Genomic DNA, 217,039 nt, shown 5'->3' on the forward strand with positions numbered 1-217,039 from the left:
CCAGCGCAGCGTAGAACATCGCGTATCTCCTCTTGGATCTACCTAGATCCTAATGGGAGCTCGACCCCTCGTGGGTCCGCCCGATTACGCATGCTCGTGGGCAGTCTGATAAGGCTGGTCTACAATCATCCCTACTCAACCTCCTGGGTGCACGTTCGAGCAGTTTGAATCATCATGTTTTTTTCGGCTTGAAGCGCCAGATCTAATCACACCACTCGATCCGACCGCGCCGCACCCAGAAATGCGACTGGCAACCTGTCTTGTGCCACACGGACGGATCAAGGCTTGGCCTGCCCTTCCGGTCCGCGCTGATATCCCAGCGCGGCTTGGCTTCGGCGATGACCAAGAGTTCAATAACGTCGCCGCAGCCGCAGGGGCAGCGCATGCCGACGCACCAATCCTCGCCGTCGTCGCGCGCCAATACGAGGTTGCGGCGAGGCATGGACTTCGGCAGGCTGTCGCCTTCGATCAGCATGAGCCGCCGCGCCGGGCCGAAGCGCGCCCAGGTGTCACGCCACCAATTCCGAACGTCGATCACCGATCCGCCCTCTGCGGCCCCTTTAGCATGGGTAAGCCCAGCAGCGGCTCCAGGCCACCGCGTGCGAAGACGCCCAAGTCAGATCGGGGAAATTCGGCTTCGGCGACAAACTCTTCCTCGCCGGCGGCCCGGCTGAATTGCGTGCGAGCATAGCGCGCGTTCCGATCCAATCGAAACGGATAAGCCCGCGCGATGAACTCGTTCATCGCCGCCGCCGCGGCGCGCATGTTGAGCGTGATCACCGACGGCGCTTCCTCGAAGCCAGCAGCCAAGGCTAGTTCCGCGGGAGGCATCGCAGCCGATCTGATCGCTGTTCTGGTCGTCGTGACGAATGGTAAGCCTCTGTCCTTGCTAACGCGCTCCGTTGGCCGCCCGTTCAATCATTTCCATCGAGGCTATGATTTCTTCGAAACGAGGAGCTTCGCCGAAAATCATGGGCGTCATGTTTGCATAGTCGCGCGCAAGCGCATCGATCATTGCTGCTGTCGGCACGAGTGCAAATGATCCGGTTGCGGCCGTGGCCAGGTCGTAGTCGGTCCGGTTGAAGAACATGAGCGCGTGGCGAACACAGTCTGCTCCCAGCGCAGCGTCGGCTAATGCAGCCCGGCCGGTGTCGGATGCAAAGAGACAGTGGAGATCATAGAAGTGCCGCGAAACCCGCTGGCCTGCCTGGCGCAGCTCGCCGCGCCGCTCGAACCAGCGCCGCAGGCCGTGTGCGATCACGACCTTGTCCCAAAACGTGCGCTCCCCCTTGATCGTTGTGACATTCGCAACCGTGAGATCGAGTCCGCCCGCGTCGTCGGCAATGTAAGGCCGGATGTTCCTGGGCTGGTTGGGGTCGAGTGCCGACTTGGCGCCGGACTCGATCCGCACTGCCGGTCGCACGTATGACTCATCGCGCGGCTCAACCTCTGGATACCAGACCAGAAGCGTCTGTCGGTCGGGGTCTGCCTCATCGATCTCGACTCGGCCTTTTCCGTCCGTCGCTGCAGCAAGGTATTCGGCCAGGAATTCGTGCAGTGCGCCAGTGATATAGCTGCGACAGGCGTCGCGGACCGCGTCAAGGCGAGCACGGCGCTTGTTGTTCGACAGTGCTTCGAGCTCTTCCACGGAAGCGGGCTCGTCGAGATCGTCACGAAACACCGTGACGTCGATGTCTTCCGAAAATCGCTCAATGAGCCCATAGGCTTTCGATAGCGATGTTCCACCCTTGAACAACAGGCGTGGCCCTCCCGCTGGTCGTTCCCGATAGAGGGCGTCAAGAGTCCAGCAGACCCAAAAATCCTTTTCGACATTCCCGATCGGGGTGCCGAGCCGATTGGCTGTGGTCAAAAAGAGGTCGAGCTTCTCGGCGGGTGCGGCTGAGATGACTTCGGCATAGGCAACAGCGCTCACGAGTGATTCTCCAGCTCGCCATTCATAGGTTCAAGAAGGGGCCGGAGAAAATCCTGCATCCAGATTGGCATGGCAGAGAGCCCCGCGCGAAGATCCTCGCGTATCTCCTTTCCATGCTTGGGAGCGGTAAGCAGCCTGCGAAGTTGGTTCTCGACGCTCCGTCGATCGTCTTCCGTACTCATCATATCCTGCATCCAGTAGAGTGCTTGGACGACGCGCATGCCTGGGCGTCCCGCCCAATAGAGACGGCTGGGTGCGGCCGATTTGAAGTAGATGACCTGCTTCCCCAGCGTGATCGGTTTCAAGCGGGCATCAATCAGCACCTCAATGCGCGCCGGGACCGCCGTGGTGAGGCCGAGGTCGTTTGCGGCGGTCATGCCGTCGACCACGACGCGGGCTTGGTCCCGCCGCGTTACGGCTCTGATCACAGCTCGATAGTCGGGGACCGCCGTTTTGCCGGTGAGGTTGCTTTTTCGCGGCTTGTCGTAGAGCCCACGATTGATGCGACGGAGTTCGCCTGCCGCGACGAGGCGTTGCAATGTCTTGTCGATGGCAGCGCGGCTGGCGAGGTCGGCGAAATCGCTGGGGGTCCACACCTCTGCCGGCGTCGCGTCAATACGGGCCATAAGGCGCCGCCGAAGCTCCGTGGCCGGTTGATCGAGCATGTCCGAAGTATGATGTAAATTTCAGACACTGTCGAGAGTGTCCTAACAATGCTGCATTCTTCGGACAAGCTGTGGTCCCTCCGAAGCTCAATCGTCGAGCGTCGAAATTTGCGAGAACCCCGTCGATTTTGAGGCCGTGGCTTCCGATGCATGGTCCGTAATCATCTATGGTTCGACGCCGAGCCGCCTCAGTCCCACGCGCGCCTCTTCTTCCTTCGGATCCAGCGCCAGTGCGTGTTTGTAGGCTAAAACGGCCTCCTCGCGTCGGCCGAGCGCCTCCAGTGCATGTCCACGCGTATCATGCGCGTATGCGGCCTGCGGATCCCTGGCGAGCGCAGTTTCCGCGCTGGCGAGCGCCTCGGTCGGCCTACCCAGCTTGAAAAGCGCCCAGCCCTTGAGATTATGGGCACGAACATCATCGATGCCATGCGCCAGCGCCCGGTCTATATCGGCGAGCGCGGCGGTATTATCCTCACTGCGGGCATGAAGGGTGGCGCGTTCAAAGAAAGCCGGGCCGAGTTGAGCTTGGCCGATGTCGATGACCGCGCCGAGATCAGCGAAGGCACCTGCCGCATCGCCCTTGAGGCGCTTCAGCTTGGCGCGCTCGAACAGCATGGCGCCCGCATTCCCGGTATCCAATTCCATGACCCTGCCGATATCGGCGATGGCCCGATCGACATCGTCCAACCGGGCATAGCCCAGCCCTAGCCAGGCTCGATGCGCGCCCGCGCCACGTCCTGAAGAAAGCTCACGGCGAGATCGCGGATGGCGCAGTCGAACCCATCTGCGATGAGGTCAACGAACCGGTCCGAATAGCATGTCTGAACCTGCAATTCGGGATTGCGCAGCGCCAGCTCCGCGATGACAGACGCGAAGTGGGTCGGTCCAAAGGTTAGGGGAGCCGCGATCCTGAAGCGCCCTCGTAGCGCGCCGGCGGGGAGGATCGTTTCACGCCCTATGTCGATTTCGCCGCAGACCTTTGCAGCGTGATCCCGGAAGGTTATCCTAGCTTCCGTCAGTGCTGCGCCCGTGTCGTGCGCGCAAGCAGCTGGATACCCAGATCTGCCTCAAGCCGCGCCAGCCCCCGGCTGACGATCGACTTCGACACCCCCAATCGCAGCGCCGCAGCAGTTACTCCTCCTGCGTCCGCGACCTCCACGAACGTACGCAGTTCTTCAATATCCATGCCGTGTTCCCAGATGCGCAACACAGCATAGCATGATGTAGAGCTACCGCGTCGGAAAAGGCGATGGCACACCAGCCAAGGAACCAACATGACTTTCGCAACGGCCTCGACTCGCTTCTTCGCCCCAGAGATTCGGTGCTCGTGCTCATCGATCACCAGCCCTACCAGCTGGCAAACCTGAACAGTCACGATCCCCACGCGGTCGTGAACAATACGACCGCTCTCGCAAAGACAGCCAAGGTCTTCGGTGTTCCGACGATCCTGACGAGCGTTATAGCGGCCCGCGGCGGCCTGATCTTCAAGCACGTTACCGACGTCTTCCCCGGCCAGGAGGTGATCGACCGTACGTTCATCAACACGTCGGAGGACAGGGCAGTCGTCGATGCTGTGAAGGCGACCGGCCGCAAGCAGCTGATCATCGCCGGGCTCTGGACGGAGATCTGCGTCGCCATGCCAGCCATCCAGGCAGCGGGGGAGGGCTGGGACGTGACGGTGATCACCGACGCATCGGGGGGCACCTCGGTCGAGGCGCACGAGGTCGCCATCCAGCGGATGATCGCGGCCGGCATCAACATGATGACGTGGCTGGCGCTGGCCGCGGAATGGCAGCGCGATTGGGCGCGGCTCGACACCGCCGGCTCGCTGACGCAGGTCATAATCGACCATGTCGGCGGCAGCGGCGTCGCCGATATGTGGGAACAGCAGCTGCTGAATACGCCGGCCCCGGCGGCGGGCTGAGAAGGTCGGATGGCGGAGCCGGCGGGATGCGCGGCCCCAGGCCTTATTCCTCGTCGGCCCTGCCATCCCCGCAGTCCCGACGGCGGAGCGCTACCGGCTCAATCTTAGGCTCCTCAGGCGCTCCCAACCGGGTGTGTTTCAATCGGGAGACCGGATCGGTGCGCACTATGCGAGTCGCCGGCGTGATGGCGGCCTGCCGGAGATTCTATAATCTCCTTGCTTGGCAGCCAGGCCAAGCTCGCCGTTATGTCTGCCTCCGGGCAATGCGCCAATTTCAGCTTGTGGCGCAGCGCGAATGTCGCCCGACCGTTAAATGAATCTACCGACCGGTGCGCTTAAAGCTGGAACGGCAACTTAGTCATATGATCGGTCACAGCGGTGATAAATGCCCGCAGCCGTTGAAGACGCCGGATGTCCCGGTGATAGCCCATCCAGATATCTCGTGAGGGTGGCTCTGCCGGCAGGTCGAGCTTGCGAAGCCCCACGATCTGGCTTCCGACTACCTGTGGCAGGACGGCGATGCCGATGCCCTGGCGGCTCATGCGCCCCTGTACGTTGCGATTGTTAGACCGCACGAGCGGCTTCGCTTTCGGAAAGCTCTCAATGAGCCAGGCGATATCCGGGAACTGGCCAGTCGACGTGTCATGCGTGATGAGCCGGAAGCCGGCTCCATCGCCAAAGACCGGCTCGGGTGAATCCGCCGCGACGTACACACCATAGGGCAGACGGACCAGTCGTCGCTGCACGACGTCTGGGCTGTCGAACGGGACGATCCGGAAAGCGATATCGGCCTCCCGTTGCGCGAGGCTGAACAGCCGGGTGCCGGTGAGAATCTCCAGATCGACCTGCGGATAGGCCTTTGCATAGTCGTCGATGATCGGCGGCAGGACATAGGCGCCGAACCAGTCGGCTGACGAGATGCGCAAAGTGCCCTGAAGGGCTTGCTCTTGTCCGGCAAGCCGTCGCTCGATGGCCAGAGCGCCTTCCTCCATCTGCTCGGCCAGCGCGATGACAGCGCTTCCTTCTTCCGTCGGAATGAACCCTTCGGCCGTTCTCTGGAAAAGCGTATGGCCGGTGGCCTGTTCGAGAGCCCGAAGGCGGCGTCCGACCGTGGGATGGCTCAGATGAAGCGCGCGAGCGGCAGCGCCTAGCGTGCCGGTGCGGGCTATGGCGAGAAAGATCCTGACATCGCTCCACTCCATCGCCGCACCCACAAAATTGAACCGGAGCTGTACGGTACTGTCAGTTCTCGAACGAATCCAACCGTCTATCTTCCCCACATCCTACTGGAGACGAGAAGCGCGCGGGCTGCTTATGACGGCGGGTTCGTGCGCGGTGCGCCGCTCTGGGCGCGGAAGGAGGACATGATGAAGACCTGGCTGATCACAGGATGCTCGTCGGGCTTGGGCCGGCAGCTTGCCGAAGCCGTAGCCGCGCGGGGCGATCGCCTCATCGCCACCGCCCGTTGGACCGACAGCTTGAGCTCACTGTGCGAACGCTATCCCGAGACGGTTCGCAGCATGTCACTGGACGTCACGCGCGCCGGCGACGCCGCAAAGGCTGTGGCGTTGGCGGAGAGGGCGTTCGGCGGTCTCGATGTCCTCGTCAACAATGCCGGCTTCGGCCTCATCGGTGCGGTCGAAGAGGGAGAGCCCGAGGAATATCGGCCGATGTTCGAGGTGAATCTCTTCGGCCTGATCGAGACAACCCGGGCCGCCCTGCCGGCGCTGCGCAAGCGTGCCGGCGCCCGCATCGTCAACCTGTCCTCCGGGGCCGGGATCTCCGGCTCCGCCGGTTTCGGCCTCTACAACGCGAGCAAATTCGCGGTCGAGGGCCTCTCCGAAGCGCTCGCACAGGAGCTTCGTCCGCTCGGCGTGCAGGTGATCATCGTCGAGCCCGGCCCATTCCGCACCGAATTTCTCGGTCGCTCGATGCTCACCGCGGCGCGGGAGATCGACGCCTATGCCGAGACGGTGCCCGCAAGACGTCGATATCGCGAGACCAATAACGGCAGGCAGGCGGGCGACCCGGCCAAGGCCGTCGCCGTGATGCTCCAGGCCATTGATGCCGAGCATCCGCCGCTGCACCTCCCGATCGGCCCGCGCGCCCACGCGATCGCGGAGCAAAAGCTGGACTCCTTCCGCGCCGACATTGCTGCCTGGCGCGACATCTCCATCGCTACCGACTTCGACACCGCCGGCGAGGCGGCCTGAATCGACCGGGATAACGCAATTCAGCTTCAAGAACGGAAACAAGCTCGTGAGCGTGACGACATGTGAAGTTACAGCCCTTGCGACCGCCAGGGCGCCGGACGGCGACGCCCTGCCCGAGCCACGGCGCTGGACGATGTTCGTGATCCTGCTCGTCGGCGCTTTCCTGCCGCCTCTCGACTTCTTCATCGTCAATGTGGCTCTTCCCTCGATCCGGGCGGAACTGGGCGCCTCCTCTTCCGCCGAACAGCTCGTCATTTCTTCCTATGCCGCGCTCTATGCCGTAACGCTGACGACCGGTGGTCGGCTTGGCGATCTGCTCGGTCGCGGCCGTGTGTTCTTTCTCGGCCTTATCGGCTTTGCCGCCGCCTCGACGCTGTGCGGCTTCGCCTGGTCGCCCTGGGTGCTGGTCGCCGGGCGCGCATTCCAGGGCGTAACGGCGGCCTTGATCGCGCCCCAGGCGCTCGCTTCAGTGCAGGCGATTTTCCCGGAGAGGGAGAAGCCGCTCGCCCTTGGCATCTATGGTGCGATCTTCGGTTTGGCTGCGGTGGTCGGGCAGGCATTGGGCGGCGTCCTGATCGCGCTGGATTTCATGGGGCTGGGGTGGCGGGCAATCTTCCTGGTCAACTTGCCGGTAGCGCTGCTAGTCCTCCTGTTCGGCATTCCTCTGCTGAAAGAGACGCGCGCGCGCGACGCACGCCGGCTGGATCTCGGCGGCATGGCGCTGTCGATGCTGACGCTCGGTGCGCTGCTCGTGCCGCTGATCGAGGGGCGCGAAGCCGGGTGGCCGCTCTGGTCCTGGCTGTCGCTCGTCGGGGTGCCGCTGCTGGCATGGCTCTTCTGGCGTTATGAGAACCGGCTGGCACGAGCGGGTGGGGCGCCGCTGCTCGATCCGGTCGCCTTGCGGGCACCGGGACTGGGCCACGCGCTGCTGATCGCGCTGTTGTTCTATTCGATCGGCAGCTTTTTCCAGCTTCTCTCTGTCTATTTGCAGGAGGCGCTGCATATGACTGCGCTACAGGCCGGCCTCATCTTCCTGCCGTTCGGCGCCGGCTTCCTGCTCGGGCCGCTATCGACACCCTTCCTCCGACGGGTCTGCGGCGCCTATGTCAATCCGATCGGCATGGGGCTGGAGGTTGCCGGGTTCCTGGGTCTCGCCGGGCTCATCACGGCAACACTGACAGATTCGCATCCCGCACCGATGCCGCTTGCCGCTCTCCTGTTCGTCATCGGTTTCGGGCAAGGGCTCGCACTGCCGACCCTGATGCGCATGGTGACAAGCCGGGTCGCGCCAGCCTTGTCCGGCATGATCGCCGGTATCGCCAGCTCGACTCTCCAAGTCAGCACTGCGCTCAGCGTCGCCGTGATCGGCGGAATCTTCTACGAGGTGCTGGGCGTGCGGACCGATGCTGCCGCCATCACGCAGGCGCTAATCGTCGCCGTCCTTTGCATCGCCTTCTGTCTCGCCGGAAGCGTGGCTCTGAGCATCACCCTCGTTCGGCAGGCGTCCCCTGCGCATGGCGAGGCAGAGAGGCAGGTTTGAGCTGCCCATGACACCGGCCTCGAGGCGCTTATCGCCTTGGAGCGGCTCGATTGAAGCCAAGGATCGTCACGTTGCACGAACCGCGACCGCCGCCAGCCGGGATCATTCATCAGAAAACAGGACAACCTAGATGTTTGGAATCTCACCGCTCGGCTGGGTGCACACGCTTGGTAGCCTCCCCGCCATTCCTCTCGCCATCTATATGTTTGCCCGCCACGGCAGGATCGTGCCGCGATCTGCTCCCGGCGCCCTTTATTTTGTTTCGATGCTGATCGGTGGGACAACGGTGTTTTTGGTGGCCCGCGAGCCCATAAGCTATGGCATCGGCGCAGCGACGATCCTGCTTCTGGTCGCCGGGTATGGCATTGGCCGCCGCATGTCGCAATTCGGCCGCGCCGGCATCTACCTCGAGACGATTTTCCTGACCCTGACGACGATTCTATTGATGGTGCCAAGCGTCAGCGAAACGCTTCGCCGCGTTCCGGACGGCCATCCCTTGGTGACCGATCCAAAGTCACCGCTTCTCCTCGTCTCACTGGCCAGCCTCGTCGTCATGCTCATCGTCGGCTTGACCGTTCAGATCCTCCAGCTGCGCAGACGCAGCAGGTTCGCGCATGACTCGTCTCAAGGTGGGACGACGGCGTAACTCGCAGATCCACGGCAGCAAAAAATAAACGCAGTACCGTTGCCGATGGAAGTGTTTCGCCTCTCGTCGTGGACCCACCGAGTCCCAGCTTGCGTAAGGAATCAGCGTCTGCTTTTAGGCGGTAGCCCTACGTCCGGAACTGGCGCAATGGACCAACACAAGCTTCGACGGCGCGGCTTACCCTATTACGTCGACCACGGCGACGGCGCGTGTCCATCCAGCGGAGGCGCGCTCGATCGTGACCGGGAAGCAGATCACCTCGAAGCCTGTCGGGGGAAGGCTTTCAAGATTGTGCAGCTTCTCTATGTGGCAATAGCCGATCTCACGCCCGGCCTTGTGGCCCTCCCAGATGATGCTGGCGTCGCCGGTCTCGGCGTATCTGCGGGCTGTATGGATGAAAGGGGCGTCCCAGCTCCAAGCGTCCGTACCGGTGACCCTGACGCCTTTCTCAAGCAAAAACAGGGTCGCCTCGCGGCCCATGCCACAGCCGGATCGCAGATAGTCCTCCTTACCGTAGCGGAGACCGGCCCGAGTATTGATCAGGACGATGTCGAGCGGCCTGACCTCGTGTTCAATCCGCCCCAATTCCTCTTGGACCTCGTCGGCTGAAACGACGTGGCCGTCCGGCAGATGCCTGAAGTCCAGCTTCACGCCACGGGCATAGCACCACTCCAGCGGGATCTCGTCGATGGTCCAGGCTCGCTCACCGCCGTTCATCGTCGGATGAAAATGCCAGGGTGCATCGAGATGCGTGCCGTTATGCGTTGTTAGCGCGACTTTCTCGATAGCCCAGCCGCAGCGGTCCGGCAGGTCATTCGCGGTGAGCCCCGGAAAGTGAGGCAGCAGCCGCTCAAGTCCTTTTTCATGATCGATGTATTCGATCGTCGGCTCGGAGCCCGGCGGATCCGAGGCGATACCGGCTTGCAGCGGCACGGAGATGTCGACGAAACGGCGCGCCATCAGCGTTCATCCTCCGGCATTCTCGGCAATCGGGGCTTCAGTGGGTGGGGCACGGCCACCTCGACGATCCTGTTTTCGATCGAGCCGAGGCGATCGACTTCGATGACGACCCGATCCCCTGAAGAGAGCCACGGAAACCGGTCTGTGCCGTGCGATTGCGAGAGCTCCAGAATACAGCCAGTGCTGCAGGTGCCAGAGCCGATGATGTCGCCCGCGCGAACAGTGGCCCCGCGTGCGGCGAAGGACAACATTTCCTCGAAGGACCAGGAGATGTCGGCGAGATTGCCCGTCGTGTAATGGCGTCCATTGACGCTGGCGGCGATTGCCAAGTCATACGCGGCGCCCTTGCGGGCATCCTCCAATTCGTCGAGCGTGACGAGAAAAGGTCCGAGTGTCGTAGCGAAGTCCTTGCCCTTGGCGGAGCCGAGTCCGACGGCGGCCTCCTTGCGCTGGTGATCGCGCGCACTCCAGTCGTTCATGATCATCAGGCCGGCGATGTGGCGGCCGGCCTGCTCCGGCGCCACATCACGGGCGGGCAGGCCGATGACGGCTGCGATCTCGGCTTCGAAATCGAGCATCCTGCTGCCCGGCGCGCCGTACACGGTCGAGCGGCTGCCGACCACCGCTGCGGGGTTGGTAAAATAGAAGACCGGAATCTCGAACCATTCCGGCGCCATCGGGAGGCCGCGGCTGCGCCTGCCGGCCCTCGCGTGCTGCTCGAAAGCGTAGAAGTCGCGGATCGAGGGCGGTTCCGGAACCGGAGCGAGAAGATCTGCGTCCGGCCATGACACGATAAGGTCAGGGTTCGACCGCGCTTGCTCGGCAGCCCGCGACAGGCGTTCGCCGTCATCTCCGAGCAATTGTAGCAGGCTTGCTCCTGCCGGCAGCGCATGAAGAGCTTGGCCTTCGAGCAATGCGACCCGCTCGCGGTGTTCGGCGTCCCTGAACGAAGCCCATTTCATCGCGTGTCGCTCGACGGTGACGCTGCAGGACGGGCGGGCGCGGGAATGACCGGCAGTAGCAGATGGCTCGGAAACGCCGCTCCGGTGTGAATCGTCGTCCGGCCGCCGAAGATCGCCGGGTTGCGGTCGATCGGATCGTCGTGCAGCCAGGGTCCCGACCCGCGATGCGGCCCTTCACCAGCGGCGAGAGGCCGCGCGAAGTCCGTACCACGAAGGTCCAGCGCCAGGCGATAACCCTTCGGCAGCACGATGCAGGTCGGCCAGATCTCGATATCGAGCTCGTAGACCTCGTCCGGAATCAGAGGCCATTTTTCGTCATGGGTGTGAAACGGCCGGTATGGCAGCGAGCGCTGCGGGCAGAGCTTGCGGTGCGAGGCGCGCAGCCATCCTTGCGCCAGAGGCGTCTTCGCATCGACGGTGCCTTGGAACGTAACTTCGCGACCGTCCGGCGCGAAGGCCAGCAGCGTTACGAACAGGTCGGCGTCGGTCGTCGAGGATGAAACGAAGAGCTTGAGGGCAAGCGGGCCGGTGATCTCCGTCGTTTCCGATAGCTCGTGCGAGAGAAGCCGAACCCCGTCGCCCATCGCTTCAAAGCTTATCGAGCCAGCCTTCGGCTGGTCCGATCGCAAAGCATTTGCACCTGCATCGAGAAACATTGGCTGCCATTGTGTCCTGCCCAGCGGCCATTCGTGCTCCTTGCGCAGCTCAAAGGCGCCACTGAAGGGATGTCTGATATGGAGAAGCACCTGAGGCTCCTCCTGCCAGCCGTTAGGCACTCCTTTAAGGTAATGGTCGAGGAAGCGCTTCTGCAGCTCCATCCCGTAGGGGAGATAAAACCATTCCTCGTGGCGTCCCGGATGAACCTCCAGCCATTTCTCCGTCGCAGCGGCATTGGTGAACGCTTCGAAATTGCCGCGGGGATGGAGACCGAAGCCCGCCCAGTTTGCCGCGCTCAGAAACGGCGTCGTGACCTTCGACCAATCGGGGCGACGAGTAGCGTACCACTCGTCTTCCAATTCGCGGGCCCGCGCGTTCGCCAGTGTATCCACCCGTGCATCGGCAAGCTCCCGCACCGTCAGCCCATCAGGTCCGGTACTGCGCAAGCCCGTCCACGGGTCGAGCGGCGCAGCCGCGTTTCCATGCTGAACCGACAGGATCTGACGAGGGTACCAGGTCTCTAGGAACTTGTTCGAGAGGATGCCGCCGTGCCGGAAGAAGTCGCGATACACGTCAGCAGCGCCTTCCCAAGGGATCATCGCCGCCAGATGACGGGGGGCGAGCGCAGCTACATGCCATTGGTTGATCGCGTAGTAGGAGATGCCGTTCAGCCCGACCTTGCCGTTCGACCAGAGTTGGCTTCCCGCCCATTCGATCGCCTGAGCATAATCGCGAGTTTCGCGCGGCGATAGAATGTCGAGACGGCCGGGCGTGCTGGCTGCGCCGCGAGAATCCACGCGCATGACGGCATAGCCCCAGGGAATCCAGATTTCGGGATCGACGGTTTCCCAGGTGAGGAACTCGTGTTTCGATCCTTCCAGCAGGTTCGGATGCCGGTCAGTCATCCAGCGCCAGCTCGCGCTGTATTGGTCCTGATAGCGCACACCCTTTCCATACGGCCCCAGCGTCATGATCACAGGCACAGGCTCGTCACCCTCGGGCCTGAACACGTCGGCCGACAGCCAGAGCCCATCGTCGACAGGAATGCGGACGTCTCGTTCGATGATCATGATGATGCTCGGAGGGCTCAGTTGGCCTGGACGTCAGAGGCTTTGACAAGTGCGCGCCATTGCTCGACGAGCTCACGATATGTCGCTTGCAGCTCGGCCTCAGGGGTATTGGCCGGCGCGACACCCAGATCCAGGACCCGTTTGCCGATCGCGGGATCGGAGATGGCGCGGGACAAGGCGGCTCGCAGCTTCTTCAGGACCGGTTCGGGTGTTCCGGCGGGAGCCAGGAAGATCTGGAACCCACGGGCATTCGAGAAGCCAAGTAGGCCCTGGGAGCTCAGGCTCGGCCATCCCGGATAAGCGGCGGTCCCGCTCGGGCTGGTTACGCCGATCAGGGTGACCTGTCCCTCATCCACGAACGGCTTTGCGGAAACCAACATGCCGAGGTCGATCTCCCCTGCAATCATCGCTTGTACGACGTCGGCTTCATTCTTGTAGGGAACGTGCACCATCGAGATGTCGTTCTCCTTCTTCATGACTTCGCCGAACAGGTGCCCGGCTGAGCCGTGGCCGAAGCTTCCATAGGTCAGCTTCCCGGGATTTTTGCGGGCATAGGCGAGTAGGTCCTGAGCCGTCTTGACCGGCAGCTTCTTCGACGCGACGAGAGCAAGCTGCGTTTCGCCGACATGGGCGACAGGCACGAAGTCCTTCGCGGAATCGTAGGGCGACTTGACGGCCAAGGCTTCGGCGGCTCCATTCGACGTGCCGTTGGCAAGCAGGATCGTGTAGCCGTCCGGCTGCGCGCGCTTCACGCCAGACGCCGCGATGATCCCGCTCGCGCCGGGCTTGTTCTCGATGACGAAGGCTGCGCCCAACTCGGTCTTCGCCTTTTCGGTGACGATGCGGGCGAGTGTGTCGCTCAACCCGCCTGCGCCGGAGGGCACCACCACCGTAATGGGTCGGTTCGGATAAGGTTGCTGAGCTTGCACGGAGCCGGCCATGGTTGCGGCGAGCGTGCCGGCCAGCATCACAAAAAAACTCCGCCGCGTCGGCCTCATCTTCGCCCTCCCCAGGACCGTGACGGTAATCGCCGAGAGCGACGTCACCATTTGACGCAACGCTAGACCGAAGGCTCCCATCTGCATAATAGAGATTATCGATTGCAGTCATGCTCATCTGCGATAACTGACTGATGCGACATCTCGACCTGGAATCCCTGTCCTGCTTTTTGGAGGTGGTACGCCTCGGTTCGATCTCGGCCGCCGCCCGGTCGCTGAGACTGGCTCAACCCGCTTTGACGAGGCGCATCCAGCTGCTCGAAGAGCAGCTTGGCGACACGCTGCTGGAGCGTCATCGGCGCGGCGTTGTGCCCACTGAAACAGGCCGCCTGGTCGAGCAGCGGGGACGAGATCTGCTTCGCAATGCCCAGGAGCTGCGGGATGAGGTGACATCGGCAATCAGCAAGCCTGCGGGCGTCGTCAGGTTTGGCTTTCCCCCATCCGTCGGCAGCCTATTCGTCGGCCGCATCCTGGCTGACTGCATCGGGCGCTATCCCGATATCAAGCTCCACCTCGTCGAGAACGTTTCCCCAGCCGTGCGAGAGGGCTTGATCGAAGGCAGCCTGGACATGGCGATCATGAGCTGTCGTGCAGGTCATGACAGCCTCAGATGCGTGCCTCTGTTTCACGAGCAGCTCTGGCTTTTCGCATCGCCGGAACTGTGGGATCTGGGCGACGGGGCCGTGCCGCTGTCGCGCATCGGATTGCGGCGGGTCATGCTCGCCAGCTTTCTCTGGAGCCATTTTGAGACAAAGCTGCCACTGAACGTCATCGCGGCGGTCGATGCGCTGCCGCTCGCGCGTGAAGCGATGCTGGCAAACGCCGGCTACGGCATCTTTCCATTTTCGGCATTGGAGCGCGAGATCGCCCGGGGTGAGCTTCATGGCGCACCGATCGAGAATCTCACCGTCTCGCGAGGACTGTTCTTTCGAAAAGACAGGACCACCTCCCATGCGATGCGGATCGTTGAGAAGCTCGTCGATAACCAGGTCGGTGCTTTGCTGAAGGGGGGCCAGGAAATGTACCAACACATCAGCAGCGACGACTACATCGTCTGACCGAGCGAGCGGTGCCGCCTGAAGTCCGCTTTCCGGCGACGTTCCAATGTCAGCAAGTGGCGCATTATTCTCTGCCGAGCTCATCAACGCGCGCGGAAATTCGGAGGTTCATAGGTGGGTCGGGCTGACGCCGGTTTGCCTTCGAAACATCGCGATGAATGCCGATGAGCTGTTGTAGCCAAGCTCGCCTGAAATTTTTCCTATCGAATTCCCGCTTTCGATCAGCGATAAGGAGGTGACCAATTTCAACCTCTGCCGCCATTCTTTGAACGACACGCCGAGGCCGCTCTGGAAGCGCCGCGAAAGGGTTCTCTCGGTGGTCTGGAGCCTGCGCGCCCATTCGGCCAAGGATCGGTTGTCGCCGGGATCTGCCTGAAGCGCGTCGGTGATGTGACGGAGAAATGCGTCGTTTGAGACGGGTAGATAGCTGTCCCGGCGGGGCGCTTTCGACAGTTGGTCCACCAGGACCAAAGCGAGCCGGATATCGGCGTCCGTTCTTGGAACCGTGATATGGCGTCCAGCGAAATCCGCCAGGATCGCCTTAATAAGCGGGCTCAGAGCCAAGGTGCAGGCCGCCGCCGGCATCCCCACGCAGAGGTCCCGCTCGATATAGATCGAGACGAATTTGACGTCATGGCGATTGTGACAGCTATGCAGTGCCTGCGCCGGTATCCACGTCGCGTAGTGCGGCGGACAGAGAAAGCGCCGTCCTTCGACGTGGGCCTCCATGACACCGGTCACCGCGTAGCCGACCTTGCACCAGGGCTGGCGGCGGGACTCGAACGTGGCGCCGGGTTCATAGTGCTCCGTACGAAACGACAGTGGAGCGGGATTTTCGCCGGGAGGAATCTGAGGCTTCAACAGGTGTCCGATCGGCGCGCGATGGTGTCTGAAACTCGCTATATAATGACAAACAGACAGTTGCTAGGGCAGCGAGACCATATCCATGGAGCGCTCGGGATGCCCGCCAAGTACCTGTTGTACTGCCTGCTCGCCGTATCGATCTGGACCGGAACACGATCGTCAGCAAGCTGGCCGCCGGCTCGATTCCGCCCGGCGTGATCGCCTTCGGGCGCTGGTTTCTCGCCTTTCTGATATTGACCCCTTTCGTCCTGCGCGATGCCTGGCGGCATCGCCGGGTCGTTGCGCGCAACCTTGCGAAGCTCGCCGGTCTCGGCCTGCTCGGCATGGCGATGTGCCAGGGCCTGGGATACTATGCCGCGGCTTTCACCTCGGCCACGAACATGGCGATCCTGCTGTCGCTCGTGCCGCTTCTGACCGAGGGGCTGAGCTTCCTTTTTCTCGGGGAGCGACCTTCGAGGCGCGCGATCCTGGGAGGTGTCCTCTCGCTGTTCGGCATTTTCATCGTGCTTGGGAGAGGCGACGCATCCCTCCTTCTGGCGCAGGGCGTCGGTCGGGGAGACGCGCTCATGCTGCTGGCGGTCCTGCCTACGCCGCCTATGGAGTCGCCCTGAGACGCTGGTCAATCGCTCTCGCGATGTGGACATCGATCTACGTGCAGATCGGCTTTGCCGTTCTCTTCCTGTTGCCGAGCTATCTATTGGCGGCCGCCCCCGCCTATACGGTCCCGAACATAATGATGATCGGCTACGCTGCGATCCCCGGATCTATCTTGGCGCCCTTCTTCTGGATGTCGGCGGTCAAGCACCTCGGCGCCGGCAAGACCGCGATCTTCATGAACCTGGTCCCGATCCTGACCGCGGTCGTCGCGGCGCTGTTTCTGGATGAAGCCCTGCATATTTATCATGTCCTGGGTGGCGGCATCACGATCGCGGGCATCGTCCTCTTTCAAAGGAAGCCGCCTGCGTCGACGTTGAAAACAGCGGTTGGAGAATAAGAGAGCGTGATCCAGAAACGCTTTCGCCGCCGCTCCGCATCGCCCACTAGCGCGGCAGCGATCGCCGGTGCGATCGAGGCAGGTTCTCATCGCCGCGTCCGCTCCTTGTTTGAAAACACCTCTAAGGACTCGGGGCCGTTCCCGCTCACTCGACCTTTTCGAGGAGCCGGCACGGCCACTTCCGCGAGAGCGATCTCTTGAGGGAGCTATTTGAGACGACCGTTCGGCGCTGCATCGCGAAGGGGCTCGTCCGTGGCGAGGGCTTCGCGATCGATGCCAGCCTGATCAAGGCCTACACCAACAAGCAACGCTCGGCCGAAGCGTCGGAGCCCGTCGCCTGGATGGCTGCAACAGCCAAGGACATGGCCTGGGGTAATCGCCTCGATGCTGTTCCTCGATTCGGACGGCAACGCCATCAACGTCTTCAAGCCGCTCACCAAGGCCTGAGGCCCGCAGACATGTCCTCAACTTCCGGCCAGCCGATGCCGCCCCAAAGGGCCTCCACTCAGATGCAGATCGCCGCCTGGGACGTGATGATAGAGGCGACCAGCCCCGTCGGCCGCCAATCGCGCTCAATCGTAGCGTCCAATGCGCTCGCCAGTCCCCGTTCGAGGCGACTGCCGAACCCGGCGGCACCGCCAAGCGAAGGCTCAGGGCCGCCGGTTTCGCGCCAGACCAGGCGGGTCTGATCGTCGTCTATCGTCACGTTAACGTCGAGCCGGCCGGTCTGCACCGATAGCGATCCATATTTCGCGGCATTCGTCGCCAGTTCATGCAGCAGCAGCGCCAGGTTGGTGACCGCCTTGCCGCCGACGTCGCAATCGTCGCCGTGGATGCTGATCCGGTTGTCGGTCGCATAGGGTTCGAGGATCGTCCGGACGAGCGTGAGCAGCGCGACATGCTGTTCGTTCCCAGGGCCGAGCAATCGGTCCGACATTATCAAGTCATGCGCTCGCGCCAACGAGGACAACCTAGCCTGCACATTCGCGATGATGTCGCTTTCGCTCGCCGACGACTTCGCGCTGATCGAGACGATCGCGTTGGCCAGCGCGAATAGGTTCTTCACGCGATGACGCATCTCGCCCATCAGGAGCTGCTGCTGCTCCTGCGCCATCAGCCTCTCGGTGATGTCGCGCGCGATCTTCGACGCGCCAACGATGAGACCGTTCGCGTTGCGAACGGGCGAGATGGTCAGTGAGATATCCACCAGCGTGCCGTCCTTGCGGCGACGCCGGGTCTCGAAATGCTCGACACGCTGGCCGCGTTCTATCTGCGCCAGGATCATCGGCTCCTCATCGAGCCGGTCCGGTGGGATCAGGATCGTGATCGATTTGCCGATGACTTCCTCGGCCGCATAACCGAATAGCCACGTCGCGCCGGCATTCCAGCTCTGAATAATGCCGTTGAGGTTCTTGCTAATGATGGCGTCCTCGGACCCTTCGATAATGGCTGCAAGCCAATCACGCGGGTCCGGTGCGAGAGCGCCGTCGGCCGCGGCGGGGGAGGACGGCGGCCTGCTCACCGAGGACTGCGATGTGGACCCTTGGTCTTGGCCAGCCGGTGACAGGGATGAGGCTCCCGCATCTGTGCCTTGATATTTGTCCAACCTGGCCATCACGCGCCCCCCAGACCGCCATTTGCTCTCCTGGGCGCCAGCCCTGCGCAAGCGGACCCACGCTGCTTTTGCACACCATCCTTCACTTTCGCACCAAGGCGGCCGGACTTTCAACCCTGCTCAGCGTCGGCGCCCAACTTGCCACCAATGACGATGACCGGCCGATCCAGACCATCCGCAACGGCGGTCAGGATACGATCAACGGTGCGGGGCCAGCAGATCATCCGGCGCCAGCTCAACGTCGCGCCGACCCTGACAATCCGACCGGGCTTCCCGGTCCGAGTGATCGTTTAGCCGAGACCTGGTGCTCGAACCGTATGGAGGTTCTTAATGCTAAAGCTAGGGCCGATTGTCGATGACAAGCCCGTCAAGATCACGCTCGAGCTATCGGCGTCGCTACACCGGGACCTTGTCGCCTATGCCGCCGCCCTCGCACAGGAAGAAAGCCGGACGGTCATTGACCCTGTCAAATTCATCGGTCCCATGTTGGAGCAGTTCATCTCGACTGATAGAGGCTTGGCGAAACTTCGCCGTTTAGCGAAACTATAAATATAGGCATGACAATGATAGATCTGGTTCATGGGTCAAGGAACCATAATCGCAATTGACGGAATTCACCTTCCGGATCCCGAAGATCGGCTGTTCCTGTTGAGAATTGCACTCTGAGCGGCGCGGTCGATTGCGTCGGCAACCTCCTTCGGCTGGGTCATGAAGACCGGTGGCTACCAGGGACTTCAGTGATCGCCGCGCCAATTCGCTTAGCCATGTGAAGCAGCATTCCGGCGCCAAATGCATTATCATCCCGTGCAATAACCGCCCAGCTAGTTCTGGAGCGCCAAGCGGCGTGGCTGAGACGGGCACTGAATACCGACATGTTGATCGGAACCTGTGAGTCTCGAAGGAAGGCGACGTCCGCATCGCCGGCGTCGGCTGCGAATCCGGCCTTGAACTTTTCGCGCCTCTCCGCCTCGATCACGGCGACGCTGCGGGCGCCGTCAACAGAGCCGCGATCAGCAGGGCGGCAAAGATCCCTGCGTTCACCTTCGGTTCCCAATATCCCATGAAGGCGAAAGTAATCGTGAGCCAGGCTACCGCCCCTGCGAGGCATAGCGCCACGACCGGGCGCTCGGTGAGGAGGCCGGGTTGCCGCCAGGCGATCCAGACGCAGATCAGTCCAAACAACACCTGGCCCAGTGCGAATGCCGAGTTCAATCCGTAATAGAGGGTGGTTTCAACACCGGGCGGCCGCTTGCCGCGCAGGTACTGCGAAACGACATCGATGACAAAATGCGCCACGCCGGTGAAGACCAGCCAGCCAAAGGCGCCGTAGGTGAGATAAGTATGCATGTGACCTCAGGGGAGGATTGGGAGCCGCCGCGCTTCCTGCGGCGTTCCTAGCTAAGCCGACTATGTTTCCAAGGCTGCCGCGATGCTGGCCGGCAACGGCCCGGTATCGCCGAACCTCACGCCGGTGAGCGCCTCGGACAGGTACCAAAGTCGGCTTGCTGCCTGAGCGTCCAGTGACGCTGCGGGCGACTTGGCCTCGCTCGGATAGCCCCGCGTCTCACTCATCCTGTCAGGGCCGTAATAGCCGCCTTCGCGGGCATCGGGGGACGTCGCCGCGAACAGCGTCGGCAGGGCGCCTTGCGACGCTGGCTGGAACAGGAACCACAATACCGTGCGCAAGATGCCCTGAAAGCTGAGCCGGCCCGGTGCATTGTGCAGGAGATCGGTCCGCGAGACACCGGGGTGGGCAGCGATACTGACAAGTCCCCAACCGGCGGCATCGCTGCGCCGCTGAAGCTCGAATGCGAACATCAAGCATGCCAGCTTGGACTGGCTGTAGACCCGCCCGGGCTTGTAGTCGCGTTCCGCCTGGAGATCGTCGAAGTTGATCGCGCCGCTGCGGGCGGCGACGCTGGACAGTGTGACGACGCGCGGAGCGCGTGCACGCCTGAGGAGTGGAAGGAGGTGGGCCGTCAGCGCGAAGTGGCCGAGATAATTGGTTTCGAACTGCAACTCGAAGCCGTCGGCAGTCGTTGCCCGGCGCGGCGGCGTCATGACGCCGGCATTGTTGATCAGGACGTCGATGCGCTCCCGATTGGCGTTTAGCCGCTTGCCGAATGCGGCGATCGAGGCCAAGCTGCCGAGATCGACCGCCTCGAAGCTCACCTTGGCACCCGCTACCTCTTGCTTGATGCGGTTGATCGCCTGAGCGCCCTTGCCGGGGTTTCTTCCTGCGATGATCACATCAGCGCCGGCGCGGGCGAGCGCCAGCGCGTCCTCGAAGCCGAGGCCGCCGGTGCCGGTCACGACGATCGTGCGGCCGTGCTGGGACGGGATGTCCTTGCTGGTCCAAGTCCTGGGCATCGTCGTTCCCTTTCAAGTGATGTTCCGTCGCTGCAGCTCTCGGAGGCTTGCCGGCCCGGACATCTCCAACAGATCACCAGGCAGCATCATCGGCCCCGGAGCGAACTGCACGAGACGAGGACAGCCAGCGCGGCCTTGGCACTCTCGTAGCCGATGCCCGCTGTGCCGGCGGTGACCACGAAGATGCGCCCTTTTTTCTAGGGCATGTCGGCAAGGCTCCATCCGGCTCGGGCTGGCCGGTCGTGACACAGGTGGCGAAAAACAGCACATCAGGCGAGACAGACTTGCCGACTGGAATACATCGATTGCACTTGGGAAGCAGAGCTCGCAGTCCTGATAACGACTCCGGTGCTGCCGCGTCGTGGGGGAATTTCAGAAGCTGTCTGCCTGGCCATAGTCTTTGCCTTTTTGGGGAATGGGGCGTGAGTCCGGTGCACAAACTTCACATTCGGCGCAGCTAGACGCAAAGTGTACGGCCGCGCTCAAGGCACTTCACTTCGCTCGTGAACGACTCAGTCCCGCCAGTTGTAGTATCAGCATTGCGAGGTGTTCTGAATAATGAGATTTTATTGTGTATAAGATGCGAGCGAAATGCGATGAACTTCGTCGTATTTCAATGATTTCACGAAGTAACACTCGCTAATTCTTGAACTGCATGATCAATTTAGAGGAGGCCTCCAACGGTCAGAATGCCCAAAACGCCAGTAAATTTGCCTGTTCCTGCAAATTCCGGCACTCGACCGGCTGCGGGCCGCGATTCCTTCATCCATATGAGAGGCTTGGCGTTGGCTTCCGATCCATCGCCTGATCAAGGGATCTGAAATCTGGTTATGTCCGATACGAACGCTGATCGTGTCGTCCGCGTCGTTCGGCCGTTGCACGCAGACTTCGCCGATACGCCGCATGCCCAGCAATGAGCCCAAGCTACGCGAAATGGCGGGCCAGCCGCGGTCCTGCGCCCGCGCGGCATCGCTTGGCTCCAGCCAGTCAGCGCCGACGGGCATGGTTCACATCAGGTTTTCCTGTGCCGCCTGGTAAACGGTTCTCACGACCGGCTGAAAACCGAGGCGGCGAGCGAGCGAGGCATCCATATGAAGGTGCCAAGGATTGCCGAGCGGTGCCGACGACGGTTCCATTGTTCCGCCGACCAGCATGACGAGTTCGTAGATCGAGGTGGGCGCTTCATCGGTGATGTTGACAATGTGCCCGTCCATCGTGCCCAGCAGGGCCAGCTTCATGGCGGTGGCGACGTCGCGGTGATGGATCATGCTCATCCTTTGGGCGGGATGCATTTTGAAATTGGCGACAAGCCGGGGCAACTCCTCCAGATGTCCGTCCTTGTCGCCATAGACGAAGCCGAACCGTTGGATCGACCAGTTCAGCCCGCTTTCGCGCAGCACGTTCTCGGCAGCAAGCTTACTGGCCGGATACGCCTGTTGCGGATCGGCTGCATCGCGCTCATGGCCCGGGCGGGGGCTGGCTGCGTCATAGACATGGGACGTGCTCGCCAGGATAAAGCGCGCATCCGGCGCATGCGCCTTCACCGCGGCGATGAGGCTGCGTGTCCCTTCGAGATTGCTCTTCCAGATCAGGTCGGTGTCGGGCGTGCGAAAAACGGCAGCGAGGTGAACGACCGCAGAAATTCCCTCGACGGCTGACGCGAGCGATGCAGGATCGAGCAGATCGCCTTCGATCGCGGCCACGCCGGAAGGAACCTCCTTGCCCGGTCGCACGAGCGCGCGGCACCTAATTCCCGCTTCCACGAGGCGCGGAAGAAGGCGTGTTCCGACGAGCCCTGTTGCACCGGTTACTAAAACCGTCATGGAAATGGTCCTTTCTGTATGAGGGTTTCGAGCCGCTCTGTTGCGGTCTGGAGAACCTTGACGGCGGTCGCGATGTCGGCATCTTCGATGCCGTCGAACGCCACTGAGCGGATGAAGGACAGATCGGGCAGATCACCCCAGAGCTTCGCGCCGGCAGCCGTGATCCGTAGAATCTTCTGCCGCTGGTCAACCCGGTCGGGTTCCTGCTCGACCAGGCCCTTCCGGACGAGCGTTGAGACGATGCCGCTCATCGTCGCCCGTTCGATCTCAAGCAGCAAAACGAGATCCCGCTGCATGGTCGGCCCGGTGGTGACGAGCCGATGAAGCACGTACCACTGTACGGAGCCCAGATCATAAGGGCGGAGGGCGGAATCCATGACCGCCCGGCCGGCGAAGTAGCACCGCTTCGTCCAGGCTCCGACCACGTCTCGGCTTGAACCTTTCTCATGATCGTTCATCGCGGCCTCTGATTTTGATAGCTACCTAGCAAATATGTAAGGCACCAAACAAATGTCAAGTGATTGGCGGCCTGGATTCGCGATAGCTGGTGGCCTGTAGGAACGGGCAATTTTTTTGCGAGTTCGGGCATGGAGCTTCGGCGCGCCACAGTCATCCTCGCGATGAGGGGGCGGCTAATGCGTCGAGTCCGTCATCGCCTCGTCGAGCTGCCAATGAGGCAAGGCATACTCTCGAGCCAGGCTTCGGATATGGATAGAAACTTTCCCGCCCAAGCTCCGCTCCATGCGGCTGGGGATCGCGACGGGCGCAAAGCAATGAAGGCGGCGATCAGGGCTCTTTGCCGGAATTCGAGCCCCCCTGTCCGGCGGCCCGCGCTGCTCGTAACGCTTGTCCTGACGCTCGGCCTGTCGGCCTGTGTCCATGGCGACATCGTCATCGACGCGGGCGAAGCCGTCGTGAGGACGGATTTCATCGGCTCGCAGGCGACCGATGCTCCCGTCGCCAGGCCAGGATCGCAAACGCGCAACATCCTCGTCCTGACGAGCGGCGGAGCGGACGGCGCCTTCGGCGCAGGCGTGATGGCGGCCTGGACCGCCAGCGGCAGGCGCCCGGAATTCGAGATCGTCTCGGGCACTTCGACCGGAGCGTTGCAGGCCACCGCTGCCTTCCTCGGTCCCGCATATGATTCCGTTCTCGAGCGCATCTACACCTCGGTGCGGACACGAGACATCCTGCGCGCGAACGGGCTGAAGACGTTGCTCGGCACGGGCTTGTACGACCCGCTGCCGTTGCGCCGCCTGCTGATGGACGCGATCAGCGAGGAGATGCTCGATGCCGTCGCGTCGGCGCACGCCGCCGGCCGCAGGCTCTATGTCACGACGACCGACATGACCGCCGGAAAGGCGGTGAACTGGGACATGGGCGCGATCGCGGCCGGTGGTGACAGTCGCAAGGCGCAGTATATCGACGTCCTTGTCGCCTCGGCGGCCGTGCCCGGCCTGATCGAACCGGTCTATGTGCGTGATCGCCAAAGCGGCGCGCTCGCCGTGCACAGCGACGGCGGCGTCAAGACGCCGGTTCCGCTCGAATCCTTTATGCTCGATCGGCGAATGGCCCCGCGCACCGATGTCTGGGTGGTCGCCAACGGGCATGTCAGCCGAGATACCGCGCTCCGCAGCGATGCGAGATCCACGCTCCGACTGGCGCAACGCGGCATATCGCAGCTCATCAGGCAGCTGATGTATGCTTCGGTCCGCGAAGCCGAAGCCAAGACGCGGCAGGCTGGCGCGCGGTTTCATCTGATCGCGCTTCCCGAAACGGTCCCCGAGGCTGCGAACCCGCTCGACTTCAAGCCCGAGGAGATGCTGGGGCTTTACGAGGCAGGCCGCGACACCGGGCTTCAGCGCTTTGGATCACGTCAGGCCGCCCGGTAGGCCCCAACCGGGTCGGCCTGCCCACGCAGCACCTCAGAGAAGCTTGTCCAGCGTGATGGGCAGGTCGCGGACGCGCTTGCCCGTCGCGTTGAAGACCGCGTTGGCGACCGCCGCCGCAACGCCGGTGATGCCGATCTCGCCGATCCCGCGCGCGCCGAGCGGCGAACGAGGGTCGGGGATACCGGTCCAGATCACCTCGATGTCCGGGACGTCCAGATGGGCGGGAATGTGATAGTCGGACAGCGTCGGATTCATGATCCTGCCGCTCCGTTCGTCGAACAGCGTCTCCTCGGTCAGCGCCAGACCCAGCCCCATGATCATCCCCCCGCGGAACTGGCTGGCCGCGGTCTTGGGGTTGAGAATCGTGCCGCAGTCGAATGAGCCCAGGAGCCGGTCGATGCGGATCTCGCCCGTGACGTCGCTGACGCGCAGTTCGCAGAAGATGGCCGACGAGCTGTGCATCGCGAATTTGAGCATTTCGAGCGGTGCGCTTGCCGTTGCCGTGACGGCAACCTCGTCGCGTGCCGCGCGCGCCAGGATCGAGGCATAGCCTTCGTGGCGTGAAGGGTCCTCGATGCCGGCGATGCCGCCGTCGATCAGCTGGACCTCCTTCGCGCGCAGCCCGGCGAGCGGGCTGTCGTTGCCGGCCAGCCGCAGAAGTTCTCCCGCCAACTTGTCGGCGGCTGCCGTGATCGCTGCCGCGATCGAGACGGTCTGCGATGATCCCCCCGCGATAGGCCCCGCGGGCAGGGCCGAATCGCCCAGTTCGAAGGAGATCGCTTCGGTCCGCAGACCTAGCCGGTCCGCCGCATGCTGGATCTGCACCGTCGCGGTGCCCATACCCATTTCCTGTGCCGAGCAGGCGATGGTCACCAACCCGTCGCGCCGCAGCCGCAGGCTGATCGTCGCGCCGGGAATGCGCACATAGGGGAAGCTGCCGCTCGCGCATCCCATGCCGATTTGCCATTCGCTTTGGCGGGATGCGCCGGGCCGCGCCTTGCGCCGTTCCCAGCCAAAGCGCCTGGCTCCCTCGGCATAGGCCTGCATCAGGGCTCGTTGCGAGAAGGCCGTGCCATGGATGGGATGCCGCTCCGGGTCGTTGCGCCGGCGCAGTTCGATCGGATCGATATCCATCTCGTGGGCAAGTTCATCGACGGCACATTCGATGGCGAAGGTGCCGACGGCTTCGCCGGGCGCGCGCATGAAGGTATTGGGCACGATATCGAGATTGAGATGCCTCTGGACAATCTCGAAGCTGCCCGCGCGATAAGCCGCCCGCGACGACAGGCTGAACTGTTCGGGGCAGGCGCCGTAAGGGGGCATGATCGAGTACCCGGTGTGGATCAGCGCGGTAAATCGCCCCTCCGCATCCGCCCCGATCGCGACGCGCTGCTCCGTCGGGCTGCGTCCGCCGACGATGCGATAAACTCCTTCGCGACTCAGCATCAGGCGGACGGGACGGCCTGCGAGTTTCGCGGCGGCGACGGCAATGATCTGATGGTCCCACATTCCTTTGGCGCCGAACCCGCCGCCGACATAGGGCGAGTGGACTCGCACCTGTTCCTTCTTGAGGCCGAAAAGCTTGGCGAGCGCCTTGGCGCTCGAAGCGATCATCTGTGTGGCGTCATGGACGATCAGCGTGCCGTCCTTCCATGCCACGGTGCAAGCATGGAGCTCGATCGGATTATGGTTCTGTCCAGGCGTGCGATAGACGTTGTCGACCCGATGAGGGGACCGCGCCAATTCGCCCTCGGCGTCGCCGACCGAAACATGGTTCTTCTCGATCAGGATCGAAGCAGGGGTGTTCGCCTCGGGCTTGGCGTCTTCGAACCGCGTCTTGGCTTTGTCGGCTTCATAGGCGATCTCGATCAGCGAAGCGGCATGGTCCGCCTGTTCCTGCGTCTCGGCCAGCACGGCGGCGACGACCTGCCCGTTATAGCGCAGCTCAGCGTCCTGCATGATGGGCACGCTGCTGTTGCCAACGGCGGACAGGTCCGTCGTGCTGATCAGCGGTGGCGTGCCGAGACGCGGCATGTTGCGATGCGTCAGGACCAGGATCACGCCCGGTGCCGCTTCGGCTTTGGCGGTGTCGAGCCGGGAGATCCGACCGCGCGTTATCGTGCCGTGTAGAAGTGCCGCGAAGCATAGCCCTTCCGGCTCGACCTCGGCTGCAAAGCGGGCCTGGCCGCTCGCCTTCACCGGTCCGTCGAGCCGGGAATCCTGCCGGCCTATCGCGACCCGGCGCTCGATGAGCGGGTCGGGCGTGCCGCCGGGCAGCCATTGCGCCGGAACCCAGCTCAGGGCGGTCTTGACCGATGCGATGACGGCGTTCTGCACCTTGCTCATGATGCACTCCCGCTCAACTGGGTGAGGATGGCGCTCATCGTTCGCTGCGCCAGTTCAATCTTGAAGGCGTTCCCGGCCGCCGGCGCGGCGTCGGAGAATTCCCCCTGGAACGCGGCATCGAACGCCTCGCCGATGGCTGGGCCACCGCGCAGCGCCGCTTCGGCGCGCAGGGCCCGCCACGGCTTCGGCGCGACGCCGCCGAAGGCGATGCAGACATCCTCGATCACGCCGCCGCGCATCGTCAGCCCGGCCGCGACCGAGACGAGGGCAAAGGCATAGCTCGCCCTGTCGCGGACCTTGCGATAGCCAGAGTCCGTGCCGAAGGGGGAGGGGGGCAACTCGACGGCAGAGATCACCTCCCCAGGTTCGAGCAGGGTCTCGATATCGGCGCGCTCGTCGGGCAGGCGATGGAAATCGACCAGCGGAATGCGCCGCTTGCCGCCGGGGCCTGCGACATGGACGAGCGCGTCCAACGCCGCAAGCGCCACGCACATGTCCGATGGGTGCGTGGCGATGCAGGAGGGCGAGGCGCCGATGACCGCATGGTACCGGTTGAATCCGCCGATCGCATCGCAGCCGGTTCCGGGCGAGCGCTTGTTGCAGCGCGAGCCCGCGGCATCCTGGAAATACAGGCAGCGGGTCCGCTGCATCAGATTGCCGCCGACGGTCGCCATGTTGCGGATCTGGGCCGAAGCCCCGGCCAGCACAGCGCGCGCCAGCATCGGATACTGCGAGCGGACCAGCGGATGAGCGGCGAGGGCGCTGTTCCTGGCCGCCGCGCCGATCCGCAGGCCGCCATCGCCGGTCGCCTCGATCTCGGAGGAGAGGGCGGTCACGTCGATCAGGGCGGAAGGGTGCTCGACGCCCTTGCGCATCAGGTCGATCAGGTTCGTGCCGCCGCCGAGCAAACTCGGCGCGCCGACGCCGGTCAGGCCGATCGCCTCGTCGATCGATCTCGCGCGATGATAGGTCAACGGGTTCATGGCGCGCGCTCCCCAGCCACCTCGAGGATCGCGTCGACGATGCCGTTATGCGCGCCGCAGCGGCACAGATTGCCGCTCATCCGCTCGCGGACTTCCTCGCGCGAGAGCGAGGGCGCCGCTGCCAGATCGGGGCTGACATAACTCGGAATGCCGGCCTCGAGCTCATCGAGCATCGCGGTCGCGGCACAGATCTGTCCGGGCGTGCAATAGCCGCACTGCAAGCCGTCATGCGCGACGAAGGCCTTCTGCAGCGGGCTCGGATTGTCCGCGCTGCCCAACCCCTCGATCGTGGTCACGGACCGCCCGTCCATCTGAACGGCCAGGATCAGGCAGGAGAGGACGCGCTCGCCATCGACGAGCACGGTGCACGCGCCGCAGGCGCCCTGATTGCAGCCGACCTTGGTGCCTGTGAGGTGGAGCTGTTCGCGCAACAGGTCGAGTAGGGAGACGCGCACGTCGTCAGGGACAGCGACGTCGCTTCCATTGATTCTGATCGCCATCGTCGTCCTTCCTCATGTGTCCGGAACGCACCGCGCCTAGACCAAGATATGACGAGATTCGGATTATTCAATCTTCGGAGGAAATGATTTTTGTAACGATTCTGATCAGGCTCTCGCGCTCGCTCGGAGACAAAGGCTCGAGCATGCGGCGGTATAGCGCGCGATGAGCGGCCAGCAGGCCAGCAACGCGTTCTGTTCCGGCCTCCGACAATTCAAGGGCTACGGCGCGCCGATCGGTTTCCATCCGAGTCCGCTGCAGCAGACCTCGTTTGACTAATCTGTCGGTGGCCGACGAGATCGTCGTGATCGGGACGCCGAGGAAACGGCCGACATCGGTCGGTCCGCAGCCGGGGTGATCGGACACGTAGAGCAGCGCTTGCTTGTCCAGCTCGTTCAGCATGGTTTCCGAACCGAGCGCATCCGCCAGCTTGTAGCGGCGCGCGAAGGCGTCGAACGCGGCGCCCAGCTTGGCGAGTTCATCGTCAGTCGGATCTGGCATGCGATCCAGCATAATGCGGGGCGATCGAATGACCAGACGTCGGCTCGTTTTGAGATGGGACAAGTCGCGTCCGAAGCCTGCTTCGCCGGATCGACGCGAGGAAACGTCGGCCCCCTCGGGTGGCGAGACATTGGTTAGTTCGGCTTTCCGACGAGGTAAGGTATCGCCGGCTTATCGCGACAATGGCAGGCCCTTAATTTCCTCCCAATGTCGAAATCGATCGAGCAGCACGGAAAGGCCGGGCCTCTTCGAAACGCCCCGCGGTTCGCGCCTCTGGCCTGAGAGTCGAACTCACGGGGCAGGGCCGGCACGCGTTGCTCCGATCGGAAAGCCGCAGGAGACCAACGTGAAAGCGCTTCGACTGCCCGCACTCTCATTGATCGCCGGCGTGACGCTCATGCCGAGCGCGGAGGCCACAGCACAGATGACTTCTGAAACCAGGCGCCAGCAATCCGCGCAATCCCACCCGTATGTCGGCATGTGGGTCACGCCCGACGGCCATATCCGTCACGAGCTTCTGCCCAACGGGCGTTACGATGAGGCGCGCGGAACCAGAGAAAGCGCCTATCGCGGACGCTATGAGGTCCGCGGCAGCCATATCGACTACTGGGACGACACGGGCTTCACCGCCGATGGCGAGTTCGTCGACGAGAACACGCTGCATCATGGCGGGATGGTGTTCCGGCGCGTCCGGTAACCGAGTCGAACCCGCGCCCGGCAGGCTTCGGGCGGGCGCGAGCCATCATCGCCGATACGGCACCTCGTTGCGTGCCGATGAACTGTCGACGGCTGATGCTCAGTTGCGGAATGCGAAACCCGCGCTCGTGGCGAGCCGTCGGCCCCTGCGACATCCCCTTATTGAAAGGAACGAACGCATGACTGGACGTCACGTCGACCGTCGAACGGTTCTCGTCTCCTCTGCGGCTCTCGGCATGGTGGCAGCAGCAGGCCCCACCGCCGTCCTGGCGCAAGGCAGTCCGGCCGCTCCGCGACATCCGCCTGCCACGACCCGCCTGACGGTCAACGGTCGTCCCGCGACCCTGACGGCGGATGCGCGGACGACGCTGCTGGATGGCCTGCGCGAGCATCTCGGTCTCACGGGCACAAAGAAGGGCTGCGACCAGGGCCAATGCGGCGCCTGTACCATCCTCGTCAACGGCCGGCGCGTGAACAGTTGCCTGACGCTCGCGGTCATGCACGAGGGCGACGCCGTCACGACCATCGAAGGCATGGGCACTGCCGACGCGCTTCATCCCCTGCAGCGGGCCTTCATCGAGCGCGACGGATTCCAGTGCGGTTACTGCACGCCGGGCCAGATCATGTCGGCGGCAGCGATCATCGAGGAGGCCAGGCGGGGCGCTCCAAGCCACGTCACGGCCGATCTCGCGGGAAAGGTCGAGCTGACGGACGCCGAGATCCGGGAGCGGATGAGCGGCAACATCTGCCGCTGCGCCGCCTATCCCAACATCGTGGCCGCCATTCGCGACGCAGCCGGAGAGCGGATATGAGACCCTTCACCTATGAGCGGGCCAACAGCCCGGCCGAGGCCGCCAAGGCCGTGGCCGCGCGGCCGGGCGCCAAGTTCATCGCGGGCGGCACGAACCTGCTCGACCTGATGAAGCTCGAGATCGAGACGCCGACCCATCTCGTAGACGTCACCAGGATCGGCCTCGACAGGATCGAGCCGACGACCGGCGGGGGCCTGAGAATCGGCGCGCTGGTATCCAATGCCGACCTCGCAGCCGATCCGTGCGTGCGGCGCGACTACGCCGTCCTCTCCCGGGCGCTACTGGCGGGGGCGTCCGGCCAGTTGCGCAACAAGGCAACGACCGCCGGAAACCTGCTTCAGCGGACGCGCTGCCCGTATTTCTACGAGACGGCGATGCCTTGCAACAAACGTTCGCCGGGGGCCGGATGCAGCGCTCTGGAAGGCCTGAGCCGGTCCAACGCCGTATTGGGTGCGAGCACGGCCTGCATCGCCGTTCATCCGTCGGACATGGCCGTCGCGATGCGGGTACTCGACGCATCGGTCGAGACGGTCCAGCCCGACGGTTCCGGCCGCTCGATTCCGATCGCCGATCTGCACCGACTGCCGGGAGATGAGCCGTCGCGCGAGACGACACTTCGTCCGGGCGAGCTGATCACCGCCGTGACGCTGCCTGCCCCGGTTCGGGGCCTGCACATCTATCGAAAGGTCCGGGATCGCACCTCCTACGCCTTCGCGACGGTCTCGCTTGCCGCGATCGTTAGGGGACGCGGCGAGACCGCGACGCTGGGACGGTTCGCATTCGGCGGGCTCGCGCCCAAGCCGTGGCGGGTCGAGGCGGCCGAGCTGGAGGCCGGTCGCGGACCGAACGCGGTCGCGGACGCCGCGCTGGCCGGGGCTCGGCCGACGAAGCACAACGCCTTCAAGCTGACGATCGCACGTCGCCTCGTCTCGGCGGCCATGGCCGAAGCCGCGAAAGGGTAAGACATGATCGGGCAAGCCATCAACCGCGTCGACGGGATCAGCAAGGTCACGGGCGCCGCGCAATACGCCTATGAGCGCGACGATTTCGGCCGGGCCGCCGTGGGCTTCATGCTCGCGGCCGGTATCGCCAAAGGCCGCATCACCCGGATCGATACCGGCGCGGCCGAGCGAGCGCCGGCTGTTCTCCTCGTGCTGACCCACGCGAATGTCGCCAGGCAGGGGCCACGCAACGGCAGCTCGCCCGAGGGGTTCGGGCGAGCCTGGCCGGTGCTCGAGAGCGACCGGATCACGTTCTTCGGCCAGCCGGTGGCGCTCGTCGTCGCCGAGACGTTCGAGGAGGCGAGGGCCGCGGCCGGGCTCATCGAGGTCTCCTATGCGACGGAGCGCGGGGCCTTCGACCTCGCCTCTCACGCCGACCGCGCCTACGCTCCCCGCACCGCCAATGTCGGGCTCGCGACCGACTCCACGCTGGGCGACCTGGAGCGCGCCATGGCGGAGGCGCCGGTCACGATCGATCACACCTACACCACGCCTGCGCATTTCGCGCAGCCGATGGAGCCGCAGGCCTGCCTGGCTCACTGGATCGGTGACAATCTGCACATCCGTGCCGCCTTGCAGATCATCGGCGGAGCGCGGCTCGCCCTGGCGCGCACGCTCCGGATCGCGCCGGAGCGGGTCCATGTCGACGCCCGCTTCGTCGGCGGCGGCTTCGGCTCGAAGCTCCGCATTCACGAGGAAGCCGTCTTCGCGGCGCTGGCCGCGCGCGAGCTGCGCCGGCCCGTCAAGGTCGCCCAGACCCGGCGGCAGGTCTTCACGACGGTCGGGCGCCGGCCGGAGACGATCCAGCGCGTGCGTCTTGCCGCCTCGCGGGACGGACGGCTCATGGGCATCGGCCATGACGTCAACATGCAAGGGACCGAGCGGGAATTGTTCGTCGAGCAGACCGCGACGATCATGCGTTCGCTCTATGCCGCCCCCAACCGTCTCACCCGGCACCGCGTCACCAATCTGGATGTCGGGTTCGGCGAGGCCGTCCGCGCGCCCGGGGAGGCTCCGGGACTTCTGGCCGTGGAGTCGGCCGTGGACCAGCTCGCGCACGAGCTGGGCCTCGACCCGGTCGAGCTGAGGATCCGCAACGAGCCCGAGCAGGATCCCGAAAAGAACGTGCCGTTCAACGGTCGAAGGATGGTCGAGTGCTACCGGGAAGGCGCAAGGCGTTTCGGCTGGTCCGCACGTTCGGCGGTCCCCGCTTCGCGCCGAGAGGGCGACGAGCTGATCGGGCTCGGCATGGCCGCGGCGATCCGCATGCACTTCCAGGGCGCCACGCGGGCCGTGGTCCGCATGGAGCGGGACGGAAGCGTCATCGTGCGATCCGACATGACCGATATCGGCACGGGAACCTATACGATCCTCGGCCAGGTCGCGGCAGAGGCCCTGAGCGTTCCATATCGCATGGTGACGGTGGAACTGGCCCGGACCGGCCTCCCGCCCAGTCCCGGTTCCGGCGGCTCCTGGGGGGCTGCCAATTCCAGCAACGCCGTCCACCGCGCCTGCGAGGCCCTCAAGGCAAAGGTGTTCGGGACGGCGCATGTCGCGGGAGCGACGACCGCCGGTCTCGTCGACGAGATCGCGAGGCGGTTCCCGGAGGGTGTCGAAGGGGAGGGGTCCTTGGTGGGAATGGCGGATGATCCCAACTACAAGAATTATTCCCAGCACACCTATGGGGCGAGTTTCGCGGAGGTGGCGGTGAGCGTCACGACGGGAGAGGTGCGCCTGCGCCGCATGGTCGGCGTCTTCGCCGCCGGCCGGATCATCAATCCCAAGACGGCTCATTCGCAGCTGATCGGCGGCATGATCTGGGGGGTGAGCTCGGCCCTGCACGAAGGCGCTCATGTCGATCCCCGCTACGGAAACGTCGTCAACGGTGATCTCGCCGAGTACCTCGTGCCGGTCCACGCCGACATTCCGTCGATCGAAGGCGTGTTCCTCGACGACTTCGACGACAAGGCCAACCCTCTCGGCATGAAGGGCGTCGGCGAGCTCGGCGTGTGCGGCACGGGGGCAGCGATCGCGAATGCGGTGTTCAACGCTACCGGCGTGCGCGTGTTCGACTTTCCGATCACGTCGGAAAAGCTCCTCAGCGGACTTCCGGGCAATGTGTGAGGCGCAACCGTCGAACGCGCTGATTTTTTATGGAAGTCAGGTCATTCCGGGGCTTCGCGCAGCGAAGGGCCCGGAATCCAGAACCGATGCCGGCTCCGGAAAGGCTGCGCCGCGCGGGAGTATTGCCTCTGCCGCCCATTGGTTCTGGGTTCCGGGCTCAGTCCTGCGGACTGCGCCGGAAAGACGGCGTGGTTCCGTGCGGCGGCGTTCCGATAAAAGAGGCATTCTCTGAAAGTTCGCCGGCTCTATGGTCCGACGTCGGAGGTGCGCGCGCGAGATCATGGTGCCGTTAGTTCTGACCTACCTGGAACGCTATCCGCAGGTGCATATCGACATCGTCACCGAAGGGCGGCTTGTCGATGTCGTGGCAGCGGGCTTCGATCTGGGCGTACGCAGCAGAGATCTGGTGCCGAGCGATGCAATTGCCATCCCGCTAGGTCGGGAACGACGCATTGCAGCCGCAGCATCCCCGGCATTCTTCGAACACAAACCTATCCCCAAAGTGCCGCAGGAGTTGCTCGCCTATCCCTGTCTTCGCGGGCGCCTTCCCTACGGCGCATTGCTCCGGTGGCGGTTCGAGAAGGACGGCGAAGAGCTGAAGCTCGATGTCGATGGCCCGATCACCCTCGACGAAGCCTCTCTGGCCCGTATCGCCGCGATGAACGGTGTGGGCATCGGCTACTTCATGGAAGGCGATGTCCGTGAGGACATCGCGGCAGGTCGGCTCATTCGAATTCTTGAGGACTGGACGCCGCCGCTCGCGCCGCTTTGCCTATACTACGCAAATCGGCGCAACTCCTCGGCAGCCTTTCAGGCCTTCATCGCGCTCGCGCGCGACTTCGCCGCCGGACGGCTCGTACAGCCTTGAGGATGGCCGGTGATGCCAGGCAGCAAAGCTGATAGGGCGCCAGTTTGTGCGACAGCAGGCGCTGACTTCCCGTGCTTGACCGAGCGGCTCCCTGAAGACGAACGGCGTGCCTGCGCCGGTCGGCGTCAGCAGCGCATCGAGAATGGACCAGGCGCCATAGGTCGCGCCCGGCGTCTGCAGCACCTCCCGGATACCGGCATCCTCAATCTCGGAGACTTCCAGATCGACGGTGGCCCCGGAGACCGGGCTTGAGGCTGGCGGATCGAAGCTATGAAAGAAGGTCCTCGTCATAGCGCCAGCGCCCGCGCGAGATCGTCGTGCTCGAAGGCGCTGGCCATGCGGGTGATCTCGGCCGACCGGGCGCCGACGGCCTTCGCGGTCTCGCGCCATGTCGCGGTCACGGTCGCGACCTCTTTGATGATCGTTCGGGCCTGCGCCAGCGTGAGCGCGAAATATTCCGACGCTTGTTCGAGCAGATCGAGCGAGCAGGTGCCCTCGTCGAGGTCGATGTTCGTTGTCAGCACGCGCGCCTTGAGATCGGTGGGCACCGGATTGAGGTCATAGGCGGGCGAGAGGGACCACCCCGCCTTGCCGAGCCAGAGAAAACCGTGGTTGCGCAGATGATCGTCGACATTGGAGATCAGCACATTGAAGGCGACACGCCGATAGAGTGCGTGGGCGTCCGTCTTTCCCTGCGCGCCATGCTGAGCCAGGGCGTCGACGATCTCGGGATAGCTGCCACGCTCGCCGTCCCGAGCGCCCATCATCGCCATGGCAGACAGGAACGGGATGCGGATGGCGCCATCGCGATCGAAGCGTCGTGATAGCATCACCGACTTGCCGGCGACTTCGACAAGTTCGTGTTGTGGGGTAGCGATGCCGGCTTGGCCGGCAAGCCGCAGCGCGATCTCCTCCCAGGTTTCCATGCTGTAGTCGTCGGTCTCCTTCGGAAACTTGGCGATGGAGAGATGGCCATGTTGGTCGATGACCGAGGTCTTCGGCCGCGCACCGCCGAGGGAGGAGCCGGGCGCGAAGATCAGTTGAAGGTCTTCGTCCGTTTCCTCGTCCCGGAGAATTCGCTCGGTGATCTGAAGCAGACGGCCAAGCGCGATGAGGGCCGGCACGCCGGCCCTCATCGGCGCCTGGAAGGCCTCTTCGCCGACCCAGCGAAACCGTAACGCGCCGAGTCGCGTCTCATCTGCGACCCCGAGCAGGTAGTCACTTTCCGCGAGCGTTCGGACTGCGCGGCCCTCGCGGGCAGCGAAGCGACGCTCGGCGCGCTGCATGAGGCGGCGGCCCCACGTATCTGGCGCGGAGTCGCCGATTGAGCCGAAGGTCGCAAGGCCAGCAGGAGGAGCGAACGCGCCGCGCGTCAATGCAAGTGCTGGCTCCAGCGAGAAGCGATCCGGATCCGAAAGCCATGGACCGTCGTACTCGAAGAGAATGGTTTCTGCGCCGCGGACGCGATTGCTCCTCGCCAATCCGATTGGGCGCGTGCGACCGTGCAGATCGATGTGCACCTCGAAGTCAGCCATCGCGGGACGATCCGGTTGGCCGCTTGAGATGAACGTGCTTGGGCAGATCGGCACTGGCCAGCGCCTGTCCGACGCTGTCGTTGCTGATGTCGGCGATTTGGCCCAGCGCTTCGAGTAGACCGAGGGCCTGAAGGACGCCGGCATAGATGCCGATGCTGACATTGGTGTCGCCAGCCTCGACCCTCTGCAGGGTCGAGCGCGACGTGAAAGCACGCTCCGCCACGACCGCCATAGGCAGCTTGCGGCGACGGCGGGCGTCGTGGATATCCGCGCCGAGCTTCCGCAGGGCGCGGCGCACGGCCGCGGGAGGGGTATGTGGAGTAGGCATTTGCTACCTTCGCACTACAGACTGTCTGGATATGTAGCACGAAGATTACAATTTTTATAGCCCTACTGGGGGCGGCCAAACGTGCCCGTGCCCGCTCCCAGCAAGGCCCTGTGTTGACGCACGCAAGCCCCGCCTGCGGGGACCAAGCCCCAAGGGAAGGAGTTCCCGATCAGGTGCGTGAAGTCTGCTATGGGGAATGACGGTACTTTTCGGTGGACTGCAGAGTGGCGCCAAACGGCCGAAAATCGGTTTCGAGAGGCGATCGATCTCGATAGATACCGAAACCGCGCAAAATATTTTTTGCTCGATTTTCCCTTTAAAATCAACACCGTAAGATTTTGACCGTCCGAGGGTCGGCTTCTTGCGCGACAAGCAAGAAAAAACTCAGCTAGATCAATAGCCTAACTGGGTTTAGGACAATCGAGCAGGACATGATCGCTGTGCCGGTGTCAGCCGAGCAGCGTCAGCTCGTCGTGGCCGCGCCCAGCCATCTCAAGCGCTTCGAGGCGCCGTCGCATCCCTCCGAGCTTCCGCAGCACTGCTGTATCGGCTGGCGCCGGCTCCCGACAGAGCCCCCTATCGCTGGGAGTTCGAAAAGCAAGGCCACGAGTTCGACGTCGCCGTGAACCCTCGGATAACGACCAAGGACATTTGGATCATGTCCGCACGGCATGCGCCGGCGGAGGGCTGACCTTCAGCCCGGAAGAGATCTTCAGGCCTTACATCCAGCGGGGCGAACTCGTGCCGCTTCTGGAGCAGTACCTGCCGGCATTTCCGGGCTACTTCCTGTATTTCGCGGCTCGTCGGAACCTTCCGCCCAAGCTGCGGGCGCTGATCGATCACGTGCGCTATCGCGGTCCAGCCGACGGGTCGTGACGATGCGCCGCATAAGAACGGCACGGCGATAGCCGCCAGTGGAACAAGCAATTCCCTTATCCGCGGAGCGCGGCGAATGAAGCCGGCGCAGCGATCGGGCTTGCCCCCTCGTCCAGTTCGCGGATCTGTGTATCGAGATTTGTATCAGATTGTCGCAACCCGCAAATTCGGGACGTGTCGTTACAGTTCTTGCGCCGAGACGCCGAAATCTTGCGACATCCGACCCGTTACTGTTCCGGCTCTCTTCTAAGAGGGCAGTCAATGACACATCGCGCGGCTTTCGCGGCATGTCTGGTCTTCGCCGCATGTCAGTTCTCGGCGATTTCGGGTGCGGCCGCGGCCGATCAGCCCGGATCAACCCGATCGGGGACGACGAGCCAGGTCTGTACGGCCGAGAGGTCACGGACCTGGACCGCACGAGAGAGCCTCGGCGCCGGATGTCGCCGCGCGGCGACCGTGGCGCCGGCCGTCTGCGTGGCGCCGCCGGCATGGCTGGACCTGGAATAGGGCTCAGCTTCCCGAGGCCATTATTCGAACAGCCGAGGTATGAAATCCATGTTTGGCCGATCAAGGCTCGTTATCGGAGCAGTCCTCGCAGGCGCTCTTCTCGTCGCTCTGGGCATCCTGTGGCACGGCCCTGAAACGGCTGGCACGGAGGCGAGGGCTCAGGCTCGCCAGAATAATCCTCCGGTCGTGACCGTGGCATCTCCGACATCGCGCAGGATCGTCGAGACCCGCGAATTCGCGGGGCGTTTCGAGCCGAGTGCGGCGATCGAGATCAGGGCCCGTGCCAACGGCCATCTGCAGTCGATCGCCTTCGCCGATGGCGATCTTGTCCAGGCCGGACAACTGCTTTTCACCATCGATCCGGCTCCTTACCGCGCCGGGCTCGACGAGGCACGCGCTCGGCTCGCAAGCGCCGTGGCCCAGATCGAGCTCGCTGACCTCGAATTGAAGCGCGCCGAGCAGCTGATATCGACCAATGCGGGTTCCCAGGCGGCTCTCGATCAGCGGCGCCAGCAGCAGAGGGCTGCGGCCGCGGCCCGCGATCTCGCCGAGGCGGCCGTCGAACGCGCGCAGATCGAACTCCGGTTCACGGAAGTGCGGGCGCCCTTCGCGGGCCGGGTCTCGAACCGCCGGCTGGATGTCGGCGGGCTGGTTAGCGACGGAGCCATCCTGACCACGCTCGTCGCTACCGACCCGATCTATTTCGTCTTCGACATCAGCGAGCAGGACATGCTCGCCTACCAGGCAGCGGCGGCCGGCGGCGACGTGCCGGGCCTGAGCGGCTCGGCGATCCCTGTCGAAGTGCAGGCGCAGCGCGGCGGCGATTGGCTGGCGGGCGGCGTCATCGACTTCCTCGACAACCGGGTCGAGGCCGGCGCCGGCACGATCCGGGCGCGCGCGCGGATCGGCAATGCCGGCGGACGGTTCACACCCGGCCAGTTCGGCCGGCTGCGCCTGCCTTTCTCTGGCAGCTACGAAGCCCTGCTGGTGCCGGAGACGGCGCTGCTGACGGACCAGAACCGGCGCATCGTGTTGGCGGTCAGCGACGACGGAACCGTTCGCGCCGCGAGTGTGGAACTGGGGCCGCGCCAGCAGGACGGTCTGCGCATCGTGCGCAGCGGCATTGCGCCGGAGGACCGCATCGTCGTTGGCGGGCTTCTGCGCGCCCGGCCTGGACAGCGCGTGACGGCGAGGCCGGCCGAGCCGGCTCAACCGCGCGCCGCGGAGCTGGGTGTCCGCAGCGGTACGGGCGGCTGAGGAGGTCGAGCCATGCGTCTTCCTCACTACTGCATCGACCATCCCATCTTCGCGACCGTGCTCTCGATCCTGATCGTGCTGATCGGAATCGCCGGCTACTTTACGCTGCCGCTGGCGCAGTATCCCGAGATCGCGCCGCCGACCATCGTGGTGAACGCGCAATATCCGGGGGCGTCGGCCGAAGTCGTCAGCAACACCGTAGCCGCGCCTGTCGAGCAGGAGATCAACGGCGTCGAGAACATGCTGTACCTGTCCTCGCAGGCGACCGGGGATGGGCAGCTCGCGATCACCGTCACGTTCCGGCCTGGAACCAATATCGACGATGCGCAGGTCCTGGTCCAGAACCGCGTCTCGGTGGCCGAGCCGCGCTTGCCGGAAGAGGTGCGCCGCCTCGGTGTGACGGTCCGCAAGACGTCCCCTGACGTCATGATGGTGGCGCAGCTCTATTCGCCGGACGAATCGCGCGACCAGCTCTACCTCGCCAACTACGCCGCCCTGCGGATCAGGGACGCGCTGCTGCGTGTGCCGGGCGTGGGCGACGTGCGGATGCCGACGGCTCGCGATTACGCGATGGTGGTGTGGCTCGATCCCGAGCGCGTCGCCGCCCGGAACCTGACGGCGGGAGAGATCGTCGCGGCGCTTCGGGCGCGCAATGTGCAGGTCGCCGCCGGCGTGGTGAACCAGCCGCCCGTCCCGACCGACAGGGCCTTCCAGCTCAATGTGGAGGCGGTCGGACGGCTGACCGATCCCGGGCAGTTCGAAGACATCGTGGTGCGGACTGACCCGCAGGGGAGGGTGACGCGCATCCGGGACATCGCCCGCGTCGAGCTGACCGCACAGACCTATCGGGCGAGCGCGAATTTCAACGGGCGGCCCTCGCTGCCCATTCAGGTGCTGCAGCAGCCGGGCTCGAACGCGCTGGAGACGGCCGAGCGTGTCATTGACGAGTTCCGGCGCCTCGGCGAGCGGATGCCGCAAGGCGTCGCCTACGACATTCCGTTCAACCCGACGCTTTTTATTCAGGAGTCGGTACAAGCGGTCTATGTGACTCTTCTGGAAGCCGTCCTGCTCGTCGTCGTGGTCGTCGTCATCTTTCTCCAGAGCTGGCGCGCTGCGATCATACCGATCCTCGCCATCCCGATCTCGCTGATCGGGACCTTCGCCGTGATGGCGGCGCTTGGCTACTCGCTGAACAATCTGTCGCTGCTCGGCCTCGTGCTGGCCATTGGCATCGTGGTCGACGATGCGATCGTGGTCGTCGAGAACATCGAGCGCCACCTCGCCGACGGACTCTCGCCCAAGGAGGCGGCGCATCGCTCGATGGACGAGATCTCGGGTGCGTTGATCGCCATCGCGCTGGTGCTCTCGGCGGTCTTCGTCCCCGCCGCGCTGGTGCCGGGCATTTCCGGGCAGTTCTTCCGCCAGTTCGCGGTAACCATCGCGACCTCGACCGCGATCTCGGCCTTCGTGTCCTTGACGCTCAGCCCCGCGCTCGGCGCGGTCCTGCTGAAAGCGCACGAGCCGCACCGCGAGCCGCGGCGTGGACCGCTGGGCTGGATTCCGCGCGCCTTTTCGGCTTTCAACGCGGGGTTCGATCGGCTCGCGCGTGGCTATGGCGGCCTGACCCGGCGCGTCCTGCGCTTCGCCGCCCTGGCGCTCCTGCCCTATGCCGGGCTGCTCGCCTTGACGGCCCATCAGCTCGACCGCGCGCCGCGCGGCTTCATTCCCGAACTCGATCAGGGCTATTTCATCGTCGCCGTCCAGCTCCCGCCGGGAGCAGCGCTGTCGCGCACGGAAACCGTCATGACGGAACTCTCGAACCGTTTGACCAAGCTCGACGGGGTCGCCGATGTCGTCGCGATCGCAGGACTCGACGGCGCGACCTTCACCAACTCGTCGAGCAGCGGCGTCGCCTTCGTGCCGTTGAAACCCTTCGCCGAGCGGGCGCAGCGCAATCTCCACGTCGATCGGATCCTGGCCGCCGTGCCGGGCCAGACGGCCGACCTCATCGATGCGAGGGTGATTCCGATCAAACCGCCGGCCGTGCGCGGCATGGGCAATGCGGGCGGCTTCAAGATGATGGTCCGGGATGCCGATGGCGGCAACCCGGCTGATCTGGAAACGATGCTTCAGACCATTGTCGCGGAAGCCGCCCGTCACCCCGAACTGGTGCGCGTCTTCACGCCCTTCAACACCGCGACGCCGAAGCTCCATGCCGATATCGACCGGGTCAAGGCCGAGATGCTCGGCGTGCCCGCGAACCGTGTCTTCGAAACCCTCGAAGTCTATCTCGGCTCGTCCTACGTCAATGATTTCAACTTCCTGGGCCGGACCTTCCAAGTGAGGGCGCAGGCGGACGGACCGTTCCGCCAGGATCCGGCGACCATCGCCGGCTTCAAGACCCGCAGCGACAGCGGCGCCATGGTGCCGCTGAGCTCCGTCGCCTCTTTCGAGGAGCAGGCCGGCGCCTACCGGATGCCGCGCTACAATCTCGCCGCGGCGGCCGAGGTTCAGGGCGCGACCGCGCCGGGAGCCTCCTCCACGAGCGCGCTCGACCGGATGGAGCGGATCGCGACCGATCTCCTGCCGCAGGGCTACAGCTTCGAATGGACCGAACTGGCCCTGCAGGAGCGACTCGCCGGAAATACGGGTCTGCTCGTCTTCGCGGCATCGATCGTCTTCGTCTTCCTGCTGATTGCGGCGCAATACGAGAGCTGGATGCTGCCGCTCTCGGTGATGCTGATCGTTCCGCTGTGCCTGCTGGCCGCGGTCAGCGGCATCCTCGTCATGGCGATGGATGTCAATATCCTCGCTCAGATCGGCTTCGTCGTCCTGATCGGACTGGCTGCCAAGAACTCCATCCTGATCGTCGAATTTGCGCGGCAGGCGGAAGCGGAGGGGTCCGGTATCAAGGAGGCCGCGGCTTCTGCCGCACAGGTGCGGTTGCGGCCGATCGTGATGACTTCTCTGGCCTTCATCCTCGGCGTCGTGCCGCTGGCCTTGGCTGAGGGCGCCGGTGCCGAGATGCGCCGCGTCCTCGGCGTCACGGTGCTCGCGGGGATGGCAGGCGTCACGCTGTTCGGCCTCGTCTTCACGCCGGCCTTCTACGTGGTCTGTCGTTCGCTGGGCGAGCGCTTCCGCCAGCGCAAGCCGAGCCGGCCTATGTCTGAGCAGAACCTCGCAACGGGAGGAAGCGATGGGCTATGATCCGAAGGAACGCTCGCTTGACTGGGGCGATGTCGGGGCAGGCTATCTGGTGACGGTCGCCGCTGTCGCCGGGATGGCGCTGCTGCTCGGCACCGAGGCTCCGGAAGGAGGCCGCAACGGCGATGGGACACTCGTCAGCGACACGGCTTCCGTGGCTTTCGAAGACGATAAGCTCACGTCCCGGAGCGAGGTGCCGCCGCCGGAAGCGGACGAAGACGCCACGGATACCATCCGCCACGAGGTTCTGCGTTCTTGTCCATGGGCAGGGAATCCGAAGAATCGTGCGCTTCGGTATTTGGCAGGCTGAGGACGGCGAGCAGACCGGTCCCCGTATTGGTGAAATGGATGTTGCCGCCATGGTGCCGCGCGATGGTGCGGGCGATCGACAACCCCAGGCCGATGCCACCTGTCTCGCGGTTGCGCGAGGTCTCCAATCTGAAGAATGGCGCGAAGACGGCCTCCATCGCCTCGGCCGGTATGCCCGGCCCGTCGTCCTCGACGAGGATGTCGATCGCCTCGGCGCGGGCACGCACGGAGACACGGGCGCGCTCGCCGTAACGCACGGCGTTCTCGACGAGATTGCGCACGGCGCGCTTCAGCGCGTCGGGGCGGCACCGGCAGACCACCGGCGCCGACTGCGCGACGGCCACGTCGAGGTCGAGTTCGGACAAATCCTCGCACAGGCTTTCCACGAGAGCGCCGACATCGACGCTTCGGGTCGGCTCCTCCGCGGCGTCCTCGCGCGCGAAGGTCAGGGTGGCCTCGGTCATGGCGCGCAGCTCGTCGAGGGTCGCCAGCATTCTCTCGCGGTTCTCGTCGTCCGGCACGAATTCCGCTCGCAGCCGCAATGTGGTGATGGGCGTGCGCAGATCGTGGCCGATCGCCGCCAGCAGACGCGTCCGGTCCTCGATGAAGCGTTGCAGACGCTCGCGCATCCCGTTGAATGCGGCTGCGGTCTGGCGGATATCCCGGGGGCCGACCTCTGGCAGCGGCCGAACCGCCTCGCCGCGCCCGAGCGCCTCGGCGGCCGTCGCAAGATTGCGCATCGGGCCGGCGATGCCACGCGCGATCAGCAACGCGCAGATCGTCAAGACGAGGCCGGCGACGCCGAGTGAGATCAGTGTCTGGAAGGTCCAGAGGCTGGTCATCACCTTCTTGGCGATGACGCTGTTCAGCCAGGATCTGTCCTTCAGCTGGACCGAGAGCCCCATGGCCTGGGCATCGTCGAGCTTGAGGAGTTTGGCCGCGCGCGAGAGCTGCCAAGCCTGCTCCGGCAGATCGCTCCAGCGAAGTTCCGCTGTCGACGTTGCAGTTAGCGCATGTGCTTTGTTGCGCTCGTTCGAAGCGTCCCCGCGCCCTGGCGCTATCCCGGCGATCGAGACGAGCGGCTCGCTGAGCCGGTCATAGGCGTCACGTCGCCAGAGTCGTGTGTCCGCGGGGAAGTGACTGCTCGTCCAGAAGCGCGAATAGGTCGTGTCGCTGGCACGCAAAATGTCGCGCCGGAACTCGGGTGGGGTCGCCTCGAGAAGCTCGGCGACGAGCGCGGTGCGGCTGAGAAACTCGGCCTTCATCGCGTGGTTCATCACGTCGCCGCGCTCCTGCTGCGAGAGCAGGACACTTACCCCTTGTGACAGGGCAAGGCCGGACAGCATGACGATCGCAAGCCGGGTCGCGAGATTAGTGTCGCGCAGCGAGATCATGGCGATCTCACTTCGGCGTTGAAGCAGTAACCACCGCCCCAATGTGTCTTGATGAGCGTCGGTGTTTTTGGGTCGCGTTCGATCTTCTTCCTGAGCCGGCTGACCCTGTTATCGATCGAACGGTCGAAGGGCTCCGCGTTGCGGCCGACCGCGAGGTCGAGAAGCTGGTCCCGGCTCAGAACCAGACCGACGCGGTCGATGAAGGTGCTGAGCAGGCGGAACTCGGCCGTGCTGAGCGGCACCGTCAGGCCGTCGTCGCTCGTCAGCTCGCGGCGGCCGGTATGGAGCAGCCAGCGATCGAAGCGCACCTCCGCCGATTTGATCTCGCGGCGCGGTGGCAGGGTCTGGACACGCCGCAGCACGGCCTTGATCCGCGCCAGCAGTTCGCGCGGGTTGAACGGCTTGGACAGATAGTCGTCGGCCCCGAACTCGAGCCCGACAATGCGGTCGGTTTCCTCCGCCAAGGCGGTGAGCATGATGATCGGCAGGTCGGTGGTCTCACGCAGGAACCGGCAGAGCGAGAGACCGTCCTCGCCCGGCATCATGATGTCCAGGACAGCCAGATCGAAGGCGCTGCGGTCGAGCAGGCGCCGAAAAGAGGCGGCACTTTCGACGAGGCTGACGCGATACTCATGTTTCTGAAGGTAACGGCCGACGAGATCCCTGATCTCGCGATTGTCATCGATGACGGCAATGTGCGGTGTTGAGTCCATCGCTCTCGTTCGCAGGCACGGCGATGGCGCGGGCACCGCGCCTTATCCCTACCTCTCCAAATCGGGGTTAACCCACACCGACAACGTTAAGCCGAGCGCCTGCTACCGCCTCTTCACGACCTCGCGATGTATCGACATTGTTGCGTTATGCTGTCCGAGCATCGCCGTTGCAGGGCTAAAGAATAGTAGCGGCCATCCGAAATCTTGCGGCCTCGTCCGAGGCGGGCGTGCTTCCACCTGAACGTATAGCCCGTACGAAATATCACGCGATCGTGGGCGAGATCGCCTCCGAAACCAGGTCGCCGTCGCGCTGGCCTTATGGCGCGGTTGGCGCAGCGGCTCTACGCAGATCGGCATCGATGGGCGAGCAATGAGAGCCTGTGCGTCAGCCTCCGAGGAGCATGGTTCCAGGCCAGATCTCGGGGACGAAAAGGCCAGCTGTACCGAGCATTTGGTCCTCACTGCACATTCTCGCGGAGCGAGAGGAAGGGACTCTGACATATCAAATTGGGAATTCGAGGCGCTCAACCCTCCGCCGATCGCGTCATTGTCGACGCGGCGACGGCGATGCGGCAGTTTGCGGCCAGCAGGCGGTTTTCCGTCACCCCAACCCGCCATTCGCGAAGATAGTTTGGGCGTCGATCCAGGCGCCATCCTGCGAGCAGAGAAGCGCGATGACACCGGCGATGTCTTCCGGAAGGCCCAGGCGACCGAGGGGGGTCTGTTCGGGAATCCCGCGGAGCGCTTCTTCGCCGTGCTGACGGAGGAGCTGCGTGTCGACGGCGCCAGGCGCTACCGCGTTGACCGAGATGTTGCGACCGATAAGTTCCTTCGCAAGGACGCTGGAAAAGAGCACTTGGGCGCTTTTTGTGGCGGCATACGCAGCCGTAGCTGGAGGTGGCGTCTTGATGATGCTTGAGGCCAGGCTGATGATCCGGCCGCCGTCACGCGTACGTCGCGCCGCCTCGCGCAGCACGTTGAAGCTGCCTTTGACATTGGTGGCCATCATTCGGTCGAAGGCCGAGTCCGTCATCTGGGCGAAGGGACCGACATTCATGATCCCAGCATTGTTGACCACCACATCAACGCCACCGAACGCCTGGTCATTGGCGTCGAAAAGAGCCTTGACTGCGGCGGGATCAGCGACGTCGCCCTGGCGAACGATGGCGCGGCCCCCACCGGCCTTGATGTCGGCCACGACGCGGGCAGCGAGATCACGGTTCGTGAGATAGTTTACGGTCACGGCAAAGCCATCGCGCGCCAGACGCTTGGCAGTGGCAGCACCGATGCCCCGCGAAGAGCCGGTGACGACGGCAGCCTTGCCAGCGCCAGGGAGAGTGGCTGGGCCGGCCGTGGCTGTCTGGGCCGAAGCCGCGCTTGCTAGAGCAAGAGCCGCGGGAGCGGCGGCCGCGAGGGTCATGAAGATGCGGCGTGAGGTGTCAGCATCGGACATTCTGATCGGCCCTTTCTCGAGACGAGTGGTTTGCTTGCGATACGCGGCCGGCTCGGCGATCGGCGAGCCAGGGCCTGTTGTCGGCTGAGAGGAGGAGACGAAAGTCACGACCGTCGCAGCGAAGCGGCAATGCGCCCGTTTGCGATCAGCAACGTGATGCCGGTCAGGACGCTGGCGATCGGGACGACCAACAGCCCGAAGCCAAGGCCATTGGCAACTTGCGCAGTCGTGACTGCGTCGCTGACTATGCCGACCATAACCGGTCCGAGCGCCGGTCCAAGAAGGCCGGAGCCGATCATGACGAGGCTGGACGCCTGCGTTGCTTACCTTCGCCGGCCACGAGATGGGCAGCGCCGAAGGCCCATGGCAGCAGGAACGAGAAGGACAGCATCCCCGGCACCAATAGCGCGATCGACAACCAGCCTGCCGGCACGAACAAGGCTGCGGTCGTGGTTGCACTGGCGATCAGGAAGAGAACGGCTGGCGGCCCGAGCACTTTCCCGGTTCCTGAACTCACCGCGCGGTCGAACCAGCGTCCGCCGAGAAGCGTGCCGACAATTCCCATCAGGCCCTGCAAGAGGCCAAAGGCCAGACCCACCTCGCTGGCGCTGAAGCTGTGCGTGCGGATGAGAAACGGAGCAGAGAAGGCGTAGAAGGGTGCTGCGGCGAAGCCGAGGAAGATCGCTGCGATGAACAGCCAGCGAAACGCCGGGGAGGCCAGCAATCGTCGACTGGATTGCAGGAACGGTTCGCTGTTGGCGGCCGTGTGCGCGAGCGTCGGGGTCGGCCCCGGGACAATGAAGGCCAACAGCGCAACCAGACCGCCGATGGCTCCGGCGCCGATCAAGGCGGTGCGCCATCCCAGCGTGTCGCCAACTGCGCCCCCCGCGGCGAAGCCGACCATGGTGCCTAAAGGAATCCCCATGGCGAAAAGGCCGATCGCCAGGCCGCGACGCTCCGGCCGGATCTTGCGGGCGATCAGTGCATGCCCGGCAGGGACTGCGCCGGCTTCTCCGAACGCGACGCCAAAACGCGTGATCGCTAGCAGCAGAAAGCTTGCGGCGAAGCCACCGAGCGCGGTCATCGCGCTCCAGAGCAGAATGCACGAAACCAGGACGAAGCGAGGCGACCCCCGATCTGAGGCTCGGGCGAGAGGCAACGATAGCAGCGAATAGCAAACTGCGAAGGCGAGTCCTGTGAGCAGGCCCATCTGGGTGTCGCTCAGTCCGAGGTCCGCCTTGATAGACTCTGCCAAGATGAATGGTAGTATTCTATCGATCTGGGAAAATGAATTGATAATAAGAAGTGTCATGCAAATCGCAAACAAGCGCCAACCGCGCACATATTGTTTTGGAGGATTCTCCGAAATTGACGAGAAAGTTCTTTGCATTCCTATTGACCGCGCAGCAGCTTCTGTCATGTTCGACGCACTCCTCGCTTGGCTCGCATCCTCAAGCTAGATGGAGCATCTGATGATCAGAATGCCGGAAGCCTCAAAAAACTTGCCCAATCCTGCGGGCGGCGATAGGTTGCCAGTTGGAGGCCAGGTGCTGCGCTGGCCTCGGAACCCTCCGGAGGTGCGTGTGCCGCCATCGCTGTTCGGGACTGTCACCGCCTATATTGAGGCCCAGGGCGGTGGACAGGGCGTGTTCCCGACGCCGGTCGGCAGCTTCAATATCGTCCGGTCCTTCAAGGAGCGGATGCGGATGCGCCAGGTCTACAAGCCGTCGATCTGCATCGTGCTCCAGGGTGCGAAGGAAATCATCCTGGGAGAGGATACGCTTCGCTATGGCGCGATGGAGTGTCTGGCGGTCGGCATGACGCTGCCGGCGACGGGGCATATCGTCGAGGCGAGCCCCGATGCACCCTATACCGGCTTAACGCTGGAGCTGGACGTGGCGATGATCCGCGACGTGCTAGGACAGCTCGATGCGCCGCCAGCGCCCCCCGCCAACTCCAGCCCATGCCTGTTCGTGCGGCGGGTCGATGAAGCGCTGGCCGAGTGTGTTCTGCGCCTTTTGCGGATGTGTGAGACGCCGAAGGCGGTCCCGATCCTCTTTCCCTCCGTCATGCGCGAGATCTGCTACTGGCTTTTGACCGGCCCGAATGGCGGCGAACTCTGCAAGCTGGCCGAGCCTGAGTCGAACGCCGCCCGGGTCGCGAAAGCCCTCCATCTCATGCACGAGGACATCGCCCGGAGGCTTCGTACGGAGGAGTTGGCGGAAGTGGCGCGAATGAGCCTTTCGTCGTTCCATCAGCACTTCAAGGCCATGACGTCGATGACGCCGCTGCAGTTCCAGAAGCAGCTGCGCCTTCTAGAGGCGCGGCGCCTGATGGTGATGGAAGATGCAAACGTCGCCGAGGCGGCCTATCAGGTCGGCTACGAAAGCGCGTCGCAGTTCAGCCGCGAATATTCCCGGATGTTTGGCGTTGCTCCGAAGCGGGACGTCATGCATCAGCAGCGCCTATACAGCGAATATGTCGGCCGCAGCGTGCAGACTGCGTAGCCGTCTCACCACGTTCCGAGAAGGACTGCTCCCGGCAATACTGCCAGGAGCCGCTCTTTTGTGGTCCTGAGCCCTTGTCGGGGGTGCACGGCGGCTCGGAGCTGTCGGGCGGTGTCGTCGAGCTTGCGGCGATTACTGTCCGGCGTGCCGACTTCGGCTTTTCCTCGATGGCCTGATAGACCGCCCGCATCAAGGGTTGGAAAGCAAGACCGCGGGCAAGTGGACATTCATGTGCGAGCGCCATGGATTGTCGAATGGGCAGGGGGCGACGTCAGGTGGGCCTCCCGGCGTCTGCGCGGCCAACGCTGCACTCAGCCCTCCGAAGCTATCCCCATCTGCAGGAATAGGCAAATTTCTTGAAGGTTCGGATATTCTGATCATTGGGCACTCCATCTAGCTTGGAGTTCTGGTCGCCAACGACCGCGTTGCCGGTTTCCTTCGACAACGACAGCCGCCGGAACGGCAGCGTCAGGTCGAACCCGTCCATGAACCCAGATCCGAGGTTGGTATGCTTACGCTCATCGAAGATGCACTCGATAGCTTCCTGAAAGAAGACGACGGACAAGCCGTCGTCATGTTGAATCTTCTGCGTTTCCAGGAAGATGGCGGCAGGGAGCGATATGCCGACTACCTCGCCGTCGCCACGCCGATCGTCGCTCGGTTCGGGGCAGAGATCGTCTATGTGGGCAATGGCCTCGCGGCGCTTTCGGCTGAGCCCGGACAGGCGTGGGATGCTGTGGCTCTCGTCCGCTACCCCAACCGCCGGGCATTCGCCGACATGGCGATGGATGCCGACTACCGGGAGAAGGCGGCACCGATGCGCGAGGCGGCGCTGGCCGAAGCCGTGTTGCAGCCCCTCCAGACAGCCTCGTCCTAAGGACGGCGAACGGATTTCCAGATGCAAAAGAACTGGACCACCCAGGACATGCCGTCCCAGCACGGCAGGACGATCGTCGTCACCGGCACCGGCGGCCTAGGTTTTGAAGACGCATTTGCATTGGCGCGTGCCGGCGGCGACGTCATTATTGCCGGGCGGAATGCTCGTAAAGGAAGGGACGCGATTGCGCGCATCAAGCAGTCCGTGCCCGGCGCCAAGGTCAGCTTCGAACCCGTTGACCTCGCAGATCTGGCTTCTGTCGCCGCCTTCGGAGTGCGGTTGCGCGAGAGCCGAGAGCGGATCGACACTCTCATCAACAACGCGGCCGTCATGACGCCGCCGCGACGCCAGACGACGGCGGATGGCTTCGAGCTTCAGTTCGGGACCAACTATCTCGGCCATTTCGCGCTGACCGCGCAGCTGCTGCCTTTGCTCAGGCGAGGCCAGGATCCTCGTGTGATCACGCTGTCCAGTATCGCCGTGCGCCGGAATGCAGCGATCAATTTCGATGATCTCCAGGCAGAGAAGGCTTATCAGCCGATGCCGGCCTATGCCCAATCAAAGCTCGCCTGCCTGATGTTCGCGCTCGAGCTTCAGCGCCGCAGCGACGAAGCCGGCTGGGGCCTGACGAGTATTGCTGCACATCCCGGGATTTCGCGGACCGACCTTCTGCACAATGCCCCGGGCCGTTACAGTGCGCAGGGACTTCTGCGGTCGATCCTGTGGTTTCTGTTTCAGCCGGCGGCGCAGGGAGCCCTTCCCACGTTATTCGCGGCGACGTCACCTGATGCTCGCGGAGCGCGGTATTACGGTCCCGACAGGCTTTCGGAGACACGCGGCTATCCGAGCGAGGTGGCGATTCCCGCAGCCGCACAGGAATTGCCTGTCGCCCGACGGCTTTGGGATGTCTCAGAAAATCTAGCGAGTGTTGATTTCATAGCTGCGGCGGCGACATCTCTCCACACCCATCCGAGTGGGGCGAGCCTTGTCGCGGAGGGCTGAGGGATGAATCGGCTCGCCGCTCGGTCGATCCCCGAGCTCAATGCATCAACCTTGGCCGTGAAGCTTCTGCTCCTGGTTCTGACGCCGTCGGTGTTGATCTGGCGTCCGCTTGGGCGAACCAATTGGCGCCGGATCTCCTCGGAGAATCAAGCGTGCTGAACATGGCGTCAGAGACCTTCCAGTTCTTCCGCGCCTGGCTATCCGAACCGCTCAGGGTCGCTGCCGTTATGCCGTCCGGGCGGGCTCTGGCGGATTTGATGTTATCGGAGGTTTCTCCGGAAACCGGGCCAATCCTCGAACTCGGTCCCGGAACGGGCGTATTCACGCGCGCGCTTTTGGCTCGGGGGGTTACCGAGGAGAACCTTGCGCTCATCGAATTCGGTAAGGAGTTTGCCGCAAAGCTGAATGCCGATTTTCCTCGTGCGAAGACATTTTGCATGGATGCGGCGCGATTACGGGATGTTGAGCCTTTCGATTGTGCCCCGGTAGGGGCTGTCATCAGCGGCTTGCCGCTTTTGTCGATGCCGTCGCGAACGGTCTATTCGATCCTGGAAGGCGCCTTCGCGCATCTTCGCTCCAGCGGCGCGTTTTATCAGTTCACATATGGCCCGCGCTGTTCTGTATCGCGCCCGCTGCTCGACCGATTGGGCCTCAAAGCCACCTATTTGGGCGGTACCTTCGCAAACCTGCCTCCGGCGGCCGTCTACCGCATTCAGCGTGAGGTCCTCCCGGTTCGTGACACGATCGCGGGCATCCCCTAGCTCAGGAAGTACGGCGCTGCCATCATCTGGCCTTGCCCTGTATCCCGTGACCAATCGTGGCGGTGATTTGGTCGTCCCAACCGGCTAGGGCGATTTCCGCGACGGCCGCGAGTTCCGCGCGATCCGCTCCGTCACGGGCGCGGATCGCCATGCCACTCTGCACGGTCTGGACGAACCTCGCCAGCTTGGTCGTGTCTGCCGTCACCTGGAGATCCCCGTCGCTCTTTGCTTTGTCGAAGCGGGCTTTAAGGAGATCGAAGCCACCGGCCCGGGTGGCTCGCATGAACTCACCGAGTTCGGAATGTCCTTCGCTGCCCACCGTGGCAAGCGTGGCCATGCATCCATGCGGCAAATCGCAATCTCCACCCGTCATGGCCACGGCGGAATCCTCGAGAAATGCCAGAGCCGCGTCCCGCGCGGTCTTTGCCTTCCGGAAACGGGTCCAAACCAATCCCTCATAGGTCGTGGAATAATATCGGAGCGCTTCCGAATAGAGTGCGTCCTTCGAGCCGAAGGCCGCATAGAGGCTCTTTGTCCCGATCCCCATGGCATCCGTCAGATCGGCGATTGAGGTGGCCTCATACCCTCTCATCCAAAACAGCCTCATCGCCGCGGCTAACGCTTCCTGGCGATCGAATTCCCTCGGCCGGCCGCGCGTCGGCCGTGACGGAGGCAAACAGGCTGGAGGCGGCGAAGCAGAATTTTGCATCAATCACTGCATAAATTAGTTGATCGCTCGCCGCAATGGGTCTAGCAATTTATGCATCGATCGCTGTATAAAGGAGAAGATCATGGACTTGCTCGGAAAGCGCGCCTTGGTGAACGGCGGCTCACGGGGGATAGGAGCCGCGATCGCGATTGCGCTCGCCGATAACGGGGCTGATGTCGCCTTCACCTATCACCGCTCGGCGGACCGGGCCGCGAGCGTGGTTCGTTCGATCGAGGAGACAGGCCGGCGGGGGATCGCCATTCAGGCGGACAGCGCCGATCCGGACGCCATCAGCCGAGCGGTCGCGGAGACGGTGGATGCGCTTGGAGGGCTCGATATCCTGGTCAACAGCGCGGGCATCGGAACGGCCGGCATGACGGTGGACCTGTCGTTGGGCGATCTACAGGCCATGCTCGACGTCAATGTTCGCGCGCCTGTCCTGTTCGCCCAGGCTGCAATCCCGCACCTCTCATCCGGAGGCCGTATCGTCTCCATCGGCTCGTCGTTGGCGGAGCGTGTCCCGTTCCCGGGCGTGACGGCGTACGCCATGTCGAAGTCGGCGCTTCTGTCGCTCACGCGAGGCCTTTCGCGCGAGCTCGGCCCTCAAGGTATTACTGTGAACCTCGTTCTGCCGGGATCAACCGACACGGACATGAACCCGGCCGACGGCGAGAATGCCGACTATCAGCGGAGCCTCACCTCGCTCGGCAGATTTGGGGAGCCGCGTGAGATCGCGAGCGCCGTGGCATTCCTTGCCGGTCCGGCAGCTAGCCTGATTACCGGAGCGGTTCTCAATGTGGACGCCGGCTTCAACGCCTGACGTCAGCGCCGCCACCATGGATGGGCCAGTCGTCGGGGACGCCACAGCGACACGGTGTAAGCTCGGCAACTGACCCCCTTGCGGTCACACTACGAAGTCGAAACGGCCGAACCGTCCGTCGCCAGCTTGCTTTATGTCGATGAGGAGGGTCTCGTGAAACAGGCTGTCTCCGACATTTCGGGGCTCTCCGGGAAAGTAGAGCTGCGTGGTGAGGACGCGACCGCCCGGGCGCTGGACCTTGAAATGGACGTGACGTGTTCGACCGGGATAAAGCGCTGGCACGATGGTGTTGAACCACCAGCGCCCCTGCACGTCGGTGAACTGGTGTCCGCGCAGGCGGAAGCCGATGCTGTCATAGGCGCCGTTTTCGTCCGCATGCCAGATCTCCACAAGACTTCCGGCGAGCGGCCGGCAGAGCTTGTCGAGGACAAATCCGGCAACAGTGATCCGCTCGCCCCCGGGCGCATCCACATGCAGTTCCTGGTTTCGCGGCGAGTTCGGCCTGAAGAATGGACCGGCCTCCCGCTCCAGTGTGACGTCGTCTGCGTCACGACACTCCGGAGTCAAAGGGAGTGCTGAACCCGCTTGCGCAAATGCCCCCGTCCTGGCGGTGTGGATCAGCGGCAACGTCAGAAATGCGATCAGGAAGGAGCGTCGGCTTGAGGGCAAGATCAATCTCCAACTCTTAAGTTCCACGTGGCGCTGAAGGGACGCGAACGATCATTGCAAGCGGCGCACGGCTTTGGCCTGCGCCTCGCGGATCAGGCCGGCATACATGTTCTCCTTACCGGGGTACCAAGGCATGGTGCCGATGGAGCCGAAGCCGGGGACTGTCTCCATGTGCGCGACCATGCGGGCGCGCATGCGAGTGTCTGGAAGTGGGCCGGTCATCGCCTGGACATTGTCGCTCATGTGATCGGGGTTCGACGTGCCGCACAGCACGGTCGTGACGGCCGGGTGCGCCATGACCCATTTCAGGAAGAACTGCGCCCAACTGGTCGCTCCGAATTCTTGCGCGAAGCCCGGTAGCGGCCGTCCCTCGACCACCTTCATGAGGCGTGCTTTCTCAAGCGGCAGGTTGATGAGCACGCCGACACCCTTGTCGGCCGCAGCCGGCAGCAGGCGGCGCTCGGCGTCGCGGTTGAAGATCGAGTAGTTGGTTTGGACGAAGTCCACACCGTCGCGTTGGACGATCGCCAATAGCTGGTCCTGCGCGGCCGACTCGTGGTGGGTCACCCCCACATGGCGTATGAGGCCCTCCCGCTTCCAGGCCTTCATCAGCGGGATGATGACGGGCGCGTTGGTGATGCTGTGGCATTGCATGAGATTGATGGTGTCGCGCCAGGTACGCAGCCGCGACTGCCGCAAGCTTTCCACTGCGTGGCTTTCATCACCGAGATATTCTCCGGTAGCCCAGACCTTATTGGCGAGGAACATCCCGTCGGATTCTGCGTACTCGCCCATGAATTGGCCGACGCTTACCTCAGCCGAGCCATAGAGCGGCGAGGTGTCGACGACGCGGCCGCCCGCGGCAACATATCGCTCGAAAACCTGGCGCAGACCATCGCGACGCATGCCGGGCTTCAGATCGAAGGTTAGGAATGTTCCGAGGCCGAGAGCCGTGAGCCGCTCGCCGGTGCGCGGCAAGGCGCGGGTCAACACATCTGGATCGGATCCCGAAGCGGCCGCCTTCGTCTCCTGGGTCTGTGCCGCCGCCTGGGTCGTGAGGCCGAGTCCCGTTGCCGCCGCGCCCATCGTGCCGAGGAAGCCGCGTCGGTCGAGCTTCGTCTGGTCCATGAGGTTCTCCTCTTCTTTGCCGAGTGTCAGAACTGCCAGTTGGCGGGTACCCAGACATAGGCGCCATCGGTCTTGAGCAGCCGACCAAGGCCAGGGAACGGGAAGTGGAAGCCGAGCACGGGAATGCGATCGGCCGCCGCCTGATCGAAGACGCGTCGGCGAGAGGCGAGGGCCGTCTCCTTGTCGCGGTCCGGGCCCGGAACCCAGGGCCTGTCGATGTTGATCACCGGGTGATAGGCGAGGTCTGCCGTGAGCAGCAGCTGGTCGTTGCCGGAATGGACGAGAAACGTCGCCATGCCCGGCGTGTGGCCGGATGCGACCATCGTCATGAGGCCGGGCACGATCTCGGTGCCGGCTTCATAAAGCTCAACATCGTTTTTGAACGGCTCAAGGCTGTTCTTGATGTTCGCCGCAAAGCGCTGGCGGAATTCCTCCGGGACCGGCATGTAAGAGAGGTCCGGATCGGTTCGGACGAAGAAGTCCCAATCCGCTTTCGGCACGAAGACCGTGGCGCGCGGGAAGGCTTTGCTGCCGTCTGCCGTCCTCAGATTGCCCACATGATCGGGATGGGTGTGAGAGACGACGATCGCGTCGATATCGACAGGACCAAGCCCGATCGCCGCCAGGTTTTCGAAGATGCGGCCGCCATTCGGCCCCATCGTCTTGCCCGCGCCCGCTTCGATCAGGATTCGCCGCCCGCCGGTTTCGATGAGCAGCGTGTTGAGGTTGAGCGTCATGTGGTCGGCGGGAAGAAATGCGCGCCGCAACACCGCCTGGAGCTCCGCCTCGGGCGCATCGCTCGCATAGACGCGCGGCGGGCCGCCAATGACGCCGTCGCTCAAGACGGTCGCCTGGATCTCGCCGATACGCAAGCGGTAGCAGCCGGAATTGCCGCGCGGCGACGACGTGGCCTGAGCCTTCGCGCCGCCGGATCCGCCAATGGCCGGGGGGACCAGGCTCGAGGCGCCCGTGACGGCGGAGAGCATGATGGTGCGCCGGTTGAGGGTAAAAGCCTTCATCGGTCTTCTCTTTCGTTTGGCACGCGCGCTCCGTTCCGGTTGGGCCGGAGCGACGCGAGGAAGCGGCGGGGGCCGGCAGCCACCCTTGCGGCGACCATGGCATAGGGCTATTCAGCCGATAACACGCTCAATTTCGATCACCTTGATTAGCTCAGCTTCTCAATGAACCCGATCCGGCTCGACAGCTTCGACGTGTTCGTCTCGATCGTCCGTTGTGGGGGGTTCCGTGCGGCAGCGCTCGAACGCGGCGTGTCTTCGTCGGCCTTGAGCCAGACGATGAGCGCCCTGGAAGAGGCCCTCGGAATTCGATTGCTCAATCGTACGACGAGGAGCGTGTCGCCCACGGAAGCAGGACAGCGCCTGCTCGAACGTCTGGCCCCGGCGTTGAACGATATCCGGCTCGCGGTGGCCGAAGTCGACGAGCTAAGGGACACGCCGTCCGGGACGCTCAGGATCAACGCCCCGGCGCCGGCGGTTGATCATTATCTTTGCCCGCTCGCATTCGACTTCATGGATGCCTATCGCGAGGTGAACATCGACATCATCAGCGACGCGGCGGTTATCGACATCGTGGAACAGGGCTTCGATGCCGGCGTGAGATTCGGCAAGCAACTGGCGCAGGACATGATCGCGCTCCCGCTCGGCCCCGCGCTTCGCTATGCGATCGTCGCTTCACCAGGCTATGTCGAAAAGCACGGCCGGCCGCAGGTACCGGACGATCTCGCTCGTCATGACTGCATCAAGCGCAGATTTCCCGGGGGCACTTTGGCCACCTGGCGGTTTACCGACGGAGAGGATGAGATAGAGGTCACCCCTACCGGCCGCCTGTTGGTCAGTTCGGCGCACAACGAGTTGCAGGCGGCACTGGCCGGCCGAGGCATAGCCCACATCTTTGATGACTATGCCAGACCCCATATCCGGAATGGCGCACTCGTGGAACTCCTGCCCGATTGGAGCCCGGCATTGCCGCACTGGTTTCTGTACTACCCGAGCCGCCGCCTCCCAAGCGCAGCCATGCGCGCGTTTCTCGACTACGTCAGGCGCTATAATTGGGAGGCCCGAAGGTAATGGCGCCTGTGCCCGTCTTCACGAACTCCAATTGAACGGCCGATCGTGGCCCAGGGGCGCAAGCATGTCGGCCCAAGGCGGCCTCGTCCAAACCGTTCATCTTTCCGGCCTCATTTGACGCGCTGCCATTCGATCCTGATCTCGGTCCCTTCCGGTCGCCGAAAGCGTTCGGTCATGCGGTCGCCGGCAACGACCAGCGTGAGGTCATCACGGGTGCGGACGCTGCCCACCCAGTTCGGAAATGTCGCTCCTTCCACGCGGTTTCCGTTGAACTCGCCCCTTTCATCGACGGAGTAGGTTCCGAAGAACCCGATATTGCGCGACATGGCCATGCGATTTTCGTCATCCGTTCCCTCACCACGGGCATTGGATGCGAATCGCGGGATTTCGGCGTCGGTCAGAACTTCCACGAAATGCATGTCGGGTGTGAAGACGAGAAGACCGTTGGGCTTGTCTCCATAGGCGGCGATGTGCTTGCCGCCGGGGTCGATCGTCGCCGAGACCATGCGCCAGGTGCCCACTATCTGGTTCTGTGCGGCGGTTTGTGCGACGGCAGAAGACGAGATGCCCAAGGCGAGCGCCAAGACAACCGGTCGGATAGGCATGTTGTTTCCTTTCCTCTACATGAGATCTGTGTCCGGGCCGCTGCCGCGGCTCATAGATCTTGCCGGTCCGCGTAATGGGCCGTTCCCCGCTGCGCCTCGAGGGCAGACAGGCGTGCGACAAGCGCCGTTGAGATCGAAGAATAGGCCGTGCTGCCCAGGGTCAGCCGCAAGGGCGGTGTTTCGCTCTCGGCAGCCGCGATGATTGCGGCCACGGTGCGCGCAGCGTCGCCCTTGATCGCGAAACTTCCGTCGCTGATGGCGCGGCGAACGGCGCCGGCAGGCGTTTCCTCGTACGCAGCCAAGGGGACCGCACGGTCGAGGTTGGCGCCGAAATTCGTGCCCGTCGGTCCCGGCTCGGCGATGATGAAGTCGATGCCGAAAGGAGCCACTTCCTGTGCGACGGATTCGACGAAGCCTTCGATGCCCCATTTCGTCGCGTGATAGAGGCTGAAAGCCGGATAGGCGATCTGCCCACCTTCGGAAGAAACCTGGACGATCCGTCCGCCGCCCTGGCCTCGCAGAAAGGGCAGCGCGGCTCTGATCAGATGGATGGATCCGGCAAGGTTGGTGGCGATCTGCCGGTCGATCTGCGCCCTGGTGAGCTCTTCCGCAGCCCCGAACAGGCCATAGCCCGCATTGCTGACGATCACGTCTATCCGTTCGTGTCGGCCAAAAGCGCTCTCGATGGCGGAGGCAATGCCATCGGGTTCCGCGAGGTCGAGTTGGACGACATCCAGCTGGGCGGGATGATTCTGCCTGAGCCGTGCCAAGGCTTCCGAGCGGCGGGCTGTCGCGATCACCTTGTGACCTTCGGCGAGCAGCTGTTGCACCATCTCGAAGCCAAGTCCCGACGTCGCGCCGGTGATGATCCATGTCTTTGGCATCTGGTCCCTCTCTGTGCATCGCCGATGTAGAGCGTGGACACTGGTGATATAAGGTCCTCAAAATGGGATGATATGGTGAAGAAATTTCACGAATGAGGCGCCCGAGCTTGAACGATCTGGCCGCTTTCGCCGCGGTAGCCAACCACCGGAGTTTTCGCCGCGCCGCCGATGTTATGGGCGTGTCGCGCTCCGCACTCAGCCACGCCATCATCGGCCTGGAGGGAAAGTTGGGCGTCCGGCTGTTCAACCGAACGACGCGCAGCCTGTCGCTCACCCAGGCCGGCGCTACTCTGCTCGCACGCCTCGATCCGGTTCTTCAGGATCTTGATCGGGCGCTCGATACTCTTTCGGAAGAGCGCGGCACCCCCAGCGGCACGCTACGGATCAATGCGAACAAGAGCGGTGCTCGCATCCTGCTCGCGAACGTCGTGCCGCGATTTCTCGATCTCTATCCTGATGTCGAGCTTGATCTGGTGTCGGAAGGCCGCCTCGTCGATATTGTGGAACAGGGTTTCGATGCTGGCGTGCGCCTGCTGGAGGCTGTTCCGCAGGACATGGTCGCGGTGAAGTTCGGTGGCGATGTGCGCTTCCTCGCCGTGGCCGCACCGTCCTATCTGGAGGGCATCGTGCCGCCGACGACGCCGGACGACCTGCAGGCATATCGCTGTATCCGGCAGCGTTTACCCAGCGGGAAGCGCTACCGGTGGGAGTTTGCCAAGCGCGGCGCCGAGATCGCGGTGGATGTGCCCGGCAACCTTACCCTCGACGATAATGATCTTCTCGTGCAGGCGGCGGCAGACGGCCGCGGCATTGCTTATGTCCCGGAGCCTTTCGCCGAGCCGCTTCTAAAAACGGGTCAGCTCGTGACCATTCTTGATGACTGGTGCCCGCCGATGCCGGGCCTGGCGCTCTACTTCCCGCGTAGCCGGCACGTAGCCTCGCCGCTGCGGGCCTTCATCGACCTGTTGAAGCGGTGGGACGGAGCCCGATGACACCGCGAACGGTGCCACCTCCCGTCAGCCGGGAGGAGCGAGCTTAACACTTTCACGTCTTTTCCAATTTTATGCGGGACCGCGATCCACCAGCTCGAGCGGCGAGACCCGGTGTATCGACGCTTGCTCAGCTCACTGACCGAGAACCAGAGGCCAGCCACAGAGCGACAATTTGCCTAATCATGATTACGCTGGTAATCTCTCATTACCAATGGCCGCGGATCTCACGGGAATCTCTGTCTTTCTGGCCGTCGCAGAGATGCGAAGCTTCCGCGCGGCCGCTGAGCATTTGGGTGTGACGCGGCCGGCGGTAAGCCAAGCCATCCGTCGGCTCGAAGATCGCCTCGGTGTCGCGCTTGTCCAGCGCACGACGCGAAGCGTCAGCCTCACCGAGGCCGGCGAGCAGCTTTTCCGGCGCGTGGCGCCGGCGATCGCCGAGATCGGCCTGGCCCTGGACGCCGCAGCGGATCGGGACATGGCGCCGAGCGGCCTCTTGCGGCTGGCGGTGTCCTCGATCGCCGAGCGTTTCATCTCCGGGCCGCTGCTGGCCGGCTTCGCTGACGCCTATCCGGCGGTTCAGATCGATGTGACGGTCACGGACGAGGAATTCGACATCGTGGCGGAGGGTTATGATGCCGGGGTCCGGCTTGGCGAGGTGATCGACAAGGACATGATCGCCATCCCGGTGTCGGGCGAGCAGAGCCAGATCGTGGTCGCCTCGCCTGCCTATATCGAGCGCTTCGGCAAGCCTTCGCATCCGTCCGAGCTGGCGCAGCATCGCTGCATCGGCTGGCGTCCCACGCCCCAGAGCGCGCCTTACCGCTGGGAGTTTGGCGAAGAAGGGCGCGAGTACGACGTCGCCGTCAACCCTGAGATCACCACCAACGATATGTGGCTGATGATCCGCACGGCCTGTGCTGGCGGAGGCATAACCTTCGGCATGGAGGAGACCTTCAGGCCCTATCTGTCATCCGGCCAGCTGGTGCCTCTTCTCGAAGACTTTTGTCCGCCCTTTGCGGGCTTCTTCCTGTATTTCCCCCAGCGCCGGAATCTTGCCCCGAAGCTTCGGGCTCTGGTCGACCACGTGAAGCGGTGGCGATAGCGGCGACCGGCGCCTTTGTCGCGGTCGTTCTAGGGCTGGATCCTGAGAATACGCCAGCGTCCGATATCGCTCACAATCATGGACATAAGCCGACGGATCGTGCGGCGGAAAGCCCTCGCTCAGTGCTCCTGCCAGGGAGGAAGTGCCGCGATCGAGCGCTCCGCCTGCGCGATTGCGGTTGCATGTTGTTCCGGTCCGAGGAGCATCCCCTCGGCAATTACGAATTCCGGCGTGATACCAATGAAGCTGAGAACTGTCTTGAGATAGGTTTCAACATGCTCATGCCCTCTGGCGGGTGCACCTTCGCTGTAAAGCCCGCCTCGGGAAAGAGCGACAATGACCCGCTTGTCGCCAGCTAGCCCGATGGGCCCTGCCTCGCCATAGCGAAAGGTTTTGCCAGGAATCAGGATGCGGTCGATCCAGGCCTTGAGCTGGCTCGACACGGTGAAATTGTACATCGGCGCCCCGATCACCACGATATCCGCAGCAAGGAACTCGTCGAGTACCGACGTGCTCTCCCCCTGCGCCGGCATGTCGCCCAGCATGAGATGGCCGAATGGGGCGGCGACGAGATCGCGATAGGTGACGTCAAGATCGGGAGCGCCCGCTTTCAGATGCCCGACGATCTCGGCCGAAAGCTTACGACTGACCGACTGCTCGCCTGTGATGGCGCTATCAATATGCAGGAGTTTCAATTTGTGCCTCACTTACAATTTGTTTCCGCCCTTTACGTGCGATAGGGCAAGGCTCGTCGCAAGACGGCACATTTTTGTAACCGGAGGCACCTTGATGTGACCGATCACCCCATCGAACATGATCCAGGAAGTTGCATGCTTGTCAGCGACGTGCTGGCCCGGGTGGGCAGCAAATGGAGCATCCTCGTCATCGGCGCCCTCGGCCAAGGTCCGCGCCGTTTCAACGAACTGAAGCGTGACGTGCGGGGCATCTCCCAGCGGATGCTGACGCTAACGGTTCGTGGGCTGGAGCGAGACGGCCTCATCGAGAGGACAGTAACTCCCAGTATCCCGCCGCGCGTCGATTACTCCCTTACCGGCCTTGGCCGTTCCTTGCTCGCGCCGGTTAGCGCCCTGGGGGAGTGGGCAGTCGAGAACAGAGCGGCCGTTGAACGCGCGCGCCTCGCTTTCGATAAGGACGCGTAGCGCAAGGCGAACGCCAGCTCCAGCCACGATGGCCTGTTCCTGACGTTCACACTCTTTTGGAAGCGGTCAGTCCTGGGGTGAGACCACACAGACCGCTAACGGTTGGCGTCAGAGCTTAACTCTGTCTAGGATTTCATAATATGCATGAAGGTCGAGCCATTCTATTCCCGAAACAACTTTGCCGTCCTTCAGTGTCATGATGTACATGTAGCCGTTCTTGTACGGTTCGCCATCAAGGGCTCGACTGCTGCTGTCGATCCTTGCGAAAATCTCGTCCCCGTCCGCCCATACGCCACGGGTAGTGATTGCAAGCGGCTCAGCGAACCGCGCGAACAAGGCCTCCTCGGCATTGTCGAACAGATCCTTCATACCCAGGTAGGTTCGCGCGACTGGTCCATGTCCCGCAATTGTCCATTCCACGTCCGTAGCGAAGATGGCGTCGAAGAATTTTGTGAAATCATGAGAAGCGTTGTTGAGGGTCACAAGCCGGAGGTTCGCTGCTTCCTGAGGAGTGTACGACATAAATGCTTTCCCGCTACGAATGGCGGGCCTAAGTGCGACGGAGACGAAGCTAAACCGATCGTTCCATAAATATTAGATATACCGATCGTTCCAAAAATCAACCCTGCTTGAGGCGACTGTGACGCAAGAAGACGATGAGGCTCGAAGTGCGGGGCCAGTCCCCGGATCGCAGGGCAGCCCGATGCGTGGACGCCCGCGCCAGTTCGACACCGATGCCGCTCTGATCGCGGCAATGCGCGTGTTCTGGCGACATGGTTATGCCGGTGCCAGCATTGGTACGCTTATTCAGGCGATGGGGATCAGCCGCGCCACCATGTACGCTTCTTTTGGCAGCAAGGAGGATCTATTCCATAAGGTCATGGATCTCTACGAACGCGAGAAGACCGCATACATGGTTGACGCGCTGGAGCAACCGACCTCCCGTGGCGTTGCCAAGCATCTCCTGAACGGCACGATTGCTTTACAGACGAATGCCGCTGATCCCAAAGGGAGCATGGGCATCGTCCACTCGCTAAGTCACGCTCCCGGAGACGAGAGCATCAGGGAATTCGTAACGGAACGCGGCCGCTATTGGCGCGACAGGCTTATTGCTCGCTTCGAACAAGCCGCGCGCGACGGAGACTTTCCAGCGTCGATCTTGCCACGTGATCTGGCATTGACGTTGAAAGCAATGACTGACGGGCTTCTGGTGGCAGCCGCTAGCGGAATTGACGAGACGGAACTGCATGGCATTGCGCACACCTTCCTGGGCATCTGGCCTGGTCGGTGAACGAGACTGGGCTTCAGCGGGGCTTCTACGAGCGGGCCCGCGTCGCGGAACTATCGCGCTGATGGGCGCGTCGACCGTGGCCATGGGATTGTTGCCGACCTATGCGCAGGCCGGTCTCTGGGCTCCGGTCCTCCTCGTCATCCTGCGCTTGCTCCAGGGCTTCGGGGCCGGTGCGGAATATGCCGGAGCGGTGACCTTGGTCGCGGAATATGTGCCGCCGGAGCGCAAGGGCTACTATACCGCCTATCTCCAGGCCGCGACGGAGGTCGGCATTATGCTCGCGGCGCTGATGTTTCTGCTGGTGTCCTATCTGAGACGCTGTTCGGCTGGGCCTGGCGCGTACCCTTCCTAATCTCGGCGCTGCTGTTCTAGCCTGGATGCCGCGTTCCGAGAGCCTGTCGCGCAGTTCCCGCAGGAAGAGGAGCGGGTGCTCTTCGTTGAGCCGAAGGATCAGGGCGGCCTGCGTTTCCAGACGCTGCGAGTTCGCCGCCCATGGGCTTGGGCGCGATCTGCCCGTCCTGTCGGAAGCGCTCATGCCAACGGACCGCGCTGCCCGCCCCGACACCGAAGCGTTTGGCCGCCTGACGCCGCGAAGATCGCCTATCCCAAGCGATTCAACCCGCAAGGGCACGGCTCTAGGTCTCGCCGAACCGCTCTGCCCGTGCAGAACTGACTCAGCGCATGTTCCCGCGCACCTGCAGGATCCGCTGTCGCACAGTTCCTATGGGCAAGTGCCACCCGACCTGGTGCAGCGGCACTCAAGCGGCATCGGGCATACGGGTCAGCAGCTTGTCGAGCGTGATCGGGTAGTCGCGCACGCGCACGCCGGTCGCGTTGTAGATGGCGTTCGCAACCGCCGCCCCGACCCCGCAAATGCCGAGTTCGCCGACGCCCTTGGCCTTCATCGGCGAGGACATCGGATCGGTCTCGTCCAGGAACACGACCTCCTGATGCGGGATATCGGCATGCACCGGTACCTCGTAGCCGGCGAGGTCATGGTTCACGAAAAATCCGCGGCGCTTGTCGACCGCCAGTTCCTCCATCAGCGCCGCGCCTGCGCCCATCGTCATTGCGCCGATGACCTGGCTGCGCGCCGTCTTCGGATTGAGAATGCGCCCGGCTGCGCAGACGGCGAGCATCCGCCGGATGCGCGTCTCGGCCGTTGCCACATCGACGCCGACCTCGACGAAATGGGCACCGAAAGTCGACTGCTGGTGGGTTTCGTCGAGATCGCCATATTCGATCGTATCCTCCCCGGTCAGCGGCCCGCCCTCGGCCGCACTCGCCAGAGGCAGGCTGCGATTGCCGGCTCTGACCTCGCCATCGGCGAACACCGCCTCGTCCGAATTGATACCGAGCTTCTGCGCCACGGCCTCGCGCAGTTTGACGCAGGCTGCGTAGACGCCGGCCGTCGAGCTATTGCCACCCCATTGACCGCCGGATCCGGCCGAAACGGGAAAGGCGGAGTCGCCGAGCTTCACGACAACCTTGTCCAGCCCGACACCCAGCATCTCCGCGGCGGTCTGGCCGATGATGGTGTAGCTGCCGGTCCCGATATCAGTCATATCGGTCTCGATCGTGACGACGCCCCCAGCGTCGAGGCTGACCCGCGCACCGGACTTCATCACAAGATTGTTGCGGAAGGCGGCCGCGACACCGAAGCCAACCAGCCAGTTGCCGTCGCGCGTCTGGCCTGGCCGTGCCGGGCGGCGCGACCAACCGAAGCGCTCGGCGCCGATCCTGAAGCACTCGTCGAGCCGCCGCATCGAGAAGGGTCGTTCCGGCTTCTCGGGATCAACCTGTGTGTCGTTGAGCATGCGGAAGGCGACCGGATCCAGCGCCAGCTTCTCGGCCATCTCGTCCATCGCCATTTCCAGCGCCATCAGACCCGGAGCCTCGCCCGGAGCGCGCATGGCATTGCCTTCCGGCAGGTCGAGCTCGGCCAGGCGCATCGCCGTCATCCGGTTGGCACCGGCATAGAGCAGCCGCGTCTGCTGCACTGCGAGCTCCGGCCCACCTCCCTTGAGATCCCCCGACCAGCTCTCATGGCCAATCGCTGTGAGCTTTCCCTCCTTCGTCGCGCCCAGCCTGATCCGCTGGATCGTGGCCGGTCGATGGGTCGTGTTGTTGATCATCAGCGGACGCGTCAGCGCCACCTTGACCGGGCGCTTGGCGAGGCGCGCTCCGAGCGCCGCCAGCAGCACGTCGGCGCGCAGGAAAAGCTTGCCGCCGAAGCCGCCGCCGATAAAGGGCGACACGATACGGATGTTCTCCTTGGGAATGCCGAGCGTCGTCGCCATATCGGTAACACCCCAGGCAACCATCTGGTTGGAGGTCCACAGCGTCAGTTTCTCGCCTTCCCAGGCAGCGAGCGTGGCATGCGGCTCCATCATCGCATGGCTCTCGTCGGGGGTCGTATAGGTCTCGTCGAGCTTCACCTCCGCCCTCGCGAAAGCCCCTGCGAAATCCCCGACATGGGTATCGTCGAGGCTGGGATCGTCGCCCTCGGGCTTGGCGGCTTTATCCTTCGCAGCCTTCAGATCGAAGGCGCCTTTGGCGGCCGCATAGTCGATCTTGATCAGGCTGGCTGCGGCGCGGGCCTGCTCGAAGCTCTCGGCCACGACCAGCGCGACGGCCTGGTGATAGTGCCCCACCTCCGGCCCGGCGAGAAGGGGGGCCGTGTTGCGCTTGCCCTTCTTCAGGTTGCCCACCTCTTTCGCCGTCACGACAGCAAGCACGCCCGGCGCCTTGCGCGCGGTCTCGTAATCGATCGAAGCGATCCGGCCCTTGGCGATGCCGGCGCCGACGACATAGCCGTAGGCCTGGTTCGGAACGACATCGTGCTGCTCATAGGCATAGCGCGCCGTGCCGGTCACCTTGCGCGGCCCGTCGATCCGGTCATGCGGCCGGCCGACCACCTGTTGTCGGTCGATCGGGTTGTTGGTTGCGGGCTTGTCGAATTTCATAAGTTCAACCCCTCGCCTGCGTCAGCACCGCGCCGAGCGTGCGCTCGACCAGCGGCAGCTTGAATGCGTTGTCATGGGTCGGCCTCGCATCGGCCAGAAGCGCGTCCGTCGCCGCTTTCGCCCCGCGGCCGATCTCGGTCTCGGCCTTTCCGACACGCCAGGGTTTGGGCGCGACACCGCCGAGCGCGATCCGCGCACTGCCGTCGCGCTGCACGATCGCCGCGACAGAGATCAGCGCGAAAGCGTAGGAGGCCCGGTCGCGCACCTTGCGATAAATCTGCGTGCCGCCAACCGGCTTCGGCAACGTCACCGCCGTGATCAGTTCGCCCTTATCCAGAATAGTGTCGAGATCGGGGGCCATGCCCGGCAGACGGTGCAGTTCCCCGACAGGGATCGAACGCGTCGATCGATCCGCCTTGACCGTCTCAACGGTGGCGTCGAGCACCCGCATCGCCACGGCCATGTCGGAGGGGTGTGTCGCGATGCACGCATCACTGACGCCGACGACGGCGAGCTGGCGCGAGAACCCACCGATCGCCGAGCAGCCGCTGCCCGGCTGGCGTTTGTTGCAAGGCTGCGCCGTGTCGTAGAAATAAGGGCAGCGCGTCCGCTGCAGCAGGTTGCCGGCGGTCGTCGCGCGATTGCGCAACTGGCCGGATGCGCCTGCCAGCAAAGCCCGCGACAGCACGGCGTAATCGCGCCGCACCCGTTCATCGGCTGCCAGAGCAGTGTTGCGCACCAACGCGCCAATACGCAAACCGCCTTCTGAGGTCGGCTCGATCTTGTCCAGGCCGATCCCGTTGACATCGATCAGATGCGCCGGCGTCTCGATCTGCAGCTTCATCAAGTCGAGCAGATTGGTGCCGCCGGCAATGAACTTCGCTTCCGGATGCTTGGCTGCAGCCGCTGCCGCATCGGCGGGCGAAGCCGCTTTCTCGTAGGAAAAAGCTCTCACGTGCGCCTCCCGGCGACTTCGGTCATCGCCTCGACGATGTTGGAATAGGCGCCGCAGCGGCAGATGTTGCCGCTCATGCGCTCGCGGATCTCGGCTTCGGTGACCGCCATCGCGCCGGTGAGATCGGCACTCACATGGCTCGGGACGCCAGCCTTGATCTCGTCGAGCACGGCAACGCCGGAGCAGATCTGCCCAGGGGTGCAGTAACCGCACTGGAAGCCGTCGTGCTTCACGAAGGCAGCCTGCATCGGGTGCAAGTTTTCGACGCCACCCAGCCCCTCAATGGTTGTGACCTCGGCTCCAGGGTTCATAATCGCTAGCGTCAGACAGGAATTGATCCGCTGCCCATCGACCAGCACCGTGCAAGCGCCGCATTGGCCGTGGTCGCAGCCCTTCTTGGTGCCCGTTAGGTGAAGATGCTCGCGCAGCGCATCCAGTAGCGTCGTGCGCGTATCGAGTTCGAGCTGGTAGCTTTGTCCATTTACGCTAAACGAGACCTCGCTCAGCACTGGCTTTCCGCTCGGCGCCGGCTGCGCCCGCGTGCCCGTCACCGTGGCGGGAAAGGCGGCACAAGCGCCAGCGACGACCATCAAGTCACGCCGGTTCATGTCCAGTTCTCGGGGAGTTGGCATATCCGTCCGCCTCCGATTTTGGCAAACCGCGGCGAAGGCCCGCTTCCGAGCACGCCGCGTCGCGGAAGAGAACAACCGAAAGAGCGACTGGTTCATTATCGTTCTAAAATGTTCCGCTCACGAGATCGTCAGGTCGCTGGTGCCTATAGCGCTGCTCGGGGCCGATCGCGGTCGCAGCTTCCTACCCCAGCCGAAGCGCCAACGTCGGCAATTGATGCTGTGGACGGCTCTCCACCCCCGCGGGAGCGTGAACTCTTGCAAAGCAGGAGGAGAGCTTCATGGTCGAGGTTGTCACAGTCGGTCTGGATATCGCCAAGTCGGTCTTTCAGGTCCATGGCGTGGATGTCGGCGGGGGAGTTGCGATCCGTCGCCGGCTCCGTCGAGCGCAGGTGCTGCCATTCTTCGCCAAGCTACCGGCCTGCCTGATCGGCATCGAAGCCTGCGCCACGGCGCATTATTGGGCTCGCGAGATCGGCGCGTTGGGCCACCAGGTGAAGCTCATACCGCCGAGCTATGTGAAGCCATATGTGAAGCGGCAGAAGAACGATGCTGTTGACGCTGCGGCGATCCGTGAGGCCGTGATCCGCCCGACGATGCGCTTCGTTGAGGTGAAGAGTCCTGCGCACTCCCCGACAAGCTTCGACTCAAGAGATGGCCAGCGCCATCGTACGGTTTGGCCGCGATCGATCTGCGGCTGTGGGATGAAGTCAGCGCGAAGCCATGTGTCGAAGGTATCGACGCTGATCATCAGCATCTCAGCGGCCGTCTTTCGATCGACGAAGACGCGCTGAACCTGAGCGCGCGCCATGGCTATGCCCCCCTCAGCGCGTTGCCGGAGGAGACCATGCAAAAGCCGGCCTCGAACTCGAGATCGACGCTGTTCATCGTGCCGCGCGCGAAGACCCAACAGCGCTGGCCTTTGCGGCCGTGGCGGTCCCAGCGATACCGATAGACCTGGCTGATTGGCTGCCGACGCTCTGGCCGGGGGTGAGCTTGAGAGCGTCGGCAGCCTGCGCATCGGCCAACGGGAAAAGCCGGATGGCAAGCTCAGGATGGGTGGACAACTCGGACCGGGCGTCATCCATATGGATGGGGTCAGCCATGAGCGGGCTCCTCGATCCACAGGCGGCCATCGATGACGGCCTCATCCCCAGGGCCGCAATCCTGCAACTTCAAGCGCGGCGCGGTTCTCTGACGTGTCATTAATCACCTTGACCTCGTAGTTGTCGCCAATGGCGCCGACCCACCGACCTTCCTGCATTGTGTCGCGGGCCTCTGAATGCCCTTCGAGTTTGAGACAGCGTCCCTCGACGCTCCGCGCGCCGTAAGTATCAGGCCGGTGAAAGCCACCGCTCTTCCAAAGCTCATCGCGCACTGCCGATTGAACATCGACCTTCGTGATATTGCCGTTCTTGCGTAGGCGATGAGGGCCGCGTCGCTCACATCAAGGCTGCCTTCAAGGAGGGCGACCCGCACGCCATCCCGAAGGCCGTTGGCGATGTCATCCTTGAGATTGGCGTGAAGGAGTTTGCGGTGCAGAGCGGGCTCTGCCGGTCTGCAATCTACAGGGCCTTCCTCCGCGATGGCGGAAATCCCACCCTGATTCAAAGCGCTCGACGTGATTGGCGTGGACTTCCGCGAAGACTTTGGCTGATTGAGGTAGGATGTCTAAGGACGGCGCTAGATTGAGGGCTGGGGCCAGCGCAATAAGCTACCGTCAGCAAAGGTCGGAAATGGACGTTCACTCATGGCGCACTTTAACGGCACCCTTCCGACCAAGTAGCAGATCGAGGACGGCGATAGGCGATGCAACAAAAAACATTGCCATGCGAAAATCATCATCTACCACATATACAAGAAGGTACGATAATATAGATACAATCAATACAATAAAAGCGGACTTATAATACCTCGCCCTATGATTGCCCCCACGCGAAAGCATAATTGCGTCGACAAGCACATAACAATAATCAGAGAAATTGGATTCTCAGCTATCGAGAATACAAAATCGAACATGTGGTGTAGCCGGCTAGGTCGCCAAACGACAAGTACCTAACCATGCATCCTGCTACTTCGCAACGTCGGCAACGGGTCGGAAGCGGCCTGCAAGTTATCACCGATAGAAGTATGCCTGAAATGGCGAGACGCCGATGCGGCAGCATCGAGTCCCGCTGGCAGTTATTCCTCAGGGGCCTGACGCAGACGCTCCCACCCCCGCCTGCCGTTGTCCTTGAAATAGATGATTCGACACAAAAATTCAGTTCTTCCGCTAGCTGGATTTGGTTTGTAGAATTCAAAGACAAACTCCACCTTATCTCCTTCGAGCATAAACTTAGTTATATCCTGATGGTCAATGTATTGTTTCGGGTTAATTATAATCGAATTCGTGAATTCGACCATGTTGTCCTCTGTGTTTGACCAGAAACTATAGATTTCCGCGCGAATTCTGGGCATGTCCTTTATCAGGCCGTCGCCGAGTTGCATGCTAATATTGATGAAATGCACTCGATCAATTCTAAAATTACCTTCTGTAGGCGCCGCAGAGGCGGAGTAAGAAAGACAAGTCCAAATCAGAAGGGCTACTAAGGAAGATGAGCCCAGCCACCGAGGAATGCTCATTATCGGTCCCCGCATATTTCTTCGACGTGCAGTCTGAGAAAGCTAGAAGGCAATACAAGACGGTCCGCGACTCGTCGGAAGCGGACCTAATCAGTATGCTTCCTCTTTCGATCCCACCGGCCGCTGAGTTCACACCCGCCAAGCTGAAGAATATCCACAAGAGGAAGCTCGATCTGGCATTCCAACAAAGGTGATGGACTTGGCCATCCCTCGTTAGGGAAGCCGAGGAGTTCCAGAGGTCCGTTTCTTCCAGTTCGGTAAAGACCGGTGGTCTCAAAACCCTCGAACCTGTTCCCTACAGTCAGCCGCAAACGCGATTCCGGTCCGAAGCACAGCTCTCGAAGCATTGCCCCTTCGGCTAGACCCCAGCACCAGCCAGCCAATCCCTGGATGCCCTTCTTTTTCTTCGCAACCATGGCGTAGTCAGCCGATAGGATTGCGCCTGCCGTTAGGCAGGGCATCGCACAAAGCAGTCCCCAGAGTATTGTTCGCTTATGCATTTTTGACGCTCGAGAACCTATCGCTTCGACAGCCCAATGCATGCACGAATGCGGCAAAGTCGATAGCCTAACGACATTCTGAAAGGTCCGCGGAGGGTCGGAAGCGGACGCTAGTAGACAGCCAAACCGAGCAGGAAATTTAGAAAGAAAACGGCGGCAGTAAAGCCATAGATAAGAATGTCGGGGTCCGTTGACGTCCCAATCGGTCGCCGCCGCGCTCCCAGGATCGGAATGCCACCAAGACGGGAAATAAGGATCGCGCCGAAATTCAAGGCTCCACCGAGATACCCGAATTGACGCCAGAATGCCGGTATTTCGCCCAAGACGCCGAGGAGCAAGCACTCCGTCATAATTGCAATGCCTGCCCACAGCATTCCGGCCAGCAGAGTAGGATAAAGGCGTGAGAGGCCGTGGGCTTCCATATCCACCCCCTATGCACGTTGCATCAGAAACTGCGCGATATTCACTCGCCGGCTTGAGGGCCGCAATGGGTCGGAAGCGGACGGAGCGCTAGGCCTTCCAAGGTCCTTCAAAATGAGGCAGGCGCGTCCACACGCTAGAGTTCGCCGGAGGGCGCCACCAATCTTCGATGACCTCCAGCGGAACCATTGTGGTGCTGATGCCCGTGCATCGCGGGTCTATTGGATCCGACTGGGGGTCAATGTGGTGATAAGGTGGGTCGTCCGATAAATCTCCAATCTTGCTTCCACCGGAATCTATTAGCCCAGGGGTATTGCCAGCTACGCCGACAAGAAGGCTTTTTGCAAAATTGGCACTGCACGGAAACGAGCGCTGCGGCAGAGGCGTAGACGCTCGTATCGTTAGGACGAAACTGGCCGGATCTTGGAACACCATTGCACCGCCACATAGGTGGTTGGGCGATGCGCTTCGTGATGTCATCGTAAGATACGTACATGGTGATATGCAGAGCGAAAAATGGAACGATGACTACCTTGACGAGCTCTGCCTGTTCCCTGGGGGGGCGTTCAAGGACCAGGTCGATGCGAGCTCGGGGGCATTCGGAAAGCTGATGAGCGTGCGCGGTCCCCGGATCATCAGTGACGAGGTCTTGGCGCGCGCTGCCGCTGGTGGCCGCCGATGAGCCTCCGCCAGCGTATCGCGGCGTGGATTGCCGGCCCGCAGCCGGCGCCTGCTATTGCCGCAGAGGCCCCGCGCAACGGTGGCTCCTCTTCGTTTGGCGGGGTCATTACTGCGCTAGGTGGGAGTGCCGGTGTTGCCGCAAACGGGGCTATTCAAGCGAACGGCGGGGCGGCCGGAACCGGTGGCTCAGGCGGCATCATCGCGCGATCCGGTATGGCTGGCGGTATCGCTTACCCCATTGGTTCCGGCCAGCTTGTGCTGGCGCAGGGCGGCCCCGCATACACGTCAAATTTCACCTCCACGATCGCCACCGGCACGGCTTCCAACGGCGCTACGGGCATGTTCCCTGGCGGCGGCGCATCCGGCGGCGCGCTTTCCGGATCGGGTGGTCAGGGTGCTGGCGGCCAGGTCATTCTCGAATTCTGAGGTGCATCATGGCGCGCTATGCCCGTATCGCAGAAGGCTGTGTGGCCGAGATCATCAACTCGATGGCGTCGAGCCGGCGGAGGCTTTCCATCCCGACATCGCTGCGACGATTGTCCCGGCTGGAGCGAATGTCGAGATCGGTTGGTCGTATGAAGACGGGGCGTTCTCTGCACCTTCCGCCTTGCCCCCGCCGACCAAGGCTGAGTTGGTGGCCTACGCCGCCACCGCGCGGTGGCGGGCGGAGACCGGCGGGTTCGAAGTCAGCGGCCAGACGATCGACACGGGCCGAGAGTCTCAAAACATGATCGCCGGCGCCGACGCGCTCGCGCAGGCCGATCCTAATGAGCCGGTCGATTACAAGGCTGCTTCGGGCTGGGTGACGCTTGATGCCGCGGCTATCCACGCGCTTGCGCTCGCGGTCGGTCGGCATGTTCGTGCCTGTTTCCGGAAGGAGCGGGAGGTCGTCGGGCCATCGAAACCGGTCAGATCATGTCGGCAGCCGAGGTCGACGCCGCATACGCCGATTTACTTCAAGATTGAAGACGACTAGTTTTTGTCCCGTCTAGCGAGGGGCCGATGGACAAACTTGCTGCGCTTCGACCGCGTCCGATGTCACGTGAAGATTTCCGTCGGGAACTTCAAAGGGTGGCTCCCAGCCCTATTGCTGCGGCTAAAGTCTTGGGTGTCCCACCTGAGCAGATCGTGAGATGGAGCTCTGGCCTCGATGAAGTGCCGGAAATGGCGATGTATCTACTGCTAAACTATTTGCCCGCGGTGAAGCCTGAGCAATTGCTGAATGTTAAGCCGTAACCGCAGCCTCGACGGCCTACGCGGCGTTGCGGTAATTCTCACTTTCCTGGTCCATTTCTGCGGGACCTATATGGCGACATTTCGCGGCGGGAATCCGAATGTCGTGCGATTTGCGGGGTGGAGTGATCCTTTCGATCGGTTCCTTTACTGGCTTTTTCACTCACATCACGGCGTCTACATCTTCTTCATGCTCAGCGGCTTTCTAATCTGCCGCATCGTTCTCAAGACGCCCTTCGTCTACGTCTCCTTCGTCGGTAAGCGCATAGTGCGGGTTTACCCTGCTTTTCTACTCGCTCTGGCGGTTTGCGCGGCTCTGGGCCCGCTTCTAGAAATCCCGCCGCCGACCTGGCGCGTTGTCATAATGAACCTTGAATTTCTGAACGGGGTGCCCCCGGTGGGAGTTCCGGGCATCGTTTTTAACAACGTCACCTGGTCTCTTTTCTATGAAATGGCCTTCTATCTGGTTTTCCCGATCGTTATTTTGATCGCGCACAAGACCGGTGTGTCCGTTGTCCCCGCTATCATTTTCTCGGGGTTGCTTGCTGCCTATCTGCCGGCGGCACTGGGCTTCTACTCCGAGTTTTTTCTGTTCCTCTTTGCTGGGGCAGTTGTCGCAACTCTCGGGCCGAACGCTATAAGGCGGGTGGCTGATACGTTCCCGGACTATTCGTTGATAGCCCTCTATGTGCTGATCACGAGCTTCTTCACGATTGGGTTCTTGAACACGTCGCAGTTCGTGTGGGCTTTCGCAGGTTGCGTGTCGATTTTGCTCTGCAAGGCTATAGATGGACAAAGCCCTTTGGCGCGTGCTCTGGCATGGAAGCCGTTGTCCGAACTCGGCCGCATCTCCTACTCGTTCTATTTGCTCCATTCAGTCGCCATTAGCCTCGTCTTCAAATGGTGGTGGCTGTTGTATATCCAGCCGCTGAGGCCGCTCGGAAATGGGATATATCTGGCCGCAGCAGCCTTCGTAGGCTCCACGCTTCTTGCTTGGATCTCGTTTCAGGTCGCTGAGCGCTTCTATTTCCGGGGACACGCCCCGGTCGATGTGCGAGGCGCCGAGCCCGCCTAAGCGCCCGAGATCACCATCGCAGTAACCAGCCGCCTCCGGGCGGCTTTTTCACATCTGGGGCATCTGATGGACGCGACTGCAGTTCAGCGGGCGGGGGGCCTCACTCGGTTAGAGGGAGCGTACATCGAAGGCGTGCATGCCTGCTCGTTTTGCCGCCTCGAGGCCTTGGGGAGAATCCTCGAAGACTACACAGAGCGTTGGTTCAATCTTGAGCCTTCGGGCGGCTTCGAGAAACAAATCAGGGGCAGGCTTTGGCTTTGCGACGTCCTCGATCGTTACTACGGTGCTGAATAGAGGAGCCAACCCAGTCGCCTGCAAGCATGCGGAAACAATTTGACGCGATCCGCCCGATGCGACGGCCATTGGTATCGACCCCTGGTGAGCGCGAGCGATACCAGCCACTGCGGTAATCTCCTGTACGGCAGCGACGTCCATGAGGAACCTTTGCCGCATGAGGTCGATGACCTGCAAGCGGTCGACGGTGACGCCATGATCGGCATCGAATAGATCCATCAGTGCGTGCTCAGAATGGCCGGCCCGCTCAAGATACCAGTCCCGTTGCATAGTTTGTCCCGACGGCTGGAAGCCATGTGCCCAAGCGTTCGCGTAGAGCGGGAGCGTGTTCACCAGTGTCCCATCACAATCGAAGATGAGAGCTTGGGTGCCGGATGGGATTTCGAGCTTGCTGACCATCAGCCGGCTATATCGACGCCTGTAGCCTTCGTCCAACGTGGAAGTGGTTGGCGCTCTCTTTAGACGAGCCAGCCCGCATTCAGCGGACCCAACGGCGCCAGAGACGAGTTCCACCTCGCCGCAGCAGCCCAAAACCCCAGGAAGCTCGCGAAGCTCCTGCCGAACGGACCTCAGATAGTTTGAGAGGCCGAGCCTCGATCGGCCAAATCCGCCACGCCGCCGCTGCGCTCAGATGGCCGACTTTTTCAACGCTATCGGTCGAGAGCAGACATTTTAGGGCGCCGTCAGCTCCGGCTGGCGGGGCATTTTTTTTGCCGGGACCGACGCGGGCGTTTAAGTCGCTGGGCATGCCGTTCTCATCGCTAAAGGACCCGGTCGATCTCGCGCGGGCTCATGGGGCGCTCGAAGCCGCATGGCTGGAGCTGAAGCGCGAGATTCCGCCGGAAGACCACGAGCCAGAACGGGTGCGTCTAGCGTATATCGTGGCCGCATTCGCTCTCGCCGCCCAAAGTGAGAAGGAGCTCGTCAGGCGCTCGGTCGAGCGATTCCGCGAGAAGTTGCCGTAGCCCATTCCGTTATTGTGGGGTGAGAGCTAGCGCCGCATTGGGGGCAGCAGCTGATTCAATAAACGGCTTGGCTGCAACACGCGATCAGCCGAGGAACCAGCCCTGACGGACTTTTCACATTCGGCGAGCCTATCGAGATAAGCCTTCCATTCCCTGTCGCCCAAGGCGGCAACCTCATCGGGCTTCGTCTGTGGCATCATCCGTTCTGGCTCTATGGCCGCGGAATAAAGCACCGCCACTACACCGAGTTGCAGATATGCTGTGACGCACTCGGGGCTTCCACGAGTTGGCCAGCCTTTGCCGCCCATAAATCTATCCATCGCGTCGTTATGAATGCTGAGCAGATCACCCGCCGCGCGACGGCGAACAGCGTCGAGCAGCTGTTTCTCATTCGCCACGAGAAACCGATAAAAGCCGTCGCGTTCATCGGCCACGGCCCGATAAGGGAACGGAACGCAGCACCACAGAACGACAAGGTAAGAGCAGAGTGTTTTCATAGCTCGATACATTAGATCTTCGACAATCGGGGCGATGGCCGCAATTGGCGGGGAACGGACTTTAGTTTACTCAATCTTGCGAAGCTATTTTGCGGTTCGAGAAAGTCCCTCAGAACGCTGGCGTTTCATTTCAGCTTCGCGCCTTCGGAGCACAAAAACGATGTTCATTCGCCGACGATGGCGTTGCCCGGCAACTTCTGCAATGGGGCGGAAGCGGACTAAAGCTGTTTGCCAAGTTCGACAGCGGGGGCGTCAACATGCCGCCGCAGCCGGGCATCTATCCCGATTATGCGGCACCGATCGTGCGCAATGAAGAGGGCGGCCCACGGCTGGCAATGACGCGCTGGGGCATGCCGTGTCGAAGAAGGCCTTGCTTGAAGCTGCGACGAAGCGCGCGGACAAGCTGCGGGCGAAGAACAAGGAAGTCGACTTCGACTGGCTCCTGCGCATGGAGCCGGACGGCGGCACGACCAACGTCCGCAACACCTCGAGCTCGCACTGGAAGCGCTGGCTTGGGGGCGAGAATCGGTGCCTGGTGCCATTCAATTCGTTCGCGGAGCCGGCCCCCGGCGGGAACTACTGGTTCGCCTTCGGAGAAGAGCGGCCCACGGCGTTCTTCGCCGGCATCTGGTGTCCCCAGTGGATCAGCGTCAGGAAGATCAAGACTGGCGAAGAGACGATCGACCTTTACGCCTTCCTGACGACCGAGCCGAACGCCGAGGTCGGCGCGATCCACCCCAAGGCGATGTCGGTGATCCTGACCACTCCCGAGGAATGTGAGGTCTGGATGACGGCGCCATGGGAGCAGGCCAAGGCGCTGCAGCGACCGCTGCCAGACGGCTCTCTCGATAGCGTTGCTCGCGGCGTGAAGCAGGACGGCCCAGGCGAGGAGCTGTTCCCCGCAGTCGCCCCGCCTCAGCAAGGCGATCTATTTTACGGCGCGACGCATTTGGTTGGCGAACTTCTGCGTCTGAATGCCAACGACTAATAAAAGCTCCTAAAGGCCTGTTGCCAAATAAAAACTCTGTAATAAAAAGAAAGAATCGTAAGCTCTCTGCAATGCCCAGGAGATTGGAAATGTCGGAAAATAACGAAGCGCTCGTCGACCTGGTCGCGCATATCGTTTCGGCATTCGTCGGGCACAATAGCGTGCCGATGGCCGAGCTTCCGGCGCTGATTGCTAGCACGCACGCAGCGCTCACTGGGCTTGGCGAGGATCCCGGGTCGGCTTCCGAAGAAAAGGCGACGCCGGCCGTATCAATCAAGAAATCCATTACGCCCGATTTCCTGATTTGCCTGGAAGACGGCAAGAAGTTCAAATCGCTTAAGCGTCACCTTCGTACAGCGTTCGACATGACGCCCGATCAGTACCGCGTGAAGTGGAATCTGCCTCCGGACTATCCGATGGTCGCGCCGAACTACGCTGAGGCCCGCTCTAATCTGGCCAAGTCCCTGGGCCTAGGCCTGCAGCGTCGGAAGACGGCGCCGGCGGCTCCAAAGCGTGATCGGGCCAAGGCTTCAGCCTGAGTCATTTCGGCCGGCGCGAAGGTCAAGCTCGCGTTGTCCGTCCTCGGCCGGCAATAAGCGAGTTGTAGATGGGCCATTGGGAGCAGATCGGCCGAGACAATGCCGAGGAGAGGGCGCGCAGGGCCGTCCTGCCTCGCTGGCGCCGGGCCTTGGGGAATCAGGGAAGGGCGGCCCTTGTGGCAGCGGCATGGATCGTGACGGCCGCTTTGCTGCTCAGGCTCTTCGGGATTGTCTAGAAGCCATCGTCTTGGGCCGCCGCTCTTTCGCCGAAGCGGTGATCGTTCCCCGCGCCATATGGCATCGGCTGTCAGATGTGATCCCTTACCATATTCGGCCTTGTAGCCGAGATCAGCGCTTCCCCTGCATGCGGACCTTGTGGCCGATTTTGATGGGCACCGGCCTGGCTCGCCAGATCCATGAAAGGCCACTCGACGACGCGGTACAGGAGCGCCGCGGCGGCAAGCGTTACAATCAGTACGAAAACAGGAAAGAGGCCGAACCAAACCCAATTCATCTGCGGGAGCAGGACTTGGCAGGTCATGGCACCAATCATCACAATCGGAAATGCGTGAGATAGATGCCGTATGACCAGTCCCCGGCCCGGCTGCCGCCCCTGGCGAGTTTGCCCTGCAACGAAGCCGTTCCAAGCGCAGCTGCCACGAGAAGCGCCGCGGGGCCACCCCACACGATCCAGCGCCATGGCCCGGGCTCGCCAGCGGTCACGGCGAAACAGAAAAGAGCCGTCAGTCCTCGGATTCGATGGATCTTGGGTCGGAGACCCCGAAATGGGGTTCGATCCGGCGCCAAGCCCTCGGCCAATCGTCACGGGTCGCCTGTCCCTGTCCTGCTCTTTGCCAGCTTTGGCTCGGTCAGCGTTGCGGAGTCTGATCACGCGAAGATATGCTTCGCCAACCGAGCCCGCCGGATACTTCGATTTAACCGGTTCGGCCAAGCCGAGCCGAATGCGGTCCCACTCGGCATAGAGTTCGATCGCGCGCTGCTGATCTTCCGGAGAGGCGATATTGCGGTTCCCGACCACCATGCCGGGGCCAAGCGTCAGAAACTTGAAGCCGTGCGGGACCATAAGGTGCGACGGCTTATAGCGCCATCTGTTCCTCATGAAGATCAGGTGACGGATCGAATCTTTGCCCATCAGGTGCTCGAGGTTCATCGGCGCCTCTCCCTCGTCCGGCCAGTCGCTCTGATATTGCCCCTTGAGCATCGCGCGGCGGATTCATAAGGGGGCAAGCTCGAGCGGGTATCCATCCATTGATCAACGGCCTTCAGATCGTAGTTTCTCGTGTCCGGATCTGGTCGTGGGAAGCCGCGCTGAACCAGTCGTGGGAGGAGGCGCTCGAACTCTGCCAAGGTCAGGTGTAGGCGGCGCGCAGCCTTTGCCGGCGGCACGTCGCGCGGGTCGACAGGGAAGCGGATCTGAGACTGCTGCGGAGCTTTTGACATGGCTATAATCCGCGCGCCTTGCCAGCGCTGATGACCCGGCCGTCGAGCACCACACACACGGGCTTGTCGGACTGGCGGGGAAATCAGGCGGGTGCGCTGATATTCGCGGCGATCTCAGGTTTCTCTCAGGATTAATCATGCTCATAGCCGCCCCGCCGCTTAGGGATTGATCGCGGCAGAGCTCCCTGAGGCTCGGTTGCCAAATTCGCTCCTCTGTTTGACACCGGAGGAGACTTCAGCGGCTGCGGCTGCTCGACCGCTGACGGGATGGTGCTCCTCGGGGCCGCGCAACCCCGCCAGGCGAGCCTCAATGGTCGCTGCCGGGTCGGTCCCAAGTTTCGCCTGCTGGAAGTCAGCGAAGACCTGGGCCAACTGGCGTCGTACGCTGACATTGTTCCGTCCTCAGATAGAACATAATAAGAACAAATAAGCCGGGAGTCAACCGACGAACGTCGACGCCTTCTTTCTCCAGCCATTCAAGACACACCGAAAGAAGCTGGTTGCGAGCCAGCGCGTGCCGGCGAAAACGAAGACCATGCGCTGAATGAAGGTGGACGGCTGGGCCGCACGGCCGAAGGCCTCGCCGTTGTGCATGTGGTTGCCGACGACGAAATCGGCGAAGTCGCGTCGATCGATGTTCTCGCCCGTCACGGCGCGGTCCCGGGGGAGTTCGAGGAGCAGATCAGAGCGCTATGAAACGCACCCCGCGACGCGCTTAATTACAGCTCGATCTTCGATATTGACCAAGCCGAAGAGAATCGTTTCTATCGCAAAGGGTTCTGGCTGGCCGACCGGCGATGGGCAATCGGATCGTGGCCTGATTCCGTGACCGAATATGTCGCGATGGGGCACTAGGGAATGGACCGGATCAACTCTGCGGGCGCAACAAGCCCGCTCGCTTTCTTGTTCCGGCGGCGCTCAGACCAGCCCCATATCGTCCGAAACGCATCGGTCACGAGGGCTTTTGCGATACGTGGCGTGTCATATGCCGCCCTTCTCGCGGCCTCAACTATGCCGGCTCTGGCAGATGGCGGAATTGGCGGTATCGGCTTCGGCTGGTGGTTCACCAGCGGTGGCTCAGGCTTCACCGGTGCTCCAGGCAATAATGCTTTGGGCAATGCTGGTGCCGGTGGCGGTGGCTCCGGCGGCGGCAAGGGCGGTGACGGTGCCTCGGGAGCGTTAGGAGGCTCCGGCGGCACGGCCATCAGCCCTAACGGGCAAGATGGCGTCTCCGCCTCTTCTTTTGGCGCCGGCGGGGGTGGTGGCGGGGGTGGCTATAACGGCAATGGCCCCGGTACTGTTTCACTCTCTAATGTGGGCCTTTTGATTGGCGGCAACGGTGGAGCTGGCGGCGACGCAACTCCTACCGGCGCCGGTGGTGGTGGCGGCGGCGGTGCCGGCGGCTATGGTGCCGTCGTGCTGGGCGGCGGCACCAGTTCAAACAGCGGAACGATCATCGGCGGCAATGGCGGTCGTGGCGGAACGTCGGGAATCTTCCTCGGGCCGCCCTATCCAGATTCCGGCGGGTTTGGCGGTGACGGCGGTGTGGCTGTGCAACTGGCTGCACCGGGTGCTGCCTTCCTCAACAGCGGCACCATAGCAGGCGGCAATGGCGGCCTGGGCGGGGCTGCGGGAATCGCTGGAGCTACACCGGGGACTAGTGGCTCGGGCGGCGTCGGAATAGCCGGCGCGAGTGTGACCATCATCAATAGCGGCACAATTTCCGGCGGGTTCGCCGGCAGCCATATCGGCGATGAGGCCTATCGCGCCAATGCGATCACGCTCACCGGAGGGAACAACCGGCTCGAGCTTCACGCCGGTTCGCAGATCATCGGCAACGTGGTCGCCAGCGGCCTCGGCACCAACGACGTCCTGCGCCTCGGCGGCTCCGGCAACTGGACACTGGATGGCGGTATTGGGACTACCGGCCAGTACCGCAATTTCGACATTTTGGAGAAAACCGACACCAGCACATGGACACTGAGCGGTAGCGGCGACTTCGCTGGTTCTACCAGCGTTCTCGCCGGCAAGCTCGTGGTGAACGGCGCGCTCGCGAACTCGGCTGTGACGGTTGCGTCGGGTGCGCTGCTCGCCGGCTCAGGCACGGTAGGGGCGACGACGATTGCTGCCGGCGGCACCATTGCGCCGGGCAATTCAATCGGCACATTGACGATCAACGGCAATTTTGTGCAGGGCGCTGGCTCGATCTATCAGGTTGAGGTCGACCCGGCGACCATGAACTCAGACCTGATCAAGGTGAACGGTTCGGCGACGCTGGTGAGCGGCGCTGTTCTATCGGTCGTGAATTATACTGGTGCAGCTTATGCGCCCGGTCAGCGCTACACGATCCTGACCTCGACCGCCGGCCTCATTGGAACCTACGGTTTCGACCAGACGCTGACACCTTTCCTCAGCCTGCGTGACAGCTATGACGCCAATCATGCCTATCTCGCGGTGGTGCAAACCCGCAGCATCGAAGACATCGGCACCACCCGCAATGAGGCTGCGGTCGGCAAAAGCGTGGATAACCTCCCTGCCGGCAACTCGGTCCAAAGCGGCGTGCTCAACCAGCCGAGCCTCGATGCGGCCCGGCGGGCGCTGAATGACCTTTCCGGAGAAATCCACGCCTCTGCCAAGACGGCCTTGATCGAAGATAGCTGGTTGCTGCGTGCGGCAGTCAACGACCGGCTGCGCTCTGCCTTCGGCAGCGTCGGCTCGGTCACGCTGAACTACGGCTACAGCGCGGATCTGGCCCCGAGCGTGAAAGGGCCAATGCCTCTGCCGCAGACGGATCGCTTCGCAGTCTGGGGCCAGGGCTATGGCTCATGGGGCCGGACCGATAGCGACGGCAATGCCGCGAGGCTGAAGCGCTCGACCGGCGGCTTCCTGGTCGGCGCCGATGCGGCGGTCTTCGACAATCTGCGCTTCGGCGTCGTTGCCGGCTACAGCCGCAGCGACTTCGACGTGAACAGCCGCCTGTCTTCCGGCGAGAGCGACAACTACCATCTCGGCCTCTATGGCGGCGGCCAGTGGGGGGCACTCAACCTGCGGGCGGGCGCCAGCTACACCTGGCACGATATCGAGACGCGGCGCGCCGTGACCTCGGCCTTCCTCGGCAGCATTCCGCGTGCAAGCTACGATGCCGCGACCGCCCAGGTCTTCGGCGAGGTCGGCTATCGCATCGAGCTTGGTCGCGCCGCGTTTGAACCGTTCGCCGGGCTGGCCTATGTCAACCTGCATAGCGACGGATTCAACGAGACCGGCGCCGCTACCGCGCTCACCGGCCGGGGCGACGATACCGGCGTCGGCTATTCCACGCTCGGCTTGCGGGCAGCGACCAGCCTCGACCTCCAGGGCATGGCCGTGACGCTGCGCGGCGGTCTGGCCTGGCGCCACGCCTTCGGTGACGTCGATCCGAAGGCGACGCTCGCCTTTGCCGGGTCCAGCACGTTCACCGTTGCGGGCCTGCCGATCGCGCGCGATGCAGCCATGGTCGAAGCCGGGCTCGATCTTGCCATCGCCCGTAATGCGACCCTCGGCGTGAGCTATACCGGCCAGCTCGCCGAGGATGCCCAGGACCATTCCTTCAAAGGCGTGCTCGCCGTCAAGTTCTAAGGACTACTGGAAAGCGGACCTGTTGAACGCGGTGCTTGCCAGATCGCTCACGGGTACATTGCGAGACCGTTCTGCTCCGATGCCTAACGGCGAAGCTTGAACACCGCTGCCTCGTCGGTGTCTTCGCGCAGGCCCTTGTAAGAGGCGTGTCGCAGCTTGCCGTCATCGGTCCAGCCCCGGAACTGGACGTTAGCGACAAGCGCAGGTGTAAGCCAGCCATAGGAGTGCTTGCGGCCCGTCATGTCGACGGCGGGGCTCGGAATGGTGAGCCTGTCCATCTCTTTGCAGCGCTGCGCCTATCATCGGTCGCGCCGTAGCAACCGACCTGATCGCTATGAACGCCGCTCGGGGGATCGAGGTCATCGCTCGGCGAGATCAGGGCTCGAAGAAAGTGACCCCGCCGACAAAGGCCGAACTCTCAAAGCTGCTCACCAAGGCCGACGAAGATTTCAAGATTGCGGTCCTTTTCGCTGCCGCGAGCGGGCTTTGGGCGGGTGCGCTAGGGGCTCTGCGCTGGCGGCACATCGACTTTGCTGGTCAAGAAATCACGGTCGAAACTCGGGTCGATCAGTTCAAGGAAGAGGACACAACGAAGCCCGAGGCGGGCATCCGCGAGGTCCCGATCGGGGCGGGCATGACTCTCAAGGCATGGCGCCTGCGGTCGAAGTTTTCGAAAGCCGACGATCTCGTATTTCCCAACCGTCGAGGCGGATTCATGAACCACGATAACCGCATGCACCGAACCTTCCGGCCGCTCCGCCTCAAGGCAGAGGTCGCCGGCCTCAAATGGCATGCGCTTCGGCACTTCGCGATTTCGACGTGGATCACCTCAAGCAGCTGAAGCTACCGACAGTGCTGCGCGGGTACGACAAGGTCGCCCGCGAATGCGCGCGTGATGGCGTCGATCATGTCCGCTGCTGCGCCTGATCGAGCTCGAACTGATCGACCGCGAGCGCCGCACGGTCGAGCGCCGGATCCGGGCGGCGCAGTTCGACCACGTCAGCGTCCTGGCCATAAACGGCGACAGCTATCGGCTGAAACAATCCGCGGCCGACGCCGCGCCACCGCCGCAGCGGAGCAAAACCAGGCCGCGGCCGGACACGTCGATCCCGACACCGGCGAGATCATGGAAAGCTGATCAAAAAACGAAAGCGACGATAAGCCAAGGGCCCCGATCGGGGCCTTGGCTTATCGTCCCACAGCGCCAGCGCTGGCTTGGTTTTGCTCCGCCCCAGTGGCTGGAATCCAGCCGCCGTTGACAGTCGAGATTCTTCGCTTCCGTTCGTTCTGCTCGGCTGCCGATGAGCGATTACAGAGCCGAGCGGGTATTTCGGATCCGATTCCAGGACGCTGTCAATTCAGCTTCGATCTCGATCGCGATCGGGGCTCGGTAGTGGGTTCGGTCGAAGAAATTCTCCGGATTTTGTGTTAGCCGAGTCGGCTTTCGAGCATCGATAAATATGCCGTTCGGGCGCGATCGGGCGAATGACCTGAACGCCGCTTTACAGGCATCCTCGGATACCATCTCCGAGCCATTCTTGGGCAGAATACCAGACCAAACAGGTAGCATAATCAACGCTATGGGGGTGTTCTCTGGAGCACCTTTGAGGGCATCAGACAAGGATGCCAAAGCTGGGTAATCGCCCGTAAGGTTGATCGAGCTCACCCAAGGCCGAGCAAGTTGCTCAGCGACCTTCGCAGCGTCCCAACGATAATCGAGCTCCAAATCCCAAAAGCCTCGCGGATGGGGCGGCCGAACGCTCGTCTTATCGGGAGCAGCGAAACGCAGGATGGCATGCTCAAGACTCTCGTAGCGGAACATGCGCACCGCGTAGTGAACAAAGCTTTCGCTAAGAAGCCACAGGGGCAAAGGGGGCTCTTCTTCATACCGAGGCACGGCCCGGCACCAAACATCGTCCACTCCTATGACCACAAGTTTGGCTGGCGTCGTGCGATGGCGCAGAAACCATTCAAGGGCTTTCATCTCTGGTGAGACTGAAGCTCCGGCAAGGGTCAGTGAGACAAACTCTAATCCTGTGGCCTCCGACAGCCGATCAGGAGATATCGGGGCAACATGAGAGTTGCCGATTATTACTGCGTTGAACTGTTTTTTCCGGCCAAGGCTGGCTGTCGCCATCCGGATGGGAACCGTAGCCAGGCGTCTGTCGCCGAACAGCGAAAGGCGGCCCGTGTCATAAGGGTCCGCAGCGAGGATAAACGCCCACAGCGAACAAGCTGACAACAACGCCGTAGCGAAAACGAGAGATAGAAATCGTTCCCAGGACGGCATATGGCAGGTTCCGACAGTCACCATTAACAAGACCCGACGCTTATCCCAAGCCGTCTCACTCGGGAAGCGCTCGGCCTGCGTCCTCCTAGCGCCAAGCCCCAGACAGCCGCCCATAGATTGGCACGAGCTGGCCAAGGACTTGGCCGCGCAGCCGGGGATGGGCATTATCCTCTACATCGACCTGGCGCAGCTTCGCGACAATCTCTTCGGGCTTATGGCGCTTCTTCGGCATCCCGGTCCTCCTGTCTGCCAAAAGACATACTTCAGGCTGACCAACTCAGCGAGAGTGGATCAGGAGACTGCAATCGCCACGGCTTCGACTGCGGTGTGCCTGCCTGGCCACGCTGTAAACGGCATCGCCGTCAAGGCGCTGGCGACCGGCAACGGAAGCCTGATGCCTGGGCCATCGCGCGTCAGTGCGGTCATCGACGGCACCGACAATGGCTACGTGCTGGCGCGAGGGGAGTTGACAGCACTTCAACTGACAATGTCATGACGTGTACGCATCGCGCGAGAAACAAAGATGACCCTAGTTGATATGGACAGGCGCCGGATACAGCTGTCGATCGTTGCCACCCTCTACCGGTCGGCGGATACGATTGAGCCATTCTATGAACGCTGCATGGCCGCTGCTTCCGATATCTGCCAGGACATTGAGTTGGTGCTGGTCAACGACGGCTCGCCTGATGACAGTCTGGCTCGCGCGCTTGACCTGAAGGACCGGGACCCCCGCGTCGTCGTCGTCGACCTGTCGCGCAATTTTGGTCACCATAAGGCAATGATGACCGGATTGACGGTTGCGTCGGGCGACTATGTTTTCTTGATCGACAGCGATTTGGAGGAGGAGCCTGAGCTCCTCACAACCTTTTGGAACCGCTTCCAAAAGGGCGATTGCGACGTCGTTTATGGGGTCCAGGAGGCTCGCCGTGGCGGCTGGTTCGAGCGAGTGACTGGAGACGTCTTTTTCTGGCTGGTAGACAAGCTGAGTGACCAAAAGCTGCCGCGTAACCTCGTCACTGCACGCCTGATGACGCGCCAATATGTGCGCGAGTTGATCCGTCATCGTGATCGAGAGTTCTTCATTGCACATCTTTGGTTGCTGACGGGGTTTCGGCAGGAACCACTCACGGTTCGCAAGCTGGCTTTGTCGCCGACAACCTATTCGGTAAAGAAGCGAGTTGAGATGCTGGTAAAGTATGTTACCACCACCTCAACAAAACTCCTTTACATGATCCTTTATCTTGGATTGGTGACGGCTGGTTTGTCTGGCGCAGCTGTCTTCTACATTATCGTGCGATACATTTGGACCGGGGTCGCTGCCGATGGCTGGACATCGTTGATCGTTTCGATCTGTTTTTTTGGTGGGCTGACGACCCTCATTCTAGGAATCCTTGGAATCTATATTGCGAATATCTTTTCGGAGACCAAGCGCCGCCCCTATTCGGTCGTGCGCCGAATTCATCGCAGCCCAGCCGGCAAGCCGCACTGTTGAACCGGTGAAAAAACAAGCCGCGCAAAGGCGAGCGGCCCGCCCTTGTCGCCTCGCAACTGCGAGAGTGCGGTCCGACCGTCAGCGGCGGCGCGAGGCGAAATACTCGTCCAAAGATCGCGGTGTCCTGACTCCGTAGCCCAGCAATTCCCGCAGGTCCAGATCTTCTGTGAAAGATTCGCCGAGCAAGGTCGACAGGTCAATCTGCTGCCGGATGATCGGACTTGTGTAGACATGATTGACAGCACGTCGATCCTTCGGCGTTCGATTGGTCGCACCTGTGTGATAGGTCATGCAATCGAGGAGAATGTAGCTGCCACGCGGTGCGGTAACTTGAATTGCGGCACTTCGCACGAAGCGGGAGGACGGAAACTCTTCCTGTTTGTGCGTTGCTGGCAGGACGATCGTCGCACCGTTTTCCAACGTGAAATCATCGATGCAGAACAGCGCGTTGATGGCCATTGGCCGCGAAAACACGACGTGCTGGTAGGGTAAGTCCCTATGCCAGGCGCCCTGATTGTATTCCGCGGCATTGGCCGGATTGATGATCCCATTTTGCTGGGAGAGCACGACATAATTGCTGATCGCTCGCCGCACCACGGCCAAGACGCGCTGATTTGTAGCCAGGACAAGCAGCCGCGCGTCGTGATGAAACGCAACCCGGACGGTGTTGTGCTCGTCGAGCTGTCTCAGGGCGTCTCGACCGCCCGCCGCATCTTCCGAATGCCGACGGGCGTCATCGAAGGCTGCCGACAGCTCATCGATCTCGGTTGGTGTGTAACCACCTTCAAGAACAGCATAACCTAGGGTCGAAAGCATCTCACAGGCATCGTCGATCTCGTTTTCCGCTGCCACGCGCCGATGAATGCCGTAGCTGCGCTCAGTAATGCTGGCCATAGAAGGCGCTCCTAGAACTGAATGGCGTCCGGCATGACAAGGGGCTCACCGCCGTCTCGCCGAATCCGTTCAGCGACGGCTTCCTTTGCCAGCGGGTTGACGGCCACGATTGTGCGGTAACCGTGGACATGATCTTCCGGGACGTAGCGCTCGACCCGGCCAAGCTTCCAAGCGTCGGCGGGATTGTCGACCACAAGCCGCTCGGCGCGGGCCCAGGTACGTGGAGCATAGGCTCGGATGACCGCGGCCATTTGCCCTGCACCAAAGATTTGAACGCGGCCGCCGAGGGTGTCGAGGCGATCACACCAAAGGCCGTCGAGTTCTTGCCACGCGGAGAGGTACCGGGCTGCATCATCGAGGTTCGCATTCGCTCCCGGCTCGCTTGCCCCGTCTCCCTTTTGCATCACGAAGCCCTGGAAACATGCGAGGGCTTCGTCGAGGGCGAGCTTCTCTGTGATCCGGAGCCCTGCTGCTGCCGCGAATGCATGAAATGCAGCAGGGGTGAATGTCCACAGGTGATCGAAGAACAGCAGCTCGCAGTTCGCGGGTACCGCGACCGGGCAGATCACGACTGCCTTTCCGTTAGGGCAGAGTCGCGCGGCAATTGCAGCAAGAAAGCTGGCCGGATCGGGTGTATGTTCGATCGTATTGATCGACACCACCGCATCGAAATGACGCCATGCCGGCCCCGCTTGATCCTCCAGGAAGCCTTTCGCCAGTGTGACCTTGCCAGAGGTTCCCAAGAACTCGTCCGGGAGCGCCGGATCGACGCCCCGGATCTCGTGAACCGGCAACATGCGGGCCAGCGACCGGGCCGTCGCACCGGAGCCGCAGCCGATTTCAAGTAGGCGGCCGAGGCCGGGTGTTCCACCGATGGCTCCCGCCACCACGTGTGCGTAGGCCTCACCGCGGGCGTTGTCGGCGAGGCTCGACTGGGCGGGCAGCTCGTAATTCTCTGCGTAGATCGCCGCCGCTACGGCTGGCGAGAGCGGCACGCGATGCCGAACGAGCCCGCAAGCGCAGCACCCCACTTTGTCCAAACTGCGTGGCATGATTCGCCCGTCGCTCAGAACGGAGCTATCGCCTGACGGTATCGGAAGAGCAACGTAGTCTTGGCTGCCGCAGGCTGGGCAATCATCCCTTCGGCGGCAATCCATTTCGTCGGCCAAAACAATGTCCTGAGAACAGCGGGACAAGCCCCTTGACGCGAGTAGACATAGCCAGCTCCCGCTGCCAAAACAACCCGCGAGGATGACAACCCGCGAGCATGGGCTCACTGGCCTCTCCGGGGGATGGTGAACGAGATTCCGCGCACTCTGAAAGCGAAACTGTGAACAACCTGCAAAGCGAGAAGATCCCCTTCGGTCGGCCTGCAATCGTCGGGAAAGAACTCGAGTATATCGCTCAGGCTATCCAGAACGGCACCATCGCTGGCGGAGGGCCGTTCATGCTGCGCTGCGAGACCTGGCTGGAGCAGGCCCTGTCCGCCCGCCGCGCACTGATGACCCACTCCTGCACCGCAGCGCTCGAGATGGCCGCGATGTTGTCCGAGGTCGGGCCGGGGGACGAGGTGATCATGCCGTCGTTCACCTTCTCCGCCACCGCGACGGCCTTTGTTCTGCGCGGAGCCACCGTCGTCTTCGTTGATATCGACCCGGACACCCTCAATATCGATCCGGCTCACATCGAACCGGCCATCACCGAGCGGACCAAGGTTGTCGTCCCAGTACATTATGCGGGCCTCGCCTGCGACATGGACGCTATCATGGAGATCGCCGGCCAACACGACCTGCTGGTGGTGGAGGATGCAGCACAAGCTCATCTCTCAACGTTCAAGGGCAAGTCTCTCGGAACGATTGGTGACCTCGGCTGCCTCTCCTTCCACGAGACCAAGAATGTCATCTCGGGAGAGGGCGGCGCCCTCATCCTCAACAATGAGCGCCTGCTCGACCGTGCCGAGATTATTCGCGAAAAAGGCACGGACCGCAGCCGCTTCTTCCGCGGCCAGGTCGACAAATACACCTGGCAGGATATCGGCTCGTCCTATTGCCCGGGCGAGATCGTCAGCGCCTTCCTCATGGCTCAGCTCGAACAGGCCGACATCATCTGCGCGCGCCGGCGCGTCATCTACGACCTCTATCGCGAAAGCCTGGCGCCTCTGGCGGCGGACGGTACTGTCATCCTGCCCCGCGCCACGGGAACCGAAGTCAACGGCCATATCTTCTGGCTCCTGCTCGAGTCGGAAGCCGTGCGTGCCGACCTCATTCGGTATCTGAAGGCGCGCAATATCAACGCCGTCTTTCACTACGTACCGCTTCATTCGGCTCCGGCCGGTCGCAAGTTTGGGCGCGCGTCGGGAGATCTTGCCGTGACTGACCAGATCAGCAACCGGCTTTTGCGCCTACCGCTCTACTACACGCTCGACGATGACGAGGTGTCCAGGGTGGTTGAAGCGATCTTTGCTTATTTCGGACGGTCCGCCTGAATGAAGCGCGTCGCGATTATTCAATCGAGTTACATACCGTGGCGAGGTTTCTTCGCTGCCATCGCACTTTGCGAAACGTTCGTGTTCTTCGATAGCGTCCAGTTCACCCGGCGTGACTGGCGCACGCGCAATGTGATCAAGACGCCTCAGGGCGTTCACTGGCTGTCTGTGCCCGTCCAGCAGAAAGGCAACTTCCACGCCCCGATTGACAGCATATGCATTGCCGATCCTGGCTGGTGGCAGGCTCATCTGAAGAGCATCGAGATAGCATACCGTCGTGCGACCCATTTCGACGACGCATTTCCGTTGGTCCAGCGCCTGTTCGAGACGATTGCGGACCTACCGACGTTGTCACAGGTCAACCAGGGCATGATCACGACGCTGTGCAAGGCACTCGGGATCGAAGCGCGCTTCCTCCGCGACATCGACCTGTTGCCGCGGGAGGCCATGGCCGCAATGCGCCCAACGGAGCGATTGGTGAAGCTCTCGGCCGCCGCTGACGCTCAGATCTACCTGTCTGGCCCTTCGGCCAAGAGCTATCTGGACGAGGATGAGTTCAATGCGCTCGGCATGCAGGTCGAGTGGATGGACTATCGCCGCTTCGAGGAACCGTATCCGCAAGTCTGGGGCGATTTTGCTTCAGGCGTTTCGATCATCGACACTCTTCTCAACCTGGGCCTCGACCAGACCCGCGCTATTGTCCTCGGCCGAGACCGCGGAGTTGCAGCATGAGCGATGAACGGCATCTCATTCGCGATGCGGTGCGCGACTACTATACGACGGCAATCGAGCGCCATGGACCGACCGCGAAGGGCGTGGACTGGAAGGATGACGCGTCTCACCACCTGAGACATCAACAATTCTTGCGCCTTCTGGCAGGCGACCCGGCAGCATCCGTGCTCGATCTGGGTTGCGGATACGGCGATTTTCTCTCGGTGCTGCGCGCGGCAGGGCATACCGGCCACTATGTCGGCTGCGACTTGTCTGCCGCCATGATCGACGCCGCGCGGCGCACCTTCGGCGAGGGTCCGGACCGATGCTGGCATGTCGGTGACGACCCCCCTGGCCCCTGCGACTTCGCTATTGCGAGTGGGATTTTCAACGTCCGACGAGGTGCGGATGCGGCGTCCTGGGCGAGCCATGTCGATGAGACCATCGACAGCCTGGCCCATCTCGGTCGCCGCGGCTTCGGGTTCAATATGCTGTCAATGTCCTCGGACCCGGAGCGACGCCGCGAAGATCTGCACTATGTGGACCCGGTGGCGATGCTGCGGACATGCCTCGATCGCTATGGCCGGCAAGTCGCCATCCTCCAAGACTATGGCCTCTGGGAGTTCACAGTCCTTGTGCGTCACTCCTCCCAAACCGCGAGCCCGAAGCCAGCTGCGCCATAGCCGCTGCCGTTGTAGAGGAGCCAAAGGCGCCCAGCGTGGGTGAAGGCGGCGGGATAGGTCGCCGCTCCGCCTTCCCATCCCTCCGCGTCCGAGGCCGGCATTTGCACGGCGGTACGACGCCAGGAAATGCCATCCCCGGAAACGGCGTGACCAAGGCGATAGGTGCCATGTCCACGCCGTGCAAACCACATCTCGAAACCATCCCCCGTGGCGAGGACAGACGGGCGAACGACCGCGATGTCCTCCTCCTCAGGACCGAGCACGACCACAGGATCACGCACCCATGAGATCCCGTCGGCGCTCGTTGCGCGCCTGATCGCGTGCGACATGTCCGCCTTGTCTGCCCCCCAGGCCAAATGGGTTCCGTACCACATCAGCCAGGATTGAGGCCCAGCCTGCAGGACCCAAGGATAGGATAGGCTGTAGTGGTCGACTATGTCGCGGTCCATGATCGGCCCTGCGGAAAGCCGCTCGAAGCGTCCTTCTTCAACGGAACCGACCGCCACGCCTATGGCATTACGCCAGGGAACCGCGCCGCCGACATTCCAACCCATATAGTAGAGCCGGTCTTCCCCCGCTGCGCGCACGATGCTGCCGACACCGAGGCCACTATCGTCAAAGGCACCGCGCGGTCCAGGTTCCAGGATGGGGCCGGGCGGAGCGTCCTCGACATGTGGCCTTTCCGCGAGGCGGATGACGACCGATCCGACGGAAGAGCGGTTATCCGCATCGCGGCCCGAATAGAAGACCCTGACGAAGTCACCCGAGAGCGGCGCTGCGACCGGCAGCGCAGCATGGGTCGCCAGTGCCGGGTGCCCTCTGGTAGGTGTGAAAATCAGCCCAAGTCTACGCCAGGTCATCCGATCAGATCCGCCGCAAGCGATGGCTGGGCACCTTGGAAATTTCGGTCGAGGCTGGCGACAGAACCGAATTGTCGGGAATGTCTGACAGGACCAGGCTGCCGGCGCCGATGACGCAATCCGCTCCGATGGTGACATGATCCCGGATCGTGACGTTCACGCCGATGAAACAGCGCGGGCCAATGGTCACGCCCCCGGATACGACGACATGGGATGCAATGAACGTATCCTCGGCAATCGCACTGTGATGCCCGATGTGATTCCCCGACCACAGCGTGACGTTCTCGCCGATCCGGGCGAAGGGTTGGATGGTGTTGTCTTCGAGGATGAACTGGTTGGGCTGTACCACGAAGTCTTCGAAGATAGTCGCGCGGGAACTCACATAGCTCGCGATGCCATAACCTTTCGCGCGGGCCTCGGCGACCTTGTCGCGCCGGAACTTGTTCAGCTTCGTATAGCTGACGGCGACGAAGACGTCGGTACTACCCGGCGGAAAGCGTTGCTCTACCTCCTGCCACGCGACCACCGGATAGCCGTTCCAGGAGGGCTCGGAGATGTAGGCCGCGTCGACGGTGACGCCCGCCACACGGCGACCCGCATCTCGCACGAGGTAGAAGGCGGCCAGTTCCGCGATGTTGCCGGCCCCGAAGATGACGATGTCCTTCATAATGCTCGTTTCCTTCGTGCTCGGTCGCAAACGGCTCTAACCGCAAATCGCACAGGCCGAGGGTCGCGGCAACAATCTCGGCGCAACCCGCCGATCCCTCCCGTCTTGCAGTTCACACAAGCTCTCTTGCGTGCGGCGCGTGGGTTGGTGCATTAGCAACCGCGTTGGCGATTGGGCGCCGCGATGAAAAAGCCAGGACGATGGACGGATTGGAGACCATCTCAACGGGAGAATTTGGCTCCATCGGTAAGCATTCTGCGCGTTGTGGCTTAGCCGTTTGCCCGTCGCTATCGGCGTGAATGTCACATTATGCCGAGCATTTCATCAGTGGCTACAGAGTTCACGGCATTCTCGGAGGCCGCACTCGCCTCTCCCGAAATCGCGGCCGTGGCTCAGCGCTGCGGCCTCAATCCGGAAGAAGCGGCACAATTGCTCGCGACCTATGCCAATGAGGCAGGCGTCGGACTCGAACTCGTAGTGCCGTTACTACGACCTGGCATGCGTGTCCTGGAGGTCGGCTGCGGAATTGGACTCCTCGCAAGTTTTCTGCGCCAATCAGGTGTGGACATCACGGGCGTCGAACCCGGCGCCTCGGGGTTCGGCTTCATGCCCGAGATCGGCTCGGCGATCCTCCGCAGTCTGCCGGACCGCGTCAGCACACAATGGCTGAGCATCGGCGCGGAACAGCTCGATCCCGCCACACATGGACAATTCGACCTGATCTACTCGACAAACGTACTCGAACATATTCCAGATCTCGAAGGCGCCGTGCGAGGCATGGCTGCCGTGCTGGCCCCTGAAGGAACTATGGTTCACCTGTGCCCCAACTACACGGTGCCGTACGAACCCCATTTCGGCATTCCGTTGGTTCCCTTCGTTCCGCGCGCGACGGCCTTCCTCTATCGCGAGACGGTGAAGAGGCTACCGGGGATCTGGGAAGAACTGAACTTCATCACCGCGTTCCGGGTCAAACGCCTTGCGCGCAGCAACGGGCTATCGGTCTCGTTCGATCGGGGCCTCCTCGCGGCAGCCATGCGTCGCTTTGACCAAGACCCATTGTTCAGAGAGCGGCAAGGCGGGTTGGCCGGCAAGGTGCAGTCGACAGCAAGGGCGCTCGGCCTTCTTGGATTGCTCGAGAAACTGCCGGCAGAATTTGCTTCTCCGATGATCATGCGGTTGAAGCACGACCGAACGTTGCGGAGCCCGAAGCCGTCGGGCCTCACCAAGGAGGCTGATCGGTGACAAAGTTGACAGCTCTGTTTCTATTCGCCGTCAGCCTCATCTCTGTCGCGGCTTCCCAGCTTCTGTTCAAGACGCGCATGATGCAGATCGGCGAATCCTCTGCATGGGAAGGTTCGATACTCGCCGGCATTTCCCGGCTCCTTGTCGACCCGCTCATCTGGATGGCCGGACTGATGGTCGTTATCGGCGCTGTATGTTGGTACTCGGCCATGGTCAAGCTGCCCATCAGCTTCATGTTGCCGATTGCGAGCCTGATAGCCCCCATGACCGCCGTCGGCGCCTATTTTCTGCTTGGCGAAAGCCTTCCACTTGAAAAACTGGCGGCTATCGCCTGGATCGCAATCGGCGCCGTATGGCTGGGTTCCCTGAGTTCTTGATCCTGCCAGCCAACAAACTGCCGTTCGGCCAAGGGAGCCAATGATGGTTCAGAAGACATCTGGCATCTATCAGTTGACGCAGATTCCCGCGATATACGCGGCTTTTCAGCGGATGCTGGGCGGCGAACGGGCGCGACAGGAACTCGTCGCTAGCCATATTCGCCCCGCACCAGGCGCTCGTGTGCTCGATTTCGGCTGCGGCTCCGGCGCCATCCTGCCCTATCTCGGGCTGGTCGAGTATGTCGGCATCGATCTCAATGCCGACCATATCGCTCAGGCAAGAGCTGCGTTTGGCGATCGGGGAACTTTTTACGCCGGAGACTTCGGCTCGCTACCGGTAGAGCAACACGGTACGTTCGACCTTGTCGTCTGCCTTGGAGTGCTGCACCACCTTGATGACGCCCGAGTGCACGAGCTCGTTATGATGGCGCGCCGATACCTTGCAGCAGACGGTCGATTTGTAGCCGTCGATCCCGTGTTCGAACCTGGGCAGGCGTTTGTCGCTCGCTGGCTGGCGAAACTTGACTCCGGAAAATGCGTGCGAACCGCCCCCCAATATGCAGGGCTTGTCAAAGGCGGCTTTGGGAACTCTACGACGACCGTGCGTCACGATCTCCTGTCTTTGCCATACTCGCATTGCATCACGTCGGCGAACGCTACGACAGGAGAGCCTGTAAGGGCCAACGTGCTGGCATACAGCTAAGTCAACAACGCCTTGTCATTTGGCGCGATAAATCTCGATTGGACTGCGTCGATGATCAAATCAAAGTTGAGAATTTCTACTTTTGAATGTATTATCGTCATTTCCGTTTTGTGTTCGATTATAATTCTTGCAGTCCCATTATTTTACTCAAATAAAGGCATAGACTTAGTCGATGAGGGATATTATTTTGCGTCCATCACAAATTCCCTTAAGTATCCTAATCTTCTTTCTCAATTTGGATTTATTTATAGTTATCTATACGACATATCTGGGCACAGTGTAGCTACCCTCCGACAGCTCAACATAACGATCACATTTGCCCTAGCCTGGGCTCTCTCATGGCTTGCATTGGACGACATGCAGCAAAGCCAGGTGGGCGGGCGACTGCCGCGCTTGGTTATTGCGGCAGCGCTGGGCACGACCTCTCTCGCCATGCTTCGCCTGTGGCTGCCGACACCCAGCTATAACTGGCTTGCTTTTCAAGCCTTGATGATGACGGCCATTGGGCTGCTTTTATCGCGAAGAACCTTTGGGCTACTCGCCGCAGTTGGCTGGTTGTTGATCGCACTCGGAGGTTGGCTGGCCTTCATGGCCAAGCCAACGACCGCGGCAATCGCAGGATTGCTGGCGTTTCTTTATCTTCTCGTGACAAAGCGACTGAGCATTGCGCTTGTAGCCGTAGTGGCCTTCATCCTTTGCGGCCTTTTGGCCACGACCGCCCTCGTGCTCGACGGCTCCCTTTCCGGCTTCCTGGAAAGATTCTCGGTCGGGCTTGAAAGAGCAGGCTCTTATGGAATGGGTCATACGCTCTCCGCAATATTCAGGGTCGACCCGCTCCCCCTCGATTGGGAAGTTCTCAAAGTAATGGCAATCGGCTGCCTTGCCATCATCGCTTCAGCTTCTCTGATCACATCCGAAAATAGGGCGTTTCGTGCATTTTCACATGTCATCTGTGCAGTATGTGGCGCCATAGCCGTCTCGCTTATCTTCGGATTTTTGGGTATCCCATATTATTACGGCTTATGGCAGCAGATGTTCTTGGCTGCAATCGGTCTTTCGGCTGGGCTATTCGCATTGGTGTACAACAGGCGTGATCGCCACCGCCGGGAATCAGTGCATCGGCGCGAAACGGCAATTCTTTTAGGGGCATTGCCGCTCGCATTTGTATTCGGGACAGGAAATAATTATTGGTTCATGGCCGGCCTTGTGGGATTTTTTTGGGTATTGTCCGGTGTTACCCTCATTCGGATACGGCCCATGCCTGAAAACGCGATAGCATTGCTGATGCCTTTCGCCTTTGCCGCTCAGTTTATCACGGCCGGCCAAATTCTATTCGGAGTCGAGAAACCGTACTACCAGCCCGGTCCTTTGCGTCAGGCGGACCATCTCATCGATCTCGGAGATCGCGGGGGCGTGCTACGGGTTGCGCCGAGTATGGGGGTATTCATCGAGTCGATACGGAAAACCGCAGATCAGGCCGGCTTTCGGACGGGCACGCCAGTAATTGATCTGACGGGGCGCTCGCCAGGAGTTCTGCATGTCATGGGCGCAAGCCCGACCGGGCAGCCATGGTTGATTGGAAATTTTCCGATGATGCCTGGTAGCAACCAAGTCGCGATTGAAGTGTTAAAAGGGGTGCCTTGCTCGGAACTGGCACGTGCCTGGCTCTTGGTCGAGCCCAAAGGTCCTTATAGCTTTCCCCCGACCATCACTTCCGTTTTTGGCGCGGATCAATCTCGAGATTTTTCCGTTGCTGGCTCATTCTCCAACGCTGATCCACTCAGCAATTTTTCCGAAATACGGTCTCAATACCTGCTGCGCCCGACTCGTTCGGTTGACGAGGCCTCGCGGGCGTGCACCGAGGCGAAGGCCGCTTCGACCCAACGAAACAGAATCGATAAATCGGAAGCGCGCGATTAGCCTTAATTGCGTTCCGCTGAATAGACCTGTTGCGCTCTCCCGCTGGCCTGCTAGCACTGCATCGAGACAATAGACGCATAGCGAATAGTCCTTCAAGGTAGGTTGCTGCGGTTTGTAGTACGTCTTGTGCGGGCTGTAGCCCTTCGGCGCATGACCTTGAGCTTGGCGAAGGCATTTTCGATGGGTTTCATGTCGATGCTATGGGGCGGCAGGAACGAGAGTGTCGCGCAAGCCTGTCAGATTGCCTCGCGCACGCCTACCAACCGGTCGCAGCGTCGGAACCAGCACCTGCTCGACATAGGCGAGGAAGACGGCGCCGTTGACGAAGGGTGCGGTCATGCCGCCGAGGCGCAGGGCTCCAGCAAAGGTCGTCGTTTTCCGGTGTCCCTGAGTATCCCGGCTCGGCAGCGCTCGCCGCACGGAACCCGACCGCACAGGCGGGCCATCTTGGTCGAGAGACCTGTCTCGTCGACGAAAACAAGGCGTTCGGGATCGAGATCGGGCTGTGTCTCGAACCAGTCCTGTCACCGCTTCGGGACGTCGGGACGCTCCCGCTCCAGTACAAGAGCGGACTTTTTTGAAGCTCCAGCCACGCGATCGCAACCAGGCACTGAGCGCGCTGTGGCCGATGACGACTGACCGCTCATCCGACAGGCGCGACATCATCTCGTTCAGCGTGATGTCACGCCGTTCTTCGAGGAGTCCAACGATGAACGCTTCATGCGCATCGAGCCGCGACGTTCGCCGCCGGCCTTGTACCCGCGCTTTGGTCTCACCCAGCCAGGTTCGCGCGATCCAGCGGATCGCCGTCGAGATACCACCGCCAAACCTGGCGGCCGCCTGCCGCGCCGATGATCCATCGGTCGAAACCCGCAAACCCGCTCGCGCAGATCGTCGCTCAGTGCTCGTACCATGACCACGTCATCAACGCTCACGTTGAAATCAGCCGGGCGGCAAGGCGTCACTTCACAATCGATTCAAGCAGGGCTGGAAATGCTCTAGCGTGAGAGGCATGGTCAAAGCCATCTGGGAAAACGTAGGACGCCGCCAAGCCCCCACAATCCCTAGTGGGGCCTTGCACCACCCGTCTTCGGTTGGGCAGCACCTCGGGGTTTGGTGTTACCTAGGCCTGACTATCTGCGGAAAACTAAGCCGCCTCGTTACGACCAATATTAGAGCGAAAACACTCCGGCTATTGCTGCTCGCCGCCTGGACTTGCAATCGAATAAGATGGTTATTGCAATCACGAATCGCGGGAGCCAAATAGAAATATCTTCACGATAACATTAAGGTAATAGCTGTTACGATTGAAGTTTGTACTGCGATTATCGACTTTCTAAGATGCTTTCATCCAGCCCAGCGAGCGCGGAAACCGGTTCCAGGCTCGGGCTAAGATCGCCCGCTTCCTCGATTCAAAGCACGCTTCAACCTCCCCCGCATGACCAATCCAGCACCAACGGCAAGGCGGCTGAGGGTGTGCAAGGGCCGCTGCGCGAAGGCAGCGCCAGCCGGGCGTAAAATGGCGCCAAATTTGCCTTCGAAGGCATAGGTGCCGGCAGCCTGCAGCCAGATATCCGCCAGAGCTCGATGCCGATCAGCAGGCGCAAGGGCATCAAACACATCACGGTGCTTAGCAAGCAGGAGGTCAGCCGAACGCTCGACCACTTCTCCTAGTCTAGCGCGCCGGTTATAGACTCGTGCGAGGCATTCCCTGACCGCCAAGATCCTGCCGTTTCGTGTATACCGGATTAGCCAATCCCAGTCCTCGAAACGCGGAAGCGTTTCATCGAACAGGCCGACGGTCTCGAAAACTGCGCGCCTCGTCAGCTGTGTGGTCCCTGGGCTCAGATCGCAGTCCATCGCTAACCGCCTCGCCCAGTCGAACGAGGCTTCGAGAGGTTGGCTTCTCGTAACGCCGTGATCCAGAAGGTGCATTTCGACGCCCGTGCAGGAGACCCCGGTTCGGGCGGGAGCGAGCGCAAGTGCGGCAACCTGGACCTCGAGCTTGTGCGGAAACCACTCATCATCGGAATCGAGGAATGCAACAAGCGAACCGCGAGAGGCAGTTATCCCAGCATTACGCGCCGCTGAAGCACCGCCATTGCGCTCGCGACGCAGCAAGACTAACCGCGGGTCGTCAATAGAAGCGACTACCTGCACGGAATTGTCGCTCGAAAAATCGTCGACGACGATGACTTCGATATCGCGAAAAGTTTGCGAAAGAGCACTGTCAATAGCACGCCGTATAGTGTCGGCGCGGTTAAACATTGGGATAACGACACTGACATGAGGCGTGGACGTCCTCATCTGTTTTCCTTTTGCGCGCTGGGATCGATGCCGAAGACTTGGTCGATGACCGCCTGCCGGCGAAAACGAGTTGGTAGCCAGGGCGAGGCAAGGGAATGCAGCCAGCCTGACAAGGGCTGTGCTGCGGCATACACGAGGTGGCCGGTGGCGCGACGCTGAGTGGGCTCGATCGGCCTGGGCCAGCGCGGTTTCACCAAATACGATTGCAACGCGTACCGCAGCGACGGCGTATCGGGCGCGCGCAGGCCGACCAGGGCGGCATGATAATAGGCCGCGCTAAGCGCCTGTGGCCCCAGCATGCGCACGGAATTGGGAAGGTCTGGGCGCGCCAGGAGTCGCTTGATGGTCTCGATCTTTTGGAGCGCAAGCTTCGGACCCTGGCCGCGGCGCGTTGTACCCTCTCGATGCAACCGCCAGGTTGCGAGTACGCATGGTAGCCGCCTCGCCTTGGCGCCGCGGGCCCCGAAGCGCAGCCAGAAATCGTAATCCGAAATCAATGAGGCGCGAGCGTCCCGGACGGGCTCGCCACCGAGAACCGCGACCCGGAAGAACGCTCCTGGGCCGGGAATGCAGAAATGCTGGCCGAGCAGCACGGCGTAATCGTACTCACGGGTTGCGACCCGTGCGATCTGGCGGCCCTGCGCGTCGATCTTGAGCCAGTCGGGGTAAACCGCGTCGAGGCTCGGATCGTCACGGAAAGCAGCTCGCACGGCGTCTAGGAGGCCGGGGAGAATCGGATCATCCGCATTCACGATTCCTACTATATCGCAGTCTGCGCGGGAAACGCCGGTGTTAACGGCCTCCGCTTCGCCAGCATTAGCCTGCGTGACGAGGTCGATTGGCAGATGGGCAGCGAGGAGGCGGACCCGTGTGTTGTCGGTTGAGCCATCGTCGACCACGACATAGCGGTCGCCGGGACGCAACTGCTCTGCAACGGAGCGCGCCGTCTCAACGATATAGTCGCTGCCGTTGAAGACAGGCGTAACTATGGCGAGTCGGGGCTTCGCGATCATGATGGCGGCCCCTGCATAGCAAGGCGGCGATAAAGCCTCTCGTAGGCGCGGATCGTTCCATCTAGCCCAAACTGTGCGCGAGCTTCCACAAAAGCGCTTTCCCAGCGCGGGTCGCTGGTACGCGCGAAAGCCAGAGCCGAAGCCAGCGCGCGTGGATCGGACGGCGGTGCTAACGCTTCGGGCGGGCAAGGTAGTCGCTCAACATCGCCGATGCGGGTCGCGGCAATCGGCTTGCCCATCGTCAGTGCTTCAAGCAGCGCCATCGGCATGGCCTCGCCAAAGCGCGAACCGAGCAGGATGACGTCGGCGGCATTGAGCAGGTCCGGCATGTTCGCGACGGTGCCGAGCGTCAAAACCGCCTCGTCTAGGTGGCGTGCCGCGATCATACCGCGCAACGATGGGTCCGAGCAGTCCATCCCGCGGCCGGCTAGCAGCAGGCGTGCCTGCGGCGTTTCGCGCCGGAACAGCGCAAAAGCCTCCAGGCAATTGGGCAGATCCTTCTGCGGGTCGTTGCGTGCGCTTAGCAAGACGACGAACTCGTCGTCGGACAGCTTTAATTCGGCGCGGCGGGCAGCACGACGCGCTGCGTTGCATCTGAAGTGTGTGAGGTCGACGCCGTTGTCGATAACGAGGCCCGATTCAGGCGCATAGCCGCGGGCCTCATGAAAGCGTCGCGCCGACACGGCGCAGTAGACAATCGCGTCGGGCGCTCGGCGCGAGCAGGCCGCAAGCCTCCGATCCACGAGATGCAGCAGAGGGTTGGCAAGAAGTCGGGGAAAGGTGGTGTTGTGGATCGACCAGACGAGCCGGGCACGTGCGCTGGCCACAAGGCCGAGGAAGGCACCGTAATACAGCCAACCCTGCACGATATCGGGCTTGAGACGTCCGATGAGGGCGTGGAGCTGCCGCCGGGAGCCCGGCAGATGCATCAAGGCTCCGAGGCGATGGTCCAGGTGGAAACCCAGATTTACTATATCCAATCTGGCTCGATCAAAAAACACGTCGTCCTGCATCAGAGCGACATGGTGTGCGATTCCGTCCGAGGCATGCGTGGCGAGGTCGAACAGCAATCTCTCGGCGCCGCCCTGACGCAGATGCGGCGCGATGTGAAGAATCTTCAGCCCGGCCATGCCGCGCCCTTTCCCCTCACGATCGGCGCCACACGGTGCGGTTGATATAGTCGATATAGCTCAGGACGATGGCGACTACCTTGCGCGAGACCGAGCCTGCGACATAGTCGGCGACCGGCCGTGGCGTCAACCCGCAGGCATGGGCATGCATCACGAAGCGGACGGAATCGAGCACCGGCTCGCGCGCGAGCCCGCACATCACCAACGTGCCCTCATCCATGCCTTCGGGACGCTCATGCGCCTGGCGGACGGTCACGGCGGGGAAGCCGAGCAACGAGCTTTCCTCGGTGATCGTGCCGCTGTCGGAGACGACGCAAGCCGCCGTCATCTGCAGCTTGATGTAATCATGGAAGCCGAAGGGCGGCAGGAAGCGGACGCGCGAATCTATCTCGGTTTCGCCAAGCGTCTCCAGACGCTTCCGCGTGCGCGGATGCGTCGAGACGATCACAGGCCAATCATAGGTTTCGGCCAGCCCGTTCAGCGAGTCGAGCAGGTCAGCGAGGTTGCGCTCGCTGTCGACGTTCTCCTCGCGATGGCTGGAGACAACGAAGAACCGCCCCGACGTCAGCTCGAGCCGCGTGAGGATGTCGGAGGCCTCGTAGCGCGGTCGGAAATGTTCGAGCACTTCGTGCATATGTGAGCCGACGTTGAAGGTCAGCTCGGGTGGCAGGCCCTCGGCGACCAGATAGCGTCGGGCGTGCTCGGTCAGCGTCATGTTGATGTCGGAGAGATGGTCGATGACCTTGCGGTTGAGTTCCTCCGGCACGCGCTGATCGAAGCAGCGGTTGCCGGCCTCCATGTGGAAGACGGGAATCTTGCGCCGCTTGGCCGCGATCACCGCCAGTCCCGAATTGGTGTCGCCGTAGATAAGCACGGCGTCGGGCTTCTCCTGCTCCATCACCGCGTCGGAGCGCTTGAGTACCTCGGCAATGGTGTCGATCGCCGAGCCGCCCGCCGCTTCGAGGAAATGGTCCGGCTTGCGGATGTCCAGATCTTCGAAGAACACCTGATTGAGGCCGTAATCGTAGTTCTGGCCGGTATGGACGAGAACATGCTGCGTTTGCTCATCGAGCAGGGCGATGACGCGGCACATCTTGATCAATTCCGGACGCGTGCCCACGATCGACATGACTTTGCGCATGGCAGCGTCTAGCCCTGCAGCTCTGTCTGGATGTAATCGAGACCGAGGAGCAACTTCTTCACCCCCTCGACATCGAGCATCTCCGTATTGTCAGAAGTGTAGTCTTCCGCCATCGAGATCGCGCTTTCACCCTCGACGAAATACTTGGCATAGTTAAGGTCGCGGTCATCCTGCGGCACGCGGTAATAGCCGCCATGGTCGATCGAGCGCGCCATCTCCTCGCGCGAGACCAGCGACTCATAGCGCTTCTCGCCATGGCGGGTACCGATCACCTTGACCGGGACGCGCTTGTCGAAGATTTGCATCACCGCTTCGGCGAGGTGGCCGATAGTCGAGGCGGGGGCCTTCTTGATGAAGATGTCGCCCTGCTCGGCATTGCGGTAGGCGTAAATGACCAGATCGACCGATTCCTCGAGCGACATCAGGAAGCGCGTCATGTTCGGATCGGTGATGGTGATTGGTTGGCCGGCCTTCACTTGCGAGACGAAGAGCGGGATCACCGAGCCGCGCGAGGCCATGACGTTGCCGTAGCGGGTGGCGCAGAGCGTGGTGTCGCTCTTGGCCAGCAGGCGGGCGCGGGCGACGGTGATCTTCTCCATCATCGCCTTGCTCATGCCCATGGCGTTGATCGGATAGACAGCTTTGTCGGTGGAGAGCACGACGACGCGCTGGGTGCCGGCGTCGATGGCAGCTTCCAGTACGTTGCTCGCGCCGATAACGTTCGTGCGCACCGCCTCCATTGGATAGAACTCGCAGGAAGGTACCTGTTTCAACGCCGCTGCGTGGAAGACGAAGTCGACGCCGCGCATCGGCGCGCGCAGGCTGTCGGGCTCGCGCACGTCGCCGATATAGAACTTGACGCGATCATTCTTCAACTCAAGGCGCATGTCCTCCTGCTTCTTCTCGTCGCGGCTGAAGACGCGGATCTCGCCGATGCCCTCGCGCAGGAACCGGCGTAGGACGACGTTGCCGAAAGAGCCGGTTCCGCCCGTGATGAGTAGGGTCTTGCCCTTGATATCCATGGGGTCAGGTCACTTTCTCTTGACGCGCGCTCAACGAGCGGCGCGCATGCGCGCAATCAGTTCCGGCCAGGCCGGGGCGACATATCCCGTCGCTGCCCGGAAGCGCGAGCTGTCCATGGATCGGTCGATTGCAACCGCATCGTCGGGGATGATTTCGATTGTCTTTCCGTATTCCTGCGCCACCAGCTTCAGCAGCTCGAACTTGTTGATCTTGTCGGCTGCGACGTGCCAGAGGCCGCGCAACTCCGGGCGCGGGACGAGGACGTCCCGAATGACCCGTGCAAGCTCGACGGTCGGCAGGCCGGTATAGATTGCCTTGCGATAGCCCTTCACCGAGGGGCCGGGCTGATTCAAGAACCAGTCGACCAGCGAGTGAGCCGAGTTGAGCTCATGCCCGATAATGGAGGTGCGCAGCGTGATCGCGTTCGGATAGTCGACCTCGCCCAGAAACTTACTCTTGCCATAGAGGTCCTCGGCATTCGAGGGGTCCGCCTCAGTGTAGTCGCCCTTGCGCCCGTCGAAGATGCAATCCGTCGAGACATGCACGAGACGCGCGCCCGCTGCTGCGCAGAGTTCGGCGAGGCGGTGCGGCAGCAGCGCGTTCAAAGAGATGGAGACGAGAGGGTCCTTGGCGGTCGAGAGCTGCTTGACGACCCCGATGCAGTTGATCACCAAGTCGGGTCGAGTCTCGCCGATCACCCGGACAAGGCTGTCTTGATCGGTCGCGTTGACGCCACTCCGCAGACGAGCGGTCGCGCTCTGCTCTAGCCCGACTGGCGCGCCGCCGCGAATCGTGCCGATGACCTCAAAGCCCGGCGAAGTGGCAAAAAGCCGGTAGGCGGCGTTCCCCAGCATGCCCGCCGCGCCGAGAATAAGAATTTTGGTCAAGAGCATCTCCGCTCAACGGTTAAATGGGGTTTCTCTGTCGTCGTCAACGACGGAGGCCTGATCCGCCAAAGCGTGGAGGATTTACTCAACCACTCCGGGATTGTCGAGCCGTTCTGCCCGCATCGCAGCAGAACGGGTTTGCCGGACGCGGATATGAGATGCTAAAGGGGCGCGCGGCTCCAGGATCGTCTGCGGCCAGTGTCCAGGGATTTCAAGCATTGACGCTTTGGGGCAATCATCTGCGCCAGACCATTGAGCTGACTTTGCGCCTAACGATGCGTGATTTCGAAGCGCGCTATCGCGGGAGCGTACTGGGTTTGGGTTGGGCGTTCCTGACGCCACTCCTAACCGCACTGATCTTTACCTTCGTTTTCTCTTCGGTGTTTCGGGCCCGCTGGGGCACCGGGCAAGATGGTACAGATGCCAACTTCACCTTGGTGCTGCTCGTTGGCGTCCTTACACACGCGATGCTCGCGGAGACGCTGAGCCGGGCTGCGGGATTGATCCTCGCCCACAGCAGCTACGTCAAGAAAGTTGTCTTCCCGCTGGGCATCCTACCCATCGTCGTCGTCCTAGGCGCCATGATCACCGCGGCTTTTGGCTTTCTAATCGTCCTGCTGGGGCATCTCGTGTACAGCGGCCATATCGAGGCGACCGCCCCGCTCTTCATTCTGATCATTATCCCTTATCTTTTGTTGCTCCTGGCGACGGCCTATGTGCTCTCGGCTTTGGGCGTTTATCTGCGCGATATCGGACAGATCGTGGCCTTTATCATCACTGCCTCGATGTTCCTGACGCCGATCTTTTATCCCATCTCCTCGGTCCCTCCCGCCTTTCGGGCCGTGATGCTGCTCAATCCACTGACCACTGTGGTCGAGGAGTCGCGTAACGTCCTATTGTTTGGGCGCGCTCCGGATTGGCAAGCTCTGGCGTTTTTGTGGCTGGGAGCGCTCGTGAGCTTCCCCGCCGCGGTTTGGGTTTTTAACCGCCTGCGCGTGGGTTTCGCCGATGTCCTCTGAGATCGCGATCGAAGCCAAGCAGCTCTCTAAGGCCTACCATATCTACCGGAGCCCATCCGACCGGCTCGCCCAGGCCGTGATGCCGCGCCTGCGGCGGGCGCTCGCACCGCCCTTGCGCGCGTTCGGTCTGGAATGGCCGGAGAAGAACTACTATAGCAATCACTGGGCGCTGAAATCCTTGAGCTTCGAGGTTCCCCGCGGCGACAGCATGGCCATAATCGGCCGTAATGGGTCGGGCAAATCCACATTGCTGCAGCTTGTGTGCGGGACGCTGTCCCCCACCGAGGGCGAAGCACGCGTCAAGGGGCGTGTCGCTGCGCTGCTGGAACTGGGATCAGGCTTCAATCCTGAATTCACCGGCCGTGAGAACGTCTATCTCAACGCCTCGATCCTCGGCATGAGCCGCGAGGAAACGCAGGCCCGGTTCGACGATATCATCGCCTTCGCTGATATCGGCGACTTCATCGAAAGGCCGGTGAAGACCTATTCGACTGGCATGGCGATGCGTCTAGCCTTCGCGGTGATCGCCCATGTCAATGCGGATGTGCTGATCATCGACGAGGCGCTTGCGGTCGGCGACGCCTTTTTCCAACAGAAATGTCTGCGCTGGCTGCGGCAGTTCCGCGAACGCGGGACCGTGCTGTTCTGCGGCCATGACACCGGCGCTGTCATGAGCCTGTGCGACAGTGCGATCTGGATCGACAAGGGCGATCTGGTGATGCAGGGGTCCGCCAAGGATGTCTGCGAAGCCTATTCGGCGTCCATCATGAGTCAGGCACAAGGGTTGGCGGATCAGCCGAGTCCGCGACTTCGCGCGAAGACGAATGCGCGCCAGGCCGATGCGCCAGCGACGAGGGGCGAGGAAACGCCAGCCGGGGTGCAGCCGAAACGCGCTTCGCTCCCCGAACCGCCTAGACCGGACCGGCCGGCCATCTTCGACACAATGGCTGACAGCGCCGATTTCGGAAGCGGCAAGGCGCGCATCCAGCGCGTGAGCCTCACCCGTGCCGATGGCTCACCGCTACACTGGATCGAGGGCGGGGAGGATGTGCAGCTTCTCATAGAGGTCGCCGTTATCGAGGATCTCGAAGCGCCGATCTTGGGCTTCCACGTCAAGGACCGTCTCGGGCAGCCGATCCTAGGCGACAACACCTTCCTAAAGACTCTCGCCAACCCGATCACGGCTCGCGCGGGCCAGACACTCGAGGCAATCTTCGCGTTCCGTTTGCCCGCACTCGCATCCGGACGCTATTCGGTGACTGCCGCCTGCGCCTCTGGAACGTTGGACAATCACGTGCAACACCAGTGGATGCACGACGCTTTGATGTTCGATGTCCACTCGCCTTTCCGAAACGGCGTTCTCCTCGCAATCGATATGGACCGCGTCGAGCTTGCTCCTGTCGAGCCGCACCATTCGAAGGAAACGACCGATGCTTGACACCTCTGAAGGTCTAGCCGGCGCCTCGATCGGTCGACGCGGCCCTCCATGAGGGTCGTTGGTTTCCCAATTGGCCAATGCCGCACCTGCTTCAGGATCTCGGCAATGGGTTGTATGGAACTGACAATATTCTGTAATTCACGAGCGGCGTCGAAAGTTTGGTCTTTCCCGTCGCGTTGATAATGCGAGCGCTTGATTCTGCATGAGTTAGGCGCGCAGCAAGGGTGGTAGTCCAGTGACGCAATCTTCTTTCACCAGCCGCGTTTTACGCCGTCTTCCGATTTTGCGCGAGGAAGTGCGCAAGTGCGACGATTTGCGCGAATCCGCGCGGAAAGCCATCGAAGAGCGTGACGCGTGGCGCCAGGCTGCCAGCAAATCCGCCGAGGAGCGAGACGCCTTGACCGAGCGGCTTGCAGCAAAGGCGACGTTGGAAGACCAGGTCAATCACGTGCTCCAGCGGATCGGCGCCTATCACGATTCTACATATCTGAAGCTGGACAATGTCTCAGCCCAGATCCTCGGTGTGGGCGCACGTCAGGAGGAGGCTGTCGCTCGCCTTGGACGCCGCCTGCGCGGCGATGCCCCCGGTCTTGGAGGAGATGCGCGCGCCGCGGAGCTTTACCTCGACCTGCTGGAAGCATCGCTGACCGGCCTCCTGATCGAGGATGCTTCGCAGGCGCCCTGGACGGAACGCAAGTTCGACCCCTCGCTGCGCGCCATTGGCCGCGACTGGCCCGAACAGGCGATTACAATGATAGGCACCGCGCGCATGCGCAATTTGCGGATGTTGACGACACGGGTGCTGGAAGAAGGCGTTCCGGGCGATTTCATCGAAACCGGTGTATGGCGTGGCGGCGCTTGCATCTACGCCAAGGGAATCTTCGAAGCCTACGGCGCAAAGGATCGCAAGGTCTTCGTAGCCGATAGTTTCCGTGGCTTGCCCGAACCCGACACAGCGCATAATCCGGCTGATGCGGGGGACATCCACCACACTTATGGACAGCTCGCTATTTCGCGCGAGGCTGTCGCCGGCAATTTTCGCCGTTACGGGCTGCTCGACGAACAGATCGTCTTCCTCGAGGGCTGGTTTAAGGACACGCTTCCCGTCGCGCCGATCGACAGGCTGTCCGTGCTGCGCCTCGACGGCGACATGTATGAGAGCACTATGGATGCGCTCAACGCGCTCTATCATAAGGTATCACCTGGCGGCTTCGTTATAGTGGATGACTATGTGCTCGAGCCCTGCGCCCAGGCCATTCACGATTTTCGTGGGCAGCACGGCGTCGAAGCCCCGATGGAGCCCGTAGATGGCGCGGCGGTATGGTGGCGCGTGCCCTAGAGGCACGGCGCATTTCGCACTCCGAGACAGCACTGACGCGACCAACGACTTGACTTTTTTGCTGCAGCGAACGCTGGACCGCGTCGAGCAGAATTTCCACCCTTCGACGATCGTAACCGTTCGGTCTTGGCCTGTACGGCATTCCCGAATGTGTGACCTTAAGTCTCGCTTTAAGGTCATGGCGATTGTTCGGGCGGAGGTTCTGGGCGCGATCGAGCGGCGACGGCGCTGGCGCCGTGAGGGCAAGGTCCGATCGTCGAGGAGAGTTTTGCGGCGGGCGTGACGGTGACGGATGTCGAGCGCGCAACGGTGTCGCGGCGAGCCTTGTTTTTACATGGCGTCGGCAGGCGAAGCTGGGGGCAACCCGGCGCTGCTGCTGCCTGTCGAACCGGCTCCTGTCGCGACTGACTTCCATTATCGAGATTACGTTCGGCTCTGGCTGCAGACTGTGGGTCGATCGCGATGTCGACGTGGACGTGCAGTGGCGCGCGCTCGACGTGCTGGAGCAGCGATGACCGCGATCCCCGCCGGGATGCGGGTTTATCTCGCCATGGGCCCGCTGGACGGCTAGATCAAGCTCAGCGAGGCCAAGAGCATCAAGCTCGGCCGCTGACCGATCGCGGTCTGAAGCGCTTCATCTACACCAAGACTTCGGCGCAACTGGGAGCACACGCTCACGATCGAGACTATCGGTGATGCCGATCCCGGCCTCGACTACCCGCGCTTCGTCGACGGCGCCTGCCGCGCTCCGCCAGAAGACGTCGGCGGAATTCCAGGCTTCGAAGATTTCTTCGAGGCCATGGCCAAGCCCAGGCATCCCGAACGCAAGCGCCTGCTCGAATGGTGTGGACGGGTTTTCGAGCAAAGAACATCGACCTTCCCACTGCCGAGGCCAACATCGCAAAGCTGGCCCGATGCCGTGCCATCGGGAAGGTCACCTTCGCCAAAAGCCGCCCATCAGAAAGCTGAAAGGGCCGACACCGGACGGTTACCGATGATCTCCGTCAGGCTTTCGTTCGGCGAGCGTTTCCTTTCCAAGAGCTGTCAGAAGCCGAGCCTTCCTTGGCTCAAAGAGTGCTTGATATGAGGCCCCTTGCCGAGTCCAGATGACGAACGATCGCTTGACGGGCAGTCAAGCGATCGTCGCGAAAAAAGCTCCCCCCTTATGGTTTGCGCCAGCGAGATTCGGATGGCTCCACATCGGGGAAAAGATCGCGTGCAACTCCGGTGTCTCTCCAATAAAATAGGCCGCAAAATCCGGCTTCAATTTCTCGCCGGCAAGCAGCCAAGAGGCCAACAAATATTGCTCGTTGAAATACCAGTCCAACCATGCAGATGGATAGTCGTCCGGCAAAAATACGTCGTGTATCCCAAAAACTGATCCGCTTTTGAGGCGAGGAATGATTTCGTTGAAAAAGACAGTTACATCGCTGTTTTGGAAGGATCTGTGACTACCATCGAAAAATATTATGTCTTTTGGCGTAAGTTTTTCAAAAAATTCTATAGAAACATCCTCAAGCGGTGCTCGTATCACCTCATCGCAAATTGCATCGACTTCGGTACGCGGTTCCGGATCAATTGATACCAGCTTCGTATCCAGCAGGTGGTCGCGGATCGCGCGCCTCGCAAACTTCGTGGAGAATCCCGAACCGATCTCGATCAGACGGCGCGGCTTGTGAAGGGCTATCATTCCATATAGCGCCATCGCATCCAAAGCTGGGAAGGCTGGATTGATCCAATTCGGCTCGGTGGCGTCCGCAACAGCGTTACTGGGGATGGTTAGCATCGGGGCCAGCAGAGGCAGCATGGCACGCATCTGCAAGCCAAAATGCTCCGAGCAACTCTCCAGCCGAGCCAGCATAAGTGGCTCAGGTGGCTGTCCATGGCCATGTCGAACTTTTGGCGTAACAGGAAAGTCCAGCTCGACCAGCTGATGGCGATTCTTGAGATATAGCCAATGCGCGTTACGGTTGATTTCTTCGGGGGTGAGTGCAGGATTTGATGCCAGTGCATCCTGTTTTGAATGCTGCGCATGCTCAGCGGCCGCGCTCGTTCGCCGTGCCACATCCAACTGCGCCAACAACGCTTCGAGTTCCGCAGCTAACCTGTCCGCTTCACGCTTCGCGGCTATTCTGCCTGTCTCGGCCTGCAGGGCAAAATCATGCAGGCGGCGAAGGGGCGGGAAGAGGCGGGCAGTGTCGCGAGCGATTCGACGCAATACCATTACTATGCCTCGCATCCCGTTATCGAAGGGCAAAAACGTAGCTAGCGCGGACGGAAGAAACTCAAGCTGCGTCATCGGCGAGCTGACAGTTTCACAAAGCTGGATCAAAAGGCAAGGCGATCGCCACTTCGATCAGTCCTGACAGCTATGGACGCGGCGCTTCTTCGACGAGCCAAGCAGGTCGGGTTTACTGCACGAAGAGCTTCTCGCCAGGCCCAAGGGCTTAGTAGAACTCGTCGCGATGGCTATTCAACGCAGATCGCGAATTCCCGCGGCCGTCGAAGCGACAGCTGCTCCGGTCAGCAGAGATCGCTGTCCCGATGCCCGATACCTGTGCTCGACCCCGCTTTGCTGCCCTAGTAGCCAAGAAACCGGCGCACCGCGCGCTCCATTTGCGGCAGCGTGAAGTCTGCAACAAACGCGCGTCGCGCGGCCAGGGCTGTCGCCTCATACATCGCGCTATCCTCGACCAAATGAGCGACACCATTATAGACCGCCGATGGATAGAGATCGCGGCAGAGATAGGCTGCTCCGCGCTCCTTCAGGTAGGCGTAAGGTGCCGAGTAGGACGGCCCATGAAACAGGATCGGCCGCCCCGCTGCCAGATAGGTGGGAACCTTGGAAGGGAAGCTGAGCCGCGAGACCTCTGCCATCCTGTCCGCGAAAGGATAGGGGCAATAAGCGATGTCGCAATGTCGGGCGATCGTCCGGATCACGTCGGGTTGGTCCATCCAGCCCATGAACCTGAGATTCTCGTCAGGGATGTCGTTTGGCGGTCGCTCGTGGCCGAACGTCATCAAGATGACCTTCCGCTCACCCACCCGCCATTTCGCGATCTTGAGTGCAGCGACCAGCTGTGCCCATTCTTCGCTGGCATAAAACTGACCGACCATGCCTATGACGACACTGTCGTGGCTGAGAAGCTTCGGGGGCGGCGTTTCCGCGAGCGTCGGATCGATCGAGGCGATCACCGCCGTCGAAGGAACGTTGTAGGCTTCCTGATAGTGCCGCGCCATCGGGCCCGATGCCGCGGCGCAGCTCGCCGCCTGCCGCAAGGTGCGATCGAAAAGCGCAAGATCGAGACGGCGATTAACCGGATCGACCCCGTGGGCGTCGAGCCACCAGCGCAGCGGGTCCCAGACATGAACGCGCAGCGGCACACCGAGGCCCCGTGCCACCGGCGCGGCGATGCGCACCATCGTCTGACCCTGGAGTATCGCCCACAAATCGGTCGCACCGACCGCACGGCCGTAGTCCATCGCTTGGCGGATGAGGCGGCGGGGCAAAGCTATGCGCCTCATCGCCTCGATCGCCGCCGCACCGGCTCTCCCTATCCTGACGCCGCGCAGGACCCGGCTCTGTAATTCGGTCGGCTTGCGGACCGTCTTCATTTCGATGCCCGCGAGGTCGTCGTAGAGCTTCGGCTGAAGATGCGGGTTCATGACGCAGAAGATCGCAAGCTCATCTTTCGGCAGGAAACGGCACATCTGCGCCGTCACGATCCCCGCAGTCAGATTGCTGCATGGTGGTATGTCGGTCAGGAGAAGGATGCGCTTCTTCGGAGCTTCCCGCGTCATCCCTGCACGACCTTCCGATAGAGAGCCGACAACTTGCGCGCGAAATCGACGTCGCTGTAGTGCGCTTCGACCCAGCGCCTGCCTGCGGCACCGCGTCGCTGGCGCTCGTCTGGCGACCGGACGAGGCGTTCGATCGCCGCAGCCAGTGAGGCAGAATCGCGCATCGGGACGGCGATCGCAATGTCCGGTGCTCCGGCAACCTCGGGTAGCGAAGTGCCCTCGAAGACAATGATCGGCTTGGCGAAGGCGAGGGCCTCGATCGCCATCATGCCGAAGGCTTCGGCCGTCGAGGGCATGAGGAAAATATCGGTAGCGGCAAACGTGTCCATCATTACTGCATCGTCATTGACCCAGCCGAGATCGATGATCTGATGACGCCCGATGAACTCATTAAGATGCCCCTTGCCATGCGTAGTCAAAATGGTCAGGGGGATGTTGTTGTCCGGCAGCTGACGCAGAGCTTCGATGACATACTCGAACCCCTTGAATGGGCTGTTGGCGAAGGCGCGCACGCCGAGCACCAGCCGGCCTGGCAGGACACCCAAACGGGACCGAGCAGGCTGAGGATCGACCGGCCGGAAGCGGGTCAGATCAATACCGAAGGGAATGACCTCGATATTTCGGCCAGCGGCGATCGGGGATTGTGCAGCCATGTCTCGCATGTAGCGGGACGCGACCACGATCTGCGCGCGACTCTTCGCGACGATGCGCTTCTTCCAGGCGAACTGCTCCGCCGTCAAGTCCCTGCGCATCGGGAAAGGCAGGTCGAGTGACGGACACTGCCCGCATCCTTCCCGCCACCGCTCACATTCCAGCGAATAAATGCAATGGCCGGTCATCGGCCAGGGGTCGTGCCAAGTCCACACGCTCGGCTTTCCGCGCGTGAGCCAGGGCAACGCATCCAAGCTGAAATAACCGTCGTGAATGATATGGAAATGGACCAGATCGGCTTCGCGATAGGCTTTCGACAACGCCAGCGCGTAGGCCTGCCATTGCAGGCGCGAATGGATCGAGAGCCTTGATTCGATCCGTTTCATCACTCTGTTGGCAAAACGCGCGCCGGGCACGTCGAAAAAGAGTCGAGAATCGGGGCTGTCGCTCAGCTTGCTCCACACGAGATGCGTGGACTCGGTGCCCTCCGCGGCAAGCAGATGACGAATGTCGAAATTGTTGAAGCGACTGCCGACGACGTCGCTGGCGTTGATCTGAAGGACTTTCAGCGGGTTTCACTCCCATCGCGACGGAGCGGCACACCGAGCGCTTGACGATAGAAGTCGCGGATGGCCGGTGTCATGACCGACTGATCGAGGCGAGACCGTATGATCTCGAGATTGCGTATCGCCGCCTTGTCAACCAAGGTATCATCCGTTAGCGCACGTTCGAACTGCGCACAGATCACTTCGAAATCGTCCGGAGCGACAGCAAACCCGGTCTCTCCCTGGACGAACCACTCCTCGCAGCAGGATGTATTGGTTTGAATCGGAAAGGCACCCATCAACATCGCCTCTAGCACGGAGGTCGAGATTCCATCGGAGATACTAATGGCCAGATATGCTCGAGCGCGTCCGAAGCATTCCAAAATCTCGTCATGCGTGGCGATATCGATGACGCGGATATTGAGGACCCCGGCGGCTTTCAATTCGAGAGCACGGGCCCGAGGACGGGCGCCGACCGAAAACATGACGATCTCATAGTCTTTTAAACGGTCGGCGAAACGCTCGAGCACGGCAAGGGATACCATGGCGCGGCCGGCGAAATGATCGTAGCCCTTGACCATTATGAGCTTGCGCTGCGATGGCGGGGCTTGGTCGCGCAAGCGCTGGGCGGCGTCAACATCGATGCCTCCCGAATTTGCTAGAACCGGTAGCTCTGGTCCTCGATAGCCGAAGCTGCGACCTAAAGCGAGGTCGCGGCGACACTCGCAAGAATAGAGGTCGATTGCTTCGCACACTCGCCGGATCTGCCGGGCATGAGCTTCGTCGCGGCCGAAATGATAGATGTCGCTGCCCCAATTCGTCGCTAACCAGCGCGGAAAGCTGCAGGACGGGCTACGGGCATGCATAAGGTCCCGCGCAGCGAGCACAAGATAGGCATTATGCTGGAATTCCAGAGAATGAATGAGGTCCGGCTGCACCTCGGCGATGACTCTAGCCAACATATCAGGACCATGGAGAGCCATGATCGCTTCATTGCTTTCGTCTGAGCGCCCGAGACGGACCATGGCCATTGGATCGATCCCTGTGAAGGGCACTTCGCGGACGCGCTTGTCTTCCGTGCTAGGCGGCGGACTAGGCGAACGGGAGTGACGCGCCACTGTGTCGGCCACCTTTGCTCGGATGACCCGAAAAGCTTCGTTGGGGTTCGCCACAGCTTGCCGGAAAAGGCGAGCGACGCGCTGCCTTCTTGAAAGCTCCTGCTTCGGCGGCGCAGGATACATCGGCGTCGGAACGTGGAGAGTCACCCCACGTATATTGGCATGCGCGGGGGTCGGATCGACCGCATATAAATGAAGATCAAAATCAAACTCCCGAAGCGACTCGATCCACCGCGCTGTATGGACGGAATGATGCATAGCCACAAATAGAATTCGAGGACGCTTAACTTCCTGAAAGGAACTCATTGCCTGGCAATTTCTTTAAAAACGGCAGCGAAAGCTTCGCGAGCCTTGCCTATATCAAACTCTTCGGCCGCAGCTTTCGCGTTCGCGACTAGCCGAGAACAGAGCGCCGGCTCCTCGCTGAGCCGAACCAAAGATCGTGCGAGTGCCTCAACATCGGGCTCGTCGACAACAAGCCCCGCCTCTCGCGCCGCAAAGAACGAAGATACGAATGATCCGCGAGGGGCATGAACGAGGACGGGACGTCCTGAGGCAAGGTATTCGGCTATTTTTGCCGGGGCCGATGACCGTACAACTTCCGGAATGGGAGATTGGAAGGCAAGTGGTAGGAATAAAATATCCGCCTCTCGCTGGCGCTGAAGAGCGTGTTCCTGTGGTAAGTGGCCGAAACGACGCACGTACGGCCCAACTAAACCCGCATCTCGAACCTGCTCCTCGCTCTGGGCTGTGTGAAGATGGAGCTGAAAACTTCCCCCGAGTAGGTCAAGCGCGGCGACCAAATTCCTAAACGAACTTGCCTGCGCGCTATAAACGGAACCGGTGTAAACGACTGTTAGCGATGACTGCGCCGGCGAACGCGGGTACAGTGCTGTCTCGCGTTGACCTCCAGGCTTACCTTCCATGCGCACGAGATCAACAGGGTTCCGAATAACTGAGATGGCTGCGCGTTGCACGCGCGATCGAACATCCTCCGCCAGAACCTCGTTCGGAACAATCACTTTAGCCGCCTGCGCTGCCCAGCGCTTTTCCCACATCCGCGCCAAGACGCGGTATAATCCTGCTTCCCATTGGTATACCGGATCGTCGAACAAATAGGCCACGAACGGCAATTTCAGACGCTTGGCGGCGAGCGCAGCAGATGGCAGGTCAAAAGGATTGCCGCTGCATCCGATGATCACATCGACGGGATGCGCCCGCACCGCCGCGACAATCTCCCGTGCGCGCTTCTTAACATCCCGGATCAGCCCGGCCGCATTATTAAGGCGTTGTAGATGCTTGTTTTTAATCGTACGGATGAGCTGGAATGACGGCTGCGACAGCGCGATGTATACCCCCGACCTAGGCTCGTGCGGATCTAACTCGCGCAACTGATCCGACAAAAAAAGAGTATCGAAGCGGCCTTGACCAAGAAGCGCACCGAGAACGCGCGCCTGACCATTTGCCGAGGGCGGCGCCGCCGTTGTAATAATCGCTAAGCGCGGCATGACAGCTGATCGAACCTGCGTATTGAAATAATTGCGAGTCTCTGTCCAGGGGCTAGCGTTGGATGCCATCGCAGTCAATAGGCAAAACGCGAGCTGCTTGTTATAGTCCGCCTGGACATTTTGAAAGCGTTGTGATTATACATTATTCCTCGAGCATATTTTGTACATATACTTTCGGAAAATGGAATGTGCCATTCTGAGGGCACAAGACAGATGCGGCGCGGCTCGCATCGACCGTAAACGCATTTGCCCTCGGACATCGTCTCAGAAATATGATCGGATGCCAGAGACTAAGGAAGTCATGGGCCCGGGCGACGTTCATGCGGCTCGGAAGACCCAGGAGCTGTTTGATCTCGGAGCGAGCTCGTTCATTCGTCGGTGTGCTAACCCGCTTCTTATATTTGCTCCGGCATCATCCGGCGCAGCTCTCCCCCCTTTTGACCTCGGGTGACTTTGGCAAAGCCGCACGGGTCGACTCCCCCTGCCGGCCCGCATGCGCCGAATCAAGGGCGATCTGGATCAAGGCGGCGGAGATCGATTCCGGCGCCAAGGTCCAACCACCTCGCCTATCGGGGATCCCTCAGTCGGCGTCGGCGCGAACATCGGGGCCGGCACGATTACCTGCAACTACGACGGCTTCAACAAGGTCCGGACCGTGATCGGGGCAGGGGCGTTCGTCGACTCCAACTCCGCGCTCGTCGCGCCGGTCGCAATCGGCGACGGTGCCTATGTTGGCTCCGGCTCCGTCATCACCGAGGATGTCGCGTCCGATGCGCTGGCGGGGTGGCGGGCGCAGCAGGTGGGCGAGTAAGGCTGGGTGAGCCGGTTCTGCGCCGCGCCGCCGCGGCTCTCAGGGCGCGACGGGCGGGGCCTGAGGCAGGCGCCGTCGGGCATACATTCACAGTTCGCCATGCAGATTGATTAGGCAGCGGCGCATTTCGCCATTATGCGCTTGAACCATCGTCACGATTCAAGAGGCTCGCTCATGTGCGGCATCGTCGGGATTCTGGGCAAGCAAGCGGTGGCGCCGCAGATATTCGAGGCCCTGCGGCGGCTCGAATATCGCGGTTATGATTCCGCCGGCATCGCGACGCTGGAGGCCGGCAAGCTCGCCCGTCGCCGGGCCGAGGGCAAGCTCGGGAATCTCGAACTACGCCTGTCGAGCGATCCGCTCGACGGGTTGATCGGCGTCGGCCACACCCGCTGGGCGACGCACGGCAAGCCCAACGAGACCAACGCCCATCCCCACGCCACCGGAAAGCTCGCCGTCGTCCATAACGGCATCATCGAGAACTTCCGCGAGTTGAAGGCGGAGCTGGAGGCCGCCGGCTACCGCTTCGAGACCCAGACCGACACCGAGATCGTCGCCCAGCTCGTCACGCGCGCCATGGATGAGGGACTCGGCCCGGTCGAAGCGGTGGCCCAGTGCCTGCCGCGCCTGCGGGGCGCTTTCGCGCTCGCATTCCTCTTCCAGGGCGAGGAGGATCTGCTGATCGGCGCGCGCAACGGCCCGCCGCTCGCGGTCGGCCTCGGCGACGGCGAGATGTATCTCGGCTCCGATGCCGTGGCGCTCGCCCCCTTCACCAGTCTGATCGCCTATTTGGAGGAGGGCGACTGGGTCGTCCTCAACCGGCGCGGCGCGACCTTCTACGACCGCGGCAACAAGCAGGTCGAGCGGCGCGCGCGGCAGGTCGCCGCCGGCGCGCTGCTGGTGGACAAGGGCAATCATCGCCACTTCATGTCCAAGGAGATTCACGAGCAGCCCGAGGTGGTCGGCCATACGCTGACGCACTATCTGGACATGGCCGCCGGCGGCCTGCGACCGGTGGAAGGCATCGACTGGGTGAAGCTCTCGCGCGTCTCGATGTCGGCATGCGGCACCGCCTATTATGCCGGGCTGACCGCCAAATACTGGTTTGAGCGGCTGGCGCGTCTGCCGGTCGAGATCGATGTCGCGTCGGAATTCCGCTATCGCGAGCCGCCGCTGCCGGAGGGTGGCCTGTCGCTGTTCATCTCGCAGTCCGGCGAGACGGCCGATACGCTCGCCTGCCTGCAATATGCCCGCAAGCAGGCGCAGGCGATCCTCTCGGTGGTCAACATGCCGACATCGACGATCGCGCGGGAGAGCGACGTCGTCGCGCCGACGCTCGCCGGCCCTGAGATCGGCGTCGCCTCGACCAAGGCCTTCACCTGCCAGCTCACTGCCCTTGCCTGCCTGGCCCTGTCGGCGGCGCGGGCGCGCGGCACGATCTCGGCGGAACAGGAGGCTGGATACGTCCGGGACCTGATCGCGCTGCCAGGCCTGATGACCAAGGTCCTGACGCTTGAGCCGCAGGTCGAGGCACTCGCCCGCGAGCTTTCCAAGGCCAAGGACGTGCTGTATCTCGGCCGCGGCACCAGCTTCCCGCTGGCGCTCGAAGGCGCGCTGAAGCTGAAGGAAATCAGCTACGTCCACGCCGAAGGTTACGCGGCGGGCGAGCTCAAGCACGGGCCGATCGCGCTGATCGACGAGGATATGCCGGGCATCGTCGTCGCGCCTCACGATGCGCTCTTCGAAAAGACAGCCTCCAACATGCAGGAGGTCGCGGCGCGCGGCGGGCGCATCATCCTGATCACCGATGCCAAGGGCGCCGCCGAATGCGGCATCGAGCCCGAGGCGACGATCGTGATGCCGGATATGGACCCCACCTTCGCGCCGATCGTCTACGCCCTGCCGATCCAGATGATCGCCTATCAGACGGCGGTTTTCATGGGCAAGGACGTCGACCAGCCGCGCAATCTGGCGAAATCCGTCACGGTGGAGTGAGCATCCAACGCTCGCTGTTTTTCAGGAACGGCATCGTCATAAGGGCTTCTTCCAGCGTGACGGCCTGGTTCCGGAAGATTAAGCAAACGCTACCTCCACTCCACTTGCGCCGTTCTGCTCAGAATCCTCATAATCAGCAATTATATGCTCCAGCAGACCAAACTGCGCACGGAGCTTTTGCGGAACGGAGTTTCTTCGACGCTTGACATCGACCACTGACGACAGGCTCTAGCTTCAAGCTTCAAATGCACAAGCTGACACCCGGTGGAGTTCCGCAGGAATGAGTTTGCGTTTCATTGTCACCGGCGGCGCCGGCTTTATCGGTTCGGCGGTCGTGCGCAAGCTGATCGGCGAGACGCAGCACGACGTCTGCGTCGTCGATAAGCTGACCTATGCCGGAAACCTCGCCTCCCTCGCCCCGGTGTCCGGCAGCAGCCGCTACCGCTTCGAGCAGGCCGATATCGGCGACGGCGAGTGCATGCGGACGCTATTCGCCGAGTTCAAGCCTGACATCGTCATGCATCTCGCCGCGGAGAGCCATGTCGACCGCTCGATCGACGGGCCACGCGACTTCATCCAGACCAATATCGTCGGCACCTTCTCGCTGCTGCAGGAGGCGCTGCGGCACTGGCGCAACCTCGAAAGCGAGGCCAGGAAGCGCTTCCGCTTCCATCACATCTCCACCGATGAGGTCTTCGGCTCGCTCGGCGAGAAAGGATTCTTTCGCGAAGACACGGCTTACCAGCCCAACTCGCCCTATTCCGCCTCCAAGGCGGCGTCGGACCATCTCGTACGTGCCTGGCATCATACCTATCACTTGCCGGTCGTGATGACCAACTGCTCGAATAATTACGGACCCTATCACTTCCCCGAGAAGCTGATCCCGCTGATGATCATCAACGCGCTTGAGGGCAAGCCACTGCCGGTCTACGGCAACGGGCTGAACGTGCGTGACTGGCTCTATGTCGACGATCACGCCGACGCGCTGCTGACGGTCGCCACCGCCGGCAAGACCGGCGAGAGCTACAATATCGGCGGCCACAACGAGAAGACTAATCTCGAGGTGGTGAAGGCCATCTGCGCCATTCTCGACGAGCTCCGGCCTGATCCGGAAGGTCCGCATGAGCGACTGATCACCTATGTCACCGACCGCCCCGGCCATGATGCGCGCTATGCCATCGACGCCGGCAAGATCGGCCGCGAGCTCGGCTGGGCGCCGAAGGAGACCTTCGAGACCGGGCTTCGCCGCACGGTCGAGTGGTATCTCGCCAATCCCAGCTGGTGGGGCGACATCCGGTCCGGCGTCTATCGGGGCGAGCGCCTCGGCGTGGCTTGAGCGGGAGGGACGATAGCATGCTCAGCGTCGAAGAGACCGCCATCCCGGCAGTTAAGATCATTACCCCGAAGAAGCATGGCGACCATCGCGGTTACTTCTCCGAGGTCTATAAGCAGTCCGACATGGTGGCGGCTGGAATCGGTCTTGTTTTCGTGCAGGACAATCACTCGCTCTCGGCGCGGGTCGGCACGCTGCGCGGCCTGCATTTCCAGTCGCCGCCCTTCGCGCAGGACAAGCTGGTGCGCGTCGCGCGCGGACGGATCCTCGATGTCGCGGTCGATATCCGCGCCTCTTCCCCGACCTTCGGCAAGCACGTCGCGGTCGAGCTCTCGGCCGAGAATTGGAAGCAGGTTCTGGTTCCGATCGGATTCGCCCATGGCTTCATCACGCTCGAGCCGGATACCGAGGTGCTCTACAAGGTGACGGCGCCTTATGGCGCCGCAAACGATCATGGGTTGGCTTTCGATGACCCGGCGCTCGGCATCGATTGGCGCCTGCCGCTCTCCGATCTCATCCTCTCCGACAAGGACCGCAAGCACCCGCGCCTTGCCGAGATGCTGCGGTATTTCGACTGATGACATTGCGCATCGCCGTTACCGGTTGGACCGGCCAGGTCGTCTGCGCGATGCTGGAGCGCGTGCCGGTCGGTGTCGAGGTCATCGCGATCCGCCGCCCGGAGCTTGACCTTTCCGTCCCCAGGACGGTCGCGCCGGCGCTGCGCGCGGCCAGGCCCGACGTCATCGTCAACACCGCCGCCTATACGGCGGTCGATCAGGCCGAGAGCGAGCCCGAGCTCGCCATGCGCGTCAATGGCGAGGCCGCTGGCGAAGCCGCACGGGCGGCGGCCGCCCTCGGCATTCCCATGATCCAGCTTTCAACCGACTATGTCTTCGATGGCGGCCTCGACCGGCCCTATCGCGAGGACGATGCGACCGGCCCGATCTCGGCCTATGGCGCGAGCAAACTCGCCGGTGAGCAGGCGGTCGCGGCAGCGACCGGCAACCACGCCATCCTGCGTACGGCCTGGATCTACAGCCCCTTCGGCAAGAATTTCGTCAAGACGATGCTGCGCCTGGCCGAGGCCCGCGACGAGGTCGGCGTCGTCGCCGACCAGGCGGGAAGCCCGACCAGCGCGCTTGACATCGCCGATGCGGTCTTCGCCGTCGCACGTAACCTGACCGGCAGGACGGAGGATGCTTCCCTCCGCGGCGTCTTCCATATGAGCGCGACGGGCGAGGCCGTCTGGGCCGATGTCGCGGAGGCGATCTTCGCCGAACGCGAACGGCAGGGCGGCAAACCCGTCCGGGTCAAGCGAATCGCCACCGCCGATTACCCGACACCGGCGCGCCGGCCGGCGAACTCCCGGCTCGATTGCGGCAAGCTCGCCCGTGCCCATGGCGTGCGGCTGCCGGAATGGCAAGGGTCGCTCCAAGCTTGCGTCGCGCGACTTCTCAGAGATCAGCGCAAGGACCAGTAACGATGAAGGGCATCATCCTCGCCGGCGGCTCCGGCACGCGGCTCCACCCGATGACGCTGGCAATGTCGAAGCAGCTTCTGCCGGTCTACGACAAGCCGATGATCTACTATCCGCTCTCGACGCTGATGCTCGCCGGCATCCGCGAGGTGCTGATCATCTCGACTCCGCATGATCTGCCGCATTTCCAGCGCCTGCTCGGCGACGGTTCCGACTGGGGCATGAAGCTGAGCTATGCCGAGCAGGCGCATCCGGGCGGGCTGGCGCAGGCCTATCTCATCGGCGCCGATTTCGTCGCCGGGCAGCCCTCGGTGCTGATCCTCGGCGACAATCTGTTTTACGGTCATACCCTGCCGGAGATGATGGCCTCGGCCGCGGCCCGGTCCAGGGGCGCGAGCGTCTTCGCCTATCATGTCAGCGACCCCGAGCGTTACGGCGTGGTCGAGTTCGATGCTGCTGGCAAGGCGATCTCGATCGAGGAGAAGCCCAAGGCGCCAAAATCAAACTGGGCCGTGACAGGGCTTTATTTCTACGACGCTCAGGTCGTCGAAATCGCCGCCCGGCTGAAGCCTTCCGCGCGCGGCGAGCTTGAAATAACCGATGTCAACCGCGTCTATCTCGAGCGCGGTGAGCTCTCAGTCGAATGCATGGGCCGAGGCTTCGCTTGGCTCGATACAGGGACGCCGCACAGCCTGCTGGAAGCTGGGGAGTTCGTCAGGACGCTCCAAAGCCGACAGGGACTTTGCATCGCTTGTCCCGAAGAGATCGCAGCCAGGCAGCGTTGGATCTCCGTCGAAGATGTAGCGCAGTCGGCAGAGAAACTAGCGAAAAGCGCTTACGGTGACTATCTAAGGTCGCTTGTGCAAAGTTGGATGCATGCAGACCCAAACAACTTGCCTTGAGCAGTCTGTCGGCCGTTTTTGTCCGCGCATCGGCGATTCGGACCGTGTCAAAGGGAGATTGCATCTCCCACCGGCGAAGCGCCCGATAGCCGAAAAAGCGACTCCAGGTGTAGCGCGTCGATCCGGGGCATCAGAGCCAGATCCGGTGGGAACCGCGCTAGGCAGATCGTAGATGCTACCTCGACTGATCCCTAGAACCTTCGCCTGGCGATCGGGCGACAGGCCAAGGTGAAGAATCTGCCCACCTGTCAGTATGTATTCAAGGTCGATTACAATCGATCGTCCGCAGCGCAGCGTGGGCTTAGCGCAAGGAACGGCTCAGTTTATGACGAGGATCGGTATAAATCAGATACTTAATTAAACTGATGCAAATTCGTACCGTGACTAACGTGATGTCAGACCTTCGGAGCAATGCATCAGTACAAGCTAAAGAGGCTCGATCCCTTTCGGAACCGAGCCTTTTCTTTGGCGATCTTTTCGCTGCGCAGCGAGTGATCTCTAGCCAATAAGGCCTGCCGCCGCCGGTGCTTCAAGGCTTCTTGCCTGGCAACGCGACCTGCGGGTGAAATGCCCAGACGGTGCCGCTGACGCGGTAGTTGGGCGTGGTTTCCGCCAGGTCCCCGTTGGGCAAAGCCTTCTTCACTTTCGGACCCAGGAACGAGACGATAAGGAGGCGTGCGCGATGGATCGGATCGCCTGAGGGAACGTTTTGCTCCAGCACGTCGACAATGCCTTGGCCGACGAGAGCCTCGATGATGGCGGTGTGGTGAGGTCGCTTCTCAACCGTCGAACCGCCCGTCTCCCAATCACCATTCGGATGCGTCGTTTTAACCTCCGTCCTGTCCTCCCAGACGAAGTGCGGAACTACAGAATGTCGCCAACGACAATGTCGCGGCGCAGATCCTTCACCGGCGTGCCCCGGATATTGCAATGTGACCGCCCCGGCGGATCTGGTCGCGCCGTTTATCGCAAGATTGATAGCGAGGCAGACCTCACCATTGAGGCTGGCTGAGATATGCTGGTGGCGCCGCCCGGGGCAGCCGATCATCACAGATCCAGATATGCCACGTGGCCATTGCTTCGGCTTGAGCGGCAGCTCCTATCACTCGAACGGTGGGCGCTACAGCGCATAGGGTTCGCGTATCCCCGGGTCGTCGAACGGAAAGTCCTTGGTGTTGCGGGTCACGAGCAGACGCCCCGCGGTCTGCGCCGTAGCCCAGATGACCGCGTCCGGCAACTTGATGCGATGCGCTCTGCGCAACTCGACCGCTCGGCTGGCGATCTCGTCGTCGAGCGCGATGAGCTTGAAGCCGTCAACGAAGTGCCTGGTAGGCTCGACCAGATCGGCATCCGCTCCGACCATCACCTCCATCCAGGTGATGATGCTGATGGCCCGATTTTCGAAGCGCTCGATTTCCGCACGGGCCTGAGCGATCGCGTTCAAATGGTCGATGAGGATATTGGTGTCGAACAGTGCGCCTACCATTCACCGCGCACTTTCTCCTGATAAGCCAGACCGTCAAGCTTGCGCTCGCCCCACAAACCGAAGCCATCCCCGACCTGCTCGCGGTGATGGCGGTCGAGATAGCCGTCAATCGCCTCGCGGATCAGAGCGGCACGGGACCGGCGCATCCGTTTGGCGAGGATGTCGAGGGCTTCGACCTGCGCATCGTTCATGTCGATCAGGGCTCGCATCTCAGGCTCCATGATATGCGTCATGCATATCATATAGTGAGGCGCAAGCGAAGAAAAAGCATCGGCTGGGCCGCGCCACCAAGCCTTTCGCTTCCAGGCAGACTGCCGAGCCATGCTCGGGTGGATGTGTCCCGATTGCAACCGGCGACCCGCACGGGCTTTCATGCTGCGCGCCCATGCCGCGCTATACGAACAATGTCATCAAGCGCGGAGCGTACCAGCGACCAGGGGAAATCCGTACACTCCCCGAAGAATTCGCTTTCGCGCATGACCGCATTGAGCTTGCCCGCTACGCCGGCAAGCGTCGTGGCGGGCGTGACCGTCAGAGCGTCCATCAGTTCCTGTTCACGGTCAGCGGCGATCCGTTCCGCCTGCATGGCCGCGGAATAGCCGATGCGTTCATCCTCGGCGTCCCAGCGGGCCTGATGGGCGGCCAGATCGGCTTCGGCCTTCGCGCGGATATCGGCGAAGGCGAAATCGTCGCCGAAATGGTTACCGATCTCGCCCTGCCACCAGATGGCGAGAGTGGTGTCTTTCTCCGGCAGATGGACTTCCGCGCACGGAAAGCCAACAGTATTGACCAGTTGAGCCTCGAGGCCCTGCTGCTTCTCGCCTAGAGCGGCAGTGTTGAGACAGGCGACCTTCCATGCACGCCAGAGTTCTAGCGCGGGATCGCAAATGGCATTGCCAACCGGCGCCGTGGTGGCACCTGCGCCATAGCCGAAGGGCCAGGCCACGGTGGCCGCCGTCGTACCCGTCAGCAACGTCCTGCGCGTGACGGAAGACAAAGTTCTGCTATTCTCAGAATCAGCCATTGATCCGAGCTCCTTACAGCTTGGGCGTGGTTAGGTCGGAGAGGGTGTTGCCTCACCCTTTCCGACCGCAAAGCGAACTCAAGACTACAGTAAGCACAGCATATGAGCAACAGAAATCATCATATTATGGTGATTTGGTGACGCCGGTACAGTGCCGGATGGCTCGAGCCGCATTGGATTGGGGCGTTCTGGAGCTTGCCAAAGCAGCAGATGTTTCAACACAAACCATAGTCCGTCTCGAACGAGGTGAGGCGTTAAGATCGGCTACTCTCACGCGAATCCGCAGCGCCTTTGAAAAGGCCGGCGTGGTGTTTCTTTCGGAAAACGGAGAGGGGCCCGGCGTTCGCTTGTCGCGCCGATCCGATCAAGCGTAGTAGCGCAGGCAAGCTGATCCCGCAGGAACGTGATCCCGTCATCCGGCCACGGCGAAGCATCGGCGGCAAAATCGGATGGATCAGAGTCCGATCCTCTGGCCCCTGTCGAGATCGAGCCGATGGGTAAAGGCCCATGCACGGCTGATGCTGCGGCCTGAGCCGAAGTCTCCACCGATGCCGCGTTGCTGGTTACGGTTGGCGAGCCGAGATTCAAGCTCCTTAACGTAGGTCGGCGGCATCAGCCGAACCTCGTGGCCGGGTAGTGTCTCAGTTTGAAATCTCGCGCCGTTGGCGCACCTGTCGCCAGCCCGGCCCCGTTCCGATATGCTTAGCGGGAAGCATGGGGAGCGGTATGGAAACACTTACTTTCGCCAGCAGCAAAGAGTTCCTGGAATGGGCTCGGCGCACCGTGAAGGCAAAGGATCCACATTTTGACCGCGTCCCGCTCCCTGAGCAGACATGGACTTATGGAGATGGCCACAAGGGAAAGTCAGGATACGGCAAGCGCGGTAAAACGCTGCTCGCGAACCTTGGCTTTTTTAACAGCACAGGTACCGGAAGATGACCCACCCAAAAGAGCGCGAATTGGTCGAGGATATCGACTTGCGAGGTGGCGTATCATTGACGATCCGCTGGCCGGAAGAAGAGACCAAGGATGGCGCACAACATGCCTAAAGGCCCTAATGGCGAGAAGCGCCCCGCCGACGGGATCGGCAACGCCGTGCGCATTATGCAGATCGCGACGGGCGAGGTCGAAGACACCACGCCGGACGACGGCGATCCTATGCTTACAAGCAAGCACAGAATTCGTCGCCATGACCGATATCCCGAGCAAGGGCAGTAAGGCCCGCGCCACCAAGCTGTCTCCGGAGCGTAGAAAGGCTATCGCCGAAAAGGCTGCATCCATGCGGTGGGCCAAGCCGCCGATCGCGATGACAGAAATTGTTGCCGACCCCGTCGACGGCGAGGTTCTGCCTCGCTGCTGCGCGTGGTCCGGCAGCGGGCCCGGGCGCCGAGCGAGCCATTCGCGTATCGGTATCGATGACTTCGCGTGGCGGCGCAATCACCGCTACGGCACGATTGTCTGCGACCTCGAACGTCGCCTGCCGGTCGTCCTGCTTCCCGACCGGGAGCCGGCGACATCGGAAGCCTGGCTTCTTCGTCAATCGCTCATCCAAGGCTGCCCCTTCGGACGCCTCGCTACGGCGGGGCTTCCGGCGAAATGACCGCTGCCGCCCTGGTCGCGTTAGTGATCAAAGCCGAATGGCGGAAAGGCGCCGAGGGCGTGGTTCCGGCGCAGCCGAGAGCACGGCCCAAAGAGCAACGCCCTGAATTTCTTCGTGGACATTATCCGTCACGATTTCGAGGGAGGTGCTTTTTCCAGTCGATCAACGGCTTTGGGGTCGGAAGCCTGCTTGTGCAGCGCATCCCAATCGTCGGGCGGATTGCCGTCGTCCAGCATTCCCTTGAAGACCTTGTAGGCGTCTGTCTTGGCGCCATAGGTCCGCAAGCTGTTCTCGTCGTTCACCCAGGCGAAGATGATGACCTTACTTGCGCTGCTATACCGAAAAAAAAGCCGGAAACGGCCATTGCCGAACTTGGCGCGAAACCAGTGCTTGCGATCATCGCGAAGGGTCGAGCCTTGGCGATAGACTGACGCTGTCGGGTCCGACGGGACCGCGACGGTGACGAGCTGGACCAAGGCGGCGAGCAGCTTGGCGTCGGCGGATTTCTGATAGCTCTCCGGCTTCTTCGCCTTGAGCGCGTCGACCGCCTCGATCAGCTTTTCCCACTGATCGAGAAAGAGAGGGTGTGCGAGGACGGTCCAGCCATTGGTCGTCAGCATATCAGATCGAGACGTCCCCCTCGATCTCGGCATCGAGATCGACCGTCATGCCCGCTGTCAGGGCAACAGCCCGGTCAAGCAGGGATTGCGGGAAAGGAAGGACGGATTTCTCGGGGTGCTTGGCCATATCCCGCGCGAGAAATTCAAGAAAACGGTCGATCACGGGATCGACGGTTTCTTCAACCTCGGCCTTCTGGACATAGACGCGGCGCTGCTCATCGACAAAGAAGGCAATACGCCCGCCATAATCGACACCCAGCGCCTGCCGAACAGACTTCGGCACGGTGGTCTGTCCCTTGGCGGTGATGGTGCTTTCTTCTTTCAGTAGCGCTCCCATGGCGGGGCTCCTCAATCGGTCAAACAGAAAGTAAGGAATAATTCTTACACAGTCAAGAGAATGCCCGCCAGCCGGTCCCATGCCTTCACTTCGCAGGCTGGCCCATGCCGCCCGCCAGCCGTGTCGGCGCCGAGACGAAGACGAACGCCCCGCCCATGATGCAGAAGACTTGCCGCCAGATTTCGGACGGCACGGAGTCCTCGGTGACGCCACGGACCAGCGCATATCCGGCGACGGCAGCGGGCGCGGCGAAGACCAGAACCACGATCAGGCGCATGATCGGCGAGCGCAGCGTGTCGAACAGCAGTGCCAGAATGCCGAAGGCGGCGATGGCGGCGGCGAAGCCGACAAGACCCGCGCCGATGAAGCCCGCGCCAGTGTGATAGCTAGCGTCGTCGTCGAGAAACATCTGCTCCGCGCTCATGCGCGTCGGTGCCCACAACTGACCGGCAGTTTTCGCCAGGTCGGGATGAGGGGCTTATATATGTCTCCGGATGACCCGTGCTCATCTTGGGCTTACAGCCGCTGTCAGATCGCGCAGTGTGACCATCAGCATCATCGGGTCGAGCGGCGAGGGGGTGAACCCGAGAGCGAGATAGAAGGCCTTGGCGTCCTCCGATATGGCGTGCATGAGCAGGCCGCGGATACCGAGGATCTCGGCCGCCCGCAGCAGCCGCAAGCCCGCATCCCTCACCATGGCCCGACCGATGCCTTGGCCTTGGTATGCCGTGTCGATCGCAAGCCGGCCAAGCACCGCAAACGGGATCGGATCAGGCATGTTGCGCCGAATCTTGCCTGGCGCTTCCGCCGGCGTGACGGCGCCCGATGCGAGTGCGTAATAGCCGACGACACGGTTGCCCTCGCACAAGACGAAGGTCCGTGACGCGCCGCTCGACTGGTTGCTGCGCGCGCGCTTCGCCAGCCAGTCGTCGAGCTCGGCGACCCCGGAGTTGAATTCGGCCAGCTCGTGATGATCGGCCAGCGGTACCGGTGCAGATAGGGTCACGCGGCGTCCCACGGCGCCTTGCTGGTCATGGTGCGCTTCAAACGCTCATTCGGCAGCGCCGGCGCATCCAGCTGCTCGACAAACTCGGCATAGACCTCCGGGCTTACCGAAAACACAACGCGATCGAGTAGGACGCGCTGCGCCCGCTGCTCGGAGGCCTCGAGCATGAAATCGGTGCGGTTCTGCTTTACTAATGCCGCCGCACGGTCGATGAGGCTGCGGATGCTCGGCTTGACGCGGATGTTCAGCGGCTCACTGATCTCGGCATCCCTTGTACGTGTCGTTGCCATAGGAATCTCCTTTGGGGCCATCATAGCGTAACGATCGTGTCATTACAAGCATTGTAATGACGGGGTCTTTACAATGGCCGACGGTGCCCAAAGACGAGTTGCGCGCGGATTCGATTGGCCAAAACGCGCGCATACTCTCTGAATGACTTATGGGCATGTCCACACAATCAGAGCTCGAGGCGATCGCCGATGCCCCGGCGACACGACCGACGGCCTGACGGGCAGCGAGATCGTCCATCTCCTCGCGACCGCCAGGATTAATGTGTAAGCGCCGAAGATTGATCCCGCGAATTCTGTCTTTAACCCGATGACTTGAATGGCGTATTGCCGTTTGAAGCGGGCGCGCGATCGGCTCCGATCGTGCCCTCTCAGAATGCAGATTGACGGTGCGGCGCTGGGCCCTGAAGTTCGGACGGGATTACGCCCGTCGGCTCCGGCTGAAGAAACGGGTCTGTGCGACATCTGGCATCTCGACGAGGTCGTGGTCACCATCGCCGGGAAGAAGCACTGGCTGTGGCGTGCCGTCGATCAAAACGACTATCCTCGATGAGATCGTCCAGACCCGGCGTGACACCAAAGCAGCGCGGCGCTAGCTGACGTTCCGCCCTCGCCCTCGACCGCCGATCGGAGGCTGCGACCATGGTTCCGTCCGCACCGTCCGAGACGAGGATGCCGACCGATCGCCCCTTCAGCGTATCGGGATACTTGCCGACGATCGGAAGCGCAGGCGACGGCTCCATGTCGGCTGGTACGACCGCCGGCTTGGACGCTTTCGGCAATGCCATGCCAAGGCCGGCGGCCACGCGCTGTGCCAGAGTTTCGTCGACATTGACAAGGTTGGACATCACGCGGTCACGGACATGATCGAGCGCCTTGCTCCTGCGCGCACGCGGCAGTGGGTTCGCGAGCCCAACGTGAGGTGCAAGCGTAGAAAAAGCATCGGCTGGGCCGTGCCACCAAGCCTTTCGCTTCCAGCCAGACTGCCGAGCCATGCTCGGGTGGATGTGTCCCGATTGCAACCGGCGACCCGGACGGCTTTCATGTTGCGCGCCCATGCCGCGCAACCGCGATCGAATGCCCAGAGCGACAGGAATGGGTTTGTGTCGCGGCCTCGCCACTTCCTCCGGCGCCTCTCGCTCACCGAGAACGCCGCCGATTGGGCGAGAATGGTCAGGCCAGGCCAAGCTGCACGAACGTTGGACAGATCTGATTTTTGGCGCCACAGCGCCGGCTGCCACCCTCTTGATTGTCGATTATCTGCCGCACGAACCGGCGATCTTTTACCGAGAAAGCTGAGCTGGAGCGCTTCTGTCTGCGATTGAGCGCCAAAGACCACCCAATCGCCGCCCCGGTTAGAAGAGCACGGAGATGGCCTGGACCTACCAACTTCCACTTTCCAGCTGGCCTCGAACGCTGGCTCTTGGCGCAGAGCGCCAGCGGACCGCGGCTCCAAATTGATGAAGCCGGCGTCGATTTGACCATGGCGCACTGAAGCATCGTTGCCGCGTTTCGGAGCCGTCCAGCGCCAGGCCGCGATGACGTCGCGCGTGATACAAGCGCGACAGGCTCAGGCCGTTCCGATCAGCTGCTTCAGCCCGATAGGGAAGCGGCGGCAGCGAATGCCGGTCGCGTGCCAAACCGCGTTGGCAATGGCTCCGGCCGAACCTGTAATGCCGATCTCGCCGACGCCCTTGATACCGAGCGCGTTGACGTGCGGGTCATGTTCGTCGACCAGGATTGCCTCGACATGCGGCACGTCGGCATTGACCGGGACATGGTACTCGGCGAGATCGCCGTTCATGATCCGGCCCGAGCGCCTGTCGATGATCGCCTTCTCGTGCAGCGCAAAGGAGATGCCCCAGATCATGCCGCCATAATACTGGCTGCGCACGAGATGCGGGTTGATGATCCGCCCGGCGGCGAAGGCGCCGATCAGCCTGCTGACGCGAATCTGGCCGAGATCGGGATCGACCTTCACCTCGGCGAAGACCGCGCCATGGGCGTGCATCGCATAGTTTTCCTGCGCCGCCGGATCGGCCGACGCCTTGCCGCTGGCTTCGATCTGCTTCAGGCCGGCCCGCGCGAGGATGTCGGCATAGGCCTCGCTGCGGCTCTCGTCGTCGTGCCGGTGCAGGCGGCCCTCGCGGGCGATCACGCCCTGGTTGCCGGCGCCGAACAGAGGAGAGCGCTCGTCGCCGGTCGCGAGATCGGCGAGCTTGGCGATGACCGCAGCGCCTGCGTTGTGGATTGCCATGCCCGCCGTGGCCGTATGGGCCGAGCCGCCGGCGATGCCGGCATCGGGCAGATCCGAGGTGCCCGAGGCGAAGTCGACCTTGTCGAGGTCGAGGCCCAGGCCGTCCGCGGCGATCTGCGCCAGCGCCGTCCAGGCGCCCTGGCCCATGTCGTGGGCGCCGATCTCCATGCGGCCGGAACCATCCGCCCTGATGATGGCGCGGGCCTGCGCCTGGAACATCAGCGCGGGAAAAGTCGCGGTGCCGACGCCCCAGCCGACGAGGAAGCCGGCTTCGTCCCGCATCGAACGCGGTGCGAGCGGCCGTGTCGACCAGCCGAAACGCTCTGCCCCTTGCGCGTAGCACTCGCGCAGCGCCTTCGACGAAAAGGGCTTGCCCGAGATCGGCTCGACCTCGGCATAGTTTTTCAGGCGGAAGGCGAGCGGATCCAGGCCACAGGCGAAGGCCGCCTCGTCGATGGCGCTTTCCAGCGCGATCGAACCGGTCGCCTCGCCGGGCGCGCGCATGAAAAGCGGTGTCCCCGTATCGGTGCGCACCGCCTCATGCGAGGTCGCGATCGCCTTCGCCGCATAGAGCGTGTGCGAGGCATCCGCGGCCGGCTCGAAGAAGTCATCGAAGCTGCTCGACGCCGTCAGGGCGTGATGATCGAGCGCGGTCAGCCGGCCTCCCGCATCCGTGCCCAGCCGCAGCGTTTGGCGGGTCGGCGCGCGATGGCCGACCGGGCCGTACATCTGCTCGCGGCGCAGCACCAGCTTGACCGGGCGGCCGACCAGCTTGGCCGCCATGATGCCGAGCACTTGCGGGCCGGCAACCAGCCCCTTTGAGCCGAAGCCGCCGCCGAGGAAGGGGCTGCGGATATGGATCGTCTCCGGCGCGATGCCGAACAGGCCGGCGATGCGCGCTTGAGCCATCGCCATGCCCTGGCTCGGCGTGTCGATCACCAGGCCGGCCTCGGTCCATTGCGCGACGATGGCGTGGGGCTCCATGGCGTTGTGATATTGCGAGGGCGTCTCGTAGACCGCCTCGGTCACCTTGGCGGCGTCCTTGAGCCCTTGCTCGACATCGCCATGGCTGACGGCGGGCGGGTTGCCGACGCCGACGCCGGGCGGCACGAAACGCTCCCCGTCGAGGCCGATGCGTGCCGTTTGCGTCTCATAAACCGGCGCCAGCAGGGTTGCGCCTTCGGTCGCCGCCTCCAGCGTCTCGGCGATCACGACCGCGATCGGCTGGCGCGGGTAGCGCACCTTGTCGTTCTGCAGCAGGTCGAGCCGGAACATGAAGGGGTTGCTCTTCTCGTCCGGGTCCATGGCGAGCTTCGGCTTATGCGCCGGGGTCATGACGTCGACGACGCCGGGATGGGCTTTCGCGGCAGCGACATTGAGGGAGGCGACACGGCCGCGAGCGATGCCGGCGACCGCCATCACCGCGTAGAGCATGCCGGCCGGATGATTGTCGGCGGCGTAACGGGCGGCGCCGGTGACCTTGAGGACACCGTCGCGGCGGGTCAGCGGCTGGCCGATATTGGAGCCGTGGCGCTGATGCCGGGCAGATTGGCTGAGCGTGATCTCAGGCATGTGCGAGCGCTCCGGGCATGGTCGAGAAAGGGGAGGCGGGCAGGGCGGCGATCTGCGCGGGCGTGCCCGCCGCGGCTTCGTTCAGGGCGCGGACAAGGATGCGGCGGGCCAGTTCGACCTTGTGAGCGTTGTGGCCGGACGGCTTGGCTTCGGCCAGGGCGATCTCGGCCGCGTGCTTGAATACCTCGAGCGTCGGTTCGGCACCGACGAGCAGGGCTTCCGCCTCGCGGCAACGCCAGGGCTTGGTCGCGACGCTGCCGAGCGCGAGCCGTACCTGCGCGATCCTGCCGGCTCCGAGCTGAAGCGCGGCGGCGGCTGAAACCACCGCGAAGGCATAGGAGGTGCGCTCGCGTAGCTTGAGATAACGGCTATGGGACGCGAAAGCCGCCGCGGCGGCCGGAAGCCTGACGGCCATGATCAGGTCACTGGGTTCGAGCACGGTGTCACGTTCCGGATGTTCTCCGGGCAGGCGATGCAGCGCGTCGAGCAGGATGTCGCGGCGGCCCTCGCGGCCTTCGACCTCGACGATCGCATCGAGTGCCGCGAGCGGCACACAGAAATCGGACGGATGCGTCGCGATACAGGACGGGCTCCAGCCGAGCACGGCATGGCCGCTGTTTTCGCCCTGAAGCGCATCGCAGCCGCTGCCCGGCACGCGCTTATTGCAGGCGCTCTCGACGTCGTAGAAATAAGCGCAGCGCGTCCGCTGCAGCAGGTTTCCGCCGACCGTGGCAGCGTTGCGCAATTGCGCGGAAGCGCCCGAGAGCAGCGCCTCGCTCACCATCGGGAAGGCCTCTGCGAAGCCGGTGTCATAGGCGAGCGTGGCGTTGCGCACCATCGCACCGATGCGAAAGCCGCCATCGGGCAAACGCTCGATCCGGTCGAGACCCGGCAGATGCGTCACATCGACGAGGCGATCGGGCCGGGCCACGCCAACCTTCATCAAGTCGAGCAAATTGGTGCCGGCCGCGAGATAGACTGCGCCCGTTTGCGCGGCTGCGGCGACGGCCTCGGTAACCGAGGCGGGGCGGATATAGTCGAAGATCTTCACGCCGCGGCCCTCCCGTCGCCGGCCATCGCCTTCTGTGCGTCCAGCACGGCCTCGGTGATGCCGGCATAGGCGGCGCAGCGGCAGATATTGCCGCTCATCAGCTCGCGGATGCGCTCGGGATCGTCTCCGGCCTGTCCCTCGCGGATCAGCCCGATCGCGCTCATGATCTGGCCCGGCGTGCAGAAGCCGCACTGGAAGCCGTCATGGGCGATGAAGGCCTCCTGTACGGGATGCAGCGCGCCCTCCCGCCCGACGCTCTCGATGGTCTCGACGCTGGCGCCGTCGAGGCTGACCGCCAGAGCGAGGCAGGAGTTGATGCGCCGGCCGTCGACGAGCACGGTGCACGCGCCGCATTGGCCGCGGTCGCAGCCCTTCTTGGTGCCGCTGAGGTCGAGGCGCTCCCGCAGGAGGTCGAGAAGGGTGACCCGGGGATCGTCGAGCTCGATCCGTCGCAAGTCACCGTTGATGGTCAGGTTGATGGAGAAAATCATACACCGTTCCAATCAAATGAGGCGTCTGGGTCTGGCTGTCGCGGCGGCCTTGGGGCATGCTCCTTCAACCGCGGCGTCGCGCATCGGGTCCAGCGATCGCATGTCGCGGAGGCGGGAACGGCGATCGCGGCCGCCCCTGACAATACGGAGGCATCCTCCGTTTTACAAGGTTTCCAGGAAAGTTTCGTGTCGACAGCGATGAAGGACGAGCCCGCCAGCACCGGGCGCAAGCCCCGCGCGGACGCCGCTCGCAATCGCGAACGGTTGCTCCAAGCCGCTCGCGAGGTCTTCGGCACCGGGCGCGCCGAAGCGAGCCTGGAGGCGGTTGCGCGACAGGCTGGCGTTGGAATCGGCACGCTCTATCGGCACTTTCCGACCCGCGAGGCCTTGTTCGAAGCGGTTTACCGTCACGAGGTCGATCAGCTCGCCGCGCTGGCCGGGACGTTGGCGAAGGAGGCCGGACCGGTCGAAGCCTTGCGGCAATGGCTGCAGGCACAGGTCCAGCTGGTCGCGACCAAGAAGGGGATGCTCGCGGCCCTGGCGCTGGCGGCGCACGCACCCGCCGACCTCTACGCCTATTCTTTCGAGCGGCTGACGGCTGCCATCGGGACCCTTCTGAACCGGGCGGTGGAAGCGGGTGAGTTGCGCTCCGATGTTAGCGCGGAGGAGATTCTGCGCGCGCTGATCGGCATGTGCTACCTGCACGATAAGCCGGGATGGCAGGCCACGGTCGTGCGCCTCGCCAATATATTCGTCGACGGCCTTTTGGTCCCTGGGGTTCGCCCTGTCGATAGCAGCAAGGCGTAACGAGGGCTGTTCTCAAACCTCGACCGCCATTGTCTCGAATTCTTTACAAGGAGCGTATAGGTGGCGCCGACTTTGGTGCTCCGGCCTAGAGTCCACAGGTCGGGCGGTTGACGACCCAGCTGGGCGCTGCCGCCCTGCTTGTCGCGCTTGCGGATGGCCTGTTCTACGGACACCGCCTCGGCATCTCGTTGGCGCTTTTCCTTGCCGTTCTCGCCGGGGCCTCTGCATGCCTCAACAGGGTCCGGGCCCAGCCTGCACGGCGTTGGCGCGCCACTATCATACTGACAGCCGGCTTGCTCCCGGTCGTCAAGGACTTGAACTGGCTTTCGGTGACGATCGCCCTGCTGGCGACCGCCGTTTGCGCGCGAACACTGATCGAGGCACGGAATCTGCGTTGGCAGGAGCATCTGCGGGCGGCGCTGCGCCTCCCATTTTCGGGAGTCTTTCGCCTATTGGGCGACCTGTCGCGTGCTAGTCGCTACAGAATGCGACGTGGACAACGCACGGGAATCCTGGCGGGATTGCTCGGTTGGACCGTGCCGCTTCACGCTGTTCGTCCAGGCAAATCCGCTGCTGGAGAGCTGGCTTAGCCGGATCGACATCGTCGCGATCCAGCAGACCGGCGCGATCTTCTACACAATACGGGTTTCCGTCCTGGCAGAGGAATATGCGCGCCTCGCGCCCCCGCGGGTCACCGCCGGCATGCAGGCCGACGTCTTCGTCCAGACCGAAGACCGCACGCCGTTCGAATACATCGTCAAGCCGCTCAGGGATCAGATCGCCAAGGCGTTCCGGGAGAGGTGAGATTGGCGTCTCAAGGTCGCGTCGACCGGAACTCGGACTTGGCAGTGATGTGCGCCACGGCCGGACATGAGTCGCTTGCCTGGAAGCGGACATCCCGCTTTGGCCGGCCGAATGGCCATTCCCGATCCAGCGTGAGACATTTTGGCCGACGCGTCAGACGGGTAGGGATTGACTCGAAGCGACCCCCTGGAGGCACCGTCGCCGCACCGCCGACGTGCTCCTAGGCTTCGTCGTTCAGCTGTCGCCTAAGCTTCTCGTTACGAGCCGATTCAGCCTCTCAGCGAATGCGTTTGCATCTGTCGGGCGCTCGCCATCCAAGACGCGGGCGGTATCCAAGAGAAGATGGGCGAGGTCGCTCCGCAGCGCCTGATCTTCGGCAGACGCGATGGCTGAGATCATCGCATGACGCGGGTTGACCTCGAGGATCGGCTTGGCCGCGCTGTCGACGCGCCCCGCGGCGCTGAGCAAGCGTTCGAACTGGCGATCCGGCCCCTTGTCTGACGCAACAAGGCAGACCGCGCTCTCGGTCAGCCGGTCGGAGGAGCGGACATCCGCAACCTCGTCGGCCAAGATCTCCTTCATCGAAGCGAGCAGGGCGTTGATTGTCTCACTCGTTTCAGCGGCAGGAGGCGCCGCACCGTCGAGCAGCGGGATGAGACCGAGATCAGCCGTCCCTTGCGTCACCGACTTGAACGGCTTGCCTTCGAAATCCGGCGCTGCCGAGGCCCAGAAGCTGTCGATCGGATCCGACAGCAGCAAAACCTCGATGCCGCGCGCCCGGAAGCCTTCAAGCTGCGGGGAGCTGGCGATCCGGGAGGCATCGGCGCCGGCGATGTAATAGATCGCGGTCTGGTTTTCCTTCAGCGCGCCGACATAGTCCTTGAGACTGCGCCAACCCTCGCCGGAGGCGGTCGTCCGGAAGCGAGCGAGGCCGAGCAGCTGTTCCCGGCGCGCGAAATCCTCGTAGAGCCCTTCCTTGATGACGACACCGAAATTGTCCCAGATCAGTCGGAACGTGTCCGGATCCTGTTCGGCGAGCTTCGCGAGGTCGGAAAGCACCCGGTTGGTGACGCCCTTCTTGATCGCGCCGAGCAGCGGGCTGTCCTGGATCATCTCGCGGGAGACGTTGAGCGGCAGGTCGGCGGTGTCGACGATGCCACGGACGAAGCGCAGGTAGCGCGGAAGGAGCTCCGCCTCGTCCGTGATGAAAACGCGCTTCACGTAGAGCTTGATCCGGCCCTTGCGATCGGCGTCGAAAAGGTCGAACGGACGCGCGCCCGGGATGAAGGCGAGCGCGGTATATTCGTGCAGGCCTTCAGCGCGAAAATGGATCGTGGCGGCCGGCTCGTCATATTGCCCCGCGACGCTGCGATAGAAATCGGCGTATTCGTCCTTGGTGATCTCGCTCTTCGGCTTGGTCCAGAGCGCGGCCCCGTCGGAGAGGGCGACCGCGTCGGCTCCCGGCTCTGTGATCAGCGAAATCGGCACCGGCACATGACCGGACTGCTCCTTGACGATGCGCTCCAGGGTCCAGCGCTCGGCATAGGACTTGGCGTCCTCCAGCAGATGAAGCGTCACGCGCGTCCCACGTGCGGGAGCCTCATCCAGGGGCGATGGCGCCACCGAGAACTCGCCCTTGCCGTCCGAGGACCAGGTCCAGGCTTCCGTGCTACCGGCGCGACGGCTGACGACCTCGACCTTCGCGGCGACCATGAAGGCGGAATAGAAACCGACGCCGAACTGGCCGATGAGCTGCGCGCCGTCCTTGCCGTCGGCCGTCGCGACCCGCTCCATGAAGCTGCGCGTGCCGGAGCGGGCGATCGTGCCGAGGGCCTCGATCATCTCGTCATGGCTCATGCCGATGCCGTTATCGGCAATGGTCAGCTTGCCGGCTTCCGGATCGGCCGAGATGGTGATCGCAAGCTTCGGCTCTTCTCCCAGAAGCTCGGGCTTGCCGATCGCCTCGTAGCGCAGCTTCTCGCAAGCGTCGGCTGCGTTCGAGATCAGCTCGCGCAGGAAGACGTCCCGGTCGGAATAGACCGAATGCACCATCATGTGCAGCAGGCGGGAGACGTCGGCTTCGAAGCTGCGATGCTCGGCTGTGGCGGTCGTTGTCATTCGGAATTCTCGAAGAGAGGGGCAACAGGGAGGCCCTGGCAAAGAGCGATAACCTGCTGAAACGTGACGAGCTAGCCCGTCTGCGCCGGGATCGAGGGCAACTCTTGGAAAAACGGTGCTCATCCGCTGCCTGTGGCTTGTCGATTGGATAGCGTCCTGATCAGAGCGAGGATCGCATTCAACCGCGCGGTCGCGAACTCGCCCGCGCCGGACAATTGGGCCTCGACATGGGCGGCGACGCTCTGCCACGTTGCCGATCCATCCCGTGTCATGACGGCCAAAAGATTGTCCTTGAGCCCATATGTCGCGCTTTCGGCGTTGGTGATGAGCGCCTTGAAGCGGTCGGAAGGTGAGAGGTGCTGCGGTTCGTGCGGGCCATCGGTCATGTCGGATGCCGAATAGGATGGAGATGGACTGAATGGAGGAGTTTTTCCCGGATCCTCTCGCTTAGGCCTTCTCGCGAAACCGATCGATCGCACGCTGTGCCAGATCATCCTCGTCGAGCGCCAGGGGGACCAGCGAGGCCACGATATAGGCGAGGTTGTTCCGCTCCCGTTCGTCTGCGCCTTCCGGAAGCGACGGCTTGAGCTCCGCCCATGCCCTTTCGAGAGCAGCCTCGGCGCGGGCCAAGTCGATGGGATCGGTCAGCGATGAAAACGGCATGGCTTCCTTCGGGATGCCTAGGCAATTACGGCGTCGGGGGAGGGCGCCGCGAGGCCGCGGCGCCCTCGTTTTCTCAATAGTCCATGCCGCCGGCCGGCATGGCGGGCACCGGATCCTTCTTCGGCGCCTCGGCGATCATCGCCTCGGTGGTGATCAGCAGGCCTGCGACGGACGCCGCATCCTGGATCGCCGTGCGGACGACCTTGGTCGGGTCGATGATGCCGGCCTTGACCAGATCGCCATACTCGCCGGTCTGGGCGTTGTAGCCGTAGGTGTAGTCCTTCGACTCGAGCAGCTTGCCGACCACGACCGCGCCATCGCCGCCGGCATTCTCGACGATCTGGCGGGCAGGCGCGGTGATTGCCTTGCGGACGATCTCGACGCCGGTCTTCTGGTCGTCATTGCCGGGCACAAGCCCTTCGAGCGCCTTGACCGCGCGCAGCAGGGCGACGCCGCCGCCCGGCAGGATGCCTTCTTCCACCGCAGCGCGGGTGGCGTTCAGGGCGTCGTCGACGCGGTCCTTCTTCTCCTTGACCTCGACCTCGGTCGCGCCGCCGACGCGGATGACCGCGACGCCGCCGGCGAGCTTGGCCAGGCGCTCCTGGAGCTTCTCGCGGTCGTAGTCCGAAGTCGTATCCTCGATCTGGGCCTTGATCTGGGCGACCCGGGCGTCGATCTCGGTCTTCTTGCCGGCGCCGTCGACGATGGTGGTGTTCTCCTTCTCGATCCGGACCTTCTTGGCGCGGCCGAGCATGTCGAGGGTGACGGTCTCCAGCTTGAGGCCGAGATCCTCGCTGATCGCGGTGCCGCCGGTGAGGATCGCGATGTCCTCGAGCATGGCCTTGCGGCGGTCGCCGAAGCCCGGCGCCTTGACGGCCGCAATCTTGAGCCCGCCCCGGAGCTTGTTGACGACGAGCGTGGCGAGAGCCTCGCCCTCGACATCCTCCGCCACGATCAGCAGCGGCTTTCCGGTCTGCACCACCGCTTCCAGCAGCGGCAGCATCGCCTGGAGGCCGGAGAGTTTCTTCTCGTGGATCAGGATGTAGGGGTCTTCGAGCTCCGCGACCATCTTCTCGGTGTTGGTCACGAAATAGGGCGAGAGATAGCCGCGGTCGAACTGCATGCCCTCGACGACATCAAGCTCGGTCTCGGCGGTCTTGGCTTCCTCGACGGTGATGACCCCCTCGTTGCCGACCTTCTTCATCGCCTCGGCGATCATCTCGCCGATCGTGCGGTCGCCATTGGCGGAGATGGTGCCGACCTGCGCGACCTCCTCCGAGCCGGTGATTGTCTTGGAATGCTCGCCGAGCGACTTCGTCACCGCCTCGACGGCGAGATCGATGCCGCGCTTCAGATCCATCGGGTTGATGCCGGCGGCCACCGCCTTGGCGCCCTCGCGGACGATCGCCTGGGCGAGCACGGTCGCGGTCGTGGTGCCGTCGCCCGCCGCATCGTTCTGTTTCGACGCCACTTCGCGCACCATCTGGGCGCCCATGTTCTCGAACTTGTCGGAAAGCTCGATCTCCTTGGCGACGGTGACGCCGTCCTTGGTGATGCGGGGCGCACCGAACGACTTCTCGATCACGACGTTTCGGCCCTTCGGACCGAGCGTGACCTTCACGGCATTCGCCAGCGTATCGACGCCGCGCAGCATCCGCTCGCGCGCGTCCTGCGAAAACTTCACGTCCTTCGCAGCCATGATTCCTCACTCCTTCAGACTTGAGGTTTCAGGTTGGTGGTTTGGAAGAGGCCCCGTCAGGCGGCCTTCTTGAGGGCGGCAGTCGTCTCGACGACGCCCATGATGTCGGACTCCTTCATGATCAGAAGGTCCTGGCCATCGATCTTGACCTCGGTGCCGCTCCATTTGCCGAAGAGCACGCGGTCGCCGACCTTGACGTCGGGCGGCACCAGCTTGCCGGTCTCGTCGCGCGCGCCGGCGCCGACGGCGACGACCTCGCCCTCCTGCGGCTTTTCCTTGGCGGTGTCGGGGATGATGATCCCGCCCTTGGTCTTCTCCTCGGCGTCGATGCGCTTCACGACGACGCGGTCATGCAGTGGCCGAAACTTCATGAGTTCCTCCAATTTCCATGTCGGTCACATGTCAAAGCGGGCTGGCCCTGTGCGGGTCTCGCGGCGAGGTTCCGCGCAGCCCTAAGGCGCCGCGCCCGCGCGATGATTTGGGTTGCCCCATTTTTGCCTTCAAGAGGCTGGCAGCACTTTTTTTGACTGAGTGCTAACGGGTTGAACAGGCAGCACAAACGCAACCTTTCAGCTTGCCAGGACGTTGGAAATTCGCTGCCATCGGCGCAGTGAAACCAGGGAGCTGAAAGGAATGGCTTCGACCGACTTCGCCCGCCAGATCGCCGGCTACGGATTGACCACCGCCGGAATCCTCTACCGCCTGCCCGACCACCCTTCGATCCTGCAGGAATACATCTGGCAGGATTACGATCTCGCCCCGCGCTTCCCCGAGCTCAACAAGTTCCTCGCCTTCTGGCAGGCCAAGCTCGACGGCAAGCTGTTCCGTATCACCGTGGCTCACAAGGACCTGATCGGACCCGCCGACCTCAGTGCGGTCAGCGGCGAATTCCGGCTCCAGTAAATCGCAATCGACGTCCGGTTACCCAACGCGGCGGTGATCACCCCATGGTCCCGCCTGCTCGGCGCGAAACGAGGCTGTGCCGGCCGGACGGACGAGTCAGCCCGCCGCGTCGTCTCCGAACGGCTCCAGCAGGGCGACGAACTCGGCGACACGGCCTGAAGGTAGCGGGCGGCCTGCGTTGATCAGAGCGTCGTCCGCATTGATCCAGGCCCAGGTCTCCGCAAGCTCCTCCAGGGCAGTCCCCATCTCGGCGATCAGCATCGGATCGACCGGGCCGAGAATGGCTGCGATTTCGTCCGGACTCATGCGATTCTCCATGGCCGGATGTTTCGGATCGTACGTCGTGGGGCCCGTTTGCTTCCGGAACTTCCTAGGAGCCTGCGGCGGCGACTCTGTGCCGCCGGCCCGCCCGCCGACGATCGCATCAGTCATGGCCTACATGTTCCTGGCCGACTGAGGAAAAACGATGCCGCAGGGGCGCATCTTTCAAACGGCTGAGCACTTCCGCTTACTGATCGCGAAAATGCCATCACAAAGGAACTCGCGAAGAGATCATCGGTTAAATCTGCTGTGCTGTCGCCGACAGTTCCAATGGATGCTGGATGGCTGCCATGACTGACAAAACCGGCGAGATTTTCCGTTTATTTTTTGACGATTACAGTAGTTATTCCCAAGAGGAGATGAGTCTGCAGGAATATCTGCTGGGCTGCCGCGAAGACAAGTCGATGTACGCCTCTGCTGCGGAGCGGATGGTCAACGCGATTGGGACGCCAAAATTATTCGATACGAGCCAGGACGAACGCCTGGGCCGCATCTTCGCCAACAGGACGATAAAGATTTATCCTGCCTTCGCCGATTTCTTTGGCATGGAGGATACGATCGAGCGTATCGCCGGCTACTTCCGCTATGCCTCGCAAGGGTTGGAGGAGCGCAAGCAGATTCTCTATCTCCTTGGCCCGGTCGGCGGTGGCAAGTCATCGCTCGCCGAACGGCTGAAGAAGCTGATGGAGGAGCGTCCCTTCTATACGCTCAAGGTCGGCGGACAAATCAGCCCCGTCTTCGAATCGCCGCTCGGCCTGTTCCGGCCGGACCGCATGGGCGATCTCTTCGAGGACAAGTACGGGATCGCGCGCCGACGCCTGACCGGGTTGATCTCTCCCTGGACTGCGAAGCGGCTCGATGAAGTCTCCGGCGACATCTCCCAGTTCAGCGTCGTCAAGCTGATGCCCTCGCGCCTGCGCCAGGTCGGCATCGCCAAGACTGAGCCGGGCGATGAGAACAACCAGGACGTCTCGACACTCGTCGGCAAGGTCGATATCCGCCAGCTTGAGAATTTCAGCCAGTCGGACCCGGACGCCTATTCCTATAGCGGTGGCCTGAACCGGACGACGCAAGGGCTGCTCGAATTCGTCGAGATGTTCAAGGCACCGATCAAAGTGCTGCACCCGTTGCTGACCGCGACCCAGGAGGGCAGCTATAACGGCACCGAGAATTTCGGGGGCTTCCCCTATCAAGGCATTGTGCTCGCCCATTCCAACGAGTCGGAATGGCTGCAGTTCAAGAACAACCGCAACAACGAGGCCTTCCTCGACCGCATCCTGGTGGTCAAGGTGCCGTATTGCCTGCGCGTCACCGAAGAACGGCAGATCTACGAGAAGCTGCTGCGCGAAAGCGAGCTGGCCGACAGTCCCTGCGCACCCGAGGTGCTCGACATCCTCAGCCGCTTCTCGGTCTCGACGCGGCTCGCCGAGCACGAGAATTCGCCGCTCTATACCAAGATGCGCGTCTATGACGGCGAAAACCTCAAGGAGCTCGATCCCAAGGCCAAGGCCATCCAGGAATATCGCGACGCCGCCGGCATCGACGAGGGCATGACCGGCGTCAGTACGCGCTTTGCTTTCAAGATCCTGTCGCAGACCTTCAATTACGACACCGAGGAACTGGCCGCCGACCCGGTCCACCTGATGTACATCCTGGAAGGTGCGATCAAGCGCGAGCAGTTCCCCAAGGAGACGGAAGCGGCCTATCTCGACTTCATCAAGTCGGAGCTGGCAACGCGCTATGCCGAATTCATCGGCCACGAGATCCAGAAGGCCTATCTGGAATCCTATGGCGAATACGGCCAGAACCTGTTCGACCGCTACATCGCCTATGCCGATGCCTGGGTCGAGGACCAGGACTACAAGGACCCGGATACTGGCCAGATCCTGAACCGGCAGATCCTGGACAACGAATTGTCCCAGATCGAGAAGCCGGCCGGCATCGCCAATCCCAAGGATTTCCGCAACGAGGTCGTGAAGTTCACATTGCGCGCCCGGGCCAGAAACAACGGCCGCAACCCGTCCTGGACCAGCTACGAGAAGCTGCGCGAGGTGATCGAGAAGCGGATGTTCGGGCAGGTCGAGGACCTCCTGCCGATCATCAGCTTCGGCTCGAAGCAGGATAGCGTGACGGAGAAGCGGCACCAGGGCTTCGTGCAACGCATGGTCGAGCGTGGCTATACCGAGCGTCAGGTCCGGCGGCTCGTCGACTGGTATATGCGGGTCAACAAGGCGGGCTGACCGTCGGCCGGGAGCGCGCCATGCCGATCTTCATCGATCGTCGCCTGAACCCGAAGGACAAGAGCCTGGGCAATCGCCAGCGTTTTCTGCGCCGCGTGCGCACGGAGCTGAAGCGCAGCGTCCAAGACAATATTAGGACCGGCAAGATCGCCGATGTCGATCGCGAGCAGGCCATCTCCATGCCAGCGAATGGAACCGACGAGCCGCGCTTCCGCGAGGCGAAGGATAGCGGCCGCCGTCAGCATGTCCTGCCCGGGAACCAGCGCTTCTCTCCGGGGGATCAGTTGCCGAAGCCGGGGCAGGGCGGAGGCGGTTTGGGATCGTCGCCGGGATCTCAGGTTGCCGAGGATGATTTCCGCTTCGTGCTGTCGCGCGAGGAGGTGCTCGACCTGTTCTTCGAGGATCTCGAGCTGCCCGACATGGTCAAGCTCAACCTCAGGGAAATCCTGACCTACAAGCCGCGGCGGGCGGGCTATTCGGTGAGCGGGGCGCCGACCAATATCAGCATCGCCCGCACCATGCGCAACAGCCATGGCCGCCGCATTGCGCTGCGGCGCCCCAAGCGCGAGGACGTCGAGGCGATCCTGCGCGAGCTCGCCACGCTCGAAGCTGAGGAGGGGGTGGATCCCGGCGAACGCTATCGGCGCAGCAGCGCCCTGCGCGCGGAGCTCGTCCGGCTGGAGCGGCGGCGGCGGGTCATCGCCTTCGTCGATCCGGTCGATATCCGCTTCAACCGCTTCGACCCGCAGCCCCAACCGAATGCGAATGCAGTGATGTTCTGCCTGATGGACGTCTCGGGCTCGATGGGCGAACGCGAGAAGGACCTCGCCAAGCGCTTCTTCGTCCTGCTGCATCTGTTCCTGAAGCGGCGCTACGAGCGCACGGACATCGTCTTCATCCGCCACACGCACACGGCGCAGGAGGTGGACGAGGAGACGTTCTTCTACAGCACGCAGAGCGGTGGCACCGTCGTCTCCACGGCGCTGGAAGAGATGCAGAGCGTCATCGCCAAGCGCTACCCTAGCCGCGAATGGAACATCTACGCCGCACAGGCCTCGGACGGCGACAATCTCGCCACGGATTCCGAACGCTGCCTCAGCCTGATGGACGGCGAGATCATGCGGCTTTGCCAGTATTTCGCCTATGTCGAGATCATCGACGAGCGTGAGAGCGAGATCTTCGGCTCGACCAATAACGGCACATCGCTCTGGCGCGCCTATCATGCCGTCAAGGACCGGTGGCGAAATTTCGACATGAGTCGCATCGCCAAGGCGTCCGACATCTACCCGGTCTTTCGGCAGCTCTTCACCAAGCAGCCTTCTGTGCAGCGAGACTGAGGGGAGAGAGCCGATGCTCAAGCACGCGCCCGGACGCGGTCTGCTGTTCTCCGGGTCGGACTGGAATTTCCAGACATTGTCCCACGCTTACGACGCCATCGACATCGTGGCGAAGGAGGAGCTCGGACTCGATACCTACCCGGTCCAGATGGAAGTCATATCCTCGGAGCAGATGCTGGACGCCTATTCGTCGATCGGCATGCCGCTGATGTATCGGCACTGGTCGTTCGGGAAGCACTTCCTCTATCAGGAGCTGCTCTATCGCAAGGGCGGACGCGGGCTCGCCTACGAGCTCGTGATCAATTCGAACCCCTGCATCGTCTACCTGATGGAAGAGAACACCATGGCCCTGCAGGCCCTGGTGACGGCGCATGCCGCCTTCGGGCACAACCATTTCTTCAAGAACAACTATCTGTTCCGCCAATGGACCGATGCCGGCGCGATCTTGGGCTATCTGGATTTCGCTAAGAGCTACATCCAGCGCTGCGAGGAGCGGCACGGCGTCGCGGCGGTCGAAGCCATCCTCGATGCCGCCCATGCGCTGATGGAACAGGGCGTCTTTCGCTATCGCCGCCCGCCACGGCTGTCCTCGGAGAAGCAGCGCGAAGGGCTGCGCGAGCGGCTGGATTACGAGGAGCGCTCTTATAACGACCTCTGGCGCACGATTCCGCGCCAGGCGGCGGCCGGTAAGGCTGGCGACACACAGGACGTGGCTGCCGAGCGGAAGAAGGCGCTGAACCTGCCCGAGGAGAACCTGCTCTATTTCCTCGAGAAGAACAGCCTGATCCTGGAACCCTGGCAGCGTGAGATCCTGCGGATCGTCCGGGTGGTCGCGCAATATTTCTACCCGCAGCGTCAGACGCAGGTGATGAACGAAGGTTGCGCGACCTTCGTCCACTACACCCTCATGAACGCATTGTTCGACCAGGGACGGATCGGCGAGGGCGCCATGCTGGAAATCCTGCGCAATCATGCCAACGTAGTCCTGCAGCCCGGTTTCGATGACCCCCGTTTCTCGGGCATCAATCCCTATGCGCTCGGCTTCGATATGATGCGGGACGTCCAGCGCATTGCGACCGCGCCAACGGCAGAGGACCGCGACTGGTTTCCCGAGATCGCCGGCACTGGCGACTGGCGCGCCATCATGCTCGAGGCTTGGGCCAATCACCGCGACGAGTCCTTCATCCGCCAGTATCTGAGCCCGGCCCTGATCCGGAAATGGCGGCTGTTTGTGCTGTCGGACGTGGCGAGCGAACGCGTCTACAACGTCGCCTCGATCCACAACGAACGCGGCTACGAACAGATTCGGTCCACTCTGGCCGAGCGATATGATATCGGCGCAAGGCATCCGGATATTCAGGTCGTGGACGTAGACCTCCTCGGCCAGAGGCACTTGCGCCTCCAGCACAAGATCAATCGCGGCATCCTGGTAGAAAGCGACAGCTGCGATGCGGTGCTGAGCTATGTCCAGGCGCTGTGGGGCTATGAGGTCAGCCTGCAAGGGGTCGATGCGCAGACCGGGGCCACGGTCTATGAACGATCCGGCCGCGAAATCGTCAGTTCGTCGTAGTCCGTGTCCACCATCAGCGGACCAGGTCGCCAGAAGCGATCATTTAGAGGTCCATCGTCATCCTCGCGATGGTCATGGTCTCCGACAGAATATTGCTACCGCGCTGGGCCGCGTACATGGCCGCCATAACGCGCCGCCTCGTATCCAAGATGGCAAGGTCATGGACACGCGAGAACCGGGCCGGCCTCGATGCTTATGCCCGCCGCGTGGAGATCGCCCGGGAGGTCGCGAAGATCACCAATGATGCGCTCGCCCGTGCGAGTAAAACCACCCACGGCCGGATCAAAGTGCATGCCAATTCGGTTTTCCGGGCTCGATGCAGGGCGAGGCTACGACCGCTAGTATCGGAGCCGGTATCAAGCCTGGCCTCGTCGAAGTATCGCCCGGCAGACGGACAAGGCCAAGGCCCGCGAGAGAGTCAACCAAGCGGCGGGAGCGCCACCTTCGGGCTCCGCAACCAACCGCCGCCGTCGAAATTCAAACCGGGGTGGGAAGCGAGTGGTCTAGCCCGCGCGATGGCACTCTCATGCCGTCCTCAAAAGGAGTAGCCGACCCGCACGCCGTAGTTCGTCAGGCCTTGGTTGGCATGGCAGAGATTGGCGTTCGAAATGTGCTCCACGGTCGCCATGATCGACCAGTTCTCGTTAAAGCGGTAGCCAATCGAGCCGGTGCCTCGGATCAAAGGCGAGCAGCCCAGGCTCAATCGATCTGGCACGCGGAAGCGCCCGGTTTCACCGTTGTGGAAACCAGCACCGACGCTGCCCTCGATGAACACTTTCGCTGTAATGTCATAAGTCCAGGTGAAGCCAGCGTAGAACTCGCTGGTAGCGCCTGCGGTGTTCACCGTGGCGCCCAGATGCAGCCGCGGGACGAGGAACGCCATCAGCGGATCGGCTGGCATCAGCGGTTTCGAGAACAGGACCTCGCCATTTATATCGACCGAACCATCCTCGCGAGTCCCTAGCGCGTGGACAAACACACCGCCGCGGATCTCAGAGATCAGCGAGTGCGTCACGGCAGGTGGAGCGTAGGCTAGTGGGTTTGCGAGGTCGGCGGCGTCCGCTTCCAAAGCGATGCCAGTAGAGAAACATAGGCAAAAAGCGAGACAGGTCAGCAGACGGCTCATAGGAAGCGTTCCCAGCGAATCCCCAGCTAAGGTTATCTGAGGAAGTTCGGTTGGAAATCGTCGTCCATGATCAACTGCGCAAAATCTCAGGCGTGTTGCTTGGCTACCGCACCCTCATTGGCCGATGTGAGATCGCGTACTCGCCAGTCCGCGCGATCACTCCTTCGGTTTAGGCAGGCCGCAGCCACATAGGCATCAGAAGCGACCAGCGCCGCCTCAACGATCGGCCGAACAAAAAGCTCACAGGTCGCGGCGCCATTCCTCGCTGGATTGCTCTGCCGCTTTTTGCGGGTCTGCTCATAAAAGGCTTTTGCAGCCGCCTCAACGGCAGCCCGAGTTCGATCGTCGTTCATCAGCTTGCCCCCGCGGTGTAAAGCGCCTGCATTAGGCTTTTGGCCTGATCCAGCGTTCCCGTGGCGATATAGGCATTGAAGGAATTCTCTCCCTGTGCAAGGGGCACCATGCTTCCACGGACAGCCCATTTAGAGCAATCGCCGCAGGTCGGGAAATGCGTCAGCGTGAACCGGGTGACCTTGCTACCGGTGTTCGCATGGCTTGTGACCGCATATGCGCCCATCGCCGCGGCGCCGTCGCTCGTCGATATGATGACGCCGCCTCTGCCACTGGCTGGAAACCACTGGTACTCTTCACCGTTGCACCAGTTCAGTCCGCTGGTGACCTCCGCGAACACATTATTGGCGACATCGAACGTCCAGAACCTGTTGAACTGGCTATTCAGGTAGGCAGTCGGCACCTCAACATCGAAGGCGGTGATCGAGGCTGCGAGGGCGAAGACCGTTCGATACTGCGCGACCTGAGACAGGCCGTTCCAGCCCAGCGTCAGATCCTTTCCAATCTGGCTGCCGTGGTAGAGCCGGACCGAGTTGATGTCCTTATCGAGCGGAGTTTGCGGCAGGAGGAAATCGAGCGGGACGGCCCTCGTCTGCTGAACGCCGCCGGAGACGTTGGCGAGAACGCAGGGCGCGCCGTGGCGATAGAGCAAAGGGTCAGATCCGGAGGTAAACACGTCCCCGGCCTCGATGGGATTGAACGTAGGAGCCGCTCCCTCAACTCCGCCCGCATCGTTGAAGAAGATGTCTGCCTGCAGGTAGCGGCCGTAGTCAGCCGTGTTGATGAACTCGATGTTGTTCCACCGCCAGGACGCCACAGCGCCGCCAGCGACGAGATCCGACTGCACGTTGAGCCCGCCACCCGATACCGCCTGCAGCGCCGTCGGGTTGGTTCGGTAGCGCATAACCCAAAGGCGCCCAGGCTACCCTCGTCGGTGTAGCCCGCGATCCCCGTACCAGCGGCACCGGTCGCATGGTCCGACGTTAGGAAACGATGTATGGCGGTCAGACCTGGAAGAGCCGAGCCGGATATCAACGGATAGCCCAACACACCTTCAATGGTGTACCCAGCCTCGCCAGCCTGCAACGAGGCCATGTGGTCCGGTCCATTCGACAACCGGTAGAGCGCGGCAGTCGCCGGCAACCCCGACGGCGAGTTCGGGACGTAGAAGTTCTGACCCAATCCGGGGAAGTTCTGATACTCGGCATATTGCCCCGTGGTCATATAGTCGTTGCCGCCAGGGTTCGCTTCCAGCAGCACGTTCCAGCGTGACGAGGGTAGGGCGTTAGACGGCGAGTCAGCCATAGAAACCTCCAGGACGCCGCGAATCTAACGGGCGTGACGCGGGCGCAATAGCAACGGTAGTGCAATTTAAGGTTGAACCATGGCAGTGGGCAGATCGAGACTATCAATGCCCAGTCAGAGGTCTGCATTCCGATGGCCCCACCTGCGGTTGAGAGCTCGTTCACGTGCCAATCCTCTCTAATCGACGGCACGAACGCTTCGCCCAAGGACTAGCCCAAGGAGATGCAGCGTGTGACGCCTATGTCGCTGCTGGATAGCGAAAGTCGATCCGCTGCGTCGCGGTGGACGATACGCCGCCAGCGAGCTCGGCCCAAGCGGTCGGGCTTTGTCGTTTTCGCAGGAACAACGAGAAGGGCGCTCGGTTGGCATAGCATTCGGAGGAATGCGCCATGGCCAAGGAACAACCTGAATCGCTCGCGACCTTCGCCGCTACCGCCAGGAACGAAGGCAGGAAGCCGAAAGACATCGGGCTTGAGGCCACTCCTGAGACGGAGGGATTGCCGACTGATCCAAAGAAGAAAGCCGACGCCGCTACAAAGGTGCTGCGGGAGGGCGTTCTTCATAAGGATCAGGGAGCCGAGGAAGCGGTCGATGCCCTGCCGGATCGCACGCGAGATGTTAAACGGCCACGGTAAATCCGTTTCGCAACTCACGGTTTCAAGGTTCGACGAGGCGAGTTAACGCATCCCCGCGTGCGAGGATGGGCCTGCTCCCTGCGAGCTGCCAATCGATCCCACGCCACCCGGCATGAATAATCATGCTTGATCGTGCTTTACCGTGACGCATCATGCTTCTCAGTGGGCTCCCGTGATCGACCGTCCACAACTATCCCGCCCGATGCCCCACGGGCATTCTGAAACACGATCGGTCACGCCTCGACTTGAATTGCCTCTGAAATGAGGGACTTGCCAATTTACTCCGTCCGGCCGCACCGTTGTTCCGACGGGTGGTAAAACGCAAAGCGTACCCCGCCAGCCCAAGCCCGCCGCATGTTGTGAACAGAGAGCCCTTTTCCTTCTCCCTTTCCCTTCACAAGTGCGGCAATTTTCTCCTGTTTCTGCAGTCTTTGACAGCCCTCTTAGCGCCGTGCGGCGGCTCGCAACACCCTTGCGATTAGTAGAAGGGACGATTTCGAACCTTGTCGCCTAGTCTGCGGCCAAGATCGAGCGAGATGTACGCTATCTCATGGCGACGTGACAAAATCTCATCTCCCCGATCTCCCGGTTCACTGCATCTCCTCGTAAATAAAACTCATAGAACTTTGACCTTATCGAAACGCCAACATCACCAAGCGGTCGAACAGCCTGTCGGACAGGTGCCGCCGTAAAAGCAGCAGGGGACGCGCCATCAATCCCCCGCTGTAGCGCGTAGCGGGGCGCCGGGCTTGAAGCGCGCGCACAACCAAATCCGTTACCACACTCGGTGGAGGCAGCTTTCGGCCCTGCATCTTCCGGAACTTGGCAACCATTTCGGCGTAGGCGCCGTGTCCGGAGTGTCGCTGCGCACCCTCGCCGGCGATCCCTTCCCATTCGGAGGCAATTCCACCCGGCTCGATCACGATCACGTCGATTCCAAACTGCCGGACCTCGTTGCGGAGCGCATCAGAGTAACCTTCGAGAGCGAACTTCGAGGCGTGATACCAACCTCCCAAAGGCAGTGCGAACTTGCCGCCAACCGAGGAGATGTTGACGATCTTCCCGGACTTGCGCGCCCTCATATGCGGAAGGCACAGTTGCACCAAGCGGGCGGGGCCGAGGAGGTTGGTCTCCATCTGCCGGCGTGCTTCGGCGATCGGCACGTCTTCGAGCGCGCCGTATTCGCCATACCCAGCGCCGTTGATCAAAACGTCGATCCGGCACTGCTCTCGTAGAATTCGACCAATTACTGCGACCATCGAAGCGTCGTCGGTCACATCAAGCGCGACCGATATGCCGCCTGCGGCTTCCATATCGGCCATCCGCTCGATCCGGCGAGCCGCACCATAAACGATATGGCCTTCCTTGATGAGGCGAAGGGCAATGTCCTTGCCCATGCCCGACGAAGCGCCCGTGACGAGGGCGACTGGCTTCGAACTGCTACTCATGTCTTGTCACACCTGGCATTTTCAACGAGTGACACATCAGGTAATCTGTGGGGAAACCCCACAGTCAAGAGGCGCGCATGATGCTCATCAACGAAGTGGCCAAGATCGCCGGTATGTCGAAGGACGGCATCCGCCACTATGAGGAGATGGGCCTGATCGCCTCGACCCCGAGACAGGCGGGGAGCAAGGTCTATCGTGACTATGACCCTGCGGTCCTGGAAACGATCGAGAATGTCCGCCAAGCCCAACAACTGGGGTTTTCCCTCAAGGAGATCGCCCCCCTTCTGAAGACCTATGGAACTGCACGCCTGAGCCCGGAGCAGACAATCGAGTTTCTCGAAGCGCGGCTGGTTGTCGTTCGCGAGAAGCAGGCGGCGCTGCGCGAGGTCGAAACCTTCATTTGCGCCAAGCTCGCGCGGTTCAGGAACGCGAAAGCTGCCGAACCGGCTATCGCGCCCAAAGCACGTTAACCAGTTCGGCTCCAGCGTGGATGCTGCGGAGCGGCCCATAACGGACGATCTCACGCACGCAACAGGAGTTTGCCTGTGGTCTTGCGCGATTCAAGATCGGCGTGTGCCAAGGCGGCATCGGCCAACGGGTAGATATTGCTGATCGCGATCTTCAGCGCACCCGATCGAATCCACTCGAAGAGCTCTTCGGACCGTGCAAGCAGATTCTGGCGAGTGAGCAGCGAGTCCGAATACTTCGGGAAGCCGATCTTGATGCTGTTCTGCATCGCGGCGATGTTGATCGGCGGCGGCGCGCCGAGAACCGGCCCGAAATAAGCCAGCGTGCCGATAGGGCGAAGCGAGGCAAGAGAATCATCGAAGGTCGTCGCCCCCGATCCGTCGAAGACGACATTCACGCCGACGCCGCCCGTGAGTTCGCGGACCTGGTCCGCAAACTTGCCGTCTGAATCGACGATGACGTGATCGGCGCCCGCCGCCTTCGCTGCCTCGACCTTTTCGGCGCTCGAAACACGGGCGATCACGGATCCGCCGCGCATCTTGACGATCTGGGTCAACAGGCTGCCGACACCCCCCGCGGCCGCATGCACAAGCGCCACATCGCCGGATCGCGTTTCATAGAAACGGGTCGCAATGTGGCTCGCGGTGAGGCCCTGCATCATCGCGGCGGCGGCGATCTCGTCGCTGATCTCGGACGGCAAAGGCACCAAGGATGCGGCAGAAGTGATGAGCTGCTGCGTATAGCTTCCCTGCACATAGGGCCATGCGACGCGCTGGCCGACGGCCAGATCGCTGACTCCCTCGCCGAGCGTCAAGATCGTCCCCGCGCCTTCCACCCCCGGAACGAACGGCAAAGCCTGATCGCGCCACAGCATGCCTTTGCGGACGCCGATATCCATGAAGTTGACCCCCGCGTAGGCGACGCTGACCAAAACCTCTCCCGGACCGGGCTTTGCCTCCGCCCGGTTTTCCAGCTTTAACTCCTCGGGCCCACCATGCCGGCGAAGAACAATTGCACTCATCATCTCTTCCTTTCACTGCAACAGTTTGAACGATCGTTCAAAATAGTGGCAAAACTCTACCGCAACGCGCGCAGCGCAATCGACACCATGGCGCAAAGCCTCTCCGGCGAGGCGCCGCCGCGAGCGGCAAGTTTGATGGCGGACAGATTGCCGACGAGGAACCCGGCGGTCTCAACGGGATCGAGGTCGGCGGCGACGTCACCGGCGCCTTGCGCCTCCGCGATCCGCCTTGCGAGTTCACCGGTCAGCAGGGCATTCGATTTGCTCGTGATCTCCGTGACCTCGGGGCGTCCGCATCCAAATTCGCTGACCGAAGACAGGCCCAGGCAGGCCGGAGAACGATGGGCCGCCTCGGCGAAGGCCAGCAAGTGGGCCTGAATGCCGTCGATCGCCCGCCTCGCCTGCCGCACGACGGCAATCTGATCGCTGACACTCTGGATCGTGTAAGCGCGCAGTGCCGCCAGGTAGAGCTGCCATTTGTCCCCGAAGGTATCGTAGATGCTCTGCCGACCGATCCCCATCGCCTGCGTCAGCATCTGCGCCGAGGTGCCTTCGTAGCCATGCTGGGCGAAGGTGCTGATCGCTGCCTGAAGTGCGGCGTCCTGATCGAATGATTTTGTCCGGGGCATGGCCCTTGGTAACGTATTTGGAACGATCATTCAAGATCATCCCACATGACATGACCCTCACGCCGCGGCGCGAGGATAGGTCGTGTAGCCTTCGGAGCCACCGACATAGAGCGTCCCGTAGTCGACGTCGGCCAGCGGCAGACTGCCTTGCAGCCGCGATGGCAGGTCCGGATTGGCGATGAACGCACGACCGAACCCCGCCAGATCGGCCTCGCCGGCTGCTACCATGGCTGCGTAGTCGGCCGGCGCCAGGCTGCCATCGACAAGGACCGGGCCTCGCACTCGCTGTCGCAGCGATCGAAACAGCCCGGACGTGGCGAGGTCGGGGAAGTAGAAGTGTATGAACATCAGGCGGCCGCGCGCCGCGATCTCATCGAGAAGATGGCCGTAGGTGTCCTCCACCTGCTCCTCCTCGATCTCGTTGTTGGTCCAGCCGGGCGTAAGCTTGATCGCGACATAGTCCGGCCCCTTCACCGCGGTCACCGCATCGAGCACTTCGAGTGCCATGCGCGCCCGATTCTCCGGTGATCCGCCGTAGCGGTCGGTGCGCTTGTTCGCATTGGTCGAGAGGAACTGGTGGATCAGATAGCCGGCGTGGATTTCGACGCCGTCGAAGCCCGCGAAGGCGGCAAGCCGGGTTGCGTGGGCGAACTCGGCGGCGATCAAGGGCACCTCTTCGGTCTCGAGCGCACGCGGCTCGACGTAGGGCGTTACGCGGGGAATGTTGATGACGATCTGACGCGAGGTGCCGGGCACGGCGATCGGAGATGGCGCGACCGGCGGGATCGGGTGCGGCAGATACTGGAGATTGTTGACCCGTCCGACGTGATTGATCTGCAGAACAATCCGGCCGCCGCGCTCGTGGACCGCGTCGACCACCTTTTTCCAGGCGAGCGCATGCTCGGTCGTGTACATACCCGGCCCCGTCAGGAAGGACCGGCCGACCGCGCTGACGGACGTCGATTCGGTGATGATGAGGCCGGCATCGGCGCGCTGTCCGTAATATTCCGCCATCAATGCCGTCGGCGTGCCATCTGCTGCAGCCCGTGTCCGCGTCATGCCGACCATGACGATCCGGTTTGGAAGCACCAGGCTCCCGCCAAGCTTCAGCGGTTCAAAAAGAGAGGAAACAGGGGTTCGGCTCATCCGGCGATCTCCACGAAATGACGCGCTTTTCCGAATATCGCTTGCAGTAACCTATTTGCAAGAACGGACGGAAAAGTATAATACTCACCAAATGGTAACTGTAGACGATGCCCAGAGCCTTCAGCCCTCTCCCTGTTCGTCCGAACAGCTTGAAGCCGCCGTGCGTGTGCTGGAGGGCCGTTGGAAGGTACTGATCATCTTCCGGCTGTTCACCGCGCCAACGATGCGCTTCTCCGAGCTGCAACGTCAGATTCCCGGCATCTCGCAGAAAATGCTGATCCAGCAGCTCCGCAATCTGGAAGCCGATGGCATCGTGTCTCGCACGGTGTTCCCGGTCGTACCGCCAAAGGTCGAATACGCTTTGACGGCCGACGGTCGTGCACTTCAGCCCGCCTTGCAAGAGCTCCAGACATGGGCCGCCAGACGCGACGTCAAACCCGCCTGACCACCGCTCAAGGCCCCCAGCTTTCGAAGGGGAAAGGATGGCCGTTCGGCACGCGCGCCCTGGAGCGATAGGTCTGCATCCAGCCCGGATAGCGCGCGGATGTGCGGCTCACGGAATCGAGCTTAGCCAAATCCTCGGGCAAGAGCGTGAGGTCTGCCGCGCCGAGATTGTCCTCCAGTTGCGCAAGACGTTTCACCCCCGTGATCACGCTGGTGACCACTGGTTGGACAAGCAGCCAGGCGAGCGCGATCTGTGACGGGCTGGCGCCGGTCCGCGCCGCGATCTCGCGCAGGACATCGATGATCGCGAAGGTCTGCTCCTCATTGACCGGCGGGAACTGCGCCGATGCGCCCCGCACTTCGCGCCTTGAACCCTGTTCGGTCGCGCCATGACGATCGAACTTGCCCGAGAGCAGGCCGCCGGCCAGCGGGCTCCAGCACAGCAGCCCGAGCCCCTGGTCCATCGCCGCCGGCACGATCTCCGCTTCCACGTCACGACCGGCGAGCGAGTAATAGGCCTGCACCGTCACATAGCGCGCGATGTGCTCACGCGCCGATATGCCGAGCGCCTTCACGATCTGCCATGCCGCATGGTTCGAACAGCCGATGTAGCGGACCTTGCCCTGTCGCACGGCGTCGTCGAGCGATTGCAGCGTCTCTTCCAGCGGCGTGAACCGATCGAAGTTGTGGAGCTGATAAAGATCGATATGGTCGGTCTTCAGCCGGGCGAGGCTTGCTTCCAGGGCCTCCATAACATGGATGCGCGACTGCCCTACCTGGTTGGGGCCCGGTCCCATCCGGCCACTGACCTTGGTCGCGAGCACGATCTGTTTGCGTCGCGCGCCCAGCACCTCGCCGAGAAGGGCTTCCGAGGCGCCGGCGCCGTAGACGTCGGCTGTGTCGATGAAGTTCACGCCCGCATCGAGCGCCGCACCGATGATTGTGTCGGCCTCGCCGGCCGTCAGGCGGCCGACCGCGTCCGAAACCGGATTTGCCGTGCCGCCGAATGTCATCGCCCCAAGGCAGATGCGCGACACGAACGTGCCGGTATTCCCCAACTGCGCATATTGCATCGGCGACTTCTCCGTTCTGTTTTCGCGAAACAGAGCAGTAGCACTTGCACGTCGGACGATAGGTCTCCATAAATCCATCAATCGTATCCGTTAGTCCGAAGATCAGATATGGATCCCCTTTCCGACATCCTGACGATGCTGTCCGTCCAACGGGCCATCCCGCTCCGGTTCGAGAGCCGCGGGCCTTACGCGATGCGTTTCGGGCCCTATCAGCATCTGAAATTCGGGTCCGTCCTGTTCGGGCATCTGCGGCTCTGGGTGGATGGCCAGCGGGAACCGATCCGGCTGGAGACCGGCGACTGCTATCTGTTGACGGACGGCAGGCCCTACCGAACCTACAACGCCGAGGACATCGCCGAATTCGACGGCACCGCCTACTTCATGGCCAATCGAAGCATCGACGGTGTCGTGCGCCTTGGCGACAGCCCACCGGACAAGATCGTCATCGGCGGCCGTTTCACCTTCGATGAGGAGGGTGCCTCCTGGCTGCGGGAGGCGCTGCCGCCCATCATTCATATCAAGGCGGATGCTCCGGAAGCCAGCGCGCTTCGCGATACGCTTGTCCTTCTCGGCAAGGAAACCGGAGGCGGCGCGCCGGGCGAAAGCGTCATCATCGACCGGCTGGCCGACATTCTGCTCGTCCAGGCCATTCGAGCACATCTTGCCAGCGCTGCGCCCGAGACGGCCAACTGGCTGGCGGGCGTTGCCGATCCGAAGATCGGCCGCGCGTTGCGCAGCTTTCACGCTAATGTCGCGCACAATTGGACGGTTGCGTCGCTGGCCCAGGTGGCAGGCATGTCGCGCTCTTCCTTCGCCGAGCGGTTTCGTGCGCGTGTCGGCCTGTCACCTCTCGACTATCTGACCCGCTGGCGGATGTACCGCGTTCGACGCGCGCTCCTCGACACAGATCAGGCATTCGCCACGATCGCCGAGCACAACGGTTACCAGTCCCGCACGTCTTGCAGTCAATCCTTCAAACGCATCTTCGGTTACGCGCCGGGGACCCTGCGAAGCGTCAGCCGGGAAGAGGTCGGTGAGAGGGAGGACGGGGTGCCGGCGTTGGCCTGATACCGCTCGCAACGCAAACCCGGACGGTCGGATACGTATCGCGGACACTTCGAGCCGCATCGTCCATTGAAGCTGCATCTCCATTGCTATCATTTGGATAGCCAAAGGAGATCGTGATGACTCATTCCATTCCGACGACGATGAAAGCGTGGCGGCTCAGCCGCCTCGGCGGCGAACTCACATTCGACACCGTACCGGTGCCCGAGGTTCGCCCGGGGAGCATTCTCCTGAAGGTCGAGGCCTCGACCCTCATGTCCTACATGAAGCCGTATGTTGAGGGTAAGCTGCCGCCCTATCATGCGCCAGATGGCGCGTTCACCCCGGGCGGTAACTGCGTCGGCGTTATACGGGCCGTCGGTCGCGACGTCTGGCAGTTGCGGCCCGGTCAACGGGTGCTGCTCTCCTCGCTCTTCCGCTCCGCCGAGAATGTCCCGGATCCGGCCCAGCTCCTGATCGGCGTTACATCCTTCGGACCCGATAGCGAGAAAATCCAGGCCGACTGGCCCAACGGCTCGCTTGCCGAATACACCCTGCTGCCCGCTTCGGCTGTCGTCCCCGCCGATGGCTTCGACGACATGGCCGCGACGCAGCTCAGCGCGGCGGCCCGCTTTGTCGTGCCTTACGGCGGGCTGGTGCGCGGGCGCCTGGCGGCCGGCGAGACGTTGATCGTCAACGGCGCTACCGGCGCCTATGGCAGTGCGGCCGTGCTGATGGCGCTCGCCATGGGAGCTGGCCGTGTCGTCGCCGCAGGCCGCAACGCTTCAAAACTCGACACGCTCACCGCGCTCGGCGGCAAGGCTGTCGTACCCATCGTCCTGAGTGGCAACATCCAGCAGGATGCGAAGGCCCTGCGGGAAGCAGCCGGCGGCGGCGCTGAGATCGCCTTCGACATGATCGGCGGCGCGCAGGAGCCGAATTCGACGCTCGCCGCGCTCAATGCCCTGCGTCGCGAGGGGCGTCTGGTGCTGATGGGCAGCCTGATGGTCGACCTGCCGGTGCCCTATCTCCAGCTCATGCTCAACAGCATCGAGATCATCGGCAATTTCATGCACAAGACCGACGCCTTCCGCAATGTGCTGGCCCTGGTCCGCGCCGGCCGCCTCGACCTTCGCGCGATCATGCCGAAAGTCTTCCCGCTCTCCGAACTCATCTCTGCGATGGATGCCGCTGGCGCTGCCGGCAGCCTTGAGCAGGTCGTGATGCAACCCTGATCGAAACCACACTTCGAGGACATTCCCATGCTCATCATATCGTTGACGCCCAAAGGCACGCCCGAGCAGCTCGAACCCATCCGCGCGGCTCATCACGCCTGGGCCGCGAAGGGGTTCGAGGACGGGCTTCTTCTCGCGGGTGGCCGCCGTGTTCCGCCGACCGGCGGGATGCTGTTCGCGAAGAACGATCGCGCTGCGGTCGATGCTTTCGTGGCGGCCGAGCCGTTCACCCGGCAAGGTCTCGCTGAGATCGTCGTGGCCGAGGTCAATGTCATGACCGTAGCGCCGGGTCTGGATGCCTTGAAGGACGGTCAGGACGCCTGACGGCGTCCATCACCACAGGCGGCGCGCCGCACGTCGCCTCCAACAACCAGGACATGGAGCCAAGATGTTCGAGCTGATGACCATCATTCGCAAGCGGCCGGAGGTTTCGACGGAGGAGTTTCGGGCCTTCATGGAACATGAATACGGTCCGACATACGTCGCGATGCCGCAAACGCGATCCTACACTCACTATTATCTCGAAGACCTGACGACAGATGGGATCGAGGCTCCCGTCGACGCGATCGTGCAGATCTCCTTCGACTCGGAAGAGGAGTTGGCCAGTGCCCTGTCGACGCCGAGCTATCGCGATGCCGCCGAGCGCCGAAAGGCCTTCATGCAAGAGACCTCGCGTGGAATCCATCCGACCCGCATCGCAAAGACCGTAAGGCTGGTCTAGCAACCGGTCTTTCAGGAAACGGCGCGCGCCACGAAATTGCGGACCACCGTCGACGTCTCGCCTCGACGATAGGCAAGCGCAAGGCGGGTCACCGGAGACTGGCCAGCGATCGGACGGAAGACGACACCTTTCACGCTCAACTGGCTCATCGAGGCCGGAACGACAGATACCCCGAATTCGGCCGAGATCAGGTTCACGACCGACGCGATCTGCGGCACGAACTGCCCGATCGTCGGCTCAAAACCTGCACTCCGACAGGCTTCGACGACCGTGTCATACAACGTCGGTCCGATATCACGCGGGAACAGTAGAAACGCGTCGTTCTTCAACAGCGCCAGGTCGACTTCCTGATGTTTGCCCGCCGGATGTCCTTCAGGAAGGACGACCATCATCGGCTCCTCCGACAGCAGGCGTAGCTGAAGCCCGGCGATGCCGGCCGCGTCCGGCCTCAGGAACACGGCGTCGAGCGACCCCTCCCGCAAGCCGGCCACGAGCCGCGTCGTGTTGGCTTCTTCGAGCGTGAGATGGACCTCGGCATAGGCGCGCCGGAACGAACGGATCGCCGAGGGAACGACGACATTGAAGGCTGCCGACGCAGTAAAGCCGACACGAAGCGATCCGGTTTCGCCGCGCGCCGCACGCCGCGCCGCCACTGAGGCCCGTTCGACCAGCGACGGCATCTCCTTCACGCCTTCGAGAAACGCCTTGCCGGCCTCAGTGAGTTCCGCGCCGTGAGCGACCCGATGAAACAGCGGCGCTCCGACCTCCGCTTCCAGATCCCTGATCTGCTGACTGAGTGGCGGCTGACCGATGCCGACCTTGGCGGCAGCTCTTGTGAAGTGCTGCTCCTCCGCGACAGCCAGAAAATAGCGGATATGCCGCAGCTCCATCATCATCTCCAAAACCACTTATACTTGATAGTATCATATATTGGATCAATGAAGAATGGGGGACTACCTCTTGGGGCAAAGGAGACCGCCCCATGTCGAACATCGCCCCTAGCCCCACCCGAAGCTGGCTATTCACGCCGGCAACCCGCCCCGACCGCTTCGCAAAGGCTGCCTCGGTGGGCGCCGATGTGGTCATCCTCGACCTTGAGGATTCAGTCGCCGCCAGCGACAAGGATCGTGCCCGCCAGGCGGCGCTCGACTCCCTAGCAAGCCGCAATCCGGACGGCATACGCCATGCCCTGCGCGTCAACGGGCTCGACACGCAGGCCGGCCTGCGCGACTTCACGGCATTGCTGGAGACTGAGGCCAGCCCCGATTATGTCGTCCTGCCCAAGACCGAGACGGCGGGGCACCTGCAAATCCTCGACCGCCTGCTGACGGCGGCAAAGCGGCCCTCGAAGCTGGTAGGCATCATCGAAAGCGCGCGGGGCCTCGCCGCCGTCGAAACCATTGCCACGGCAACGCCGCGGCTGGCCGGCCTCATGTTTGGCGCTGCCGACACGGCGGCAGATCTTGGCGCGGCCACGGCATGGGAGCCGCTGGCCTTCGTCCGTGCCCGACTGGTCTCGGCCTGCGCGCTCGGCGGCGTGCTCGCGATCGATGCCCCTTATTTCGACATCCGCAATCCGACTGCCTTGGAGCAGGAGATCGCCCACGCCACGGCCTTCGGCTTCAACGCCAAGGCCGCGATCCACCCGAGCCAGGTTCAGGCCATCAACACGGCCCTGACCCCGACGCAGGAGGCAGTGGCAGCGGCTCGCGCGATCCTCGCCGAGAACGCCAAGGGCGTGGGCACGGTCGCGGGCCAAATGATCGACGAAGCAGTCGCACGCAAGGCGCGCCGTACCCTCACCGCTGCCGGGCTCACAGCATAGCCCCGCGCCCCCTCAAAACGTCACCTCGAGTCAATGGAGATAACACCATGGACACCATCCTGCCTGCCTACAAAGCCGTTGGCGAACGCCGCTATCGCGAAACCTCCGGCCTCTATTGGGAAGATTTCGAACCCGGCGACGTGTTCGAGCACCGTCCCGGACGCACCGTCCTCGACGTCGACAACGTCTATTTCACCCTGCTCACGCTCAACGTCCAACAGGTCCATTTCGACGCCGCCTATGCGGCGAAAACTGAGTGGAAGAAGCTGCTCGTCGACTCGACCTTCACGCTCGCTCTGCTGACCGGCATGAGCGTGCGCACTGTCAGCGCCAAGGTCGTCGCCAATCTCGGCTGGGACAAGGTGAAGGCCACCCATCCCGTGTTCGCCGGCGACACGCTCTACGCCGAGAGCACCGTGCTCACGAAACGCGAGTCGAAGAGCCGCCCGACGCAGGGGATCGTCACGGTACGCACGCGCGGCGTGAACCAGGACGGCATCGAAGTGATGAGCTTCGAGCGGACGATGCTCGTCCACCGGCGCGGCCACTCGCCCGAAGAAGCGGCCAACTACTGAAAACAGACAACCCGATAAGAAGGAGAAGCGGTCATGGATATTGCCGCGCTTTATGCATCCAAACTGACGACACCCGAACAAGCGGTGGCCGCCATTCCCTCCGGCAGCCGCCTATCAATGGGCATGTTTGCGGCTGAGCCGCCGGCGCTGTTGAAGGCGCTCGCCGACCGTGCTGCCGCCGGTGAGGTCGGAGATCTCAGGATCTATTACTACGAGACGGCGAAGATCGCCGGCGACACGGTCCTGCGCTACGAGCTCAACGACCGGATCAAGCCCTACAGCATGTTCGTGACCGGCGTCGAACGCGCGCTCATCCAGCGCGGCATGGAGGATGACGGCCGCAAGGTCGTCAATTATGTGCCGTCCAACTTTCACCAGGCGCCGCGGTTGCTGACGGACGAGATCGGCATCGACACCTTCGTGCACACCGTCTCGCCAATGGACCGCCACGGCTATTTCAGCTTCGGCACCGGCAACGACTATTCGACCAAGGTTGCCCGCTCGGCCAAGAGGCTCATCGTCGAGGTCAACGAGAACATGCCGCGCGTCCAGGGCGAAGGCGCTGCGCTGCATGTCTCGGAGGTCGATGCGATTGTCGAGAACCATGTTCCGCTGCTGGAATTGCCCTCCCGCGGAGCCACCGCCGAGGACGAGGTGATCAGCCGCGCCATCGCCGAGCTCGTGCCGGATGGGGCCTGCCTGCAGATGGGTGTCGGCGCACTCCCCAATCTCGTATGCGCTGCTCTCACTGGCCGCAACGATCTCGGCATCCACACCGAAGCCCTGAACCAGGGCCTGGTCGATCTCCTGCGCGCTGGCGTCGTCACCAACCAACGCAAGACCGTCAACCGCGGCAAGTCGGTCTACACCTTCGCCATGGGTCAGAAGTCGATGTACGACTTCATCAACGACAATCCGTCCATCGAGAGTCGGCCGGTCGACTATGTCAACGACCCACGCATCATCGCGCAGAACGATAACGTCATCTCGATCAATGCGACGCTGCAGGTCGACCTGACCGGCGCCTGCAACTCCGAGCACATGCTCGGCCACCAATATAGCGCCACCGGCGGACAGCTCGATTTCGTGCGTGGCGCCTACGCGTCGAAGGGCGGCAAGTCGATCATCGCGGCGCGCGCGACGGCGGCGAAGGGCAAGATCTCGCGCATCGTCCCGCGGCTTGACGGACCGGTCACGACTCCGCGCATCGACACGCACTATGTCGTCACCGAGTTTGGCGTCGCCAACCTCAAGGGGCTGTCATCGACCGAGCGCGCCTATGCGCTAATCGGTCTCGCCCATCCCGAGTTTCGCGACGAGCTCACCGCCGCCGCCAAAGAACTGCACCTCATCTAAGGAGGATATCATGGCCAAGACAGTTGCCGATCAGATCGTCGAAACGCTCGCCGCCGTCGGTGTCGAGCGCGTCTATGGGATCGTCGGCGATAGCCTGAACGGCTTCACCGATGCGCTGCGGCGTCATGGCGGCATTCAATGGCTCCATGTCCGGCACGAGGAGGTCGCCGCCTTCGCCGCCGGCGCCGACGCCCACGTCACCGGTGGGCTAGCCGTCTGTGCCGGGAGCTGCGGCCCCGGGAACCTGCACCTCATCAATGGCCTGTTCGACTGCCATCGCTCGCGCGTGCCTGTCGTCGCCATCGCCGCCCATATCCCGTCAGCGGAAATCGGCACGGGCTATTTCCAGGAAACCCATCCCGAGCAGCTCTTCCGCGAATGCTCCAGCTATTGTGAGCTGGTCTCGACCCCGGAGCAGATGCCGCGGGTACTTGAAATCGCGGTGCGCCGCTCGATCGCCGAGCGCTGCGTCAGCGTCGTCGTCATCCCCGGCGACGTTGCGCTCAAGCCGGCCATGAACGCGTCGGCCACGCTGCCCTTGGGTATTGCACCGGCACAATCCGTCATCGTGCCGGCCGAGGAGACTCTCGATCGGCTGGCCCGCCTCCTGAACAAGGCCGAACGGGTGACGCTGCTGTGCGGCAGCGGGTGCGAAGGCGCTCACGACGAGTTGATGCAGCTTGCCGAAACCCTGAAGGCGCCCATCGTCCATGCCATGCGCGGCAAGGAACATGTCGAATGGGACAATCCCTACGACGTCGGCATGACCGGCCTGATCGGCTTTGCTTCCGGCTATCACGCCATGGAATCGTGCGACTCCCTTCTTATGCTCGGCACCGATTTCCCGTATCGGCAATTCTTCCCCAAGGGCGTCCGAATCGCTCAGATCGATGTCAGGCCCGAGGCCATCGGCAGGCGGGCACCGGTCGAACTCGGCCTCATCGGCCAAGTCGCGCCGACGCTGCGCACGCTCCTTCCTCGCCTCACCGAAAAGAGCGATCGACGGCACCTCGATGCTGCCCTTAAGAACTATGCCGAGGCGCGCCAGGGATTGGATGACCTCGCCACCGGGAGACCCGGCGGCGTCTTGCATCCGCAGCATATCGCGCGGCTGGTGAGTGAGCTCGCGAGCGAGGACACGATATTCACCTGTGACGTCGGTCTTCCGACCGTCTGGGCGGCGCGCTATCTTGAGATGAACGGACAACGTCGCCTGCTCGGATCATTCTGGCACGGCTCGATGGCCAATGCGATGGCGCAGGCGATCGGCGCGCAGGCTGCCTTCCCGCAACGCCAGGTCATCTCCCTGTCAGGCGATGGCGGTTTCACCATGCTGATGGGCGATCTGCTCACCCTCTCCCAGCTCAACCTTCCGGTGAAGGTGATCGTCTTCAACAATGGTGCGCTCGGCTTCATCGAGCTTGAGCAGAAGTCCTCCGGCTTTCTCGATACCGGCACCGAGCTCATCAATCCCAACTTCGCCGCCATGGCGGAGGCTGCTGGCATCAAAGGCATTCGCATCGAGGATCCGGCGGAAGTCGAGAGCAAGCTCGCCGAAGCGTTGGCCCATCCCGGCCCCGTGCTCGTCGACGCAGTCGTCAACCGGATGGAGCTCGCCATGCCACCGAAGGTCACGGCCGAGATGGCGAGGGGCTTCACCCTCTATATGCTCAAGGCGGTGCTTAACGGCCGCGGCGACGAGATTGTCGAGCTCGCGAAGTCGAATCTAAGGCGATGAGCGGTCATCGATGAAGGTGCACGCTCGGGTGATCTCTTGCTGGCCATTGCGTGCGCCGGTGCGATTTCTCGGCGGCCCATGGTCGTGCCGTCCGAGGGTAACCGTAGCTGTCACGGGAAACTCGTGACCCTGCATGCGTTTCGGAAGCGGGAAGGATCACACAGAATACGGCGGGACGGTCACAGAACGTCATTTGTTCCAGACACCAAACCCATACCCCAGTCCATTCGATGCTTCGCATAACGTACTGATAAACAAAGAATTATTTCTTTGGCTGTTTTGGTCCACAACCAGCCGCTTCATCTTGTCGGCTTCCTCATGCCTATCGGCAAGTGAATGAACATCTGAAGGCGCCGCGCTTCCCGGAGCATCTTTGCCCAGGGGTTCGTCAGGCAGCTTTTGCGCCCTGGTCTCAATCAACGCCATCACTGGCCTGAAGAGAGCGGGCCTGCCCAGGCGTCAGAGTCATCGACGGATGCTCAGGCACGGCGACGAAGCCGTCAAACTGGATGCCAAGCCGCACGATGGCCTGATAGGCCGACACCGGCTGCGCTGCGCATTGCTGCGTCGTCAACGTCTCATCGTTTGAAGGGCCCGCTGCAGCCGAACCCGAGACAGCCGCCGCAAGAGCTGCAATTGCTACGAGCTGGTTCATAGGTGCCTCCGCAGCCGGTGGGGTTACGCACCTATGAGAACGGGTTGCAGACGCTTCCGTTCCCTATGTGAGGGCGAAATGAAGCTCCTCGACACAGAAAGCCCGGCTGGTCGCACGATCGAACTCGTCGCCGATCTCGTCAAGCATGGCAGGCTGTCCAAGGCCGAGGCGAGGGTGACCGAAGACCTGGCGTGGCATTCGGGAAGGGCTGAGGCGTCGGCACGCCTTCATCAAGTCGTATGCTCGGGTTGTTGATCCCCGGCGAGATCTCGGGAGTGCGGATTCAGGCTATCCAAGGAAGGCTTCCGCAAACCGCTTCTAATACATCTTGTCCTACGAAACGACGGGCCGCCGGACGGAGCAGGAGCAAGCTCGTGGATGCCGACAAGAAAGATGCTCGCTTTGGATGACGAAGCCCTCGACGCTGTGACAGGCGCTGCCCTGACCGATGCCATGAAGCGATGAGTCTCTAAAGACCGATCTCGACAAAGGAGCCGGCATCGGTGGAATGGGCATCTCAGCCGTCATTGGCGCCAGGATCGGGGCGTACGTCGGCCTTATCAAGGGCATCAAGAACGAGATATTCTGGAGCCAAGGCGCCGCCGTAACAGCAGGCCGGCGACCCCTATGCCGCCGGCCCGCGCATATTGCCGATTAGTCGATGATCTGAACAACTCGACGCGTGCTCGGCTCGACCAAGACCGGGCGGTCATTAATCACCGTGTAGCGATAGCCGCTCACGCCGTATTCGGCCGGAACCTCGCGATACACGACGCCTTGCTGAGGCAGGACGGTGCCGACGGTAAGCGGCTCCGAATAGGTGAACGAGGTCGGGCGCTGAGTGATCACATACGCCTTGAAGCGCGGTGCCAGTTCACTGCGCATCGAGGGCGGTTCCGGGAGGCCATTCGGCTGCCCCTGACCCTGAGCCATAGCAGTGGCGGGCAGCAGGACGATCCCTGCGGCGAACAGAACATTCCTGATCATCTGGATTTCCTACGTCGACGGTTAAGCCGAAGGTCGACCCTGCTATCCCTGCGGCGGAAGAACCAGATGGGTGGCGCAATGTTCCGTGCCGCCGCAGTATGGCGGACAATCGGAAAGGGTCGCGGGCTCGTTGTCGAGCGGGAATTTTGAGTTCCTCTGCAGAATTCAATTCAAATCAAACGTGGCTGCCAACGGGGCGGGAAGCGCGAAGGCTCCGGAAGAAAGAAGGGATCGCAGCCCGCGCCACTCGCGAGCAGAAGGCGACCCTTTCCGACCTCGCCAAGGTCCATACAGAAATCGCCCTGAAGGCTCTTGTCGCGGTCGCGACGAAGAGCGAGAGCGATTCCGCCCGCGTCGCTGCGGCGAAAGCCATCCTCGACCGTGGACACGGCAAGCCAACGCAAGCGCACCAGCACTCCGGTGCCATCGGCTCATATGACCTCACTCGTATCAGCGACGGCGATGTCGCCAGCTTGAAGCCACCTTCAGTCCGCTTGCCGACGCTGGCCGAGATCAGGGCGGAAAGGCGTAGGCGAGAGCAGGAGCGGGACCGGGAGAGGCTGGCACGAGACGTCGAGACCATTCGCACTGGCTGCACGACGCTTGTGCGGCCTGGCGGATCTCCATCACACCATCTGGGCTTCCAGCCCTGCGTCGCCAAAATCGAGATGGCTTGAGGAACAGGTTGGCCTCGCCTGCATTGGGTAGGCATGCCGAGCTACTTCTTTCATACCCGCGACGGAGACAAGCTAGACATCGACGACGAGGGCACTGATCTGCCCGATGACCAGAGCGCGCGAAATGCCGCCAAGGAACTCCTCGCTGAACTGAACCGCGAAAAGCTACCCAATGGCGACAACATGTTGCTTTCGGTCACCGTGGAGAATGCTCAGGGTGCAAAAGTCTACGTGGCCAATTTGCGCCTGGAGAGTCTTCCCGGAGATGATTCGACCGTATCCAAGCCCAAGAGAACAAGTTGAAGGACAGGGCTCTGCCGGCAGTCCTATTCGAAGCCAGCACTTCTCGTGGAAATCCAAGGCGTGCTCAATCAGTGGGCGATGCACAAGAACGAGCTGGATGCAATGTCATTTGCTGTTGCTCTAGAAGCTTCGATTGGTGAAGAGAGAGGTATCTTCACCTGGTCCTTTGCATGCCGATCTCGCAGGCGTTTTTCCAACGCTCGAACGCCCTACTCCTGGCCATCGGCATCGCGGTGCTGCTCGCCATCGTCGCGACGTCCCTGTGGCTGACGACGGCTAGCGAACGCTATTTTGGCGAAGTGACCGCAGCTCGCGCGGTGCGGAGTTCATCCGCCGACCTGCTTTCACTGGTGCAGGACGCCGAGACGGGGCAGCGCGGCTACCTACTGACGCGCGACGAAAGCTATCTCGCTCCCTACAACGCCGCCGTCTCCCGGCTTGCGGAACAGCGCGCTCGGCTTGAACGGGCCGCGGCGAGGTTGCGCGAGATCGGTCCGATTTTGCAGCGGATCAACAGCGAGCTTGAACAGAAGATGGCGGAGCTCGCCGCAACGGTCGAAGCGACGCGCAAGGGCGATACCGAGACGGCAATGAGCTTGGTCCGCAGTGGAACCGGCAAGCGCTTGATGGATGAATTGCGTTCCGATCTAAGCGCGATATTGGCCATCTCGGAAACCGAGCTCAGGGCGGCGATCGATGCCCAGGTCACGGCCTCATCGCGACTGCGCTGGACGACCATCATCGGCGCCATTTTGATCCTGGCTATGGCTGGAGCGGCGAGCTGGACGATCATCAGCTATACGCGCGAACTCGTCACGGCCCGGCGCCAGGTCGAAACGCTCAATCTCGGCCTCGAAGAGCGGGTGCGCGAGCGTACCGACGCGCTCCTCAAGGCCAACGAGGAGGTCCAGCGCTTCGCCTATATCGTGACGCATGATCTGCGGGCGCCGCTGGTGAACATCATGGGCTTCACCAGCGAGCTCGAAGCGATGTTCAAGCCGATCGACGCCTTTGTCGTCGCCGGACATGCAGCCTCCCCGGAGCAGAAGGCGGCCGCCGAAGAGGCTCTGCGGGTCGATGTCGCGGAGGCGATCGGCTTCATCCGTTCGTCGACGCGCAAGATGGACGGGCTCATCAACGCGATCCTCAAGATTTCCCGTGAGGGCCGGCGTGAATTGCGCGCCGAAAGCATCGATCTCACCGGGCTCATCGAGACTGCGGCAGCGGCGGTTCACCATCAAGCCAGCGCGGAGGAAGGCGGCGGGATCGAGATCGACGCGCAGGTTTCCCGCATCACGAGCGATCGCCTGTCTCTCGACCAGGTCATGGGCAATCTCCTCGACAATGCCATCAAATACCGGGCGCCCGATCGTCCGATCCGGATCGCCGTTCGCACCCGCAGGGAGCGTCGCGGCTGGGTGAAGATCGAGATCGAGGACAATGGCCGCGGCATCGCAGCGGCGGATCACGAGCGCATCTTCGAACTGTTCCGGCGCTCGGGCGCCCAGAATACGGCTGGCGAAGGCATTGGTCTCGCCCATGTCCGCACGATGGTGCGCAATCTCGGTGGCGACATCGCCGTGCGCTCAGAACTTGGAAAGGGCACGACCTTTACCGTGACCCTGCCCCCCGACCTCGCGGCCTACAAACGGAGTGCCCAAGCGTGACCAATGGAAAGCCCGTCTCGATCATCATGATCGAGGACGATGAAGGCCATGCCCGCCTGATCGAGAAGAACATCCGCCGCGCCGGCGTCAGCAACGAGATCATCCCCTTCGCCAACGGCACGGATGCGCTGAACTACCTGTTCGGTGCCGACGGCTCCGGCGCCATCAGCGCCGGCCGCCAGCTCCTCATACTGCTCGACCTCAACCTGCCCGACATGGGCGGTGTCGACATCCTCGAGAAGGTAAAGGCGAACACGCATACCAAGCGTTCGCCGGTCGTCGTGCTGACCACGACAGACGACAGCCGCGAGATCCAGCGCTGCTACGATCTCGGCGCCAATGTCTACATCACCAAGCCCGTGGACTACGACGGCTTCGCCAATGCGATCCGCCAGCTCGGGCTGTTCTTCTCCGTCATCCAGGTTCCGGAAACGCCATGACCAACTCGCGTGGCAGCCGCTGATGCCGAACCGGCCGATCAACGTCCTCTACATCGACGACGACGCCACACTGGGGCGGCTCGTGCAGCGCATGCTCGCGCGCCACAACTATATCGTCGAGCATGTCGAGAGCGCGGAAGCAGGTCTCGCGCGCGTGGCCGCGGGCGGGATCGACGTCATCATCCTCGACCACGATCTTGGGACGGCTTCGGGGCTGGATGTCCTTGCGGCGCTTGCCAGGGATGCGGCTTCTCCCGCCGTCATCTACGTGACCGCTTCCTCGGAATTGTCGATCGCCGTAACGGCGCTGAAGGCCGGCGCCTTGGACTATGTCGTCAAGACAGTAGGCGAGGATTTCGAGGTGCTGCTGCGGGCGGCGCTGGAGCATGCCGTGGTGAAGACGCGGTTGACCCGAGCGCGCGAACAAGCGGAGCAGGAAGTGCGAGCGGCTCGAGACCGGGCGGTGGCATTGCTCGCCGAGGTCAATCACCGCGTTGCCAACAGCCTGTCGCTAGTCGGTTCGCTCGTCCGGATGCAGGCGAACGCGGTCGAGGACCCCGGCGCCAAGGCGGCGCTTGCCGAAACTCAGGCACGGATTGCCGCGATCGGCAATCTCCATCGTAGCCTCTATACCTCCGACGATGTGCGTGTGGTGGATCTCGCAGGCTATCTCCGTTCCCTGTTGGAAGAGTTTTCCCAGTCACTTGCTGGCTCCAGCCAAATGCCGACCATCCGCTTCGAAGCCGTGCCTGTGTTGGCGAAAACCGACAAGGCCATCTCGATCGGTCTGATCGCGACGGAACTGGTCACGAATGCGCTGAAATACGCCTATCCTAGCGGTGCCGGCGACGTGCGTGTCAGCCTCTCCCGCAACGGCGACAAGGTCACTCTCAAGGTCGTCGACGACGGTATCGGCTGGACCGGGACCGGCACAGTCAAGGGAACCGGCCTCGGCAGCAAGATCGTGCGCGCGATGGCCAGGAGCCTCGCCAGCGAGCTGCGCTACGAAGATACGGGCGGACGCGGCACCCACGCCGTCATGGACCTGTCGCTGATAGGTCTGGCGCCGTCCAGCTCCGAGGCAGCCTGAGCCGCGTCGGGGGCTTGAACGCTATTGGCAACCCAACAACTTTCGAATCTTGTCCGCAAGCGAGGCCGGACTGTTGGGCTTGCGCAACCTCACTGCCCCCCAGGACCGACGGAATCCGCGAATAACGAATACGATATTCCCCTCCATTCTACGCCACAACCCGCCGTCAAGATGCGCAAGCGCGATCGCGACTAGTCGGGGAGACTGCGCAGCGGGGTCGCGGATTCGGCAACACCCGCCCCATCAGCCAAATCTGACGAGGTCGTGGGCACTCAGCGGCCCCCCAGGGCCTTGGAATAGGCGGATGCCATGCTCGACGTCGCCAAGATCGATACCGAAGTAGCCGAGCTGCTCGATCAGCTCGGCCGCCTCTCCTTTGGCGACTGCGTCATCGCCGGCGTAAAAGAGGACGCGGGGACCGCTTCGGTCACTGGATCCTTCTCGAGAATACCCTAGAAGTGATGGTTGAAGGCTTTCACGATGCGCGCGCCGGGTGCCCACTCCGCGACGATTGAGGTCGATGCGCGCTCGCCGATATCGATGGGCGGTAGCGGCACGCGCTGCATCGGATTATTCGTGTCGATGAGGATGCGGCCGTTCCAGTCCCACGTAGAAGGGCCATCGCTCAACGGATAAAAAGGTACGCCGGGGATAACGGGCTGATGATTCCCAAGAGTCCATATCGACGGAATCGTTTGGCACCTCGGTGTCGGCTCATCACATCCTGGGGCTGGAGAAGGTCCCAAGGGTTCGGCTGTTCACCGATTAAAGTGGTACGTGAGCTGGGTTCAGAACGTCGTGAGACAGTTCGGTCCTATCTGCCGTGGGTGTAGGAGAATTGAGAGGATCTGCCCTTAGTACGAGAGGACCGGGGTGGGCTGGCAGTAGCGCATCTAGTTCTACATCGGCCTCGGTATCACCCTCCCAGGCCTCTCCGAGCGCGTCAATTTTGGGCCAGTTGGCGATTGTAATGTCGCGGAGTGCGAGGCGCGCCGGGGACAGCAGGAAATAGCGGAGGGCGACCATTGCGGACGTCTTCCCGCTATTGTTCGCTCCGACGAAAATCGTGGTCTTCTCGTCAAAATCAATGTGAGTCGACTTCAGCTTTCGGAAGTTCGAGACTTCCACAAATTTAATTTTCATCAGCCCATCCCCCAGTTGGGCTTTACTCCATTCCTGTCGCACGCCCTAGGTGTTGTTGATCACTGCAACGTCCACAAATTGTCCAGCTCTATCCGGACTTCTCTCTGAGCGGGTTGAGGATATTGATCCCGAGAAAATCGCGCTCATTGTCCGTGACGACGACGCAATCGTTCGCGGCGGCGATGGCGGCGATGATGGTGTCGAGCCCGCTACGCGGACGGCCTGTGGGTCTACCTTCTGCCATCAACTCCGCCCAAACGAGACCGGCCCGTTCGTCGAAAGACAGGATCCGCCCAGCGAACAGGGCCTGCGGACCTTGTGGCCCGCTGAACCAGGCATCGAGTTGGTCCCGACGTTTGCCGGCTGGCTTTTCGAGCACGCCTCGGCGCAACTCGGCCAGCGTTAGCGATGCGATAAAGAGGTCATCGTCGGACTGTTGAGCCATCCAGGCGATCAGCGACTCCGATGGCGCCGGCTTGGTGAAATTGCTGATGATGTTGGTGTCGAGCAGGTAGCGCATCAAATATCGACCTTCCGTCCTTCCTCACGCGGACGGGTCAGGTCGAGTTCGGAGCCGATAAGGGGCGAGGCCAGCAGCGCCTTCAGGATACCCCCCTTTTTCGGGAGCTCGCCGGAAATGGACTGTTTGACGGCCGCGCGCAGTCGATCGGCGTCGGAACCGCCCTCGGCCAGACGCTTGGCGACTGACCGGATCAGCTCGCGGTCGTCGTCGCGACCGATAACCTCGAACCGCGCCATACCCCGCTCGGTCAGGCGACTGCGATAGTTGTCGATTGCTCGGCGCTGAGGACTCTTGCTCATTCTGGCTTTCCGGGCTATAACCGGTAATATAACCAGAACGCTGGGAATCTGCAAGGCCGACAGGTCGCGAGGGCGGATTTGGACTTGCCGAGGAAACCTTAATGCGCAGCAAGATGCTGGCCTACATCCGCTGTTGGCGCGTCCCGAACATCTCTTAGTTGCGGCTGACTACGTCGCCCCTTCCACCACCTCGTCGGTCCAGACCTTGAAGCTGGTCAGCGTGTTCGGCCCGAATGTGGTGGCGATGGCAACATCGGCCGCATCCCGGCCGCGCGCGATCAGTACGCGACCAATACGCGGCACGTTGTTGCGCGGATCGAACATCTGCCAGCCGCCTTCGAGATAGGCTTCGAAGGACGCCGCGAAATCGCCCGGTGGATAGGGCGGCGGCGTGCCGACATCCCCGAGATAACAGGTGCAGTAGCGTGCCGGGATATTCATCGCCCGGCAGAAGGCAATGGCGAGATGAGCGTAGTCGCGGCAGACGCCGCGGCCTTCACCATAGGCGTCGGTCGCCATGCGAGTTACGCTGGCATCGTTGTAGTTGAAGGCGATGCGCTGGTTGACGAAATCGCAAATTGCCTGAACGCGTGGTGCGCCAGGCCGGGCATGACCGAAGAGCTGCCAGGCGAGATCCAGCAGGCGGTCACTGTCGCAGAACCGACTCGCCAGCAGGAAGACGAGGCTTTCCTCGGGCAACTGTTCAACTGGGACTTGGCCGGCATTGAGGTCGTGGCTTTCCGGCAGGCCGCTATCGGAGATGATCGCGTCGGCGGTGATCCGCATCGGCCCCTGCGGTGCCAGCAGCCGAGTGCACCAGTTGCCGAAGCTGTCCCGGTAGGCGCTGACGGGCACCGAAGGCTGGATGCGGATATGGTCCGGTGGAGCAAGGTCCGATACCCGACTGAAATGCACGTTCAGCATCAGGATGACGGGTGTCGGTTGCGGAAAATCGTAGTCGAGTTCGTAGCCGATCCTGAGTTTCACGCGATGCCTTCTGCGCGATCACTGTGCGCGAACATTGGCTGGCCCGTTGACTAGGCAGGCCATCATGCATTTTCTCGGCCACGGCGATATAGGCTGCGTTTGATCTCATCGGCAGGGGCTCGCCATGTCCGCTTTCGGGCGTCGGCGCAATGCCCCGTTCCAACGCCTAGCTGACATCCGAAATACCCGCTGAGCCAAGCGGATAGATGCATGCCCTTTGCGTACGCCACCGAACTCCCCAGCGACAGCCCGCGCCGGAGCCGTCCTGGCCGATCTCGAGTTCATTCAGTTCCCCCCGACTGCGCTCGATGGATCGGGCAGTCCGATGGCGCTGATCAGCGAGGCCGTTCGAGGCGAAGGTGCGCGACAGCGATCGTTGACCTATTTCGCTCGACCCCTGAGAAACAGACGGTCCTGTGGTGCGCCAACAGCGAGTGTCTGTGCGAAGATGCGCCACTGTCCTTAATGTGCCTGAACCGGGAGGCATATGAAGGAGAACATTGGTCGAGCCATCCGCTAGGCGTTGGCGCAGCTCTCGATAAGCGCTGACCTGGTACTTCCGTAGGCGTTCTATCGGGCGGGCAAGCCTAGATGGCCCAACTTCCGTGATTTCATCGTCATCGTATCGGACATTTAGATAACTAAATAATTGATGGGCCGGCGATCCGTTTAAAGATTGAAAGGTGCGTCGAAGTATATCGGGGGTCGAATTTAGGGATGACAATAATATCGTATATAGCGACAGCCTCGTCATTCTTTAAGAAGCGAAGCAATAGATCGCGGAGCAAATCGTTGCGCAGGACGCCGGGGGCGCCATACTGCCCAACTGTAAGCTCCGCTAGACCTTCGGGGCCGTCAACGCCGGGCAGAACATGCTCCGCGAGTTCGACCGTTGAAGGCGAGACAAATGGCTTAAGTTCGTCGACTGAGCAGCGACTGAGCACCTCAACAAGCCGCCTGCTCAAAATCACCCTCCACCCGATGCCAAGCCCGAAGTCCGCGGAGCAACCGTCCGCGCGTGCCCGGGCGCTCCTGGATCGATCTGGAGAAGCATTTTATTCGAGGTGTGGGCGATGCTAGCCGATAAACAAGTTGGGGGATGCATCCCACCTTATTCTGCTTAATGCTCGATGCATGCCACATGTCGTTGACAAGCATGCGGAGACCGATTACGCATTTGTGGGTTGCATCACGCATTAACCGCCCTAACGCTGGATGGGTCTCGCAAATGCCTGCTTCGAAGAAGCGTAGCTATGCCCGCTACACGATCGCCGCGGTCGAGCTTCTCGGCACGCTCGTCCAGCTTGAGCGCAAGTCCCGGCGGATGACCGCGCAGGAGATGGCCGACCGGCTCGGCATCGACCGCAGCACCTTACAGCGGCTCGAGCGGGGCGATCCAAAGGTCGAGCTAGGGCTCGCCTTCGAGGCCTGCGCCATCCTCGGCATTCCGCTGTTCGAAGAGAGCGCGCAGGGTCTGACCATGCGGCTCGACGAAGCGGGCAAGCGCCTGGCGCTGCTCCCCAACCGGGTGCGGCCCAGGCAGCTGAGCGTCAGCGATGACTTCTAAGCTGCCTCATCCACGCGAAGCCTTTGTCTGGACCTGGCTGCCCGGCGCCACCGAGCCAGTCGTCGCCGGCCGGCTGGTGCCGGACGGCGGGCGCATCCAGTTCATTTACGGCCGCTCCTATCGAGCGCGCGCCGATGCTATTCCGCTCTATCTGCCCGAACTGCCGCTTCGACCCGAGCCGATCGCGCCGCTTGGCACCTTGACGATGTCGAGCGCGATCCGCGACGGCGCGCCCGATGCCTGGGGCAGGCGCGTGATCCTCAACAAGACCTTCGGAGTCAAAGCTGAGGCGCTCGACGGGCTCGAGCTCGACGAACTGGTCTTTCTGCTCGAATCGGGCTCGGACCGGATCGGCGCGCTCGACTTCCAGACCTCGGCGACGGCGTATGTTCCGCGCGGCGGCAGCCATGCAACGCTCGAAGAACTGCTCGCTTCGGCCGAGAAGGTCGAGAAGAACCTGCCGCTCACTCCCGAGCTTGATCAGGCCCTTCACCATGGCAGCTCGATCGGCGGCGCCCGGCCTAAGGCGCTGATCACCGACGGCTCGCGCAAATATGTCGCCAAATTCTCGAGCAGCAGCGACACGTACTCAGTGGTGAAGGGCGAATATATCGCCATGCGCTTGGCTGCGCTCGCGGGCCTGTCTGTCGCGCCGGTGCGGCTGGTTCATGCCGCAGGCAAGGACGTGCTGCTGGTCGAGCGGTTCGATCGCGTGGCGGAAGAGACCAGTTGGCGGCGGCGGGCGATGGTTTCGGCGCTTACCATGCTCGAGCTCGACGAGATGCAGGCGCGCTATGCGAGCTATCAGGATCTTGCGGAGACGATCCGCTTCCGCTTCACCGAACCGACCGCAACCTTGCACGAGCTTTTCGCACGACTGACGCTCAACATCCTGGTCGGCAACGTCGATGACCATGCCCGCAATCACGCCGCTTTCTGGGACGGGGCGCAGCTCAGCCTCACACCCGCTTACGACATCTGTCCGCAGGCGCGCGCCGGCGAGGAGGCCAGCCAGGCGATGCTGATCAGCGGCCAGCAGCGTTCGAGCCAGATCGCCACCTGCCTTGCCGCCGCCGGCGATTTCCATCTCGCGGCGGACCGGGCGATCGCGATCGTGTCCCGGCAGCTCGAGACAATCGGTGCGCATTGGTTGCCACTAAGTGACGAGGCGGGCTTAGGGCGGGTCGACAGGACATTGTTCTGGGGTCGCCAATTCCTCAATCCGTTCGCCTTCTACAGGCTCGATGGGCCAGCGGCGGCGCTCGCTGAGCGCGCCGCCGCAATCCGCGCGGCGGTCTAGGTCAGCGCGCCTCCGGGCGCCATCGCGCGAAGAACAAAATGCCGGGGACGGCGGGCGGCGGAAACTGGATGGCGATCTTATAGGTTTGGTGAGATCGTCGTAGATGCTGAAAGCTCTGATAGAGCAAGGTGCTCGGCCGCGACGCCGCCGCCCTGATGTGGGAGGCGTCCTAGGCCGAGTACGGGGGCATGTCCGGGAGCGAGAGGGCTGCCGGCCTCAGTGACGAGTTGCTAGCGCTAGCCGCTATCGACTGAGGTGCGCTATACGGTTCGCCTGGAGGGGGACGTCATCCACCCTCCGGGACTTCTGCGGCTTGCCATTCGTCGAATGTCGCTCGCGCGCGGTCGGTCAGCATGGAGCCGAACTTGGCGGAATCGGCGGCGTAGAGGCAGTGCCTCATGACCGTGAACGGGTTCATCGCGCCGCTGTCCGCTCTCGCCTTCGCGTAGGCGATGTCGCCCTCGGAGGCACCGTTCGCCTCCGCACCGCCATCGTTCAACAGAAGGCCGGGCGGCCACCTCGACGCCTAGGTTGCTCTGATTGGGTTGGATCCAGCGCTCTATGGAACTCACAGCCTCCGTCGAACGACGGTCGCGCTGATCTACAAGCGCACTGGAAATCTGCGCGCCTGTCAGCTCCTTCTCGGCCATACAAAGCTGGAAAGCACCGTGCGCTAACTCGGCATCGAGGTCGACGATGCGCTTCTCCTTTCGAGAATTCCGACAGATTCTGCTGGATCCGTCTCGCCTATTCTACCGCGTCATCGGCAGCAAAGTCGTCATCTTCGTCGTCGTGGACGGGCGCCGCGACATGCAGGCTTTGCTTGAACGCCGAATACTTGGCCGGTGAGCTCACCCGGCGCCGGAAATACTGGATTCTCGGCACCATCCTGTTCGGGCTGTTCTATGGGGCGTTGCTTCTGCAGGTGGGGCGTTAGCTAAGTCGACGGATCGGAATGCGATTCCGATCGAAGAACGATCCTGCCAAACGATCCGAGCTTCTCGGTCAACGCCGATAGCCTGCGAGGTGATATGAACGCCCCCTTTTTCGTTAAAACCGACGGGAACTCTCAGCATCGCGCCACCGACCGAAATATCCCGGATCATGCAGCTGAATATGGCCCCGCTAGCCCCCTTGAGCTTGGCAGGCTGCACTCGGCGTTGCCGCTCAGCGGCGCGATTTGAACGGTCAGACATGATCATGCTGATAGCCGAACACGCGTATCCTTCCACTGAAGTGGCGGGCTAAGATTTTAGCCGTCCGGTTCGCATTGCCTCCGGAGAGCCCTCCTTGCTGGAGCGGCCCATTGTCTTGGTCCGCCAAGCATGACGTGCTCGGTCAGCGCGCGATGGATCGGGATCGAAACCCTGGCACGGACGTCGAGTTGTCGAGCGCGGTCGCCATCAGACGAGCGCTCCGCCGGAATTGAAGCCGAATGACGGAAACGCGCGAAGGCATGGTTCCGGCGCAGCCGAAAGCCCGGCCCGCAGGGGCGACGCCCTCAAGCTGGATCTATTGTCCCAGATCCTGTCGTGATTTTCCCCTTACTTGCGACAAAGGACACGCGACACAGAAATCGCCCAAAGTATCGTGGGCCGTCCGAGCGGCGTGAAGATGCTTTCTCCAGGGGCGCTGCATTGGCCAAGGCGCGCACCTGGAGGCCGCCTAGCCGTTGGGGCTTGCCGGACCACTTCCTTCGTTCGTGAGATTCTCCTCGCCTTGACAGCCGGTTCAATCCTGTCCATCGTATCATATAACAAAATGACATTTCATTATATGAAATGAAATGCAAAGAGGAACGCCCTTGTCGACCGATTTGCCAAAAGCGGCGGGGAAACCTGCGCCTGCCGGCACCAGCACGCTCGATCTCGCGCTTCACGCGGTCGACTACCTGGTGCAGCAGAGCCGCCCGGCTTCGCTCGCTCAGATCGCGGAAGCCCTCTCGGCGTCGAAGGCGACGATTTATCGGCATCTGGTGACGCTGCAGCGTCATGGTTTCGTCCGTCAGGAGGCCGAGACGGGCCGCTACGAGGCCGGGATCAAGCTGATGATGCTGGGCGAAGCCCTGCGTCAGCGCTTCGATATCGTCAGCGCAGCGCGCGAGGAGCTGATGACCCTGCGCGACCATACCGGCCAGGCGGTCACGGTCTGCGCCGCGATCGACGACGAACTGATCGTCCTCGAACTGATCCAGGGCCGCACGCTCATCGAATTCTCCACGCGGCCCGGCACCCGGCTCGCCTTCCATGCCAGCGCCCATGGCAAGATCTGGCTCGCCTTCGGCTCCCAGGAGCGCACCGCCGCGATCGCCAACGGCCCGCTTGAGGCCTGGACGCCGGCGACCATCATTTCAACGCAGGCGCTGCTCGCCGAGGTCGAGGCTGTTCGTAAACGCGGCTGGGCCACCGCTCCGAATGAGGTCATCACCGGCGTCAACACGCTCGCCGCCCCCGTCTTCGACCACCGCAAGATTCTCGTCGGCTCGATCGCCATCGTCGGTGCGACGCAGTTCATTCCGCCCGTTCCCGACCCCGAACAGATCCGTGAGGTCGTCGGCAGCGCCGAACGCATCTCGCGTGGTCTGAGCTGGCAAGGCTGAAAGATTGGAAAGACCGAGAACATGACCTATTCGCTGGCCGTCGACATCGGCGGTACCTTCACCGATATCGTCCTGCGCGACTCCCGCGGGGGCTTGAGCGTCGACAAGACGTTGACCACCCATCACGACCTGCTGGAAGGCTTCTTTCGCGGTGTCGACTCCGTTCTCGGCAAGGCCGGCATCGGTGCGAGTGCGGTCGAGGGCGTCGTCGTCCATGCCACCACGGTCGTCACCAACGCGCTGATCGAACGCAAGGGCCTGCCGACGGCGCTCGTCGTCACCGATGGCTTCAGCGATGTGCTCTCGATCCGCAACGAGCATCGCTACGACATGTACGACCCGCAGATCGAATTTCCCGAACCATTGGTCACGCGCGAACTGACCTTCGGCATCAAGGAACGCGTCCTGGCGGACGGCACCGTGGCACTCGCACCGAGCCCGCAGGACATTGCCGAACTCGCGGCGGAAATCCGGGCGAGCGGTGCACGCGCCGTCGCAATCTGCTTCCTCAACAGCTTCGCCAACCCGAATAACGAAGCGCTGGTCGCAGCCGCCTTGTCACGCGAACTCAACGACGTCTTCATCTGCACCTCGGCGGAGGTCGCGCCGCAGATCCGCGAATACCAGCGTGCCTCGACAGCGACGGTAAACGCCTATGCGATGCCGATCTCACAGCCTTATCTCAAGCGCCTGAGCGACCGTTTGCGGATCGAGGGCTTCGCCAACACCCCGCTGATCATGCTCTCCTCTGGCGGCGTCGTCGGAGCCGAGACGGCGGGCCGCAACCCGGTGCGGATGATCGAGAGCGGCCCCGCGGCCGGAGCGCTCGCCGCTTGCCACTATGCCGAACTCCTCGGCATCGACCGGCTGATGTCCTTCGACATGGGCGGCACCACCGCCAAGGCCTGTCTGATCGAGAACCGCACGCCGCTGATCACCGGGCTGTTCGAGGTCGACCGCCGCTATCGTTTCCGGGAAGGCAGCGGCCTGCCCGTCACCGTGCCCTCGATCGACCTGATCGAGATCGGCGCCGGCGGTGGCAGCATCGCCCATGTCGACGATCTCGGCCTGCTCAAGGTCGGCCCCGAAAGCGCCGGCTCCAATCCCGGACCCGCCTGCTACGGCCGCGGCGGCCAAAACGCGACCGTCACCGATGCCGACCTCGTGCTCGGCCTGATTGATGCAGAGAACTTCCTCGGCGGCGACATGTCGCTCGACAAATCCGCCTGCGATGCTGCGATGGAGCGGCTCGGCGAGGCGCTCGGCCTCAACGCCGTGCAGGCGGCGCGCGGCATTTACCGCATCGTCACAGAGGCCATGGCCTCGGCAGCGCGTACCCATGCGACCGATCGCGGCGTCGACTATCGCGGCCTACCGCTCTTCGCCTTCGGCGGTGCAGGCCCGCTGCATGCCTGCGGAGTCGCGGAACTGCTGCAGAGCACCAGCGTGATCGTGCCGCCTCAATCGAGCGTGCTCTCGGCCTTCGGTACGCTGGTCACGCCGGTCCGGCTGGATCTTGTGCGCAGCGACCTGACGCGCGTCGACCATCTCGACTGGGAGCGCGTCGATCGGGTCATCGGAGACCTGGAAAGGGAAGGCATCAGTGCGCTTGGCGAATCCGGCTGCAGCGCTGCCGACGTCACGATCCTCGTCGGCGCCGACATGCGCTATGTCGGCCAGCAGCACGAGGTCACGATCATCTTCGAGACCGATCCGCGCCGAAGCCGCGACACCGCCGCACTGACCGCTGAGTTCGAGGCAGCCTACCGGACGCTCTACGGCGTCAACCCGTCACATGTGCCAATCGAGCTCGTGACCTGGCGAGTGATCGCGCGCGGCCCCCTGCCACATTTCGACGGGCAAGCCAGGCCCGAGATCGCCAGCGGCGCGCCCAAGCGCCACCGCGCGGTCCATGCCTGGGAGGACGATCAGTCCGTGCCCGTCTACGAACGCGACACGCTCGCCACAGGCCAGACCATCGCCGGTCCCGCCATCATCGAGGAGCGCGAGACCACGACCGCGCTGCCGCCCGGTTGGAGCGCGACGATCGACGCGCTCGGCTGCATCGTCGCGACGAAAGGCTGAATCCCATGGATGGCGTCGAACTCGAGATCCTCTGGTCCAACCTGATTGGCATCGTCACAGAGCGGGCCAAGGCGCTGCAGCGCATCGCCTTCAGTCCTATCGTCCGCGAGGCCGGTGATCTCGCCTGCGCGCTGTTCGACCAACGCGGGCGCATGGTGGTGCAGGCCAATACCGGGACGCCTGGCCATATCAACTCGCTCGCCTTCGCCGGCGCCCATCTCGTGCGGCTGTTCGAGGGCCGCTGCGAGCCCGGCGACGTGCTGATCACCAACGACCCCTGGCTCTCGGCCGGGCATTTCTTCGACATCACCATCCTGACGCCGATCTTCGACGGAGAGAAGCTGCTCGCCTATATCGGCTCGACCATCCACCACACCGATATCGGCGGCTATGGCATCGGCGCCGGCGCCCGTGACGTGCATGAGGAAGGTCTGTGGATTCCGCCGCTCAAGCTCTACGAGCGCGGTAAGCCCAGCGAGATGCTGCATGACATCATCCGCCGCAACGTGCGCACGCCCGACGCCGTCTTCGGCGACCTCTCGGCTCAGGTCTCCTCCGGCGAGGCGGCGGCCGAGCACCTGATCGCCTTGTGCGAGCGCTATGATGTCGATGACATCGAGGCCTTGTCGAACGAGATCATCAACCGCTCCGAGGAGGCGACCCGCAACGCCATCCGCAAGCTGAAGCCGGGTACCTATCACGGCGAGGCCGTCTTCGACGTCCCCGGCGGCGAGATCATCACGCTCAAGACGGCCGTCACGATCGATGCCGAGAGTGGTTCGATCATCGTCGATTTCGATGGATCCTCGCCGCAGACGACGACCGGCATCAACGTGGTGCTGAACTACACCCACGCCTATTCGACTTTCGCCATCCGCTCCTGCCTCAATCCGGATCTGCCGAACAACACCGGCTCACTGGCGCCGATCGAGGTGCGAGCCCCGGTCGGCTCGATTGTCAACTGCGCTTATCCGGCTCCGGTGAATGCGCGCCATGTCGTCGGCATGTATGTGCCGATGCCGATCCTCAAGGCGCTGCATCAGGTCATGCCGGAGCGTGTGCTGGCGGAAGGATCGGGTGCGGTCTGGACGATCCAGATCCAGGGCCGCAAACCCAACGGCGAAGCCTTCACCTCCTCGATGTTCAACTATTCCGGCGGTATGGGCGCCCGCGCCGGCAAGCCGGGACCCAGCGCCACCTGCTATCCGACCGGTGTCGCGGCCGTGCCGATCGAAATCCTGGAAGCGGCGATGCCGATCGTCTTCGACCGCAAGGAGCTGCGGCCGGGCTCGGGCGGCAAAGGCCGGATGCCGGGCGGCGACGGCCAGATCATCCAGTTCCATATGCGCACCGACCACGCCTGGCTGCTCAACGCCGTGCCGAGCCGGCTCGAGCGCGGTCCCGACGGCATCGATGGCGGCATGCCAGGAGCGCCCGGTCGCTTCCTCGTCAACGGCAAGTCCGTCAGCGAAGCGAAGAAGCTGACTATGCAGGCCGGCGACGTCGTGCTGCTCGAGACACCGGGCGGCGGCGGCTACGGCAAGCCGGCCGCCTGACAGTGCCCGCCACCAGACTCAAGCCCAAAAAAGGCGGGGCCTCGCATCGCGGCCACCGGCCGGGACCAGGCAAAACCGGGAGGAGAGATAATGAAGCAGACCCTTTGGGCGACCGGCCTTGCCGCAAGCCTCGCGCTGTCCGGCGCGCTGCCCGCCTCTGCGCAGGAACCCTACAAGATTGGCGTTTCAGCTGGTTTGACCGGCTATGCCGCGACCGTTGACCGCGCCTGGCGCGACGGCGTCGAGCTCGCCGCCGTCGCCGTCAACGCCAAGGGCGGCGTGATGGGCCGCAAGATCCAGGTCGTCGTCGAGGACAACCGCTCGGAGCCTCAGGAAGCGGTGACGGTCTACCGGAAGATGCTGAGCTCGGACAAGGTCGACGTCTTCGTCAGCGGCTGCGTCTCGGCCGGCAATTTCGCGGCCGCCGGCCTGCTGCTGCGCGCCAAGGTGCCGATGATGCTGTGCTCGATCCTGCCGACGCAGGCCGAGCATCTGCCCTGGGCCTTCACCACCCTGCCGCCCGCCGGTTTCGAGATCGACAAGCGCCTGGAATACCTCAAGGAGAAAACGCAGATCCGCAAGATCGCGGTCCTGCACGACCCAACCCCTTACGCCAATCTCCAGAAGAGCGTGGCCGAGCGCAACGCGGCCAAATACGGTCTCGAGGTCGTCTCGGTCGACCAGTACAAGCAGGACGATGCCGATCTGAGTGTTCAGGTCAGTAAAGCGCGGTCGGCGGGTGCGGGCGCGATCCTGAAGATCGGGCTTGGGGGCACGACGCTGACCGCCGCCAAGAACATCAAGCAGCTCGGCGCCGACATGCTGTTGCTGACCAGCCTCGAGGATCTCGCCGTGTTCGGTCCCGTCTCCGAGGTCCTGGGCGACAAGTTCTTCTTCGTCGCCTCGCCCTCTCAGGTCTATGAGGCGCTGCCCGAAGGCGCCCTCAAGACCGGCATCAAGGCCTTTCTGGACCCCTGGCGCGAGAAATATCGCGATCGCGACCCGAATTGGGCCTCGCGCGGCTGGGACGGCGTCATGCTGACGGTCGCCGCGATCGAGAAGGCGAAGTCCTTCGAGGGCGAGAAGGTCCGCGCGGCCTATGAGGAGCTGAGCGGCTTCCAAGGTACGACCGGCATCTACAATTTCCGGCCGGACCTGCACCAGGGCATCACCGAAAACCCCTTCGTGCTCGCCACGATCGAAGGCGGCAAGGTCAAGGTGGTGCAATGAGCTTCGCGGTCGCGGCCAAGACGCAGGCGCGTATTGCTTCGCCAATGGCGGGCGTGACTCCGCCGATCCTGGCCGCGACCGGCCTTTCCGCCCGCTACGGCCATATCCATGCGCTGCACGGCGTCGACCTGCGCATCGGCGAAGGCGAGCTCGTCGCCGTGCTCGGCCCCAACGGCGCCGGGAAGTCGACGCTGCTGCGCGCGATCATGGGGCTTTCGGCCAATAGCGGCGAGGTCCGCTTCCGCGGCGAGGTGTTGCCGCGGCACGATGCGGTCGCGGTCGCCGCGCGCGGCCTCGTACTGGTGCCGGAAGGGCGCGGGCTGTTCGCCCCGATGAGCGTCTCCGACAATCTCGAACTCGGCGCCTATCGCCTGCGCGACAAGGCCGAGTTCAACCGCCGTCGCGAGCGCGTCCTGACATTGTTCCCGCGTCTGAAGGAGCGGCTTGGCCAGGCCGCGGGTTCGATGTCGGGCGGCGAGCAGCAAATGCTCGCTCTCGGCCGGGCACTGATGGCCGGGCCGAAACTGCTGCTGCTGGACGAGCCCTCGCTTGGCCTTGCGCCGCGTGTAACCGGGGAAATCCTGGAGACGCTCGGCCTCTTGAACCGCGAAGGCCTGGCGATCGTGCTGGTCGAGCAGAAGGCGCCGCTGGCGCTCGAACTCGCATCCCGCGTCTACCTGCTTTCGCTCGGGCGCATCGTCGCCGAACTCGATCCGCGTGACATCACCTCCCATGACGATCTCGCCCAGCATTACTTCGCCTGAACGGCGTCCGATCAGGCTGGTCGGCCTGCTGCCCTGGCTCTTTGCCGCGGCGGTCGTCGGCTACGCCATGGTCGTTGGCGGCTATGCGGCGACCGTCGTTTCCTTTGCCCTGATCTATGCGGTCTTCGTGACCGGCCTGAACCTGTTCATGGGCTTTGCCGCGCAGGTCTCCTTCGGCCAGAACGCCTTCGCCGCGATCGGCGGCTACATATCGGCCGTGCTGACGACGAGCCATGGCTGGGGGCCCTTGCCGGCCATGGTGCTGGGCATCGCGGCTGCCGTACTGGCCGCCGCGATCGTCGGCTTTCCCGCGCTCAGGCTGAAGGGCCACTATCTCGCCATGGGCACGCTGGCCATCGGCCTGATCACCTATGAGATCACGGTCGAATGGCAGTCGGTGACGCAGGGCTATATGGGCATTTCCGGCATCCCGCCTTTCGGCATCGGCCCCTGGGAGGTCACCTCCGACCGAGGGCAGTTGATCCTGCTGTCGCTGGTCGTCGCGGCTTGCACCTTTGCCGCCGCGCGAATCCGCCGTTCGCGTTTCGGGCGAGCGCTCTCAGCGGTCGCGGGCAGCGAGGAGGCGGCGACGGCGCTCGGCATCGCGGTCGCGCGCTACAAGCTGGTCGCCTTCCTGCTTTCCGCCGGGTTCGCGGCGCTCGCAGGCTCGCTCTTTGTCCATATCGTCGGCTACGTCAGCCCCGAGGTCTTCGGGCTGCACATGGTGATCGTCACCTTCACCATGCTCTATGTCGGCGGCATCGGAACGGTTGCCGGTCCGCTGGTCGGGGCGCTGATCGTCAGCCTGCTGCCCGAGACCTTCCGTGCCTTCAAGGACTATCAGGATCTGGCCTATGGCGCGGCGCTGATCTTGCTCCTGATCTATGCACCGCGCGGGCTCGCCAGCCTGTTCGCCCCGCGGGGCCGCTCATGAACCGGCTCAGACTGGAAGGCGTGACGCGCCGGTTCGGCGGGCTGGTCGCGGTCGATGATGTCTCCTTCGAGGTGCCGGCTGACGGCGTCACCGCGGTGATCGGCCCCAACGGCGCCGGCAAGACCACGTTGTTCAACCTGATCTCCGGCTTCCTGCCGCCGAGCGCTGGCCGCATCACGTTCGAGGGCAACGACATCACCGGCCGCCCGCCGGCCGAGATCGCCAGGGCGGGACTGGTCCGGACCTTCCAGCTCGTCAAGCTGTTCGAGGATCTCAGTGTGATCGACAACGTCAAGGTCGGCTGCCACCTGCAGGGCAGGGCCGGGCTGTTCGCGGCACTGTTCCGGCCTGCGTCGGCGCGCCGCGAGGAACAGGCGCTCAATGCACGAGCCCGCGACCTCCTCGCCTTCGCCGGACTGGCGGCTATGGCCGACGAACCCGCATCGGCGCTGCCCTATGGCCGCCAGCGCATGCTGGAGCTCGCGCGGGCCATGGCCGCAGGCCCGCGGCTCATCCTGCTGGACGAGCCGGCCGCCGGCCTCAACACCGAGGAATCGGCGGCATTGTCGCGCATCATCCGCCGCATCGCCGACGAGGGCACCAGCGTGCTCCTGATCGAGCACGACATGACGCTGGTGATGAACACAGCCGAACGGGTCGTCGTGGTCGATTTCGGCCGCAAAATCGCGCAGGGCACCCCGGCCGAAGTCCGCGTCGATCCGGCCGTGATCGCGGCCTATCTGGGCACCGGCAAGCCAGCTATGCAGGAGCATTCCCATGGCTGACTGGTCCTATATTCCCCAGGTCCTGGTCAGCGGGCTTGGCATCGGCTGCGTCTACGGGCTGATCGGCATCGGCTTCTGCGTGATCTACAATGCCAGCGGCATCGTGAACTTCGCCCAGGGCGCGTTCGTGATGCTCGGCGGCATGATCACCCAGGTGCTGTTTGCGCGTAACGGCGTGTCACTCCCCGTGGCCGCGCTGATTGCGATCTTGGCCGTCGCCACGCTCGGCGCCGTAATCGAGCGGATCGTCGTCAGGCCCTTGTGGAACCGCAAGGCGACGATGTTCGTGATGATCCTGGCGACGCTCGCCGCCCAGATCGTGATCGAACGGCTGACCCTGATCGCGGTCGGCGATCAGCCCAAGACCCTGCCCGTCTTCACCGACCGGCCGCCGCTGATGATCGGCTCGGTCGCGCTCAGCTACCAACTCATCTGGATCGTTGGCGGATCGCTGGCGATCGTCGGACTACTGGCCGCCTTCTTCAGCCTGACCAAGACCGGCAAGGCGATGCGCGCCTGCTCGATCAACCGCGAGGCCGCGGCGCTGCAGGGCATTCCGGTCTCACGCATGCTCGCGCTGGCCTTCGCGCTGAGCGCAGCGCTGGGAGCCATCGCCGGCATCCTGATCACGCCGACGCAGTACACCGCCTTCAATGTCGGCGTGCCCTTCGCGATCAGCGGTTTCATCGCCGCGATCGTCGGCGGTTTCGGGCGGCCCTTCGGCGCCTTTCTCGGCGGCCTGCTGCTCGGCCTGCTACAGGCTCTCGCCATCGTCGGCTTTGGCGCGGGGCTGAAGAATGTCGCCGCGCTGTCGGTGCTGCTGCTGTTCTTGTTCATCCGCCCATCGGGGATCCTCGGCGCGGCGAAGTGACGAACCACGCAACGATCGGAGCCAACATGATGGACATCCACAAGATCGACTGGAACCAGATCCCCTGGACGCCGGTTCGTCCGGGGGTCGACCGCAAGGCGTTCTCCGGCTCGGCGGCGACGCTGGCGCTGCATCGACTGATGCCGGGTCACGAGCCCAAACCGCACAGCCATCCCCATGAGCAGATCGCCTATATCGTCAGCGGCACGATCCGCTTCTTCATTGGGGGGGATGAGCATCTGATCGGCCCCGGCGGGCTCGTCGTGATTCCCTCCAATGTCGAGCATTGGGGCGAGGTGGTTGGCGAAGAGCCCGTGATCAACCTCGACGTCTTCACCCCGCGTCGGCCTGAATACGCTTGAGTGCTACACTGACGTATCAGCGGCGCGGCACAGAGCTCGACCCTGTCACGTTCTCTCGCTTACGGGGATTTTGCTATTCCGGTTGCGATCAGGGCGGCAAGCGCATTTGGCCACCTCTTAAGCGGCTCGGCAAGGTCCGCTGACGGACCCTCTCTGGACATTGGGAGCGTCCGCTGGCGGACGGCTCCGGGCCGGTTTATCGGCGAAATTTTGGGCCGTGTCTTTTTGGTTGTAGTCGCGCTGGGCCTGGTGGCCACCATCGGCGGCGGATGGGCGTTCGCAATGTTTGCCTTGGCGCTCGTTGTTCTGCTCATCCTCGCTCGTAAAGTTCTCCCCTCGCAACAGCAGTAATGGGTCGAAATGCGATGCGATGCGGCATACCGTCCGCGTCCATCCTCCGACATCTGTAGGACTTATGACGAAGCGCTGGGTGAGATGCTGTGTTCTGGCCTGCCTTATGACCCTTGCCGCTTCTCGACCGCAGGCAGCGCCGATGAGGGATCCTGACGTGATCGAGGTACCCGGTCCCGCTGGGCCGCTCTCGGGAACCGCGTTGGGACCGTCGAACTCCGATGCCCCCGTCGTTCTCATCGTCCCGGGCTCAGGACCGACTGATCGCGACGGCAACAACCCGCTCGGCGTCCGCGCGTCCTCCTACCGCCTGATTGCGGAGGGGCTAGCCTCGCGTGGGATCAGAAGCGTGCGTATCGACAAGCGGGGCATGTTCGGCAGCGCTCGCGCGATCTCAGACGCCAACGCCGTCACCATGGAGGACTATGCCGCCGACATTCGAACTTGGGTTACCACCATCCGTCAGAGGATGGGCGCTCCATGCGTATGGGTGCTGGGGCATAGCGAAGGGGGGCTGGCGGCCTTGGTCGCCGCCCAACGGGCCCCCGACATCTGCGGGCTGCTGCTGGTCTCGGCGACAGGACGTAGACTTGGCGATGTGCTCCGCGACCAGATCGGAGCGAACCCCGCCAATGCACCCATACGCAAACAGGCCGAGGCGATCATCGCACGGCTTGAGGCCGGGCAGCGGATCGCTCCAGAAGACATACATTCGGCGTTGCTTCCGCTGTTTCGACCTGAGGTGCAAGGCTTCCTAATCAGCACTTTCGCGCTCGACCCGGCCGAACTGATCGCAGCCTATACGGGACCGACACTGATCCTCCAGGGACTTCGCGATATCCAAGTCGGGCGAACTGACGCGGAACGATTGCGCCAAGCACACCCTAGTGCCGAAATGGTCCTCCTTCCGAACGCAAACCATGTCTTGAAGGAAGTCGCTAGCGACGACCGGATGGCCAATATCGCAACCTACCAGGATCCGGATCGCCCTCTCGCGGATGGCGTGATCGGAGCTCCGGCCGCGTTCGTACAACGACCGAGGCGCGACCGCTAAGGGTCGAAAGCGGAACTGTCGGCGTGCTAGATGGATCGGCCCTTGACCTGACATCAGGTGGAAGACTTACGCCCGGCCTCATGACGGATCGCAGATACACCATCGGCCAAGTTTCCCGCCTGACAGGCGTTTCGACACGCCGCATCAGGTTCTACGCCGACGAGGGGCTGCTCCCGCCATATAGCCGGACCGAAGCCGGGTATCGGGTGTTCAGCGGCGAAGACGTTGCACGGTTGGAGTTAATCACAGCACTTCGCGAAACCGAGGCCAGCCTCGGTACTATCGCTTCTGTCCTCTCCAAAAAAGCCACGCTCCGCGAAGTGCTGACGGCACAGCTTGCCGAAGTCGAGCACCGGATAACTGCCCAGCGGCGTATCGCGTCAACGATGCGCTCTGCGCTTCAGTCTACCGAACCAACTGTTCGAGACCTGAAAAGGGTAGCAAACATGATCGACATTGCGCACAGCGAGCGACGCGAGATTGCAAAGGCGTTCTTCGACAAAGTGACCGATGGAATTGAAATTGATCCGCGTTGGAAGCTTCGGATGATCGAAATCGGAACGCCGGAGCTTCCGGAAGAACCGACCAAGGAGCAGGCTGACGCATGGATTGATCTTGCGAAGCTCTTTGACAGCGAAGATTTCTATAAGAGCATGCGCTTGAGGGCTGAAGACACTGCAGTGACGGGCCTGCAATACGAAATAGACCCCCTAGATAAGCGCCTGCTGGCGCATATCGAGCTGATGAAGCAGGTTCGAGCTGCGATGAGTGATGGCCTCGCGCCAGATTCCGAACTCGGGCAGTCCATTGCAGAGCAGCACCTGACGGACAGCGCGCTCATAAGAAAAGAGCCGGATGCCGAGGCTTTTCGGATCGTATCCGCGCAATGGTACGGTTGCAGGAACCGTTCCTGAAGTTTTATCAGCTCATAGCCATCTTGCGCGAACGGCCCGACTTTAACCCGCCCGAGGCCGAATGGCTGCAAGCTGCCCTGCGATATCGCTTAGGGGTAGAGTAAGGTTCGGCTCAGGGGGAGAGCTCGGGGTTCTCCCTCACGCTATTGAGAATATTGCGTCCGCAACGGGTAGACAGCGGACATTTGCTTAACGAGGACGCGCTCGGGCGCAAGGGGCTACCCCTCCAGTTGCCATCGCCCAGCCACGCCGCGGCGGATCGACTGGGCGAGTTCCGTGCATGCGCGTGTCGTATTCGCGGCACACCTATGAAGGTTGATTGCAAAGGACGGCAGTTCCGGCAGACGCTCATCCGGATGCAGGATATTCAGGTCGGCTGGAACAGTGGACTCAAGCCATGCGGTCACGGCGAGATCGGCCCGGACCGTGGCACGGGTTGCATCAATGCTTCCACTTTCGAACATGGTTCTCCATGAGAGGCCCCGCTCTGAAAGTGTGTGGAGGACCGCCGGGCGAAAGGCACAGGTCTCGGCGACCAGCGACACGGGGAGAGGGGTCTTCAGATGTGCGGAGCCGCCCCTTGCTCCGACCCAGACCAGGCGGTCGACCAACAGCCGTTCCCCGCCGAATGCTGAGACCGGCTCCTCGACCAGGGCAAGGTCGACGAGACCGCTTTCGGCTGCTGCCAGCAACTCCGGGGAGGACAGGCAGACCAGTGCCACCTCAACGAGCGGGTTCTGCTCCGCATAGGCCTTCAGTATCGGGGTCAGCCAGGCTCCGACGAGATCGTAGGGCGCACCCAAGCGTACCCGCCCATCGACCGCGCTGTCGGTGACGCTGGACCAGATCTCATCGTTGAGGGAAATCAGGCGGCGGGCGTTGGGCAGGAGACGCTCTCCAGCCGTCGACAGACGCAGGGTCCGCCGCTCTCTGAGGAATAGCCTGCCAGTGAGGTCCTCGAGGCGCGCAATCTGCTGGCTCACGGCACTTTGCGTCAGGTGCAGGGCGTTGCCGGCTGCCGTCATGCTCGAATGATCGGCTACGGCAACGAATGTCCGGAGGAGGGCAATATCGAGGTTTCTGCTCATGTGCCATTATAACTGCTAATGCCAACCATGCTCAACATGCGTTTCTCTTATTGAAGGTCGCGCCGTAGTTTCGCTCGGCCAACAACGGAAACAACCATGTCTGCCGCCGAGTTTTTGCCTCTTGCACTGTTTGTCCTTGTCTCAACGATCACGCCCGGAGGTGCGACGACCCTCGCGACTGCTTCCGGGGCGCATCATGGATATCGTCGTTCGGTCCCGTTGATCGCAGGGATCGCGGTCGGTCTCGGTTCGATGGCTGCTTCTGCGGCTGCTGGGCTTGGTGGGGTGATTCTGGCAATGCCGTCACTTCAGCTCGGCATGAAGTTCGTCGGAACCTGCTATCTGCTCTGGCTCGCCTGGAAGATGGCGCTCAGCGGTGCGCCGCATCTGAACGCGACGGTATCGAAGCCGACCAGCTTCATCGGGGCTGCGTGGTTGGTCTGGCATAATCCCAAGGGGTGGGCCATGGCATTGGGTGCCGCCGCATCATTCGCAGCCATTGCCACTGCCCCATGGCATCTCGGCGCGATCCTCGGGATCTTCTTCGCCGTTGGGGCGGTCTTGTCATTGTCGCTATGGTGTCTCGCCGGACTTCTATTGGCGCGACTGCTGAAGACGCACACACAGTGGCGCGTTCTCAATCTCATGCTCGGACTGCTTCTTGCGGCGTCCATTGTGCCCATGTGGTTTGAATAGGCCCGGCGGATGAGATGGTTGACCCGGAACAGCGGCCGGAGCCGCCTCCCTCACGTTCAGAGTGTTTGAGAGCTACAACTTTGCGGGCCCAGCAGCTTGGCCAGAATGACGGTGAGGCATCAACGACCATCGCGGGGCGCTTGATGGTCGCTTAGGGTCGAACGCGGAGGCTTAGCCGGTGGGGGCAGCCGCAGACTACTGCTTCCCATCGTTCTAGAAACCAAATAGGACGCGGCCGCTCCAATTGACCTGAAGTCACAAGTGACACAACCATGCGTATTATTAGGCCTTCATGCCCCAGCGATGGTGAGCGCGCGATCGAAATTTGGCGTCGCGCTGTTGATGCTACACATGGCTTTCTGACACCGGAGGATCGCCTCGCCATTGACGAGTTGGTTTGTAGCTTTCTCCCCGAAGCACCGCTTTGGCTTGCCGTCGATTCCGACGATCATGCGCTAGCCTTCATGCTTGTCGACGACGGGCATATGGAGGCACTCTTCGTCGATCCAGCTTATCGCGGGAGCGGCATTGGCGCTGCGCTAGTGCGCCACGGCCTGCGACTCCATCCAAAAATGACCACTGACGTGAATGAACAGAACGGCCAAGCCGTTGGCTTCTACGAGAAATTCGGATTTCGGCGCACAGGTCGTTCGGCTCTCGACAGGCAAGGCCGACCTTATCCGATCATTCATTTAGAATATGGTGGCTAACTAAGGTTCCGAGCCCCGGACGCTGTTCAACCGGGAGCCGTTCACTTAGCTTGGCAGGCGCTGCTGTACCTCCCGTATCCAGAAGATAGGCAGGCTGCAATAAGCTGAGGCCAGGAGGCCTTATATTACACCTGTTGTCTGATTGCGGCTGCCGGCCAAACCGTTTTTCTAAGCGCGTTGGACCGCCCTATCGCGGACGTTCCAGAGGTCCGATAAGGGTCGGAAGCAGACTTGCGATCCGAAGCCGAACGCGCCCTGTTTTGCGTTACCTGCGGCGGAGGAAATGATGGGCTTGGTCCGAATTTTAATCGCGGCTGCAGCAACCGGTATTGCGCCGAGCTTAGGCGGCTCGCAAATCCCGGCCTGCTCAGGTCCATGGCCTTAGATCGGACCATGCGGCCTACTTTGAAACAAGTTTCGTAGATTCGATCACTTGCCACGTTCCGCAACACTACTCATTCCGAAAATTCTATGACCTCAACCTCCGGCCGAAGGATGGCGGGGCGAAGCCATTTCCACAAGAACTGATCGATTATCGCAATTCGGATGACATCTATTCCGTCTTTGTGATCCACGAAGGCCATGGCCTCTATTTCCGTTATTTCGGCTATCAATTTGTGAGTAACGAGGTCGCCTGCTTCTGATCTGCGACAGTGCAGTTGAGAGGCGTCAGCTATGGGTCGAAAGCGGTCAGTTGTACGCGTTAAGCAACGGAGCGTTCCCCGCGTGACGGGTTGCCCAACAGACCAGCCCTCAAGGGGGGCTATCACCTGCTTGGGTTTGGTGAAATCTGGGGTCTCGGCAATTTGCCCGAACCGCATTCGAGAACCACTCCGTAAAGGGCGCGAGTTGTACAGCATCGCGATCAGGACGTCCGGCCGCTGATCGACGAAAGCCCCGAAGCGCCGTCCCTGGTCAAACAGCAAGACGGCTCGCCGCAAAGTAGGAGGCGATCTGAGCCCGGCAGGTGAAGACTCTCACCGAACGACGGAAATCCGCGGACACGGCTTTGGTGGTATCTTCTCTCTCGACGCTAGACGGGTAGCCATCTCCATCAGAGCCATGTCGATAAAGAGCGAGAGTGATTTTTCCCCAGCCCCTCGTACAAGCTGGGCCGCATTCAGCAAATGGTCTGCGGCCATCGCGAGAGGGTGCTCGTCGGGCTGCTCCCAGACGTGAGCGCCGCCGAGATATTCCAGGGGGCGCCCGCCTCGCCCAGCCCGCACACAACTTCCCGCGATTTCGATACGGTGAAGCGCCTCAGAGCTCATGACGCGATAACTGAGGCTGATATCGCCACCATAGAACGAGGCTCGCTCAACTGCCTCGACATAGGGAGCCCGATCATCCGGGTGGATCGACTGGGCGATGCGCTCCGGTTTGACGCCGGCGCGCCCTTCAATTGGATCGATACCAAGGAGCAACGCCAGTTCTGCGCCCAGGAAAACAGAATTCGATGCCACCAGCCAACGCCAAGCGCCGGCAAACCGCGCAACATCGATCGGAGGTCGCATGTCAGTCTCCTTTGGAGCGTTTCGGATCGGGGAGCGCTTCCCCGCAGATGTGCCGGGGAAGCAGAGAGGGTCTATCGTCCGGACGGGGGAGGCTTGAACTCGGCAATCGCGCCGGCCCTGAGAGCCTTCCCCTTGATGAGCTCGACTTTGGCTAGACCCAATAGCGCTGCACTGACCGGGTCGATCTTCGACGCATCCTGGATCAGGACATCCACTCGGGTGATAAGGAGGTCGATAGGATCGCAAATCGAGCGATCCGAAGACACGGGACGGGCGTCAACCATGGATGTTCACCTCCTGATGTCGCCGTAAATCAAGGGCGGCCACGAATTCTCGCTGCAATCCGGCGACTCGCCGTAGAACGGATTCACGCAACCGGGGATGTCGCGATCCGGCTGCAGGGTCCGCATCGGTGGAGCGGGAACGAATTCGGTCGAGCCGGCCACGGCGAGGGCAACGTCATCGACGGCCGCAGATTTGGGCGCAGCCGCCTCCAAGGGGCCTGGCCGATCCCATTGGCCCTCCGGCCGTATCAGGACATTGGCGCCGGAGAGATGCGACAGTTGCTCGGGAGGCGCTTCGGTAACGAGATCTCGTAATAGACCTCGTCGGTCAGATAGCTCAGCCCCGGGCCTGAGCGGCGCTCGAACCCGAAATGCTCCCAGAGCTTGAGAACGGGTGTGGCGGCTTGACCGTAGAAGCGCCGATACCCCTTGGCCTTGCCGAAGGCGATCGCGGCGCGAATGAGATCGAGGGCAAGGCCGCCACGGCAGCGGGGCAGCACGGCCAGACGCTCGAGCTTGATGAAATTCATCAGCCCTGCTGAAATCGAGAAAATGATGTCCGAACAAGGCGGTAAGAGTTTGTTTACTCCTGCGTGTACTCTGAGCTTTGCATCCTAATCGCCTTGCTCTGTCCGTAGCGGGCGTCAGTCATGCCAAGCTCAAGACTCGCCAAGCTGCCTTCGCTGGTTGCTCAAATTCGTCAACTGGCCGACGAAGCTGCGTCGCTCAACAATCCGATCCTGGATCAATTATTGTCCGCGGCAGTCCATGAGCTTTTGAGCTTGCAAAAGGACGGGGCCAGCGGTGAGGATGAAGCATCGGAGCCTATTTCTGCTGATCATCGGACTCCGCGAGAGCTTCGACAAGATCGATAATGCGGCGGCGGGCGCGGTTATTCTTGATCTGGGAAAAAGCCCTGAGCAATTGAGCGCCTTCGCTCGTCAAAAGAAAGTCGGAGACGTATTCGCTTGGCCGATCATTCACGCCGGCGAGAGCTTGCTCGCTGCTAGGGGCGCCGTCGAAGAAAAATGATACGGGGACGCCCAGCATTGTGGCAATGTGGTGCAAACGACTGGCGCTGACTCTGTTTGAGCCGTTCTCGTACTTCTGTACCTGCTGAAACGTAACACCGAGAGATTCGCCCAGCCTCTCCTGGCTAATGCCGGCGAGCATCCGATGCATGCGAATGCGGCTACCGACGTGCCGATCGATAAGGTTGGGTAGCTTTGCCATCACTGGAATCCCCCTGCCGGCGTCTTGTCAATTTTCGACAACCCATTTCTTAAACTGCCGCTCAAGATGGCGTAACGCAACATCCACGCCTATAACTTTCAATCCGGCATTGACGTGTTTTTTGAGCGCACTCAATCTTAGGCAGCAATATGAGATTTCTGAGTCAGTGGGTGGTTTGACCTCGCGCCCGCAACTTGCGCCCGAGCGTTGGTCGATATGAATTGGACCTTCCGCTAGATGTATTACAACGTGATCGATCCGCTGGTGACATTCAATTCGCTGCATCGCGCCGACAGGGGCGATGCTCCTGGCAGCCGGTGAACTACTCGTGGAAGCGCAAGACCGTCACGGCATCCGAGGTAAGCCGCCGCTGCAGCCGGACGGCATCTCAAAGACCGCTGCCTCGTCGGCCTCTTCGCGCAGGCCCTTGTAGGAGGCGTGACGTAGCCCGCCGTCCCGGAGCAGGACAATCAATGCTGAATACTGCCCGCACTAGTGTCGAGCTTCTAGCGATGCGCGACCGCAACATCCCGCGCGGCGTCGTTACCGCCCATCCCGTCGCGGCACGCACAGAGGGGCCTATCTCTGGGGTGTAGAGGGGTGGCGCTATCTCGATTTCGTCGGCGGCATCGGCGTGCTCAATGTCGGCCACAACCATCCGCGCATTGTCGCCGCCGTGACCGAACAGCTGAGTCGCGTCCGCCACACGGCCTTCCAGGTGGCTGCTTACGAGCCTTACATCGCCTTGGCTGAGCGCCTGAACCGGCTAGTCGGAAAGGGCGAGGCATAATAAGAGCATCTTCCTTGCCTCCGGCACCGAAGCTGTCGAGAACGCGATCAAGATCGCGCGCGAGTAAATGGGTTCTTCCTCACTTTGTGTGGAGCGGCGGCAGCATTCGTGCCTTGAGTAATTCAGAGCCTGCCCGACCATACATTGCGCGCTTGAGGGTCTTGAGGCGGTTGATCTGGCCTTCGGCCTGCCCGTTGCTCCAAGGCAGCTCTATGGCGCTGTTGACGGCATCGATGTCTCTGCGCAAGACGCGAGCGAACCGCATGATCGGAATCCCGGCCGCGAGGCGATAGGCAATCGGCTGGTGTGATTTCAGATCCGCCGACTGCCGACTGCCACCAACATCGGGCTGACATCTTGTATTTGAAAACCGCTGGCCTGAGGGGCTGACGGTCACCAGGATCGACGCCGCGGCGGACCGCCCGTTGACGATCGAGTTGCTTAAGGTCTTGGCGCTTGGCGAAGTGATGGCCGTGGCCTGATGGCGGCGAAGGTTTGCTGAACTACAGTTTGGGCGCCCACTTGGCGATTTCGGCCAGGATGTCGTCGAAGGCCGGTTGGCCGCGGAAATAGAGCGCGCCCGATGCGGCATAGGCTTTCTGCAGGGTGGCGCGGGTCGCGGGGTCGCTCAGGACGAAGGCTTCGTTCTCGATGATCACCGGGTTGTCCGCCTTTGGAAAGCGCTTTGCCTTATGGTCGAGGTAGTCCTGCGTGCCGACGAACGCCTGCACGGTCGGGTCCTGGAGCAGGGAATAGACATCGTAGTAGTGGCGCATGAAGTTGGGCGGGAACGCGCCGGTCTCTTGCTGCTGGCGGAACCTGGTCGAGATCGCCTGCAGCTTTTCAACGAGCGTATGGCCTGGGTGGTAGCAGGCGACGTCCCGGGCGCGGTTGTCGATGATCTCGACGCGGTTGGCGGCGAAGTCATAGGCCCACGAGCTGATGTCTCGCGCCTCGTTGGGCGCAACATCGTCGAAGCCGACTTCGAGCAAGACCCGGTCCTTAAGGCCCTCGATCGATCCATTGATGCTGGCATAGGTCAGGCGAATGCCCGCGCTGCGATATTGACGGGGGTCATCGAATGCCGCGTCCCGCTCGACGGATGTGATCCCGTCGATGGCGATGGTCTGCGCCAGGCGATCATAGAAATCCTTGCGGCTTTGGACGTGAGCCGGTTTGTCGTGGTTGCGGCCGATCATCACCGCTGGATTGGCCGGAGGCTCGATGCGGATGTCGATATCTTCCGAGAACCGGCTGATCAGACCATAGCCTTTGGACAGCGACGTGCCGCCCTTCAGCTCGAACGTCATGCCAAGTTGCTGCAGGCCGTAAAGGCTCTGCATGATCCAATAGTCCTTCTCGACCAGGGCCGGCGCGATGCCTTGGTCGTCGGCGACGATCCGGATCAGGTCGGCGAACTGTGGATGATTGTGTAGGAAATCACGCGGCATCCTGGGTGCCCACCTCGGCCAGAGCGCGGGCGAAAAACCTCTTGGCCCGCTCGGAGCCGTAGGACTGTGCGGTCTTCTTCACCCGTGCTCGGTCACTGGCGGCCAGGCGCGCCTTGACGCGCTCGAGCACTTCCTCAGCGCTCTCTCCGAGCTGGTGGAGGTTGTTCACCAGATCGACCATCAGAAACTCAGCGGTGAGCTTCTTCGGGAAGGCGGGCTTTATCCGAAAATCATATGTGCGTCCGCCCAGCGCGAACTTGCCATGGCGCTTGTGGTTATAAACCACGGTCTTGTTGTGCAGCTGGGTCGTGCCGACGCCGAGCGCATTGTAGGCGTTCGGCGAGGCCAGCAGGAACGGGCCGCCTTTAAGGAAGGTGGCGACGAGGGTGTCGTCCTGGGGAGGTGCCTTTCCGAAGGCGGTCTCTTTGGGCGCGTAGTAGAGGCCGCCGGCGAGCTTGGTGAGGACGCCGGCCTGCACCGCCTCCTTGAGGTGACGATCGACCGCCGTCGACCATTGGACCAGATCCGCCCGGCGGTAGGTCTGCCCGGGTCGGAGCTTGGCTTTGAATTGGTCGAACTTGCTCATGGCTACAATCTAGGCCTCCGCGGTCAGTTTGCAAGGAATGTCATTAAAAATCCATGCAAAGACCGATGAGGCTGCCGTGTGGTGGTTCGGACAAGGGAGGGGAAGGCATTCCCCAGCTGAACTTCGGTTTCGGGATTTAATTGGAAAGTGACAACTACTACTCAGTCGATCATAAAGGAGGTTGATACGTCTTGCTGCCCTGCCGGTCGAAATCGAATTCATAGACGACGCAAGGGGCTATGCCCTGTTGATGCTGACCGAGAAAAAAACAGGAAGCTGTTGGGGCATGCCGCGAAGATGTGGACCACGGCATCGGGGTCGTACGCTGTAATCTCCCGCAGGTGATTGGAGACGTGCTCGGCAAGGACCGCCGCGTGCGCGCCACCTGCCACGCTTGGCTGTCCCGGTCCCCCGGGAAGCGCGAACGAAACCAGACGCCCCACGCCCGGTAGATGCGTCGCGACGTAGGCCCGCGCTTGCGCGGTCGCGGACTGTGAAATGCTGATCGCAACTGCGATGTCGTTGCCGGCTCCAAGGCTCGAGCAGAACCCACATCTGACGCTCCACGCCCTCAAGGCAGAACTGGCAGCGCATGGGGTCAGCGTCTCGCATAACGCGATCTGGCGCTTCCTGCGCCGCGAAGGGCTGCGCTTCAAAAAAAACGATGTTCGCACTTGAGCAGGCAAGACGCGACGTTGCCCGCCGGCGCCAGCGGTGGCGGGCATGGCAGCGCCATGTCGGGCGCCTCGTCGAGACCATAAAACCCAACGAATGCGTCAACTACCTCGCCAACGCTGGATACGTTTCAATCAAAACATGAAACGCTCTAGCCGTCCAACCAGCGCGCTACCCGCGCGAAGGAGGTTGCGAGGACCCTGCGAGATGATGGCGCACCGGTCAGACCGGGGATGAGGACAACCCGCCGAATGTCGAGGGCGTCGAAGCCCGCGAAGCAGAATGGGACCTCGTCCGCGGAAACCATCAGGGCCAGCGGTCGATGACCGCGCGAACAGGCCGGACACAAGACTGCACCCGACCAGCACGCCAGATCGTCACAGACCCCCTTGCAACGCGGGAGCCATCCACACAGGACATTCCTTGCCAGACCATGAGACGGCCGCTCCGCCCGCAACCGAGAATTCGCGTCGGAATCGGGAGTGTCAGGTCAGCTTGCGGGCGAATTGTCCGGGGGCGCATCCGTTATGCCTGCGGAACGCGGTGCTGAACGCACTTGCCGATTCATACCCGATGTCGTCTGCAATCCGTTCGAGGGACTTTGTGCCCCGGGCCAGGGCGTCTTTCGCAATAGCGATCCGCCAGCGCGCCAGATACTCAATCGGCGCGCATCCCAGAGCCTCGCTGAAACGAGCGGAAAACGCAGATCTCGACATGCCCGCAATGTTGGCGAGGTCGGCAACTGTCCAATTGGCGCGAACATCGGCGTGGACGGCTTTCAAGGCGCGAGCCAACGCAGGGTCCTGCAAGCCGCGAAGAATTCCAGCAGGCACTTGGCGGTCGACATCCTGCCAGCGTAGCGCTTCGACGAGAAGCACCTCCAGCATGCGGTGAACGATCAGCTCCGAGCCTGGAAGTTCGGCCGTGCATTCCTCGGAGAGCAGCTCGATCAGCCGCCTGAACCTTGTCGCGCGACCATCGGATGCAGGGATGAAAATCAGCTTGGGCAACAAGGCCAGGAGGAGCTGGTTGTTGGCCCGCTCAAACGTGAAGCTGCCTCCCAACGCCACGAAGTCAGGCTCGCCATCCTGCTCGCCATGCCGAACGGCCTCACTGCGAGGAGCGACAGGCTCGCAAAACACGCCGTCTCCGCTGCTGAGCGTGAACGCCGGTGTTCTGGGCAGAAGAAGAAAGTCGCCCCGAGACAGCCGAAGCGGTTCGCATCCATCGATCGCCAACCGAGCTTCGCCTGCAAGAATGATCGTGAAGCCTGGCGCGTCAAAGGCATCATAACGCACGCCCCATCGGCCTTTGGCCGAAATCGGCTTCGCGATCGCCGCGCTTGGTCGCAGCAGCAAGACGACGTCGCTCAGGGGATCCATTTTGGACGATCGATAACAAATTTAGGACACACGATTATGGATCGTCCTAAGCGCTTTGTCTACCTGTTCGGCATTCCCGTTCAGGAGACGAGCAAATGACCAAGACGATCCTCATCACCGGTACTTCGTCAGGCTATGGCAAGGCCACCGCGGAGCACTTTCTAGCAAACGGCTGGAACGTCATTGCCACGATGCGGCGCCCGGAGGCGGCGCGCTTCGATGGCGATAAGCGCCGGCTGCGCGTGATTCCGCTCGATGTGACGAGTGAGAAGAGCATTGCCGAGGCGATCAAGGCCTCCGGCCCCATCGATGTGCTGGTCAACAATGCCGGAGTGGGCGGCGTCGGCGCCTTCGAAGTGACGCCGATGTCCCTGATCAGGGCGCTGATCGAGACGAACACCATCGGCGTGATGGCCATGTGCCAGGCCGTGATTCCCCAGATGCGCGCCCGCCGTGCCGGCATTATCGTCAACGTCACGTCCAGTGTAACGCTCGGCGCTTTCCCGCTCGCGGCAGCGTACACCGCGAGCAAACAGGCGATAGAAGGCTTTACCGGGTCGCTCGCCCATGAGCTTGCGTACTTCGATATCGATGTGAAGCTGGTCGAGCCGGGCTATGCACCGACAACGCGGTTCGGCGCGAATGCCATCGTGCCCGTCGAACGACTGCTCCCGGGCGAATATGCCGACTTTGCGAAGCCGATCATGGAGGCCTTTGCCAAGCCAGCGCTGACCACCACAGAATCGGACGTCGCCGACGCGGTGTGGGCCGCCGTTCACGATCATGAGGGGCGGCTGCGTTTCCCGGCGGGGGCTGACGCCATCGCATTGGCCGGTGCGCGCTGAGCCGCTCCCGGGCCGACGGCGGAAAGCCAGGGCGCAGTGACGGCCAGTAATGGCCGTCAGCGGAGGCCAAAGCAGCAGGCGGACATCAAAAGCTCCGCCTGCTCGACCATCTCAGCCTAAGGTGACGGATAGTCTGCGCCATGAATGGACATTGGCCCCCGCTTGGAAGCAGACGCTCATTGGCCCGGCGAGTAACCGTCAAGGGTCTGAGTGCAGCAATCGCCTAGGCAGGCTTCTGGCAGGATCATCGTGCCGGCGCGGAAAAGATCGCAGCGAAGCTGATCGCCTCACACGGACGGATCGAAGGCACGCCTAACGATGTCCCCTTGCCTCACGGTTAGATGCCGATCGTCGGCTGGCTTGCCGCCTGCGGCAGGCCATCATCGGCACGCCTCAAATGGAACAGCGCCGGCAGAGACTTAGCGCGCCCGGGTGGTGCCTCACACAACGTTGGCGCCGGTCCTAAAGCGAACTCGCAATTTCCAGCTTGACATCGAGTTCGCGCAGACTGATTTTTATATTATACGTTGTCTATTATAAGAATACAGATGGCCGTTCGCTCCCTCTCCTCCACGCTCAAGACGCTCGCGGTCTGCGATATCATCGCCGCTTCGCCGAAGCCGTTGCGGCTGGCCGATGTCGTGCGGGCAAGCGGCGATGCACGCGCGGTCGTCTATCAGCGGCTGCGGACGCTGGTGGAGGCCGGCCTGCTCGACCAGACCGAGGACGGCGCATTCCGACTGGCGCTGCGCTTCCAGTTCTATGCGGTGCGCGCGCTGGAGCAGGCCAATCTCGGCGAGCGCAGCAGCGAGTTGCTCCAGCAGATCGTCGATGAGAGCGGCGAAACCGCAACGATCTCCGTCGCCGACGGCTACCATGCCGTCATCATCAACCGCGTCGAATCCCGGCAGGTTCTGCGGGCGGACCTGCGCGTCGGCGCCAAGATGGCGCTCGGCGGCAGCGCTTCCGGCGCCGTGCTGGTCGCTTTCGGATCGGAGGAGATGCGCGACAGCCTGCGCGGGCAGGGTGTCGCTCTGCCGCCGGAAGCGGAATTGCAGGTGGTGCGCGAGCGCGGCTACGCCGTTTTCGCGCCGACGGACCCGCATCTCGTCGCCGCCGTCGCTGCTCCCGTCTTCGATGCCGCGCGCCAATGCGTGGCGGTCCTGGCCATCTCGGGCCCGATCTTCCGCTTCGATCACGACCGCTGCGGCCCCATCGTCGTTGCCGGCGCACGACGTCTCAGCGCGCAGTTTGGACATTCCTGACATGACGGTTTTCGCCCTTCTCGCCCCGGAAGGCCCGCTGCTGCCGCGTGCATTGAGGCGCAGTCCGGATGAACTGATGCGGCCGGAGCGGCTCGCCGCCATCCAGCCCTCGCGCATCAGCGCCTCGCGCAACCTGATCGCGCGGGCCTCACGCCAGCGCTGGACGATCACGCAGAAGGCCTTCGACATCGACGAGAAGGGCCGCGGCCACGCCCGTTATGCCATTGAGGCGCGGAGCTGGCGCTTCTCCTTCCCGATCTTCTCCTTCGAGCCCTCCGCGCGTGAACGCACAGGCCGCATCATCGGCCGCGCCTGGGACATGATGGGCGCGCTGGTCGAAGGCGACATGTCGCCCGCAGCGGTCACGGCGCTCCAAGACGAATTGCCGAGGCTCTACGAAGGGCGCGCCACGCCCAATACCCTGACCTGGGCGCGCTCGAACCGCTCGGGCCGCCTGTTCGACCTCGCGGTCAACGCTTTGGCCAGGGGCGAGCAGCCGCCGGTCGAAGCGCTCGGCGGCACCTGTTACCTGATGCGTAACACCGGCATCGACGGCAACGGCACCTTCGGCACCAAGTCCTTCCTCGCCTTCGAGAAGGACCACCCGCTGCGCGCCTCCCTGCAGGCGCAGATGTTGACCGCGTATATGATGCGGGTCTTCGCGCTCGATCTCGTCCAGCATTTCGCGCGGTTGCATGGAGGCACGAAGGCCGCGGGCTTCGCGCCGGATCTCGCCCGCTTCCTCGGCGTCGGCAACGGCTCGGCGCTGGGGCTGATGTTCTTCGTCAACAACCATCCGCGCCTGATCAACCAGTGGCTGACGATCCGCGAGACCGCCATCGCCCATGGCAAGCTGGTGCCCGTGGGACGGGACGCGGCTCCGCTGCGGACGCTGGCAACCCTGCTCGACAAGGCGATCGTCGCACGCCAGCAGGATCGCTCGGAATACGAGTCCTTCACACCGAGCCTGCGCATCGCCGAGGATCTGGTCGTCATCCGCCGCGAGCTCGACGCGCTGATCGCCTTGGCTCAGGCGGGCGAGACGGGCGCGACCCCGCTGCTCGACTTCACGGCCTCGCTCGACGGCCGCGTTCATGCCGAGGCCTTCGAGACCTTGCTCTCGCTGCTGATCGAGCTGGTTCCCGACGTCGCCGACAGCCTCTCGGACACGCTGGTCATCGACGAGGAACTGACCGGCCGGCCGGAAATGCCGCTCGGGCGGCTGCGTGAGATCGTCCGCAGCGATTATCGCTGGGCCTTCGATCTCGATCTCACCTCCGAGCGCTCGCAGCGCTATGTCTGGTACAAGTCGCGCACCGCCGAGGAGCCGCGCCGGGGGCCGCGGGAGGAAATCGGCGAAGCCCATAATCTCGGCCTCGACCTGCCCCGGCTGATCGTCGCGCTCGACCGCGACCTCAGCCAAGCAGACCCAAAGACCTGCGTCGCCCGCTTCCTGCTCCAGCATCCAGAGCACCGGCTGATCGCAACGCGCGTCCAAGCGCTGGCCGGGCTGCCCTACCATTCGCCGCATGCCGACATCATGAGCGAGGACTTCGTCCCGGCGCAGATCACGCGCCTGCTCAATGTCGGCATCCACGGCATCGACAAGGCGCGCGACTTCCTCAACCGCAACCTGCGCGGCGTGATCTTCCATGGCGCGCCGACGCCCGCCGATCTCGCGGCGGGAACGGCCGATCCCCACTGGTTCTATCCTCCGGAGCCCCGCTCATGACGGAGCTGCGCCTCTCCCTGCGCGAGATACGCCTGATCATCGAACGCTTGGTCCAGGCGAACGGTGTCGCTCCGGGGCTTCTCTTCGCCGTCCGCGATGCGGCGGTGGTGTCCGCGATCCTGCCCGTCGCAGGCTTTGAGAAGCTCTCGGCCGAAATCGCTGCGCTGGCCGCTTCGTCTGTCAAGCCCGCCACATTGAGCGAAGGCGAGGACGGCGTTCTGCAAGTCGATGTCGCCGGCCAGCATCCCTGGCTCGTCGCCGAAGCCCTACTCGATCTCGCCGTCGAGCGGTTCCGTCTCACGGGGCGCGGCGAGGTTCTGGTGTGCGGCGCGGTGAGCCCGTGCGAGTTCGGTGTGGTCGCCGGGCTCGCCGAAAAGCATGGCCTCACAGCGATCTGCTCCGAGGTAGCGGGCGGCGTCCTCCTGGAAGTCCGACCCCGCCTGGCGCGGACCGAAGGCCTGCTCAACCACGTCCGGCGCGAAGGCTGCACGGTCGCGGCAGACCTGTGGTGGCCGCTCTACCACGCCTCGCATGCGGCGCTTGCTCCCGACTCTTTCGAGAGCCGCCGCCATGCCGGCACCATCCGCGTCGAGGCCGATGGCCGCATCGTCGGTCGCAACGACGAGGACGAAACCGACCTCTCCATGCTCGCCGCCGATCCCATACGGCTGCGCCCCGCCTCCATCCCGTAAAGGTTCAAACCGATGCTGATCGACGGCTTGCAATGCGGCTTCTACGGCCGGGACGTGTTCGAGGAGCTCAAGGCCGGCGGCTTCACCTGCGTCACGCCGACGCTCGGATTCTGGGAGGGCGCAATCGAATCCTTCGACGCGATCGGCAAATGGCGCGACATGGCGCGCGCCAATAGCGACCTCGTCACCATCGCGCTGAAGACCGACGATATCCTCGCCGCCGACCGGGACGGCAAGACCGCGCTGCTGCTCGGCTATCAGAACACCAACCTGCTCGACGGGCGTATCCGCTATGTCGAGCTCTTCGCCGATCTCGGCGTCCGCGTCCTGCAACTCACCTACAACAACCAGAACGATGTCGGTTCGAGCTGCTACGAGGCGGTCGATCCCGGCCTGTCCCGCTTTGGGCGGGAGGTCGTGCGCGAGATGGACCGCTGCGGCCTGCTGGTCGATTGTTCGCATGTCGGCGACAGGACGACGCTCGACGCGATCGAATGGTCGCAAAAGCCGATCGCGATCACCCATGCCAACCCGTCCTCCGTGTTCCCGCACAAGCGCAACAAGAGCGACGAGGTCATCAAGGCACTGGCTGCCAAGGGCGGCATCATCGGCTGCGCCGCCTACCGCAACATCACCCCGGTCGAGGCTTGCGACCACGTCGATGCATGGGCCGAGATGGTGGCGCGCACCGTCGACATCGCCGGCATCGACCATGTCGGCCTCGGCACCGATTTCAGCCATCACACCAGCCAGACCTATCTCGACTGGATGCGCCAGGGGCGCTGGACGCGGACAGCCCAGTATGGCGCGGGCTCCGTGACCAATACCGCCCCGAGCGAGAAGCCGGCCTGGCTCAAGAAGATCAGCGGCCTGGCCGCGGTCGCGCCGGCGTTGGCGAAGCAGGGGTTCAACCCGGAAGAAGTGGAGAAGATCACCTCCGGGAATTGGCTGCGCGTCTATCGCGCTGTGTTCGGCTGAGAGGAGAGAACCATGACCGGCGACGACGCTTCGAGCTTACGGCTCTCACGACGGAAACTGCTCGTCGCCGCCGGCGCGGGCAGCCTGTCGATACCCTTCATCCGTCGCGCCCGCGCGGCCGAGGCGATCTACGTCAACACCTGGGGCGGCCCCTGGGAAGAGGCGGCGCGCGCCGTGCTCTTCGATCCCTTCACTCAGGCGACGGGGGTCGAGATCAAGACGATCGCGCCGGTCTCCTTCGCCAAGCTCGCGGCGCAGGTCCGCACCGGCGTCTACGAATTCGACGTCACGACGCTCGGCGTCTCCGAGCTCGCCCGCGCCAACCACGCCAATCTGCTCGACAAATATGACGAGAGCAAAATCCCGGCCGCCTCGCTCTGGCCCGGCGCCGTGACCCTCAACGGCGTCAATTCCCACGCCTTCGCCAATGTCATCGCCTACCGCAAGGACAACTTTCCCGCGGGTGGCCCGAAGAACTGGGCCGAGTTCTGGGATACGGCGAAGTTCCCGGGCTCGCGCTGCCTGCAGAACTATTCCGCCCGCGTGCTCGCCTTTGCGCTGATGGCGGATGGCGTCGCACCGACCGATCTCTTCCCCTACGACCTCGACCGCGCCTTCAAATCCCTCGACCGGATCAAGAAGGATGTCCGCGTCTGGTGGAGCCAGAGCCCGCAATCCCAGCAATTGCTGCGCGATGGCGAGATCGAATTGATCGGCATGTGGAACACCAGCGCCCAGCAGCTGATCGATCAGAAGGTGCCGATCGCGCTGAGCTACGATCAGGCGGTGATCGATGTCGCGGCCTGGGTCGTGGCGCGCGGCACGCCACGGACGCGCAATGCCTGGCGCTTCATCGAGTTCGCCGTGCAGCCGGAGCGGCTGGCGCAGTTCGCCCAACGCAACAATTACGGCCCGATGAACCCGGCCTCGTTCAAGAGCTTGCCGCCGGAGGTCGTCGCGCGGATGCCGACCTCGCCGGAGAATCTGGCCAAGGCCGTCGTGCTGAACGCGGAGAAGCTCGGCCCCCAATTCGACGTCATGGCGAAGCGTTTCGAACAATGGCTGTCGAGCTGACGCGCCCCGCGCTCGCGGCCGAGGCGCCCGCGCTTCCTGCGCGGGCGCTTCTGGTGACCCTCTTGCGGCCGCCCTTCATCCTCTATGTGCCGGCGGCGCTATTTCTCACCGCCTTCTTCCTCATCCCGCTCGGCCTCGTCGTCTGGATGAGCGTCAGCGACCCGGAATTCGGCTTCGGCAACTACGCGACCTTCTTCGGTTCGCGCTACGACCTCGCCGTGCTGGCGCGGACCTTCCAGACCGCCTTCGTCGTCACGCTTGCGAGCCTCGTCTTCGCCTATCCGATCGCCTATGTCGCGGCCCGGCGCGGCGGCGCCGTCGGCGGCTTCCTGCTCGGCGTGGTCGCGCTGAGCTTCTGGACCAGCTTCCTGGTCAGGACTTATGCCTGGATGGTGATCCTGGGGGCGAAGGGGCCGGTCGTCGGGCTGCTGACCGCGCTCGGCGTCAGCCCGCCCCCGCGCCTGCTCTTCACCACCTTCGCTGCGACTTTCGCGATGGCGCACATGCTCGTGCCCTTCATGGTGCTCGCGCTCTATGCCGTGATGAAGCGGATCGACGAGAGCTATATGCGCGCCGCCGCGAGCCTTGGCGCCCGGCCCCTGCGGGCCTTCCTCACGGTCTATTTCCCGCAGAGCCTGCCGGGCGTGGTCAACGGCGCGACGCTCGTCTTCATCACCTGCCTCGGCTTCTACGTGACGCCGACCCTGATCGGCAGCCCGCAGGACAAGATGATCGCCGGGCGAATCGGCCAAGAGATCGAGCAGTTGCTCGATTTCGGCGCGGCCTCCGCGACCTCGATGATCCTACTCGCCGCCGCGCTCGCGCTGTTTGCAATCTATGACCGCTTTTTCGGTCTCGACAGGATGTGGAGGTAGCATGTCCCGCTCCACGATCACCCTGGCGGTTCTTGTCGCGATCCTCCTCGCGGCGCCGATGTTCGTCGTCGTGCCGATGTCGTTCAGCACGGCGCCTTCGCTCGAATTCCCGCCGCCGGGCTTCTGGCTCGGCTATTACCGGCGCTTCTTCTCCGACCCGAACTGGACCGGGCCGCTGTTCAACAGCTTCGCGATCGGCTTCGGGACGATGGTGCTGGCCATGCTCTTCGGGGCGCCCGCGTCCTTCGCCCTGATGCGGCATCGCTTCCGGTTCCGCTCCGCCTTCCGCATGTTGGTGCTGTCGCCGCTGATCGTGCCGCATATCGTGATGGCGCTGGGCTACTATAGCTATTTCGGCTCGCTCGGCCTGGTGCAGAGCATGACCGGCGTCATCCTTGCCCATACCTGCTTGACCATCCCCGTGGTGGTGCTGACCCTGACCTCGGCGCTCGCCAATTTCGACCGCCGGGTCGAGAATGCCGCGGCCGGCCTCGGCGCACGCCCACTCACCACCTTCCGGCTGGTGACCTTCCCGATCCTGCGCCCGGCCTTCCTGGTCGCGGCCTTGTTCGCCTTCATCCACTCCTTCGACGAGACCGTAATCGCGATCTTCATCTCGGGCCGCGATAGCGCGACCTTGCCGCGGCAGATGTTCAACAGCTTCCAGATGGAGGCGGACCCGGCCATCTCCGCCGCCTCCTCGCTGCTGCTTGCCGCCGTTCTCGTCGTCATCGGCGCGCGCTGGGCCGCGCGCCTCGTCAAGCCGCAGCCTGCCCGCGCGAAAGCCTAGGACAGACCATGAAGAACGCCCGAGCCCTTTCCTTGCGTGGCCTGTCGAAGAGCTACCTGGCTGGCCAGAACGCCGTCGACAGCATCGATCTCGAGATCGAGCCCGGCGAGTTTGTCTCCTTCCTCGGTCCGTCCGGCTCCGGCAAGACGACAACGCTGATGATGATCGCCGGCTTTTCCAAGCCGAGCAGCGGCGAGATCGCGATCGGCGGGCGCAAGATCGACAGCGTCGAGCCCTATGACCGCAACATCGGCATGGTCTTCCAGAACTACGCACTGTTTCCGCATATGAGCGTCGCCGACAATGTCGGCTTCCCCCTGCGGATGCGGCAGGTGCCGAAGGCGCAGGCCGCCAAGCGCATCGCCGATGCGCTCGCCATGGTCGGTCTCGCCGATTTCTCCGGCCGCAAGCCGGCCGAGCTCTCCGGCGGGCAGCAGCAGCGCGTCGCGCTGGCGCGCGCACTCGTCTTCGAGCCCGATGTCGTGCTGCTCGACGAGCCGCTCGGCGCGCTCGACAAGGCGCTGCGCGAGCAGATGCAGATCGAACTCAAGCGGATCCACCGCGAGCTGGGCGTGACCATGGTCTATGTCACGCACGACCAGGGCGAGGCGATGGCGATGTCGGACCGCATCGCGGTGTTCAATCGCGGGCGAATCGAGCAGATCGGCAGCCCGGCGGAGGTCTATGCCAGGCCGCAGACGCGCTTCGTCGCCTCCTTCATCGGCGACAGCAACCTGATCGAGGGCGTCATTGGCCGTGGCGGGAGTGTCGATCTACCGGGGTTCGGCTCGATTGCGGTCGGACGTGGCGATCTTGCCCCGGGGACTCCAGTCGACGTGCTCCTGCGGCCGGAGACCATTCGCCTTTCCAAGGAAGAGCGGTCTCCCGAAGACATCTGCTTCACCGTCGACGAGATCGTCAATTACGGCGACAGCTTCCTAGTCATCGGCAAGAGCGCCGGTCAGGAACTGCGCGCCCGCGTGCCGGGTCTGGACATGCCAGCGCTCGCCCGGGGGGAGCGCTGTGTCATGCGGTGGTCCAAAGAGCGCGTCCATATCGTTCCAAGATGATTTTCGCCCGGGAGGATCGGAGACCAATCCTTGAGGTCATTCTCAAGCTAGCCAATACACGGCAGCGCAAGATGTAGGCCGTTCCGCGCCACTTGCGGACACCCGTAGCGCCGCTGAATCAGACGAGGCTCGCAATCCTTTGCGCTCGACTAGCGCGGCCAGCGCTTCCGAGATCCGGATGAGGTTGCAGCCATCACAAATGCAATTGTCCCTGCAATCAGCAGCGCCGCAATGATCGTCACCTGAGCAAGCATATCGCCCTCCGTTAAGGCGTAGCGCTCCAACAACCCCGCGCCGGTGAGGGCTGTTCCGCTGCTGCTGCTGATCAGACCAGTCTCTAAGGGTGCCAGAGTGGCACCAGCACGATAGCTGCCATGGCGGCGAGATTGATCGCCGTCATTAGCCAGTGCGGAACCGTCACCGCCGTGCATCGAGCCACCGGCTCTTCCCAACCCATCTGATCTGTCCCTGAGATCAGCATCGCAAGCCGATGCGGGCCATGGCTATCCGAACAGGAAGTGCCACGCGCCATAACCGATCAGTCCGAGCCACATTGTCATGGCGATTGCTGCGGTCGAAACGAACGCTAAGGCGGTCAGGATTTCCTTGTTCTTCTGCACAGCTTAGGTCTCCACACAACGCTGTTTTTATCTGCAACCTCTGTGAACTGAGCCGGCGCTTCCGAGACGCAACAAGACAGCGCCGGCTCATGCCCAATCCAGGCACGGCGAAGTGGCTCGGGCGATCCATCTGGCGCCTTATATTACCTTAGGTCAAGTCTCTCCTTATCCGCAATTTTTAACCGCCGCAGTACTGCTTTATGGGCACGACCGCAGTACAGCGGGCGCTGGTCGCGCTCGGCTATTCGCTTGTGGTGGATGGCAAGCCGAGGCCGGCGACCAAGGCCGCTATCCAGGCGTTTCAGCGCGGGCGCGGGCTTGCGGCGGATGGAGTGGTCGAGCCGCTGACCATCGCTGCGCTTCAGAAGGCGACGAAGCAGGGCGAAGAGCCTGCTGCTTCGACTTCGGTCGTTCTTCTGACTGGATGCCCGCAGCTCAAATGGACCGGATCATCGTTCACTGGACCGCCGGCGCCCATCGCGGCTCAGGGCTCGACCGCAGCCATTATCATGTTCTGATCGAGGGAGACGGCAAGCTGGTGCGTGGTATTCCGCCGATCAGCCTGAACGATTCCGTGGGGCCAAGCCGGGCTATGCCGCGCACAGGCTGAACTGCAGCACCGGCTCGGTCGGCGTGTCGTTGTGCTGCATGGCCGGAGCAATCGAGCCCCTTCAACGTGGCTTCGGCCCCGATGACGAGAACGCAGTGGAAGGCGCTGCCGGCTGTGCTAGCCGACCTTTGCCGCCGATACGCCATCCCGGTGACGCCGAAGACGGTGCTCTCGCACGCAGAGGTGCAAGGCACGCTGAAGATTGCTCAGCGCGGCAAGTGGGATATCGCTCGGCTTGCTTTCGATCCGTCCGCTGTCGGCGCCAAGGCCTGCGGCGACACGTTCCGCGCCGCGACATCCGCGCTGATCTGATCCGAGGACCAGACCAGCCTCGGCTTCGGGAATTGCTCTTCGCGCGCCAGTCTCAGTTTACCAAGCGCACGCTTCATCGACGCCCGGCGCGCCGAGAAAAATAGACCCAGCCCCTTTTTCATCTTTGCCAACCCTATCGCCGCGAGAAAATTGTTCTCAGGGCGCGGGCGGCCGGCATCCCTCATTTGATGGATGTCTCCTAAAAATCCCGCCGCGGTCGAGCCAGCCGCTTCCTCACCTCGGAGCATCACATGAACCTATCGTCCTGGCGCTCGTCGCCTTGGGAACGCTGGCGCTTGCCGGCTGCCAGACGCTGGACAGCCAGATCGCGCAGGTCAGCGACCGCTTGTCCGCCCGCTGCGCCGATCTGCAGACGGCGGCGCTGACCGTCGACCTGTTCGCGCCGGAGAAGGCGCGCGCCGCCGCGCAGCAGGGACAGGTCGTGCTCGCGCAGTTCCGCGCCAAACCGCCGCGCTCCGCTGCCGATCTCGCCATCGCCATCGGCGAAACCATGAAGGCGCTGCAGGCGATCGAAGCCGCGAAGAAAGGAGCCTGAGCCATGAACGAACAGATCCTCAGCCTCATCCCACCGTCGTCCAATCGGCTGCGGCTACGCTCGGCACATATGGTGTACTTGATGCGCAGGGGGCAGACGGTCGTCGTCGCCTTCGTCATGTGGCTGATCCCGACGGTCTGGGGGCTCTATGTCCGCCGTAAGGCCGGCCTGGTCGCCTCGGCCGCGGCGCTCCCGGAAGTGCGCGAGATCCGCACCACGCCGGAAATGGCGCGCAAGGTGGAAGACCCCTCGGTCACCGCGGGATAGGAGCAGGCCGGTGCCCTACCGCAATCACCCGCTTCCGGTCCGTATCTACCTCGGTATTCACGACCACTTCCCGGCCCGGCGCTCGGAATGGGTTCTGGCCGGGATCATGGTGGCGTGGGGCTGCATATCGAACGGTCCGGCTCCAACCTTCGCCGGCAACCCTGCCTGGGCCCAGATGGCGGCCATGATGAACGAGAGCACCTGGGGGTGGTTCGCCATCGCGATCGGGGTCTTCCGGGTGCTGGCGCTCGTCGTGAACGGGACGTTCTCAGGCACTTGGTACGGTCGCTGGTCGCCGCATGTACGGGCTTTGGCGTCGTTTCTGTCCTGCTTCCTCTGGCTCCAGATCACCTTCGGCCTCATGGCCTCCGATGCGGCGACGACTGGCCTTGCTGTGTATCCCGGCCTTCTTGTCCTCGACGCGATGAACATCGTCGCAGCGACCAAGGATGCCGCGAGCATGGACAGGGTCGTCGCCGACGGTTCTCTCTGAAGGTATCACCCCAGAGAATGCGATCGGCACGCTCGTCGCTGGCCTTGCCATCGGCGCCGTCATGATCCGCCAGTACCTGAAGGATCGGAAGAGCCCGACAACGCCCTCCGGGGATCGATTGATCCCGGGGCTGTCGATCGCGGATATGCGACCACTTCAGGAAATGGCCGCCGAGCAAGTGAAGCTGACCGCGATCATGGAACGCATCGCCGTCTCGCTCGAGAAGATGCTGGCCATCAGCCAGGAGCGCGCTGAGGACGCCGAGATTGTCCGGCGAGCGGAAATCATGGCTCAGGAGATGCTGAAGCAGTTGCAGGTAACGAAGCCAGCGCCGCGCCGGCGCCGAACATAGATCGCGGCTCCGGCCGCCGATCGCCTCGCCCTCATAAGGGGCGGCCCTCCTTGGGCGTTTCCTCTCTAAACTTGGCCCGGCCTCCGAAATGGGGCCGGGCCTTTTTGGGTTTCTGATCGAACTTATCCGCATGGAGTGCGTTTCGTCCCCATGCTCAGATTTGGAGGTGGAGATGGACTGGAATCGCGTCGAAGGGAACTGGAAGCAGGTTAAGGGAAAGGTCAAGGAGCAGTGGGGAAAGCTGACCGATGATGACTTGGACATCATCGCCGGCAAGCGCGACCAGCTCGAGGGCAAGATTCAGGAGCGCTATGGGCTGGAGAAGGACCGGGTAAAGACGGATGTCGATGCTTGGTACAGTCGCCAGTGGCTTTCGTGATTGGCTAGAGCTCGCTCGCTGCCCAGCGAAAGGCTCGCCAATGAAAGGGCCCGGTCCCGAAAGGGATCGGGCCTTTTTTCGCATTGGAACCGGAGCGGGGCTCGCTGGCGGGGCTTTTTCGTAATGCTCAGAGCACCGGGACGGAACATGGCTGGCGCGATCTGGTTTCGCACTCAGGCTGCGCAACGAGAGGAGAGGACCATGAAGATGCTCACTTTGGCGGCCGTACTCGCCTTATCGCCGGCTCTGGCGTTGGCCCAGACCAATTTGCCCAGCCCAGGACGGGATAGCGCAAACAGAACCGATTCCCAGCGAGGAGTGTCATCCAGCTCTCCGGGCCAACAGATGCAGTCGAAGGGGAGCATTTCGGGGCAACCCGGAGCATCAGGCTATTCGCCAGGCCACAAGATGCAGGCCAAGGGCAGCGTAAAGGGGAACCCGGGCGCTTCGGGCTATGCGCCAGGACACCGTTCGAAGAATCGCTGACTGCCTACTAGGCTGCGGTGCAAAAGACGTTCATGATCTGAGCATAGTTTCGGAGCTTTAATCAGGCCCGGCCCGCTTGGGCGGGGCCGGGCCTTTTGCGTTTCCGGATGCTCAGATCACGGCCCGCTGCCTGGCCTGAGCCTTACGGGCAAGATCCAGAAAAGTGGTGAGCGTCGTCGCAGCAGTGGCGGAGCGGTCGTCCTTGGTCAAGGACGGAAAGAAAGGTCGCATAACGCCGACCATTGCCTCGACAGCTGCCACGAGTTCATTGCCAGCCTGTTTGAGGTCGAACGTATCCTCGGCTGTTTCGAGAACGGCCCAGACGTTGTATCGGACCACGTCGACAAGACGGTCTCCCGTCATCTGGCCGAAGCGAAATCGCTCAATCGAAGTTTCTAGAGTTTCGAGGTTACTGGCAATCGCCTGGATCATATATCCCCCTCTGGAACGCCGCCTCTACCGCTGATTGCCAGCGGGGTTTTCAATTACGCGCCAGCGTCACCAGCGTCTCGCCGTCAGAACCTGACGGCGAGGTTTGCCTTGAAGGCGTGATCCTGGACGTCCTCGGCGAGCTGGCCGGCATAGGTCACCCCCAGGCTGGCATTGGCGCTGATCGCGAGGTCCAGCCCGGCTTCGACCAGGGCGGCGTTCCTGGCGATGGGAGCGCCCGTGATCGTGAAGGGGATGCTGCCGGCGAAGGCGAGCGTCGCCTTCGGATCGACATCGCCAAAAGCATGGCGCCAGCCGAGCGCGCCGCGCAGGCTCAAGTCCATGCCCTGGATCCGGGTGCTCGTGGAGGCCCGCAGGCCGAGCGTCGAGTAGCCCAGGCTGGTGTCGTCGCTCGTGCCGGACAGGGCTGCGGCGCCGCCGACCTCGCTGAGGCCGTCGCTGCGCAGGCTGACGTAAGCAAGGCCGGCGAAGGGCTCGAACGCCACCGGGCCGAGATCGATCCGATAGCCGAGCTCGCCGAAGACCTGAGCCGTGCCGGCGTCGTGATCGGCGCGCAGGCTGGTGCCGAGCCCCGCCGCGACCACGCTGCGCCGGGTCTCAATGTCATGCCAGGTGTAGCTGGCTCCCAGGCGCAGGCCGAGCGGTCCCCATTGCCCGCCGCCATAGAGGCCGAGATGATAATTGTCGCTCTCGCTGGAAGAGAGCCGTCGGTCCACGTTGACAGTGGTGCGGCTGTAGCCGGCGACGACACCGAAGCGCAGGGTCTCAAAGGCAGCGACATCGGCACCCAGCACAAAGCCGCCGGTCGAGTGCTTCAACGGGCTGCTGTTTCCATCGCCATCATGACGGCTCCAGGAACCATAGCCCTGGCCCCAGGCCGCAAAGCGATCGGAGGGCATGAGCCGCGGCATCGGGCCTGTCACCGAAGGGGCGAGATCAGCGGTGAAGCCGTAGTTCATCGTCGCCATCGGCGCGGCCCCCACAGCTGCGAAGGCCGAGCGCAGGCGGTCATTGACGGCCGAGCGCAGCAGCCAGCTCTCATCGATCAGCGCGCTCTTGGTCGAGGCATGGATCTCGCCGCCAAGCTGCCCGAGGGCGCCACGGGCTGCCTCAGCCGTGGCTTGGTTGAGCACGCCATCCTGGACGGCGTTGCCAGCGGGCAAGCTGTCGACGCTGTTGCCGACCTGGACCTCATTCGGCGTCGTGCCGACATCGGCAATGGCGCGCGTCTGGACGACAGTCAGGTACGCACTGAAGGCGTCGGTGCTGTTGCGCAGGTTGAGAAATGCCGTCACTGGCAGATCGACGCTGTCGAAGTTCCCGGTCAGCCCGGTCGACGTCAGGATGGTATAGCGCTGACCGGCGGCGAAGGTGCCTCCAGTGTAGTTCACGATCGAGAGCGAGGCGCCCGTCGCGAGCGTGGCCTGGCCGTTGACGCGGATCAGGTCGGACGTCACCGTCTTGGGATCGAGCTCGACCTCATAGACTGAACCGGCGCCCTGCACATAGGCGCCATTGACGGTGAGCGTGCCGATCGAGTTGCCGGGCGCGATCCGACCCATGCTCGCAATCGTGGTCGCACCAACGACGCCGCTGCCGCCGAGCCGTGCGCCGGACTGAACCGTCACCGCCGAACCGGCGAGTGAACCGTTTACCAAGAGTGTGCCGCCGAGAATGTTGGTAACACCGGCGAAGTCGCCGCTGCCGGTCACCGTCCAAGTGCTCGCGCCGGTCTTCTCCAGGGCGTCGAAATTGCGGTATTGCGAGCTGCTGCCGATGCCGCCATCGAGTGTCCAGTCGATATTTCCGCCAAGACGCAGCGTGTCGTTGGTGCCTAGCACGCTGCCCACCACATTGCCGACGATCACCGACCCCGCTGCAAGCGAAAGATCGAGGCGGCTCGAACCGCTGTTATTGATCTGGATCGCATTGGCCTGCCCCGCGCCCGCTTTGATCGTGCCACTATTGGTGACAAGCGCTGAGATGTTGCCGCCGAGAAACGCGGCGCCTCCGGTCCCGCCCTCGATCGTGCCTTCGTTGATCAGCTGGAAGTTGACCTGCGAGAGGATGCCGTATGCGCCGGCTGAACCGACCACACCGGTGCCGCCGCGAATGGTGCCCGTATTGGTGACACGGGTTACCTGACCGCTGATGCCTGCGCCGCCTATTCGACCGGATCCGCCCTGAATCAGGCCCGTGTTGGTTACAGTCACGTTGCCGAGTGTTGCCAGGCCGACTCCTCCGGTACCGGTACCCTGCCCTACGCCGCCTTGTACGGTGCCGTTATTGAAGATGTCAGTGTTCCTCAGACGGGCGCCGCCACCGCCACTACCACCGCCGCCGAAGCCCTCTCCGCCACTTACAGTTCCGTTGCTCACGACGGAGGTGGAACCAGTGCCGAGAAACGAAACGCCATACCCGCCCACCAACGCCGCCGTGCCGGTGCCGCCGAGATAATTGCCCAGCAGGGTGAAGTTGCCGCCCGTAATCGGGTTGAATGCCACCGTGCCACTGTTGTTGGGCCCCAGAGGGCCCGAGAGGGTGAAGCCGTTGGTGTTGATCGTGAACGACTTGGCCGTATCTGGAAGAGGAATGGCGGATGCCGTCACGTTGCCCAGGAGCGTGATCGTGAACGTCGCATCCGGACTGGCATTTGCAGCCGAAATGGCGTCCCGAAGCTGCTGGTCGCTGGCGACAGTGTAGTCAGCCGCTAGGGCCATAGGCGCCATGCAGGCCAATGCCAACGCGGTGAGGCTCACCTGTGCAGTCAGAGCGGTCCTGGTGATCATCGTAATGCCCCTTGGCGCTAAGCATGCAGCGGCAAGCGCCACACCGGTCGTCATCGCGAATTGAACGACGACGGGAATCAAGTTTAGGTGAACGAAGATGACAGCGTTTTAGTAGGATGGCACGCGCGCTGCCCTCAGTAGCGCTATGCGAGTTGCGCAGGGCTCATGTCATGCCGGGGTGGCGGGCTTTAGTCCCGTCGAGATTAACGGTATCTGCTTTAGAATACACGGCCGAAAAAGATTGCCAGTGCAAGCGACTGTGCTTGCTGCGGGGCCGAAATCGACTGGGCCGAGAGCCTGCTTGGACGACGCGCTGGAAAGAACAACCGTCACAATCGCAAACAGCGCCTTAACTATTATGCGCATTGGGCTTGGGCCTAGATCAACAAGCTCCATCCCGGCCGGGCTGTTTGCTACCCGAAAGCGGACCGTCGCGAGGTCCGAGATGGGTCGAGAGGAGACATTTAAGGCCCGTCAGCTCGGCGGGCGGGGCCTTTTCCGTTTCAGGGCCGTTACCTAGTCGTCACACCGAGTTAGTTGCTCGCCGGTTGGAACGATCGTGAAGATGCAATCGTCCTCGAAATGCACCGGCGTGCCATCGTCCAGAGAGTAGAATCTGGTCCCAAGGCCAGCGTAACCTTGCCAGACTATGACTGTGTAGATGTTGCCGTCGTCGTCACGACATCGCTCCCTGTAGAGCTCGCGATGCCGAAACGTCGGTTGTGGCCCTGGCTCCTTGGGTTGTCCCGAAACCATCCTTGGCGCTCCGGTTCCTTCGGCTGTCTTCAAACCGATTTGTGCCTAGGCGGTTCCGCTAGGGAACGATTAGGCCAGCCGGCGGTTAGCGACTCGTTTCGTTGCGTGAGTGAGTTCAATGGGTACGCGTCGCGTTCTCAGGGCCGGCCCGGGTGTCGATACCGTGAAGGGACCGGTCACCCGGCGCCGGAAGCCCGAACGCGATCTGTTTTCTGATCCGATGCCCGATCGCGTCGAGCCCTGCCTGGCGCTGCTGAAGGACAAGGCGCCAGTCGGTCCAGAGTGGGCCTTCGAGGTGAAATGGGACGGCTATCGCCTGGCGATCCACATCGTCGGCAAGCGGGTCCGGATCATCACGCGCGGCGGCCATGACTGGAC

220 protein-coding genes, 19 pseudogenes and 1 other annotated feature are annotated in these 217,039 nt (G+C 62.6%); of the genes and pseudogenes, 123 read left to right on the forward strand and 116 right to left on the reverse strand.

Features of this window, described 5'->3' with window-relative positions; all coding sequences use genetic code 11:
* Positions 1-202 precede the first annotated feature (202 nt).
* The 6 genes and pseudogenes from GGC47_RS21755 to GGC47_RS21780 form a co-directional block, all read right to left on the reverse strand.
* Positions 203-538: a ubiquitination-like system serine protease family protein gene (locus tag GGC47_RS21755; RefSeq protein ID WP_429068681.1), complete on the reverse strand. Its 336-nt coding sequence runs from the start codon at positions 536-538 to the stop codon at positions 203-205.
* The gene (locus GGC47_RS21760; RefSeq protein WP_429068682.1) at positions 535-810 is read right to left on the reverse strand and encodes a hypothetical protein; all 276 of its coding nucleotides are present in this window, start codon (positions 808-810) and stop codon (positions 535-537) included. The genes GGC47_RS21755 and GGC47_RS21760 overlap by 4 nt, the downstream gene beginning before the upstream one ends.
* A 79-nt stretch (positions 811-889) precedes the next feature.
* Positions 890-1,933: a nucleotidyl transferase AbiEii/AbiGii toxin family protein gene (locus tag GGC47_RS21765; RefSeq protein ID WP_429068683.1), complete on the reverse strand. Its 1,044-nt coding sequence runs from the start codon at positions 1,931-1,933 to the stop codon at positions 890-892.
* Positions 1,930-2,598, reverse strand: a complete 669-nt coding sequence (locus GGC47_RS21770; RefSeq protein ID WP_429068685.1) for a DUF6088 family protein — start codon at positions 2,596-2,598, stop codon at positions 1,930-1,932. The genes GGC47_RS21765 and GGC47_RS21770 overlap by 4 nt, the downstream gene beginning before the upstream one ends.
* Before the next feature lie 165 nt (positions 2,599-2,763).
* Positions 2,764-3,285 (reverse strand): tetratricopeptide repeat protein, encoded by a 522-nt coding sequence (locus GGC47_RS21775; RefSeq protein ID WP_429068687.1) that lies wholly within the window; start codon positions 3,283-3,285, stop codon positions 2,764-2,766.
* A 47-nt stretch (positions 3,286-3,332) separates the two neighbouring features.
* A pseudogene (locus GGC47_RS21780) lies at positions 3,333-3,784 on the reverse strand (LysR family transcriptional regulator); the annotation flags it as partial.
* 63 nt (positions 3,785-3,847) lie between these two features.
* Between GGC47_RS21780 and GGC47_RS21785 the strand changes: the two are divergent.
* A complete protein-coding gene (locus GGC47_RS21785) occupies positions 3,848-4,522 on the forward strand; it encodes a hydrolase (RefSeq protein ID WP_429068689.1) in 675 nt (224 codons plus the stop codon).
* 335 nt (positions 4,523-4,857) lie between these two features.
* Here GGC47_RS21785 and GGC47_RS21790 read toward each other — a convergent pair whose 3' ends face one another.
* Positions 4,858-5,724: a LysR family transcriptional regulator gene (locus GGC47_RS21790; protein ID WP_429068690.1), complete on the reverse strand. Its 867-nt coding sequence runs from the start codon at positions 5,722-5,724 to the stop codon at positions 4,858-4,860.
* Between the two features lie 165 nt (positions 5,725-5,889).
* Between GGC47_RS21790 and GGC47_RS21795 the strand changes: the two genes are divergently transcribed.
* The 3 genes from GGC47_RS21795 (at position 5,890) to GGC47_RS21805 (ending at position 8,921) form a co-directional block, all read left to right on the forward strand.
* Positions 5,890-6,735, forward strand: a complete 846-nt coding sequence (locus GGC47_RS21795; RefSeq protein ID WP_429069025.1) for an oxidoreductase — start codon at positions 5,890-5,892, stop codon at positions 6,733-6,735.
* Between the two features lie 133 nt (positions 6,736-6,868).
* Entirely contained in the window at positions 6,869-8,275 is a 1,407-nt protein-coding gene (locus GGC47_RS21800) for an MFS transporter (RefSeq protein WP_429068691.1), read from the forward strand.
* A gap of 130 nt (positions 8,276-8,405) precedes the next feature.
* On the forward strand, positions 8,406-8,921 hold the full coding sequence (locus GGC47_RS21805; protein WP_429068693.1) for a hypothetical protein: 516 nt from the start codon (positions 8,406-8,408) through the stop codon (positions 8,919-8,921).
* Between the two features lie 177 nt (positions 8,922-9,098).
* On the opposite strand, the gene GGC47_RS21810 is transcribed toward GGC47_RS21805, so the two are convergent.
* Genes GGC47_RS21810 through GGC47_RS21825 form a run of 4 tightly spaced genes read right to left on the reverse strand, consistent with a single transcriptional unit; the run spans position 9,099 to position 13,538 of the window.
* Positions 9,099-9,881, reverse strand: coding sequence for a cyclase family protein (locus GGC47_RS21810; protein ID WP_429068695.1), 783 nt, complete (start codon positions 9,879-9,881; stop codon positions 9,099-9,101).
* Positions 9,881-10,843: a fumarylacetoacetate hydrolase family protein gene (locus GGC47_RS21815; protein ID WP_429068697.1), complete on the reverse strand. Its 963-nt coding sequence runs from the start codon at positions 10,841-10,843 to the stop codon at positions 9,881-9,883. The genes GGC47_RS21810 and GGC47_RS21815 overlap by 1 nt, the downstream gene beginning before the upstream one ends.
* Positions 10,840-12,570, reverse strand: a complete 1,731-nt coding sequence (locus GGC47_RS21820; protein WP_429068699.1) for a CocE/NonD family hydrolase — start codon at positions 12,568-12,570, stop codon at positions 10,840-10,842. The genes GGC47_RS21815 and GGC47_RS21820 overlap by 4 nt, the downstream gene beginning before the upstream one ends.
* A 17-nt stretch (positions 12,571-12,587) precedes the next feature.
* A complete protein-coding gene (locus tag GGC47_RS21825; protein ID WP_429068701.1) occupies positions 12,588-13,538 on the reverse strand; it encodes a Bug family tripartite tricarboxylate transporter substrate binding protein in 951 nt (316 codons plus the stop codon).
* Positions 13,539-13,702: 164 nt separating this feature from the next.
* Here GGC47_RS21825 and GGC47_RS21830 point away from each other — a divergent pair, with 164 nt between their 5' ends.
* Positions 13,703-14,626, forward strand: a complete 924-nt coding sequence (locus GGC47_RS21830) for a LysR family transcriptional regulator (RefSeq protein WP_429068702.1) — start codon at positions 13,703-13,705, stop codon at positions 14,624-14,626.
* A 108-nt stretch (positions 14,627-14,734) separates the two neighbouring features.
* Here the strand turns inward: GGC47_RS21830 and GGC47_RS21835 are convergent, their stop codons facing one another.
* Positions 14,735-15,487: an AraC family transcriptional regulator gene (locus GGC47_RS21835; RefSeq protein ID WP_429068703.1), complete on the reverse strand. Its 753-nt coding sequence runs from the start codon at positions 15,485-15,487 to the stop codon at positions 14,735-14,737.
* A 197-nt stretch (positions 15,488-15,684) separates the two neighbouring features.
* Between GGC47_RS21835 and GGC47_RS21840 the strand changes: the two genes are divergently transcribed.
* The 3 genes and pseudogenes from GGC47_RS21840 to GGC47_RS21850 form a co-directional block, all read left to right on the forward strand.
* Complete coding sequence (locus tag GGC47_RS21840) at positions 15,685-16,101, forward strand: EamA family transporter (RefSeq protein ID WP_429068704.1); 417 nt, start codon at positions 15,685-15,687, stop codon at positions 16,099-16,101.
* Positions 16,102-16,124: 23 nt separating this feature from the next.
* Positions 16,125-16,484 (forward strand): EamA family transporter, encoded by a 360-nt coding sequence (locus GGC47_RS21845; RefSeq protein ID WP_429068705.1) that lies wholly within the window; start codon positions 16,125-16,127, stop codon positions 16,482-16,484.
* A gap of 131 nt (positions 16,485-16,615) precedes the next feature.
* A pseudogene (locus GGC47_RS21850) lies at positions 16,616-16,813 on the forward strand (transposase); the annotation flags it as partial.
* Positions 16,814-16,989: 176 nt separating this feature from the next.
* On the opposite strand, the gene GGC47_RS21855 reads toward GGC47_RS21850, so the two are convergent.
* The gene (locus GGC47_RS21855; protein ID WP_429068706.1) at positions 16,990-18,006 is read right to left on the reverse strand and encodes a PAS domain S-box protein; all 1,017 of its coding nucleotides are present in this window, start codon (positions 18,004-18,006) and stop codon (positions 16,990-16,992) included.
* Between the two features lie 188 nt (positions 18,007-18,194).
* Here GGC47_RS21855 and GGC47_RS21860 point away from each other — a divergent pair.
* Together GGC47_RS21860 and GGC47_RS21865 are read left to right on the forward strand one after the other, a co-directional pair.
* Positions 18,195-18,430: pseudogene (locus tag GGC47_RS21860) on the forward strand (TrbI/VirB10 family protein); the annotation flags it as partial.
* Complete coding sequence (locus GGC47_RS21865) at positions 18,430-18,648, forward strand: DUF2274 domain-containing protein (protein WP_429068708.1); 219 nt, start codon at positions 18,430-18,432, stop codon at positions 18,646-18,648. The pseudogene GGC47_RS21860 and the gene GGC47_RS21865, both read left to right, overlap by 1 nt.
* A 65-nt stretch (positions 18,649-18,713) precedes the next feature.
* Here the strand turns inward: GGC47_RS21865 and GGC47_RS21870 are convergent.
* The 5 genes and pseudogenes from GGC47_RS21870 to GGC47_RS21890 all read right to left on the reverse strand — a co-directional run.
* Positions 18,714-19,054: pseudogene (locus GGC47_RS21870) on the reverse strand (hypothetical protein); the annotation flags it as partial.
* A 17-nt stretch (positions 19,055-19,071) separates the two neighbouring features.
* Complete coding sequence (locus tag GGC47_RS21875) at positions 19,072-19,446, reverse strand: hypothetical protein (RefSeq protein WP_429068709.1); 375 nt, start codon at positions 19,444-19,446, stop codon at positions 19,072-19,074.
* Between the two features lie 60 nt (positions 19,447-19,506).
* Entirely contained in the window at positions 19,507-20,469 is a 963-nt protein-coding gene (locus GGC47_RS21880; RefSeq protein WP_429068710.1) for an SDR family oxidoreductase, read from the reverse strand.
* 1,007 nt (positions 20,470-21,476) lie between these two features.
* The gene (locus GGC47_RS21885) at positions 21,477-22,292 is read right to left on the reverse strand and encodes an NAD-dependent epimerase/dehydratase family protein (protein ID WP_429068712.1); all 816 of its coding nucleotides are present in this window, start codon (positions 22,290-22,292) and stop codon (positions 21,477-21,479) included.
* Positions 22,289-22,750, reverse strand: a complete 462-nt coding sequence (locus GGC47_RS21890) for a MarR family winged helix-turn-helix transcriptional regulator (protein WP_142021400.1) — start codon at positions 22,748-22,750, stop codon at positions 22,289-22,291. The genes GGC47_RS21885 and GGC47_RS21890 overlap by 4 nt, the downstream gene beginning before the upstream one ends.
* 315 nt (positions 22,751-23,065) lie before the next feature.
* Between GGC47_RS21890 and GGC47_RS21895 the strand changes: the two genes are divergently transcribed.
* Positions 23,066-24,184: a patatin-like phospholipase family protein gene (locus GGC47_RS21895; RefSeq protein WP_429068715.1), complete on the forward strand. Its 1,119-nt coding sequence runs from the start codon at positions 23,066-23,068 to the stop codon at positions 24,182-24,184.
* 33 nt (positions 24,185-24,217) lie between these two features.
* Here the strand turns inward: GGC47_RS21895 and GGC47_RS21900 are convergent, their stop codons facing one another.
* From GGC47_RS21900 to GGC47_RS21915, 4 genes are all read right to left on the reverse strand, one after another.
* Positions 24,218-26,530 (reverse strand): xanthine dehydrogenase family protein molybdopterin-binding subunit, encoded by a 2,313-nt coding sequence (locus GGC47_RS21900; RefSeq protein WP_429068716.1) that lies wholly within the window; start codon positions 26,528-26,530, stop codon positions 24,218-24,220.
* Positions 26,527-27,513, reverse strand: coding sequence for an FAD binding domain-containing protein (locus GGC47_RS21905; protein ID WP_429068717.1), 987 nt, complete (start codon positions 27,511-27,513; stop codon positions 26,527-26,529). The genes GGC47_RS21900 and GGC47_RS21905 overlap by 4 nt, the downstream gene beginning before the upstream one ends.
* Positions 27,510-28,013: a 2Fe-2S iron-sulfur cluster-binding protein gene (locus GGC47_RS21910; RefSeq protein ID WP_429068719.1), complete on the reverse strand. Its 504-nt coding sequence runs from the start codon at positions 28,011-28,013 to the stop codon at positions 27,510-27,512. The genes GGC47_RS21905 and GGC47_RS21910 overlap by 4 nt, the downstream gene beginning before the upstream one ends.
* 67 nt (positions 28,014-28,080) lie before the next feature.
* Positions 28,081-28,512, reverse strand: a complete 432-nt coding sequence (locus tag GGC47_RS21915) for a MarR family winged helix-turn-helix transcriptional regulator (RefSeq protein ID WP_429068720.1) — start codon at positions 28,510-28,512, stop codon at positions 28,081-28,083.
* A gap of 397 nt (positions 28,513-28,909) precedes the next feature.
* Between GGC47_RS21915 and GGC47_RS21920 the strand changes: the two genes are divergently transcribed.
* The 5 genes from GGC47_RS21920 to GGC47_RS21940 all read left to right on the forward strand — a co-directional run bounded on the left by GGC47_RS21920 (position 28,910) and on the right by GGC47_RS21940 (position 34,013).
* Complete coding sequence (locus GGC47_RS21920) at positions 28,910-29,209, forward strand: Atu4866 domain-containing protein (RefSeq protein WP_429069028.1); 300 nt, start codon at positions 28,910-28,912, stop codon at positions 29,207-29,209.
* 178 nt (positions 29,210-29,387) lie between these two features.
* Positions 29,388-30,020: a 2Fe-2S iron-sulfur cluster-binding protein gene (locus GGC47_RS21925; RefSeq protein WP_429069031.1), complete on the forward strand. Its 633-nt coding sequence runs from the start codon at positions 29,388-29,390 to the stop codon at positions 30,018-30,020.
* Positions 30,017-30,982: an FAD binding domain-containing protein gene (locus tag GGC47_RS21930; RefSeq protein ID WP_429068722.1), complete on the forward strand. Its 966-nt coding sequence runs from the start codon at positions 30,017-30,019 to the stop codon at positions 30,980-30,982. The genes GGC47_RS21925 and GGC47_RS21930 overlap by 4 nt, the downstream gene beginning before the upstream one ends.
* Positions 30,983-30,985: 3 nt before the next feature.
* Positions 30,986-33,145 (forward strand): xanthine dehydrogenase family protein molybdopterin-binding subunit, encoded by a 2,160-nt coding sequence (locus GGC47_RS21935; RefSeq protein ID WP_429068723.1) that lies wholly within the window; start codon positions 30,986-30,988, stop codon positions 33,143-33,145.
* Positions 33,146-33,425: 280 nt separating this feature from the next.
* The gene (locus GGC47_RS21940) at positions 33,426-34,013 is read left to right on the forward strand and encodes a LysR substrate-binding domain-containing protein (protein ID WP_429068725.1); all 588 of its coding nucleotides are present in this window, start codon (positions 33,426-33,428) and stop codon (positions 34,011-34,013) included.
* 287 nt (positions 34,014-34,300) lie between these two features.
* Here the strand turns inward: GGC47_RS21940 and GGC47_RS21945 are convergent, their stop codons facing one another.
* Positions 34,301-35,548, reverse strand: a complete 1,248-nt coding sequence (locus GGC47_RS21945) for a type II toxin-antitoxin system HipA family toxin (RefSeq protein ID WP_429068726.1) — start codon at positions 35,546-35,548, stop codon at positions 34,301-34,303.
* The gene (locus GGC47_RS21950) at positions 35,541-35,876 is read right to left on the reverse strand and encodes a helix-turn-helix domain-containing protein (RefSeq protein ID WP_142021393.1); all 336 of its coding nucleotides are present in this window, start codon (positions 35,874-35,876) and stop codon (positions 35,541-35,543) included. The genes GGC47_RS21945 and GGC47_RS21950 overlap by 8 nt, the downstream gene beginning before the upstream one ends.
* A 419-nt stretch (positions 35,877-36,295) precedes the next feature.
* Between GGC47_RS21950 and GGC47_RS21955 the strand changes: the two are divergent.
* The 3 genes and pseudogenes from GGC47_RS21955 to GGC47_RS21965 form a co-directional block, all read left to right on the forward strand.
* A pseudogene (locus GGC47_RS21955) lies at positions 36,296-36,752 on the forward strand (LysR substrate-binding domain-containing protein); the annotation flags it as partial.
* A 693-nt stretch (positions 36,753-37,445) separates the two neighbouring features.
* On the forward strand, positions 37,446-38,516 hold the full coding sequence (locus tag GGC47_RS21960) for an efflux RND transporter periplasmic adaptor subunit (protein WP_429068728.1): 1,071 nt from the start codon (positions 37,446-37,448) through the stop codon (positions 38,514-38,516).
* 12 nt (positions 38,517-38,528) lie between these two features.
* Positions 38,529-41,723 (forward strand): efflux RND transporter permease subunit, encoded by a 3,195-nt coding sequence (locus GGC47_RS21965; protein WP_429068730.1) that lies wholly within the window; start codon positions 38,529-38,531, stop codon positions 41,721-41,723.
* 173 nt (positions 41,724-41,896) lie between these two features.
* Here the strand turns inward: GGC47_RS21965 and GGC47_RS21970 are convergent, their stop codons facing one another.
* The 5 genes from GGC47_RS21970 to GGC47_RS21990 all read right to left on the reverse strand — a co-directional run bounded on the left by GGC47_RS21970 (position 41,897) and on the right by GGC47_RS21990 (position 47,009).
* The gene (locus tag GGC47_RS21970) at positions 41,897-43,423 is read right to left on the reverse strand and encodes a sensor histidine kinase (protein ID WP_429068731.1); all 1,527 of its coding nucleotides are present in this window, start codon (positions 43,421-43,423) and stop codon (positions 41,897-41,899) included.
* Complete coding sequence (locus GGC47_RS21975; RefSeq protein WP_113253877.1) at positions 43,420-44,136, reverse strand: response regulator; 717 nt, start codon at positions 44,134-44,136, stop codon at positions 43,420-43,422. Before GGC47_RS21975 ends, GGC47_RS21970 begins: the two co-directional genes overlap by 4 nt.
* Positions 44,137-44,737: 601 nt before the next feature.
* Complete coding sequence (locus GGC47_RS21980) at positions 44,738-45,589, reverse strand: SDR family oxidoreductase (RefSeq protein ID WP_113253879.1); 852 nt, start codon at positions 45,587-45,589, stop codon at positions 44,738-44,740.
* A gap of 104 nt (positions 45,590-45,693) precedes the next feature.
* Positions 45,694-45,888 (reverse strand): hypothetical protein, encoded by a 195-nt coding sequence (locus tag GGC47_RS21985; RefSeq protein WP_429068732.1) that lies wholly within the window; start codon positions 45,886-45,888, stop codon positions 45,694-45,696.
* Complete coding sequence (locus GGC47_RS21990) at positions 45,885-47,009, reverse strand: MFS transporter (RefSeq protein WP_429068734.1); 1,125 nt, start codon at positions 47,007-47,009, stop codon at positions 45,885-45,887. Before GGC47_RS21990 ends, GGC47_RS21985 begins: the two co-directional genes overlap by 4 nt.
* 163 nt (positions 47,010-47,172) lie before the next feature.
* Between GGC47_RS21990 and GGC47_RS21995 the strand changes: the two genes are divergently transcribed.
* Positions 47,173-48,096 carry an AraC family transcriptional regulator gene (locus GGC47_RS21995; RefSeq protein WP_429069035.1) on the forward strand — a complete coding sequence of 308 codons (924 nt, stop codon included), beginning with the start codon at positions 47,173-47,175 and terminating at the stop codon, positions 48,094-48,096.
* A 325-nt stretch (positions 48,097-48,421) separates the two neighbouring features.
* Here GGC47_RS21995 and GGC47_RS22000 read toward each other — a convergent pair whose 3' ends face one another.
* Positions 48,422-48,583, reverse strand: coding sequence for a hypothetical protein (locus GGC47_RS22000; RefSeq protein ID WP_162737892.1), 162 nt, complete (start codon positions 48,581-48,583; stop codon positions 48,422-48,424).
* A 21-nt stretch (positions 48,584-48,604) separates the two neighbouring features.
* Between GGC47_RS22000 and GGC47_RS22005 the strand changes: the two genes are divergently transcribed.
* The 3 genes from GGC47_RS22005 (at position 48,605) to GGC47_RS22015 (ending at position 50,736) form a co-directional block, all read left to right on the forward strand.
* Entirely contained in the window at positions 48,605-48,973 is a 369-nt protein-coding gene (locus GGC47_RS22005; RefSeq protein ID WP_142021389.1) for a DUF1330 domain-containing protein, read from the forward strand.
* Between the two features lie 21 nt (positions 48,974-48,994).
* A complete protein-coding gene (locus GGC47_RS22010; RefSeq protein WP_429068736.1) occupies positions 48,995-49,975 on the forward strand; it encodes an SDR family oxidoreductase in 981 nt (326 codons plus the stop codon).
* Positions 49,976-50,136: 161 nt separating this feature from the next.
* Complete coding sequence (locus GGC47_RS22015; RefSeq protein WP_113253883.1) at positions 50,137-50,736, forward strand: class I SAM-dependent methyltransferase; 600 nt, start codon at positions 50,137-50,139, stop codon at positions 50,734-50,736.
* 22 nt (positions 50,737-50,758) lie between these two features.
* Here GGC47_RS22015 and GGC47_RS22020 read toward each other — a convergent pair whose 3' ends face one another.
* Positions 50,759-51,445 carry a TetR/AcrR family transcriptional regulator gene (locus GGC47_RS22020; RefSeq protein WP_429068738.1) on the reverse strand — a complete coding sequence of 229 codons (687 nt, stop codon included), beginning with the start codon at positions 51,443-51,445 and terminating at the stop codon, positions 50,759-50,761.
* A gap of 79 nt (positions 51,446-51,524) precedes the next feature.
* Between GGC47_RS22020 and GGC47_RS22025 the strand changes: the two genes are divergently transcribed.
* Positions 51,525-52,265 carry an SDR family NAD(P)-dependent oxidoreductase gene (locus tag GGC47_RS22025; RefSeq protein WP_142021556.1) on the forward strand — a complete coding sequence of 247 codons (741 nt, stop codon included), beginning with the start codon at positions 51,525-51,527 and terminating at the stop codon, positions 52,263-52,265.
* An 84-nt stretch (positions 52,266-52,349) separates the two neighbouring features.
* Here the strand turns inward: GGC47_RS22025 and GGC47_RS22030 are convergent, their stop codons facing one another.
* From GGC47_RS22030 to GGC47_RS22040, 3 genes are read right to left on the reverse strand one after another with little or no spacing between them, the layout of a single operon-like run.
* Entirely contained in the window at positions 52,350-52,934 is a 585-nt protein-coding gene (locus GGC47_RS22030; RefSeq protein ID WP_429069039.1) for a dioxygenase family protein, read from the reverse strand.
* 51 nt (positions 52,935-52,985) lie between these two features.
* Entirely contained in the window at positions 52,986-54,062 is a 1,077-nt protein-coding gene (locus GGC47_RS22035) for an aldo/keto reductase (RefSeq protein ID WP_429068739.1), read from the reverse strand.
* A gap of 26 nt (positions 54,063-54,088) precedes the next feature.
* The gene (locus tag GGC47_RS22040) at positions 54,089-55,081 is read right to left on the reverse strand and encodes an MBL fold metallo-hydrolase (RefSeq protein ID WP_113253886.1); all 993 of its coding nucleotides are present in this window, start codon (positions 55,079-55,081) and stop codon (positions 54,089-54,091) included.
* A 162-nt stretch (positions 55,082-55,243) separates the two neighbouring features.
* Between GGC47_RS22040 and GGC47_RS22045 the strand changes: the two genes are divergently transcribed.
* Positions 55,244-56,149: a LysR family transcriptional regulator gene (locus GGC47_RS22045; protein ID WP_429068741.1), complete on the forward strand. Its 906-nt coding sequence runs from the start codon at positions 55,244-55,246 to the stop codon at positions 56,147-56,149.
* 110 nt (positions 56,150-56,259) lie between these two features.
* Here GGC47_RS22045 and GGC47_RS22050 read toward each other — a convergent pair whose 3' ends face one another.
* Positions 56,260-56,754: a lipocalin-like domain-containing protein gene (locus GGC47_RS22050; RefSeq protein WP_429068742.1), complete on the reverse strand. Its 495-nt coding sequence runs from the start codon at positions 56,752-56,754 to the stop codon at positions 56,260-56,262.
* A 50-nt stretch (positions 56,755-56,804) separates the two neighbouring features.
* Positions 56,805-57,638, reverse strand: coding sequence for an SDR family oxidoreductase (locus tag GGC47_RS22055; protein WP_429068743.1), 834 nt, complete (start codon positions 57,636-57,638; stop codon positions 56,805-56,807).
* A 92-nt stretch (positions 57,639-57,730) separates the two neighbouring features.
* Between GGC47_RS22055 and GGC47_RS22060 the strand changes: the two genes are divergently transcribed.
* Positions 57,731-58,630: a LysR family transcriptional regulator gene (locus GGC47_RS22060; protein ID WP_429068745.1), complete on the forward strand. Its 900-nt coding sequence runs from the start codon at positions 57,731-57,733 to the stop codon at positions 58,628-58,630.
* 211 nt (positions 58,631-58,841) lie between these two features.
* Entirely contained in the window at positions 58,842-59,732 is an 891-nt protein-coding gene (locus tag GGC47_RS22065) for a LysR family transcriptional regulator (protein WP_429068747.1), read from the forward strand.
* Between the two features lie 119 nt (positions 59,733-59,851).
* Here GGC47_RS22065 and GGC47_RS22070 read toward each other — a convergent pair whose 3' ends face one another.
* Positions 59,852-60,427, reverse strand: coding sequence for an FMN-dependent NADH-azoreductase (locus GGC47_RS22070; protein ID WP_142021379.1), 576 nt, complete (start codon positions 60,425-60,427; stop codon positions 59,852-59,854).
* A gap of 135 nt (positions 60,428-60,562) precedes the next feature.
* On the opposite strand from GGC47_RS22070, the gene GGC47_RS22075 reads away from it, so the two are divergent.
* Positions 60,563-60,892 (forward strand): winged helix-turn-helix transcriptional regulator, encoded by a 330-nt coding sequence (locus GGC47_RS22075; RefSeq protein ID WP_142021378.1) that lies wholly within the window; start codon positions 60,563-60,565, stop codon positions 60,890-60,892.
* A gap of 108 nt (positions 60,893-61,000) precedes the next feature.
* Here GGC47_RS22075 and GGC47_RS22080 read toward each other — a convergent pair whose 3' ends face one another.
* On the reverse strand, positions 61,001-61,414 hold the full coding sequence (locus GGC47_RS22080) for a nuclear transport factor 2 family protein (RefSeq protein WP_429068749.1): 414 nt from the start codon (positions 61,412-61,414) through the stop codon (positions 61,001-61,003).
* A gap of 181 nt (positions 61,415-61,595) precedes the next feature.
* Here GGC47_RS22080 and GGC47_RS22085 point away from each other — a divergent pair, with 181 nt between their 5' ends.
* Complete coding sequence (locus GGC47_RS22085; RefSeq protein WP_429068751.1) at positions 61,596-62,183, forward strand: TetR/AcrR family transcriptional regulator; 588 nt, start codon at positions 61,596-61,598, stop codon at positions 62,181-62,183.
* A 61-nt stretch (positions 62,184-62,244) separates the two neighbouring features.
* Positions 62,245-62,535: an MFS transporter gene (locus tag GGC47_RS22090; RefSeq protein ID WP_429068753.1), complete on the forward strand. Its 291-nt coding sequence runs from the start codon at positions 62,245-62,247 to the stop codon at positions 62,533-62,535.
* 17 nt (positions 62,536-62,552) lie between these two features.
* Here GGC47_RS22090 and GGC47_RS22095 read toward each other — a convergent pair.
* From GGC47_RS22095 to paoA, 4 genes and pseudogenes are all read right to left on the reverse strand, one after another.
* A pseudogene (locus tag GGC47_RS22095) lies at positions 62,553-62,797 on the reverse strand (IS630 family transposase); the annotation flags it as partial.
* Between the two features lie 144 nt (positions 62,798-62,941).
* Entirely contained in the window at positions 62,942-65,149 is a 2,208-nt protein-coding gene (paoC, locus tag GGC47_RS22100; RefSeq protein WP_429068755.1) for an aldehyde oxidoreductase molybdenum-binding subunit PaoC, read from the reverse strand.
* A 4-nt stretch (positions 65,150-65,153) separates the two neighbouring features.
* On the reverse strand, positions 65,154-66,104 hold the full coding sequence (locus GGC47_RS22105) for an FAD binding domain-containing protein (RefSeq protein WP_429068756.1): 951 nt from the start codon (positions 66,102-66,104) through the stop codon (positions 65,154-65,156).
* Positions 66,101-66,736, reverse strand: coding sequence for an aldehyde dehydrogenase iron-sulfur subunit PaoA (gene paoA / locus GGC47_RS22110; protein ID WP_429068757.1), 636 nt, complete (start codon positions 66,734-66,736; stop codon positions 66,101-66,103). The genes GGC47_RS22105 and paoA overlap by 4 nt, the downstream gene beginning before the upstream one ends.
* A gap of 278 nt (positions 66,737-67,014) precedes the next feature.
* On the opposite strand from paoA, the pseudogene GGC47_RS22115 reads away from it, so the two are divergent.
* Positions 67,015-67,353 (forward strand): annotated as a pseudogene (locus GGC47_RS22115) (IS110 family transposase); the annotation flags it as partial.
* A 264-nt stretch (positions 67,354-67,617) separates the two neighbouring features.
* Here GGC47_RS22115 and GGC47_RS22120 read toward each other — a convergent pair.
* Positions 67,618-67,839: a hypothetical protein gene (locus tag GGC47_RS22120; protein ID WP_429068759.1), complete on the reverse strand. Its 222-nt coding sequence runs from the start codon at positions 67,837-67,839 to the stop codon at positions 67,618-67,620.
* Between the two features lie 2,126 nt (positions 67,840-69,965).
* Positions 69,966-70,277, reverse strand: a complete 312-nt coding sequence (locus tag GGC47_RS22125) for a hypothetical protein (RefSeq protein WP_429068760.1) — start codon at positions 70,275-70,277, stop codon at positions 69,966-69,968.
* 676 nt (positions 70,278-70,953) lie between these two features.
* On the opposite strand from GGC47_RS22125, the gene GGC47_RS22130 reads away from it, so the two are divergent.
* From GGC47_RS22130 to GGC47_RS22140, 3 genes are all read left to right on the forward strand, one after another.
* A complete protein-coding gene (locus GGC47_RS22130) occupies positions 70,954-71,382 on the forward strand; it encodes a hypothetical protein (protein ID WP_429068761.1) in 429 nt (142 codons plus the stop codon).
* Entirely contained in the window at positions 71,342-71,932 is a 591-nt protein-coding gene (locus tag GGC47_RS22135) for a DUF4376 domain-containing protein (RefSeq protein WP_429068762.1), read from the forward strand. The genes GGC47_RS22130 and GGC47_RS22135 overlap by 41 nt, the downstream gene beginning before the upstream one ends.
* Positions 71,933-72,178: 246 nt before the next feature.
* Positions 72,179-73,264 (forward strand): acyltransferase family protein, encoded by a 1,086-nt coding sequence (locus GGC47_RS22140; protein ID WP_429068763.1) that lies wholly within the window; start codon positions 72,179-72,181, stop codon positions 73,262-73,264.
* A 108-nt stretch (positions 73,265-73,372) separates the two neighbouring features.
* Here the strand turns inward: GGC47_RS22140 and GGC47_RS22145 are convergent, their stop codons facing one another.
* Positions 73,373-73,957, reverse strand: coding sequence for an HAD family hydrolase (locus tag GGC47_RS22145; RefSeq protein WP_429068765.1), 585 nt, complete (start codon positions 73,955-73,957; stop codon positions 73,373-73,375).
* A gap of 347 nt (positions 73,958-74,304) precedes the next feature.
* Here GGC47_RS22145 and GGC47_RS22150 point away from each other — a divergent pair, with 347 nt between their 5' ends.
* A complete protein-coding gene (locus GGC47_RS22150) occupies positions 74,305-74,523 on the forward strand; it encodes a hypothetical protein (RefSeq protein ID WP_429068766.1) in 219 nt (72 codons plus the stop codon).
* 26 nt (positions 74,524-74,549) lie between these two features.
* On the opposite strand, the gene GGC47_RS22155 is transcribed toward GGC47_RS22150, so the two are convergent.
* The gene (locus GGC47_RS22155) at positions 74,550-75,020 is read right to left on the reverse strand and encodes a hypothetical protein (protein ID WP_429068768.1); all 471 of its coding nucleotides are present in this window, start codon (positions 75,018-75,020) and stop codon (positions 74,550-74,552) included.
* Between the two features lie 257 nt (positions 75,021-75,277).
* On the opposite strand from GGC47_RS22155, the pseudogene GGC47_RS22160 reads away from it, so the two are divergent.
* Positions 75,278-75,906: pseudogene (locus GGC47_RS22160) on the forward strand (SOS response-associated peptidase family protein); the annotation flags it as partial.
* 191 nt (positions 75,907-76,097) lie between these two features.
* Positions 76,098-76,547 carry a Ros/MucR family transcriptional regulator gene (locus GGC47_RS22165; protein ID WP_429068770.1) on the forward strand — a complete coding sequence of 150 codons (450 nt, stop codon included), beginning with the start codon at positions 76,098-76,100 and terminating at the stop codon, positions 76,545-76,547.
* Positions 76,548-76,854: 307 nt separating this feature from the next.
* On the opposite strand, the gene GGC47_RS22170 is transcribed toward GGC47_RS22165, so the two are convergent.
* Positions 76,855-77,718, reverse strand: a complete 864-nt coding sequence (locus GGC47_RS22170; RefSeq protein ID WP_429068772.1) for a hypothetical protein — start codon at positions 77,716-77,718, stop codon at positions 76,855-76,857.
* A gap of 728 nt (positions 77,719-78,446) precedes the next feature.
* Positions 78,447-78,659 carry a hypothetical protein gene (locus tag GGC47_RS22175; protein ID WP_429068774.1) on the reverse strand — a complete coding sequence of 71 codons (213 nt, stop codon included), beginning with the start codon at positions 78,657-78,659 and terminating at the stop codon, positions 78,447-78,449.
* A gap of 327 nt (positions 78,660-78,986) precedes the next feature.
* Here GGC47_RS22175 and GGC47_RS22180 point away from each other — a divergent pair, with 327 nt between their 5' ends.
* Positions 78,987-81,623 (forward strand): autotransporter family protein, encoded by a 2,637-nt coding sequence (locus tag GGC47_RS22180; protein WP_429068776.1) that lies wholly within the window; start codon positions 78,987-78,989, stop codon positions 81,621-81,623.
* Between the two features lie 83 nt (positions 81,624-81,706).
* Here the strand turns inward: GGC47_RS22180 and GGC47_RS22185 are convergent, their stop codons facing one another.
* Positions 81,707-81,901: an ATP dependent DNA ligase gene (locus GGC47_RS22185; RefSeq protein ID WP_429068778.1), complete on the reverse strand. Its 195-nt coding sequence runs from the start codon at positions 81,899-81,901 to the stop codon at positions 81,707-81,709.
* Between the two features lie 56 nt (positions 81,902-81,957).
* Between GGC47_RS22185 and GGC47_RS22190 the strand changes: the two genes are divergently transcribed.
* Positions 81,958-82,464 (forward strand): tyrosine-type recombinase/integrase, encoded by a 507-nt coding sequence (locus tag GGC47_RS22190; protein ID WP_429068779.1) that lies wholly within the window; start codon positions 81,958-81,960, stop codon positions 82,462-82,464.
* A 468-nt stretch (positions 82,465-82,932) separates the two neighbouring features.
* Here the strand turns inward: GGC47_RS22190 and GGC47_RS22195 are convergent, their stop codons facing one another.
* The gene (locus GGC47_RS22195; protein WP_429068780.1) at positions 82,933-83,913 is read right to left on the reverse strand and encodes a hypothetical protein; all 981 of its coding nucleotides are present in this window, start codon (positions 83,911-83,913) and stop codon (positions 82,933-82,935) included.
* A gap of 157 nt (positions 83,914-84,070) precedes the next feature.
* Here GGC47_RS22195 and GGC47_RS22200 point away from each other — a divergent pair, with 157 nt between their 5' ends.
* Complete coding sequence (locus GGC47_RS22200; RefSeq protein WP_429068781.1) at positions 84,071-84,409, forward strand: hypothetical protein; 339 nt, start codon at positions 84,071-84,073, stop codon at positions 84,407-84,409.
* Between the two features lie 27 nt (positions 84,410-84,436).
* The gene (locus GGC47_RS22205; RefSeq protein WP_429068783.1) at positions 84,437-85,405 is read left to right on the forward strand and encodes a glycosyltransferase family 2 protein; all 969 of its coding nucleotides are present in this window, start codon (positions 84,437-84,439) and stop codon (positions 85,403-85,405) included.
* A 78-nt stretch (positions 85,406-85,483) separates the two neighbouring features.
* Here GGC47_RS22205 and GGC47_RS22210 read toward each other — a convergent pair whose 3' ends face one another.
* Together GGC47_RS22210 and GGC47_RS22215 are read right to left on the reverse strand one after the other, a co-directional pair.
* Positions 85,484-86,299: a phytanoyl-CoA dioxygenase family protein gene (locus tag GGC47_RS22210; protein WP_429068784.1), complete on the reverse strand. Its 816-nt coding sequence runs from the start codon at positions 86,297-86,299 to the stop codon at positions 85,484-85,486.
* Positions 86,300-86,310: 11 nt separating this feature from the next.
* A complete protein-coding gene (locus GGC47_RS22215; protein ID WP_429068785.1) occupies positions 86,311-87,351 on the reverse strand; it encodes a class I SAM-dependent methyltransferase in 1,041 nt (346 codons plus the stop codon).
* Positions 87,352-87,566: 215 nt separating this feature from the next.
* On the opposite strand from GGC47_RS22215, the gene rffA reads away from it, so the two are divergent.
* Genes rffA through GGC47_RS22230 form a run of 3 tightly spaced genes read left to right on the forward strand, consistent with a single transcriptional unit; the run spans position 87,567 to position 90,178 of the window.
* The gene (gene rffA / locus GGC47_RS22220; RefSeq protein ID WP_429068787.1) at positions 87,567-88,784 is read left to right on the forward strand and encodes a dTDP-4-amino-4,6-dideoxygalactose transaminase; all 1,218 of its coding nucleotides are present in this window, start codon (positions 87,567-87,569) and stop codon (positions 88,782-88,784) included.
* Positions 88,785-89,516: a WbqC family protein gene (locus tag GGC47_RS22225; protein WP_429068788.1), complete on the forward strand. Its 732-nt coding sequence runs from the start codon at positions 88,785-88,787 to the stop codon at positions 89,514-89,516.
* Positions 89,513-90,178 (forward strand): class I SAM-dependent methyltransferase, encoded by a 666-nt coding sequence (locus GGC47_RS22230; protein WP_429068790.1) that lies wholly within the window; start codon positions 89,513-89,515, stop codon positions 90,176-90,178. The genes GGC47_RS22225 and GGC47_RS22230 overlap by 4 nt, the downstream gene beginning before the upstream one ends.
* Here the strand turns inward: GGC47_RS22230 and GGC47_RS22235 are convergent.
* Both GGC47_RS22235 and GGC47_RS22240 read right to left on the reverse strand, forming a co-directional pair.
* On the reverse strand, positions 90,136-91,038 hold the full coding sequence (locus GGC47_RS22235) for a glycoside hydrolase family protein (RefSeq protein WP_429068792.1): 903 nt from the start codon (positions 91,036-91,038) through the stop codon (positions 90,136-90,138). The genes GGC47_RS22230 and GGC47_RS22235 overlap by 43 nt on opposite strands.
* Before the next feature lie 4 nt (positions 91,039-91,042).
* Positions 91,043-91,705, reverse strand: coding sequence for an acetyltransferase (locus tag GGC47_RS22240; RefSeq protein ID WP_429068793.1), 663 nt, complete (start codon positions 91,703-91,705; stop codon positions 91,043-91,045).
* Positions 91,706-92,032: 327 nt separating this feature from the next.
* On the opposite strand from GGC47_RS22240, the gene GGC47_RS22245 reads away from it, so the two are divergent.
* From GGC47_RS22245 to GGC47_RS22260, 4 genes are read left to right on the forward strand one after another with little or no spacing between them, the layout of a single operon-like run.
* A complete protein-coding gene (locus GGC47_RS22245; protein ID WP_429068795.1) occupies positions 92,033-92,947 on the forward strand; it encodes a class I SAM-dependent methyltransferase in 915 nt (304 codons plus the stop codon).
* A complete protein-coding gene (locus tag GGC47_RS22250; protein ID WP_429068796.1) occupies positions 92,944-93,324 on the forward strand; it encodes a hypothetical protein in 381 nt (126 codons plus the stop codon). Before GGC47_RS22245 ends, GGC47_RS22250 begins: the two co-directional genes overlap by 4 nt.
* A 43-nt stretch (positions 93,325-93,367) precedes the next feature.
* Positions 93,368-94,027, forward strand: coding sequence for a class I SAM-dependent methyltransferase (locus GGC47_RS22255; RefSeq protein ID WP_429068798.1), 660 nt, complete (start codon positions 93,368-93,370; stop codon positions 94,025-94,027).
* A gap of 51 nt (positions 94,028-94,078) precedes the next feature.
* The gene (locus GGC47_RS22260) at positions 94,079-95,947 is read left to right on the forward strand and encodes a hypothetical protein (protein WP_429068799.1); all 1,869 of its coding nucleotides are present in this window, start codon (positions 94,079-94,081) and stop codon (positions 95,945-95,947) included.
* A gap of 128 nt (positions 95,948-96,075) precedes the next feature.
* On the opposite strand, the pseudogene GGC47_RS22265 reads toward GGC47_RS22260, so the two are convergent.
* From GGC47_RS22265 to GGC47_RS22295, 7 genes and pseudogenes are all read right to left on the reverse strand, one after another.
* A pseudogene (locus tag GGC47_RS22265) lies at positions 96,076-96,861 on the reverse strand (transposase); the annotation flags it as partial.
* Positions 96,862-97,336: 475 nt separating this feature from the next.
* Positions 97,337-98,254, reverse strand: a complete 918-nt coding sequence (locus tag GGC47_RS22270) for a glycosyltransferase family 2 protein (protein ID WP_429068801.1) — start codon at positions 98,252-98,254, stop codon at positions 97,337-97,339.
* Positions 98,251-99,267: a glycosyltransferase gene (locus GGC47_RS22275; RefSeq protein WP_429068803.1), complete on the reverse strand. Its 1,017-nt coding sequence runs from the start codon at positions 99,265-99,267 to the stop codon at positions 98,251-98,253. The genes GGC47_RS22270 and GGC47_RS22275 overlap by 4 nt, the downstream gene beginning before the upstream one ends.
* On the reverse strand, positions 99,264-100,397 hold the full coding sequence (locus GGC47_RS22280) for a glycosyltransferase (protein ID WP_429068804.1): 1,134 nt from the start codon (positions 100,395-100,397) through the stop codon (positions 99,264-99,266). The genes GGC47_RS22275 and GGC47_RS22280 overlap by 4 nt, the downstream gene beginning before the upstream one ends.
* 16 nt (positions 100,398-100,413) lie before the next feature.
* On the reverse strand, positions 100,414-101,538 hold the full coding sequence (gene wecB / locus GGC47_RS22285; RefSeq protein WP_429068805.1) for a non-hydrolyzing UDP-N-acetylglucosamine 2-epimerase: 1,125 nt from the start codon (positions 101,536-101,538) through the stop codon (positions 100,414-100,416).
* 8 nt (positions 101,539-101,546) lie between these two features.
* Complete coding sequence (locus tag GGC47_RS22290; RefSeq protein WP_133565240.1) at positions 101,547-102,560, reverse strand: polysaccharide biosynthesis protein; 1,014 nt, start codon at positions 102,558-102,560, stop codon at positions 101,547-101,549.
* Between the two features lie 30 nt (positions 102,561-102,590).
* Positions 102,591-103,448, reverse strand: coding sequence for a dTDP-4-dehydrorhamnose reductase family protein (locus GGC47_RS22295; protein ID WP_429068807.1), 858 nt, complete (start codon positions 103,446-103,448; stop codon positions 102,591-102,593).
* A gap of 158 nt (positions 103,449-103,606) precedes the next feature.
* Between GGC47_RS22295 and GGC47_RS22300 the strand changes: the two genes are divergently transcribed.
* The 4 genes and pseudogenes from GGC47_RS22300 to GGC47_RS22315 form a co-directional block, all read left to right on the forward strand.
* Positions 103,607-104,467 carry an ABC transporter permease gene (locus GGC47_RS22300; protein ID WP_429068809.1) on the forward strand — a complete coding sequence of 287 codons (861 nt, stop codon included), beginning with the start codon at positions 103,607-103,609 and terminating at the stop codon, positions 104,465-104,467.
* Positions 104,457-105,905: an ABC transporter ATP-binding protein gene (locus GGC47_RS22305; RefSeq protein WP_429068811.1), complete on the forward strand. Its 1,449-nt coding sequence runs from the start codon at positions 104,457-104,459 to the stop codon at positions 105,903-105,905. The genes GGC47_RS22300 and GGC47_RS22305 overlap by 11 nt, the downstream gene beginning before the upstream one ends.
* A gap of 235 nt (positions 105,906-106,140) precedes the next feature.
* A complete protein-coding gene (locus tag GGC47_RS22310) occupies positions 106,141-107,244 on the forward strand; it encodes a TylF/MycF family methyltransferase (protein WP_429068813.1) in 1,104 nt (367 codons plus the stop codon).
* 670 nt (positions 107,245-107,914) lie between these two features.
* A pseudogene (locus GGC47_RS22315) lies at positions 107,915-108,331 on the forward strand (plasmid pRiA4b ORF-3 family protein); the annotation flags it as partial.
* 45 nt (positions 108,332-108,376) lie between these two features.
* Here the strand turns inward: GGC47_RS22315 and GGC47_RS22320 are convergent.
* The 5 genes from GGC47_RS22320 to GGC47_RS22340 form a co-directional block, all read right to left on the reverse strand.
* Positions 108,377-109,543 (reverse strand): class I SAM-dependent methyltransferase, encoded by a 1,167-nt coding sequence (locus GGC47_RS22320; RefSeq protein WP_429068815.1) that lies wholly within the window; start codon positions 109,541-109,543, stop codon positions 108,377-108,379.
* 281 nt (positions 109,544-109,824) lie between these two features.
* On the reverse strand, positions 109,825-111,045 hold the full coding sequence (locus GGC47_RS22325; RefSeq protein ID WP_429068817.1) for a glycosyltransferase family protein: 1,221 nt from the start codon (positions 111,043-111,045) through the stop codon (positions 109,825-109,827).
* A complete protein-coding gene (locus tag GGC47_RS22330) occupies positions 111,042-112,160 on the reverse strand; it encodes a glycosyltransferase (protein ID WP_429068818.1) in 1,119 nt (372 codons plus the stop codon). Before GGC47_RS22330 ends, GGC47_RS22325 begins: the two co-directional genes overlap by 4 nt.
* Before the next feature lie 101 nt (positions 112,161-112,261).
* Positions 112,262-113,665, reverse strand: coding sequence for a glycosyltransferase (locus GGC47_RS22335; RefSeq protein ID WP_133565224.1), 1,404 nt, complete (start codon positions 113,663-113,665; stop codon positions 112,262-112,264).
* A complete protein-coding gene (locus GGC47_RS22340; RefSeq protein ID WP_429068820.1) occupies positions 113,662-114,867 on the reverse strand; it encodes a glycosyltransferase in 1,206 nt (401 codons plus the stop codon). Before GGC47_RS22340 ends, GGC47_RS22335 begins: the two co-directional genes overlap by 4 nt.
* Positions 114,868-115,385: 518 nt before the next feature.
* Between GGC47_RS22340 and glmU the strand changes: the two are divergent.
* The 6 genes and pseudogenes from glmU to rfbA form a co-directional block, all read left to right on the forward strand.
* Positions 115,386-115,678: pseudogene (gene glmU / locus GGC47_RS22345) on the forward strand (bifunctional UDP-N-acetylglucosamine diphosphorylase/glucosamine-1-phosphate N-acetyltransferase GlmU); the annotation flags it as partial.
* Between the two features lie 174 nt (positions 115,679-115,852).
* On the forward strand, positions 115,853-117,673 hold the full coding sequence (gene glmS / locus GGC47_RS22350; RefSeq protein WP_429068822.1) for a glutamine--fructose-6-phosphate transaminase (isomerizing): 1,821 nt from the start codon (positions 115,853-115,855) through the stop codon (positions 117,671-117,673).
* 280 nt (positions 117,674-117,953) lie between these two features.
* Complete coding sequence (gene rfbB, locus GGC47_RS22355; RefSeq protein WP_429068823.1) at positions 117,954-119,009, forward strand: dTDP-glucose 4,6-dehydratase; 1,056 nt, start codon at positions 117,954-117,956, stop codon at positions 119,007-119,009.
* A gap of 17 nt (positions 119,010-119,026) precedes the next feature.
* Positions 119,027-119,584 carry a dTDP-4-dehydrorhamnose 3,5-epimerase gene (gene rfbC / locus GGC47_RS22360; RefSeq protein ID WP_429068825.1) on the forward strand — a complete coding sequence of 186 codons (558 nt, stop codon included), beginning with the start codon at positions 119,027-119,029 and terminating at the stop codon, positions 119,582-119,584.
* The gene (gene rfbD, locus GGC47_RS22365; RefSeq protein WP_429068827.1) at positions 119,584-120,486 is read left to right on the forward strand and encodes a dTDP-4-dehydrorhamnose reductase; all 903 of its coding nucleotides are present in this window, start codon (positions 119,584-119,586) and stop codon (positions 120,484-120,486) included. The genes rfbC and rfbD overlap by 1 nt, the downstream gene beginning before the upstream one ends.
* Before the next feature lie 2 nt (positions 120,487-120,488).
* Positions 120,489-121,385, forward strand: coding sequence for a glucose-1-phosphate thymidylyltransferase RfbA (rfbA, locus tag GGC47_RS22370; protein ID WP_429068829.1), 897 nt, complete (start codon positions 120,489-120,491; stop codon positions 121,383-121,385).
* 92 nt (positions 121,386-121,477) lie between these two features.
* Here the strand turns inward: rfbA and GGC47_RS22375 are convergent.
* The 5 genes and pseudogenes from GGC47_RS22375 to GGC47_RS22395 all read right to left on the reverse strand — a co-directional run.
* Positions 121,478-121,601, reverse strand: a pseudogene (locus GGC47_RS22375) (IS3 family transposase); the annotation flags it as partial.
* Between the two features lie 313 nt (positions 121,602-121,914).
* Positions 121,915-122,433, reverse strand: coding sequence for a hypothetical protein (locus GGC47_RS22380; RefSeq protein ID WP_429068831.1), 519 nt, complete (start codon positions 122,431-122,433; stop codon positions 121,915-121,917).
* Between the two features lie 72 nt (positions 122,434-122,505).
* Positions 122,506-122,871: a type II toxin-antitoxin system VapC family toxin gene (locus tag GGC47_RS22385; RefSeq protein ID WP_429068833.1), complete on the reverse strand. Its 366-nt coding sequence runs from the start codon at positions 122,869-122,871 to the stop codon at positions 122,506-122,508.
* Positions 122,865-123,080 carry a CopG family ribbon-helix-helix protein gene (locus tag GGC47_RS22390; RefSeq protein WP_429068834.1) on the reverse strand — a complete coding sequence of 72 codons (216 nt, stop codon included), beginning with the start codon at positions 123,078-123,080 and terminating at the stop codon, positions 122,865-122,867. Before GGC47_RS22390 ends, GGC47_RS22385 begins: the two co-directional genes overlap by 7 nt.
* 161 nt (positions 123,081-123,241) lie before the next feature.
* Positions 123,242-123,895: a hypothetical protein gene (locus tag GGC47_RS22395; protein ID WP_429068835.1), complete on the reverse strand. Its 654-nt coding sequence runs from the start codon at positions 123,893-123,895 to the stop codon at positions 123,242-123,244.
* Positions 123,896-124,032: 137 nt separating this feature from the next.
* On the opposite strand from GGC47_RS22395, the gene GGC47_RS22400 reads away from it, so the two are divergent.
* On the forward strand, positions 124,033-124,269 hold the full coding sequence (locus GGC47_RS22400; protein WP_429069042.1) for a helix-turn-helix domain-containing protein: 237 nt from the start codon (positions 124,033-124,035) through the stop codon (positions 124,267-124,269).
* Positions 124,270-124,349: 80 nt separating this feature from the next.
* On the opposite strand, the gene GGC47_RS22405 is transcribed toward GGC47_RS22400, so the two are convergent.
* On the reverse strand, positions 124,350-124,508 hold the full coding sequence (locus GGC47_RS22405; RefSeq protein WP_429068837.1) for a hypothetical protein: 159 nt from the start codon (positions 124,506-124,508) through the stop codon (positions 124,350-124,352).
* 113 nt (positions 124,509-124,621) lie between these two features.
* On the opposite strand from GGC47_RS22405, the gene GGC47_RS22410 reads away from it, so the two are divergent.
* The 3 genes and pseudogenes from GGC47_RS22410 to GGC47_RS22420 all read left to right on the forward strand — a co-directional run.
* Positions 124,622-124,834, forward strand: a complete 213-nt coding sequence (locus GGC47_RS22410) for a hypothetical protein (protein WP_429068839.1) — start codon at positions 124,622-124,624, stop codon at positions 124,832-124,834.
* A gap of 90 nt (positions 124,835-124,924) precedes the next feature.
* Complete coding sequence (locus tag GGC47_RS22415; RefSeq protein ID WP_429068840.1) at positions 124,925-125,113, forward strand: hypothetical protein; 189 nt, start codon at positions 124,925-124,927, stop codon at positions 125,111-125,113.
* 132 nt (positions 125,114-125,245) lie between these two features.
* A pseudogene (locus GGC47_RS22420) lies at positions 125,246-125,486 on the forward strand (transposase); the annotation flags it as partial.
* 137 nt (positions 125,487-125,623) lie between these two features.
* Here GGC47_RS22420 and GGC47_RS22425 read toward each other — a convergent pair.
* From GGC47_RS22425 to GGC47_RS22445, 5 genes are all read right to left on the reverse strand, one after another.
* Positions 125,624-126,115 (reverse strand): type II toxin-antitoxin system YhaV family toxin, encoded by a 492-nt coding sequence (locus GGC47_RS22425; protein WP_429068842.1) that lies wholly within the window; start codon positions 126,113-126,115, stop codon positions 125,624-125,626.
* 1 nt (position 126,116) lies between these two features.
* Positions 126,117-126,452 (reverse strand): type II toxin-antitoxin system PrlF family antitoxin, encoded by a 336-nt coding sequence (locus GGC47_RS22430; RefSeq protein ID WP_429068844.1) that lies wholly within the window; start codon positions 126,450-126,452, stop codon positions 126,117-126,119.
* An 85-nt stretch (positions 126,453-126,537) separates the two neighbouring features.
* Positions 126,538-126,876 (reverse strand): hypothetical protein, encoded by a 339-nt coding sequence (locus GGC47_RS22435; RefSeq protein ID WP_429068846.1) that lies wholly within the window; start codon positions 126,874-126,876, stop codon positions 126,538-126,540.
* Positions 126,877-126,957: 81 nt separating this feature from the next.
* Positions 126,958-127,458, reverse strand: a complete 501-nt coding sequence (locus GGC47_RS22440) for a GNAT family N-acetyltransferase (RefSeq protein ID WP_429068847.1) — start codon at positions 127,456-127,458, stop codon at positions 126,958-126,960.
* Entirely contained in the window at positions 127,455-127,748 is a 294-nt protein-coding gene (locus GGC47_RS22445; protein WP_429068849.1) for a type II toxin-antitoxin system TacA family antitoxin, read from the reverse strand. Before GGC47_RS22445 ends, GGC47_RS22440 begins: the two co-directional genes overlap by 4 nt.
* A gap of 383 nt (positions 127,749-128,131) precedes the next feature.
* On the opposite strand from GGC47_RS22445, the pseudogene GGC47_RS22450 reads away from it, so the two are divergent.
* Positions 128,132-128,338 (forward strand): annotated as a pseudogene (locus GGC47_RS22450) (DDE-type integrase/transposase/recombinase); the annotation flags it as partial.
* A 977-nt stretch (positions 128,339-129,315) separates the two neighbouring features.
* On the opposite strand, the gene GGC47_RS22455 reads toward GGC47_RS22450, so the two are convergent.
* The 3 genes from GGC47_RS22455 to GGC47_RS22465 are packed head-to-tail and all read right to left on the reverse strand — an operon-like array spanning position 129,316 to position 133,116.
* A complete protein-coding gene (locus tag GGC47_RS22455) occupies positions 129,316-131,574 on the reverse strand; it encodes a xanthine dehydrogenase family protein molybdopterin-binding subunit (protein WP_429068851.1) in 2,259 nt (752 codons plus the stop codon).
* Entirely contained in the window at positions 131,567-132,625 is a 1,059-nt protein-coding gene (locus GGC47_RS22460) for an FAD binding domain-containing protein (protein WP_429068853.1), read from the reverse strand. Before GGC47_RS22460 ends, GGC47_RS22455 begins: the two co-directional genes overlap by 8 nt.
* Positions 132,622-133,116 carry a (2Fe-2S)-binding protein gene (locus GGC47_RS22465; protein ID WP_038357887.1) on the reverse strand — a complete coding sequence of 165 codons (495 nt, stop codon included), beginning with the start codon at positions 133,114-133,116 and terminating at the stop codon, positions 132,622-132,624. Before GGC47_RS22465 ends, GGC47_RS22460 begins: the two co-directional genes overlap by 4 nt.
* Before the next feature lie 198 nt (positions 133,117-133,314).
* Here GGC47_RS22465 and GGC47_RS22470 point away from each other — a divergent pair, with 198 nt between their 5' ends.
* Entirely contained in the window at positions 133,315-133,923 is a 609-nt protein-coding gene (locus tag GGC47_RS22470; RefSeq protein ID WP_429069044.1) for a TetR/AcrR family transcriptional regulator, read from the forward strand.
* Positions 133,924-134,415: 492 nt separating this feature from the next.
* A complete protein-coding gene (locus GGC47_RS22475; protein WP_185747881.1) occupies positions 134,416-134,727 on the forward strand; it encodes a hypothetical protein in 312 nt (103 codons plus the stop codon).
* 234 nt (positions 134,728-134,961) lie between these two features.
* Here the strand turns inward: GGC47_RS22475 and htpG are convergent, their stop codons facing one another.
* The 5 genes from htpG to groES form a co-directional block, all read right to left on the reverse strand.
* Entirely contained in the window at positions 134,962-136,845 is a 1,884-nt protein-coding gene (gene htpG / locus GGC47_RS22480; RefSeq protein WP_429068855.1) for a molecular chaperone HtpG, read from the reverse strand.
* A 119-nt stretch (positions 136,846-136,964) separates the two neighbouring features.
* A complete protein-coding gene (locus GGC47_RS22485; RefSeq protein WP_429068857.1) occupies positions 136,965-137,231 on the reverse strand; it encodes a hypothetical protein in 267 nt (88 codons plus the stop codon).
* A 61-nt stretch (positions 137,232-137,292) separates the two neighbouring features.
* On the reverse strand, positions 137,293-137,508 hold the full coding sequence (locus tag GGC47_RS22490) for a hypothetical protein (RefSeq protein ID WP_429068858.1): 216 nt from the start codon (positions 137,506-137,508) through the stop codon (positions 137,293-137,295).
* Positions 137,509-137,581: 73 nt separating this feature from the next.
* Positions 137,582-139,207 (reverse strand): chaperonin GroEL, encoded by a 1,626-nt coding sequence (gene groL / locus GGC47_RS22495; RefSeq protein WP_429068860.1) that lies wholly within the window; start codon positions 139,205-139,207, stop codon positions 137,582-137,584.
* A gap of 56 nt (positions 139,208-139,263) precedes the next feature.
* Complete coding sequence (gene groES, locus GGC47_RS22500) at positions 139,264-139,578, reverse strand: co-chaperone GroES (protein ID WP_112765056.1); 315 nt, start codon at positions 139,576-139,578, stop codon at positions 139,264-139,266.
* Between the two features lie 262 nt (positions 139,579-139,840).
* Between groES and GGC47_RS22505 the strand changes: the two genes are divergently transcribed.
* Positions 139,841-140,110: an usg protein gene (locus tag GGC47_RS22505; protein ID WP_092156555.1), complete on the forward strand. Its 270-nt coding sequence runs from the start codon at positions 139,841-139,843 to the stop codon at positions 140,108-140,110.
* A 96-nt stretch (positions 140,111-140,206) separates the two neighbouring features.
* Here the strand turns inward: GGC47_RS22505 and GGC47_RS22510 are convergent, their stop codons facing one another.
* Positions 140,207-140,542: a hypothetical protein gene (locus GGC47_RS22510; protein WP_429068862.1), complete on the reverse strand. Its 336-nt coding sequence runs from the start codon at positions 140,540-140,542 to the stop codon at positions 140,207-140,209.
* Positions 140,543-140,721: 179 nt separating this feature from the next.
* Here GGC47_RS22510 and GGC47_RS22515 point away from each other — a divergent pair, with 179 nt between their 5' ends.
* Genes GGC47_RS22515 through GGC47_RS22525 form a run of 3 tightly spaced genes read left to right on the forward strand, consistent with a single transcriptional unit; the run spans position 140,722 to position 145,578 of the window.
* Positions 140,722-142,671, forward strand: a complete 1,950-nt coding sequence (locus tag GGC47_RS22515; protein ID WP_429068864.1) for a PrkA family serine protein kinase — start codon at positions 140,722-140,724, stop codon at positions 142,669-142,671.
* 20 nt (positions 142,672-142,691) lie between these two features.
* A complete protein-coding gene (locus GGC47_RS22520; RefSeq protein ID WP_429068865.1) occupies positions 142,692-144,008 on the forward strand; it encodes a YeaH/YhbH family protein in 1,317 nt (438 codons plus the stop codon).
* A gap of 13 nt (positions 144,009-144,021) precedes the next feature.
* Entirely contained in the window at positions 144,022-145,578 is a 1,557-nt protein-coding gene (locus GGC47_RS22525) for a SpoVR family protein (RefSeq protein ID WP_429068866.1), read from the forward strand.
* Between the two features lie 535 nt (positions 145,579-146,113).
* On the opposite strand, the gene GGC47_RS22530 is transcribed toward GGC47_RS22525, so the two are convergent.
* From GGC47_RS22530 to GGC47_RS22540, 3 genes are all read right to left on the reverse strand, one after another.
* On the reverse strand, positions 146,114-146,704 hold the full coding sequence (locus GGC47_RS22530) for an acyloxyacyl hydrolase (protein WP_429068867.1): 591 nt from the start codon (positions 146,702-146,704) through the stop codon (positions 146,114-146,116).
* An 86-nt stretch (positions 146,705-146,790) separates the two neighbouring features.
* Complete coding sequence (locus GGC47_RS22535; protein WP_429068868.1) at positions 146,791-147,057, reverse strand: hypothetical protein; 267 nt, start codon at positions 147,055-147,057, stop codon at positions 146,791-146,793.
* Positions 147,057-147,959 (reverse strand): hypothetical protein, encoded by a 903-nt coding sequence (locus tag GGC47_RS22540; protein WP_429068869.1) that lies wholly within the window; start codon positions 147,957-147,959, stop codon positions 147,057-147,059. The genes GGC47_RS22535 and GGC47_RS22540 overlap by 1 nt, the downstream gene beginning before the upstream one ends.
* A 790-nt stretch (positions 147,960-148,749) precedes the next feature.
* On the opposite strand from GGC47_RS22540, the gene GGC47_RS22545 reads away from it, so the two are divergent.
* Positions 148,750-148,995, forward strand: coding sequence for a hypothetical protein (locus GGC47_RS22545; RefSeq protein ID WP_429068870.1), 246 nt, complete (start codon positions 148,750-148,752; stop codon positions 148,993-148,995).
* 632 nt (positions 148,996-149,627) lie between these two features.
* On the opposite strand, the gene GGC47_RS22550 is transcribed toward GGC47_RS22545, so the two are convergent.
* A complete protein-coding gene (locus tag GGC47_RS22550) occupies positions 149,628-150,443 on the reverse strand; it encodes an oxidoreductase (RefSeq protein ID WP_429068872.1) in 816 nt (271 codons plus the stop codon).
* A gap of 77 nt (positions 150,444-150,520) precedes the next feature.
* Here GGC47_RS22550 and GGC47_RS22555 point away from each other — a divergent pair, with 77 nt between their 5' ends.
* Entirely contained in the window at positions 150,521-150,913 is a 393-nt protein-coding gene (locus GGC47_RS22555; protein ID WP_429068873.1) for a MerR family transcriptional regulator, read from the forward strand.
* Positions 150,914-150,963: 50 nt separating this feature from the next.
* Here the strand turns inward: GGC47_RS22555 and GGC47_RS22560 are convergent, their stop codons facing one another.
* From GGC47_RS22560 to GGC47_RS22570, 3 genes are read right to left on the reverse strand one after another with little or no spacing between them, the layout of a single operon-like run.
* Positions 150,964-151,932: a quinone oxidoreductase family protein gene (locus tag GGC47_RS22560; protein WP_429068875.1), complete on the reverse strand. Its 969-nt coding sequence runs from the start codon at positions 151,930-151,932 to the stop codon at positions 150,964-150,966.
* 56 nt (positions 151,933-151,988) lie between these two features.
* The gene (locus tag GGC47_RS22565; RefSeq protein ID WP_429068876.1) at positions 151,989-152,591 is read right to left on the reverse strand and encodes a TetR/AcrR family transcriptional regulator; all 603 of its coding nucleotides are present in this window, start codon (positions 152,589-152,591) and stop codon (positions 151,989-151,991) included.
* Positions 152,592-152,618: 27 nt separating this feature from the next.
* Positions 152,619-153,707 (reverse strand): alkene reductase, encoded by a 1,089-nt coding sequence (locus GGC47_RS22570; protein ID WP_429068877.1) that lies wholly within the window; start codon positions 153,705-153,707, stop codon positions 152,619-152,621.
* A 91-nt stretch (positions 153,708-153,798) separates the two neighbouring features.
* Here GGC47_RS22570 and GGC47_RS22575 point away from each other — a divergent pair, with 91 nt between their 5' ends.
* Entirely contained in the window at positions 153,799-154,152 is a 354-nt protein-coding gene (locus GGC47_RS22575; protein WP_429068879.1) for a winged helix-turn-helix transcriptional regulator, read from the forward strand.
* Between the two features lie 7 nt (positions 154,153-154,159).
* Here the strand turns inward: GGC47_RS22575 and GGC47_RS22580 are convergent, their stop codons facing one another.
* Positions 154,160-155,224: an aldo/keto reductase gene (locus GGC47_RS22580; protein ID WP_429068881.1), complete on the reverse strand. Its 1,065-nt coding sequence runs from the start codon at positions 155,222-155,224 to the stop codon at positions 154,160-154,162.
* A 108-nt stretch (positions 155,225-155,332) separates the two neighbouring features.
* Between GGC47_RS22580 and GGC47_RS22585 the strand changes: the two genes are divergently transcribed.
* From GGC47_RS22585 to GGC47_RS22600, 4 genes are all read left to right on the forward strand, one after another.
* On the forward strand, positions 155,333-156,292 hold the full coding sequence (locus tag GGC47_RS22585; RefSeq protein WP_429068883.1) for an AraC family transcriptional regulator: 960 nt from the start codon (positions 155,333-155,335) through the stop codon (positions 156,290-156,292).
* A 116-nt stretch (positions 156,293-156,408) separates the two neighbouring features.
* On the forward strand, positions 156,409-157,503 hold the full coding sequence (locus GGC47_RS22590; protein WP_429068884.1) for a quinone oxidoreductase family protein: 1,095 nt from the start codon (positions 156,409-156,411) through the stop codon (positions 157,501-157,503).
* Between the two features lie 27 nt (positions 157,504-157,530).
* On the forward strand, positions 157,531-157,827 hold the full coding sequence (locus GGC47_RS22595) for a YciI family protein (RefSeq protein ID WP_429068887.1): 297 nt from the start codon (positions 157,531-157,533) through the stop codon (positions 157,825-157,827).
* Positions 157,828-157,891: 64 nt separating this feature from the next.
* A complete protein-coding gene (locus GGC47_RS22600) occupies positions 157,892-158,224 on the forward strand; it encodes an EthD domain-containing protein (RefSeq protein WP_429068889.1) in 333 nt (110 codons plus the stop codon).
* A gap of 11 nt (positions 158,225-158,235) precedes the next feature.
* On the opposite strand, the gene GGC47_RS22605 is transcribed toward GGC47_RS22600, so the two are convergent.
* Positions 158,236-159,114 carry a LysR family transcriptional regulator gene (locus tag GGC47_RS22605; RefSeq protein WP_112765077.1) on the reverse strand — a complete coding sequence of 293 codons (879 nt, stop codon included), beginning with the start codon at positions 159,112-159,114 and terminating at the stop codon, positions 158,236-158,238.
* A 92-nt stretch (positions 159,115-159,206) separates the two neighbouring features.
* Here GGC47_RS22605 and ripC point away from each other — a divergent pair, with 92 nt between their 5' ends.
* Genes ripC through poxB form a run of 4 tightly spaced genes read left to right on the forward strand, consistent with a single transcriptional unit; the run spans position 159,207 to position 163,718 of the window.
* Entirely contained in the window at positions 159,207-160,049 is an 843-nt protein-coding gene (ripC, locus tag GGC47_RS22610) for an itaconate degradation C-C-lyase RipC (protein WP_429068891.1), read from the forward strand.
* A 47-nt stretch (positions 160,050-160,096) separates the two neighbouring features.
* On the forward strand, positions 160,097-160,624 hold the full coding sequence (gene ripB, locus GGC47_RS22615) for a (R)-specific enoyl-CoA hydratase RipB/Ich (protein WP_112765040.1): 528 nt from the start codon (positions 160,097-160,099) through the stop codon (positions 160,622-160,624).
* A gap of 33 nt (positions 160,625-160,657) precedes the next feature.
* Positions 160,658-161,980: an acetyl-CoA hydrolase/transferase family protein gene (locus GGC47_RS22620; protein WP_429068894.1), complete on the forward strand. Its 1,323-nt coding sequence runs from the start codon at positions 160,658-160,660 to the stop codon at positions 161,978-161,980.
* Between the two features lie 10 nt (positions 161,981-161,990).
* A complete protein-coding gene (gene poxB, locus GGC47_RS22625) occupies positions 161,991-163,718 on the forward strand; it encodes a ubiquinone-dependent pyruvate dehydrogenase (RefSeq protein ID WP_429068897.1) in 1,728 nt (575 codons plus the stop codon).
* A 412-nt stretch (positions 163,719-164,130) separates the two neighbouring features.
* Here poxB and GGC47_RS22630 read toward each other — a convergent pair whose 3' ends face one another.
* Positions 164,131-164,373, reverse strand: coding sequence for a hypothetical protein (locus tag GGC47_RS22630; protein ID WP_429068900.1), 243 nt, complete (start codon positions 164,371-164,373; stop codon positions 164,131-164,133).
* Between the two features lie 78 nt (positions 164,374-164,451).
* Between GGC47_RS22630 and GGC47_RS22635 the strand changes: the two genes are divergently transcribed.
* Positions 164,452-164,628 (forward strand): hypothetical protein, encoded by a 177-nt coding sequence (locus tag GGC47_RS22635; protein WP_429068903.1) that lies wholly within the window; start codon positions 164,452-164,454, stop codon positions 164,626-164,628.
* A 399-nt stretch (positions 164,629-165,027) separates the two neighbouring features.
* Here the strand turns inward: GGC47_RS22635 and GGC47_RS22640 are convergent, their stop codons facing one another.
* Positions 165,028-165,360, reverse strand: coding sequence for a DUF1236 domain-containing protein (locus tag GGC47_RS22640; protein WP_185747880.1), 333 nt, complete (start codon positions 165,358-165,360; stop codon positions 165,028-165,030).
* 146 nt (positions 165,361-165,506) lie between these two features.
* Between GGC47_RS22640 and GGC47_RS22645 the strand changes: the two genes are divergently transcribed.
* The 6 genes from GGC47_RS22645 to GGC47_RS22670 all read left to right on the forward strand — a co-directional run bounded on the left by GGC47_RS22645 (position 165,507) and on the right by GGC47_RS22670 (position 169,993).
* Positions 165,507-166,037, forward strand: a complete 531-nt coding sequence (locus tag GGC47_RS22645) for a hypothetical protein (protein ID WP_429068906.1) — start codon at positions 165,507-165,509, stop codon at positions 166,035-166,037.
* 33 nt (positions 166,038-166,070) lie between these two features.
* A complete protein-coding gene (locus GGC47_RS22650; protein ID WP_429068908.1) occupies positions 166,071-166,340 on the forward strand; it encodes a DUF6894 family protein in 270 nt (89 codons plus the stop codon).
* A 170-nt stretch (positions 166,341-166,510) separates the two neighbouring features.
* Entirely contained in the window at positions 166,511-168,007 is a 1,497-nt protein-coding gene (locus tag GGC47_RS22655) for a sensor histidine kinase (RefSeq protein WP_429068910.1), read from the forward strand.
* Positions 168,008-168,033: 26 nt separating this feature from the next.
* A complete protein-coding gene (locus GGC47_RS22660) occupies positions 168,034-168,447 on the forward strand; it encodes a response regulator (protein ID WP_038357980.1) in 414 nt (137 codons plus the stop codon).
* Between the two features lie 22 nt (positions 168,448-168,469).
* Positions 168,470-169,537 carry a sensor histidine kinase gene (locus tag GGC47_RS22665; RefSeq protein ID WP_429068912.1) on the forward strand — a complete coding sequence of 356 codons (1,068 nt, stop codon included), beginning with the start codon at positions 168,470-168,472 and terminating at the stop codon, positions 169,535-169,537.
* A gap of 309 nt (positions 169,538-169,846) precedes the next feature.
* Positions 169,847-169,993: a hypothetical protein gene (locus GGC47_RS22670; protein WP_429068915.1), complete on the forward strand. Its 147-nt coding sequence runs from the start codon at positions 169,847-169,849 to the stop codon at positions 169,991-169,993.
* 194 nt (positions 169,994-170,187) lie between these two features.
* Positions 170,188-170,347: a sequence feature (23S ribosomal RNA rRNA prediction is too short), on the forward strand.
* A 198-nt stretch (positions 170,348-170,545) separates the two neighbouring features.
* On the opposite strand, the pseudogene GGC47_RS22675 reads toward GGC47_RS22670, so the two are convergent.
* The 4 genes and pseudogenes from GGC47_RS22675 to GGC47_RS22690 form a co-directional block, all read right to left on the reverse strand.
* Positions 170,546-170,680 (reverse strand): annotated as a pseudogene (locus tag GGC47_RS22675) (AAA family ATPase); the annotation flags it as partial.
* An 88-nt stretch (positions 170,681-170,768) separates the two neighbouring features.
* Entirely contained in the window at positions 170,769-171,200 is a 432-nt protein-coding gene (locus GGC47_RS22680; protein ID WP_429068917.1) for a PIN domain-containing protein, read from the reverse strand.
* On the reverse strand, positions 171,200-171,502 hold the full coding sequence (locus GGC47_RS22685; protein WP_142021311.1) for a hypothetical protein: 303 nt from the start codon (positions 171,500-171,502) through the stop codon (positions 171,200-171,202). Before GGC47_RS22685 ends, GGC47_RS22680 begins: the two co-directional genes overlap by 1 nt.
* A 168-nt stretch (positions 171,503-171,670) precedes the next feature.
* On the reverse strand, positions 171,671-172,489 hold the full coding sequence (locus GGC47_RS22690) for a transglutaminase-like domain-containing protein (RefSeq protein WP_429068925.1): 819 nt from the start codon (positions 172,487-172,489) through the stop codon (positions 171,671-171,673).
* A 1,228-nt stretch (positions 172,490-173,717) separates the two neighbouring features.
* Between GGC47_RS22690 and GGC47_RS22695 the strand changes: the two genes are divergently transcribed.
* Complete coding sequence (locus GGC47_RS22695) at positions 173,718-174,056, forward strand: helix-turn-helix transcriptional regulator (protein ID WP_112765029.1); 339 nt, start codon at positions 173,718-173,720, stop codon at positions 174,054-174,056.
* Positions 174,046-175,356: a type II toxin-antitoxin system HipA family toxin gene (locus GGC47_RS22700; protein WP_112765028.1), complete on the forward strand. Its 1,311-nt coding sequence runs from the start codon at positions 174,046-174,048 to the stop codon at positions 175,354-175,356. The genes GGC47_RS22695 and GGC47_RS22700 overlap by 11 nt, the downstream gene beginning before the upstream one ends.
* A gap of 286 nt (positions 175,357-175,642) precedes the next feature.
* Here GGC47_RS22700 and GGC47_RS22705 read toward each other — a convergent pair whose 3' ends face one another.
* A complete protein-coding gene (locus GGC47_RS22705; RefSeq protein ID WP_162720268.1) occupies positions 175,643-175,855 on the reverse strand; it encodes a hypothetical protein in 213 nt (70 codons plus the stop codon).
* On the opposite strand from GGC47_RS22705, the pseudogene GGC47_RS22710 reads away from it, so the two are divergent.
* Positions 175,793-176,033 (forward strand): annotated as a pseudogene (locus GGC47_RS22710) (integrase); the annotation flags it as partial. The gene GGC47_RS22705 and the pseudogene GGC47_RS22710 overlap by 63 nt on opposite strands.
* A 19-nt stretch (positions 176,034-176,052) precedes the next feature.
* Positions 176,053-176,205, forward strand: coding sequence for a hypothetical protein (locus tag GGC47_RS22715; RefSeq protein WP_429068928.1), 153 nt, complete (start codon positions 176,053-176,055; stop codon positions 176,203-176,205).
* 2 nt (positions 176,206-176,207) lie between these two features.
* Here the strand turns inward: GGC47_RS22715 and GGC47_RS22720 are convergent, their stop codons facing one another.
* A complete protein-coding gene (locus GGC47_RS22720; RefSeq protein ID WP_429068930.1) occupies positions 176,208-176,558 on the reverse strand; it encodes a PilZ domain-containing protein in 351 nt (116 codons plus the stop codon).
* A 602-nt stretch (positions 176,559-177,160) separates the two neighbouring features.
* Between GGC47_RS22720 and GGC47_RS22725 the strand changes: the two genes are divergently transcribed.
* The 11 genes from GGC47_RS22725 (at position 177,161) to GGC47_RS22775 (ending at position 188,861) form a co-directional block, all read left to right on the forward strand.
* Complete coding sequence (locus tag GGC47_RS22725; protein ID WP_038357932.1) at positions 177,161-177,955, forward strand: IclR family transcriptional regulator; 795 nt, start codon at positions 177,161-177,163, stop codon at positions 177,953-177,955.
* Between the two features lie 21 nt (positions 177,956-177,976).
* Positions 177,977-180,040 (forward strand): hydantoinase/oxoprolinase family protein, encoded by a 2,064-nt coding sequence (locus GGC47_RS22730; protein ID WP_429068933.1) that lies wholly within the window; start codon positions 177,977-177,979, stop codon positions 180,038-180,040.
* A 5-nt stretch (positions 180,041-180,045) separates the two neighbouring features.
* Positions 180,046-181,596 (forward strand): hydantoinase B/oxoprolinase family protein, encoded by a 1,551-nt coding sequence (locus GGC47_RS22735; protein WP_429068936.1) that lies wholly within the window; start codon positions 180,046-180,048, stop codon positions 181,594-181,596.
* 90 nt (positions 181,597-181,686) lie between these two features.
* The gene (locus GGC47_RS22740) at positions 181,687-182,826 is read left to right on the forward strand and encodes an ABC transporter substrate-binding protein (protein ID WP_429068938.1); all 1,140 of its coding nucleotides are present in this window, start codon (positions 181,687-181,689) and stop codon (positions 182,824-182,826) included.
* Positions 182,823-183,590, forward strand: coding sequence for an ABC transporter ATP-binding protein (locus GGC47_RS22745; protein ID WP_429068941.1), 768 nt, complete (start codon positions 182,823-182,825; stop codon positions 183,588-183,590). Before GGC47_RS22740 ends, GGC47_RS22745 begins: the two co-directional genes overlap by 4 nt.
* Positions 183,559-184,524 carry a branched-chain amino acid ABC transporter permease gene (locus GGC47_RS22750; RefSeq protein ID WP_429068943.1) on the forward strand — a complete coding sequence of 322 codons (966 nt, stop codon included), beginning with the start codon at positions 183,559-183,561 and terminating at the stop codon, positions 184,522-184,524. The genes GGC47_RS22745 and GGC47_RS22750 overlap by 32 nt, the downstream gene beginning before the upstream one ends.
* Positions 184,521-185,309, forward strand: coding sequence for an ABC transporter ATP-binding protein (locus GGC47_RS22755; protein WP_429068946.1), 789 nt, complete (start codon positions 184,521-184,523; stop codon positions 185,307-185,309). Before GGC47_RS22750 ends, GGC47_RS22755 begins: the two co-directional genes overlap by 4 nt.
* Positions 185,302-186,180: a branched-chain amino acid ABC transporter permease gene (locus tag GGC47_RS22760; protein ID WP_429068949.1), complete on the forward strand. Its 879-nt coding sequence runs from the start codon at positions 185,302-185,304 to the stop codon at positions 186,178-186,180. Before GGC47_RS22755 ends, GGC47_RS22760 begins: the two co-directional genes overlap by 8 nt.
* Positions 186,181-186,206: 26 nt before the next feature.
* Positions 186,207-186,542, forward strand: a complete 336-nt coding sequence (locus tag GGC47_RS22765) for a cupin domain-containing protein (protein ID WP_210245639.1) — start codon at positions 186,207-186,209, stop codon at positions 186,540-186,542.
* A gap of 493 nt (positions 186,543-187,035) precedes the next feature.
* The gene (locus GGC47_RS22770) at positions 187,036-187,947 is read left to right on the forward strand and encodes an alpha/beta hydrolase (protein ID WP_429068952.1); all 912 of its coding nucleotides are present in this window, start codon (positions 187,036-187,038) and stop codon (positions 187,945-187,947) included.
* 80 nt (positions 187,948-188,027) lie between these two features.
* Positions 188,028-188,861, forward strand: a complete 834-nt coding sequence (locus GGC47_RS22775; RefSeq protein ID WP_429068955.1) for a MerR family transcriptional regulator — start codon at positions 188,028-188,030, stop codon at positions 188,859-188,861.
* Positions 188,862-189,079: 218 nt separating this feature from the next.
* Here the strand turns inward: GGC47_RS22775 and GGC47_RS22780 are convergent, their stop codons facing one another.
* On the reverse strand, positions 189,080-189,949 hold the full coding sequence (locus GGC47_RS22780) for a LysR substrate-binding domain-containing protein (RefSeq protein WP_429068957.1): 870 nt from the start codon (positions 189,947-189,949) through the stop codon (positions 189,080-189,082).
* A gap of 96 nt (positions 189,950-190,045) precedes the next feature.
* On the opposite strand from GGC47_RS22780, the gene GGC47_RS22785 reads away from it, so the two are divergent.
* Together GGC47_RS22785 and GGC47_RS22790 are read left to right on the forward strand one after the other, a co-directional pair.
* Entirely contained in the window at positions 190,046-190,645 is a 600-nt protein-coding gene (locus GGC47_RS22785; protein ID WP_429068960.1) for a LysE family translocator, read from the forward strand.
* A 272-nt stretch (positions 190,646-190,917) separates the two neighbouring features.
* Positions 190,918-191,355 carry an acetyltransferase gene (locus GGC47_RS22790; protein ID WP_429068963.1) on the forward strand — a complete coding sequence of 146 codons (438 nt, stop codon included), beginning with the start codon at positions 190,918-190,920 and terminating at the stop codon, positions 191,353-191,355.
* A gap of 977 nt (positions 191,356-192,332) precedes the next feature.
* Here the strand turns inward: GGC47_RS22790 and GGC47_RS22795 are convergent.
* From GGC47_RS22795 to GGC47_RS22810, 4 genes are all read right to left on the reverse strand, one after another.
* A complete protein-coding gene (locus tag GGC47_RS22795; protein ID WP_429068966.1) occupies positions 192,333-192,869 on the reverse strand; it encodes a PAS domain-containing protein in 537 nt (178 codons plus the stop codon).
* 71 nt (positions 192,870-192,940) lie between these two features.
* Positions 192,941-193,153: a hypothetical protein gene (locus GGC47_RS22800; RefSeq protein ID WP_429068969.1), complete on the reverse strand. Its 213-nt coding sequence runs from the start codon at positions 193,151-193,153 to the stop codon at positions 192,941-192,943.
* Between the two features lie 248 nt (positions 193,154-193,401).
* Positions 193,402-193,683 carry a GNAT family N-acetyltransferase gene (locus GGC47_RS22805; RefSeq protein ID WP_429068972.1) on the reverse strand — a complete coding sequence of 94 codons (282 nt, stop codon included), beginning with the start codon at positions 193,681-193,683 and terminating at the stop codon, positions 193,402-193,404.
* 295 nt (positions 193,684-193,978) lie between these two features.
* The gene (locus GGC47_RS22810; RefSeq protein WP_429068975.1) at positions 193,979-194,386 is read right to left on the reverse strand and encodes a helix-turn-helix domain-containing protein; all 408 of its coding nucleotides are present in this window, start codon (positions 194,384-194,386) and stop codon (positions 193,979-193,981) included.
* Positions 194,387-195,014: 628 nt separating this feature from the next.
* Between GGC47_RS22810 and GGC47_RS22815 the strand changes: the two genes are divergently transcribed.
* Entirely contained in the window at positions 195,015-195,176 is a 162-nt protein-coding gene (locus GGC47_RS22815) for an aminotransferase class III-fold pyridoxal phosphate-dependent enzyme (protein ID WP_429069047.1), read from the forward strand.
* 79 nt (positions 195,177-195,255) lie between these two features.
* Here the strand turns inward: GGC47_RS22815 and GGC47_RS22820 are convergent.
* The 4 genes and pseudogenes from GGC47_RS22820 to GGC47_RS22835 all read right to left on the reverse strand — a co-directional run.
* Positions 195,256-195,450, reverse strand: a pseudogene (locus GGC47_RS22820) (ISL3 family transposase); the annotation flags it as partial.
* A gap of 229 nt (positions 195,451-195,679) precedes the next feature.
* On the reverse strand, positions 195,680-196,627 hold the full coding sequence (locus tag GGC47_RS22825; protein WP_429068978.1) for a nucleotidyl transferase AbiEii/AbiGii toxin family protein: 948 nt from the start codon (positions 196,625-196,627) through the stop codon (positions 195,680-195,682).
* Positions 196,617-197,213, reverse strand: a complete 597-nt coding sequence (locus tag GGC47_RS22830; RefSeq protein ID WP_429068980.1) for a hypothetical protein — start codon at positions 197,211-197,213, stop codon at positions 196,617-196,619. Before GGC47_RS22830 ends, GGC47_RS22825 begins: the two co-directional genes overlap by 11 nt.
* A gap of 218 nt (positions 197,214-197,431) precedes the next feature.
* Positions 197,432-197,788 (reverse strand): SAVED domain-containing protein, encoded by a 357-nt coding sequence (locus tag GGC47_RS22835; protein WP_429068983.1) that lies wholly within the window; start codon positions 197,786-197,788, stop codon positions 197,432-197,434.
* Between GGC47_RS22835 and GGC47_RS22840 the strand changes: the two are divergent.
* A pseudogene (locus tag GGC47_RS22840) lies at positions 197,748-197,943 on the forward strand (transposase); the annotation flags it as partial. The gene GGC47_RS22835 and the pseudogene GGC47_RS22840 overlap by 41 nt on opposite strands.
* A gap of 430 nt (positions 197,944-198,373) precedes the next feature.
* Here the strand turns inward: GGC47_RS22840 and GGC47_RS22845 are convergent.
* Positions 198,374-199,270 carry an AraC family transcriptional regulator gene (locus tag GGC47_RS22845; RefSeq protein ID WP_112765009.1) on the reverse strand — a complete coding sequence of 299 codons (897 nt, stop codon included), beginning with the start codon at positions 199,268-199,270 and terminating at the stop codon, positions 198,374-198,376.
* Between the two features lie 95 nt (positions 199,271-199,365).
* Between GGC47_RS22845 and GGC47_RS22850 the strand changes: the two genes are divergently transcribed.
* The 9 genes from GGC47_RS22850 (at position 199,366) to GGC47_RS22890 (ending at position 208,591) form a co-directional block, all read left to right on the forward strand.
* Entirely contained in the window at positions 199,366-200,115 is a 750-nt protein-coding gene (locus tag GGC47_RS22850) for an SDR family oxidoreductase (RefSeq protein ID WP_429068986.1), read from the forward strand.
* Between the two features lie 548 nt (positions 200,116-200,663).
* A complete protein-coding gene (locus GGC47_RS22855) occupies positions 200,664-201,380 on the forward strand; it encodes an IclR family transcriptional regulator (protein ID WP_113253423.1) in 717 nt (238 codons plus the stop codon).
* A 1-nt stretch (position 201,381) separates the two neighbouring features.
* On the forward strand, positions 201,382-203,112 hold the full coding sequence (locus GGC47_RS22860; RefSeq protein WP_429068989.1) for a hypothetical protein: 1,731 nt from the start codon (positions 201,382-201,384) through the stop codon (positions 203,110-203,112).
* The gene (locus GGC47_RS22865; RefSeq protein ID WP_429068992.1) at positions 203,109-203,804 is read left to right on the forward strand and encodes a hypothetical protein; all 696 of its coding nucleotides are present in this window, start codon (positions 203,109-203,111) and stop codon (positions 203,802-203,804) included. Before GGC47_RS22860 ends, GGC47_RS22865 begins: the two co-directional genes overlap by 4 nt.
* Before the next feature lie 12 nt (positions 203,805-203,816).
* Complete coding sequence (locus tag GGC47_RS22870) at positions 203,817-204,782, forward strand: dipeptidase (RefSeq protein WP_429068993.1); 966 nt, start codon at positions 203,817-203,819, stop codon at positions 204,780-204,782.
* A 12-nt stretch (positions 204,783-204,794) separates the two neighbouring features.
* Positions 204,795-205,856: an ABC transporter substrate-binding protein gene (locus tag GGC47_RS22875; RefSeq protein WP_429068995.1), complete on the forward strand. Its 1,062-nt coding sequence runs from the start codon at positions 204,795-204,797 to the stop codon at positions 205,854-205,856.
* Positions 205,841-206,731: an ABC transporter permease gene (locus GGC47_RS22880; RefSeq protein WP_113253427.1), complete on the forward strand. Its 891-nt coding sequence runs from the start codon at positions 205,841-205,843 to the stop codon at positions 206,729-206,731. Before GGC47_RS22875 ends, GGC47_RS22880 begins: the two co-directional genes overlap by 16 nt.
* Before the next feature lies 1 nt (position 206,732).
* Positions 206,733-207,521: an ABC transporter permease gene (locus tag GGC47_RS22885; protein WP_429068998.1), complete on the forward strand. Its 789-nt coding sequence runs from the start codon at positions 206,733-206,735 to the stop codon at positions 207,519-207,521.
* 8 nt (positions 207,522-207,529) lie between these two features.
* Positions 207,530-208,591: an ABC transporter ATP-binding protein gene (locus GGC47_RS22890; RefSeq protein ID WP_429069000.1), complete on the forward strand. Its 1,062-nt coding sequence runs from the start codon at positions 207,530-207,532 to the stop codon at positions 208,589-208,591.
* A gap of 149 nt (positions 208,592-208,740) precedes the next feature.
* Here GGC47_RS22890 and GGC47_RS22895 read toward each other — a convergent pair whose 3' ends face one another.
* Positions 208,741-209,022 (reverse strand): hypothetical protein, encoded by a 282-nt coding sequence (locus GGC47_RS22895; RefSeq protein ID WP_429069003.1) that lies wholly within the window; start codon positions 209,020-209,022, stop codon positions 208,741-208,743.
* A gap of 389 nt (positions 209,023-209,411) precedes the next feature.
* Between GGC47_RS22895 and GGC47_RS22900 the strand changes: the two genes are divergently transcribed.
* From GGC47_RS22900 to GGC47_RS22930, 7 genes are all read left to right on the forward strand, one after another.
* Positions 209,412-209,729, forward strand: coding sequence for a peptidoglycan-binding domain-containing protein (locus GGC47_RS22900; RefSeq protein ID WP_429069005.1), 318 nt, complete (start codon positions 209,412-209,414; stop codon positions 209,727-209,729).
* A 242-nt stretch (positions 209,730-209,971) separates the two neighbouring features.
* Positions 209,972-210,133, forward strand: a complete 162-nt coding sequence (locus tag GGC47_RS22905) for a hypothetical protein (RefSeq protein ID WP_429069007.1) — start codon at positions 209,972-209,974, stop codon at positions 210,131-210,133.
* 280 nt (positions 210,134-210,413) lie between these two features.
* Positions 210,414-210,689 carry a hypothetical protein gene (locus GGC47_RS22910; RefSeq protein WP_429069010.1) on the forward strand — a complete coding sequence of 92 codons (276 nt, stop codon included), beginning with the start codon at positions 210,414-210,416 and terminating at the stop codon, positions 210,687-210,689.
* A gap of 3 nt (positions 210,690-210,692) precedes the next feature.
* Complete coding sequence (locus GGC47_RS22915) at positions 210,693-210,956, forward strand: hypothetical protein (protein ID WP_429069011.1); 264 nt, start codon at positions 210,693-210,695, stop codon at positions 210,954-210,956.
* Between the two features lie 10 nt (positions 210,957-210,966).
* On the forward strand, positions 210,967-211,449 hold the full coding sequence (locus tag GGC47_RS22920) for a hypothetical protein (RefSeq protein ID WP_429069014.1): 483 nt from the start codon (positions 210,967-210,969) through the stop codon (positions 211,447-211,449).
* Between the two features lie 61 nt (positions 211,450-211,510).
* Positions 211,511-211,801, forward strand: a complete 291-nt coding sequence (locus GGC47_RS22925; protein ID WP_429069015.1) for a hypothetical protein — start codon at positions 211,511-211,513, stop codon at positions 211,799-211,801.
* Between the two features lie 172 nt (positions 211,802-211,973).
* The gene (locus GGC47_RS22930; RefSeq protein WP_429069018.1) at positions 211,974-212,180 is read left to right on the forward strand and encodes a CsbD family protein; all 207 of its coding nucleotides are present in this window, start codon (positions 211,974-211,976) and stop codon (positions 212,178-212,180) included.
* A gap of 597 nt (positions 212,181-212,777) precedes the next feature.
* Here the strand turns inward: GGC47_RS22930 and GGC47_RS22935 are convergent.
* Positions 212,778-213,098, reverse strand: coding sequence for a hypothetical protein (locus GGC47_RS22935; RefSeq protein WP_429069020.1), 321 nt, complete (start codon positions 213,096-213,098; stop codon positions 212,778-212,780).
* Between the two features lie 83 nt (positions 213,099-213,181).
* Entirely contained in the window at positions 213,182-215,905 is a 2,724-nt protein-coding gene (locus GGC47_RS22940) for an autotransporter outer membrane beta-barrel domain-containing protein (RefSeq protein WP_429069023.1), read from the reverse strand.
* 874 nt (positions 215,906-216,779) lie between these two features.
* On the opposite strand from GGC47_RS22940, the pseudogene GGC47_RS22945 reads away from it, so the two are divergent.
* Positions 216,780-217,039: pseudogene (locus GGC47_RS22945) on the forward strand (hypothetical protein); the annotation flags it as partial.

Origin of the sequence: Allobosea sp. OAE752, assembly GCF_050433265.1 — a bacterium.
GTDB classification, from domain to species: Bacteria; Pseudomonadota; Alphaproteobacteria; order Rhizobiales; family Beijerinckiaceae; genus Allobosea; species Allobosea spartocytisi.

Bases quoted from the DNA above. Each gene is read 5' to 3' on its own strand.
- GGC47_RS21770 (WP_429068685.1), bottom strand. From the start codon at position 2,598: ATGCTCGATCAACCGGCCACGGAGCTTCGGCGGCGCCTTATGGCCCGT.
- GGC47_RS21785 (WP_429068689.1), top strand. From the start codon at position 3,848: ATGGCACACCAGCCAAGGAACCAACATGACTTTCGCAACGGCCTCGAC.
- GGC47_RS21790 (WP_429068690.1), bottom strand. From the start codon at position 5,724: ATGGAGTGGAGCGATGTCAGGATCTTTCTCGCCATAGCCCGCACCGGC.
- GGC47_RS21795 (WP_429069025.1), top strand. From the start codon at position 5,890: ATGAAGACCTGGCTGATCACAGGATGCTCGTCGGGCTTGGGCCGGCAG.
- GGC47_RS21800 (WP_429068691.1), top strand. From the start codon at position 6,869: ATGTTCGTGATCCTGCTCGTCGGCGCTTTCCTGCCGCCTCTCGACTTC.
- GGC47_RS21805 (WP_429068693.1), top strand. From the start codon at position 8,406: ATGTTTGGAATCTCACCGCTCGGCTGGGTGCACACGCTTGGTAGCCTC.
- GGC47_RS21810 (WP_429068695.1), bottom strand. From the start codon at position 9,881: ATGGCGCGCCGTTTCGTCGACATCTCCGTGCCGCTGCAAGCCGGTATC.
- GGC47_RS21815 (WP_429068697.1), bottom strand. From the start codon at position 10,843: ATGAAATGGGCTTCGTTCAGGGACGCCGAACACCGCGAGCGGGTCGCA.
- GGC47_RS21820 (WP_429068699.1), bottom strand. From the start codon at position 12,570: ATGATCATCGAACGAGACGTCCGCATTCCTGTCGACGATGGGCTCTGG.
- GGC47_RS21825 (WP_429068701.1), bottom strand. From the start codon at position 13,538: ATGCTGGCCGGCACGCTCGCCGCAACCATGGCCGGCTCCGTGCAAGCT.
- GGC47_RS21830 (WP_429068702.1), top strand. From the start codon at position 13,703: ATGCGACATCTCGACCTGGAATCCCTGTCCTGCTTTTTGGAGGTGGTA.
- GGC47_RS21845 (WP_429068705.1), top strand. From the start codon at position 16,125: ATGTGGACATCGATCTACGTGCAGATCGGCTTTGCCGTTCTCTTCCTG.
- GGC47_RS21865 (WP_429068708.1), top strand. From the start codon at position 18,430: ATGCTAAAGCTAGGGCCGATTGTCGATGACAAGCCCGTCAAGATCACG.
- GGC47_RS21875 (WP_429068709.1), bottom strand. From the start codon at position 19,446: ATGCATACTTATCTCACCTACGGCGCCTTTGGCTGGCTGGTCTTCACC.
- GGC47_RS21880 (WP_429068710.1), bottom strand. From the start codon at position 20,469: ATGCCCAGGACTTGGACCAGCAAGGACATCCCGTCCCAGCACGGCCGC.
- GGC47_RS21885 (WP_429068712.1), bottom strand. From the start codon at position 22,292: ATGACGGTTTTAGTAACCGGTGCAACAGGGCTCGTCGGAACACGCCTT.
- GGC47_RS21890 (WP_142021400.1), bottom strand. From the start codon at position 22,750: ATGAACGATCATGAGAAAGGTTCAAGCCGAGACGTGGTCGGAGCCTGG.
- GGC47_RS21895 (WP_429068715.1), top strand. From the start codon at position 23,066: ATGAAGGCGGCGATCAGGGCTCTTTGCCGGAATTCGAGCCCCCCTGTC.
- GGC47_RS21900 (WP_429068716.1), bottom strand. From the start codon at position 26,530: ATGAGCAAGGTGCAGAACGCCGTCATCGCATCGGTCAAGACCGCCCTG.
- GGC47_RS21905 (WP_429068717.1), bottom strand. From the start codon at position 27,513: ATGAACCCGTTGACCTATCATCGCGCGAGATCGATCGACGAGGCGATC.
- GGC47_RS21910 (WP_429068719.1), bottom strand. From the start codon at position 28,013: ATGGCGATCAGAATCAATGGAAGCGACGTCGCTGTCCCTGACGACGTG.
- GGC47_RS21915 (WP_429068720.1), bottom strand. From the start codon at position 28,512: ATGCCAGATCCGACTGACGATGAACTCGCCAAGCTGGGCGCCGCGTTC.
- GGC47_RS21920 (WP_429069028.1), top strand. From the start codon at position 28,910: ATGCCGAGCGCGGAGGCCACAGCACAGATGACTTCTGAAACCAGGCGC.
- GGC47_RS21925 (WP_429069031.1), top strand. From the start codon at position 29,388: ATGACTGGACGTCACGTCGACCGTCGAACGGTTCTCGTCTCCTCTGCG.
- GGC47_RS21930 (WP_429068722.1), top strand. From the start codon at position 30,017: ATGAGACCCTTCACCTATGAGCGGGCCAACAGCCCGGCCGAGGCCGCC.
- GGC47_RS21935 (WP_429068723.1), top strand. From the start codon at position 30,986: ATGATCGGGCAAGCCATCAACCGCGTCGACGGGATCAGCAAGGTCACG.
- GGC47_RS21940 (WP_429068725.1), top strand. From the start codon at position 33,426: ATGGTGCCGTTAGTTCTGACCTACCTGGAACGCTATCCGCAGGTGCAT.
- GGC47_RS21945 (WP_429068726.1), bottom strand. From the start codon at position 35,548: ATGGCTGACTTCGAGGTGCACATCGATCTGCACGGTCGCACGCGCCCA.
- GGC47_RS21950 (WP_142021393.1), bottom strand. From the start codon at position 35,876: ATGCCTACTCCACATACCCCTCCCGCGGCCGTGCGCCGCGCCCTGCGG.
- GGC47_RS21965 (WP_429068730.1), top strand. From the start codon at position 38,529: ATGCGTCTTCCTCACTACTGCATCGACCATCCCATCTTCGCGACCGTG.
- GGC47_RS21970 (WP_429068731.1), bottom strand. From the start codon at position 43,423: ATGATCTCGCTGCGCGACACTAATCTCGCGACCCGGCTTGCGATCGTC.
- GGC47_RS21975 (WP_113253877.1), bottom strand. From the start codon at position 44,136: ATGGACTCAACACCGCACATTGCCGTCATCGATGACAATCGCGAGATC.
- GGC47_RS21980 (WP_113253879.1), bottom strand. From the start codon at position 45,589: ATGTCCGATGCTGACACCTCACGCCGCATCTTCATGACCCTCGCGGCC.
- GGC47_RS21985 (WP_429068732.1), bottom strand. From the start codon at position 45,888: ATGATCGGCTCCGGCCTTCTTGGACCGGCGCTCGGACCGGTTATGGTC.
- GGC47_RS21990 (WP_429068734.1), bottom strand. From the start codon at position 47,009: ATGACAGAAGCTGCTGCGCGGTCAATAGGAATGCAAAGAACTTTCTCG.
- GGC47_RS22000 (WP_162737892.1), bottom strand. From the start codon at position 48,583: ATGGACGGGTTCGACCTGACGCTGCCGTTCCGGCGGCTGTCGTTGTCG.
- GGC47_RS22005 (WP_142021389.1), top strand. From the start codon at position 48,605: ATGCTTACGCTCATCGAAGATGCACTCGATAGCTTCCTGAAAGAAGAC.
- GGC47_RS22010 (WP_429068736.1), top strand. From the start codon at position 48,995: ATGCAAAAGAACTGGACCACCCAGGACATGCCGTCCCAGCACGGCAGG.
- GGC47_RS22015 (WP_113253883.1), top strand. From the start codon at position 50,137: ATGGCGTCAGAGACCTTCCAGTTCTTCCGCGCCTGGCTATCCGAACCG.
- GGC47_RS22020 (WP_429068738.1), bottom strand. From the start codon at position 51,445: ATGCAAAATTCTGCTTCGCCGCCTCCAGCCTGTTTGCCTCCGTCACGG.
- GGC47_RS22035 (WP_429068739.1), bottom strand. From the start codon at position 54,062: ATGGACCAGACGAAGCTCGACCGACGCGGCTTCCTCGGCACGATGGGC.
- GGC47_RS22040 (WP_113253886.1), bottom strand. From the start codon at position 55,081: ATGAAGGCTTTTACCCTCAACCGGCGCACCATCATGCTCTCCGCCGTC.
- GGC47_RS22045 (WP_429068741.1), top strand. From the start codon at position 55,244: ATGAACCCGATCCGGCTCGACAGCTTCGACGTGTTCGTCTCGATCGTC.
- GGC47_RS22050 (WP_429068742.1), bottom strand. From the start codon at position 56,754: ATGCCTATCCGACCGGTTGTCTTGGCGCTCGCCTTGGGCATCTCGTCT.
- GGC47_RS22055 (WP_429068743.1), bottom strand. From the start codon at position 57,638: ATGCCAAAGACATGGATCATCACCGGCGCGACGTCGGGACTTGGCTTC.
- GGC47_RS22060 (WP_429068745.1), top strand. From the start codon at position 57,731: ATGAGGCGCCCGAGCTTGAACGATCTGGCCGCTTTCGCCGCGGTAGCC.
- GGC47_RS22065 (WP_429068747.1), top strand. From the start codon at position 58,842: ATGGCCGCGGATCTCACGGGAATCTCTGTCTTTCTGGCCGTCGCAGAG.
- GGC47_RS22075 (WP_142021378.1), top strand. From the start codon at position 60,563: ATGCTTGTCAGCGACGTGCTGGCCCGGGTGGGCAGCAAATGGAGCATC.
- GGC47_RS22080 (WP_429068749.1), bottom strand. From the start codon at position 61,414: ATGTCGTACACTCCTCAGGAAGCAGCGAACCTCCGGCTTGTGACCCTC.
- GGC47_RS22085 (WP_429068751.1), top strand. From the start codon at position 61,596: ATGCGTGGACGCCCGCGCCAGTTCGACACCGATGCCGCTCTGATCGCG.
- GGC47_RS22090 (WP_429068753.1), top strand. From the start codon at position 62,245: ATGGGCGCGTCGACCGTGGCCATGGGATTGTTGCCGACCTATGCGCAG.
- paoC (WP_429068755.1), bottom strand. From the start codon at position 65,149: ATGAAATTCGACAAGCCCGCAACCAACAACCCGATCGACCGACAACAG.
- paoA (WP_429068757.1), bottom strand. From the start codon at position 66,736: ATGCCAACTCCCCGAGAACTGGACATGAACCGGCGTGACTTGATGGTC.
- GGC47_RS22120 (WP_429068759.1), bottom strand. From the start codon at position 67,839: ATGGCTGACCCCATCCATATGGATGACGCCCGGTCCGAGTTGTCCACC.
- GGC47_RS22125 (WP_429068760.1), bottom strand. From the start codon at position 70,277: ATGGAAGCCCACGGCCTCTCACGCCTTTATCCTACTCTGCTGGCCGGA.
- GGC47_RS22130 (WP_429068761.1), top strand. From the start codon at position 70,954: ATGAGCCTCCGCCAGCGTATCGCGGCGTGGATTGCCGGCCCGCAGCCG.
- GGC47_RS22140 (WP_429068763.1), top strand. From the start codon at position 72,179: ATGTTAAGCCGTAACCGCAGCCTCGACGGCCTACGCGGCGTTGCGGTA.
- GGC47_RS22145 (WP_429068765.1), bottom strand. From the start codon at position 73,957: ATGGTCAGCAAGCTCGAAATCCCATCCGGCACCCAAGCTCTCATCTTC.
- GGC47_RS22150 (WP_429068766.1), top strand. From the start codon at position 74,305: ATGCCGTTCTCATCGCTAAAGGACCCGGTCGATCTCGCGCGGGCTCAT.
- GGC47_RS22155 (WP_429068768.1), bottom strand. From the start codon at position 75,020: ATGAAAACACTCTGCTCTTACCTTGTCGTTCTGTGGTGCTGCGTTCCG.
- GGC47_RS22165 (WP_429068770.1), top strand. From the start codon at position 76,098: ATGTCGGAAAATAACGAAGCGCTCGTCGACCTGGTCGCGCATATCGTT.
- GGC47_RS22170 (WP_429068772.1), bottom strand. From the start codon at position 77,718: ATGAACCTCGAGCACCTGATGGGCAAAGATTCGATCCGTCACCTGATC.
- GGC47_RS22185 (WP_429068778.1), bottom strand. From the start codon at position 81,901: ATGGACAGGCTCACCATTCCGAGCCCCGCCGTCGACATGACGGGCCGC.
- GGC47_RS22190 (WP_429068779.1), top strand. From the start codon at position 81,958: ATGAACGCCGCTCGGGGGATCGAGGTCATCGCTCGGCGAGATCAGGGC.
- GGC47_RS22195 (WP_429068780.1), bottom strand. From the start codon at position 83,913: ATGCCGTCCTGGGAACGATTTCTATCTCTCGTTTTCGCTACGGCGTTG.
- GGC47_RS22200 (WP_429068781.1), top strand. From the start codon at position 84,071: ATGGGCATTATCCTCTACATCGACCTGGCGCAGCTTCGCGACAATCTC.
- GGC47_RS22205 (WP_429068783.1), top strand. From the start codon at position 84,437: ATGACCCTAGTTGATATGGACAGGCGCCGGATACAGCTGTCGATCGTT.
- GGC47_RS22210 (WP_429068784.1), bottom strand. From the start codon at position 86,299: ATGGCCAGCATTACTGAGCGCAGCTACGGCATTCATCGGCGCGTGGCA.
- GGC47_RS22215 (WP_429068785.1), bottom strand. From the start codon at position 87,351: ATGCCACGCAGTTTGGACAAAGTGGGGTGCTGCGCTTGCGGGCTCGTT.
- rffA (WP_429068787.1), top strand. From the start codon at position 87,567: ATGGGCTCACTGGCCTCTCCGGGGGATGGTGAACGAGATTCCGCGCAC.
- GGC47_RS22225 (WP_429068788.1), top strand. From the start codon at position 88,785: ATGAAGCGCGTCGCGATTATTCAATCGAGTTACATACCGTGGCGAGGT.
- GGC47_RS22230 (WP_429068790.1), top strand. From the start codon at position 89,513: ATGAGCGATGAACGGCATCTCATTCGCGATGCGGTGCGCGACTACTAT.
- GGC47_RS22235 (WP_429068792.1), bottom strand. From the start codon at position 91,038: ATGACCTGGCGTAGACTTGGGCTGATTTTCACACCTACCAGAGGGCAC.
- GGC47_RS22240 (WP_429068793.1), bottom strand. From the start codon at position 91,705: ATGAAGGACATCGTCATCTTCGGGGCCGGCAACATCGCGGAACTGGCC.
- GGC47_RS22255 (WP_429068798.1), top strand. From the start codon at position 93,368: ATGGTTCAGAAGACATCTGGCATCTATCAGTTGACGCAGATTCCCGCG.
- GGC47_RS22260 (WP_429068799.1), top strand. From the start codon at position 94,079: ATGATCAAATCAAAGTTGAGAATTTCTACTTTTGAATGTATTATCGTC.
- GGC47_RS22270 (WP_429068801.1), bottom strand. From the start codon at position 98,254: ATGAGGACGTCCACGCCTCATGTCAGTGTCGTTATCCCAATGTTTAAC.
- GGC47_RS22275 (WP_429068803.1), bottom strand. From the start codon at position 99,267: ATGATCGCGAAGCCCCGACTCGCCATAGTTACGCCTGTCTTCAACGGC.
- GGC47_RS22280 (WP_429068804.1), bottom strand. From the start codon at position 100,397: ATGGCCGGGCTGAAGATTCTTCACATCGCGCCGCATCTGCGTCAGGGC.
- wecB (WP_429068805.1), bottom strand. From the start codon at position 101,538: ATGCGCAAAGTCATGTCGATCGTGGGCACGCGTCCGGAATTGATCAAG.
- GGC47_RS22290 (WP_133565240.1), bottom strand. From the start codon at position 102,560: ATGGATATCAAGGGCAAGACCCTACTCATCACGGGCGGAACCGGCTCT.
- GGC47_RS22300 (WP_429068809.1), top strand. From the start codon at position 103,607: ATGCTAAAGGGGCGCGCGGCTCCAGGATCGTCTGCGGCCAGTGTCCAG.
- GGC47_RS22305 (WP_429068811.1), top strand. From the start codon at position 104,457: ATGTCCTCTGAGATCGCGATCGAAGCCAAGCAGCTCTCTAAGGCCTAC.
- GGC47_RS22320 (WP_429068815.1), bottom strand. From the start codon at position 109,543: ATGACGCAGCTTGAGTTTCTTCCGTCCGCGCTAGCTACGTTTTTGCCC.
- GGC47_RS22325 (WP_429068817.1), bottom strand. From the start codon at position 111,045: ATGACGCGGGAAGCTCCGAAGAAGCGCATCCTTCTCCTGACCGACATA.
- GGC47_RS22335 (WP_133565224.1), bottom strand. From the start codon at position 113,665: ATGAGTTCCTTTCAGGAAGTTAAGCGTCCTCGAATTCTATTTGTGGCT.
- GGC47_RS22340 (WP_429068820.1), bottom strand. From the start codon at position 114,867: ATGCCGCGCTTAGCGATTATTACAACGGCGGCGCCGCCCTCGGCAAAT.
- glmS (WP_429068822.1), top strand. From the start codon at position 115,853: ATGTGCGGCATCGTCGGGATTCTGGGCAAGCAAGCGGTGGCGCCGCAG.
- rfbB (WP_429068823.1), top strand. From the start codon at position 117,954: ATGAGTTTGCGTTTCATTGTCACCGGCGGCGCCGGCTTTATCGGTTCG.
- rfbC (WP_429068825.1), top strand. From the start codon at position 119,027: ATGCTCAGCGTCGAAGAGACCGCCATCCCGGCAGTTAAGATCATTACC.
- rfbD (WP_429068827.1), top strand. From the start codon at position 119,584: ATGACATTGCGCATCGCCGTTACCGGTTGGACCGGCCAGGTCGTCTGC.
- rfbA (WP_429068829.1), top strand. From the start codon at position 120,489: ATGAAGGGCATCATCCTCGCCGGCGGCTCCGGCACGCGGCTCCACCCG.
- GGC47_RS22380 (WP_429068831.1), bottom strand. From the start codon at position 122,433: ATGATCGGCTGCCCCGGGCGGCGCCACCAGCATATCTCAGCCAGCCTC.
- GGC47_RS22385 (WP_429068833.1), bottom strand. From the start codon at position 122,871: ATGGTAGGCGCACTGTTCGACACCAATATCCTCATCGACCATTTGAAC.
- GGC47_RS22390 (WP_429068834.1), bottom strand. From the start codon at position 123,080: ATGCGAGCCCTGATCGACATGAACGATGCGCAGGTCGAAGCCCTCGAC.
- GGC47_RS22395 (WP_429068835.1), bottom strand. From the start codon at position 123,895: ATGGCTGATTCTGAGAATAGCAGAACTTTGTCTTCCGTCACGCGCAGG.
- GGC47_RS22405 (WP_429068837.1), bottom strand. From the start codon at position 124,508: ATGCCGCCGACCTACGTTAAGGAGCTTGAATCTCGGCTCGCCAACCGT.
- GGC47_RS22410 (WP_429068839.1), top strand. From the start codon at position 124,622: ATGGAAACACTTACTTTCGCCAGCAGCAAAGAGTTCCTGGAATGGGCT.
- GGC47_RS22415 (WP_429068840.1), top strand. From the start codon at position 124,925: ATGGCGCACAACATGCCTAAAGGCCCTAATGGCGAGAAGCGCCCCGCC.
- GGC47_RS22425 (WP_429068842.1), bottom strand. From the start codon at position 126,115: ATGCTGACGACCAATGGCTGGACCGTCCTCGCACACCCTCTCTTTCTC.
- GGC47_RS22430 (WP_429068844.1), bottom strand. From the start codon at position 126,452: ATGGGAGCGCTACTGAAAGAAGAAAGCACCATCACCGCCAAGGGACAG.
- GGC47_RS22435 (WP_429068846.1), bottom strand. From the start codon at position 126,876: ATGAGCGCGGAGCAGATGTTTCTCGACGACGACGCTAGCTATCACACT.
- GGC47_RS22445 (WP_429068849.1), bottom strand. From the start codon at position 127,748: ATGGCAACGACACGTACAAGGGATGCCGAGATCAGTGAGCCGCTGAAC.
- GGC47_RS22455 (WP_429068851.1), bottom strand. From the start codon at position 131,574: ATGCCTGAGATCACGCTCAGCCAATCTGCCCGGCATCAGCGCCACGGC.
- GGC47_RS22465 (WP_038357887.1), bottom strand. From the start codon at position 133,116: ATGATTTTCTCCATCAACCTGACCATCAACGGTGACTTGCGACGGATC.
- GGC47_RS22470 (WP_429069044.1), top strand. From the start codon at position 133,315: ATGAAGGACGAGCCCGCCAGCACCGGGCGCAAGCCCCGCGCGGACGCC.
- htpG (WP_429068855.1), bottom strand. From the start codon at position 136,845: ATGACAACGACCGCCACAGCCGAGCATCGCAGCTTCGAAGCCGACGTC.
- GGC47_RS22485 (WP_429068857.1), bottom strand. From the start codon at position 137,231: ATGACCGATGGCCCGCACGAACCGCAGCACCTCTCACCTTCCGACCGC.
- GGC47_RS22490 (WP_429068858.1), bottom strand. From the start codon at position 137,508: ATGCCGTTTTCATCGCTGACCGATCCCATCGACTTGGCCCGCGCCGAG.
- groL (WP_429068860.1), bottom strand. From the start codon at position 139,207: ATGGCTGCGAAGGACGTGAAGTTTTCGCAGGACGCGCGCGAGCGGATG.
- groES (WP_112765056.1), bottom strand. From the start codon at position 139,578: ATGAAGTTTCGGCCACTGCATGACCGCGTCGTCGTGAAGCGCATCGAC.
- GGC47_RS22505 (WP_092156555.1), top strand. From the start codon at position 139,841: ATGGCTTCGACCGACTTCGCCCGCCAGATCGCCGGCTACGGATTGACC.
- GGC47_RS22510 (WP_429068862.1), bottom strand. From the start codon at position 140,542: ATGACTGATGCGATCGTCGGCGGGCGGGCCGGCGGCACAGAGTCGCCG.
- GGC47_RS22515 (WP_429068864.1), top strand. From the start codon at position 140,722: ATGACTGACAAAACCGGCGAGATTTTCCGTTTATTTTTTGACGATTAC.
- GGC47_RS22520 (WP_429068865.1), top strand. From the start codon at position 142,692: ATGCCGATCTTCATCGATCGTCGCCTGAACCCGAAGGACAAGAGCCTG.
- GGC47_RS22525 (WP_429068866.1), top strand. From the start codon at position 144,022: ATGCTCAAGCACGCGCCCGGACGCGGTCTGCTGTTCTCCGGGTCGGAC.
- GGC47_RS22530 (WP_429068867.1), bottom strand. From the start codon at position 146,704: ATGAGCCGTCTGCTGACCTGTCTCGCTTTTTGCCTATGTTTCTCTACT.
- GGC47_RS22535 (WP_429068868.1), bottom strand. From the start codon at position 147,057: ATGAACGACGATCGAACTCGGGCTGCCGTTGAGGCGGCTGCAAAAGCC.
- GGC47_RS22540 (WP_429068869.1), bottom strand. From the start codon at position 147,959: ATGCGCTACCGAACCAACCCGACGGCGCTGCAGGCGGTATCGGGTGGC.
- GGC47_RS22545 (WP_429068870.1), top strand. From the start codon at position 148,750: ATGGCCAAGGAACAACCTGAATCGCTCGCGACCTTCGCCGCTACCGCC.
- GGC47_RS22550 (WP_429068872.1), bottom strand. From the start codon at position 150,443: ATGAGTAGCAGTTCGAAGCCAGTCGCCCTCGTCACGGGCGCTTCGTCG.
- GGC47_RS22555 (WP_429068873.1), top strand. From the start codon at position 150,521: ATGATGCTCATCAACGAAGTGGCCAAGATCGCCGGTATGTCGAAGGAC.
- GGC47_RS22560 (WP_429068875.1), bottom strand. From the start codon at position 151,932: ATGAGTGCAATTGTTCTTCGCCGGCATGGTGGGCCCGAGGAGTTAAAG.
- GGC47_RS22565 (WP_429068876.1), bottom strand. From the start codon at position 152,591: ATGATCGTTCCAAATACGTTACCAAGGGCCATGCCCCGGACAAAATCA.
- GGC47_RS22570 (WP_429068877.1), bottom strand. From the start codon at position 153,707: ATGAGCCGAACCCCTGTTTCCTCTCTTTTTGAACCGCTGAAGCTTGGC.
- GGC47_RS22575 (WP_429068879.1), top strand. From the start codon at position 153,799: ATGGTAACTGTAGACGATGCCCAGAGCCTTCAGCCCTCTCCCTGTTCG.
- GGC47_RS22580 (WP_429068881.1), bottom strand. From the start codon at position 155,224: ATGCAATATGCGCAGTTGGGGAATACCGGCACGTTCGTGTCGCGCATC.
- GGC47_RS22585 (WP_429068883.1), top strand. From the start codon at position 155,333: ATGGATCCCCTTTCCGACATCCTGACGATGCTGTCCGTCCAACGGGCC.
- GGC47_RS22590 (WP_429068884.1), top strand. From the start codon at position 156,409: ATGACTCATTCCATTCCGACGACGATGAAAGCGTGGCGGCTCAGCCGC.
- GGC47_RS22595 (WP_429068887.1), top strand. From the start codon at position 157,531: ATGCTCATCATATCGTTGACGCCCAAAGGCACGCCCGAGCAGCTCGAA.
- GGC47_RS22600 (WP_429068889.1), top strand. From the start codon at position 157,892: ATGTTCGAGCTGATGACCATCATTCGCAAGCGGCCGGAGGTTTCGACG.
- GGC47_RS22605 (WP_112765077.1), bottom strand. From the start codon at position 159,114: ATGGAGCTGCGGCATATCCGCTATTTTCTGGCTGTCGCGGAGGAGCAG.
- ripC (WP_429068891.1), top strand. From the start codon at position 159,207: ATGTCGAACATCGCCCCTAGCCCCACCCGAAGCTGGCTATTCACGCCG.
- ripB (WP_112765040.1), top strand. From the start codon at position 160,097: ATGGACACCATCCTGCCTGCCTACAAAGCCGTTGGCGAACGCCGCTAT.
- GGC47_RS22620 (WP_429068894.1), top strand. From the start codon at position 160,658: ATGGATATTGCCGCGCTTTATGCATCCAAACTGACGACACCCGAACAA.
- poxB (WP_429068897.1), top strand. From the start codon at position 161,991: ATGGCCAAGACAGTTGCCGATCAGATCGTCGAAACGCTCGCCGCCGTC.
- GGC47_RS22630 (WP_429068900.1), bottom strand. From the start codon at position 164,373: ATGAACCAGCTCGTAGCAATTGCAGCTCTTGCGGCGGCTGTCTCGGGT.
- GGC47_RS22635 (WP_429068903.1), top strand. From the start codon at position 164,452: ATGAAGCTCCTCGACACAGAAAGCCCGGCTGGTCGCACGATCGAACTC.
- GGC47_RS22640 (WP_185747880.1), bottom strand. From the start codon at position 165,360: ATGATCAGGAATGTTCTGTTCGCCGCAGGGATCGTCCTGCTGCCCGCC.
- GGC47_RS22650 (WP_429068908.1), top strand. From the start codon at position 166,071: ATGCCGAGCTACTTCTTTCATACCCGCGACGGAGACAAGCTAGACATC.
- GGC47_RS22655 (WP_429068910.1), top strand. From the start codon at position 166,511: ATGCCGATCTCGCAGGCGTTTTTCCAACGCTCGAACGCCCTACTCCTG.
- GGC47_RS22660 (WP_038357980.1), top strand. From the start codon at position 168,034: ATGATCGAGGACGATGAAGGCCATGCCCGCCTGATCGAGAAGAACATC.
- GGC47_RS22665 (WP_429068912.1), top strand. From the start codon at position 168,470: ATGCCGAACCGGCCGATCAACGTCCTCTACATCGACGACGACGCCACA.
- GGC47_RS22670 (WP_429068915.1), top strand. From the start codon at position 169,847: ATGCTCGACGTCGCCAAGATCGATACCGAAGTAGCCGAGCTGCTCGAT.
- GGC47_RS22680 (WP_429068917.1), bottom strand. From the start codon at position 171,200: ATGCGCTACCTGCTCGACACCAACATCATCAGCAATTTCACCAAGCCG.
- GGC47_RS22685 (WP_142021311.1), bottom strand. From the start codon at position 171,502: ATGAGCAAGAGTCCTCAGCGCCGAGCAATCGACAACTATCGCAGTCGC.
- GGC47_RS22695 (WP_112765029.1), top strand. From the start codon at position 173,718: ATGCCTGCTTCGAAGAAGCGTAGCTATGCCCGCTACACGATCGCCGCG.
- GGC47_RS22700 (WP_112765028.1), top strand. From the start codon at position 174,046: ATGACTTCTAAGCTGCCTCATCCACGCGAAGCCTTTGTCTGGACCTGG.
- GGC47_RS22715 (WP_429068928.1), top strand. From the start codon at position 176,053: ATGCGCTTCTCCTTTCGAGAATTCCGACAGATTCTGCTGGATCCGTCT.
- GGC47_RS22720 (WP_429068930.1), bottom strand. From the start codon at position 176,558: ATGATCATGTCTGACCGTTCAAATCGCGCCGCTGAGCGGCAACGCCGA.
- GGC47_RS22730 (WP_429068933.1), top strand. From the start codon at position 177,977: ATGACCTATTCGCTGGCCGTCGACATCGGCGGTACCTTCACCGATATC.
- GGC47_RS22735 (WP_429068936.1), top strand. From the start codon at position 180,046: ATGGATGGCGTCGAACTCGAGATCCTCTGGTCCAACCTGATTGGCATC.
- GGC47_RS22740 (WP_429068938.1), top strand. From the start codon at position 181,687: ATGAAGCAGACCCTTTGGGCGACCGGCCTTGCCGCAAGCCTCGCGCTG.
- GGC47_RS22745 (WP_429068941.1), top strand. From the start codon at position 182,823: ATGAGCTTCGCGGTCGCGGCCAAGACGCAGGCGCGTATTGCTTCGCCA.
- GGC47_RS22750 (WP_429068943.1), top strand. From the start codon at position 183,559: ATGACGATCTCGCCCAGCATTACTTCGCCTGAACGGCGTCCGATCAGG.
- GGC47_RS22755 (WP_429068946.1), top strand. From the start codon at position 184,521: ATGAACCGGCTCAGACTGGAAGGCGTGACGCGCCGGTTCGGCGGGCTG.
- GGC47_RS22760 (WP_429068949.1), top strand. From the start codon at position 185,302: ATGGCTGACTGGTCCTATATTCCCCAGGTCCTGGTCAGCGGGCTTGGC.
- GGC47_RS22765 (WP_210245639.1), top strand. From the start codon at position 186,207: ATGATGGACATCCACAAGATCGACTGGAACCAGATCCCCTGGACGCCG.
- GGC47_RS22770 (WP_429068952.1), top strand. From the start codon at position 187,036: ATGAGGGATCCTGACGTGATCGAGGTACCCGGTCCCGCTGGGCCGCTC.
- GGC47_RS22775 (WP_429068955.1), top strand. From the start codon at position 188,028: ATGACGGATCGCAGATACACCATCGGCCAAGTTTCCCGCCTGACAGGC.
- GGC47_RS22780 (WP_429068957.1), bottom strand. From the start codon at position 189,949: ATGAGCAGAAACCTCGATATTGCCCTCCTCCGGACATTCGTTGCCGTA.
- GGC47_RS22785 (WP_429068960.1), top strand. From the start codon at position 190,046: ATGTCTGCCGCCGAGTTTTTGCCTCTTGCACTGTTTGTCCTTGTCTCA.
- GGC47_RS22790 (WP_429068963.1), top strand. From the start codon at position 190,918: ATGCGTATTATTAGGCCTTCATGCCCCAGCGATGGTGAGCGCGCGATC.
- GGC47_RS22795 (WP_429068966.1), bottom strand. From the start codon at position 192,869: ATGCGACCTCCGATCGATGTTGCGCGGTTTGCCGGCGCTTGGCGTTGG.
- GGC47_RS22800 (WP_429068969.1), bottom strand. From the start codon at position 193,153: ATGGTTGACGCCCGTCCCGTGTCTTCGGATCGCTCGATTTGCGATCCT.
- GGC47_RS22805 (WP_429068972.1), bottom strand. From the start codon at position 193,683: ATGAATTTCATCAAGCTCGAGCGTCTGGCCGTGCTGCCCCGCTGCCGT.
- GGC47_RS22810 (WP_429068975.1), bottom strand. From the start codon at position 194,386: ATGGCAAAGCTACCCAACCTTATCGATCGGCACGTCGGTAGCCGCATT.
- GGC47_RS22825 (WP_429068978.1), bottom strand. From the start codon at position 196,627: ATGCCGCGTGATTTCCTACACAATCATCCACAGTTCGCCGACCTGATC.
- GGC47_RS22830 (WP_429068980.1), bottom strand. From the start codon at position 197,213: ATGAGCAAGTTCGACCAATTCAAAGCCAAGCTCCGACCCGGGCAGACC.
- GGC47_RS22845 (WP_112765009.1), bottom strand. From the start codon at position 199,270: ATGGATCCCCTGAGCGACGTCGTCTTGCTGCTGCGACCAAGCGCGGCG.
- GGC47_RS22850 (WP_429068986.1), top strand. From the start codon at position 199,366: ATGACCAAGACGATCCTCATCACCGGTACTTCGTCAGGCTATGGCAAG.
- GGC47_RS22855 (WP_113253423.1), top strand. From the start codon at position 200,664: ATGGCCGTTCGCTCCCTCTCCTCCACGCTCAAGACGCTCGCGGTCTGC.
- GGC47_RS22860 (WP_429068989.1), top strand. From the start codon at position 201,382: ATGACGGTTTTCGCCCTTCTCGCCCCGGAAGGCCCGCTGCTGCCGCGT.
- GGC47_RS22865 (WP_429068992.1), top strand. From the start codon at position 203,109: ATGACGGAGCTGCGCCTCTCCCTGCGCGAGATACGCCTGATCATCGAA.
- GGC47_RS22870 (WP_429068993.1), top strand. From the start codon at position 203,817: ATGCTGATCGACGGCTTGCAATGCGGCTTCTACGGCCGGGACGTGTTC.
- GGC47_RS22875 (WP_429068995.1), top strand. From the start codon at position 204,795: ATGACCGGCGACGACGCTTCGAGCTTACGGCTCTCACGACGGAAACTG.
- GGC47_RS22880 (WP_113253427.1), top strand. From the start codon at position 205,841: ATGGCTGTCGAGCTGACGCGCCCCGCGCTCGCGGCCGAGGCGCCCGCG.
- GGC47_RS22885 (WP_429068998.1), top strand. From the start codon at position 206,733: ATGTCCCGCTCCACGATCACCCTGGCGGTTCTTGTCGCGATCCTCCTC.
- GGC47_RS22890 (WP_429069000.1), top strand. From the start codon at position 207,530: ATGAAGAACGCCCGAGCCCTTTCCTTGCGTGGCCTGTCGAAGAGCTAC.
- GGC47_RS22895 (WP_429069003.1), bottom strand. From the start codon at position 209,022: ATGCACGGCGGTGACGGTTCCGCACTGGCTAATGACGGCGATCAATCT.
- GGC47_RS22900 (WP_429069005.1), top strand. From the start codon at position 209,412: ATGGGCACGACCGCAGTACAGCGGGCGCTGGTCGCGCTCGGCTATTCG.
- GGC47_RS22915 (WP_429069011.1), top strand. From the start codon at position 210,693: ATGAACGAACAGATCCTCAGCCTCATCCCACCGTCGTCCAATCGGCTG.
- GGC47_RS22925 (WP_429069015.1), top strand. From the start codon at position 211,511: ATGATCCGCCAGTACCTGAAGGATCGGAAGAGCCCGACAACGCCCTCC.
- GGC47_RS22930 (WP_429069018.1), top strand. From the start codon at position 211,974: ATGGACTGGAATCGCGTCGAAGGGAACTGGAAGCAGGTTAAGGGAAAG.
- GGC47_RS22935 (WP_429069020.1), bottom strand. From the start codon at position 213,098: ATGATCCAGGCGATTGCCAGTAACCTCGAAACTCTAGAAACTTCGATT.
- GGC47_RS22940 (WP_429069023.1), bottom strand. From the start codon at position 215,905: ATGATCACCAGGACCGCTCTGACTGCACAGGTGAGCCTCACCGCGTTG.